Genomic DNA, 230,686 nt, shown 5'->3' with positions numbered 1-230,686 from the left:
ATATTTCCTTTAACAAGACCAAAAGAATATAGGTTTTTCACGTCATTTATTGGTTTGCCTGATCTTATCAACGGTAAAAAAATACACTATGAATTTAATGATTACTCCTTCACTCAAAGTTATTTGATGAATAATGATAAAGTAAAGGAAATACGCGATGATAGTTACATATATATTATAGGAAGTCCTCTCTCCGAAGCTGGTGTATGTAGTTATGAGAGTGAAATAAAACTAATTGATATATTGATTGATTATATCTATAAAAATTTCAAAGGAAAAAAAATAAAATATATTCCACATAGGCGAGAAAGTAAAATAAAACTAGATTATGTCACTATGAATGACATTTTAATAGATGAATTGTATTTACCCATTGAATTCAAATCATTAATATTTAAATCTGAATATATGGTGGGATTTTATTCCTCATGCTTTGAAACTATACCAATGTTCTTTGATGATGTGAATATCATATCACTTAAAATTCCAGAAAATTTCATTTGTTCTAAATGGAAAGAGTTTGTTGAAGAACAATATAAGGCTTATGATAAAAATGAAAAAATTAAGATTGTCAATGTTGTTTAAAAAAATAAAAACGATGTTTTTTACTTGGTTTGCCAGTAAGAGGGTAGGAGCAATAGGTCATAATCCTAAAATTAATGGGTACACTCGCTTCAATAATCAGTCATTTATTGGGCATGATTTTAACTCAAATGGTCTTCGAGTTTTAGGGCGCGGGAAAGTTACTATTGGTCATAAGTTTCATTGTGGTTTTGGGGGAATTATTTTAACTGAAAATCATGAATATAAAAACTCAAACACATTACCTTATGGTAGCGACTACGATGTCCGCAATGTTGATATAGGTAACAATGTTTGGTTAGGTATAAATGTTACTATTCTTCCAGGTGTATCAATTGGGGAGGGAGCGATTGTACAAGCAGGAAGTACGGTCGTTGAAGACATACCTCCTCTAGCTATTTGTGGTGGGCATCCTGCTAAAGTTTTTTCATATAGAGATCTTGAACATTACACCAAGTTAAAGGAAAGCGAGAATTTTTTATGAAAACAGTGATGCTTATAACTACTGATTTATACCAAGGTGGTGTGGCCGAGAGTACGAGAAAATTGTGTAAATACCTTAAGGAAAATGATTATAGAGTATTGCTTGTTAGTTATGATTCAACTCCAGTTAATATAAAAGTAGAGTGTGATTATTTTGTTAATCTAAACATTCCTATGGCTGCTGGATTTTCAAATAACAATATTCACAAATTATATAAAAAAATAATGCGTTGGCCAGGTTTTTTTATTGCACTTATCCGTGTTTTATATCTTAGAGTTAAGTTAAAACCTGATTGTGTCTTTTCTATGATGTATATACCAAATCTAGTCAATATTATTACTGGTAAACTTTCACAAGGGAAAATAGTGATATCGGAACGACAAGATCCCAACATGGATTTGCCACTAAATGGATTGGTGACGAAACTATTAAAATTCTTTTATCCTTATTCTGATCTTATTCATGCTAATTCAAAGGATATGATTAAAGCTATTTCTGGTTTTTATAATATAGACGAAAGAAAAATTGCGTATTTTGATAACTTTTTTTATCTTTCTGATCTTAAAGAGAGAGCTCTAATTGTTGAGAGTAAACATGACGATTATTTTCTTAATGATAGTCGTAAAGTGATTGTAACTTCAGGGCGTTTATCAAAACAAAAAGGACATTGGCACTTGATAAATGCAATGACCGAATTAAAAGATGACTATCGATTATTAATTTTAGGTGAGGGTGACTTGAAAGAAGAGCTGAATTTATTGGTCGATAGATTGAACTTACGAGACTCTGTAGAATTTTTTGGTAATGTTAGTAATCCGCATAGTATAGTAAAGCGGTCTCATGTGTTTGTTTTTCCATCTATATGGGAGTCTTTCGGGAATTCGTTGGTTGAGGCAATGTCTTTGGGAGTTCCCGTTATATCTACTGAATGTGATAGTGGTCCTGGTTATATAATAGAAAAAGGTAATAGTGGGCTCAGTTTGGGTAAGTTGGCTGCATACGAATCATCATTCCACTCTTCTGAAGAAGTTCGATGTTCAAATGAAATAGTTAAAGCAATTAGATTTCTAGAAGATAAAAATAAATATGTTTTATATTCTAAAAAAGCAACAGAGAGAGCTGTTGATTTTGATGTCAAGACCGTAGGGAAATATATAGATAAGGTGTTTTTTTAAATGCTTATTTTGTTGAGTTTGATAGTCTATAGTTTGCCATTTTGGTCATTACCATTTATTCCAGGAACGTACTCGGCAATTACTCCATATATTACTGCACTTTTAGGCGTCTTTTACTTTTTTTATTGTATAGTTATTGATGGTAGAGTCAATAAGGCTTCTATCCTTTTATCATTTTTTTTTCTAACTCTAATATTAATTTATAGTGTTTTTTCGTTAAGTTATTATGACAACGCTATTGTTAATTCTGTGTTTTATATTGTTGGTTTTTTTTCATTTTTAGGTTTTTCATTCTTGTTTCGGTTTTATACTTTTGAACAAGTTTTGAATAGATTGTATCATGTTTCGTTATTTGTTTCATTTTATGCTATCTTCGATTTATTATCGTCGAAGATAGATTCTTTGTCAGGAATAAGGAATTTATTGTCAATGTTTCTAGTTGGCACAGAATCCCCTAGATTGTTAATTACTACAAGTGAACCTTCTTGGGCTGTTCAACTATTGTTGTTTTGCTCGGTTCCATTAATTTTTAAATACCAACGTACAAAATCAAAATTGTGTTTACTGTTAGTTTTTACAAACATCTTAGCATTTCTTAGCGCATTTTCTATGACTGGTTTTATCGTACTGCTCGTGTCTATGTTATTACATCTTCTTCTTTTTTCAAAAGTTAAGATTAGCAGTGTTATGAAATCTATGGTTGTTTTCTTTTTTTTAGTTTTGGGTATATATACAACTTATAATATTTTTTCTGGTGATGGAGGTTACATTTTTTCTAGAATATCTCGCTTAATTGATATTTTAATGAATGGGTCTAGTAGTATTTATTATGCAATTATATCCATTGATAACTCCCTATTAATAAGGCTTGGTTATCCGACGGTGGCTTTTAACATGGTTCTTGATCATCCTTTGGGGTTAGGGGTCGGCGCATTTAGTAATAATTTACAATATTATACTCACCTGCTTGATGTTCCTTCATTTTCCACTTCTGAAGTGCCTAACCATCTCGCAAATAATAACGCTGATCCAAGAAATTACTTTTTAAGGATTGCTGTAGACTTTGGTGTTTTTGGGATACTATTCATGTTGTATTATGCGAAAGCTTCAATTTCTAGATTAAAAAGAAATGGAGATTTACTTACTAAAAGTTATTTCTGTATTACGTTTGCTATGATGTTACAATTTTCTACATTTTATTTTTCAATCTATATGTTTGTTTTTGCAATGATTTGGTCATCTAAATATGATTAAAAAGAAGATATTAGTAATTACTCCTCGCTTTCCTTACCCTGTAATTGGCGGTGATCGACTTCGTATATATGAGCTTTGCAAAGAATTATCTAAGCATTACAGTATTACTTTGCTTTCATTGTGTGAATCAAAAAAAGAAATGCAATATCATGTTCCTAATGATGGGGTTTTTGTTGAAGTTCGTCGACACTATCTTCCAAAGTGGCGGTCATACTTAAACTGTTTGTTAGCTTTGCCAACTAAAACCCCTTTACAAGTAGCATATTACAAATCACGAAGTTTTCATCGCCTAGTAGATTGCTTGTCGGAACATCATGATTTGATATTGCCTCATCTGATTCGTACTGCCGAATATGCTAAGGAGTTAAAACAAAAGAAAATTGTTGAAATGACTGATGCAATCTCAATGAACTATTTTCGAGTCTCACAAGTCAAGAACAGTTCTGGGTTTAAGGGAGTAATATATCGTTTGGAGCGGAATAGATTAAACCGTTACGAAAAAGAAATTACGAAGTATTTTGATTATAGTGTCTTTGTATCTAAAATTGATAAAGAATTTTTGTTTTCAGATAATGAAAGACTCTTATCGAAGGCTCTTGTTTGCTCTAACGGTGTAGATCTAACTAAGTTGCCGTACCAATTCTCACCTACTAAAAAAAAATTAGTGTTTATTGGAAATATGTATTCGGCTCAAAATTTTGATGCCGCTTATTGGTTCGCAAAAGAGGTTTTGCCAGAAGTTCGGCGCTATGGGGATTATCAATTTCACGTGATAGGCAAGATTAAACCAGATTGCCATAAAAAATTGGCAAAGATAGAGGGAGTAGTGGTTACGGGCTCGGTAAAGAACGTTGTAGATCATACTCAAGGAGCAATTGCCGGTATTTGTTCAGTTCGACTTGGAGCTGGTGTTCAAAACAAGATACTAGAATATATGGCGTTGGGTATACCTACAATTTCCTCTTCAACAGGGCTGGAAGGTCTTTTTGCTGTAAACGGTAAAGATATTCTCATCGCGGACTCTGTTGAAGATTATGTTAGATATGTTCTTAAGCTTGAAAGTGATATCGAATTTGCTGAAAATATTTCAGAATGTGCTTATGAATATGTTCAAGAACAGCATTCTTGGAGTGGAAAACTCAAACCGTTACTAAACAAAGTTCATCAATTGATTCATTAAAAAAATACTATGTCTTATATTCTTCCTGTAATTATGGCCGGTGGCTCCGGTTCTCGACTTTGGCCGATGTCCCGCACTTGCTACCCCAAACAATTTTTATCTCTCACTAGTAACTTTTCAATGTTGCAAGATACTATTATTCGTTTACAAGGAATTAATCACTCTCCTGTTTCGTTAATATGTAATGAAGAACATCGCTTTTTGGCGGCAGAGCAACTACGTTCTCGTAATATTGCGCATTCAGGGATAATTCTTGAGCCTTTTGGACGCAACACTGCGCCAGCAGTCGCTTTATCCGCTTTGCGTGCAATTGAAGAAGGCCAAGACCCTATACTTTTGGTTTTGGCTGCGGATCATCTTATCAAGCACGATGATGTATTTCGTAATACAGTTGAGGCCGCAGTATCATTGGCTGAAAGTGGTAAACTTGTTACGTTTGGTATTGTACCGACCAAACCAGAAACTGGTTATGGTTATATTCGTAGCGGTAATAAACTACCTCAACATGAAGCTTATTCGGTTGAGGCGTTTGTTGAAAAGCCTAATTCATCTGTCGCAAAACAATACTTAAAAGATGGTGGTTACTACTGGAATAGTGGGATGTTTATGTTCAAAGCTTCTCGCTATCTAGAAGAGCTTGGAAAGTTTCGTCCAGACATCTTAGATGCAGTAAAAAGCGCGTACTCCGGAGCACATAACGACTTAGATTTCATTCGCCTTGATGAAGAAGCATTTAAGAGTTGTCCCGATGAGTCCATTGATTATGCCGTTATGGAAAAAACAAACGATGCTGTAGTTTGTCCATTAGATGCAGGGTGGAGTGATGTTGGCGCTTGGTCTTCTCTATGGGAAGTTAGCGAACAAGATGAGCAACACAATGTGATTCGTGGGGACGTATTAGTTGACAACTCGCAAAGTTGTTATATCAATTCTTCCAACCGACTAGTCGCAGCAATAGGCGTTGAGGATTTAGTTATTGTTGATACCAAAGATGCCCTATTAGTCGCTCACAGAGATAGTGTTCAAGATGTAAAGAATATTGTCTCCAGCTTAAAAGAGAAAGATCGCATTGAGTTTCAACAACACCGAGAGGTTTATCGTCCTTGGGGGATGCATGATCATATTGCAGAAGGTGAGCGATATCATGTGAAAAAAGTGGTAGTTAAACCTGGTCAAAAGACGGCGATGCAGCTGCATTACCATCGTGCTGAGCATTGGGTGGTTGTTTCTGGTACTGCTTTAGTACACAGAGGTTCAGAAAAGCACATCGTTACGGAGAACGAATCCATCTATATTCCAGTCGGAACAGAGCACTGCTTCGAGAATCCCGGTAAGTTTCCTTTAGAAATTATTGAGGTTAGAACGGGCGGTTACCTTTCAGAGGACGATATTGTACGTACTTACTTGAAGAATGAAGGTTACTAAAAGGTTAATTTAAGGTTTGTTTATGTTAATAACGTCAAAGGTCATTGCAGAGTCGGGAATTCAATTTGGTACGAGTGGCGCCAGAGGTCTAGTCGAACACTTTACTCCGGAAGTTTGTGAAGCATTCTCTCATGCGTTCTTGACTACAGTAGCGAATGATTTCGACTTTACCAGAGTAGCCGTTGCCATTGATAACCGTCCTAGTAGTTATGCTATGGCTCAATCGTGTATTGAGGCTATTAAATCCAGAGGTTATGACGTTTCTTATTACGGCGTAATTCCTACTCCAGCATTAGCATTTTCTGCAATGCAGGATTCGATTCCTTGCATAATGGTTACGGGGAGCCACATTCCTTTCGACCGAAACGGTCTAAAATTCTATCGTCCTGATGGTGAAATCACAAAAGCTGATGAGCAGAGTATTCTAAGCTCAAGCCTTGAGTTTAGAACTTCTACTCAACTACTGGAACTGGTTACGGATAAAAAGGCCGAAAATCAGTATATAGAACGCTACACTCGCCTTTTTGAAGCAGATATGCTTAAAGGAAAACGAATAGGTATTTATGAGCATTCAAGTGCTGGTCGAGATATCTATCAGGGATTATTTGAGTCACTTGGTGCTGAGGTTATATCACTAGAGCGCACGGATGAATTTGTACCAATTGACACTGAAGCAGTTGCTGAATCTGATAAGGAAAAAGCACGCGTTTGGTCGAAACAATATAATTTTGATTTTATATTTTCGACTGATGGAGATGGGGATCGCCCATTAGTTGCCGATGAGAACGGCGAATGGTTGAGAGGTGATGTTTTGGGCTTACTTTGCTCAAAAGCGCTTCAAATCGAAGCATTGGCTGTACCTGTTAGTTGCAATACTATTATCGCAGATTCTCCTGAATTTAAAGTTGTCTCTAAAACTCGAATTGGTTCTCCTTATGTTATCGCTGAGTTTGCTGAACTCGCAAATTCTTATCGTCGAATTGCTGGCTTTGAAGCAAACGGTGGGTATTTACTCGGAAGTGATGTTTCGGTGAATGGGAAGTCTCTAAAAGCACTACCAACCCGAGACGCCGTTTTACCTGCACTAATGTTGCTTTCTTTAGCGAAAACATCATCAATAAAAAGTTTGGTAGCTCAATTACCGCAGCGCTTTACGCATAGTGACCGTATTCAAAACTTTCCTACGGAGAAAAGTTTAGCAATACTTGAGCATGGCAAGATGAATCCTGAAGAATTACTGCTAAAGCTTGGCTTTACGGATTTAAAAGTAGAAAGCATTAACACTACTGATGGTTTGAGATTGTCTTTGACTAATGATGTGATCATTCACCTACGACCTTCTGGTAATGCTCCAGAATTACGGTGCTATGCTGAAGCTGCGTCCTTTGATACAGCTAAAGCGCTTGTAAACTCTGTTTTGTTGCGTGTGCAGCAACTTTAATAAAAATAAAAAATATAAAGGCTTGACTTGGAATAATCTAAGTCAAGCTTTTTTCGTTTAATGGTAATGCTGATGAACTTTTTTAAACTAAATAACCCAATACAAAATTATGCATGGGGCAGTGAGACTGCTCTTCAAGAGTTGTTTGGAATTGAAAATCCAAATCAGGAACCTCAAGCAGAGATTTGGATGGGGGCACACCCTAACGGATGCTCAAAGGTTCAACTTGGAGGTGAAGAGTTTCTATTATCTGAGTTTATTGCTAAAGATAAAGCCAAAATTTTATCGACCAGTACAGAGCAAAAATTTGGAACGTTACCCTATTTGTTTAAGGTATTGTCTGCTGGGAATGCATTATCCATCCAGGTGCATCCAAATAAATTGGAAGCTGAGCTAGGGTTTGCTAAAGAGGAAGAGTTAGGTCTTGAGCTTTCTGCTCCAAATCGCAATTATAAAGATGCGAATCATAAACCAGAGTTGGTATACGCTTTGACTCCATACCAAGCTATGAATGGCTTCCGCGCATATACCGAGATTGTCTTGCTCTTCTCAAAAGTTATAGAAGAATCCAATGTACCTGTAATTCACCAGCTGTTGGAAGCCTTTAAGAAAAACTTAACAGCTACAGGTTTAGAAGCTTTCTTTATCGGGATCTTATCTTTAGAGGGGGAAGCGAAAGAAGCATCTATTCAAGGATTAATTGAGTATGCAAAAGCATATCAGAAGCCGAGTATTAAAAATGATTTAGGAACTCTAATTGTGGAGCTAAACAAATCTTACCCTGGTGATATTGGTCTTTTTGCTCCTCTTATGCTAAATGTTTTGACGCTTTCTCCTGGAGAGGCAATGTTCCTTGATGCAAGAACACCACATGCTTATCTAAAAGGTACTGGCTTAGAGATAATGGCGAATTCAGATAATGTTCTCCGGGCTGGTCTAACTCCAAAGCATATTGACGTGGTAGAGTTAGCTCGTTGTACTTTGTTTGAAGAGAAGTCATCAGACTCTCTATTGCTCAAACCAGAAGTATTTGGGAATAGGTTGAGTTATTCTGTGCCCGTTTCAGATTTTAAATTTGACTGTCTCACGGAATCGAACGATGAGAGGATAGTAATGCAAAGCGCTGAAATATTATTTGCTATCGATAGTTCGTTAACGCTATATCATGCTTCTGGTGAAACTTTAACGTTAGGTAGAGGTGAGTCGGTGTTTATTCCTGCATACGTAAAAGAGTATTCAATCAATTCAAAGGGAAGGGTCGCGAGAGCGTACAACTGATATAAGTATGGCTAAGTGACCACCAAGCAAGAGCATTTCTGGTCACTTAGCTGCATGTTTGAGGTTATAGGATTCCAGATTGCTGAACGCTAGTTGTCTTATTTAGTTTTGTCCTTAAGAAGCTAGTAATTTTCCAAATGTACGCCAAAATGATTGAGTAAATTACAAAGCACGAAATGAATAAGACGAACATCGTTACTTCTGAAATATTGGTAGCCTCACCATAAATACCGAAGCCAGCATAAAGGCTTGCAATAAAGCATATTGCAACAAGAGTCTGTTTTGGTCCAAGTCCTAGGCGTTGAAATATGTGATGAAGATGTTCACGATCAGGTTTGAATGGAGAATCGCCTCTACGAATGCGGCGGATCATTATTGCGGCCATATCCATTAAGGGCACAGCAATAAGCCAAAGAGCAGTGACTGGGCGCATTAGTGGCTCAGAATTTCCTGTTTGACTAACGCCCAGCAACAACCAGATTACAGTGAATCCGATCATCATACTACCAGCATCACCCATAAATACTTTTCGCTCTCTCCCTAGTATCCCAAGGTTCATAAAGATATAAGGAAGCATAGCTACAATGATGACCACACATAAATAAGCTAGACCATGTTGGCTATCAACTTGCAATAAAAATGCTAGTGCACCGAATGTTACAATAGAAAGACCGCCTAGCAACCCGTCGATACCATCTACCATGTTAAAGGCATTGATAGCACCAATTACTGCGATAATAGTGATTAAACTACCAGCCCAACCTAAAGACACTTCTCCAACCCCGAACATATCTCCGAGATTATTAAGCTCGAGACCAGCAACTTTCATCATTACAATCGATAAAATTGCTTGAATACCCAAGCGAACTTTAAAGCTTAGGTCGGTTTTATCATCGATTGCTCCGACCATTGTAAGTGTGCAGATGCATAACAGGTATAGCCAACTGTGCTCTATAGTATTTGGATTGAAGGTTAGATATTGAGCAAGAACTAAACAAATCGAAATGCCACCAACGAGTGGTACCGCACCATTGTGAAGCTTTCTTGCATTAGGTTTGTCAACTAATCCAATTTTCTTAGCCATCTTACGCATTAAAAAGAGGGTGGCAAAGGAAGTAAAAAAGATAAAACAGAGTTCAAGGAACATAAAAAAGCCAACGTTTATAGTATGTGTGCGTTTAATTTTAGCTCAACTTTATTGTAGGAAAAAGTTGTAATCCACAATCCTCTATTAGCAACACTAATGTGCTAGTGATGCAATCGGCTCATTTATGGCTAAATAGCGTTAATTTTGGTATCCTCTGCCAAAAATAAATGAAGGATTAATCCATGAAAATCGCAGTTGCTGGGACCGGCTATGTTGGGCTTTCTAACGCTATGCTGTTAGCTCAGAATCACGAGGTGGTCGCTTTAGATATCATTTCTGAGAAGGTTGATTTACTGAACCGACGTAAGTCGCCGATTGTTGATACTGAAATTGAACACTTTTTGGCACACAAAGAGCTAAACTTTTTGGCAACAACGGATAAGCAGAGAGCTTACCAAAACGCAGAATACGTTGTTATTGCAACTCCTACAGATTACGATCCACAAACCAATTACTTTAATACTTCTTCAGTTGAAGCTGTGATTAAAGATGTTATGTCTATCAACCCTGATGCAGTAATGGTGATTAAGTCTACTGTTCCTGTTGGCTATACTGCTCGAATTAAGGAAGAGTTGGGGTGTGAGAATGTCATTTTCTCTCCTGAGTTCTTGCGAGAGGGCAAAGCGCTTTATGATAACCTTCACCCATCACGTATCATCGTTGGTGAACGCAGTGAACGTGCCGAAGTATTTGCTAGCTTGCTGGTCGAGGGGGCTGTAAAAGACGATATTCAAGTTCTATTTACTGATTCGACAGAAGCTGAAGCAGTAAAACTATTTTCAAACACCTACCTTGCTATGCGTGTAGCATACTTTAATGAGCTAGACTCTTATGCAGAAGCTCATGGCTTGGATGCTCGTCAGATCATTGAAGGTGTTGGCTTGGATCCTCGTATCGGTAATCATTACAACAACCCATCATTTGGTTACGGTGGTTACTGCTTACCAAAAGACACTAAACAGCTTTTAGCCAATTACCAAGATGTACCAAACAACATCATTGGTGCGATTGTTGATGCTAACCGTACTCGTAAAGATTTTGTTGCTGAAGCTATTCTTAAGCGCGAACCAAAAGTTGTCGGTATTTACCGTTTAATCATGAAGGCGGGATCGGATAACTTCCGCGCTTCTTCTATTCAAGGCATTATGAAGCGTATCAAGGCGAAAGGCGTTGAGGTCGTAGTTTACGAACCCGTGCTCAAAGAAGAAGATTTCTTTAACTCTCGAGTGATTAAAAACCTGAATGAGTTCAAACAAAGTGCGGATGTGATTGTTTCTAACCGCATGGTGGAAGAGTTAGCTGACGTTGCGGATAAAGTTTACACGCGAGACTTGTTTGGTAGTGATTAAATTTTTAGTATAACGATAATATATGGCTCTCATGCATGAGGGCCTTTTTTACAGTTGGTGAATTTAAAAATGATTAAAAAGTGTCTTTTCCCTGCTGCAGGCTACGGTACTCGTTTTCTACCTGCAACAAAATCCATGCCGAAAGAAATGATGCCAGTGGTGAACAAGCCATTAATTGAATACGGTGTTGAAGAAGCCATTGAAGCGGGCATGGATGGAATGTGTATTATCACAGGTCGTGGCAAACATTCTTTGATGGACCACTTCGACAAAAACTACGAGTTGGAACATCAAATCTCAGGCACAAGTAAAGAAGCACTGTTAGATGATATCCGCTCTTTGATTGATTCAGCGAGTTACACTTACATCCGTCAACGTGAGATGAAAGGTCTTGGTCATGCTGTCTTGACCGGTCGTGAGTTGGTGGGGGATGAGCCATTTGCTGTTGTACTAGCAGACGACCTTTGTGTGAATGAAGAGCAGGGCGTATTAGCGCAAATGGTTGAGCTGTACAAGCAGTTCCGTTGCTCTATTGTGGCGGTTCAAGAAGTTCCAGAAACTGAGACCCATAAGTATGGTGTGATTGCTGGAGAGATGATCAAAGATGACATCTTCCGAATTGATAACATGGTAGAAAAGCCAGAACCAGGCACTGCACCAAGTAACTTAGCAATTATTGGTCGCTATATCTTAACGCCAGATATTTTTGATCTTATCGAAAATACGGAGCCAGGCAAAGGTGGAGAAATCCAAATTACTGACGCATTGATGCAGCAAGCTCAATCTGGTTGTGTTATTGCTTACAAATTTAAAGGTCAGCGTTTTGACTGCGGTAGTGTAGAAGGTTACATCGAGGCGACAAACTACTGCTACGAAAACCTATACAAAAAAGCGTCTAGTGCTGAGCTTGCTAAAACCCCAACCGTAAAGGTTGCTGAGCCTGCATAGTTGTTCCGTCTCGTTACTAACGTGCTTTATCACGGCTTTCTGACGTACAAAGCTTAGTTAAAGCACGTTGATATTCAAATTCTTATGCTGTTTTAACTCGTTAACAATAAGTAAGAATTAGACAGTATCGTTCTAATGTCGGCTAATATCAGTCTAATAAACTACCTCAATTCCCTCTGCTTCCAACTTTTCTCCTAACTCTTTTTTTGCTTCTTTCTCTCCATGTATCAAATGCACGGCTTTTGGTTGTGCTGGAATACCAGTAACAAACTTCAATAAATCGCTTTGGTCTGCGTGTGCAGAATATCCAGAGATGGTATGGACCAGCGCGTTGGCTTCGATTGGTTGGTTACCGATATCCACCGTGTGGCTGCCTGATTGGATTTCTCGACCTAAGGTTCCTTGCGCCTGATAACCCGCAAACAACACATCATTTCTCTCATCCGGTAAGAGTGCTTTTAAGTAATTGACGATTCTCCACCTTCGCACATACCGGATGCCGCAACGACAATCGCAGGTTCATCGGTGGAGGCTAGTCGATTTATTAATGCTTGATGTTCTCGATGGCTTTCCACAGTAATGCATTGTTCAAAGGCGAGGGGATGACGATGATTGTTGAGCTTTTGCTTTGCTTCTTTTCCCCACAGTTTTTTGAAACGGCGGTAGGTCTTCGTGACTCCTTTCGCAAGCGGTGAGTCTAGGATGATTGGCAAAGAAGACGACAAGTTGCGTTGGTGAATCAGTTGCTCAATATCGAATAACAGCTCCTGTGTACGTCCTACGCTGAAAGCTGGGATCAGAATTACACCACCGTCTCGCAGTGCGTGATCGATAATGGCGTTCAAGCGCTCAGTTCGAGTGGCTGTCTCTTCATGCTCTTTGTTGCCGTATGTGGACTCGATGAACAAATAGTCGGCACGCTTTGGCGGCATAGGATCGGGTAAGAGCGGGGTATTGGACGGACCTAGATCGCCGGAAAATACGATGATTTCATGATTGGGAAGTTTGAATTCCACGTAAGCGGAACCAAGAATGTGCCCCGCAGGCTGAAAGCGCAGGTAACATTGCTTACCAAGTTGCAGCCATTGTTGGTAGTCATGGGGTCTCAGCTGTTTTTTAATGACATTGAGGACTTGTTGACGCTGATGGAAGTTCAAACCCAGTTGCAGCTTTAATCCATCTTCTAGCATGAGCGGTACCAACTCGGCTGTTGCTTTGGTGCAGTAAATGGGGCCTTTAAATCCAGCAGCCAGTAACCAAGGTAGGCGTCCAATATGATCGATATGAGTATGAGTCAGGACTAATGCTTTGATGTGTTTAACCGGAAACTCAATATCCAATGATGCCCTGCGGTTGCCAAAATGGATGTCTTTGCCTTGGAAGAGTCCGCAATCGATCAAGATGCTACCGTGTGGCAGTTTCAATTCATGACAAGAGCCAGTGACCGTATGTTTCCCACCATGGTGAATCACATTGGCGATGTCTGATATGGGTGTTGTCATGTCGATTGCTCCTCCTTGAACAAGTATCAGTAACTATAAATCCAGTGTGCAGGGTAAGTGAATAGAGTTCGCTGGTTGGATGGAATTGAGTGGGAATAACTGGAAGTGCGATTAGGTTCTTTGTTTTGATGTAAGGTGTTTTTCGTTACTTAGCTTTGGGTTTGACACATGCGGTTAGTAGATTCCTGATGTCGCTTAGACTCCTCGGAATGACGGGATTCCTATAGGTTATGTCTGTTGTTTTGCTGGTTTGATTTGAGTGCGTGCGGAGAGTAGATTCCTGATGTCGTTGAGCTCCTTGGAGTGACAAAACTCATTAGATCGTAAGCAAACAAAAGGGATGCATGATGCATCCCTTTGTTATTTCAACTCTCAGTAAAAACGAGATTAAGCTTTTGCTTTAGCCGCTGCTTTAGCGATTGCTGCGAAGCTTTTCGCGTCTAGAGAAGCACCGCCAACTAGAGCGCCGTCGATGTCTGGTTGTGAGAAGTAAGCTTCAGCGTTTTCTGGCTTAACAGAACCGCCGTATTGGATGATTACTTGTGCTGCAACTGCTTCGTCTTTCGCTGCGATTAGTGCGCGGATAGAAGCGTGGATGCGTTGTGCATCTTCAGCTGTTGCTGCTTTACCAGTACCGATCGCCCAGATTGGTTCGTAAGCGATGATTGCGCCGTTTAGAGCTTCAACACCGTAAGTGTCGATAACTGCGTTGATTTGACGTGCGCATACTGCTTCAGTTTCGCCAGCTTCGTTTTGAGCTTCAGATTCACCGATACAGAAAACAGGCGTTAGACCGTTTTCTTTTAGGAAGTTGAATTTCTTAGCGATGAACTCGTCAGATTCGTTGTGGTATTCACGACGCTCTGAGTGACCGATGATGATGTGAGAAGCACCGAAGTCTTTCAGCATTTCTGGAGACATGTCGCCAGTGAAAGCACCGCTGTTGTTTAGGTCAGTGTTTTGTGCACCTAGGATAACTTTGTTACCGCCTTCAGCGATTACGCGCTCTGCTAGGTCGATGTAAAGTGCTGGTGGAGCGACTGCTACGTCAACACCTTCAACGCCTTCAAGTTCAGCGTTAAGACCAGTTAGCAGCTCAGTTACCATTGCTTTGCTGCCGTTTAGTTTCCAGTTACCCATCACTACAGGACGACGCATAGGAATATCTCCCTTATCTTTAATGTAAATAGTCAATTAATGTAAAAAATCTACGTAGGAATATAACAGAATAATGTGAACAGATCATGATTGGCGTCATGTCTTGTCCGGCTTTCTTTGTTGATTCGACCAAGCATCGATCCTGTTATTTTTGTCAAAAGCAACCGATTGGTGATCGCGTAGACAGAATGATAGTTCATTCCTCGGAAATTGCTGCTGAGATTGGTATTACTACGCGCTGGAATTAATTGTTGTAGAAAGGAATCAAAATGCCAAATCTCGTTTTAGAGTATTCAAACTCGGTGGAAGAACGCGTCAATGTTCAGGGGTTACTGGAGGATTTACATAAAACGGCGTTAGAAAGTGGCCTTTTTGAACTCGCGTCAGTGAAATCTAGAACGCTCCGGTGCCACAATTGGTTAATAGGAGAGGAGGGAGATAGCCTCGATTTTATCCATATCAACTTTGATTTGTTATCTGGTCGCTCCCAAGAACAAAAGCGAGAACTGTCACGAGCCTTGATGGCGACACTTCAAGAGCAAGCCAGTCACGTGCACAGTTTAACGGTCAATATCCGAGACATGGATATAGATAGCTTCCAAAAGGTAGTGAACTAGGTGGTGCTGGATTGCCCGAGAATAGCGAGGGGTTATTGTTACGAATTCTCAGCCTGGCTCTGCTTGTTATATGGGCGTTGTGGGCACCCAAGCTATCGGTGTCCTTTCCAAACTATATTGACTCGGCTAATCTATAACCTTTCTATTTTGGGGTAAAATTTGATGTCGACTAAAGAGCTACTGTTTTCTTTTCAAGGACGTATAGACCGTAAAACCTACTGGATTTGGAACGTCATTTACTATGTGTCCATTCTAGGCTTTGGTGCCGGTATCAGCCAGCTGCTTCCTACTCTCTCCTATGTGCTTCTTCCTATTTTCTTGGTGATTCTGTTGATCCCTGATTTGGCGATCACCACCAAGCGTTGGCACGACCGCAACAAATCGATCTATTGGCTAGCACTGAATATTCCGTTGATTATCGGACGAATTGCCACGCCAATGACCAGCCCTGCCGCGCAAGAGCCGTCGACCCCACAGATGTTCGTTGCTTCCATTTCTCTGATTTGTGGTTTATGGATTCTAATTGAATGTGGTCTCTTAAAGGGGACATCAGGACCAAACCAATATGGCCCTGAGCCGGAGTAATCGCTTCAAGTACCGTGCGTGCTGAAAGTAGATTCTTAGTCTCGCTAAGGCTCGCTAGAATGACGATCCTTTTTGGTTTAGAGGCTGATAAAGTCATCGTTATTCTGAGCAGAGAGGTGCGAGTGTGGTTCAGAATCTATCATCCGATTGTACGGTGGTTTAGGTGAACGGGAAAGAATAGGAGCTTGCTGATACCAGACTCTTAGTTTCGCTACAGCTCGATTGAGTGACGAGCTCCTTTGATTTAGAGTCTGTGAAAGCCATCGTCATTCTGAACAGCGAGGAACGAGGTGATTCAGAATCTATCATCCGGCTGAGCAGTGGTTAGCTGAGCGGGAAAGAATAGGAGCTTGCTGATACCAGATTCTTAGTTTCGCTAAAGCTTGATTGAGTGACGAGCTCCTTTGATTTAGAGTCTGTGAAAGCCATCGTCATTCTGAACAGCGAGGAACGAAGTGATTCAGAATCTAGGCGCAGAGTGCTCTGAGATTGAAATAAACTGCCTGAGCTTGCGAATTACAACGGAAAAGTAACAGCGAATAATGAAGGAGAATGAATCATCGATAAGACACCTTGTGTTTATATCCTAACGTCAAATAACAACGCCGTTCTCTACATAGGTGTTACCAGTCAGCTGCCCCAAAGAATATGGCAACATAAAAATGGAGTAGTGGAAGGATTTACTAAGAAATACAACGTTCATAAGCTCGTTTACTTTGAGTTATTCGACGATATGGCTAATGCTATAAACCGAGAAAAGCAGCTCAAGCAGTGGAAGCGTGAGTGGAAGTTAGCCTTGGTAAGAGAAACGAACCCTAACTTTCTCGATCTATCTACTGAGTATCAGTAAAAATCATCCCTATCTTTAAACGCATTTAAGCTAACCACATCCGCTTTTTGTGTCGGTGCCGCTTCCCCTTCTAGCGCTGCTTTGAACTTTACGACCTGTTTTTGCAACTCGTTCATCAATACCACATTGGTGTGATGAGGGTTTTTACACGTGCTGATGACTCTATCAATGTGGCTTTGTTGAGCCCACAATCTTTCTTTCATATCTTCTGATGCGCTTTCGATCATCTCTTTCGCCATCTCATGACGAAATTGCTCAAAAGCTTCTGGGTCTCGCTCTGCCATTCGAACCATTTCATCGAATGGAGGAAGCGTTTGGGACGGGATATGACGTAGATTAGACATCGATGCTCTCCAAATCCTTATGGAAATTGCCTTTAGTTACTAAAAGCCTATACCACTAGAAAGAGGAGAGAGGATGAATTCTTCAGCCGTCTCACTTATAAGAGAAGCTTTCAAGCTTGAGATTGAATAAGTGCGGCATGTCGATGTTTGGTTGTGGTGGTTACTGCAGTTGTTGGATGCGGTAAACGCAGCGTCTTTGGCCACTAATGATGTGTTCGGTACGCTCTACTTTGGTGTCACGTCCAAGTAAAGACTGAAAGACACTTAATTCTGATTGGCACAAGCTTGGGCAGCGAGTTGCGGCTTTACAAATCGGACAGTGATTTTCGATCAAGATGAATCCGTTCTCATCTTTCTCGAGCTCTGCCATATAGCCTTCTTGCTCTCTTAATGTGACGAGTGTTTCTAGTTTGCTTTGCAGAGAGTCGCATTGCTCAAGATGCTGACGATAACTTTGTAACGTGAGTTTTTCCCTTTCTGATGTGACTTTTTCCAGTCCGTCTTTGCCAAAGATATGTTCGACAGCTTCTATAAACTGAATGGTCAACTCACCGTGACGGTCAGCAAATTGCTCATGACCTTTTTGAGTGAGAGACCAATGACGAGCAGGGCGACCAACTTTTACTTTTACGTCATGGATAGAAAGAATGCCATCATCTTCTAAACTTTGCAGGTGCTGACGAGCCCCCATGGTTGTCATCCCTAGCTCAGAAGAGAGTTGTTTTGCAGTGACGGAGCCATCACGCTTAACGATTTGCAATATCCTATCTACGGTCTTCATATACCCACCATTTATACGTCAGTACATATTATGCGCGATAGGGTTAGTAAAGAAAAGTGTTGACTTAATTTGAGTGTGGATTTGTAGGGGCTATGTTCATATGAGCCAAGATATGTCGTCATTCTGAACAACGAGGAACGAAGTGATTCAGAATCCATCTTCTGGTTGAGCAATGGTTAAGGTGACCAGGAAAGAATAGGAGCTTGTTACTACTAGATTCTTAGTCTCGCTGGGGCTCGCTAGAATGACGAGTTCTTTCGATTTAGAGCTTATTAAAGTCACCGTCATTCTGAACAACGAGGAACGAGTGTGATTCAGAATCTATTGCCCGTTGTGCGGAAAGAAAGGCTCAAGCTCAGACTGAGCGAGAGCCTCGAGAAATGCTTAAAGAATAATATCGCGTACTTCTGGATCTTTACGATCTAGGTAGTGAGTCGACTTAATGCGGCGAATAGTTCGGCATCGACCGCGCACGAGCAGCGTTTCTGTGGTTGCAATATTGCCTTGACGAGAGATACCTTCCAGCAAGTCACCTTTAGTGATGCCTGTAGCTGAAAATACCACATTGTCGCTACGAGCCATGTCTTCCATTTTGAGGACAACATTCGCTTTTACGCCCATTTCATCGCAGCGTTTTAGTTCATCTGCACCGTAAATGCGGTTTTCTTCAGTATCGCCTTTTACTTCGTGACGAGGAAGCAGGCGACCGTGCATATCACCGTCTAGCGCTCGAATTACCGCTGCTGATACTACCCCTTCTGGCGCGCCACCAATACAGTACATCATGTCCACTTCACTGTCTGGCATACAAGTCAGAATAGAGGCAGCCACGTCACCATCAGGCACCGCAAAAACACGTACGCCCATTGCTTGCATTTCTGCAATAACGTCATCGTGGCGAGGTTTCGCAAGGGTAATAACGACTAGGGTATCAAGTGGCTTGTTCAGGGCTTTTGCTACGTTCTCTAGGTTTTCTTTTAACGGCTTTTCTAAGTCAATTACGCCTTTTGCACCAGGGCCAACAACCAGTTTTTCCATGTACATATCTGGCGCTTTAAGAAAGCTGCCTTTCTCACCTGCGGCAAGTACGGCTAGTGCGTTCGATTGTCCCATTGCCGTCATACGCGTCCCTTCAATCGGGTCGACAGCGATATCCACTTCATCACCACCAATACCCACTTGCTCACCAATGTACAGCATTGGCGCATCATCGATTTCACCTTCACCAATGACAATTTCACCACTGATATCTGTTTTGTTCAGTAGCGTGCGCATAACTTCAACAGCTGCGCCATCGGCTGCGTTTTTATCGCCACGGCCAAGCCATTTGTAACCAGCCAGAGCTGCACCTTCAGTCACACGGGAAAATGCCATTGCTAAATCGCGTTTCATGATGTCTCCAAGTAAGCAAGAGGGAAGAAGAATTTGCGCGGCGATTCTATCACAAGGTCGAGTGAACGTTTGCCTTTTTGCGAGGCTTTTACTTTATCTAACTTGAATTTGATCAATACTTAGGGCGATTTTCAGCGTAGCGGGACGCAAAATCCTTGCTCAAAAATGCTTCAGCGACAAGAAAAGTCAGCGTTTAGTGAGATTGCGCTGATTTTTTGACCGAATGATGCAAAATATCGAATATAGTGAGTGTTTCTCATCGCGACGCTGAGTAGAATGAACCTTATATAGGTTAGGTGTGCATCAATCTCGCACATCGTCCCAACGGAATAACATAGGTAGGCCAAGATGTCTTTTGAAGTACTAGAACAACTAGAATCTAAAATTCAAACTGCAGTTGACACAATCACTCTTCTTCAGATGGAAGTCGAAGAGCTGAAAGAAGATAAAGCTAAACTTGCGGAAGAAGCGAACGAGCTTCGCTCTCAACGTGAAGAGCTAGAGCAAAAAGCACAACAAGCACAGCAAGAGCACGCACAATGGCAAGAGCGCATTCGTGCACTACTTGGCAAAATGGACGAAGTGGAATAATTCAGCTTCTTCATTCCAAATTAAAAACACCCGCGCTAAGCGGGTGTTTGTGTTTTAGGGAAGTAGAAAATGTTAAGACAAGGCTAGGCGCTGATAGCTAAGAGAAGACCCTATAACTTAGACACCTAAGACTCGCTATGCTTCTTCATCCAACTCTAAATCAATATTCAATGGTTCAGGCGACAGGATAATTCCGGTGCTATCAGCATAAATATAATCTTCAGGTAAGAAGCTGACGCCGCCAAAGTTGACTGGTACATCCAATTCGCCAATACCCTGACTTGTCGCTCCAACAGGAATAGAAGCGAGGGCTTGAATGCCTAAGTTCATATCTTCAAGTTCATCTACTTCACGAACACAGCCGTAAACGACAATGCCTTCCCACTCGTTTTCTTCCGCAATGGTTGCGATTTCTGCATCGATAAGGGCTTTACGTAGGGAACCGCCACCGTCAATTAACAAAACGCGACCAAGTCCATCTTGCTCTAATGTCTCGCGGATCAACGAATTATCTTCAAAACACTTGATGGTGGTGATTTGCCCGGCAAATGAAGCGCGACCGCCAAAGTTACTGAACATTGGTTCAACCACATCTACCTGATCGAGGTAGATATCACAGAGTGCTGAGGTATTGTATTCCATAGCGTACCTTTCTAAACAGAAATTGGTTGTCTTTGAGTATATCTAGGCATTAAGTCAATGCAATGACAATCCTTTTTTAACTTACTAGAGTTTGAGCTACCACAATTGTTGCAAACAAAACGTTGGTGACTAGAGAGCATTTCACGATGACTGGCATCATTGGTGCTATTTGAGCAGGCTTTTGTGTATGCCAAACCGCTTTACCATGATCGGCCACGAAATAAATACTAAGTAAGAATGGCAAGCTAATCCAAACGGGTTTGTCTTGAATTAACAAGTAAGCCGCAAAGGCAAGGATAGCTCCGCCAAGTAAAATAAAGTGGTACTGTTTGGCTTTACGTTGACCTAAGCGTACCGCCACCGTGCGTTTACCACACTCTCGGTCGTTCTCTATATCACGCATATTGTTGATATTGAGGACTGCAACGGCGAGTAAACCGCAGCCTAAAGCAGGTAAGAATAGCGTGGTGTCTACGTGACCAGTATGCAAGAAGTAGGTACCGGATACGCCGAGTAGACCAAAAAACAAGAACACTGATATATCGCCAAGCCCCACGTAACCGTATGGTTTGCTACCCATGGTATAAGCAATGGCTGCGAGAATGGCCAAAATTCCCAGCCCGATAAAAGTGACAATGCTTTCCAGTGAACTTAGTGAATAGAAAACCAACACCAAGCCTGAAATGGCGGTCAGAACGATGTTAAAGATAATCGCCTGTTTCATCTGTTTGGCACTTACCGCGCCAGACTGCATCGCTCGTAATGGGCCGAGGCGTTTGTCGTTATCTGTACCTTGAACGGCATCGCCATAGTCGTTTGCCAGGTTGGACAGAATTTGCAGCAATGTCGCGGTTACGAAAGCCATGATGGCAATCGTCAGTGAGAAATGACCCGCCGAGTAGGCGAGCACGCTACCTGTTAAGATAGAGACCAATGCCAGAGGTAACGTTTTTGGACGAGCGGCTTCAAGCCAGATCTGTAGAGATTGTTTCATGGAAATTTCGTGCTAGTAACCAATGTGCCCAGTATAAGCACAAAGAGGCAGATACGCTATTGACCTAAAACAACTCAACTAGAAGTCAAAGGGTTATTCAGAATCTATCGTCCCAATAGTGCCGTGGTTAAGGTGAGTTGGAAAGAATAGGCGTCTGCTGTTAGCCGATTCTTAGTCTCGCTTGAGCTCGCTAAAATGACGAGGTCTTTTGATTTAGATGTTGTCAAAGTCACCGTCATTCTGAACAACGAGTGTGATTCAGAATCGATCATCCGATTGTGCGGTGGTGAAGGTGAGTGGGAAAGAATAGGCGTCTGCTGTTAGCCGATTCTTAGTCTCGCTTGAGCTCGCTAGAATGACGAGAGCTTTTGGTCTAGATGTTGTCTAAGTCACCGTCATTCTGAACAACGAGGAACGAGGTGATTCAGAATCTATCATCCGATTGTGCGGTGGTGAAGGCGAGTGGGGAAAGAAAGGCGTTTGCTGTTAGCAGATTCTTAGTCTCGCTTAAGCTCGCTAGAATGACCAGACCTTTTGATTTAGATGTCGTCTAAGTCACCGTCATTCTGAACAGCGAGGAACGAGTGTGATTCAGAATCTATCGTCCGATTGTGCGGTGATTAAGGTGAACGAGGAAGAGTAGGCGTCTGTTGTTACCAGATTCTTAGTCTCGCTTGAGCTCGCTAGAATGACGAGAGCTTTTGATTTAGATGTTGTCAAAGTCACCGTCATTCTGAACAACGAGCCCAGAAACAAGGTTCTGGGCTTTGGTGGGATAGATTGCGGTTAAAGAATAAAGCGGCTTAGATCTTCATCTTCAATCGTGTCGCCTAGGCGCTCTTTCACATAAGCGGAATCAATAACGAATTTAGCGCCAGATTGCTCCGCTGCGTCGTAAGAGATTTCATCCATCAAGCGTTCCATTACGGTGTGTAAGCGACGAGCACCGATGTTTTCTGTGCTTTCGTTGACCGTCCATGCCGCTTCCGCGATTTGCGTGATGCCGTCTTCTGTGAATTCGATGTCCACATCTTCCGTTTTCATCAACGCAACGTACTGCTCTGTTAGAGAGGCTTTTGGTTCTGTCAGAATGCGTTTGAAGTCGTTGCTGCTTAGTGCTTCTAGCTCAACACGAATCGGTAGACGACCTTGCAATTCTGGGATCAAGTCAGATGGTTTTGCCACTTGGAATGCACCAGATGCAACAAACAGAATGTGGTCTGTTTTTACCATGCCGTGCTTGGTTGATACCGTGCTGCCTTCAATCAATGGAAGTAGGTCGCGCTGAACACCTTCGCGTGAAACGTCTGGGCCTGAGCTCTCGCCGCGTTTACAGATCTTGTCGATCTCATCGATAAATACGATGCCGTTGTTTTCAACGTTGAAAATCGCTGCTTCTTTTAGCTCTTCTTGGTTTACCAGTTTCGCCGCTTCTTCTTCCGCTAACGCTTTCATTGCGTCTTTGATTTTCAGCTTACGTTTTTTCTTAGTGTCGCCTGCCAGGTTTTGGAACATGCCTTGCAGCTGGTTAGTCATCTCTTCCATACCAGGAGGCGCCATGATCTCTACGCCCATCTGCGGTGCGGCTACGTCGATTTCAATTTCTTTATCGTCTAGTTGGCCTTCACGCAGTTTCTTACGGAAGATCTGGCGAGTGTGAGAAGACTCTTCCGTTTGCTCTGCTTGACCCCAGCTATCACGTGCTGGTGGCAGTAGCGCATCAAGAATGCGTTCTTCCGCTTGCTCTTCTGCTCGGAATTTCACTTTCTCCATCGCTTGTTGATGCGTCATTTTCACAGCGACATCTGTTAGGTCACGGATGATGGTTTCAACTTCTTTACCAACGTAACCCACTTCGGTGAATTTTGTCGCTTCAACTTTGATGAAAGGGGCATTTGCCAGTTTTGCGAGGCGTCGTGCGATTTCAGTCTTACCAACACCAGTAGGGCCAATCATCAAGATGTTTTTTGGCGTCACTTCGGCACGCAAGCTTTCTTCAAGCTGCATGCGGCGCCAGCGGTTACGAAGTGCAATCGCAACCGAACGCTTGGCTTTTTCTTGACCGATAATGTGGCGGTTCAATTCATGAACGATTTCGCGAGGCGTCATTTCAGACATATTCTTTCCTTACTTCGTTACGATTACGCGGTTGGTTTTTCAGGCTCTACTGTTGAGTCTAGCTCTTCTACCGTGTGGTGATGGTTAGTGAAGACACAAATATCACCCGCGATATTGAGAGCTTTTTCCGCGATCTCACGAGCATCTAGATCTGTGTTTTCTAGTAGGGCGGTTGCGGCAGCTTGTGCGTAAGCACCACCAGAGCCAATCGCAATCAGGTCGTGTTCTGGCTGTACGACATCACCATTACCGGTAATGATTAACGATGCGGTTTCGTCGGCAACGGCAAGTAAGGCTTCGAGCTTGCGCAGAGCACGATCGCTACGCCAGTCTTTGGCTAGCTCAACTGCCGCTTTGGTTAGGTGACCTTGGTGCATTTGCAGTTTGCTTTCGAAGCGCTCAAAAAGGGTGAAGGCATCCGCAGTACCGCCGGCAAAGCCCGCTAGTACTTGGTTGTTGTATAGGCGGCGAACTTTGCGCGCATTACCTTTCATTACGGTATTGCCTAGAGATACTTGGCCATCACCCGCGATGACGACTTTATTATTTCGACGTACAGATACAATGGTAGTCACAGTCGACCTCTTGATTATTTCTCTTTGGATTTAATTCAGTATATGGGGGAGGAGAAATGGGGATTCAAGGGGGCAAAAAGAAAGGCCCTAGGATCTTAGCTCCTAGGGCCTGAGTTTAAAGATTTTCTTTCCAAATCGCACACGGCTCGATTTTCGCGCGTTGCAGTTTATGACGGTCACGTTCTGCATCACGTTTGAACTTATACGGACCTAGCACCACGCGATACCATGAACTGCCTTCTTTCTTACGAATCTTGCTCGACATCCCTTGGAACGCGATTGCAAGCTTACGCTCTTCGGCTTGTGCCTGGGTTTTGTACGCGCCACACTGCATGATGTAAGGAATTTTAGAAACTTCAATTTCTTTGGCCACAACTTCAACTTCACGTTTCGGTAGTGACTCAACATATTCCCATTTTTCTTCTGGTGGTGGCGGCAAGTCTTTTTTCGGCTTTGGTTTGCTTACAGTGGTTGTTGGCTGCTTCACGACTGGTTGTTTAGGTTCTGGGTCACTACTCAAAAGGTAAAGACCATAGCCAAAACCGCCCACGAGCAAGATAGCGAGCAGGCCACTGCGCCAAGGTTTTTTTCTTTTCGGCGGCTGTTTTTTTGTCGACTTTTTTGGGGCGCCTCGCCCTCGTCTTACATAATCTCTATTTGCCACGGTTATTTCTGGTCATCAAGGATTCTTGCAAATATGTTAATCCAGAACGAGTTGAGAAAACACCCTATTGATAGAATCTTGATAGCTAAAGCGCGACAACGCCCGAGTGTAGGAGTGTGTTTCCGTTCTCACTTACATTTATTCAGGGATACACAAAAAGCAGGAGGGGTAAATAAAAAAAGCGGCGCCTTAGCACCGCTTTGGGGATGAATACCTAATCTTTAGGTTAAGGGCGCTGTGGTGGCGCTGCACTTCCACGAATGACGAGATTAGTTTCAAGCAGACGTGAGCCTGAATGCACGTCGTGGCCTTTTAACATCTCGAGCATCATTAGCATCGCTTGTCGACCAATCTCATAGCGAGGTTGAGAGATGGTGGTCAACGGTGGATCGCAGTACTGAGCGAAGTTAATGTCATCAAAGCCCACAACAGAGAGATCTTGCGGTACTCGTAAGCCAAGCTTTTTCGCTTCTTGAATTGCGCCGATGGCCATTGTGTCACAGTGACAGAAAATAGCCGTTGGTGGTTCTGGCAATTCGAGCAGTTTACGAACGGCTTTTGCTCCGCCATCAAAAGAGAACTCAGTAATGACACTATATTGCGGATCTTTATTGATGCCGGCACGGCGCAGGGCTTGTTGGTAGCCTTGCTGGCGGAATTGACACAATATTGCTGTATCTGGTCCAGAGATTTGAGCAATGCGTTTATGACCTAATTGGGTCAGGTAATTCACCGCTTCAAATGCTGAGGTCAGGTTATCAATATGTACTGTCGGAAGCTCGAGTTCAGGCGCAAATTCACACGCCATTACCATCGGAGGTAAGTTCTTTTGCTCTGGCTTACTGACATCGAATGGTAGATCTGTACCAAGCAGTAGCATTCCATCTGCCTGCTTAGTAAATACGAGGTTAACGAAAGAGCTTTCGCGTTTCTTCTGTTGTCCGCTATCACCCAACAGGACTAGATAGCCATGTTCCATGGCTGCATCTTCAATACCGCGAATAATTTCAGAAAAATAAGGATCACAGATGTCGGGAACGATAGTAACAATGGTTTTTGATTCGTTTCTACGTAAGTTACGCGCTAATGAGTTTGGAGAATAACCCGCTTCAAGTACGGCATCTTCTACTCTCTTTCTTGTAGAAGAAGAGACTTTCTCTGGATTCATTAAGGCTCGAGATACCGTAGCCGTAGACACTCCCGCAAGCTGGGCAACATCCTTCATTGTCGCCATAGTTTTTAACCTCTCATTTATTTTTTGCCAAGATGACGTTATTCCGGTTTGAAATCAGAGTAATCAAACCGAGTTAGAGCTGTGTTTGCTCTTCGCTCAGTTCGTGTTAACGAGTGGGAAAATGGATTCTTCACCGCGATATCAATTTGTGGGAATAGTCATTGTTTTAATCTAAGCCTGTGCAAACAAGTCACTTTAGACTTTTCTAATTTGGATAGTCTATTCATTTCTAAAGTGAAAGTTACGGTCTGTTTAACAAAAATTGCAATCTTGGCGTGATCCTGGTCACATTAAATGGTAATTCATTACATAGTTAAACGTTTGCTAGCTGAGATCTTGTGGTTCTATGTCTAAATTCCAGCGCACTTTCTTAGCATTTGGCAACAACTCAATAGCAGGTTTGGCACTGGTTAATAACTTTTGCATCAATGAACGATGCTGAGTTTGCAGTAATAGTTGCCAACGGTATTTACCAGCCCGCTTGGCCAAAGGTGAAGGAGTTGGGCCTAACACCATGCAGGAATCATCGAACAGAGGGTGTGACTCTAACGTAAAGCGAACCTGACGCAGGAAGTCTTCAACTACCTCACTTTGGTTCGCCTCTGCTTTAAACAGAGTCAAGAAACTATAAGGCGGAAGCTGAGCCAGTTTGCGTTCTTCCAGAGCAGTCATAGCAAAGTGGCGATAGTCTTTTTGAAGTAGGGCCTGCAGCAAGCTGTGCTCAGGATGGTGGGTTTGTAGGATAACCTCGCCAGGTTTACTTGCGCGGCCGGCACGACCTGCGACTTGAATAAACAACTGCGCTAGTCGCTCGGAAGCGCGGAAGTCACTACTATAGAGAGAGCCATCAACATCCAAAAGAGCAACGAGTGTTACATTTGGAAAATGGTGCCCCTTAGCCAGCATTTGGGTGCCAATCAGAATTTGATGTTCACCTTTACGAATCGATTCAAGGGCATCTTCCAAACTACCTTTGCGACGTGTGCTGTCTCTGTCGATGCGAATGGCGTTGTATTCTGGAAATAACTGAGCCAATTGTTGTTCGAGTTGTTCCGTTCCTACGCCGACGGTAACCAGTTGAGTTGAACCACACCCCTGACATTGATGAATTACCGGTTGTTGTGAGCCGCAGTGATGGCAGCGTATTTCGTTGCTGTAATGGTGGAACGTATAGTACGCATCACAACGTTTACATTCTGCAATCCAACCGCATTCATGGCACATCAAAGCGGGCGAAAAGCCTCGGCGGTTAAGAAACAACATTACTTGATTGCCCGCTTTTAAATGCTTGCGCATCTCGGCAATCAGTTGGGCAGATAAGCCACTTTCTAAATACTGACCTTTTACATCTAACACTTTATTAGTGGTTGGCACGGCAGAGCCAGCTCGTTGGGTTAGTGTTAAATGGTGATATTTGCCTGACAAGGCATTGTGCAATGTCTCCAGTGCAGGTGTGGCTGAGCCCAGAACAATCGGAACTTGTTCTTTATGAGCGCGCATTACAGCAACATCGCGTGCATGATAACGCAAGCTATCTTGCTGTTTGTAAGAGGTGTCATGTTCCTCGTCCACAATGATAATCCCGAGATCAGCAAAAGGCGCGAGTAGGGCAGAGCGTGTGCCGATAATGATTCCGGCCGCTTTGTCGCGTGCAGAAAGCCACGCATTCAGACGCTCCGTCTCGTTTAACCCGGAGTGGATGACGTCAACTGGCACATTAAAACGGCGTTTAAAGCGGTTGATGGTTTGGGGCGTTAAGCCAATCTCTGGTACTAAAACCAAGGCTTGTTTCCCTTGCTCTAAAACTGGCTTGATAAGGTTTAAGTAAACTTCGGTTTTACCAGAGCCAGTTACTCCCTCTAATAAATAGCAAGCAAAGCCTGTTTGGCTATTTACACTTGCAATAGCCAGCGCTTGTTCGTGGTTGAGCTTTGGCTTCTCGACGTCGCATTCAACGTGCTGTCCCCACTGGGTGATTACAGGCTTCTTCTCGATACGTTCAATCCAGCCTTTCTCTTCTAAAGACTTTAGTACTGTTGAGGCTATCTCTTGGTCGACAAATTCCTGGTGAGGCAAAGCGCCGTTAACCAACATTTGCAAGACCTTCTGTTGTTTGACCGCTCGACGATCAAGCCCTTGCATCAGCTTGTCTTTACCGGATTCGGTAATTTGCCACTCTTGTAGCGTCGCAAAATCTGCAGGCTTTCCTTTACGTAGAGCTGCTGGCATCGCATTGTGTAGCGTATCTCCAAGTGGGTATTGGTAGAACTGGCTGCACCAAGTCAGCAACGAATAAAGCTTTTCAGACCATATCGGCTGAGAATCAAGAACTGCTTTGATTGGCTTGAGTTGATCTTTGGGAAAGTCCGAGTGATTAACCATTGCGGTGACGATGCCGACTAAGGTTTGGCGTCCAAAAGGCACGGAAACGCGTCCACCAATGATCGGAAACAGGTGCCCCGGAATGGCGTAATCAAATTGTTTGTCGAGCGGAACGGGTAATGCCACTCTAGCAATGGTTGGACGCATAAATTCTTAGCTATTAAAAAGAGGGAAAGGAAATGAGAGTCTATTAAAATCGGTATGGAAATTCGAGTAAAGCTATGTGATTCAGCGTGAATCGTGCCTCTATGATTAGTCTGGCTAAAAAAGTGGCGAAAAAGTTGCCAAATGTGTTGATCCGAACAATGTGATTCTTTACTATATCGCGCCTTGAGATATGGCTTCGGCAATTAGTTGATGCGGTATCCCATTTTATTATTAATTGCGTGTGGTGTGCGGCTTAGATTCGTATAGCGACACGGCCTACTATTGAGGTTATCCCATGAAAGCTGGTATCCACCCAGAATACAAAGCAGTAAAAGCGACTTGTTCTTGCGGCAACTCTTTTGAGTTCAACTCTACTCTAGGTAAAGAGTCTATCCACCTAGACGTATGTGACAAGTGTCACCCATTCTACACTGGTAAGCAACGTATCGTTGATACAGGCGGCCGTGTTGATCGCTTCAACAAGCGTTTCGGTGCACTATCAAGCGGTAAGAAATAATAGCAGCCGCTATTACGATTACAGTTTAGAAAAGGACGCTTCGGCGTCCTTTTTGTTTAATGGCTACCAAGCGAAGAGGGATGTATAGGGTTTGGAATATTCCCGATTATTTTTCACTCAGCGCTTGCAACCTAAAGTGTGATCTGTATAATGCAGCGCACTGGTTAAGCCAGTTGTGAACCAATGAGCAGTGAGGAGCGAGCAAATCTAAGGATTTGTGAGGTAATGTATACTCAGCTTATGTTCGCGGTTAATACAATTAGCTATCTTTTCTTCGGAAAAACTATCCTCAAAGGTGACTTTGGCATATAGGGATAGTTAATCGAAAATTAACTGACAATGCGTCCTAATCTTGGATGCTACGGTTTCACATAAATCAATCGGCATTCTCTCGTCTTGACGAGTTTGAGTGGCGATATTGTTTGTGTAATTTATTAAATTTGGAGCTCTGTCTCATGCAGAACCAACGTATCCGTATCCGCCTAAAAGCTTTCGATTACAAACTAATCGATGCTTCTACAGCGGAAATCGTTGAAACAGCTAAGCGCACTGGCGCACAGGTTCGTGGTCCAATCCCACTGCCAACTCGTAAAGAGCGTTTCACAGTTCTTATCTCTCCACACGTTAACAAGAAAGCACGTGACCAGTACGAAATCCGTACTCACAAGCGTCTAATCGACATCGTTGAGCCAACAGACAAGACTGTTGATGCTCTAATGCGTCTAGACCTTGCTGCGGGCGTTGACGTTCAAATTAGCCTAGGTTAAGGGAGATTAGAAGTATGATTGGTCTAATCGGTCGTAAAGTGGGCATGACCCGCGTATTTACTGAAGAAGGCGTTTCTATCCCAGTAACAGTTGTTGAGGTTGAAGCTAACCGTGTTTCTCAAGTGAAAACTCTTGAAACTGACGGCTACGCAGCAATCCAGGTTACAGCTGGTTCTAAGAAAGCTAACCGTGTAAACAAAGCTGAAGCAGGTCACTTTGCTAAAGCTGGCGTTGAAGCTGGTCGCGGTCTTTGGGAATTCCGTTTAGAAAACGGCGAAGAGTTCGAAGTTGGTTCAGAACTAACTGTTGAACTATTCAACGAAACTAAGAAAGTAGACGTTACTGGTACATCTAAGGGTAAAGGTTTCCAAGGCGCTGTTAAGCGTTGGAACTTCCGTACTCAAGATATGACTCACGGTAACTCATTGTCTCACCGTGCTCCTGGTTCTATCGGTCAATGTCAGACTCCAGGTCGCGTATTTAAAGGCAAGAAAATGGCAGGTCACATGGGTGCTGAGCGTGTAACGACTCAAAACCTAGAGATCGTACGTGTTGACGCTGAGCGCAACCTGCTTCTTATTAAAGGTGCAGTCCCAGGCGCAACTGGCGGCAACGTGATCGTTAAACCAGCTGTTAAAGCATAACGTCTCAGGAGTAAGTAATGGAACTAATGGTTAAAGGTGCCGATGCACTAACTGTTTCCGAAACTACTTTCGGACGTGAGTTTAACGAAGCTCTTGTACACCAAGTAGTTGTTGCGTACGCAGCAGGTGCTCGTCAAGGTACTCGTGCTCAAAAAACACGTTCAGAAGTTTCTGGCGGTGGCGCTAAGCCATGGCGTCAAAAAGGTACTGGCCGTGCGCGTGCTGGTACAATCCGTAGCCCAATCTGGCGTACAGGTGGTGTTACTTTTGCTGCGAAACCACAAGATCACAGCCAAAAAGTAAACAAAAAAATGTACCGTGGTGCTATGAAGAGCATTCTTTCTGAGCTTGTTCGTCAAGAGCGTCTAATCGTTGTTGATAACTTCTCAGTTGAAGCACCAAAGACTAAAGAGCTAGTTGCTAAGCTTAAAGAGCTTGAGCTAACTGACGCTCTAATCGTGACTAGCGAAGTAGATGAGAATCTATTCCTAGCTGCTCGTAACCTATACAAAGTTGACGCACGTGATGTTGCTGGTATCGATCCAGTATCTCTAATCGCGTTTGACAAAGTTGTAATGACTGCAGAAGCAGTTAAGCAAGTAGAGGAAATGCTAGCATGATCACTGAAGAGCGTATCCTAAAAGTTCTACGTGCACCGCACATCTCTGAAAAAGCAACTATGGCAGCTGAGAAAGCGAACACTATCGTTTTCAAAGTAGCTAAAGATGCGACTAAAAAAGAGATCAAAGCAGCTGTAGAAAAGCTATTTGAAGTTGAAGTTAAGTCTGTAAATACTCTTATCACTAAGGGTAAGACCAAACGTCAAGGTCTACGCCAAGGTCGCCGCAGCGACGTTAAGAAAGCGTACGTTACTTTGAAAGAAGGTCAAGATCTTGACTTCGTTGGCGGCGCGGAATAACAGGAGTAGTTAAAAATGGCTATTGTTAAATGTAAGCCGACTTCCCCTGGTCGTCGTCACGTTGTTAAAGTTGTTAACGCTGACCTACACAAGGGCAAGCCATACGCACCTCTTCTAGAGAAAAACTCTAAGAACGGTGGTCGTAACAACAAGGGTCGTATCACAGTACGTCACATCGGCGGTGGTCACAAGCACCACTACCGTGTAGTTGACTTCAAACGTACTAAAGATGGTATTCCAGCGACAGTTGAGCGTCTTGAATACGATCCAAACCGTAGCGCAAACATTGCTCTAGTTCTTTACAAAGACGGTGAGCGTCGCTACATCCTAGCACCTAAAGGTGTTGTAGCTGGTGATGTTATTCAGTCTGGTGTTGATGCACCAATCAAAGCTGGTAACACTCTACCAATGCGTAATATCCCAGTAGGTTCAACAGTACATAACGTTGAACTTAAGCCTGGTAAAGGTGGTCAGCTAGCTCGTTCGGCTGGTGCTTACGCTCAAATCGTTGCTCGCGACGGTGCGTACGTAACTATCCGTCTACGTTCTGGCGAGATGCGCAAAGTTCTTTCTGAAGGCCGTGCAACAATCGGTGAAGTTGGTAACTCTGAGCACATGCTACGTGAACTTGGTAAAGCAGGTGCATCACGTCATCGCGGTATCCGTCCAACGGTTCGTGGTGTTGTAATGAACCCGATTGACCACCCACATGGTGGTGGTGAAGGTCGTACTTCTGGTGGTCGTCACCCAGTATCTCCTTGGGGTATGCCTACTAAAGGCTTCAAGACTCGTAAGAACAAACGCACTGACAAGTACATCGTACGTCGTCGTAACAAGTAATCTATATAAAGAGGAATCGCCATGCCACGTTCTCTCAAGAAAGGTCCTTTTATTGACCTACACTTGCTGAAGAAGGTAGAGAAAGCGGTGGAAAGCGGAGACAAAAAGCCTATTAAGACTTGGTCCCGTCGTTCAATGATCATCCCTACGATGATCGGTTTGACCATCGCTGTCCATAATGGTCGTCAGCACGTACCAGTATTTGTAACTGATGAAATGATCGGTCACAAACTGGGTGAATTCGCACCAACACGTACTTACCGCGGTCACGCTGCGGATAAGAAAGCTAAGAAGCGCTAAGGAGTAGATAATGGAAGCAATTGCTAAACATAACTTTGCTCGCATTTCGCCTCAGAAAGCTCGCTTAGTTGCGGATCTAATCCGTGGTAAATCTGTTGACCAAGCTCTAGAAATCCTAACGTTCAGCAACAAAAAAGCTGCTGCACTAGTTAAGAAAGTTCTAGAGTCTGCTATCGCTAACGCGGAGCACAACGAAGGTGCAGATATTGACGATCTGAATGTCGCAAAAATCTTTGTAGATGAAGGCCCAACCATGAAGCGTATTATGCCTCGTGCTAAAGGTCGTGCGGATCGTATCTTGAAGCGTTCAAGCCACATCACTGTTGTTGTAGCAGATCGCTAGAGACTAGGAGAGTAAGCAATGGGTCAAAAAGTACATCCAAATGGTATTCGTCTAGGCATCGTTAAGCCTTGGAATGCTACATGGTTTGCTAACACCAAAGATTTCGCTGACAACCTAGACGGCGACTTCAAGGTACGTCAGTTCCTTACAAGTGAACTGAAAAAAGCGTCTCTATCACGTATCGTTATCGAGCGTCCTGCTAAGAGCATCCGTGTGACTATTCACACTGCTCGTCCAGGCGTTGTTATCGGTAAGAAAGGTGAAGACGTTGAGAAGCTACGCGCAGCTGTAGCTAAAATTGCAGGTGTACCAGCGCAAATTAACATCGCTGAAGTACGTAAGCCTGAACTAGATGCGCAACTTGTTGGTGACAGCATCGCGTCTCAGCTAGAGCGTCGTGTTATGTTCCGTCGTGCTATGAAGCGCGCAGTACAGAACGCAATGCGCCTAGGCGCTAAAGGTATCAAAGTGGAAGTAAGCGGTCGTCTAGGCGGCGCTGAAATCGCACGTTCAGAGTGGTACCGTGAAGGCCGTGTGCCTCTACACACTCTACGTGCTGACATTGATTACGCAACTTCTTCGGCTCACACTCAATACGGTGTGATCGGCATTAAAACTTGGATCTTCAAAGGTGAAATCCTAGGTGGTATGCCAGCAGCTAACGCTGTAGAGCCTAAAGGCGACAAGCCTAAGAAGCAGCGTAAAGGCCGTAAGTAAGGAGTCGACAGATGCTACAACCTAAACGTACTAAGTTCCGTAAGGTTCAGACTGGTCGTAACCGTGGTCTAGCTAAAGGTACTGATGTAAGCTTCGGCGAATTCGGTCTTAAAGCTGTTGGCCGTGGTCGTCTAACTGCTCGTCAAATCGAAGCGGCACGTCGTGCAATGACACGTCACGTTAAGCGTCAAGGTAAAATCTGGATCCGTGTGTTCCCAGACAAACCAATCACAGAAAAACCACTTGAAGTTCGTCAAGGTAAGGGTAAAGGTAACGTTGAGTACTGGGTAGCCCAAATCCAACCTGGTAAGGTTATGTACGAAATGGGTGGTGTACCTGAAGAATTGGCACGTGAAGCGTTCCGTCTTGCGGCACGTAAACTGCCTTTCAAAACTACATTTGTAACTAAGCAGGTGATGTGATGAAAGCACAAGATCTACGCGAGAAAAGCGTTGAAGAGCTTAACGCTGAGCTAATGAATTTGCTACGCGAACAGTTCAACTTGCGCATGCAAGCTGCGACTGGTCAACTACAGCAAACTCATACTCTGAAAGCTGTACGCCGTGATATCGCACGTGTGAAAACTGTTTTGACTGAGAAGGCAGGCGCATAATGAGCGAAGTAAAACGTACTCAACAAGGTCGTGTTGTTAGCGACAAGATGGACAAGTCTATCACTGTTGCTATCGAACGTTTCGTAAAACACCCAATCTACGGTAAATACGTAAAACGTACGACTAAAGTACACGCACATGACGAGAACAACGAGTGTGGCCTAGGCGACACAGTTGAAATCGCAGAGTGTCGTCCACTGTCTAAGACTAAGTCTTGGACTTTGGTAAAAGTTCTAGAAAAGGCGAAGATTTAATCTCGTTAATTCTATGAAACTAAAGCGGCTCCAAAATATTTTTGGAGCCGTTTATTTTTTGACTACCCAATCACAAAAAAGGGTGGTACAATTCGCGTCCCTTTTAAAGAGGCAGCCCGACCCGTGATGGGTCTAGTTATTAATATTTAGCGGAGCACTAACATGATCCAAATGCAAAGTATGCTGGACGCAGCTGATAACTCAGGCGCACGCAGCGTAATGTGTATTAAGGTTCTGGGTGGCTCTCACCGCCGTTATGCACATATCGGTGACGTCATCAAAGTTACTGTGAAGGAAGCAATCCCTCGCGGTAAAGTTAAAAAAGGTGATGTTCTGAAGGCGGTGGTAGTGCGCACCCGTAAAGGCGTACGTCGTCCTGACGGTTCTGTCATTCGCTTCGACCGAAATGCTTGCGTATTGCTAAACGACAATACTGAGCAACCAATCGGTACACGTATCTTTGGTCCTGTGACACGCGAACTTCGTGGCGATAAGTTCATGAAGATCGTTTCACTGGCTCCAGAAGTTCTGTAAGGAGCACGTAGAAATGGCAGCTAAAATCCGTCGTAATGACGAAGTAATCGTTCTTGCTGGTAAAGACAAAGGCAAGAAAGGTAAAGTAACTAAGGTTCTAGCAACTGGTAAAGTTATCGTTGAAGGTATCAACCTAGTTAAGAAACATCAGAAACCTGTTCCAGCTATGGGTATCCAAGGCGGTATCGTAGAGCAAGAAGCAGCTATCGACGTTTCTAACGTGGCTATCTTTAACGCAGCTACTGGTAAAGCTGACCGTATCGGTTTCCGTTTTGAAGACGGCAAAAAAGTTCGTTTCTTCAAGTCTAACGGCGAAACCGTTTCTAACTAATAGAAGTAATTTGGAGTTCTACTATGGCGAAACTGCATGATTACTACAAGTCGTCTGTAGTCGCTGAACTGACCAAACAGTTCGGTTACACAAGCGTCATGCAAGTCCCTAGAATCGAGAAAATCACCCTAAACATGGGTGTTGGTGAAGCAATCAACGATAAGAAACTGCTAGAAAATGCAGCGTCTGATATGGCAACGATCTCTGGTCAAAAGCCACTTATCACAAAAGCGCGCAAATCTGTTGCAGGTTTCAAAATCCGTGAAGGCTACCCTATCGGTTGTAAAGTAACCTTGCGTGGCGAACGTATGTGGGATTTTCTTGAGCGTTTAATTAACATCGCTCTTCCACGTGTACGTGACTTCCGTGGTGTTAGCGCTAAGTCTTTTGACGGTCGCGGTAACTACAGCATGGGCGTTCGCGAGCAAATCATCTTCCCGGAAATCGACTTTGATAAAGTTGATCGAGTACGCGGTCTAGACATCACTATTACGACGTCTGCTGGTACTGATGAGGAAGGCCGTGCTCTGCTGGCTGCCTTTAACTTCCCATTCCGTAAGTAAGGTGAAGGGTTACTGTTATGGCTAAAAATTCAATGAAAGCACGTGAAGCAAAACGTGCGAAGCTAGTAGCTAAGTTCGCTGAAAAGCGTGCAGCGCTAAAAGCTATCATCAGCGATGTAAACGCATCTGAAGAAGATCGTTGGAACGCGGTTCTTACACTGCAATCTCTTCCACGTGATTCAAGTGCATCACGTCAGCGCAACCGTTGCAACCAAACTGGTCGTCCACACGGTTACCTACGTAAGTTCGGTCTAAGCCGTATTAAGGTTCGTGAAGCTTGCATGAAAGGCGAGATTCCGGGTCTTCGTAAGGCTAGCTGGTAATTGCCACTTAATCATTTGGAGTAAATCATATGAGCATGCAAGATCCGATTTCGGATATGCTGACCCGTGTTCGTAACGGTCAGGCAGCAAACAAAGTTGCTGTAAAAATGCCTTCTTCAAAGCTTAAAGTTGCAATTGCTGCACTACTAAAAGCTGAAGGTTACATCGTTGACTTCGCTGTTGAAGGCGAAGCAAAACCTGAGCTAGAAGTTACACTTAAGTACTTCCAAGCTAAACCAGTAATCGAGCAACTTAAACGTGTTTCTCGTCCAGGTCTACGTGTTTACAAGAAGAAAGATGAACTTCCTTCTGTAATGGGTGGTCTTGGTATTGCTATCGTTTCTACTTCCAAGGGTCTTATGTCAGACCGCGCTGCACGTAAAGCAGGTCTTGGTGGTGAAATCATCGCTTACGTAGCTTAATAAGGAGTAGACTATGTCTCGTGTTGCAAAAGCACCTGTCGCTATTCCAGCTGGCGTAGAGGTGAAACTAAACGGCCAAGAAATCACTGTAAAAGGTGCGAAAGGCGAACTAACTCGCGTTCTTAACAACGCAGTTGTAATCGCTCAGGAAGAAAATAACCTGACTTTCGGTCCTAAAGAAGGTGTTGCTAACGCATGGGCTCAAGCAGGTACTGCTCGCGCTCTAGTTAACAACATGGTTGTTGGTGTTACTGAAGGCTTTACTAAGAAGCTAACTCTTAAAGGTGTAGGTTACCGTGCTGCTATCAAAGGCAACGCTGTAGGTCTAACACTAGGCTTCTCACACCCAGTTGAGCACGAGTTGCCAGCGGGTATTAAAGCTGAATGTCCAAGCCAAACTGAAATCGTGATCACTGGTGCTGACAAGCAACTAGTTGGTCAAGTTGCGGCTGACATTCGTTCTTACCGTGAGCCTGAGCCATACAAAGGCAAAGGTGTTCGTTACGCAGATGAAAATGTGCGTACTAAAGAAGCTAAGAAGAAGTAAGGTAACACTATGGATAAGAAAGCATCTCGCATCCGTCGTGCTACACGTGCACGTCGTAAGATTGCAGAACTGGGTGCGACTCGCCTAGTTGTACACCGTACTCCTCGTCACGTGTACGCACAGGTTATCGCGGCTAACGGCTCTGAGGTTATCGCAGCAGCTTCTACTGTAGAAAAAGCGATCCGTGAGCAAGTGAAATACACTGGTAACGTTGATGCAGCTAAAGCAGTGGGTAAAGCTATTGCTGAGCGCGCTCTAGAGAAGGGCGTAACTGCAGTTGCATTTGATCGTTCTGGTTTCCAATACCACGGTCGAGTAGCGGCGCTAGCAGAATCTGCTCGCGAAGCTGGTCTGAAATTCTAAGGTAGGGTTGGAAGATGGCTAAAGAACAACAAGTTCAAGCGAATGATTTGCAAGAAAAGCTAATCGCAGTTAACCGTGTTTCTAAAACGGTTAAAGGTGGTCGAATCATGAGCTTCACTGCACTAACAGTAGTTGGTGACGGTAACGGTCGTGTAGGTTTCGGTTACGGCAAAGCTCGTGAAGTACCTGCAGCGATTCAAAAAGCAATGGAAAAAGCGCGTCGTAACATGACTACGATCGCTCTAAACGAAGGCACTCTTCACCACCCAGTGAAAGGTCGCCATTCGGGCTCTAAAGTTTACATGCAGCCTGCTGCAGAAGGTACTGGTGTTATCGCAGGTGGTGCGATGCGTGCAGTACTAGAAGTTGCTGGTGTACACAACGTACTATCTAAAGCGTACGGTTCTACGAACCCTATCAACATCGTTCGTGCAACGATCGATGCACTAGGTAGCATGAAGTCACCAGAAATGGTTGCTGCTAAACGTGGTCTAACTGTTGAATCTATTTCGGAGTAAGAACACCATGGCAACTATTAAAGTAACTCAAACTAAAAGCTCAATTGGTCGTCTGCCAAAGCACAAAGCTACTTTGCGCGGTCTAGGTCTTCGTAAAATCAACCACACAGTAGAACTTGAAGATACTCCGTGTATTCGCGGTATGATCAACAAGGTTTACTACATGGTTAAAGTTGAGGAGTAATCAGAATGCGTTTGAATACTCTAGCACCGGCTGCTGGCGCGAAAACTTCTGCGAAGCGAGTAGGTCGTGGTATCGGTTCAGGCCTAGGTAAAACTGGTGGCCGTGGTCACAAAGGTCAAAAATCACGTTCTGGCGGCAGTGTTCGTCCAGGTTTCGAAGGCGGTCAGATGCCTCTGAAACAACGTCTACCAAAATTCGGTTTCACTTCTCGTAAGAGCCTAGTGTCTGCTGAAGTTCGTCTAGCTGAGCTAGCGAAAGTTTCTGGTGACGTAGTTGATCTAAACAGTCTTAAAGCTGCTAACATCATCACTAAGAACATCGAATTTGTAAAAGTTGTTCTTTCTGGTGAAATCAACAAAGCAGTGACTGTTAAAGGTCTACGTGTGACTAAAGGCGCTAAAGCTGCAATCGAAGCTGCAGGCGGTAAAATCGAGGAATAATCTCGAGGAACGAGGTACAGATGGCTAAGAAACCAGGACAAGATTTTCGTAGTGCTCAGAGCGGCTTAAGTGAACTAAAGTCGCGCTTGTTATTCGTAATTGGTGCACTTTTAGTATTCCGAGCCGGCTCTTTTGTGCCGATTCCTGGTATTGACGCTGCTGTACTTGCCGATTTGTTCGAACAGCAAAAAGGTACCATCGTTGAAATGTTTAACATGTTCTCCGGTGGTGCTCTTGAGCGTGCATCTATATTAGCATTGGGCATCATGCCGTATATTTCGGCATCTATTGTTGTCCAATTGCTAACTGTAGTTCATCCAGCGTTAGCTGAACTCAAAAAAGAGGGTGAAGCAGGCCGTCGTAAGATAAGCCAATACACACGCTACGGCACGCTTGTACTTGCAACCTTCCAAGCTATAGGTATTGCAACTGGCCTACCAAACATGGTCGACAATCTGGTTGTTATCAACCAAACCATGTTTACGCTAATTGCTACCGTAAGTTTAGTAACCGGTACCATGTTCTTGATGTGGTTAGGTGAACAAATTACAGAGCGCGGAATTGGTAACGGTATTTCGATACTGATTTTTGCAGGTATTGTTGCTGGATTGCCTTCTGCAATCGGTCAAACAATCGAGCAAGCGCGTCAAGGTGAATTGCATGTACTTCTTCTGTTGCTAATCGCGGTATTAGCTTTTGCAGTAATTTACTTCGTTGTTTTCATGGAACGTGGTCAACGCCGAATCGTCGTTAACTATGCGAAACGTCAACAAGGTCGTAAAGTATTTGCTGCGCAAAGCTCGCACTTGCCTCTTAAAATTAACATGGCAGGTGTAATTCCAGCGATTTTTGCATCAAGTATTATCTTGTTCCCAGGAACATTGGCTCAGTGGTTTGGTCAAAACGGTGAGAGCAGCGCGTTCGGTTGGTTAACTGACGTGTCTTTGGCTCTTAGCCCAGGTCAACCGTTGTATGTAATGCTTTATGCAGCAGCAATTATCTTCTTCTGTTTCTTCTACACGGCGTTGGTTTTCAACCCGCGTGAAACAGCAGATAACTTGAAGAAGTCTGGTGCATTCGTACCCGGTATCCGCCCAGGTGAGCAGACAGCGAAATACATTGATAAAGTAATGACACGTTTAACCCTTGCTGGTGCACTGTACATTACCTTTATCTGTCTGATTCCCGAGTTCATGATGGTCGCGTGGAACGTACGTTTCTACTTCGGCGGTACATCGCTACTAATCGTAGTTGTTGTAATTATGGACTTTATGGCACAGGTACAGACTCATCTGATGTCTCAACAGTATGATTCTGTGTTGAAGAAAGCGAATCTGAAAGGCTACGGCCGTTAATCCGGCGGTAGACTCAGTTTCATTTACGGAGTTTAGCAATGAAAGTTCGTGCTTCCGTTAAAAAAATCTGCCGTAACTGTAAAGTAATCAAGCGTAACGGTGTCGTTCGCGTGATTTGCAGTGAGCCAAAGCACAAACAGCGCCAAGGCTAATTAGCAGAAATTTTTACTTGAAAATGAAGGTTGGGTCGAGTATATTCCTCGGCCTACCTTTTGCGTGCAAAAGAAGTAGTATTCCGCAGCGTATCCATAACGGGCTTTGCTGCGGCTAATTCTTTTATAGAAACACTTAGGAGTGAATAATGGCCCGTATAGCAGGCATTAACATTCCTGATCAGAAACATGCAGTAATCGCTCTAACAGCGATCTACGGCATCGGTAAAACTCGCTCTCAAGCTATCCTAGCTGAAGTGGGTATTGCTGAAAATGTTAAGATCAGTGAACTAACTGAAGAGCAGATCGATCAACTGCGTGATGGTGTAGCTAAGTACACTGTAGAAGGTGATCTACGTCGTGAAGTATCTATGAACATCAAGCGTCTTATGGACCTTGGCTGTTACCGTGGTCTTCGTCATCGTCGCAGTCTACCACTACGTGGACAGCGTACTAAAACCAACGCTCGCACCCGTAAGGGTCCGCGTAAGCCGATCAAGAAATAATCGGGAAGGTAGAGTACAATGGCTAAACAACCAACTCGCGCTCGTAAGCGCGTACGCAAGCAAGTTGCAGATGGCGTTGCGCACATCCATGCTTCTTTCAATAACACAATCGTAACCATTACTGACCGTCAAGGTAACGCTCTTGCATGGGCTACTGCAGGTGGTTCTGGTTTCCGTGGTTCTCGTAAGTCTACTCCGTTCGCTGCACAGGTTGCTGCTGAGCGTTGTGCTGAAATGGCTAAAGAATACGGCCTAAAGAACTTGGAAGTTATGGTTAAGGGTCCTGGTCCAGGTCGCGAATCTACTGTTCGTGCACTAAACGCCGCTGGTTTCCGCATCACAAACATCGTTGATGCTACACCAATCCCTCATAACGGTTGTCGTCCACCTAAGAAACGTCGCGTATAACGTTTCTAGGACAATTGGAGAAGAATCATGGCAAGATATTTGGGTCCTAAGCTGAAGCTTAGCCGTCGTGAAGGCACTGACTTATTCCTTAAGTCTGGTGTTCGCGCGATCGATACCAAGTGTAAAATTGATAACGCACCAGGTGTACACGGCGCTCGTCGCGGTCGTCTATCTGAGTATGGCGTTCAGCTTCGTGAGAAGCAAAAAGTACGTCGTATGTACGGCGTTCTAGAAAAACAATTCCGTAACTACTACAAAGAAGCTGCTCGCCTAAAAGGCAACACTGGTGAAAACCTACTTCAGCTTCTTGAAGGTCGTCTTGATAACGTAGTTTACCGCATGGGCTTTGGCGCAACTCGCGCAGAAGCACGTCAGCTAGTTAGCCACAAAGCTATCCTAGTAAACGGTAAAGTTGTAAACGTTCCTTCTTTCAAAGTAGCGGCTAATGACGTTGTTTCTATTCGCGAGAAAGCTAAACAGCAAGCTCGTATCAAAGCTGCTCTAGAAGTTGCTGAACAACGTGAAAAACCAACTTGGATTGAAGTAGATGGTGGCAAGATGGAAGGTACATTCAAGCGTATGCCTGAGCGTTCTGATCTATCAGCTGACATCAACGAACAATTGATCGTCGAGCTTTACTCTAAGTAAGGTTTAAACTAAAGAGAGGACACAATGCAGGGTTCTGTAACAGAATTTCTTAAGCCACGTCTAGTTGACATCGAACAAATCAGCTCGACTCACGCAAAAGTAACTCTTGAGCCATTAGAGCGTGGCTTTGGTCATACTCTGGGTAATGCACTTCGCCGCATCCTTCTATCTTCTATGCCAGGTTGTGCTGTAACAGAAGTAGAAATTGAAGGCGTACTTCATGAGTACAGCACGAAAGAAGGCGTTCAAGAAGATATTCTTGAAATTCTTCTAAACCTTAAAGGTTTGGCTGTGCGCGTTGCCGAAGGCAAAGATGAAGTGTTCATTACTTTGAACAAATCAGGCTCGGGCCCTGTGGTTGCAGGTGACATCACCCATGATGGTGATGTAGAGATCGCTAACCCTGAACACGTAATTTGTCACCTAACGGATGACAACGCTGAGATCGCAATGCGTATCAAAGTTGAACGTGGTCGTGGTTATGTTCCAGCTTCTGCGCGTATCCATAACGAAGAAGACGAGCGTCCTATCGGTCGCCTACTAGTAGATGCTACTTACAGCCCAGTAGACAAAATTGCCTACGCTGTAGAAGCAGCTCGTGTAGAACAGCGTACTGATCTAGACAAGCTTGTTATCGATATGGAAACAAACGGTACTCTAGAACCTGAGGAAGCAATCCGTCGTGCAGCTACAATCCTAGCTGAACAATTGGATGCATTCGTAGATCTTCGTGATGTACGAGTTCCTGAGGAGAAGGAAGAGAAGCCAGAATTCGATCCGATCCTACTGCGTCCTGTAGACGATCTTGAACTAACAGTTCGCTCTGCTAACTGTCTGAAAGCAGAAGCGATTCACTACATCGGTGATCTAGTACAACGTACCGAGGTTGAGCTACTTAAAACGCCTAACCTTGGTAAAAAGTCTCTTACTGAGATTAAAGACGTACTTGCGTCACGTGGTCTGTCTCTGGGCATGCGCCTAGAAAACTGGCCACCTGCATCAATCGCTGAAGATTAATCGATACTAGTTAGAAGGATTAGGTCATGCGCCATCGTAAGAGTGGTCGTCAACTCAACCGCAACAGCTCACATCGCAAAGCGATGTTCAGCAACATGGCTAGCTCTCTAGTACGTCATGAAGTTATCAAGACTACTTTGCCAAAAGCAAAAGAGCTACGTCGCGTAGTTGAGCCTTTGATTACACTAGCTAAGACTGACAGTGTTGCTAACCGTCGTCTAGCATTTGCACGTACTCGTGACAACGAAGTAGTTGCAAAACTATTTAACGAACTAGGTCCACGTTTTGCTGCTCGTCAGGGCGGTTACACTCGTATCCTAAAAGCTGGCTTCCGTGCTGGTGATAAAGCTCCAATGGCTTACATTGAGCTTGTAGATCGCCCAGCTGCTGAAGAAGCTGCTGAGTAATCAGTTCGTAAGAACGAGAAAGCCGAGCATTAGCTCGGCTTTTTTGTATCTGTAATTCAGTAAACCTTTATATCCAGCCTGCATTTATTTCAACCCATGCAGACTGGCAATTTAAAAAGTGATTATCACTTACGCTTATTTACTAGTATTCCACAATCCGCCCAACGAACTTAGAAGCCCTTCGCTAGCGCCTTGCTTGTTCAAGTAATCCAAGATGACTGGAGCAAACTGACTGATCATAGATGGGTCTAAACCTAACGTATCGAATGCACTTTTGACTGCACTGATATTCTCAATATTTCCTAGTAAGCTTTGTGCTCCTTGCAAGTTTGAAAGTCCAGGAATCAAAGACTGTAATTCACTACTATTTTCTTGCGAAAGCTGGCTTTGAGCCAAAGCGAGTAGCGCACCACTGCCTCCGGCTGCTTGCTCAGTGGATACTGGTAATTGGCTAGTTAGCATGTCTGTTAATGGAGATGACTCGGTGTTCAAGCTGCTGCCGACCATGTCCATCAGGCCACTTTCTTTACTTTTTTGAGTGACTGAATCTAAGAATGCGTGCGCACTACCAATGTTGATTGATAGGAGTGCTAGAGTTAGGAGTGTTTTACGCATAGTACCTCCAAAGGTTGAGCGTTTTTTAAAAGTGATTTTATTTTTAAAGGCTATCAGAGTGAAAGGTTCAGAGGTGAGAAAGTCTATTCAGTTTAGACAAAAAAACGGCGCTAGTGCGCCGTTTTATTTAATCATAATTGAAAATGGTTTCAATTAGATAATATCTAATAGTTCTACTTCGAAAACTAAAGCTGCAAATGGAGGGATAGCCGCACCAGCGCCACGCTCACCGTACGCAAGATCTTGTGGTACGTATAGCTTCCACTTAGAGCCAACAGGCATTAGTTGTAGTGCCTCTACCCAACCTTTGATTACACCTGTAACAGGGAATTCAGCAGGTTGACCGCGAGATACAGAGCTATCGAATACAGTACCGTCAGTTAGCTCACCGTGGTAGTGAACGCGAACTGAGCTTTCTGCTGTAGGAACTGCACCAGTACCTTCAGAAATGATTTCGTACTGAAGACCAGAGTCTAGAACGTTAACTTCAGGTCGTAGAGCGTTGTCTTTTAGGAACGCTTCGCCTTCTGCTGCCGCAATTTTTGCTGCTTCTTGGCGAGCTGTTTCTGCACGAGTGTGAAGTTCTTGTAGTGCTTTGTTGATTTCATCAATTTCGATTGATGGCATGTCACCAGTTAGTGCTGTTGCAATACCTGCTGCGATAGCATCAACGCTAAGACCTTCAAGACCAGAGCCTGCAAGTTGCTGACCCATTTGCAGACCAATGCCGTAGCTTGCTTTTTGTTCTGCAGTTTCAAGTTTAATTTCAGACATGAATGTCGCTCTTATTAGGAGTGATAAAGGTAACAGGATATCAGTTTCGAGCTTAGGTTTAAATGATTGCGACTGAATGCTTAATTGAGGCGACCAGGTTGTGACTTATCTCTTACTCCAAGTGAAATTTCTGCTAATTTAATCCCAATTCCATTTTAGTTTGGTGAAAAACATATACTCTCCGCGTCGGTATTTTTATACTGGCCGTAGAAGTATTAAGGGACTCATTACAATGAATCGTCGCAGAAAGAAAAAGCAGCAAGTCGACTATGTCGAATTGGTTAAACAAAAATTCGCTGCTATCGACTGGAAGCAGCCGTTCAACAAAGAGCAATGGTTGGAGCGTATACAGCCTGTTAAGCAGTTTTGGTTGCGTCTGCCTAAATTTCACCAGCGTGCTTTGATGGTCTTAGTGCCATTGATTCTGGTACTCCTTGTTATTCCTTTGCCTAATAAAACAGATCAACCAGTTGAGCAGACTGAGGTCGATCATCAACGCGTAGCGATTGAGCTGAACGCGCAGAGTTTAAGCCAGCAGAGAACCTCTCAGAACTCTGGACCGAAATCTGAAGATTGGAAAGAGTACACGGTTAAAAATGGTGATACATTAGCGCAGGTTTTCAGAAGTAATCAGCTCTCTATGGCGGATCTTAGCGCTCTGGTCAAAATAGAAGGCAGTGATAAGCCGCTAAGCCAAATAAAGCAGGGACAGTTGATTCGCTTTAAGCTTAGTGACGAAGGCGAGTTAGATATGCTACAGCTGGAAAAAAGCGGGCGGTCCGTTATGTTTTTCCGTTTATCGGATGGGACCTTTGGGCGTAACAAGTAAACGCTTCAAATGAAAAGACGCGAATATCGCGTCTTTTTAGTCAGTTTTTCATAGCGATTAGTTTTCATAGTAACCAATCGAATTGAAGCTTATAGCGCTACGGCTTCTTTCCGCATATCCACATGAGGGATACCATCTTCAAGATAGCACTCTGAGATAACCTTGAATCCATGACTTGCATAAAACTGGATGAGGTGTTCTTGAGCACCTATATCGATTGTCTGTCCTGGCCATAATGTTTCGCATTGTGCCAATGCCTTGTCCAATAACTTATGACCTAAGCCACCGCCTCGCGCGGTTTGCTTTGTCACCACTCGACCAATACTCACATTGTCATACGTGGTGCCTGCGGGCAGTAATCGTGCGCAAGCAACCAGTTCATCACCGTGATAGCCTATTAGATGATAAACGCCTTCCAGTGTGTCCTTACCATCTAGCTCAGGATAAGGGCAGGTTTGTTCAACAACGAATACATCTACACGCAATTTCATCATTTCATACAGCTGTGTGGTTGTTAGCTGAGCAAAGGGCAAAGTAATCCAAGTGAGCATGTTGTTATCCGTAATGAGAATAGAGTGACTGACTTTACTTTGTTTTGAGCTCATACTCATTAACAAAGGTTAATTAGCACTGGTTTTCCCACCAAATCTGGTGATAATGTGCCCTCTTTCCATCTCACCTGAGGATATCCCCGTGAGCAAACAAACATTCGATCAAGTTGGGCTTAACCCAGCGTTACTCGCCACACTTGATTCCCTGAACTATACCCACATGACGCCAATTCAAGCTTTGAGCTTGCCTGCAATCCTAAAACATCGTGATGTCATCGGGCAGGGTAAAACGGGCTCAGGTAAAACCGCTGCATTTGGTTTAGGGGTTTTATCGAACCTCAACGTCAAACGCTTTCGTGTCCAGTCATTAGTATTGTGTCCAACGCGTGAGCTTGCAGACCAAGTAGCGAAGGAAATTCGTACTTTAGGTCGCGGCATTCATAATATTAAAGTGCTTACTCTCTGCGGTGGGATGCCTATGGGGCCACAAATTGGTTCGCTGGAGCATGGTGCGCATATCCTAGTTGGTACTCCTGGTCGTATTTTGGATCACCTTGAAAAAGGCCGAATTGATCTTAGCGAACTGAATACCTTGGTGCTAGATGAAGCTGATCGCATGTTGGACATGGGGTTCCAAGACGCATTAGATGCAATCATCGATGCAGCGCCAAAGCAGCGTCAAACTCTACTTTTCAGTGCTACTTTTCCAGAAAAAATTGAGCAAATTGCGCAGCGTATAATGCAGACACCGGAAGTGATTAAGGTGGAATCGACGCATGATACCTCAAGCATTGCGCAGTACTTCTATAAAGTTGAAGGCTCGGAAGCACGTGATGAAGCATTGGCGAATTTGCTGCTGACTCACCAACCAGAGTCCGCGGTGGTTTTTTGTAATACCAAAAAAGAAGTTCAAAGTGTCGCAGATGAGTTGCATCACAAAGGATTCAGCGTTATCGATATCCACGGGGACTTAGAGCAGCGTGAACGCGACCAAGCATTGGTGCAGTTTGCTAACAAGAGTGTGTCTATCCTTGTTGCAACAGACGTTGCGGCGCGTGGTTTGGACGTTGATAATCTTGATGCTGTCTTTAACTTTGAGCTATCGCGCGATCCTGAGGTTCATGTGCACCGTATTGGTCGTACAGGTCGTGCGGGTAGTAAAGGTTTAGCGTTTAGCTTTTTTGGTGAGAAAGACGGTTTACGTGTAGCTCGTATTGAAGAATACCTAGAGATGGACGTGGTACCAGCAACATTGCCTGCCAAATCAAATCAGCAGCCATACCAAGCGAAGATGGTGACGATTAACATTGATGGCGGTAAGAAACAGAAAGTACGACCGGGTGATATTTTAGGTTGTTTGACAGGAAAAAATGGTATTCCAGGCTCTCAAGTCGGAAAGATTCACCTGTTCCCTGTGCGCGCTTATGTTGCCGTCGAAAAATCTGTGGCTAAAAAGGCTCTACAAACCATTAGTAACGGCAAGATGAAAGGGCGCCAGTTCCGGGCGCGAATTCTTAAATAGCTCAAATAGCAGAGAAAAAGCTCTTCGTTTGAAGAGCTTTTTTCTTTTTTGAGTTTATTTGAGAGTGTGATCTTTGGTTAAGCGTGCTTTGATTCGACTCAAACTGATTGGCGTAATGCCCAGGTAGGCCGCAATTTGACTATCGGTAATACGTTGCTTTAAATCTGGGTAATGAGCGCAAAATAATTGATATCGTTCCTCTGGAGAGTAGAGCAACATAAAGCGTTCTTTATTCTCTTTATTAACCAGTTGGTTTTCGAGTAGCTTTAAGTAAATGGCGTGCTTTTCTGCTCGCCAGTGATGCAACGTTTCAATTGGCAAGCAAAATAGCTGACAAGCGCTCAGCGTTTCCAATAAGTAAGGCGAAGGTTGGTCCTTTATTATGCTCTCAAACCCGATAACCCAGTCCTTCTCCCAATAAAATTCTTTACTGAATTCTTTGCCGTGCTCCGTGAGATAGCTTGCGTGGCATAACCCCTCAATGATGAAGTAAAGGTGTGAGCTCAACTCTCCTTGGTGATTAAGAATGTGGCGTGTAGGCAGTTCGAGCAACTCACCATTTTCAATAAGTTGGTTTGCTTCTGTCTCTAAAAAGCCATGATTGACTAAGTCTGAAAAAAGATCGCTGTGCATGTGATAACTCGGAAACGGTTTTCTTTATTTTAACGGGTTTTATTGATAACAAAAAAGCGGCTCATGAGAGCCGCTTAGTGTTGCTGTCAAATCAACCTTATTTATTCAGATCGATTTGATAAATTGCGAAACCAATGTCGTCTGTTGACACGCGTTTCATTGGGTATTGTCCTTTCTCTTTGATGAACTGCGCCGCTTTATCGCTAGGGGAGGTTTCGAAACGAATATCTAGCTTGTTATCGGACTTAATCGGTGCGAAAGACCAGTTGTTGTCAGCGCTTGGTGTCACTTCTCCTTTTTCTTCACTCACGCGAGAAATATAAGTGGCGACGACAGAGCGGTTTTCATCTGGTGCGTCAAATGCAATGAAATCTGGGCCTGTACCAGGGAAAGTATTGCTATATGCACGGTAGTTATTGGTTGCGATGATGAAATCTTGCTTCGGATTGACAGGCTTACCATTGAACGTCAGATTCACAATGCGCTGAGAATCTGGATTAATCACTTTACAATCCGCATCGTACTTCGGCGGTTGGGTAACGTCGATTTGGTAGTTAACCCCATCAATAACATCGAAGTTGTACGTACGGAAATTATCCCAATCAATCAAAGATTGCGGTTTAGGATTGTTGATGTCGATGTGGTTGAATTGACCCGCACTGCACTCTAGCCATTCGCGAACTTCTTTACCTTTCACTTTCATCGCAACCAAGGTGTTTGGATATAAGTAAAGATCGGCCGCATTACGAAAGGTGAGCTGACCGGATTCTACTTCTGTAAAGTTATTCGGATCGTTCTTACGACCGCCGACTTTAAATGGTGCTGCCGCACTCAGTACTGGAATGTCAGAAAGGTCTGGGTCGCCTTGAATAAAGCGTTCTACGTAGTCTTTCTGAGCAAGGTTAACGATTTGAATGGTGGGGTCGTCCTGCACTAATGCCAAGAAGCTGTACATGACATCATTTGCTTTGCCGATTGGTTGGTTTACAAATTCACGAGTGCCTTTGTGATCTTCTTCTAACGCTTTCACAATATCTTCATCGGCTTTAGCTAATGACTTCTTATTTACTTTATCGAAGATAGGGCGTGCTTCTGCTTGGCCTTCGACGACTTGCCATCTGCCGTCTTTCTCTTTCAGCATCAAATCCATCACACCTACGTGACTTCCCCAGCGGCCCGGCATCACGGACGTTACACCATTGATGGTCCCTTTATCTATATCAACACCAGGTAGGTTTGCGAAGTCTTTCCCTGGGAAGACGGCGTGAGAGTGGCCAAAAGCAATCGCATCAATACCTTCAACTTCTGTGAGGTAGTAAACAGAGTTTTCTGCGCCTAGCTTGTATGGATCAGTAGAAATGCCCGAGTGTGGAATCGCCACAATCACGTCTGCGCCTTCTTTCTTCATTTGAGGAATCAGTTTCTCTGCTGTTTCCTTAATGTCTTTAGCAAAGACTTTGCCTTCTAAGTTCTTCTTATCCCAGACCATAATTTGTGGTGGTACAAAGCCGATGTAACCCACTTTTATTTGATGCGCTTCGCCGTTTGTGTCTTTAAAAGTGTGAGTTTTGATGAGGTAAGGTTTGAAGTAATGCTCACCGGTTTGTTTATCAAATACGTTTGCGTTGATGTAAGGGAAGTTTGCCCCCTTCAACGTCTTTTGTAGAAAATCTAAGCCATAGTTGAACTCATGATTGCCAATATTGCCCACATCGTAGTCTAGCTGGTTCATCGCTTTGTAGACTGGGTGCACGTCGCCGGGATTAATCCCCTTTGCCGCCATGTAATCGCCCATTGGGCTGCCCTGAATTAAATCACCGTTATCAACTAGTACCGTGTTTTCTGCCTCGGACTTAGCTTGTTTCACTATTGTTGCTGCGCGACTTAAACCGATTTGCTGTGATGGTTGGTCTTTGTAGTAATCGTAATCCATCACGTTGGTGTGAATGTCGGTGGTTTCGATAATACGAAGCTTGATGGTATCGGCCATTGCTGGGCCAGCAAGCGTTAGCATGCCACTTAATACTGCGAGGGAAATAGGATGAACTGCCACTTTCATTTGGTGCTCCAATTCAATGATAAGGGGAAATCGTACTGCGTAATGTATCAAACACAGGTGCAACTTGATGATAAAGATACAGAAAACTGTGAACATTAATCAGTTTACTGAACCTTATCCATATTAACCGCCGACTTTTGCACGCTTTTGAATGAGACCAAACAAAAACTTCTTAGCAGATTTTTGAATAAAAAATGAAATTTTAGAATTTCAGGTAATATAAACGCCCCGCCATAATGCTTGCATAACGATATCAATGGACGATGAGCAAGCACATGGCAACGAACGATTCAGTCACTTCTTTTCCTAAACCAAAGCCCCGGTTAGTTTCTGACAACCCAGTCGCTGGTGTTACTCGTTTTGCAAAGCAATCGCTACAGCCTGGTGAAGTCGCCTTAGTCGGTGCAGGACCAGGCGATCCTGAACTTCTGACGGTGAAAGCACTGAACTGCTTGCAGCAAGCTGACGTGGTTTTGTACGACTACTTGGTGTCTGAAGAAATCATGGCATTGATTCCAAGCGATACGATTTTGGTGTGCGTTGGGAAGCGAGCTGGGCATCACAGTGTGCCGCAGGAGAAGACGAATCAGCTTTTGGTGGATTTTGCCAAGCAGGGCTACAAAGTAGTGCGCATTAAAGGTGGGGATCCGTTTGTATTCGGTCGTGGTGGTGAAGAGTTAGAAGTGCTTGCTGATGCCGGCGTTCGTTTTCAAGTTGTCCCTGGCATTACCGCAGCAGCTGGCGCAACCGCTTATGCTGGTATTCCACTGACTCATCGTGATTATGCGCAATCGGCCATCTTTGTGACTGGCCACTTGAAAGAAGAAAGTGATGAGATGGATTGGTCCACGTTGGCGCGTGGGAATCAGACTTTAGTGATCTACATGGGGCTGATGAAATCACACTATATTCAGAATCAACTCATTAAGCATGGTCGTTCAGCGTCGACTCCGATTGCCATTATTGAGCGTGGCACGCAGATTCAACAAAAAGTATTTACGGGAGAACTCTCCCAACTCTCTGATTTATCGAAGGAAGCACAGTCGCCATCTTTGATTGTTGTCGGAGAGGTAGTGCGACTGTCTCAAAAGTTAGACTGGTTTTTGTCTAGTACTGAATTCAACAAAAGTGCTATTGCCAACTCCATATAATTTCAGACCAAAGATTAGAGACGTAATGCGCCTTCAAGCTTAAAAAGGAAATACAAAACATGGACCAACAACGTTTAACTCACCTTAAACAACTCGAAGCGGAGAGTATCCACATCATCCGTGAAGTTGCGGCTGAGTTTGATAACCCAGTCATGATGTATTCGATTGGTAAAGACTCATCAGTGATGCTGCACCTAGCGCGTAAAGCTTTTTACCCAGGTAAGATTCCATTTCCATTGCTGCATGTCGACACCGATTGGAAGTTCCGCGAGATGATTGAATTTCGTGATCGCACCGCGGCCAAATACGGTTTTGAGCTTTTGGTACATAAGAATCCAGAAGGTCTAGCCATGGGCTGTAGTCCGTTTGTTCATGGTTCTTCTAAGCACACTGACATCATGAAGACTCAAGGCTTAAAACAAGCGCTGAACAAGTACGGTTTTGATGCAGCCTTTGGTGGCGCGCGCCGCGATGAAGAGAAATCACGGGCGAAAGAGCGCGTGTATTCATTCCGCGATAAGAACCATACATGGGACCCTAAAAACCAACGTCCTGAGCTATGGAAGACGTACAACGGTCAGGTTAATAAGGGTGAGAGCATTCGTGTATTCCCACTGTCTAACTGGACTGAGCTTGATATCTGGCAATACATCTATTTAGAAAACATCGAGATCGTGCCGCTTTACCTCGCGGACAAACGCCCAGTTGTTGAACGCGATGGCATGCTGATCATGGTTGATGATGATCGTATGGAGCTTCAACCGGGTGAAGTGATTGAAGAGAAGAGTGTGCGCTTCCGTACCCTTGGTTGTTATCCATTGACTGGGGCTATCGAGTCTGAAGCAAACACTTTAACTGGCATTATCGAAGAGATGCTGGTGGCAACGTCGAGTGAGCGCCAAGGCCGAGCGATCGACCACGATCAGTCAGGATCGATGGAGCTTAAGAAACGTCAAGGTTACTTCTAAAGGATCTAAGGAAAGATAATGAACAGTGCAGTTGAAGCTCAATTAGCCGAGCTTGGTATCGAAGGCTATTTAACACAACACCAGTACAAGTCGTTACTTAGATTCTTGACTTGTGGCTCGGTGGATGACGGTAAAAGTACATTAATCGGTCGCTTACTCCATGACTCAAAACAAATTTATGAAGATCAGCTAGCGGCAGTGCATTCAGACAGCCAACGTGTGGGTACCACGGGTGAAAAGCCCGACCTTGCGTTGTTGGTCGATGGCTTACAAGCTGAGCGAGAGCAGGGGATCACGATTGATGTGGCTTACCGCTATTTCTCGACGCAGAAACGTAAATTCATCATTGCAGATACTCCTGGACACGAGCAGTACACACGTAACATGGCTACAGGCGCATCGACATGTGACTTAGCTGTGATTCTGGTTGATGCACGTAAGGGCATTCTCGATCAAACTCGTCGTCACTCTTTCATTTCCAACCTGTTGGGTTTGAAGCACTTTGTTGTGGCGATCAACAAGATGGACTTAGTGGATTACTCCCAAGAGCGCTTTGAAGAGATCCGCGATGAGTATCTGAAGTTCTCTGAGAATCTGACAGGGGATATTGATATTCAAATCATCCCGATCTCAGCGCTTGAAGGGGACAATGTGGTGGATAAAGGCCAAAACCTGACTTGGTTTAAAGGCCCATCATTGCTTGAGCTTCTTGAAACGGTCGATGTGGATCAAGAAAAAGGCGCGGGTGAATTCCGCTTCCCTGTGCAATACGTTAATCGTCCTAACCTCGATTTCCGTGGTTTTGCGGGGACCATTTCTTCTGGTTCGATCAAAGTCGGTGATGCCATTAAAGCTTTGCCATCGGGTAAAACGTCAACTGTGGCACGTATTGTGACCTTTGATGGTGATATCGAAGAAGCTCGTGCCGGATTAGCTGTCACTCTGACGCTAAGCGATGAGATCGATATTAGCCGTGGCGATTTGATTGTTCTAGATAATGCTCAAGTGGAAACCACAAACCATTTGCTTGCCGATGTGGTGTGGATGACAGAGCAACCCCTGCAACCGGGTCGTGACTATGACATCAAAATCGCAGGTAAGAAAACCGTAGGTCATGTTGAAGCGATTCGTCATCAATATGACATTAATAATCTCTCGACTCATAGCTCGGCAGAGCTGCCATTGAATGGTATTGGTTTGTGTGAATGGTCTCTTAATGAGTCAGTCGCGCTGGACAATTATCAAGACTGTGCAGATACCGGTGGCTTTATCATTATCGATCGTCTGACAAACGTGACGGTTGGTGCTGGCATGGTTAAAGAGAGCCTCGCCGTGGTTGAGCGCGATTTGACGGACATCTCTGCGTTTGAAGTTGAGCTTAATGCGCTTGTCCGTAAACACTTCCCACACTGGGAAGCAAAAGACGTCAGCCAGTTTCTGAAAAAGTAACTGGCTCACCCAAGTACGATAATTTCAGGCACTGTTTGCTGTTGTACTTGGGGTGTCGCTACCTAACTGAATTGCGAAATGTCGTTAGGTATTCTCCTAATACCAGAATGCTTCGGTGGAGCCCAAGAAACCGAGCATTCTGATGTTCTTTTCGCTTGCGCTGATTTTTGTCTGTTTGCTCGTTTGTCGGTGATTCATGGATAAATGAGTCGTTGTTGTGCCCTTTAGGGCTATTTGGTAAGGAAAGGCTATGTGGGAACAAGGGTTTGTGTTAGCGATTTTGCTTGGCATTATCACTTGCTTGCTTGTCACGAAAATTAAGCCTAGTTATGTCTTTGCGGGTGCCGCTTTTATTGCATTCATGGCTGGGATGATGGATTCAGCCACTATCGCATCCAATTTTACCAACTCTTCATTGTTAACCCTGGTTCTATTGATTCTTGCATCCTGTGCTCTAGAAAAAACACTGCTGATCAGTTGGGTGAGCCGAAGTATCTCTGAGGGCCAGTTAGGCAGCGTGATTGCTAAGCTCGGTGTATCGACCGCCTTGCTTTCTTCATTTACGAATAATACCGCTGTGGTTGTCTCATTGATTGGGGCGATTAAGCGTAATCAGCAGCATGCACCTTCGAAATTACTTATCCCATTGTCTTACGCCGCCATTTTTGGTGGCACGTTAACTTTGATTGGTACGTCGACTAACTTAATCATCAACAGCTTTGTTGAAGACGCAGGCTTACCGAGCCTGAGCTTTTTTACACCTACGATGATAGGTTTGGCTGTGCTGGTGGGAGGGATGCTGATTCTTATCCCGCTCAGCTACTTGCTACCGAATTATGATGATCAAAACCAAGAAGATTTACCTTACTTTCTTGAGTCTCGCGTTGAGCCTGGATCACCGCTAGTTGGGCGTACGATCAGCGAGAATAATTTACGTGCGCTGCGCAAACTGTTTCTTGCAGAAGTGGTGCGCGATGGTGTTACTGTTTCTTCTGTGGGACCGGATTTTGTGCTCAATGCAAAAGACCGCCTGTTATTTTGTGGCGATGTTGAGAGCGTCGCGACCCTGCAAGAAATTCCGGGCCTCAAGTTGTTTGGTCAGCAGCACTTAAATGGGCAAAACTTTATCGAAGTTGTGGTGAGCTCGTCGGCGACATTTTGCTACAAAACCCTCAAAGAGAGCCGATTCCGCGACCGATTCGATGCCGTTGTTGTGGCGATTCGCCGAGGCCACGAACGCCTAGAAGGTGGCTTGGGTAGCATTACCTTAGCGCCTGGGGACACGTTAGTTCTGGTTCCAGGCAAGCGTTTTGAGTCTGAACGCCGAGCTCATCGTAAAGAGTTTGTTTTAGTGCATGACTTGGACTCTAGCGCTCGGCTTGATACGAATAAGTCTTCTATTGTATTACTGGGCTTTGCAGCCGTAATTGGATGCGCTCTATTAGAGTTAGTACCGATTATTAAAGGTCTAGCTGCGTACCTTATCGCGCTTATTGCGTTTGGTATTGTGCAGATTTCAGAACTGCGCCGCCGTTTTCCGATCGATATCGTCGTGATTGTCGGTTCCGCTTTGTCTATTGCTCAACTGATGATCTCTTCTGGATTGTCAGAAAGAATGGGAGTGATGTTTATTGAAGCGTTTAATGGCTGGGGAGTATTTGGTGCCTTGGTGGCGACTTATATCATGACATTGGTACTCACTGAATTGGTGACAAACAATGCCGCGGCTGCGCTTTCTTTTCCTATCGGCTATAGCATGGCGGTGGGTTATGGCGTGGATCCGATGCCATTCATCATGGCGGTTTTGTTCGGCGCGAGTGCGAGCTTTATCTCTCCCTACGGTTACCAAACTAACCTGCTGGTGTACAGCGTAGGAAATTACAAATTGACCGACTACGTGAGAATTGGAGTGCCAATTTCGATTGTGTACTCTGTATTAGTACTTACTTTGATCCCGGTCTTTTTCCCGTTTTAATTCCGATATTTACAAGGATACGTTATGACTGCCGAAACGACGGTAAAAGATGAAAACATTGTTTGGCACCAGCATTCGGTTGATAAACAGTTTCGTGCTGAATTAAAGAAGCAAAAACCTGCCGTATTGTGGTTCACTGGTTTATCTGGAGCGGGTAAATCAACCGTAGCAGGGGCGTTGGAAAATCGCCTTGCAGCATTGGGTTACCACACCTATTTATTGGATGGTGACAATGTACGGCATGGTTTGTGTAGCGATTTAGGTTTTTCTGAACAGGACCGTCGCGAGAACATTCGTCGCATTGGTGAACTGGCGAAGTTGATGGCAGATGCGGGTTTAATTGTTCTGTCGGCGTTTATTTCACCGCATCGTGCAGAGCGGAAGTTAGTGCGCGATTTATTGCCAGAAGGCGAGTTTATCGAAGTGTATGTCAATGCATCTCTAGAGGTTTGCGAAGGTCGAGATCCTAAGGGTTTATACCGTAAAGCCCGTGCGGGAGAGATTCCTAATTTCACTGGTATTGATTCGGAATATCAAGCGCCAGAGAACCCTGAAATCGATTTGCCCGCGGGAGAAAAGAGTGTCGATGAGCTGGTGGATTTGTGCTTAATCGATCTTAAACAACGCGGTGTGATCCGATAAAAAAGCATTTAGATCATAGGTGACCTAAAGCTCTTTGAGCAGCTGGAGAAGTATTTGGATCATAGGTGATCAAATGCTTCTCAAGCTGGCTAGACGGTATGATGAACCGTACTTTTAGCTTCACTATGGACACTAAACCTATGATTTAACAGTGCAAGCATCTGATCGTAGTATTCGGCATGTGGTTTGTTTCCGAGTAAGGTACAGAGCTCATTACCTGTCGGTGTGAAGCGGTAATATAAAAGGCGGACACCTTTACTGTTTACGTTCAGTGACAAGTTTTTACCTTGGTAGGTGAGGACCAACGGTGTCTCGATACTAATTTCGCCAGATTCAAGTTCGGCACTGTGCAGCAGCCCTAATTCAATTAAGAGCAACAAGCTTGAATACGGCAGTTGAAAACTTCCCATATTTAGGCTGTTAGCGACGTCTCGCTTGCCGAAGCTAAATATGCCTCCTTGGGCTTTGTAACCAATCAGCAGTTTTCTGCTGTGATCCCCTCCAAAACTGCACGCTAAAGAGGCGGCTCTTTGCAGAGTTTGTGCTTCCTTTGGTGACATATCCTTGAGGGTTTTCAACGCTTTCATGGACGTTGAACCCGGATTGGTCACTTCACGCTTCATCACTTGAGCCCATAGCTTTTGCATCGCGCTGTTATGGATGTCTTGAGCCATCTCAAAAAATCGATGCAACCAATCTTGGTCTGGCTCTCCCGCTGTCTCATCTCGGCATGAACTGTGCGCTAATTTTAAAATCTGTTCTAAGTTTTTTTGTCGCTGTTCTTGGCGTCTTTGCTCTCGCAATTGGGCTCTTTCAAACGCAGATTTGGCTGGCGGTTCGGTTTGCAGTAAGGCGTCAAGACCGTGTATTTGGGCTATGGTTTTTACCTTACTAGCACTGTCTTTTATGTAGCCTTGTTTCTTTTCTTGTTGCGTATTTTTTTTTGTGTCTGACTGATGTTCGATGACAACAGGTTGCTTTGTCGGGTCTGCCATTCGTTTTCCTACCAAGAACTGCGCGGTTCGCACGTTTAAATTTACACCTTATCTGACCAAGCGACCAGACAGGAGTTCTCAGTTTTTGAACGAATAGGGCTATTCAAAATGATAATGAGTTGTTAAAATTGTTATCGTTATTTTGGAGGGGCTATGAAGTTCTCAGAAGCAGGTAAACTCAAAAAGCACCTGTCGATAGCGTTTCTTTTGGTTATTTATGTGGGCGTATTAGCGTATTTATCTCGTTATATCGTGTAGCACAAAGCTAAAAAAGGCGCCAGTGTGACGCCTTAGGTGTAGCGAGGCTTATCGACGACTTAAATTACATATCGTCGTAGGCTTCTATTTCTGATCCCTCAATAACGTAAGCCGTTTCTGCCAGTTCGTGGTTTATCGTCTCGGTTTTCAACGTTCCAACCACATATATGACATCCCACAACTCTTGAACAGGCGCGCCTTTCGGAAACTTCACGTAAATGATCTGGTTTGGAGGCGGTGGTGGCACGTGAATACAAGCTCCAAAATATGGCACCAATAAAAATTCAGTGACGGTATCGGCATCACCTTCAAGTGGGATAACAAACCCTGGAATTTTAACTTGGCTTCCGTTCAGTTCTGGTCGAACGTTACCAATCTTGGACTGCTGGGCTGCACCACCACTGTGATCAGATGCGGGCATGCCTATACTGTCGAACAATTTACGCTCTTTTTCTGGAACAAGGTCAATCCAGTCAAGCTTCAATGGTTCTTCGCTGGCCATAACAGGCGCTGTGAATGCGACGACCAGCAAGCAACTTGCGAGTATTTTTTTCCACATTTTATTAAATCCTTATTGTCATTCCGTCACTCAGTGACTGTCGGTAGGCGCGGAGTGCGGGAATGAAACCAATCACAATACCAGCGCATTGTACGAAACCTAATAGCATCCACTCATAAGTAGATAAGATGCTTAAGGTGAGATGTATTCCATAGTGCTGTTGGATGATCGGCTGCGCGATAGCAAGAATGGCATACAGCCCAGTAACGCCAGTAATAATACCAGCAGCAGTAAGCAAGCTGGCTTCACTAATTAAGAGTGAGAAAACATGACGAGGCCTTGCTCCCATGGCACGCAAAATCGCCATTTCACGGCGGCGTTCCTGTAGGCTAGTTAATAGACTGCTTAACATACCTAACAACCCTGCGATCACGACAAAACCAGATACTGCCATTAGGGCTTGCTCTGCAACCGACATCATTCCCCATAACTCATGCAACGCAACGCCGGGCATAATGGCGCTGAGCGGCTCTTTGGGGTAGGTGTTAATTTGTCTTTGCAGGGCGAAAGTTTGAATACGAGATTTCAAACCAACGAGCATAGCGGTAATTTGTTTGGGCTGAAAGTCTCTGTTTTTGAGATCTTGTGCCTTGGGTGTCGGGCCCAAACGCGCACCACTTTCCCATCCGACGTGAATGGCTTCGATGGCTTCCAATGATACATGGACAGTTTTGTCGACTGGTGTTCCTGTAGGTGCAAGGATACCGACAACTTTAAATGGCAGATTGTCATGACGGCTAAAGCCAACGTCGCTAATGCCGTGGGCAATGATGATTTCGCTACCGATATCATAACCAAGTTGTTTAGCGACATCAGAACCTAGCACGGTTTCAAATAAACCATGGAATTCTCTACCCTTGCTAAATGTTAGTGGTTGCTTACTTCCAAACTTGTAATGCTCAAAGTAACTGTGATTGGTTCCCATAACTCGGAAGCCTTTATGCGAGTCGCCAAGCGAGATTGGAGTAGCCCAATCGACTGAACGATGATTGGCAAACTCTTGGTAGCTTTTCCAATCGATGTTGTTGGTCGCATTACCAATACGAAACACAGAATAGAGCAATAGGTTCACTTGCCCAGAGCGTCCACCAATAATGAGGTCAGTGCCTGAAATTGTATTAGCGAAGCTATCCTTGGCTTGAGTTCGGATACGCTCGACGCCCAAGAGGAGTACCACTGAAATCGCAACGGTCATGATGGTTAGAATTGCCGTCGCTTTGCGGTTCATCAAGCTTTTCCAGGCGAGCTTTACAACAGCACTCATGATATGGCTCCTAGGCTAGATACTTGATTAATGTCGGGTAGATTGAGCGTGCGATCGAATAAGGGTTCGAGTGTTGGGTCGTGGCTAACGAATACCAGTGTGGCATTGGCTTGATTCGCTTGCTCCATAAGGAGCTCAATAAATGCTTTGCGATTGTCATAGTCTAAAGCTGAGGTTGGTTCGTCAGCGATCACTAACTCTGGATGTCCTATCAGAGCTCGAGCCGCAGCCACACGTTGTTGTTGACCAATACTCAATTCAGAGACAGGGCGTGTATGAAGCTCGTTTGGCAGGTGCAGTCGTTCTAGTAGGGCCTGAGCCTGTTCATTTAACGTTTGAGATGAGGCACCTAAATGGGCACGGTCACGTCGTATTTTACTGAACTGACATGGCAATAATACGTTTTCAAGTACATTAAGGTACGGCAATAAATTGAACTGTTGAAAGATGTAGCCAATATGATTGGCGCGAAAGCGGTCTCTCTGACTGGCACTTAAACTAGCAAGGTCAGTATCGAGTACAGATAGAGAGCCTGAAGTTAATGTGTTAATCCCCGTCAACAAAGCGAGCAAGGTCGATTTACCGCAGCCACTTGGACCTTTGATAAACACATGCTCGCCTTGTGTAATGTGTAATTTAGGGATGTGGATGGTTGCGTTGATTGAACCGGGCCAGAAAAATTGGGCATCCTCTAGCTCGACAACATTTGGTGTGGTTTCAGTCATATTAAATCACCAAAGCTTTGGCGTGTAAGTAGGTACTTACACGCCACTCGTGTTATTTGATTACGATTTGGGTGTTATCTTTGCTTAATTTAATTGCTGATTGCATGGTATCAGTGAATATATTGACGCTGATGGACTCTGTAGTTGGGAACTGGTTAAACCAATCGGTTTGGATTTGGCTAAGCTGATTAACTTGTTCGCAACTGAAGCGATATTGCACCGAAAATTCACCGTGACCGCCATGATCGTGCGCCTCATCATGATCGTCATGGTGGTCATGTTTATCATGATGTTCATTATGATCATGGTGTTCGTGCCCTTCATGATCGTGATGTGCATGGTCATCATGGTCGTGCTCACTATGATCATGTTCCTCATGAGTTTCGCTTAGGTTGTGGCTCACGTAAGCTTCTTCAACATTACAATCAGCTTGTGAGTTAATAGCGAACAATGCGTTGCTGTCTTCGAGTGTAGCGACGGCTTGTTTAAGCGCTTGCTCTTGTTGCGCGTTTTCTGGAGCATGTTCGAAACCCACAACATCAGCTCCAGGAGCTGTGATCTCTACTAACAGATCTTTGCCATCTTGGGCGATATTAAACTCGACGTGACCATGCACATGAGCACCATGCTGGCGGTATTCGTTTGCATTCGCTGCTGTCGATAAAGTGAGGCCAATAGCAAGGGCTAAAACGTGTTTTGATGACATTGTATTTTTCCTAATTTTACTGGCATTAACCAAAGGCGGTATTGCTCAGATTCGAGTTTCACTAAGTTATTGTTCCTGACACACTAGGTGCGGAAATGAACTCAATAATTTTGAGTGTGGAATAGTTTGGAAATTAAGCAAAATAAGGAGGGGCACGAGCAGCGCCAAGAACTTCTTCGCCGTACACGAGATGCAAAAAAACATGATGATGCTGGGCGCGCGTAAAAGTCGGTGTAGAGAGGGTAGGTTGTACCTTTGCTATACCGTGCTGAACACCAGAAAATAATTGGCAATGATGATGGGTATGATGGTCGGGCGTCAGATCGACTTGATGAAGTACAACCGCAAAGTTCCAAGCGATCAGCAACGCAACACTGAAAAATAAAGCAGTGCGATACCAATATCTTAGTGTTTTTTGCTGGTGGTGGTACATCTGAGCTCCTCTTACCGACTGTTATAATATAACACCCATAATGAATAAAAGTTCACTCTTTTGTTGGCTAGCAGAAAAATTTAACTCCACACATACGTGCCGAAAAATATTGGTAATACTCTCTGATGGAAGTGTCGCACTTATAAAGAGCAGAGTTATCACTGCCCATGCTTCTAATCAAATTCATATAGCTCCTTACAACAAGAGCAAGGAGCCATTCAATGAAGCTAGATGTTCTGTTTAATAAGCTCAATGACTTTTGTTATCTCATCTTGCTCAAGTGCGCCCTCTTTGACGAACAGAATTTTGCCCGTTTTGTCTTGAACAATAATGGCCGAACTTTCTTCTTTCAGGTCCCAAGTATTAGCAACTACGCCATTTTCATCAAGAACCATGGATGACCAAGGAAACTCTTTTTTACTGTCTTGAGCTGAAGACTTCACGAAAGAGCCTGTCCCCCAAATTGCATCATCTTGGTTGATGATAGTCGTCGTCTGGTAGCTTTCTTGTGGAAAATTTGCCGCTGTTATTGCTGACATTAAAGGGGCATTCATCTCTTTTGAACTGCTACGGCCTGCAATGGCTTGAATGACACGAACTTTGCCTTGCATATGTTGAGTTGCCCAGGGTTGGTATGCAACGCCTTCGCCTTGTAAAACAATCTCGCCGTAAGCGGCAACATTGACAGGAGGAACGCTTTTTCCCACTGACAAGTTGTGTGCAAAGGTCAAGCTTGGCGTTAAGGCCAGTAATAGAGGTAGGAGAGTCTTAGTTTTCATATTGTTATATTCCGTACGAGGTTTGGAAGCTTCCAGTATATATCCAGATCCTAGAAATTTGTAGGACCGTTGATAACATTTATTTAACGTATGGAGTGGTGTAATCTTGCGTTATATTTAGAATTTGCTAAAATGAGTTCCGTCGCAAATTGCGCATTAAGATTGCAGAGGAAAAATAAGCAATCCGTGTTTTCTCAAAGGAATTGAGGTGAGTTATGCTACGTGAGTTTGCTGTATATCGACCATTACAAGTGGCCCGTTTTGTTAAAACGTTGTTCAAAGGTCAATTTTTTATTGTTGGGGTTGGCTGTTTTCAGTTCGACAATGGCAAAGTGTTACTACCTGACGTCAACGATCATAAAAGGCTCACCATCTTTAAAGAAGTCAACCAAGTGATAGCATCATTATCGGCTTAGTTAGCTTGGTACCCACTTAGATTTAGAAAAGAGCGACCATATCGGTCGCTCTTTTTGTTGCTGGCTAGGTTTATCCTTGGAGGCTTGGTGGGAAGCAAACTCCCGTTCCTCCGATACCACAGTAACCATCAGGGTTTTTCGCCAAATATTGCTGGTGGTAGGTTTCCGCAAAGTAATACGGACCTGCTGGTTGTATTTCGGTGGTGATGTTCGCGCGTTGCTCTTCTTGCAGTGCTTGCTGATACAAGAGTTTCGATTTCTCTGCGCTCTCGAGCTGCTCCGTCGAATAAGTGTAAATTGCAGAACGATATTGAGTACCTAAGTCGTTACCTTGACGCATTCCCTGAGTTGGGTCGTGTTTTTCCCAAAAAACAGCCAGTAGCTTTTCTAATGAGATGACGCGTTCATCGAAAACGACTCGAACGACTTCTGTATGACCCGTTTTACCCGTACAGACTTCTTCATACGTGGGATTGGGTGTGTAACCCCCAGCGTAACCGACCGAAGTAGATACAACGCCGTCGAGTTGCCAAAATACGCGCTCAGCGCCCCAAAAACAGCCCATTCCGAGCAAGATCTGCTGTTGGTGTGACGTCAGAGGCGCCTTTAGGTTAGATTTATTTACAAAATGATGATCGTCAATCTGCATTGGTTGATCTCTACCTGGCAAGGCATCTTCTATACTGATCAATGTTTGTTTGTTGAGCATGGTATTTGTCCTTCAATACGTGTCTTAAATTTGCGAACTTTTTCATTTCGTCTGTATCTGATGCTGTGATGACATAGACCGCGTTAAACCTATTAATATTACAGACTTAGAATCTAATTGGCGTTATCATTATTTACGTTTACTTAACCTCATTCAGCCATAAAAGCATGATAAAAAAAGCTCTCCCCACCATTGTTGGCCTGTTTGCCTTTTCTCATGGTGCCTATGCCGATGTTTCTTTGACTTTGAAAGGCATTGATGGCGCTTTAGAAGAGAATGTCAGTGTGTATCTATCATCTATTCCAGAGAAGGATTACTCCACTTCTCTGCGTTTTCAAGCGAGATTAGATCAAAGTATCACTGAAGCGCTTAACGCGCTTGGGTATTATCATGCAAAAATTTCATACTCTATTCCTGAAGCGAATGATGAGTTAATTGTGCTCATCAAGCCGGGCTTGCCAGTGAAAGTGAAAGTCATGGATGTGGTCATCACTGGAGAGGCCAAGGACGATGAAGAATTTGCAAAACTTATTGAGCGCTCTCCGCTCAAAGTTGGCCAAGTTTTGAATCAAGGCCAATACGACAGCCTTAAGTCAGGCATTCGTAACTTGGCGCTTCAGCGTGGTTACTTCAATGGTGAGTTTACGCTAAGCCGATTAGAGGTTATCCCTGATCTGAACGAAGCTAATGTCCGTTTGCACTACAGCAGTGGAATACGTTTCAATTTTGGCGACGTTTCTTTTATTGGCAACCACATCTGGGAAGACCGTGTCGCATCACTACAACCTTTTAAAGAAGGGGACCCATACAACGTTTCGAAGCTGGGCGAGTTTAACCAGAAGCTATCAAATACGGAGTGGTTTTCCTCAGTTTTTGTTGAGCCTGAATTGGATAGGCTTGATGATGGCCGAGACTTGCCAATTAAAGTGTCTTTATCTCCTGCTTCTAAGAATCAGATCGAGACGGGTATTGGTTACTCAACGGATGTCGGCGTTCGAGGAACGTTGAAGTGGAAGAAACCTTGGGTGAGCTCCCGAGGACACAGTTTCAACACTGCTTTATCCCTATCTAAGCCAGAGCAAACCGTGACTGCTTCTTACAAAATTCCTTTAGAAGATGTCGCTAACGATTATTATCAAGTTCAATATGGGCTTAAAAATCTAGACAACCGTGACACGCAGAGTATCGAGTCTAACCTTGCAGTGGAACGTCATTGGTTAGCAGACGGTGGTTGGCATAATACCGTTTATGTTCGTCATTTGTACGAGAGCTTTACGCAAGGTTTACAAGATGATGAATTCAACTTCGTACTTCCAGGTGCGACATTTTCTCGGACTAGGGTTCGAGGGGGCAATATGCCAATGTGGGGAGACAAGCAAAGCATCACTATTGAGTATGGTGATACCGCTATGCTTTCTGAAACTAGAGTGCTCCGCTTAATTGGCTCGACTTCTTGGATTCGTGGTATTGGAGAGAATCATCGTGGTTTGTTCCGCTTAGAAGGTGGTGCGAATATTACCGATGAACTTGAAAAACTATCACCGTCGCTGCGTTTCTTCGCTGGTGGTGACAATAATATTCGTGGTTACGGCTATGAATCTATTTCACCTGTGGATGAGAGTGGTGCTTTGACGGGTGGTAAATACATTGTTAGCAGTACATTAGAATACCAATATCGTGTTTATGGAAACTGGTGGGCTGCAACGTTTTACGATATTGGTGATGCGTTTAATGAAACACCAGATTGGAAATCAGGTGCTGGTGTTGGTATCCGCTGGGCGTCTCCGGTGGGCCCTGTTAGTTTTGATTTTGCATGGGGGTTGGATGCAAAACCAGAACGAGAGTTTCGTATCCACTTTTCATTGGGGCCTGAGCTATGATCAAAATGATGTTTAAGTGGACCAAATGGCTGTCGCTCAGTTTGATTGGTCTATTGCTGTTGCTCATCATTATTGTCGCGACAGTTTTATTTACCCACCCAGGCCTCAAATTTGCCTTGTGGGGAGCTGAAAAAGCACTACCACAATTGCAGATTGAAAAAGTGCAGGGTTCATTGTTTCCTCGCTTCGAACTGCATAACGTCAGTTTTGTCGATGAGTCTTTGAATATCGACGCCAACGTCGAGCGTTTAGCATTGGCAGTGAACTTCCGCTGTTTCTTTGACCCTAAGGTCTGTGTCGATGAGTTAAGACTGCAGGGGCTTGACTTTAAGATGCCAGAGCTACCGCCAGCAAGCGAGGAGCAAGAGGAAACACCACCACTGCGTTCTATCAGTACGCCAGTGCCAATTTTTGTTAATAAAGTCAGCTTTAATGATATCAATGTCAATGTGCTGGGCAATCAAATTGATTGGCAAACATTCTCGACCGCTTTGTCGATGCAAGGCGATCGTTTGGTGATCGCACCTACCGCGTTGAAAGACATTAATGTGGCTTTAGCACCAAGTGAGGCTGAACCTGAAGCGGCTGCCGAGGAGCCGAAAGAAACTGACGTTACGCCGCAAGATATTGTGTTACCCGAAGTATGGATTCCACTGACGGTTGAAGCGCGTCGTCTTGATATTCACAATTTCAAACTGGCGGGTGAAACGCCAGTGATCGTCAATCATCTTGGTTTGGTTGCAAGAGCAGGCGGTGAACGTGTTGATGTCAAAACGTTAGAGCTCGACATGCCAGAAGTGGAAGGCAAGTTGAGCACACAAGTGACGCTTTCTTCTGATTACCCTATCAAAGCGCAATTGGACGCGTTAGTGAAGCAAGCGGATGCGAAGGGACAAAAACTGTCGCTTTCGGTCTCGGGTTCGGTTGGTGATTTGTCACTAAATGCTACGCTTTCTGAGCTTGTACAAGCGGAGATCAAAGGTGATATTCAACCGCTTAAAACGCAGTTACCGTTTGATGTCGCGATTAAAAATGTACAGGCGCAATGGCCGCTATTTGGACAAAGCGATTACCAGGTTTCTGTACCAAGCTTGGCGGCAAAAGGCTCACTTGATGGCTACGAAGTCGCATTAGAAACCAAAGCTTCGGGCAAAGATATTCCCGCCGTTGATGTCGCACTAAACGGCAAAGGTACGTTAGAGCAAATTGACCTCGAAAGCCTTGTAGTGAAAACCTTAGGGGGCGAACTCTCTGGGAAAGTCATGGCCAATTGGGCCGCGCCAATCAACTGGCAAGCTGACTTAAACCTGAAGAACATTCAACCAGGATTGCAGTGGAAAGAAGCCGAAGGGGATATCAGCGGTAATCTTTCGACTTCGGGGTCGTTAACAGAACAAGGCGGTTGGCAAGTCAGTTTGCCTAAGTTAGACATTGACGGCATTTTGCGAGGGTATCCGCTGAATGTTGAAGGGCAACTTGAAGCGTCTGATAAGAACGGCAAAGGCGAAGACATCCAACTTACCACTCAGGGTTTAGCGCTTTCTCATGGCCCGAACCAACTGAGTGCAAAGGGTAAGATCGATAAGCAAATTCTGATGGATGTTGAGGTTAACTTCCCTGATTTTGCAAAAAGTGTTCCGGACCTTGCAGGTAAAATGCAAGGTAAAGTCGCACTACGTGGTAGCTTGAAAGAACCAGACATCAATCTTGATCTCGCTTTAAATCAGATAAACTGGCAGCAACAGGCGAACGTAGAAACGATCACCTTAAAGGGTGATGTGAAGCCTCTGCCAGCACCAAAAGCGAACATAAGCCTAATTGCGAACAACATTACCTATGACGACATAAAAGTTGATAGTGCTGACCTTGAAGTCTCTGGGGATGAAAAACTGCATCAACTGACGCTCGATGTAGTGTCTGACCTGGTGTCGACCAGTTTAGAAATTGAAGGGACATTCCAGCAGAAACCAGAAATGATTTGGAATGGGGCGCTGCGCCGCTTGACGCTGAGCTCGCAACAAGGCCCGTGGGCGTTGCAAAAATCGACCGCGGTGAAGGTCAATATCGACAAACAGATCGCGAACGTTCAAGCGCATTGTTGGTTGCAAGCGGAGTCGAGCGTATGTCTAACCGAAGACATTAGTGTCGGTAAGAGTGGCCAGGCGAAGTTAGCCATCAATGATTTTGATTTTGACCAAATCAAACAATTCCTGCCGCCAGAAACCAAGCTGCAAGGCTCGGTTAATGCACAGGCTTTTGCTAAATGGGCACCAGAGAAAAAGCCTGAAGTAACCTTAAGTGTCAATATGCCAAAAGGCCAAGTTGAACAAGCGCTTGAACAGCCAATTAAAGTCGGTTGGGAAAGCTTCAACTTTAAAGCAGCATTAGCGAAAGACAAGCTTGATGCCGAGTGGCTATTTGATGTGAAAGATAACGGTGACTTGTCTGGTAAGGTTTCTTTACTGAATGTCTCGTCTGAAAAGCCCACTATTGATGGTAAGGTTTCACTCTCTACGTTCCACTTGGACTTCTTGGCACCGTTGATTGGTGAGTACAGCTTGTTTAAAGCAAACATGAATACTGACCTAGCGATATCAGGTGACGTTATGCATCCGAAGGTGAACGGTCAGTTCTTGATTGACCAAATGAAGCTACAGGGTGAAGTCACGCCGATAGATATAAACTCAGGGCAGGTCGTCATCAACTTTAAAGGTCATCAAGCGGACTTGGATGCTGGAATTTTAACCCCGGATGGTGAGTTGAACGTTACCGGTGATGCCGACTGGCAGGACTTACAGAACTGGCGCACTAAAGCGCGTGTATTTGCTAAAGAGCTCAATGTTGATTTGCCCCCAATGGTAAAAATCAAAGTTGAGCCTGACATGACAATAGATGTGACTCCTCAGCTTGCGAAAATTGAGGGTGATATTAATTTGCCATGGGGCAGAATTGTCGTCGAAGAGCTTCCACCAAGTGCGGTAGGCGTATCGAGTGATACCGTTATTCTCGATAAAAACTTGCAGCCAGTGGACGATGTGGCTGCGATGCCGTTTGATGTGGAAACGAACATCAACATTAAAATTGGTGATGACTTCCAACTTGCCGCTTTTGGTTTAAAAGGTGGGTTGAAAGGGAACCTAAACGTGACACAAAAAGACAAAGGTCCTTTCATCGTTGGTGAAGTGAATGTTGTCGACGGTTCTTATCGTTCGTTTGGTCAGGACTTATTGATTAAAGAAGGTAAGATTCTGATGAATGGTCCACCAGATCAACCTTACTTGTCTATCAAAGCGATTCGTAATCCAGACAATACCCAAGATGATGTCATTGCGGGGGTACAAGTGTCAGGCCCAGCATCTGATCCGAGTATAGAAATTTTCTCAGAGCCCGCGATGAACCAAGCCAATGCACTTTCTTATCTACTTCGTGGTCAAGATATTGATGGTGAAGCCGGTGGTAATGCAATGACGACTACCTTAATTGGTTTAAGCTTGGCGAAGAGTGGTCGTGTGGTTGGTGAAATCGGTGAAGCCTTTGGCGTACAGGATTTACAGTTGGACACTGCTGGGTCGGGCGATGATTCGCAAGTGACGGTGAGTGGTTATATTCTGCCAGGTTTGCAGGTGAAATATGGTGTCGGCATCTTTAACTCCCTAGGTGAGTTCACTGTGCGTTACCGATTGATGCAAGACTTGTATTTAGAAGCGGTATCTGGTGTAGATAGCGCCGTTGACCTACTCTATCAGTTTGAGTTCGATTAAAGTGCTTTAACCTAAGCATACACAGTCATGACTAAGGAGTGGTTATGCAGCATTTGATTTTTGTCTACGGCACGTTACGCAAGGGAGAGTACAACCATCAGTATTTGCGCTCGGCGCAGTTTCTTGGTTTACATGAAACGGATGCTCAATTTGCAATGTATGACTTAGGCCCTTATCCAGCGTTGTCTGATGGGCAACGCTCGATTCAAGGTGAAGTGTACCTGATTGACAGTGAAACCTTATCTGAGCTAGATAGGTTAGAAGATGTGCCAGTGGAATATCGCCGAGAGAGCATCGTTACGCCTTTTGGCCAAGCTTGGATCTACTTATATCAAGATACTGAGCAGCTAACCGAAGAAATCGCTTCCGGAGATTGGTGTCAAAAGGTGTGAGCTATACTGACATTATCAATAGCAACGAGCTAAACACTAAGGAGTCACGATGAAAGCATTCGTAATTGGAGTAATGGCGTTGCTTCTTGCTGCATGCGCACAAACAACACTACCGACTTCGAATAATGTGACCGATTGGCAAGTGTTTGGTAAGCAGTCAGCTTTAGATGGATTACGGGAGTTATCTGAGGAGCGAATTGCGAAGCTGGATGATGTTAACCATGCGACGCCAGAACTGATAATGGCTTATCAAGCGGGTTACCAGCAAGGCAAACAAGAGTATTGTGAGCAAAGTGCTTATATGCTCGGTGTTATCGGGCGGCCGTATTTTGGCATTTGTGATGATGTTGACCCCTTCTTTCAACATGACTACGACGCTGGACGAATGTCTTCAGCAGGCGCACCTATCTAGTTGACACAGGTAAGATGAAAGCAAAAGAGCTGCCCTAGAGCAGCTCTTTTTAATTTTGTATCAGCAGTGATGCTTATTTTTTCTGAGCTCGTTCGTAAGATTCTAGGATTTCAGCTTTGGCGGCAGCAACATCTGCCCAACCATCCACTTTCACCCATTTGCCTGCTTCAAGCTCTTTGTAACGCTCAAAGAATTGCGTGATCTGCGCTTTCAGTAGTTCTGGGATATCGTCCACATCTTGGATGTGCTCGTACTCTTTCGAGATTTTTGAGTGGGGAACCGCAAACACTTTTGCATCTTCACCCGATTCATCTGTCATCTTCAAAACGCCAACAGGACGGCAGCGAATGACTGAACCTGGCATGAGTGGGTATGGTGTTGGTACCAATACGTCGACTGGGTCGCCATCAAGAGACAGGGTATTGTTCACGTAGCCATAGTTGCATGGGTAGAACATTGGTGCAGACATGAAACGGTCGACAAATACAGCACCAGAGTCTTTATCTACTTCGTACTTGATTGGATCTGCATTTGCAGGAATTTCGATAACGACATAGATATCTTCAGGCAGCGACTTGCCTGCTGGTACATGGTTTAAGCTCATTAGAATATTCCTTTTCATTAACGATGAGTCACACAAAAGCGGCTTCATCTGATGATAAATTCGCGTTTCACTTTAGCGACAAAAACGCGACAGGTAAACACCTGCCGCGTTGGACAAAGGTCTGAAATTATTCTTCGTCGCGGTGCAGTTCAAGGAACTCTTCAACTTTGCGAACCATGTTCTTCGAACCCACAAAGAAAGGTACACGCTGGTGCAACTCAGTAGGCTTGATGTCCATAATGCGATTCACGCCGTCCGATGCAATGCCCCCAGCTTGCTCAATGAGGAATGCCATAGGGTTACATTCGTAAAGCAGGCGTAGCTTGCCTTGTGGGTGGCTTTGTGTGCTTGGGTAAAGGTAGATACCACCTTTCAGTAGGTTGCGGTGGAAATCAGCAACCAGCGAGCCAATGTAGCGAGAAGTGTATGGGCGACCGTCTTCTGGCACGTTTTCTTGGCAGTACTTGATGTACTTCTTCACCCCTTGAGGGAAACGAATGTAATTACCTTCGTTGATGGAGTAGATCTTACCATCATCAGGAATCATCATGTTTTCATGAGAAAGACAGAAGCTGCCGATAGATGGGTCGTAAGTAAAGCCGTTTACGCCGTTACCAGTTGTGTATACCAACATGGTGGAGGAGCCGTAAATCACGTAGCCCGCAGCCACTTGCTTGTGACCAGGTTGTAGGAAGTCTTCTTCAGTTGGTGGAGTACCGATTGGAGAAACACGACGGTAAATCGAGAAGATAGTACCAACAGAGACGTTCACATCGATGTTAGAAGAGCCATCAAGTGGGTCCATCAGTACTACATATTTGGCGTTTTGGTTGAGTTCTTTATTGAACGCAACTGCTTCGTCTTCTTCTTCACTGGCAACGCCACACACTTGATCACGAGCTTCGAGCGCGGCTTTGAACTTATCGTTCGCGTAAACATCGAGCTTTTGCTGATCTTCACCTTGGACATTTTCCGTACCTACAGCACCAGTGATATCACCGAGACCCGCTGCGTTGATTTCGCGGTTAACGATTTTTGCAGCTAAACGAATGGAGGCTAAAAGGGATGATAGATCACCGCTAGCGTGGGGGAAATCCGCTTGTTTTTCGACAATGAACTCGCCTAGGGTGCGCAGTCCTGACATGGTTAATCCTTACATTTTCATTTCATTGGGGGTAGTGCGCAAGTGAGCATCTCTTTATGGATGTTAAACGATTGCGCTGGATGTAAGTTTAAGTCGCAGATCTTTTTAATGGTAATGAAGTAACTGTTTGAGATCTCAATTTATTTGTAGACTTGTTTGAGGGATTCATCAGTAAGCAAGAGGTTGTACAGTCTGTGTTCAACCTTGTCATATTTGTGAAAGGGACTGCAAGAAGAAGGCTAAAGTCACTCGCTTTTCAGGCGGTAATCGCGATAATGAAAGCATTAAAAAACGCATTACAAGGTTTAGTTTATGCACATTCATATCTTGGGTATCTGTGGCACATTTATGGGCGGCGCGGCGATTCTAGCGCGCCAATTAGGACATAAAGTCACTGGTTCTGATGCCAACGTTTATCCGCCAATGAGCACACTGCTTGAGTCTCAAGGTATTGAAATTATTGAAGGCTTTGACCCGTCTCAACTCGACCCCCAACCAGATCTTGTGGTGATTGGTAACGCGATGAGCCGTGGCAACCCGTGTGTCGAGCATGTGCTCAACACTAACATGCGTTACACCTCTGGCCCGCAGTGGCTCAACGAGTTTTTGCTGCATGATCGTTGGGTATTGGCGGTATCGGGTACACATGGGAAAACGACCACGTCGAGCATGCTTGCTTGGATACTTGAAGATTGTGGTTATCAACCGGGTTTCTTAGTCGGTGGGGTACTCGGTAACTTCGGAGTGTCTGCTCGTTTGGGTGAAAGTATGTTTTTTGTCGTTGAAGCGGACGAATATGACAGTGCTTTTTTCGATAAGCGTTCTAAGTTTGTGCATTACCATCCTCGCACTTTAATCATGAACAACCTTGAGTTTGATCATGCTGATATCTTCGATGATCTAGAAGCGATCAAGCGCCAATTCCATCATTTAGTGCGAACTGTACCGGGCAATGGATTGATCTTAGCGCCGAGAAAAGATCAGGCGTTAGCGGATGTATTAGAGCGTGGCTGCTGGACTGAAAAACAGTTCTCTGGTGAGAATGGTGACTGGCAAGCGCACAAATTAGTGCTTGATGGCTCAAAATTTGACGTTGCGTTGCAAGGCGAGAAGGTTGGTACCGTCGAATGGAATTTGGTGGGTGACCACAATGTGGATAATGCGCTGATGGCAATCGCTGCTGCACGACATGTTGGAGTCACTCCGGATCTTGCTTGCCAAGCATTAGGGCGTTTCATCAATACCAAGCGCCGTTTAGAGCTGAAAGGTGAAGAACAAGGTGTGACGGTTTACGATGATTTTGCGCATCACCCAACGGCAATTGAACTTACTGTCGGTGGTTTGCGTAACAAGGTAGGTGAAAAACGCATCCTAGCTGTGTTAGAGCCGCGTTCTGCCACCATGAAGCGTGGCGTACACAAAAACACACTTGCAGAGTCACTACACAGTGCAGATGAAGTCTTCTTGTTCCAGCCAGATAATATCGAGTGGTCTGTGCAAGACATTGCCGACCAATGCACACAGCCAGCGTTTGTCGATGCGGATATAGATAACTTTGTAGCCAAGATCGTCGAACGTGCGCGACCAGGTGACCAAATTCTAGTCATGAGCAACGGTGGCTTTGGTGGTATTCACGGAAAACTTCTTGAGCAGTTAAAACAAAAAGCCTGATTGATATGCAAAACAAAACACAACCCTCTCATAAAAAAGCCATCACGTTGGCATTAACGGGTGCTTCTGGTGCTCCCTACGGCCTTCGTCTTTTAGAATGCTTGGTTGCGGCGGATTATCATGTCTACGTTCTGATTTCTTCGGCGGCTCGTGTTGTGATGGCAACCGAGCATAATCTTAAGCTACCAAGTGGCCCAGAAGCGGCGCAGCAAGCATTGGTAGAGCACCTGAACTGCAATCGAAATAACATCACCGTTTGCGGTAAAGATGACTGGTTCTCACCGGTTGCGTCTGGTTCTGCTGCACCAAAGCAAATGGTGGTTTGCCCATGTTCTGCGGGAAGCGTTGCAGCGATTGCGCATGGTATGTCAGATAACTTGATCGAGCGGGCCGCTGATGTAGTAATGAAAGAGCGCGGGCAGCTGTTGCTCGTGGTTCGCGAAACACCATTTTCAACGCTACATCTGGAGAACATGCACAAACTGTCGCAAATGGGCGTCACCATCATGCCAGCAGCTCCGGGCTTCTACCATCAGCCAAAGAGCATTGAAGACTTAGTGGATTTTATGGTGGCAAGAATTCTTGACCACTTAGGTATTGAGCAAGGTTTGGTGCCTCGTTGGGGTTATGACCAGCGCTCGTGAGCTGATTGTGTAACCACTCAAATACCTTTACAATCCATCCAACTCATCGGGGAGCAAACCCATTTAGCATTGAGTCAATCAATGCATTGGGGCGCTGAGACCTAAGTGTTTAACTAGGGACCCGTATTACCTGAACCAGATAATGCTGGCGTAGGAATTGAGTCTGGATATTGGAAATCCTTAATAGCCGCCTCAAACCCTGTGCCGCTCAACTTATTTCTCTGAAATACTCATGGAGAGCGAGCAGTGAAACCCACTCTAAATCTGATTGCCTTAGCTGCAATCACCTCTACTTCAGCGTTTGCCGCTGAAAACACATTAACCATCTATACCTACGACTCTTTTGCCGCAGATTGGGGGCCGGGTCCTAAAATCGAGCAAGCTTTTGAAGCAAAATGTGGCTGTGACGTTAACTTCGTGGCATTAGACGATGGTGTGTCGATCCTGAATCGTCTTCGTCTTGAAGGCGGTAATAGCAAAGCCGACATCGTGTTAGGTTTGGATAACAATCTGATGGCAGAAGCGAAGAAAACCGGTCTGCTTGCCGAGCACAATGTGGATACGGCTAACACAGTGTTACCAAACGGTTGGAGTGACACGACGTTTGTACCGTACGATTACGGCTACTTCGCGTTTGTGTACAACAAAGAGAAACTGGCTAATCCGCCGAAAAGCATGAAAGAGCTGGTGGAAACGCGCGACGATCTGAAAGTGATTTACCAAGATCCGCGGACTTCAACGCCGGGCCAAGGCTTAATGCTATGGATGAAATCTATTTATGGCGACGATGTGACGCAAGCGTGGCAGAAGCTAGCGAGCAAAACCGTAACGGTCACGAAAGGTTGGTCTGAGGCGTATTCTATGTTCCTCAATGGTGAGTCCGATTTAGTGCTTTCTTACACCACTTCACCTGCGTACCACTTAATTGCGGAAAACGATTCGAAGTTTGCTACGGCGAATTTTGCTGAAGGCCACTACATGCAAGTTGAAGTAGCCGCCAAAGTGAAAGGGGCAAAAAATTCAGAACTTGCTGATCAATTTATGAGTTTCATTTTAAGTGATGAGTTCCAATCGGCGATGCCAACGGGTAACTGGATGTACCCAGTCACTGACGTTGAGTTACCTAAAGGTTTTGAAACTTTGAGTGTTCCAAGCAAGTCGTTGAGCTTTAGTGCTGATGAAGTGGCAAAAATGCGTAAGTCTTGGATTCGCGAATGGCAAAGCGCATTGACGTTTTAGCTGACGTTTCTATCCTCATCTGAATGAGATAGGTTTTACCTTTGAATTCTGTTCCAAAAATAGGTTTAGGGGTCGCGATGATCATCGCGACCTTTGTTATTTCTGCCCTAGGTGCTTTGATTGTTCAAGCCCCTTCACTTGATGTGTCTGTGGTATGGGGCGACCCGTACTATCAACATGTCACCAAGTTCAGTTTCTACCAAGCGTTTCTTTCCACATTGCTCAGTGTTGGCTTTGCCATTCCAGTATCGCACGCACTTTCGCGTCGCCAATTTATTGGTAAATCATTACTGCTTAAGCTGTTTGCATCGACACTGGTTTTGCCGGTTTTGGTTGGTGTTTTTGGGCTGTTAGCGATTTATGGCAACAGTGGTTTGTTGGCGCAGTGGTTGCAAAGTTTCGACACTAAACTGCCATTCTCTATTTACGGTTTGAACGGCATTTTACTCGCCCATGTGTTCTTTAATTTACCTTACGCGGCACGATTGCTTCTGCAAGCCTTGGAGTCTATTCCTGCCGAGCAGCATAAGCTTTGCGCGCATCTTGGGATGAGCCATTGGGATAAGTTTCGTTGGGTAGAATGGCCGCGTTTAAGGCAGCAGCTTCCCCACGTTTGTGGGTTGGTGTTTATGTTGTGCTTTACCAGTTTTGCCACTGTAATGGCGTTGGGGGGCGGGCCAAAATCCACCACCATTGAATTGGCCATTTACCAAGCGATTAAGTTTGATTTTGATTTACAAGCTGGGGCGTTATTGGCGCTGTGGCAGATGCTGTTATGTGGACTGCTTGCTATTGGAGTGCAGAAGTTAACAAGGCCTGTTTCTATCAGTGCTGGAAGCACATCGGTACAGCAATATTTAACGAAGGATCATGGGTGGTCAAAAGCTTGGGATAGCTTTTGGATCATAGGTGCCTTTTTACTGGTAATACCGCCGTTATTGATGGTGTTACTGAGTGGCATCAACCAACAAGTTTGGACAGTATTAACCGATGAGCGTTTTTGGTCTGCGCTATTGAACTCCCTCAAAGTCGCCTGTGTCGCTAGCGCGCTTGCGGTCGCTGCAGGGGTGTCCATACTATTGACCAGTCGCCGTTGGCGGTTGCAGTACAAAAACACGCGAGCCGATCAGATTGAGTTAATCGGCACCGTTATTTTGGTGACTCCAGGTCTGGTGATTAGCACCGGTTTATTCTTACTACTGCGCGCATTTACCGATGTTTTTAGCTTGGCATTTTTTGTCGTGATTTTGGTGAACGGTTTGATGGCTTTGCCTTACGTGATCAAAACGCTAGCGCAGCCAATGCTGCACATTGAACAACAGTATCAGTATGTATGTGCCAGCTTAGGCATGCGTGGCTGGCAACGGTTTAAAGTGGTGGAGTGGCAGGCGCTACGCAAGCCGTTTGCACATGCGTTTGCGATCAGCTTTATGTTTGCAATAGGGGATTTAAGTGCCATAGCACTGTTTGGTGGACAAGAGTTTCGTACCTTACCTCTGTATTTGTTCCAGTTGCTTGGCAGTTATCAGATGGACGCAGCTGCGGTGGTATCGGTGACCCTATTGTTGTTGAGTGTGGGCTGTTTTGCCTTGATTGAGAAAGTATTGAAAACGAAGGAGAGAGCGTAATGTTAGTGTTGGATGATGTGCAGTACACCTACCAACGTGAACTGTTTCGTTTTGACTTAACGATTGAGCAAGGACAGATTGTGTCGCTGATGGGACCAAGTGGGGCAGGGAAGTCAACCTTGCTGGCGTTGGTGGCAGGATTCATCCATCCTGACCGTGGTGATATTTGTGTTGATGGTGAGTCCATTGTGCGTAAAGAGCCTTATCTGCGTCCGTTCTCTATGTTGTTCCAAGAGCACAATTTGTTTGCTCACTTATCGGTGCGTGACAACATCGGTTTGGGCTTACACCCAGGGCTAAAGCTTACGGTGGACCAAAATCGTCAGATTGAACAAGCCGCGCAGCAAGTTGGTGTTGCAGAGTACCTCGACCGTTTGCCAGAGCATCTTTCTGGTGGCCAGCGTCAACGTGTTGCCTTAGCGCGTTGTTTTGTTCAGCCTCATCCCATGTGGCTATTGGATGAGCCGTTCTCGGCGCTTGATCCGGTGTTGCGTGAAGAGATGCTGAGCTTGGTAAAAAAACTCGCAGCAGAGCGGGGAATAACTGTATTGATGGTCACGCACCATTTAAGCGATGCCAAAGCGATTGCCAGCCACTTTGTGTTTGTGGCAGATGGTAAAGTGGAAGCCGCGGGTGATATGTCTGCATTGAGTGAACAGCATGCTAGTGAGAAGCTTGCGGCATTTATCCGAGCAGCATGCTAGTGCCTGATAGTTGCTAGGTTATGCTTCTCCGCAACACAAACCATGCCGAGGGCCAAATTCAAATTGAGATCTTAAGCTCATGATATGGTCAATCATTGCTTGTACACGCCGTGGGCGGTTTGCTCCAGGACGATACACTAAATAAATAGGCATTGGTACCGTGTGCCATTGCGGTAACACTCTGACTAAGGTGCCACTTTCTAGCTCTTGCGTCATGTTCTGCACAGGTAAGTTCGCGATGCCTAGTCCTTTAAGTGCGCCTTTCAATATTGCTTCTACAGTTGTACTTGAGAAGTTACTGGTTATTGAAACATTGACGGTATTATCGTGTGAGATCAGCGTCCAAGGTCCTATTTCTGAAACATATTGATACCTCAAACAGTTATGTTTTGTCAGGTCTTCTGGCGTTTCAGGTACGCCGAACTCAGCTAAATACTCAGGGCTAGCAGCCAGGACTCGAGTGGTATAGCCTAATTTTTTCGCGATTAATCGATCATCAACTATCTGACCGACTCTAATTGCCATATCAAAGCCGTGTGAAAACAGATCAACAAAATCGTTCGATGCTTCTAACGCAATTTGTACTTTTGGCCATTGTTTTAAAAATGGCAAAAAGATGTGCTCCGCCATATACGCATCCAACGCTGGTGGCGCGGAAATACGCAGCCGGCCTTGGATCTGTTGTTCCATCTCCTGAACGTCATGGCCAATTGAGTGGAATTCCTCAACTAAGCTTGCAGCACGCTCTAAAACCATTTGGCCAGCTTCGGTGATCACTAACTTTCGGGTTGTGCGCTCTAGCAGTTTGGCTTCAAAGTGTTGTTCGAGTTTGGTTATGGCTTTGCTAACAGTAGATTTTGGTAGGTTTAACTCCAGTGCGCACTTGGTTAAGCTCAGTAGTCGACAGCTTGTGACAAAGATAGAAAGCGTTCTAAAGTCAATTGTTTCTAAATTGCGAACAATCACTTTCAATTATCCATATTGTTTCAATATTAATCTGATTATAGTCTGGCACCTCATCCTTAGCCATCAAGTTATTGTCATTTGAGGTAAACAACATGTCCAACTCTGTAGACTTATTTTCTCCTATCGAACTCGGTCAATTAGCATTAGATAACCGTGCCATTATGGCGCCTTTAACGCGAGCTCGTGCTGGTGCGGACCATATTCCTAATGACCTTATGGTTGAATACTACGCTCAACGTGCGAGTGCCGGACTTATCATTGCTGAATGCACCATGGTGATGGAAGGTACGTCTGCTTTCATGGCAGAGCCGGGCATTTACAGCGAAGAGCAAATCGCAGCTTGGAAAAAGGTAACGGATGCGGTTCATGAGAGAGGCGGTAAGATTGTACTGCAAATTTGGCATGCGGGACGAGCTTGTCATCCTGATCTGAATGAAGGAAAAACACCTGTAGCGGCGAGCGCATTGGCCATTCGTGATGAATTAGTCCATACCCCTTCGGGTAAGCAAGCATATACGGTACCACGAGCACTCGAAGTGGATGAGATAGCTTCCATTGTTGCGGCGTTTAAACAAGGTGCAGAAAACGCCAAGAAAGCCGGCTTTGATGGGGTCGAGATACATGGCGCCAATGGTTATCTTATTGATAACTTCCTTCGTGACGGTTCAAATTTACGTACCGATGAATACGGTGGCTCGGTTGAAAATCGTGCTCGATTTTTACTTGAGATAGTGAAAGAAGTCGTTGAAGTGTGGGGACCTGGAAGAGTCGGTCTGCGTACATCTCCGCTAAATGGATTTAATGACATGAAAGACAGTGATCCAGTTGGCTTGGTGCGTTACTTAGCAGAGCAACTTAATTCTTTCGATCTTGCTTATTGGCACGTGATGCGTGCGGATCTGAAAGGCGTACAAAAAGCAGATGTTCTCAAGCCAGCACGCGAAAACTATAAAGGTCACTTAATGGCGAACGTGGGCTACAGTGCACAAGAAGCGGCAACAGCAATTGCAGAAAACAAAGTTGATGTGGTCGCATTTGGCGTTCCCTTTATCGCAAACCCAGATTTAGTTGAGCGATTTAAGAAAAATGCACCTCTTAATGAGGCGAAACCAGAACACTTTTATTTGGGTGGAGCAGAAGGTTATACCGATTACCCAATGATGGCATAACCCTTACTTGTTTAATATAAAAAGGACGCTAATGTTAGCGTCCTTTTTCGTTTCTGTATTTACTTAGCCTTGCGGTTTTACGACCATCACATTGATTGGAGAATATTCCACAACCTTACTCGCGACAGAGCCAAGCATTACTTTATTGATTTTAGAGCGCTTGTGACTTGGCATAATGATGAGATCAGCGCCTAAACGTTCTGCATAATCAAGAATGGTCGCGTAGGCCTTGCCTTCAGCAACATGCACTTGGTAAACCACATCTTCAGCAATATGCTCATTAGCGAAAGTTTTTAGTTGCTGCTTCACGTCTTGCTTCATTTTGGCCGCAGCATCTTTCGGAAAGTATGTGGCAACCATCGACATGTGAATACCAGGTAGTACCGTCAGAAGATGGATTTGAGCATTTGCTTGCTTTGCCTGCCAAACCGCTAGTTCAACCGCTCGGTCTGAAAAGCCTTGGTCATTTAGATCAACCGGAACAAGAATTTGTTTGTACATTCAATGTCTCTCATTAAGGCCCCTTTATCCTCGGGGCCAAATCGGTTATGCGCTCAATTGTTCCTTACGAGCACGACGTTTTTGGTTCATGGCAAGCACCAGCAAAATCATTAAGCATGGTACAAACACCCACTCTTTCATCGGACGGTCTGCATCCTGGATAACCCACTTGATTTCCCAATCAAAGTCGATACCTGCGGACTCTGCTGGACTACCAAATTCAACCATATCGACAATCATTTTTTTGTCACTTTCGGTCAGCATCAGACCCATAGATGAAATACGTGCGTCTGCTGTTGTCGCACTGTCTTCGAATGGAAGACGAACCGTTTTCTCAATGTAGTCGCCCTCAAGGTTTTCACCGGCAACACGTAACTCCAATGATTCTCCTACATTTAGTGTTTCCGTGATTTGAGCTACCTCAACGCCAGGAGAAAGAACTTTCGCTGGGTACAGCATGTCCCACCAAAAACCTGGACGGAAAAACGAAAACGTCAGTACTAATAATAGGACTGTTTCCCACCACTTGTTACGCGTGAACCACCACCCTTGAGTTGCCGCAGAGAATATCAGCATTGCAATGATCGATGAGATGACCGTGAGTGCCAAATGCCACCAAGAGTCGATCCCCATTAACAATAACTGGGTATTGAACACAAACATGAACGGCAAAATAGCGGTTCGAATATCGTAAGTAAAACCTTGGATACCGGTACGAATTGGATCTGATTTCGCAATTGCGGCTGCTGCAAAAGCTGCAAGACCTACAGGTGGGGTATCGTCGGCCAAAATACCAAAGTAGAAAACGAACAAGTGCACCGCTATCAACGGAATAATCAAGCCATGCGCCGCGCCGAGCGTAACAATAACCGGCGCCATTAGCGTAGAGACCACGATGTAGTTCGCCGTTGTTGGCAGACCCATCCCCAGAACCAAGCTAATGATGGCGGTAAACAGCAGCATAAGAATGATACTGCCACCAGAGATAAACTCGACGAAGTCGGTCATCACTAGGCCGATACCCGTTAGTGTAACAACACCAACAACGGTGCCCGCTGCCGCGGTTGCAACGCCGATACCAATCATATTACGCGCACCAGAAACTAAGCTCTCGGCAAGATCGACAAAGCCATCTTTGGTTTGCTGAAGCATGTCACCTTGCTTTGACAGCAGTGCAATCAACGGACGTTGAGTAAGCAAAATGAAAATCATGAACACCGTTGCCCAGAATGCCGAAAGGCCAGGTGAGAAACGTTCGACAGTCAAACACCAAACTAATACGACGATAGGGAGTAGGTAGTGCAAGCCTGACTTAACGGTTGGGCCAGGATCAGGTACTTCTGTTAATTCTGCATCAATCTCAATTGCGCCATCTTGCACGTGATTTGCTGAGACTTTCACCAACCCAACGTACGCGATTAATAGTGCGACGGTAACAATTGGTGTCGCGGCATCACCAAAGACGTCCTTTGTCCAACCCACTCCGTAGTAAACCAATGCGCTGATCACACACAATCCTAAGATTGTGCCAGTAAAGGACAGCAGACTTTGTACTAGTGTTGGGTTGTGGCGACGAGGAAGGCCTGTCATGCCTGCTTTACACGCTTCAAGGTGAACAATGTAAATTAAAGCAATATAAGAGATTAGCGCTGGAAGTAGGGCAGCTTTAATCACCTCAACGTAGGAGATACCGACGTATTCCACCATCAAAAATGCTGCTGCACCCATGATTGGCGGTGTTAACTGACCATTGGTTGAAGCCGCTACCTCTACCGCACCCGCTTTTGTGCCGGGAAAGCCAACACGCTTCATCAGTGGAATGGTAAAGGTGCCAGTTGTTACTACGTTTGCGATTGAAGAACCAGAAACCAGACCAGATAAACCTGATGCAACAACGGCCGCTTTAGCTGGACCACCTTTCATATGGCCAAGCAACGAGAAGGCAACTTTAATGAAGTAAGCACCGGCACCAGCGCGTTCCAGCATTGCTCCAAACAATACAAACAAGAAGACAAAAGAGGTAGAAACACCTAGCGCAACCCCAAAAACGCCTTCTGTTGTTAGCCACAAGTGAGACATGGCCTTGTTCAAGCTTGCCCCTTTGTGCGCGATAACGTCAGGCATGTAAGGGCCTGCAAAGGTGTAAGTAAGGAAAACAGCAGCCACGACCATTAATGGTGGACCAAGTGCTCGGCGTGTTGCTTCTAAAAGGAGGAGCATACCGATAACAGCAACAACGATATCAACCGTTGTCGGTGCGCCTGAGCGTCCTGCTAGCTCGGTATAAAAAAGGTATATATAGGCTGCTGAAAAGCTGCCAGCCAACGCGAGTATCCAATCAACAAGAGGGATATGATCGCGAGGAGAATTCTTCATCGCTGGATAAGCAGTGAAAGCCAAAAAGATCGCGAAAGTAAGGTGGATAGATCGCGCTTCCGTGTCGTTCAGTACGCCAAAATTGAAAATAAATGGTAACGGGGATGCGTACCATAATTGAAATAGTGACCAACACAGAGGAACAAACCAAAGGATTCGTCCTTGCATTCCCGAAGGGCTACGTGCACCTGTGTCTGCCTGAGCCACCATTTCTTGCACATCTTGTGACGGAGCTTGATTCGTCGCCATGTACTTTTTCCTTATTATTGATGGTCCTGTCTGATTTTTATCGAGAACCACACTTCGCCTCTATCAGTGTAGTGAATGGAGCGAAGTTTGCTTTCGAGTATTTTGCTGCCTGAACTCAAAGTGTTGATTGTTGGATACTCTGTTAGGCGGCGTTTAAGTTTTCTTGGGTATGAGCTCGCAGTTTTCAGAAGAAAACTGGCGAATGAAGCATACAGTTAGAACGTGCTACAACCTGTATGCTCAAACAGGCAGAAAATATTCTTTCCTGCCTGTATGTAGAGTCTGAGGAAATTACTTAATTAGACCCATTTCTTTGTAGTATTTTTCTGCACCTGGGTGAAGAGGAATAGAAAGACCAGCTTTCACCATGTCTTCTTTCTTCAAGTTTGCGAATGCAGGGTGTAGACGTTTGAAGGTATCAAAGTTTTCAAACACAGCTTTTGCCACGTTGTAAGCGACATCGTCTGAAACATCAGAGGTCGTTACCATTGTTGCTGCAACACCAAAGCTGTTTACGTCTTTGTCTGTACCGCGGTACATACCAGCCGGTACTGAGCTAAAGGCGTAGTATGGGTTGTCGGCAACAATTTTATCGATTTTAGGGCCTGTTGCTGAAACTAGCTTCGCATCACATGATGTGGTTGCTTCTTTGATTGAACCGTTCGGGTGGCCGACCATGTAAATGAAGGCGTCAATTTTGTTATCACAAAGTGCCTGAGAGCGTTCAGAGCCTTTTAGCTCAGACGCCAATTTGAAGCTGTCGTTTGTCCAACCCATCGCTTCCATGACAACGCCCATCGTTGCACGGTCACCAGAGCCTGGGTTACCGATGTTTACTCGCTTACCTTTCAGGTCTTCAACGTTTTCAATACCTGAATCTGCACGCGCAATGATGTTGAAAGGTTCTGTATGAAGAGAGAACATTGCGCGTAGCTTCTTGTACGGGCCTTGTTCTTCAAACTTGCTCGTACCGTTGTAGCCGTGGTACTGCCAATCCGATTGCACGATACCAAAATCTAATTCGCCTGCACGGATAGTGTTAACGTTGTAAATTGAGCCACCAGTTGATTCTACTGAACAACGGATGTTGTGGTCTTTACGACCTTTATTTACCAACTTACAGATAGCACCACCAGTTGGGTAGTAAACACCAGTCACAGAGCCAGTACCGATGGTAATAAACTCTTGAGCGTTAACTGCGCCTGCGCCCATTACGGCTGCAGCGATAGCGCCTACTTTGAGAAGTTTGTTAAATGCCATGAATTTCCCTTCCTTATATTCATTATTTACCCGGAAATAACCATAAATCACTTCTGGAGTTTCCTATTTGGAAACGGCACCTTTTTCAATCCAATCGTTTGAAAAAGCGAGCGAATCATAACAAAAAATTGGCAGAAAATTATCCAATTGTTAAATGTTATAGTTGATAAGTCTGAATTTTGTATCAGGGGATAGGATTCAATTTGTGATTTAATTCTTTTTAAAACAATTGCTTAATTAACGTTTAGTGACTGAAATGAAAAAGATCAATTGCGTGATGTTAATCACAAAATGGATGGTTAAAGAATGAGCGGAGTAAGCAAAAAATTTACATAAATTATGGGCTACAAAATGAGACTTCTTTTATAACCCACAATGAGTTAGCTGATTGAAGATTTATAGAACTTAACCAGTATATTCGAACAGCTCGCACACTGATTTGAAGAGTTGCTCAGTCGTAATTGCCATGGTTGGCGTAATGAAAATGGTATCGTCACCTGCGACAACACCAAGAATACCTTCGGATTTACCGAGTGAATCAAGCAAGCGAGCAATCAACTGTGCTGCACCTGGGCCAGTGTGAATTACTACTAACGCTGCGTTACGATCGATGTCTAGTACTAGTTCACGCAGAGAACTGCTGACTGTTGGGACACCTAGCTCAGCAGGAAGACAGTAAACCATTTCCATTTTTGCATTGCGCGTACGGACGGCGCCAAATTTAGTCAGCATACGTGAGACTTTAGATTGGTTGATACTCTCAAACCCTTGCTGTTTGAGTGCGTCAACAATCTCGCCCTGTGAGCCAAAGCTTTCTTCTTTTAACAGGGCTTTAAAGGCGCGAACTAAGTTGTCTTGTTTTTCTGAATTGCGCATAGTCATTACAAATCTCTTATTACGGGTCAGCAATTTTGCATATTCTCGCATATATATTCAGGCGGTGCCAAAGAGTCCCAGGATTATGTTAGATGCGTCACTGTAAACTATATACCACATAGAATTCTTTAGCGCGCTGAAGTAGGGCTGTATCTGTTTTCTTGAATTCCTTGTCATTTCAACAGAATAAAAGAATAATCCAAGCCCCATTTGTAGCACGGTAACAGCGAGTTGCGCGAGGTCGCAAAGCTAGCGTTAATTGATTGTAATCAAGTTGTGATTCCGATAGCTTTATTTAAGTTGGTTACAAACTACCCTACGAATACGTTTATAAGAGAAATACTCTCAAGGAGAACTACATGAAAGTAGCCGTTATTGGTGCCGCTGGTGGCATCGGTCAAGCCCTGGCCCTTCTACTTAAGAACCGTCTTCCTGCTGGTTCTGATCTAGCCCTATATGATATTGCTCCAGTAACTCCTGGTGTGGCCGCTGATCTTAGCCACATCCCTACGCCAGTTTCTATCAAAGGTTACGCTGGTGAAGATCCTACTCCAGCACTAGAAGGCGCGGATGTTGTGCTAATTTCTGCTGGTGTTGCGCGTAAGCCAGGTATGGATCGTGCGGATCTATTTAATGTAAACGCTGGTATCGTTAAATCGCTAGCGGAGAAGATTGCGGTTGTTTGTCCGAAAGCTTGTGTTGGTATCATCACAAACCCTGTAAATACAACAGTGCCAATTGCTGCTGAAGTTCTTAAAAAAGCGGGTGTTTATGATAAGCGTCGTCTATTTGGTGTAACAACGTTGGATGTTATCCGTTCAGAAACGTTTGTTGCTGAGCTAAAAGACAAAGATCCAGGTGACGTTCGCGTGCCAGTAATTGGTGGTCACTCTGGCGTAACGATCTTACCTCTACTGTCTCAAGTAGAAGGTGTTGAGTTTACAGCTGAAGAAGTAGAAGCATTAACGAAACGTATTCAAAATGCAGGTACTGAAGTTGTAGAAGCGAAAGCGGGTGGTGGTAGTGCAACACTATCAATGGGCCAAGCTGCATGTCGCTTTGGTCTGTCTCTGGTTCGTGCTCTTCAAGGTGAAGAAGGCGTAGTTGAGTGCGCTTACGTTGAAGGCGACGGCGAACACGCGACTTACTTCGCGCAACCTGTGAAACTGGGTAAAGAAGGCGTTGAAGAAGTACTAAGCTACGGCAAACTCAGCGATTACGAAAAGTCTGCATTAGACGGTATGCTAGAAACACTAAATGGCGACATCAACATTGGTGTTGAATTCGCAAAGTAACCTAGAAAGCCTATATAAGAAGAAAGCCGATCATTTTGATCGGCTTTTTTGATCCTTGATTTCTCAACTTCGTAAAAATGGTCGAACAAAACCACGTAGTGAAGGAGAAGATGATGGAAGCGAGTCGAATCCGTAAAGGCATGGTTGTTGAGTGCCAACAAGGCGTCGGTACGATATTAGTGGTCGACCATGAAGCAGAGACGGTATTGTTGTCCAAACAAGGGACTGAACAGCAACTCGCCGTTAGCTTTGATGAAATAGAAGATGATCCACAACTGCATGGCGGTAGTGACAGATATTACTAGCGCCCCGGGCGTCGTCATTAGGTATCAAACGTAAAAAAGGAAGAGCGTGCTCTTCCTTTTCGCTATAAGCCTTGCGTTACGGGTAGCTATTGATTACTTCGTGCGTTGTACTGCGACATGAGCCAGAGTAACAAGCGCTTGTTTGTATTCAGACTCTGGCAACACTGATAGTTCTGCGATTGCTTTGTCTGCTTCTTCTAGAGCTTTTTGCGTTGTGTATTCCAGAGAGCCTGCTTCTTTCATGACCGCAAGAATTTCTTCTAAGCGCTCCATTCCATTCGCTTTCTCAATCGCTTCACGAATCATGATGGCGTTTTCTGGTGTGGTATTACGCATAGCATGGAGTAGAGGTAAAGTTGGCTTGCCTTCGGCCAAGTCATCACCCACATTTTTACCCATGTCTTCGCCATCAGAAGTGTAATCCATGACGTCATCAATGAGCTGAAACGCAGTGCCTAGATACTTACCGTAATTTTGCATTGCGATTTCAACATGCTCAGGAGCATCATTTAAGATTGCACCGATTTGAGTTGCGGATTCAAATAAGCGCGCAGTCTTAGAGTAGATGACTTGCATGTAGCTTTCTTCTGTCGTGTCAGGGTCGTTACAGTTCATCAACTGCTGTACTTCACCTTCGGCGATCACGTTTACGGCATTGCTCATTAGTTTAAGGATCTTCATGGATCCTAGTTCTGTCATCATCTGAAATGAGCGTGTATAGATAAAGTCCCCAACTAATACGCTAGCCGCATTGCCAAATGCTGCATTCGCAGTGGCTTTACCACGGCGCATGTCTGATTCATCTACCACGTCATCATGCAGCAAAGTCGCTGTATGGATGAACTCAATAAACGCAGCTGCCATTGTATGACCATTGCCTTGGTAACCAAGTGCACGGGCTGACAGTATCGCTAAAAGCGGTCTTAGACGTTTGCCTCCACCACTCACGATATAAAAACCGAGCTGGTTGATTAAAGAGACATCAGAATTAAGTTGGGCTTGAATTGTTTCATTCACTTTTGCCATGTCATCGGCAGTAAGCGCTTGGATAGTTTTAAAATCCATCGTATATCCGGCTGAAGTTAGACCCTGCAAGGCTTATTCGATTTATATAATTGTCGAATAATACACTAAAAAACGTTGATTAATACATTACTAAAGGGCATGATTGCCGCACTTTTCTTTGGCGATTAGCTTTTCGCCAATTTTTTCAAAATATGGCTTGTCATAGGAGCATCTATTCTGTAGAATCTGCGCCCTATTGATGATTAGTTTAGCGCACACCCTCAAGAAAGGCTGTGCGGAAAAAGCGGAGTAAAATATGTACGCTGTTTTCCAATCTGGTGGTAAACAACACCGTGTAAGCGAAGGTCAAACTCTTCGTTTAGAGAAATTAGACGTTGAAACTGGTGCAACTGTAGAATTTGATAAAGTTCTTCTTGTTGCTAACGGCGAAGACATCAAAGTTGGTGCTCCTCTTGTAGAGGGCGGCAAAATTGTTGCTGAAGTTGTACAACACGGTCGTGGCGATAAAGTTAAAATCGTTAAGTTCCGTCGTCGTAAGCACTCTCGTAAGCAACAGGGTCACCGTCAGTGGTTCACTGAAGTGAAGATCACTGGTATCAACGCTTAATCTATTAGGAGAGTTTAACAATGGCACACAAAAAAGCTGGTGGTTCTACTCGTAACGGCCGCGATTCAGAAAGCAAACGTCTAGGTGTTAAGCGTTTCGGTGGTGAATCTGTACTTGCAGGTAACATCATCGTTCGTCAACGTGGTACTAAGTTCCACGCTGGTAACAACGTAGGTATCGGTAAAGACCACACTCTATTCGCTCTTACTGAAGGTAAAGTGAAGTTCGAAGTGAAAGGTCCTAAGAACCGTAAGTTTGTAAGCATCGAAGCTGAGTAATTAGGTTTTTAACCAAATTACTTAATAGCTTTAAGCTGAATTCAAAAGCCCTGCCGAATCGGCGGGGTTTTTTATTTGTGGCAGTCGACATATCGAAGTTTCTCGCTAAGATCCTAAGCGATTTGAATCTGGGAGCTTAGATCTGTCATCTGCTAAAATTGTCGGATGACATAGTAAGATTTAATCCACGCACGAAGTAGTCGGAGTAAAAGATGAAGTTCGTAGATGAAGCGGTAGTAAAAGTTCAGGCTGGTGATGGCGGTAGTGGCGTTGTCAGTTTCTGGCGTGAAAAATTCATCACTAAAGGTGGCCCTGATGGCGGTGATGGCGGTGACGGTGGTGATGTTTATATCCAAGCCGATGAAAACCTAAATACCTTGATTGATTACCGTTTCCAGCGCTTCTACGAAGCTGAGCGTGGTGAAAACGGTCGCGGTGGTAACTGTACAGGTAAGCGTGGTAAAGACATCGTTCTTCGTGTACCTGTGGGTACGCGCGCTGTGGATATCCACACAAATGAAATCGTGGCGGAAGTTGCTGAACACGGTAAGAAAGTGATGATCGCAAAAGGCGGTTGGCACGGTCTAGGTAACACGCGTTTCAAATCTTCAGTAAACCGCGCGCCTCGTCAGAGAACATTGGGTACAAAAGGTGAAGTACGCGAAATTCGCCTTGAGCTATTGCTTCTTGCTGATGTGGGTATGCTTGGTCTACCTAATGCCGGTAAATCAACCTTTATCCGCGCAGTATCAGCAGCAAAACCGAAAGTCGCTGATTACCCATTCACGACTTTGATCCCAAGCTTGGGTGTCGTAAGTGTCGTACCAGAGAAAAGTTTTGTTGTTGCAGACATCCCTGGTTTGATCGAGGGTGCAGCAGATGGCGCTGGCCTTGGTATTCGATTCTTGAAGCACTTAGAGCGTTGTCGAGTGTTGCTGCACATGATCGATATTATGCCTATTGATCAGTCCGATCCGGTGCAAAATGCATTGACGATCATTGATGAACTAGAACAATACAGCGAGAAACTGGCAAGTAAGCCGCGCTGGTTAGTGTTCAACAAAGTTGATCTAATGCCTGAAGAAGAAGCGAATGAGAAGATCCAAGAAATCTTAGACGCACTAGGTTGGGAAGACGAGTACTTTAAGATCTCGGCGATCAATCGTAACGGTACTAAAGAGCTTTGTTACAAACTGGCTGACTTTATGGATAACCTACCTCGCGAAGAGGAAGAAGTGGCTGAAGAAGATAAAGTTAACTTCATGTGGGATGATTACCATAAAGATGCGATGGCGGGTAAAGACGTTATCACTGAAGATGACGACGACGATTGGGATGACTGGGACGATGAAGAAGATGACGGTCACGTTGTCTACGTTCGTGACTAATCAGAACGGTCAAACAATGCCTGTTTGCCTATAATTCATTAAGCCGCAATTATTTATTGCGGCTTTTTTTGTATCTAAATCATATTTAGGTGATGTGATTTACGGCACAATAACCGATACGTCGTGTTTTTTGAGGGTTAGTTTGGCCCTCGCGCGTATGAATGAGTAACACCCTAAAAGGAATTAGACTTATTTATGACTCTAGAAACCATACCGCCTAGAGAGTTGGCGGTATCTACTCAACGATCGATTTCTCGTCTTGTCGCCCAAGCCGGACAAATGCTACTTGCTCATGGTGCTGAAAGTACTCTTGTGAGCGATATTATGCGTCGTATTGGCCTTGCTTGTGGGGTGAATGAAGTTGCGGTAGCACTATCAGCTAATGCATTGGTTGTGACGACGGTAATGGATGGGCATTGCATCACCACCACCCGAAGCTGCGCTGATCGTGGCATCAATATGCGCGTTATTACGCAAATTCAACGAATCTGTATCATGATGGAACGTGGTTTGCTCGATGCAACCATGGCGCAGAAAAAGCTGAACGCTATCAGTCCAGAGCGTTATAACCGCTGGTTGGTGGTGTTTATGATTGGCTTGTCTTGTGCGGCATTCAGTCATCTAGCTGGTGGTGATTGGGGAGTCTTCATCATGACCTTTTTAGCTTCAGCTGGTGGCATGATCGTTCGCCAAGAAATTGGTCATCGTCATTTCAACCCTCTATTGAACTTTGCTGCGACCGCTTTTGTGACTACCTTAATTTCAGCACAGGCGGAAATTTACCAAGTCGGTAATCTACCTACCGTAGCAATGGCATCGTCAGTATTAATGCTTGTACCTGGTTTCCCACTCATTAACTCTGTCGCAGATATGTTGAAAGGCCACATTAATATGGGGATTGCTCGATTTGTGATGGCTAGTTTACTAACGTTGGCGACATGTTTGGGGATCGTTGCTGCGATGAGTGTAACTGGAATTTGGGGGTGGGCTATCTAATGAGTTTATTTGATTTGATGTTTGGCCTGTTGAATGACATGTTTTTTGCGGCGATTCCCGCCGTAGGATTTGCATTGGTTTTTAACGTGCCACAAAGAGCTTTAGTGTATTGCGCTGTTGGTGGTGCGATTGGTCATGGTAGCCGCTACTTGATGATGCAGTTTGGCATTCCTATTGAGTGGGCAACCTTTTTTGCCGCGACGTTAGTTGGGATGATTGGTGTGTACTGGTCTCACCGTTTTCTCGCGCATCCAAAAGTGTTTACTGTGGCTGCTTTGATCCCGATGGTGCCGGGTGTGTTTGCGTACAAAGCAATGATCGCTATGGTAGAAATCAATCATGTTGGCTACTCACCCGAGCTTGTCGCAACCTGTATGGAAAACTTTCTTAAGGCCATGTTTATTATTGCAGGTTTAGCAGTTGGTCTTGCGGTTCCGGGGCTGTTATTCTATCGCCGCAGACCAATTGTATAAGGACCTAACATGATCATTAGTATGATTGCCGCGATGGCCGACAATCGCATCATTGGCAAAGACAATCAAATGCCTTGGCATCTTCCCGCCGATTTCGCTTGGTTTAAGCGTTGTACCATGGGAAAACCGGTTGTGATGGGACGCAAAACCTATGAGTCTATTGGTCGCCCTTTACCTGGTCGCTTGAATATTGTTATTAGCCGTGATGAGACACTAAAGATCGAAGGTGTCACTACCGTAACATCGATTGAGCAGGCTCTGGAAGTCGCAGGTGATGTGGAAGAAGTGATGATCATTGGTGGTGGTGCGATTTACACCACTTGTCTGCCTATGGCCAATAAACTGTATGTAACACACATTGAAGCGGCCATTGATGGTGATACTCAGTTCCCAGATTGGGGAGACGAGTTTAAGGAAACTTACTCAGAAATGTATCAAGCCGATGAGAAGAACGCCTACAACATGCGCTTTACTGTGTTAGAAAAGTAATTCGAGATTAACACCGCGTAGTTAATACGGTAATGCCGTTCGTATAACAGCGAGCGGCCATCCCAACCTACCGTCATCCTGAAAAGCGACGAAAGAGCGAGATTCAGGAGCCTCTATACGAGTACTTTGTTGTCAAAGGTATTTCTATCTATTCGCAGCGCGAGGATATTAGATTTCTAGTCTCGTTAAGGCTCGTTGGAATGACCCTACAGGAGGTGTTAAGTGACAGGTATTCCTCCTACTATGGATTATCGACTGTTATTCAGTGTTTAACTTAACGCATCCTGAGTAAAAATTTTCTTATCTTCCCAACGGATCATGGTTAGGCTTCCGCCCCAAACACAGCCAGTATCTAGCCCGATGACTTCGCTGTTCATATAACCTTGCAGTGCAGCCCAGTGCCCAAAGAGCACCGCTTTGTTTAAGTGGATACGTTTAGGCACATCAAACCATGGAATAAGTTCGTTACCGGAAACTTGTTGCGGTGGCAATTTACAATCCATATCCAAACGACCATCAGGGAAACAAAAGCGCATCCGCGTAAAAGCATTGATAATATAACAGTATCGGTCCAAACCCTGTAGAGAGTCATCCCAGGAATCCGGTTGATTGCTGTACATGTTTTTTAATAGCCAAGGCAGCTCTTCACTTTGGATGATGCGCTCAACTTCACGGGCACACTTTCTCGCTGTTTTTAGACTCCACTGCGGTGATATGCCAGCGTGACACATCACGAACTCGTCATGCTCGGCCATTAGAGGTTGCTGAGCTAGCCATGTCAGTAGTTCCTCTTTGTCAGGGGCCGTGAAAATAGGTGCGGTTTTATCTTTGTCTTTGACCTTTTTTATCCCGTGAGCCACTGCGAGAAGGTGAAGGTCGTGATTACCAAGCACCACGATTGCGTTTGCGCCAAGTGACTTCACAAAGCGTAACGTTTCTAGTGATTTAGGCCCTCTGGCGACCAAATCACCAGCAAGCCAAAGTTGGTCTTTTTTCGCAGAGAAAGATATTTTTTCTAGTAGTCGCTGCAATTCATCAAAACAGCCTTGGATGTCACCAACAATATAGGTAGCCACTGAATCTCCAATTTACTAATTTAAAACATTTGGAACAGCCAAGCGAAATGGTTCGATTTCGGTGATGAACTCTTGCCCTTTCTCATCCAGCATTTTGTAGTGTCCTTGCATAACGCCGACAGGGGTTTCTAACGCGGTTCCGCTACTATACGTGTATTCATCATTGCTTGGAATAAAGGGCTGCTGGCCTACAACTCCGTCTCCTTCAACCGTCATTTGCTTGCCGTTCGAGTCTGTGATTAGCCAGCGGCGGCTCACTAACTGTACGGTTTGCTGGCTAAGGTTTTTGATGGTGATGATATAAGCGAAAACGTAGCGTTGTAGCTCTGGGTTGGACTGTTCTTCGATGTATTTGGTGTGAACTTGAATTTTGATGCAAGGTTGAATGACGTCCATGTGCACTCCTCAGAAACGTAATATCCCAATAATAATAAGCCAAACCTACAAGGGTTTGGCTCATTGTTTGAGTTCTTAGTGCTGCGGGTTATCCGCAAGCCAGTTCGCCATTGCGACGAATTGTTCTAGCGTCAGGTTCTCTGGACGCATGCTTGGATTAACACCTAGCTCTTCTAGTACTTCTGTGCTTAACAACGATTTGTAGCAGTTACGAACGGTTTTACGACGTTGGTTAAAGCCTTCACGACAAACGCGATCGAGCAAACGCAGATCTTTCGCCGGGCATGGCAGCTCTTCGTAAGGCACTAAACGAACAACGGCAGAATCCACTTTCGGTGGTGGAACGAATGCCGTTGGCGGTACTTCCAGTACCGGTACCACTTTACAGTAGTACTGAGCCATTACCGTTAAACGGCCGTAAGCTTTGCTGCCAGGGCCGGCGGCTAAGCGGTTTACCACTTCTTTTTGCAGCATAAAGTGCATGTCTTGAATGTCTTTATGGAACTCAAAAAGGTGGAACATCAATGGTGTAGAGATGTTGTATGGCAAGTTACCAAAAATGCGCAGTTTGTTGTTTGGCTTCACTAATTGAGTGAAGTCAAAACGCATAGCGTCACCCTCATGGATGGTCAACTTATCCGCCAGTTCAGGGTGAGTACGTAGGCGTTCCGCCAGATCGCGGTCTAATTCGATAACTGTGAACTTATCCACTTCACGACCTACCGGCTCAGTGATTGCACCAAGACCAGGACCGATTTCAACCAGGTTTTGACCTGGTTTTGGGTTAATCGCTGATACGATTCCATCAATAATGTATGGATCGTTCAGGAAGTTTTGACCAAAACGTTTACGCGCTTTGTGTCCTAAATGGACATCATTTCTCATTGTTTCTTCTCTACCAAATCTATCGCATGCGTGAGCGCTGTTCGGAAACTCCCTGTATCCGCTTGACCTGTCCCTGCCAGATCTAATGCAGTACCGTGGTCCACCGATGTTCTAATAAAAGGTAGACCAAGAGTAATGTTTACTGAACGACCAAAGCCTTTGTATTTTAATACTGGCAATACTTGATCATGGTACATGCCTAAAACAGCATCAGCATCATTTAAATATTTTTCATTGAAAATGGTATCAGCGGGCAGAGGGCCGATCAGGTTGATACCTTTTTCTTGTCGAATTTTTTCCAGTGTCGGAGTGATGGTCTCGATCTCTTCACGACCTAAGCAGCCATCTTCGCCAGCATGAGGGTTAAGCCCGCAAACGTAGATGTTTGGTTGTGCGATAGCAAACTTTTCTACAAGGTCTTTATGAAGAATATCGATGATTTTTTCTAATCGCTCTTCGGTGACAGCTTTGGACACATAAGCTAAAGGAATATGTGTTGTAACCAGCGCCACGCGTAGTCCTTCCGTTGCTAGCATCATTACGACTAGCGGCGTTTGTGACTTCTCGGCGAAAAATTCAGTATGACCACTGAATGCAACACCTGCGCGATTAATCACCCCCTTATGAACAGGGCCGGTGACAATAGCATCAAATTCATCATTCATACAGCCTAAAGCCGCTCTTTCTAGCGTTTTTAGTACATAGTGGCCATTCGCTTCATTGAGCTCGCCTACGACCGCAGGTTCCGATATTTGGATATGGTCAACGATAAGCGTGCCCGCTTTTTGTGCTTTAGGTGCTTCTTCTGGACTATAATCAGACAGTTGGACTTCGATGCCAAGCTGCTTGGCTCGCTCCGTCAGCATATTCTTATCGGCACAGACGACAATTTGGTGCGCCCAATCTTCTTTCGATAGGGCAAGCACTAAGTCTGGGCCGATACCCGCAGGTTCCCCTGCGGTTACGACAATTCTACGAATTGTATTAGTTGTCATTGTTGTCATCCACGATTTCAACAAACGCACTTGCGCGTAGCTCTTGCATCCATGCGCCCGCTTCTTCATTAAATTTACGGTTAAATAGAATACGGTAAGCTTTGTTCTTCATCGCTGAGTCAGTACGGTCCACTTGGCGACGATCCAACACTTCAACGATATGCCAGCCGTGAACGGTTTTGAACGGTTCGCTGATTGAGCCAACTGGCAGAGTTTCTACTTGGTGCTTGAATTCTGGCACGTAAAGATCTGGCGTTTGATAACCTAGTTCACCGTCTTGTGCTGCCGAGCCAGGATCTTGACTGTATTGTGTTGCCAATTGAGCGAACGTTGCCTCACCGGCTTTGATGCGGCGTACAAATTCATTCAGTTGCTTCTTCGCCCCTTCGTCGCTCAGAATCACGGTTGGTTTAATCAAAATATGACGCGCATTTACTTCCGTTACCGCAACCGTTTCTAGGCCTTTTACATCCTCTATTTTTAGGATGTGGAAACCAACGCCACTACGGAATGGACCAATAATGCTGCCTTTGTTTTGCATCTTGATCTGATCAGCAAAGATGGTTGGCATCTCTTCTTTACGCATCCAGCCCCAATCACCACCTTGTAAAGCTTTAGGACCTTTAGAGTAGGTGTAGGCCATCTCCGTAAAATCTGCACCTTCGTTTAGCTTTTTCGCGAGCGCTTTAGCTTCTGCTTCTACAGCAGATTTTTCTTTATCGTCAGAGAAGCGCAGTTGAATGTGTCCAATTTTGTATTGAACAGTCGCATTGGTTTCTTGTGATAGTTGTTCCGTAAGGCTATCGACCTCTGCTGGAAGGATATTAATACGGCGACGAACCAGTGCATTGCGGGCTTCTGATGCGGCGATTTCCTTACGAATTTGTTCGCGGAATTCTGGGTAACTTAAACCTTCACTTTCTACAGAAGCAGCGAGTTGTTCTACCGATTGCTCATTATTACGTGCGATCTCTGCAATCGCTTGGTTTAAACGGTTGTCGTCAATACGCACACCAATACGGTCTGCTTCTTGGCCTTGCAACGTATCAATGATAAGTTTTTCAACGACTTGTTCTTTTAACACGCTGGTAGAAGGTAAGCTCTTTCCACTTTGACGTGCGTTGGCTTGCAGCGTTTTCATCGCTGTTTCGATGTCGCTTTGTAGAACTACACCGTCGTTCACGATGACCGCAACCTTATCGATCTCTACTGGTGCTGCAACCGCTCCGCAAGAGAGTAGGGTCGTGAATAAGATTGATTTCCAAATTTTCATTTAAAATTCCGTCAGTATTTTTGAATAGGCGTCTTATTCATTTAAGACGCCTATTTTGATTAATTGTTCAGATAGAATGGGCGGCCGTACTTAATCGCGTTGTCAGAACCATCCAGTTCTTTGACTGCAGTGTCTTCACGCTGATTGGTCGCAAAGCCTTGAATACCGAAGTTAACGCTAAAGTTATTTTCGTATTCAGGTGATGCCCCAGTGCTGCCGATAGTTTGGTTTTTCCAACCAAGCAATTGGTTGGCGTAAGTCACACCAATGTACCAACAGTCAGACTGGTAACGCAGGCTCGCTAGCCATTCTAGGTCCGCATTTTCATTGAGGTCGTAGTAGTATTGACCACTTGCAGACCAGTTCGGGTTGAACTCGTAGGCCGCTACAATACCTGCTTGTGAAATGCCTTTACGAGTAATTGTGTCTAGGTTTTCGAGAATGATCGTATCTTCGATGTATTCACGCGTGACGTAACGATAGTTACCCTGAATAAAGCCACCGTTAAATTGGTACTCTAAGGTACTGTTCGCCAACTGCATGGAGCTCAAATCGATATCGTATTGAATTCCACCGTGATAGAACAAGTAATCGTTGTAGTTGAAATCGGCTTCAATCGCCCATGATGAATAGTTGGTGGTCTCATCCGGAAGATTTGGGCTGTTGCTCAGTTTGGTCTTTTTATCGAAGTAGTAAATCTGACCAAATGAAACGTTAAGACGCTCTTTATAGTCATCATCAAAGAAGCGAGTACTCGCACCGTAGCTTAACTGGTTCGCAGAGGCGATTTTATCAATGCCACTGTACTTACGACTGCGGAATAGCCCGTAGTAGTCGGTTTGTAGCAAGGTGGTATCGTAATTGTAGATGTTGGTTTGATCTTCTTCAGGTACGTACAAGTACTGCAGCTGAGGCTCCAGTGTTTGGGTGTAGCCCTTGATCCAGCTTGTATCTCGTTCTAAGTAAAGTTGCGCATGCGTACGGAACTCAGGAATAACACGAGAAACTTCATCATCCAACTGGTTTTGCAAGTTTACATCTGTCAAACCCGTTAAGTCTTGAGAGTAATACGTAGAGAGCACGCGCGCTTCTGTTGTCCACGTTGCCCATGAGTTTGAGAGCGGTAATGTAAGCCCTGGTTCAATGTGAACACGGGTCGCATTTGGTCGCGCAGCATCGCTCGTATCGAAGCGGCTGACTTGGCTCTTCACGTCAAAGTTAAGGTAATCTCCCCACAACGGCGTGTAGTAGTTCAAGTCTAACTGAGGAAGCAGGCGATAAGGGCGGTTCTCTTCTTTCAATAAGATTTGGAAGTCACGAACGGTTAACGAGGCATCCCAGAAGTCAGAACGATATTGTACTTGTCCTTCTTGAACCAGTTGACCATCTTCACGGTTACCAATGTTGGAGTCGAGATCGAGGAAGTAATCAATATCACTCACTTTTGAGTAATCGACTTTGACTATCCACTGTTTATTGATGATACCGTCGTGTTTAACTTGGTAGCCCCAACGAGACTCGTCCTGATATTTGCGATCACTATTGAGGTATTCGCCTTTGATTTCCCCATTTCCCCAACCATCTGTTAGGTAGCGGAAATCAGTATCGAGTTTTGTACCACGTTGCTGCATATAGAGCGTGGTGAGTGTCATGTCATATTGAGGCGCGATGTTCCAATAGAATGGCACCTCGACTTCCATACCATCACTAGAACCATACGATAAAGAAGGGAAGAGGAAACCCGTTTTACGCGTATCTCCAATTGGCATGGTTAGATACGGCACATAGAAAACAGGCACATCTAACACTTCAAATCGAGGGTGGTGCAGCGTCGCTGTCTCTTCATCTTGGTCAACATCGATGCCTGACGCAACCAATCGCCATGAATTATCGCCTTGAGGGCACGATGTGATAGAGCCGTCTTCGAGTTCATAAACCGACTGACCTGTGCGAGCGATATAGGCTGCAGTGCCTCGGCCTTGTTGGCAAAGGAACTGATAATCGGTGTTCTCAAGCGAAAACGTATCTTGATTAATGTCGTTAGTAACACGATCAGATCGAGCTTTGACTTGGCCGTCATTGAAAGTCACGTTGCCTTCGGCAACCACGACGTTGTCTTGTTGGTGCAGCGTTACGCTATCTGCGGTAATTTTCTTCTGGCCTTGGGTGACTTGTACATTACCTGAGTACTGAGCTTTGTCACCATTGATGGCTTGCAGGGTGTCAGCTTCTACCACTACTGGGGTATTAAGAGCGTCCTCCTCGCCACTTGTATCGACCAAACATTGATCTGTGGCGGGCATTTCCTGCACACTATCATGGATATTCGCTTCAGCTTGAGTGGTGGGTACAAACAAGGCGGTGCTGATAGAGGCCGCTAAAAATGTGCGGGAGAAATGTTGCATTGAATTGAACTTTCCTGTGTCACTACTACTCGATGGCTATAGGGCTTGTTGTACCCTAGCGTAATAGCCAAATGAATCAACTATAGTCGCATTTATCCCAGCGTATTGATTCACTGTGGCATAATGACGACAAAATAGCTGCAAAGATAAGCAGGCGAAATGGCCTAGCCGAAATAAAACTAATTCCATTATCATAAAGGAAATCGTTGCATCCGGCACTATAAGACCGCCGTCGTCGATAAAAATTCATTGATAGAGAACACATAATGCATATTTTTGGCAAAATTCTGGGTGCCTTTTTTGGCTTGTTACTTGGCGGGCCGCTAGGTTTACTCTTTGGCTTATTTATTGGCCATCAATTCGATAAAGCACGTCGCTTGAGTCAAGCCGGGTTCTCTACTGGCGGCTTTGGAAAAGGGCCAAGTCAAGCTCAGCGCCAAGAAGAGTTTTTTAAAGCGGCGTTTGCGGTAATGGGACATGTGGCAAAAGCGAAAGGCCAAGTCACCAAAGAGGAAATCCAACTGGCTTCAGCCATGATGGACCGCATGAATTTGCATGGCGAACAGCGTCGCGCAGCGCAAGACGCGTTTCGTGAAGGTAAAGACAGCGACTTTCCGTTAGAAGATGTTCTTGTTCGTGTGAAAATTTCGACAGCTGGTCGCTTTGACTTGTTGCAATTTTTCTTAGAGCTGCAAATCTCGGCGGCCTTTGCAGATGGCTCGATCCACCCGAGTGAACGAAATGTACTACACAAGATTGCACGTGGTTTGGGTTTCTCTTCTGAGCAATTAGAGCGTCGTTTGCAAATGCAAGAAGCCGCATTTCGTTTCCAAAGCCAGGGCGGTTTTCATGGTCAGCATCAAGGCCAATCTTCAGGTGGTAGCTGGCAACAAGCTTCACAAGCGGATCAGTTGGCCGACGCGTACAAAATTCTGGATGTGTCTTCAGATGCAGACAGTAAAACCGTTAAGCGTGCTTATCGTAAACTGATGAACGAGCATCACCCGGACAAATTGATGGCTAAAGGCTTACCACCAGAGATGATGAACGTCGCGAAAGAGAAATCTCAAGAGATTCAAAACGCTTACGATCTTATTAAGAAGGTTAAAGGCTTTAAGTAGTCGGACGTTTTCTATCAAACATTTGGATGTAAAAAAGGGCACTCAGTGCCCTTTTTTTTCATGTCTTAGTCTTTGAGTTGCCGGTGTCTTTAGCTTTTGGCCTATTATGTCCCTAATGCTAATTGACCTCACATCCCCCAGTTTAGTTGGCTTGATTCAAGTCCCAATCGTATTCGTATTTCACTTTGCCAGAGAAGTTTTTGTATTGCGGTGCGTACTTTGCGATGTGTTTGAAGATTTGTTTTTCTCCACCAAAGTCCGTTGCAAACCAATCATAAATAGAAGACAGCTGTGCCGTGTTACCTTGGATAGATACGCCTTTGCTGCTGTTGATAAATGTTTTGGCGGCACTATCCAGTAGAGCTTGCGTGTTGTCAGCAGTGAATGCTTGAGATTGCAGATTAGGGCATCCTAGGCTGGCACAGTTAACCGCGTAATGCGTTCTTGGGTCATTCCAAATTGGACGCAAAATTCGATGTTCAATATCGTTTAAAGTTAGATCCTTCCCATTGACCACGACCACATCGTCTCCCCAAGGACCAAAGCTAAATAAACCACCTAGCTTGGTGATTGATTCGACTGGATAGTTATCCAAAATAAGATCTACCGTGATGGCGTTGTAAAGGTTTACCCAATAGGCATATTGCTCTGCTTGGTTGTATTGTAGAGGGTCTAGTTTTGCCAAACGCTGGATGTATTGTTTCAGCTTAGTTTTATCGACAGAGGAGACTTGGCTATAACGAAACAAGGTATTCTCGCCTTGTTCAACTAAATAAGTATCGAGCAGTTGTTGCCATTCTTGATGAGAAATTTGGGTTTGGTTGGCTTGATTCGATTGTTTCCAATATGGCCATAAGTCGGATTTAGGCGCGGACAATGTCGAGAAAGAAACCAGAGCACACAACAGCAATAACAGACGCTTCATAGAGATACCTTTGAATGAGATATTGTTGATAGTGTAGACCAGTTTAGTGCTTGTTTTCTTTCAGTAATCAGTGGCCTTTATTCGCTGTCATTCCGAGGAGCATAAGCGATATCAGGAATCTAATACCCACAAACTCTTGAGTAAAGACAGTATGAATCTGTACAGTGCGCTCTGGTAGTCGATCCTGAATCACGCTCCTTCGTCGCTGTTCAGGATGACGAATTTCAACAGAGGCGTTCGGTATTCTGTAAGCAAAGCGATATGAGATCAGTCACCCAAAACAAATCAAGGGCCGACAATTGCCAGCCCTTGATTTGTGTATTTACTAACGCGTCTTAACGCAAGAAGCTTGGAATATTCGCTTCGTACTCAGCAATCTTATCTTCGTGTTGAAGGGTTAGGCCAATGTTGTCCAAACCGTTTAGCAAGCAATGACGACGGAACGAATCGATTTCAAAACCATATTCTTTGCCGTTGGCACGAACGACATTCGCTTCTAGGTCGACCTCGACTTCTGCACCTTCATTTGCCTCAACAAACTGGAAGATTTCATCCACTTCTTGTTCAGTCAAACGAACTGGCACCATTTGGTTGTTGATCGAGTTGCCGTAAAAAATATCGGCAAAGCTTGGTGCGATCATCGCTTTGATGCCGTAATCCGCTAGTGCCCACGGTGCGTGCTCACGAGATGAGCCACAGCCGAAGTTTTCACGAGCCAGCAAGATAGACGCGCCTTGGTAGCGAGGTGCGTTCATCACGAACTCTGGATTTGGCTGTTCGCCAGCATCGTCTAGGAAGCGCCAGTCATGGAATAGGTGCTTACCAAACCCTAGGCGGGAGACCTTTTGTAGGAACTGCTTTGGAATGATGGCATCAGTATCAACGTTCGCTGCATCTAGAGGAACAACTAAGCCTGTGTGTTGTTTAAAGCCTGACATTGGTTTGCTCCTTAGTCTAGTTCACGAATATCTACAAAGTGACCAGCAATTGCTGCTGCCGCTGCCATCGCAGGGCTCACTAGGTGGGTACGGCCATCACGACCTTGGCGGCCTTCAAAGTTACGGTTTGAAGTAGACGCACAACGTTCATGTGGGCCCAAACGGTCATTGTTCATTGCTAGACACATCGAGCAACCTGGTAGGCGCCACTCAAAGCCCGCTTCTTTAAAGATAACGTCCAAGCCTTCCGCTTCTGCTTGCGCTTTTACTTGCTCAGAGCCAGGAACGATCAGCGCTTGAACGTGAGGCGCGACTTTGCGACCTTTCGCTACTTCAGCGGCTGCGCGCATGTCTTCGATACGTGAGTTAGTACAAGAACCAACGAAGACTTTATCGACGTTGTAATCAGACAATGACTTGCCTGCCTCTAGGCCCATGTAAGCCAATGCTTTTTCTGCCGATGCCTTTTCTACTGGGTCGGCAAAGCTTTCTGGTGCTGGGATAGGTTGATCTACCGCGATCACTTGGCCAGGGTTAGTACCCCAAGTGACTTGTGGTTTAATGTCTGCTGCGTTTAGCGTCACGACTGCATCAAACTGAGCATCATCGTCAGTTTTTAATGTCTTCCAGTATTCTACTGCTGCATCAAAGTCGGCACCTTGAGGTGAGAATTTACGGCCTTTGATGTATTCGAACGTGGTTTCATCTGGCGCAATCAAACCGGCTTTCGCACCTAGCTCAATCGCCATGTTACATACGGTCATGCGGCCTTCCATTGAAAGGTCTGTGATCGCTTCACCGCAGAATTCAACTACGTAACCTGTACCGCCAGCAGCTGTGGTTTCACCGATGATGGCTAGCACGATATCTTTAGCCGTGATACCCGGAGCCACTTTGCCTTTTACTTCGATCTTCATCGTTTTAGCGCGCGCTTGTTTTAGCGTTTGAGTTGCTAATACGTGCTCAACTTCAGATGTACCAATACCAAAAGCGAGAGAACCGAACGCACCGTGTGTAGCCGTGTGCGAGTCACCACAAACAATGGTCATTCCCGGTAGGGTAATACCAAGCTCTGGGCCCATAACGTGCACAATACCTTGGTATTTGTGGTTAATGTCGTAAAGCGTAACACCAAACTCTTCACAGTTTTTCGATAGCGTTTCCATCTGGATACGAGCCATCTCACCGGATGCGTTGATGTCTTTGGTGGTTGTTGAAACGTTGTGGTCCATGGTGGCAAAAGTTTTGCTGACCTGACGCACTTTACGACCTTTTTCACGCAAGCCGTCAAATGCTTGCGGAGACGTCACTTCGTGTACCAAGTGACGGTCGATGTACAAGATTGGGTTTTCCCCTTCTGCTGCGACGGCAACGTGTGCGTCGTAGACTTTTTCGTATAGTGTTTTGCCCATTGTTTGCTATCTCGTGTATAGCTCCCGACAACGGCTCATCAGGAGCAAATAATTATTATCAAATCGTGCAGTATTAAGAGTTTAAGATGTACTCAGCGATCTTATCGCCCATCTCAGATGTCGAAAGTGCTGGGTTGTCACCAGCAAGGTCACCCGTTAGCTCACCCGCTGATAGTGCTTTTGAAACGGCTGTTTCGATGTCTTGTGCCGCCGTTTCTTCACCTAGGCTGTAACGCAACATCAGTGCAGCAGATAAGATTTGTGCCACTGGGTTAGCGATGTTTTTACCTGCGATATCTGGTGCACTGCCGCCTGCTGGCTCGTACAGACCGAATTTGCTTTCGTTTAGGCTTGCTGATGGCAACATGCCCATAGAGCCTGTGATCATCGCGCACTCATCAGAAATGATGTCGCCGAAGATGTTTGAACACAGCATCACGTCGAACTGTGCTGGGTCTTTGATAAGCTGCATGGTTGCGTTATCAATGTACATGTGTGATAGCTCGACATCTGGGTAGTCTTTTGCGATTTCTTCGACCACTTCACGCCATAAGATAGAACTTTGTAGAACGTTCGCTTTGTCGATAGAGCACACTTTCTTGCGACGTAGACGAGCAGACTCAAAAGCGATTTTTGCAATACGTTCGATTTCGTAACGGTGGTACACCTCAGTGTCGAACGCTTTCTCTGTTGGACCTTCACCTTCACGACCTTTTGGTTGGCCGAAGTAGATGCCGCCCGTCAGTTCACGGACAACAACGATATCAAAACCGCGACCTGAGATGTCTGCACGTAGCGGTGAGAAAGCTTCAAGACCTGAGTGAATTTGCGCTGGACGTAAGTTACAGAACAGTTGGAAGTGTTTACGTAGCGGCAGTAGGGCACCGCGTTCAGGTTGGTCGTTTGGTGGTAAGTGCTCCCACTTAGGGCCGCCAACCGAGCCGAATAGGACTGCATCAGACTCTTCACATGCTTTTATTGTGCTCTCTGGAAGTGGGCAACCGTGATTGTCGATCGCGATACCACCGACATCATGCTCGTCACGCTCAAACGCAATACCATGTTTCTTTTCGATTGCATCCAATACTTTATGTGCCTGCGCCATTACTTCCGGGCCAATGCCGTCACCGGGTAGGACGGCAATTTTGTACGATTTGTCTGTCATGTTAATCCTTTAAGTTTTCTAATTTTGAGCTTAATTATTTCAACGAGCGTGTTCTTTCCTGAGCCGTGTAGCCCGGTTGTTATTACACAGTCGCAATCTTTTTCTGCTTCATTTCTTCGATTTTATCTGCACGATGAATGCTGTTAATAACGTGCAATAATGCTTGGCCGGAAGCCTCAACGATGTCGGTGGAAACACCCGTACCGTGGTATTTGCGACCTTTGTAGTTGGCAATGATGTCTGCTTGACCCAAACCATCTTCACCTTCACCTTTCGCGGTTAGGTCGAATTTATCCAGAACGATGTCGTAGCCTGTCACGCGGTAGATACATTGGTATAGCGCATCAACTGGGCCATTACCGACCGCTGCTTCACACATTTCTTCATCACCGCATTGCATTTTGATGCTGGTGGTAGCCATTACGCTGCCAGACTGCACGCTTAGGTAGCTCAATTTGTAGAAGTCATCTTCTTCACGCAAGTTCGAGAAGTGCATTAGGGCTTCTAGGTCGTAATCGAACACTTGGCCTTTGCGATCAGCAAGTTTCAAGAAATCCGCATACAGCGCGTCTAGGTTGTACTCGTCTTCGTTGTAACCCATGGTATCCATATGGCTCTTCACGGCAGCGCGACCGCTGCGGCTGGTTAGGTTCAGAGCTTGGTTTTTTAGGCCAATAGACTCAGGGGTCATGATTTCGTAGGTATTCTTATTCTTCAACATGCCATCTTGGTGGATGCCTGAAGAGTGGCTAAACGCATTTGCACCCACAATTGCTTTGTTGCTTTGAATAGGCATATTGCATAGCTGGCTAACCAACTTACTGGTGCGGTGAATTTCATCATGCTTAATGCCAGTGTGAACGCCCAAAAACTCTTGACGAGTCTTGATGATCATTGCGATCTCTTCAAGTGAACAGTTACCCGCTCGCTCTCCAATGCCATTGATCGTGCCTTCTATCTGACGTGCGCCAGCTTGAACGGCGGCAATAGAGTTGGCAACTGACATCCCCAAATCGTCGTGACAGTGAACGGAGATGATCGCTTTATCAATGTTCGGAACGCGGTTAAATAGGGTTTCAATAATCCCACCAAACTCACTTGGTACGGTGTAGCCAACGGTATCTGGAATGTTGATTGTACTCGCACCTGCATTGATGGCGGCTTCTACCATGCGACATAGGTTGTCGATTGGAGTACGACCAGCATCTTCACAAGAAAACTCGACATCATCAGTGTAGTTACGTGCATGTTTAACGGCGTTGACTGCCATTTCTAGTACATCGTCGTAGCTGCGGCGTAGTTTGTCTTCTACGTGAATGGTGGAAGTGGCTAAAAACGTGTGAATACGGAATTGGTCAGCCACTTTTAATGCTTCAGCGGCAGCATCAATGTCTTTCGCAACGGCACGCGAAAGGGCACAAACTCGACTGTTTTTTATGTTTTTTGCGATGGTTTGTACAGACTCGAAATCACCTGGTGAAGAGATTGGGAAGCCAGCTTCGATAACATCAACGCCGAGTCTTTCCAGCGCATAGGCAATCTGCAGTTTTTCTTTAACCGTCAAGCTTGCTGACAACGCTTGCTCGCCATCACGCAATGTGGTGTCGAATATAATGACCTGATCGTTCATGTTTGCTTCCTTCCTGATTTCTGCACTTTTGCGCAAGTGAATCGTTTACTTCCAGTATTTAGATATAAAAAAACCCGCATTCTCATGCGGGTTCTTAGAAATTGGTGTGGTTATTTTTCTTCCACAGCCTACCCGCGCGAACTGGTCACGATCAGGAGGAGGCTAAGCAGGATAGAAAAATGAGCTGACATAGTTGTTAAGCTTTCCACATAATTAAGTTAACAAATTAGTACCGCACTCCATGAAGCGCGTCAACCCTAAAGTCGATTTTTTATTCATATCGGATGAGTCTTTTCGTTTGCTTGAAAAAAATGATGCACTAAGTGAAACGACATGATGCGATAGAAACGTGCTAGAAGAAGTAAGTTCTCATCAAGTTTGCGACGTTTCATTACCAAAACAAGCATCGGGATTGCGACTTGTCACACAAAGGTTCGAATTGTTTGGCAAAAGTTTTGAATGACCATTTATAGTAGTGCAGTTGCACTAGGTAAAAGAAATATAAGGGTTAGGGAAAGAATGAGGTTAACAAAACAATTTGGACGTTCAGCCATAGTATTTACTCTGGTCAGCTTGTCGGGTTGTCAGCTGTTTCAATCGCAGACCTATGTGGAAGTGGCTTCCCCCGTTGTTATGAATGATCACTCACAGAGCGTCATGGTCATCAATGATCAAATGGATCGATTTTTGAGTAATGAAGGACGCGAATCGTTCTTGAATCAGATGCTTGTTGCCCTTGAGTCTGACAGCCGAAATAAGTTTAAAGGTAAAGATCCGGAAACGTATTCTTGGTGGAAGATCCGTGTCCAGCCTAGTGAGAAACAGCAAGCGGAAGTTTTCCGACCAACCACTGAAGGTGTCGATACCTCAAACCCAGTAGAGTTTATGGATGTCTCTTACCGCTCTAAGACCACATTAAACCTACGCTCCAAACCGAGTCTTGAAGGGGCAAAGCTTGGCGTATTATCGAAAGGGGAAGTCTTTAATGTGCTAGCAAAAGTGGTTGATCAACCTTGGTTTCTCGTTGAACAGAAAGGAGTGATAAAAGGTTATGTCCATAAGGATTATGCGCGCAGCAATGTGATAAATCGTGACATTTTATCTACTCAGCCTAACCCTCTACTAGAGCCTAACTCGAGTAAAACGGAGAAAACGAGTATAGAGCATGAACTGTCGGGAAACTATACTTGCCGCTCACTGAGCTATGAGCTAACAAAAGATGGTGACATGACGACAGGCTCTTTGCGCGCCTGCCGCAAGAAGAGAAAAGTCTGGTATATAGACACCCCTCAACCGCAACCATCAAACCCTTCTTAATGTTCTATTTTTATGGTTATGCCCAATAGATAAATCGTTGGGCACACCTTAATTTGGCCTTTGTCATTAATTGTCCAAACTCCCGTCATGCTGTTGTCACCTAAACCTCCTACTTTTCACAAAAAGGCGTTGTCAAAGTAAGGAAAGGTCACATGAGAACCATAGAGACAATTACACAGCCAATTGCAACCATTGCTAAGTTTGATTTAGCGCTCTCTAGTGTTTGTCTTAAGCACCGTTTTAATCAACAAGTCGCCAATATCAGTAAAGGAGTTTCCCACAGTGGTGACGGGCATCTTTACTTGGTGTTGGGGTTATTAGCTTGGTATTTAGATAAGGAGCAAGGAGTCTGGTTTTTACTGGCGGGTTTACTTGCTTTTGCTATCGAGCTACCAATTTATTGGACGCTGAAAAATAGTTTTAAGCGTCGTCGCCCTGAAGAGCTTAGTGCACTCCTTCCTGCTTTTATTACCCCCTCTGATCGCTATAGTCTTCCTTCAGGACACACTGCCGCTGCGTTTGTCATGGCGACGCTGATTGATCATTTCTATCCGAGCCTAGGCGTTGCTGCATTCTTTTGGGCAAGTTTAATCGGAACCGCGCGAATCTTATTGGGTGTGCACTTTTTTACCGATGTCATCATTGGTGCACTGCTTGGCAGTCTTTGTGGTGGATTAGCGATTGCGATGTTAGGAGGCTAATTGATGAAAATCTTGTACGGTGTTCAAGGGACAGGAAACGGACATATTGCACGCGCAAGGGCGATGAGTCATGCGTTTAAAGAGCACGATGTTGAGGTCGACTTTTTGTTTTCTGGGCGAGCGCCGGAAAAATACTTTTCAATGGAAGCATTTGGCGATTACCAGACTCGCCGAGGCTTCACCTTTATTACCGAAAAAGGCTCTGTAAACTACGCGAAAACAGCATTGAATAACAATTTGGTGCAGTTTTTCAAAGAAGTTAAGCAACTCGATCTATCGTCCTACGATCTTATCATTAATGATTTCGAACCTGTGACTGCGTGGGCAGCGAGACAACAAAATAAGCCTTCTATTGGTATCAGCCACCAAAATGCTTTCCGTTATCCGGTGCCACTAAAGGGAGCAAGTTGGTTAGATAAATCCGTCATTGAATACTTTGCGCCTTCTCAACATCACCTTGGTTTGCATTGGCATCATTTTGATCAACCTTTGTTACCACCGATAGTGCATACCGTCGATAGCCAAGCAGAAAACGACGACTTCGTGTTGGTGTATCTACCGTTCGAATCGATTGAAGATATCTCGGACTTATTGTTCCACTTTAATCAACAAGCGTTTATCTGTTATCACCCGGATGTGATCGAATGTGAGCAGGTAGAAAACATAGAACTGCGCCCTTTATGCCACAGCAACTTCCAGCATCATTTGCATCGCTGTAGTGGTGTCATTGCTAATGGTGGGTTTGAGCTTCCTTCAGAAGCCTTGTCTTTGGGGAAAAAATTGTTACTAAAGCCACTCGCGGGTCAATTCGAGCAGCAGAGCAATGTTGCGACCTTAGAAGATTTAGGGCTTGCGATGTCGATGGAGAGCTTAGACATTTCCGCAGTACGCCAGTGGCTAAAGGAGCAACAAGCCGAAAGTGTGAAATACCCAGATGTTGCTCAGGCTATTGTTCATTGGGTACTGCAAGGTGCATGGGATTCAAAAGCAGAGTTATCCAGACAGCTGTGGGAGCAGGTTGATTTTCCAAGTTACGTGTCGAACATTTAAGTACGTTGTTCTAAGTACATTGTTCCTTCCATTTTTGACACGATTTTGTTGCAGCCTTTCTGTTTGGAAGGCTGCATTTTTATTCTTCCTCTCTCATTTCTATTCAGTGTGTATTTGCTGATAATTTGACTGATAAGTGCAAAATTCAATCAGAGATATAGCTGTCATCTGTTGTTCTTATTCCAACTAATAACTGAGCTAAATGCATGCTTGTGTTGACCGCCTGTCCTATCAATTTGCTAAATACGTCCTCAAAGAATGCATTTTTACGTGTTTTATAGTTTTTTATGTTTTTATCAAGTATTTGTTATTTAAAAAATAAATACCTAATTGGCTAAAATTTACTGATTAAATATCAATCTAGTTGCGAAACCGCAATCGATTAGTTGATAGTACAGTTCGAGCCGGAAGTATCCGGACGATAAATATAATAAAAAGTTAGGTTATCTATTCGTAAAATGATTCGAATCCAGCCGCCGTCTTTTGTGCGAGATGGGATTCTATTCGTTATGAATTTAATGAACAAAGTTGACGATTACAAAAGAGGCGCACTCAATGTTAGAGAAGAAAGACGCGATGAGCGCAATTGCTAGCTACCGTATGGAAAGCACTTTGCGTGGTGTAGATTTAAACCTACTGACTGTATTTGATGCTGTAATGCAAGAGCAAAATATTACTCGTGCAGCACATAACCTAGGCATGTCTCAACCGGCGGTAAGTAACGCCGTGGCACGCTTAAAAGTGATGTTTAACGACGAGCTATTCATGCGCCAAGGCCGTGGTATTCAGCCTACGCAACGAGCTCGTCAACTGTTTGGCCCTATTCGCCAAGCACTACAGCTGATTCGCAATGAACTTCCTAGCTCTGTATTCCAACCAGAATCTTCGACTCGCTTATTCAAGCTTGCGATTTGCAGCCCTTGTGACATGCGTTTTGCTCCGAAGATCATGGCAAAAGTGAATCAACAAGCACCAAACGTTCAGCTTCATCTAGATGCAGAATTTGACCGTTTGTTGTCTGAGCGTATGCGCTACCAAGAAATTGATTTCGTGATCGACTACGCTCGTTTTGATGAGCAAGGTTTCTCAAGTACTGAAATCTTCAAAGATGAATTAGTGGTTATCGCATCAAAAACCCACCCACGCATTCAAGGTGGTGTGACGGCTGAGCAACTGCTTAACGAAAAGCATGCGAAGTTATCGAAAGTGCATGGCCAACGTAGTTTCTCAGAGCAAGCGTACCGTGAACTGGATTGCCAAGCGGCGTATGAAGGTTCTAGTTTAAGCAACCTACTATACGTGGTGGGTCAATCTGAGCTTGTGACTATTGCACCACGTTGGATGGCGGAAAATGCGGTAAACAGCGATCAACTGCAAATTCTTGATTTCCCATTTGCGAACAAAGAAATCAGCGGATTCTTAAGCTGGCATGAATCAAGTGAAAAAGATAAAGGCCACATTTGGCTACGCGATCAACTGATGATCACTTGTGGTGAAGTCGTTGCCGCAAAATAAGATGACGTTTGGTCTTCTCGATTAGACCATATTGGTAATCATCAATTTTTACAATTCATTGGTCCCCGAGCGATTTTTGTCTCTCGGGGCTTTTTGTTTTCGTAATAAACAATCTAAACAGTAAGTTAAATAGAGTAATCATTCAGCAATTTTAGGTACGTTCGCGACGTATAAGTGATAGTTGTCTCTTATTAGTGATAAGTTTGATACTGGTCAGTTGCGTTTTAGCAAGCCGTGAGTACACTTGTTCGCTCAATTAGCTTACGCCTGTAAGCCAAAAGGTAAGTAAAAGAATGGCCAAGTTAGATTTTCATATCGTTAAACGTATTCGTGAACAAATTGCGAACGGTGGTACACGCGTTGCACTCAAGCATAAAGTGGGTGAGGAGTGGCAAGGTATTACGTGGACGCAATTTGGTCAGCAAGTTGATGCTTTATCACTTGCACTTTTGGCTCAGGGATTAGGAGTCCAAGATAAGATCGGCATTTTCTCGAACAACATGCCGCAATGGACGATCGCTGATATTGCAGCACTGCAATTACGCAGCGTGACAGTACCTATTTACCCAACCAATACTGCCGCCCAGTCGGCGTACATCATTAACAATGCAGACGTCAAAGTTCTGTTTGTTGGTGAACAGCCTCAATTTGATGCAGCAGTGAGCATTTTCGACCAGTGCGAACAGTTAGAGCTCATTGTTGCGATGTCTGATGATATAGAACTTGGCGATCATGATTTCGTTATCTCTTGGCAAGCATTTGTTGCCAAAGGCGACGCTACATATCAAGTTGAATTGGACGCGCGTTTAGATCAGGCAAAAGAAGATGATCTACTCACGCTGATCTACACCTCGGGTACAACAGGCCAGCCAAAAGGCGTTATGTTGGACTACGCAAACATTGCGGCGCAATTGGAAGGGCACGATCAGCGCTTGAGCCTTTCTCAAAGTGACGTGTCATTATGTTTCCTTCCGTTGTCACACGTATTTGAGCGCGCTTGGACCTTTTATGTATTGTACAAAGGGGCGACCAACTGCTATTTGCAAGACACCATGCAAGTACGTGATGCACTGAGCCAGGTGCGACCTACCGTGATGTGTGCCGTACCGCGTTTCTATGAGAAGATCTTCTCTGCGATTCACGAGAAAGTGTCTCGCGCGCCGATTCACCGTAAGATCATGTTTACTTGGGCAGTCAACATGGGCGCAAAAATGGCCGCTTGTCATCAAGAAAAACGTCAGCCATCGCTCTTGCTGCGTAAGTCATACGCTTTGGCGGATAAGTTGGTTCTGAGCAAACTGCGTGCGCTACTTGGCGGGCAAATCAACTTTATGCCTTGTGGTGGTGCAAAGCTGGATGAAACCATCGGTCGATTCTTCCATGCGATTGGTATCAACGTTAAGTTGGGCTATGGCATGACTGAAACCACGGCGACAGTATCGTGTTGGGATGATAAATGTTTTAACCCCGACTCTATTGGTATGTCGATGCCTGGCGCACAGGTTAAGATCGGCGAAAACAACGAGATTCTGGTTCGTGGTCCAATGGTGATGCGTGGCTATTACAAAATGCCAGAAGAGACGGAAAAGACCTTTGATGAGCACGGTTTCCTAAAAACGGGCGACGCTGGTTACATTGATGAAAATGGCAACTTGTTCATCACCGATCGTATCAAAGAGTTGATGAAAACTTCAGGTGGTAAATACATCGCTCCACAAATGATTGAAGGTGCGATTGGTAAAGACCACTTCATCGAGCAAATCGCAGTCATTGCGGATACTCGTAAGTTTGTTTCTGCGCTTATCGTGCCTTGTTATGACTCGCTAGAAGAGTACGCGAAAGAGCTGAATATCAAATATCACGATCGCGTTGAGTTGATTAAGCACCACCAGGTGGTCGAAATGCTTGAGAAGCGTGTGAACGATCTTCAAAAAGAGTTGGCAAAGTTTGAACAAGTGAAGAAGTTTAAATTGTTACCAAGAGCTTTCTCTATGGATGATGGTGAGTTAACGCCAACTCAAAAACTTCGTCGTAAAGTCATCAATGACAAATACCAAGATGAAATTGAAGAAATGTATAAGGAAAAGTCGGATAAAAAGTAACTTAAGCTGACTTAGATTTTATATTGATGAAAAAATCCCCAGTGATGTGATCGCGCATTGCTGGGGATTTTTGTTTGTATTGATTTTTTCTGTTCTGCTCGTCAAATAACGCTATTTCGCACCCTGTAGCTAAAAGCTTATGAAATAATGTTCTTTTTTTAAGCGTTAATTTTTTAGGTTGTACTGTGAAATAGGAGATGTGTGGCTGCTATTCCTACTAACATTCTAATTACTAGTATCTTGTTTAAAAAGTAGACCAATCTCTCATTAGACCCTTTGATAATAAAACGTTACATTTGTTGGGTAACCTTGCGGGATGTTATGACGAACGCAAGACATAGCCGAAAACGTGGAAGTATTTCGATTAGGCTACGAATAAGACCTAGACTATGTAAAACCAGACCAATCCGTTGACCTTACGGTGAGGAAACTGGCTAAGGAGAGCAATTATGACAGCAATGTTGTCAGGCGCAGAGATGGTGGTTCAATCTCTGATAGAAGAGCACGTAGAGCAGATCTTTGGCTACCCAGGTGGCTCTGTTTTGGATATCTACGATGCACTGCATGCCAAAACCGATCAAATCAAACACGTACTTGTAAGGCATGAGCAAGCCGCCACTCATATGGCAGATGGTTACGCTCGAGCTACCGGTAAACCGGGTGTCGTACTTGTGTGCTCGGGGCCGGGCGCGACCAATACCATTACGGGTATTGCAACAGCGTATATGGACTCTATCCCAATGATCGTTATCTCGGGTAACGTACCGAATAGCCTAATTGGTAATGATGCTTTCCAAGAGTGTGACATCGTCGGTGTCTCCCGCCCAGTGGTCAAACACAGCTTTTTAGTAAAAAAAGCGGAAGATATTCCTGAAACAATCAAAAAAGCGTTTTATATCGCGACTACAGGTCGACCTGGTCCAGTTGTGATTGATTTGCCAAAAGATGTAATGAACCCGCAAATCAAACTGCCTTATCAATATCCAGAAACGCTTTCAATGCGCTCTTACAAGCCGACAACTTCGGGCCATAAAGGCCAGATTAAAAAAGCGCTTAAATCGCTATTAGAAGCGAAAAAACCAGTGCTTTATATCGGTGGTGGTGCGGTGATTTCTGGCGCCCATGAACATATTTTAGAGCTTTCCGACAAACTGAACCTACCCGTTGTGAGTACTTTGATGGGCTTGGGGGCATTCCCGGGTACACATAAAAACTCACTGGGCATGTTGGGTATGCACGGCACTTACGAAGCTAATATGGCAATGCATGAAGCCGATCTTATTTTTGGTATCGGTGTGCGTTTTGATGACCGTACAACCAACAACCTTGAAAAGTACTGCCCAAACGCAAAAGTGATGCATATTGATATCGACCCGTCATCGATCTCGAAAAACGTGAAAGTGGATTTGCCGATCGTAGGTTCTGCGGAAAAAGTGCTGACAACCATGCTCGGGCTGCTTGCAGAGCAAGGTAGTGGAAATGATCAAGATGCTATCACTGCATGGTGGGATGACATTCAAGTATGGCGTGACCGCAACTGCTTGTCTTATGAAACGTCTCCAGAACGAATCAAGCCACAGCAAGTAATTGAAACGCTGCACAAGCTAACTAATGGCGACGCATATGTGGCGTCTGATGTGGGCCAGCATCAGATGTTTGCGGCGCTGTACTACCCATTCAATAAGCCGCGCCGTTGGATAAACTCTGGTGGTCTTGGCACCATGGGATTTGGTCTTCCGGCTGGTATGGGCGTGAAGTTTGCCATGCCACAAGAAGAGGTCGTGGTTGTGACTGGTGACGGCAGTATTCAGATGAACATTCAAGAATTGTCTACAGCCATGCAATACGACATTCCAGTGAAGATCATCAACCTGAACAACCGATTCTTAGGCATGGTAAAACAGTGGCAAGACATTATTTATCAAGGTCGTCACTCTAATTCTTACATGAGTTCTGTTCCTGACTTTGCAGCGATTGCAGAAGCTTATGGTCACGTCGGTATTCGTATCGAAACGCCTGATCAGCTCGAAGAAGGGCTACAAAAAGCGTTGGATATGAAAGATCGTCTGGTGTTTGTGGACATCAACGTAGACGAAACCGAACACGTATACCCGATGCAAATCAAAGGTGAGGGTATGGATAAAATGTGGCTAAGCAAAACGGAGAGAACTTAATATGAGACACATTATTTCATTGCTATTGGAAAACCAACCAGGTGCGTTGTCTCGTGTTGTTGGTTTGTTCTCTCAACGTGGTTACAACATTGAATCTTTGACGGTGTCACCGACTGATGATGAAACCCTGTCGCGAATGAACATTACCACGACATCTGATGAGATGCAGTTGGAACAAATTCAGAAGCAGTTACACAAATTGATCGATGTGCTGAAAGTGCAAGAAGTCACCGAGTATGAGCACATTGAGCGTGAACTGATGATGGTGAAAGTGAAAGCCAGTGGTTTTGCGCGAGCAGAAGTGAAGCGTACGGCAGACATCTTTCGTGGCCAGATCGTGGATGTCACGGCTTCCCAATACACCGTACAACTTGCGGGTACGAGTGAAAAGCTAGATGCCTTCATTCAAGCGATATCCGAAGTGACCGAAGTTGTCGAAGTTGCTCGTAGTGGTGTCGTTGGCATTGCGCGAGGAGAGCGAGCCCTCAAACCTTAACTCTATGATTGCATATAGAAAAGCCACTTAATCTAAGTGGCTTTTTTGTTTAGAAAATAACAATTAATGATATAATTGTCGTTTTAGTAAGCATGATAGGCATTAGACGTGTGAAAGTACCTAAGCGAGTCGGCACCTTATTGGCGACAGCACTATTTTTTAGTGCACTCACTGCCGCTTACTACTATCAGAAATATCTGACATTGTTAGAAAACAATGTTGAGAACACCGCTCAAGAAGCGTTACATCAATTGGCCTATACTGGCCGTGAATACAGCAATATTCAGGATCAAATCGAAACGATCAGTGACCTACTTGGTCACAGCCAAAGTCTGTATGAATATCTGCGCCAACCTAACCGGGTGAACCGTTCCATCTTAGAAGACATGTGGATCTCGGTCGCAATCAATCAAAAGTTGTATAAGCAAATTCGCTTTCTTGATGTTTCTGGTCGAGAAAAAGTGAGGATTAATTATGATATTGAAACAGGCGCTGCGTTGCCCGCGATCAAATTGCAAAATAAGTCAGAGCGAGATTACTTTCAATTCGCTAAGAACTTAGACGATGGCGAAATCGCTTCGTGGGGGATAGGTTTAGAACGAGAGTATGGCGAGTTAGTCTATCCCTATAGTCCGTCACTGCGTATTTTGATGCCTATTTCGCTTAACGGAAAGCGCGAAGGGTATCTTGTGCTTAATGTTGATATTGACTATTTATCCTCTCGACTCAACTATTCGTCAGTGCTTGATTTCCATATTGAGCTGATTAAGAGTGACGGATTTTACATTGATAGCCCTAAATCAGCTCGTTTGTATGGCCATATAATTCCCGCTCGCTCTCAATTTAATTTTGGCCGGATGTACCCAAACATTTGGCGTAGTTTAAATTCAAAAGATTCGGGCTATGCTTACAATGGTTCGAATTTGGTCGCGTATCGCACCATCCAGTTTGTTTCTAGCGAACCTCTTCATCTGGTTATTGATCTTACCAATGAGCAGTTATTATCCCGAGCTCAGAGGGACATTGATGACTTAATCCAAGAAGCGTTTTTTGTTCTAAGTTTGGTGCTCGGCTTCACTTTGCCGACGGCAGCCCTTGCTCTGCATTATCGGCGTCATAGTATGGAATCGAAGTTGGCTCGAGCTGCTCTTGATGGTATGACTGCGGTGATGATCTCGGATGCTTCACATAGAATCATCATGGTTAATCAAGAGTTTGAAAACATGATGGGTTACTCAACCAAGCATGCCCAAGGTTGGAGTGCACATCATTTAATTCTCTTACCTGAAGATCTCGAAGCAAACCTGAGTATCTGGAAAATACTGAAGAGTGAACACGTATGGGAAGGGGAGATTCGTTGTCGAACTAAGTTTAATCAAGTCTTTACCGCAATAATGCGTATTCAGGCGAATTTAACCAAATCAGGTAAAGTGAGTTATTACATTACGTCGCTGGTGGATATCTCTGGGCAAAAAGAGTTAGAAGAAAAATTACGAAACCTAAGCGAAAAAGATGGCTTGACGGGGTTGTGGAACCGCCGAAAATTTGAAGAGCAATTGGCGCAATATGCGGGGATTATTGAACGCTATCCTGATAGCCCTCCTGCTTGTTTGGCGTTGTTTGATATTGACCACTTTAAACGTATTAATGACGAGCTTGGCCACGACGAAGGAGACAAGGTGATTTGTAGTGTCGCAGAAACCCTCCTAGAAGAAGTCCGCAGCACAGACTTTGTATCTCGTGTCGGTGGTGAGGAATTTGCAGTGATTATGCCGCATACAACACTAGAAGAGGCTGAAATTGTATTGAACAGGCTACGTGTCGCGGTTCAAATGCGTAGTGATAGAGGCATTACTGTCAGTGCTGGGTATAGTGATTTAACCTCTGATCGTACAAGAACGTATAAATGTGCTGATATTGCTTTGTATGAGTCAAAAAGTGCAGGGCGTAACTGCGTATCGCTATGTCATAGTTATGATGATATTGCTTAGTGCTTTTACAAAAACGAAAAAACGGGGATAGACCCCCGCTTTTTAGTCTCAGCGTTATTCGCTAGCCAGTATGCGACATTGGTTGTCGATGGCGGCTTCGATACACTGTATTGACTGTCTCAAATAACGCTCTAGATAACCTAAAGCATCCTGACTCTTTTTGTCTAGCGATGCCTTCATCAGTATTTCTTGCTCATCGAGATTACAGTGCCCAGGGTTCCCTGTGCCTAAAATCTGCATCGCGAAGTATTGGTAGCGTTTAATTTGCGTGAGTAGATCGTGGAAAAAACCAAACATATTGACAGAGCCAGCACCTTCAAACAGCGCAGTAAGAAACTGATTTTGGCGCTCTTCCCATTCCCTCCAACAAAAGCTTTCGCCAGGTTTTACTCGGGATAACTTGTGATAAGCAGTTAGTACATCCAGTTCCCATTTTTCATCGCCAATCATAATTGCCTTACTGAGTAAGCATGCGGAGACCATTTGCAGGCTTTCGTACAAGTCATGTAACTCATCTTTACATACAGGTGCAACCCAGCAGCCTTTTTGCGGCTCGAGTTTGACGTACTTGCTCCAAGATAATTGCACCAATGCTTCTCGAATGGGTGACGCTCCTACGTTGTACTTCTCTTTGAGTTCGGCAACCACGAGTTTTTGACCTGGTTTAAGCTCGCCATCGAGAATATCCTGACGGATCATTCTTAATACTTTGTCGGTAAGAGTGGGACTAGACACATACACCTCATAGAAACTTTAATCGTGACGATAAAATTAAACAGTACGAAATTCTGATAGAGGTAAATAATACAATTAGCCTATTATGAGAGCAAGAAAGCCATATAAAAAAGGAGGGCATAAGCCCTCCTTCTCAAGAAACTGAAGTGTTAAAAGTTCAGTCTTATAGCACGTGTACAGAAGCTGTGTTCGTAGTACCTGAAGCAACTAGAGCGCCAGAAACCATAACAACGATATCGCCTTTGTTACCTAGACCTGATTCTAGAGCAAGTTCTTTACCCGCTACGTAGAATGCGTCAGTGCTTTCGATTGAATCAACAACTACAGGAGTAACACCTTTAGTTAGAACTAGCTGTGCAGCAGTTTTCTTGTTAGTTGTTAGCGCTAGAATGTTTGCAGTTGGGAAGTACTTACGTACTGAACGTGCAGACTTACCGCCTTCAGTTGCAACAACGATAAGTGGAGCAGCTAGTTTCTCAGCTGTGTCTACTGCACCTTTACATACTGCTTCAGTGATGCGTAGGCGTGGGCTGTCTAGACGAGAACCTAGTTCAGCTTTTAGCGCTGAGTCAGTACGGTTCGCGATTTGAGCCATGATAGTTACCGCTTCAACAGGGTATTTACCTTTCGCCGTTTCACCAGAAAGCATTACTGCGTCAGTACCGTCCATTACCGCGTTAGCAACGTCGCCTGCTTCCGCACGAGTAGGACGTGGGTTGTTGATCATAGAATCAAGCATTTGAGTTGCTGTGATAACCATCTTACGTGCACGGTTACACTTCTCGATCATCATTTTCTGAGCGAAGATTACTTCTTCAGCTGGGATTTCAACACCTAGGTCGCCACGAGCAACCATGATGCCGTCAGAAAGTTCTAGGATCTCATCGAAGTTATCAACACCTTCTTGGTTTTCGATCTTAGAGATGATGTGGATGTTCTCGCCGCCGTTTGCAGCAAGTACTTCACGGATTTCTTGAACGTCAGACGCTTTACGGATGAAAGAAGCTGCTACGAAGTCAACGCCTTGCTCACAACCAAATTTAAGGTCGTTCTTATCTTTTTCAGATAGTGCAGGTAGGTTTACAGAAACGCCAGGAAGGTTAACACCTTTGTTTTCGCCTAGTGCACCGTTGTTAAGAACTTTACATTTAACTTCAGTTTCAGTCTTAGAGATAACTTCCATCTCGATTAGACCGTCGTCTACTAGGATAGTGTTACCTACGTTTAGGTCTGCTGCGAAACCAGCGTAAGTTACTGCAACTTTATCTTTGTTACCTACAACTGAAGTGTCAGTTGTGAAAGTGAATTCTTGACCTGCTACTAGATCAACATCGTTACCGCCTTCTAGCTTGATAGTGCGGATTTCTGGACCTTTAGTATCTAGAAGAATTGCTAGTGGTTTGCCAGTAGCTTCCATTACTTTACGGAAGTTCGCGATACGAGTGCCGTGTTCTTCGTAGTCACCGTGAGAGAAGTTAAGGCGCATTACGTTCATGCCTGCGTTAACTAGTTCAGTTAGCTTCTCTACAGATTCTGTTTTAGGGCCAATCGTACATACGATTTTGGTCTTTTTCATGGAAGATACTCTCCGGTAAGTATAGTTACAATTTGAAAGTCGGTTATTTACTCTGAAGTCAGGACGTTTTTGATGACATTTAGTACCTGTCACCCACCGATTTTTCGTCTCATTATTAGAACTTCAGATTCTGAAAGTCTTTCACCAAGTTTAGTCATTTTATGACTAAAAGATCGGCGATTTTGGTTACCTTTTTGTGACTAATCCCACTTTATATGCAGAAAGTTGCAAAAAAATAGCCTTCAATTCTGTAATTTTTTTTCTTTTCGGTGGCGAATTCTACCACTGAATGAATCCAATATCACTGTTTAAGAATTGTCTTAGGACAAGGTTTTATCGAGAAATATTAATTTTTTGGATCGAAATAAATGGACTTGAAAGTTTCGGTTTGACTATAATAAGTTTCACATCGAAACTTAAAGTCAAAACTTAAATGTCGAAACGAAATACTCAATTAAGAAGACACGCCATTTCTAACTTGGTTTCTGAACTAGGAGAAGTCAGCGTTGATGAACTTGCTCAGAAATTCGAAACCTCAGAGGTCACGATTAGAAAGGATTTAGCTTCTTTAGAGAAAAACGGCCAACTTCTACGCCGCTATGGCGGTGCGATTGCTATCCCAAAGGAAGTCATTCACGAAGAATTGGGCGCTAATGTTTCGACTCGAAAGTTAAGCTTAGCAAAAGCAGCAGCATCATTGATTCGCGATCATAATCGCATCGTGATCGACAGTGGCAGCACGACTGCCGCGCTGATTCAACAGTTGAATGACAAACGTGGCTTAGTGGTCATGACCAACTCGTTGCATGTTGCTAACGCCCTAAATGAATTAGAGAGCGAACCGACACTGCTGATGACTGGCGGTACTTGGGATACGCACTCAGAGTCCTTTCAAGGCAAAGTGGCCGAATCTGTATTACGAGCTTACGACTTTGACCAACTATTCATCGGTGCGGATGGCATCGATCTCGAGCGTGGAACCACGACATTTAATGAGTTGGTTGGCTTAAGTAAGGTAATGGCAGAAGCGTCACGTGAAGTGATCGTAATGATCGAGTCCGAAAAAATCGGCCGTAAGATCCCAAACTTAGAGCTCGCTTGGCATCAAGTTGATGTGTTGGTGACCGATGCAGATATCCAAGCAGAGCATAAAGTACAGATTGAACAACATGGCGTGAAAGTCATTTGCGCCTAATAATGTAATCAGTTTCATATTTTACTTCCCTCTGGATAAAGGCCTTTGCTTGCTGCCTCTATTTGAAATCATGGCTAGGGAAGAACAAAACTACAAACGGAGATAAACACATGTGTGGAATCGTAGGTGCAGTAGCACAACGAGATGTTGCAGAAATTTTGGTTGAAGGTCTACGCCGCTTAGAGTACCGCGGTTACGACTCTGCTGGCGTTGCGGTTGTTGATGGCGAATCAAACCTAACGCGCGTTCGTCGCTTGGGTAAAGTACAAGAATTGGCTGATGCAGTAGAAGAAGCAAAAGTGATCGGCGGAACTGGTATTGCGCACACTCGTTGGGCGACGCACGGTGAACCTTCTGAAATCAATGCTCACCCACACATGTCTGGTGATATCGCAGTGGTCCATAACGGCATCATCGAAAACCATGAAGAGCTGCGTGAGCTGCTTCAATCTCGTGGCTACGTGTTTGAATCGCAAACGGATACAGAAGTTATCGCACACATGGTTGAGTGGGAACTTCGTACTTCAGAAACGCTATTAGAAGCGGTACAAAAAACAGCAAAACAACTTGAAGGCGCATACGGCACGGTAGCGTTGGATCGCAAAGACCCATCTCGCATCGTAGTAGCACGTTCAGGCAGCCCGATCGTGATCGGTTTTGGTGTAGGTGAAAACTTCCTAGCGTCTGACCAACTTGCATTACTTAACGTTACGCGCCGTTTCATGTACCTAGAAGAAGGGGACGTAGCAGAAATTACTCGCCGTGAAGTCACTGTGTTTGATGCAACGGGTGAGCCAGTTGAGCGTGAAATTGTTGAATCTAATGCAGAGCATGATGCAGGTGATAAAGGCCAATACCGTCACTTCATGCAAAAAGAAATCTATGAGCAACCTAAAGCGTTGATCAACACAATGGAAGGTCGTATCACGTCAGATTCTGTTGTGACAGACGCGATCGGTGTGCACGCGGCAGACATTCTAAGCAAAGTAGAACACGTACAAATCGTGGCGTGTGGTACGTCTTACAACGCAGGTATGACGGCACGTTACTGGTTTGAAGACATTGCAGGCGTTAGCTGTGATGTAGAAATTGCGTCTGAATTCCGTTACCGCAAGTTTGTGACTCGTCCAAACAGCCTTCTTATTACGTTGTCTCAGTCTGGTGAAACTGCAGATACGTTAGCAGCACTTCGCCTAGCAAAAGAGAAAGGTTACATGGCGGCGATGACCATTTGTAACGTAGCAGGCTCTTCTCTGGTTCGTGAATCAGATTTTGCGTTCATGACTCGCGCTGGTGTTGAAATCGGTGTGGCTTCAACCAAAGCGTTCACGACTCAGCTTTCTGCACTACTTATGCTGGTAACAGCACTGGGTAAAGAACAAGGTCGCATCAGCAAAGAGAAAGAAAAAGAGATTGTTGAAGCACTACACGCACTTCCTAAGCAAATCAACGCGGCACTTTCTTTCGAGAAAGAAATTGAAGCACTAGCAACGGATTTTGCAGACAAGCACCACACATTGTTCCTAGGCCGTGGCGAGTTCTACCCAATCGCGATGGAAGCGTCTCTAAAACTGAAAGAGATCTCGTACATCCACGCAGAAGCGTACGCGGCGGGTGAACTGAAACACGGTCCTCTGGCTCTAATTGATGCTGACATGCCAGTTGTTGTGGTTGCACCAAGCAACGACCTACTTGAAAAGCTAAAATCAAACGTTGAAGAAGTGCGTGCGCGTGGCGGTCTTCTGTATGTATTCGCAGATGCAGACGCAGGCTTCGAAGGCGATGAAACAATGAAGATCATCACGATGCCTCACGTTAGTGAAATCACGGCGGCGATCTACTACACCATCCCTATGCAGTTGCTGTCTTACTACGTAGCACTGATCAAAGGTACGGACGTAGACCAACCACGTAACCTGGCGAAAGCGGTAACGGTTGAGTAATTACGCTTAACAGCAAAAATCCAAGCGGCACATGCGAGAGTATGTGCCGCTTTTTTATTTAAGCCCACTTTAAGGGGGTGAGTTATTGACCCAACTGGTGAGCGGTTAGAATTGCAGAGTAGACATTTTCTGCCGTCACTGGGAATGGCATATTGTGGATGGTTTCTCCCTCGGCCGTTGAGGCTTCGGCGACCTCGCGCAACTTAGCGTGGTTAAGCTCTTTAACGCCCATATCAAATAAGTTGGTTGGTAGACCTACAGAGCGGCAGAATGCAAGAACCGTATTAATCTCTTCCATCGCTGCGTTTTCTAGTACCAGCTGAACTAGTGTGCCGAACGCGACTTTCTCACCATGATAGAGATGATGACACTCTTCAAGCTTAGTTAGGCCGTTATGAATAGCGTGAGCACCCGCTAGACCACTGCTTTCAAAACCGATACCGCTTAGGTATGTATTGGCTTCAATAATGTTTTCTACCGCTTTGGTGCTCACACCATTTTCTACCGCAGCTTTTGCTTTTACACCATCTTCAAGCAAGGTTTCATAGCAAAGTTTCGCAAGCGCTTGTGCTGAACGCGTCGCTAACCCACCAGCCATTGTTGCCTTACCAGAAGTCATGTTGGCACGAGCTTCAAAGTAGGTGGAAAGCGCGTCGCCCATCCCCGATACAAGTAAGCGAACAGGGGCTTTGGCGATGACTGACGTATCCATGATGACCATGTCTGGGTTTTTAGGGATCATCAAATATTCTGCAAATTCACCTTCAGGTGTGTATATCACCGCAAGCGCTGAGGTTGGTGCATCTGTCGAGGCAATGGTAGGAACCACCACGACAGGAATTTTGGTGTAAAACGCAACAGCCTTTGCTGTATCTAACGTTTTACCACCACCAATACCGACAATGACATCGTGTTTCTGAGTGGCACAAATGTCCGTGATGCGTTCAATCTCAACGCGCGAACATTCGCCACCAAAAATGTTCATAGTGAGTGGAAGCTTTTCGTCAGCAAAACTTTGCTTGACGTCATCACCAACCAGGTTAGTCACGAACTCATCGGCAATTACTAACGGACGTTCACCCAATGTTTTTACATAGTGAGCGATAGATGTAAGTACTTGTTCACCTTGGACGTATTTGCTTGGGCTGATAATAATTTTGTCCATAATTCAAACCTTTAACCTTTTTTATGTGTGTTTTGGACTGCAATGAATATCCATTGTAGGGATAAGGTTTATATTAGGTTTGGTGTGGTAAGTGGTGAAGGATATCTCTGGTTTTGTTCCATGCTTTTATGACCTCTGTGTCAAACCGACTGTCAGAAGTAATAAGCATCAGCATGCTTTATGGCGACGATCACTATTCAGGACAATTTGTCGTTTTACGTTTCATATTGAAACAAAAATGCCGAAGTTTTTGTTTCAATATGAAACAGATTGATTTTTGTTGAGCACGCTTTTTCTCTGTTTAAGATGAATTCATACCCTACATAAAAATATAAATGGAATGAGATAGAACGATGAAAAAGTTAATTAACCAAGTCGATGATGTTGTATTGCAGCAAATGGAAGGCCTGGCATTGTCCCGCCCTGAGCTAAAAGCCAACTACGAGCCTCGTTACATGTGGCACGAGGAAACGCCGGGGCAAGTGGCACTGGTTTCTGGTGGTGGCTGTGGTCATGAACCTTTGCACGCTGGTTTTATTGGTAAAGGCATGCTGACAGGCGCCTGCCCAGGAGAGGTATTTACTTCACCTACGCCTGATCAAATGTACGAATGTGGTAACCAAGTGAATACCGGTGAGGGGGTGCTGTTTATCATTAAAAACTACACCGGAGACGTGTTGAACTTTGAAACGGCTGTGGAGCTGCTTCATACCGATGGTATCAAAGTTGGGTCGGTGTTGGTGGATGACGATGTTGCAGTCAAAGACAGCCTATACACCGCTGGTCGCCGTGGCGTTGCTGGAACGGTATTGGTTGAAAAGTTAGTTGGGGCTGCCGCGAACAAAGGTTATTCGTTGGAGCAATGTGAAGCGCTGGCTCGTCGCGTGAATAATCACTGTCGTTCATTTGGCGTGGCGCTTAATGCTTGTGTTGTACCAGCGGCGGGTAAACCATCTTTTGTTCTGGAAGATGATGAAGTTGAGTTTGGTGTTGGTATCCATGGTGAACCAGGTATCAAGCGAGTTAAATACACCGACGTCGATACGTTAGTGGATGAAATGTTTGCTGAAGTTGCTGAAAACACGCCTTATCAGCGCACATTGCGTATTTGGAATCGTGACGAAGGTGAATGGGATGAAGTGGAATCCAGCATTGAGCCTTTCGCCGCTGAACACGACTACATTGTGATGGTGAATGGTATGGGTGGTACGCCAACTTCAGAGCTTTACGGAGTGTACCGCCGTCTGGCTCATAACTGCCAGCAAGCAGGGTTCCGTATCGTACGTAATATGGTTGGCAACTTCTGTACGTCACTCGATATGGAAGGCGTTTCGATTACGTTGCTGAAGGCAGACAAAGAGATGTTGGAGCTGTTTGATGCTCCTGTCGATACGGCCGCGATCAAGTGGTAACAGGGGGAGCAAACATGCAAATTGAAAAACAACATATCGTTCACTGGCTAGAGTTATGTGCAAAAACGTATCAAGAGAATCAAGATTTTCTGACCGACCTTGATCGTGATATTGGTGACGCCGACCACGGTCTCAATATGAACCGTGGCTTTAAAAAAGTTGCTGAAAAACTGCCGCAATTTGCGGACCAAAATATCGGCAGCATTCTCAAGAATACGGGCATGACCTTGCTTTCTAGTGTCGGTGGGGCAAGTGGCCCGCTGTATGGCACGCTGTTTATTCGCACGGCTGCCGCTGTCGGAACTCGAGAGCAATTAACGTTTGAAGAGTTAGTGGATGCACTAAAAAGCGGTGTGGATGGCGTGGTGTCTCGTGGTAAAGCAGAGCTGGGTGATAAAACCATGTGTGATGTTTGGTTACCCGTCTTAGTTAGCGTGAAGGCGTCGTTAGAAAATGGCATGAGCGCCGATCACTTACTGAATGAAATGGTTGAGCTAGCAGAAACGAACGCGGTTGCCACGATTGAAATGTTGGCGAAAAAAGGGCGAGCAAGCTATCTGGGGGAACGTAGTATTGGTCACCAAGATCCCGGTGCAACCTCTTCTTTGTTAATGATTAAAGGACTCCAGCAGGCAATAGCAGGTAATTAAGATGGTGGGAATTGTAGTTGTATCTCATAGTCGTCGACTTGCAGAAGGGGTGGCAGAACTTGCCACCCAAATGACGCAAGGCAAAGCCAAGCTTGCGATTGCTGCTGGGATTGATGATCCAGAGAACCCGATCGGAACCGATGCCATTGCCGTGATGGAAGCGATTGAGCAGGTACAAGATCAACAAGGGGTTGTTGTGTTGATGGATCTTGGCAGCGCGTTGCTTAGCACGGAAATGGCTCTGGACCTGATTGATGATCATGTGAGGGAAAATGTCACCCTTATCTCGGCACCTATTGTTGAAGGAACCATGGCGGCGTCGGTGGCTGCTGCTGCCGGACTACCTTTATCGACGGTAGTCGAAGAGGCACAGAATGCGTTAAGCGTAAAACAAGAGCATCTTGGTGATCAGCCACTAACATCCGCTGAGATAGCGCCAGTATCAGAAAACTTTGAGCAAGAACGGACATTTGATTGGGTAGTGCAAAATCCGCATGGATTACATGCTCGTCCCGCTGCGGCCATTGTTGGTGCACTCGCGCCTTTCGACTGCCAATTATGGTTGAAAAAAGGCGAGCGCCGTGTGAACGCGAAAAGCTTGAACAGCATTGCGAAACTTGGCGTTCGTAGTCAAGAGACGATCACCTTATGCGCACTTGGACCTCAATCCAGTGAAGCAATCAAGGCATTTGAAGCCTTAGCTAGTGAGCACTTCGGAGAAAAAGAGGCGGTTGAGCAAGGCATTATCGAACCTGAAGAAAGCTCGGATACTCTGCTCGATGGCATGGCCTCAAATCAGATTGAAGGTGCTGTTGTTGGTATTAGAGTCAATGACGGTATCGCTACTGCTCCTGCTGTCCTTTTTACTCATGAAATGCCAGCAGTGCCTGAACGTAATTTCCAAAGTGAACAAGATGAAATTGAACGGGTTAAGCGTGCGATAGGCGTGGTTGTTCAACATTTGCAGGAGCAAGCGAAGCAGCCGAAAGGGGAAATATTTTCTGCTCATAGCATGATGCTCAGTGACCCAGAATTATGGGCATCGGTCGAGTCGCGAATTCAAACGGGCATGATAGCCGAGCAAGCTTGGGTAGAATCACTGCAAACGTTGGCCGAAGAGTTTCGCCAGGCAGAAAGTCAGTACATGCGGGAACGCGAAGCAGATGTACATGATATCGCACGCCAAGTTATGGTCGAAATGACAGGCGTAACGCCTAATGCCATCGACATTCAGGAACCGAGTATTTTGTTGGCCCGCGACCTGATGCCTTCTGATGTGGCCGGGCTTGATAAATCGAAAGTGCTTGGTATCTGTTTGAGTGAGGGAGGGAAAACCTCTCACAGTGCGATTCTTGCTCGTGCGATGGGGATTCCTGCCATCGTTAAAGCTCAGGGCTGCCTTGATACTGTGCGTGCTGGTCAAGTGGTGACTATTGATGGCCTCCGAGGGCATTTATGGTTCTCTCCTTCAGATGCCGTACAGCAGGAATTAGAAGCTCAGCAAATTGAGTGGCAAAGCATCCGACAACGTGCATTAGCGAGTGCTCAGCAAGCCGCAGTCACCTGTGATGGTGTCCATATTCAAGTATTCGCCAATATTGGTGGACCGAAAGATATTGATGATGCACTAACATCGGGGGCTGAGGGCGTTGGTCTATTTCGGACTGAGTTTCTATTTCAAAACAGTGATGAGTTGCCGACTGAGGAAGCGCAATATCAAGTGTATCGTGATATTGCTGCCGCACTTGGTGATAAGCCACTTACGATTCGTAGTCTAGATGTTGGCGGTGACAAGCCTTTAGCCGCTTATCCTATGCCAGCAGAAGATAATCCATTTTTAGGTTTGAGAGGGGTGCGGTTGTGTCTTCAACATGAGTCATTGTTTACCGCTCAACTTCGAGCCATTCTGAGAGCCTTTCACGAGCAACCGAATATTCAATTGATGATACCGATGGTGGCTCAGGTTGAAGAAGTGAGAAAAGTAAAAGCGCTGTTGGCGCATCAAGCAAACCAACTCGGCTTGGATGCGACTCATTTGCCCGTTGGTATTATGATTGAGGTGCCAGCCGCGGTATTAAATGCTGATGCGTTAGCCCAAGAAGTCGACTTTTTCTCTATCGGCACCAATGATTTGACTCAATATGTTATGGCCGCCGATCGAGGTAACGCCGCTGTTGCTGAATTGGTGAACTACTTTGAACCATCGGTACTAAAAGCCATTGAGCTCACGTGTGCAGCAGGCGATCGCGCGGGTATACCGGTTAGTATGTGTGGTGAGATGGCTGGCGATCCAAATGCCACAGAAACATTGCTTCGCGTGGGGTTGCGAAAATTCAGCGCCAGTGCGAGTCTGCTACCGGGACTAAAAGCGCAGATTCGTCAGTTGTCTGTCGATGTTTAGTCGATATCTTATCGTTAGTACATCTGTACCGGCGTGCTTACGCCGGTTTTACTTTTTGTAGGAACGCCACTTCTTGGCTTAATACAGCTTCATTTGCTCCTGCAGCCCAAACTTATTAATTTTTCTCCATAAGGTAGTGCGGCCAATTTGCAATGCTTTCGCCATATCATGCATTTTGCCATCACACTGATTCCAAGCCTGAACGATAGCTCTTCTCTCGGCTTCTTCTAACGTGATTACTGGCGTATTTTCTGCGGTATGGCAAGAATTCAGTTTAATGTCTTCAGGAATATCGTTCAGCTTGATTAAGTTGGAACTGCGGTTAAGCAAAATTCGCTCAATTCGATTTCTTAATTCAGAGTTGTTGCCTGACCAACGAAAATTCATCAACGCTTCCAGTGCGACTGGCTCTATCGAGATCGTCACATTGTGGCGGCGTTCATAATGGCTGATAAGCTGCTGGACGAGAAATTCAATGTCTTCTTTACGCTTTCGTAGTGGCGGAATATGCAGCTCGTTCGAGGAGATTTCATAATAAAGTTGCCGACCAAATGAGCGTTGAGTGACATACTCGCTGATCTCTGAAGCGGTGCTCGTGATAAGTTGAAAGTCTACGGGGATCAATCGCAAACTGTCGCTGCGGCTGACGAGCCCAGTTTTTAACAACTTAAGTAGCACTGCTTGTAAATCGGGCGACAGATATTCCACCTTTTCTAAAAAGAGCGTACCGCCATGGGCGAGCTCAAACTTTGAAGGCATGCCTTGCCCCTCGTCGTATCCCAGGGTTTCTTTGACCAGTTGCTCTGTATTGATGGAGCGACAGTTGAGCGTAATGAATGGCCCTTCTTTGTAGGTGCTTTCGTTATGAATCGCCATGGCGAGAGTGGCTTTTCCTACGCCTTCTTCACCTGTAATTAGAATTGGTGATTTGGACTTTATGGCCCGTTTTGCCACGGTAATGACATGCTTCATTTTTCGTGAAATGACAGGCAAAGTGCTGAACGTATAGCGCGCACTGCCACCTATTTGTTGTTGAGCAAGTTCGCGAATTTTATCGATAGGGTGCAAGAACAATAAGTGTGTGCCGTCGTTGAGTGGACGCAAGGTGATGATCGCTTCAACAAACTCGCCACGAACCTCTACCGTTGTGAGTTTACGGTTTATGCTCGCACCTGACTCAATACTAGTAAGGACATTCGGTGGGAAGCGCAAAACAGAAAAGACTTCTTTATCCAAGACCTGACTGGCTTCAATGTTTAACAAACGCTCGGACTGGTGATTTACCATGGTTATACGGCTTTCTTCATCCCAGGCCAGAAGGCCGTCATCCATGCACTCTAACGTTGCGTTATGCGCACAAGTGAGGCGGTTCATGTTTTCTTGTTCCGACTGAATGTGGATTTGCAAGCTGACTTCTTTCGCGCTCGACGCGATGATGACTAAGTCTTCTTTCTTATAGCTTTCCGCTTTTCTGAAAAGGCATGTTGTACCGCGTAATTTGCCAAATTGGTCGAAAACAGGCGCCGCTACAGAGGCATAAGAGTGCAAGTGGCGATTGAAATGTTCGGCAGCAAAAACTTCACACGGGATATGAGTGTTGATACAGAGATTGACTGCATTTGTGCCTATCTTTCCTTCGGAGAGAAAACAGCCTTGTTTTATGCCGAGCGTTTGCATCTCTTGTCGCAAAGAGTCGTGCCCGACGGTGGAGAGAATACAGCCGTTGCCATCGGTTACCATCAACACCAGGTCTTCGTCACCAAGCATATCGTACGTATCTTCAAGTACGGTCGTGGCGCATTCGATGAGATGCTCGTTGCGCTTCATTAGAGATGAGAAGGTAAATCCAGAAGCAATATGTGGTTTTGACCAGGTGTAAGGGCTGCATTGCTTTATGCAACGCTCCCACGACTCGAGGACGGGAGTGCGGGAAAATTCTGGAGATACCCAGTGGTGTTTCTGGAAAAACTCCCACTTAGTTTTAGTGTCTTCGATTGAAAGCATGCGATACCGTTTCAATACTAGCGATAGATTGGTCTGATGTTACAGAGACATCGGAATATGGACTGTGATGGCTTTCACGCACGTTGTATAGAAGAATGTGCAAAAAGGGGGGCGAGTTGAGGAGGCTTCCGTGCCAGTTTTTCGATTAAAAAGGGCTGTCTTTGCCGAGCTCATTGCAAATCTCGACAATGGCAAGTGAGAGCCCTGACTTAATGATTTGTTGTTGACGTTGCAGTTGTAGCTGATAAAACTCAAGGTCGATGTCGTCATCTGGTTCGCTGACTTCCAGTTGTACCATGCCCATTTTCTTCACCAAGTGCAGTTTCTTAATTGGTTCTAGAATATTCGGGTCAGTGAATTCGTAATCTGAAGCGTCACTATTGAGTTGGTTTTTGAGTTTGATGATGTCTTCGATGTCGTGGTAAATGTCATCGGGGAGCACTCCCAAGCCAAACAATAACTTCAAACGAACAGACAGATCGCCCAGCGGTCCAGAGTCTTGTAACAGCGGACCGACAACCGATTGAACAGCGAAGTTATCTTTACGAAAGATTCTTTGCACCAACCCGTCGATCGAATCGTTAAAAACGTCGACTGCTGCAATGAAAAAGCCTCGTACCGATGGGGCGCTGTTTAATCGCTCAATGATCTCGGTTTCGTTGATGTTATCTGCCATATACTGAATACATTTCTAATTATTAGCTATCCCAACTCTTCAAGCAGAGAAGGACATAGAAGGGGAGCCGAGCTCCCCTAGGTAAATCAAAGTTGGTTGTAAAGTGTCTCGATTTGAGCCACTTCAGCACTGTCTTCTGCAAGACCTGTGTATGTCGCTAGCGTCTTCTTCACACCCACTTCTTTTAATGAGTTTTGTAGCTCTACGGCTTGTGGGTCAGTGTCGTTAGTGTACTTCAACGCAGCGGCAATGCCTTTCAAAAGTGTTTGATTTTCAGTGCCATACTCAATTGTACCGAGTAAAGGCTTCACTAATCTATCGTTTGCACCCAATTTTCGAATTGGTTGACGACCTACGCGATCCACCTCATCCACTAAGTATGGGTTGGCAAAGCGTCCTAAAATCTTCTCGATGTAGGCGTTGTGCATGTCACGGTCGAAGCCGTAACGTTTGATCAGCACTTCACCACTCTCTTGCATCGCCTGTTTTACTTCAGCGTGAATGCTTGGGTCTTCAATTGCTTCACGAATGGTACGATGGCCTTTCAAGCAACCTAGGTAAGCGGTAATGCAATGGCCTGTATTGAGAGTGAATAGCTTGCGTTCTACGAATGCCATTAGGTTGTTGGTTCTTTCCATGCCAGCTATGTCAGGGATTTCGCCCTTGAATTGCTGCTCATCCACAATCCATTCGCTAAAACTCTCTACAGTGACTTCTAGTGGGTCATCGTTCGCCGCTTCTGCTGGTGGTACGATACGGTCTACCGCTGAATCGACAAAGCCAACCAACTCGTCTGCTTTCGCGTGCAATGATTCATCCAAGTGTTTGTACACTTCACCTTTTAGGTGTGTGGTGCCACGAACCATGTTTTCACACGCTATGATGTTCAATGGTTTATCGTTACCTGCTGCAAAGCGTTTAGCAATGCCGGTAGCGATGGTTTTTGCAATGATGTCCAGTACGTTAGGGCCAACCGCTGTTGTTACCAAGTCGGTTTTTACAATGCGGTCGATGACATCTTCACTGGCTGAGTTAACCGCGGTGACGTGAGTTACTGTGTCGATTTGGCACTCAGTACCGACCACTTTTACTTTGTATTCTTGCTTGTGACTCAGTTGGTCGACGAGTGGAGCGTCAACGTCTGCGAATGTCACCTCGACTTCTGCGTCTGCTAATAGTTTACCGATGAAGCCACGACCAATGTTACCTGCGCCAAAATGAACTGCGTTTTTCATAATTCTTACCTACCAATGTCTAAAATGTTGACTTACGAAACTAGGGGGAGGCCAACCGCATAGGGGGTGACAGCTGACCTCATTTGCCTCAGGAGCAAATTAAAGGGGTAATTAAGCCGCTTGTTGACCGCCAAGGATGTTTAGAATCTCTTCCACATCGTTGGTGCTGGTTAGCTTCTCAATTGCCTCCGGCTCATCGAGCGCGTTCGTAATGGTGGTAATCACCTGGATGTGCTCATCGTTCTTAGCGGCAATGCCGATAACCAGTTTCGCAACATCGTCGTCGTCTTCAGTAAATTGGATACCCGATGGGTATTGGCAGATTACAATGCCGGTTTTCTTCACGCGGTCTTTCGCTTCCACCGTACCGTGAGGCACTGCGATAGATTCGCCTAGGTAAGTTGGAACCAATGCTTCACGCTCAAACATCGCGTCTACGTATTCTGGTTCTGCGTAGCCAAGTTCGACCAACTTGTTGCCCGCGAAGCGAATCGCTTCTTCTTTGTTGGCAGCTTTCAAACCTAGGTGAATGTTTTCACGCTGGATTTGGAACACCGACGTTTGCTGTGGCTCGAAGTTGTCGTCGTTTGCTGCCACGAGCGAAACTTTTACCATTTGGTCGTCATTGGCTGCGGATTGGTTTTGCGCTGCTAGTAGTTTGGTGACTAGCTGGTTGTACATCTCGCTGTCTAGGAAGTTAGTCAATGAAATGTGGTGTGCGTTTGGAGCATGCTTACGTGCACGATCCGTTAAGTCTTTATGAGTAATCACGATATCTGCACTCTCTGGTAAGCTGTTAATGGCAAGGTTGGTTACGTGGATGTTCAGACCTGCGTCTTGAACCTTTTTGCGTAGCATGCTCGCGCCCATTGCACTCGAGCCCATGCCCGCATCACAAGCGACAATGATGCTTTGTACTGTCGCTAGGTCTACGTCACCTTTGCTTTGGCTGTTTACCACCGCATCGTTTTTAGATGCAGATTTCATGTCTTTCATTTGTGATGTTGCTTTCTCTAGTGCTGCTTCATCACCGTCTTCTTCTGTTGACGTTTGCGTCTTCATTAGCAGTGCTGCTACCGCGAATGACACACCTGTTGCTGCTGCGATAGACGCTAGAACACCAACGATTGAGCCTTTCTGAGTCATCAACAAGATTGCAAAAATTGAACCTGGTGATGCTGGAGAAACAATACCTGCGTTAAAGATAGTTAGAACGAATACGCCAGTCATACCACCTGCGATAGCCGCAAGGATTAGGCGAGGGTTCATTAGAATGTATGGGAAGTAAATCTCGTGGATACCGCCGAAGAAGTGGATGATTGATGCACCACCTGCCGTTTGACGAGCCGTACCTTTACCAAACACCATGTAAGCTAGCAGGATACCTAGACCAGGACCTGGGTTTGCTTCGATTAGGAAGAAGATCGACTGACCTGTTTCAGACGCTTGTTGGATACCCAGTGGAGAGAAAATACCGTGGTTGATCGCATTGTTTAGGAACAGGATCTTCGCAGGTTCAACGAAGATTGAAGTCAGTGGTAGTAGGTGAGCAGAAACTAGGAAGTTAACGCCAGCCGCCAAGCCACCAGAAAGAATTTTTACGAATGGACCGATAAAGATGAAAGCAAGGATCGCACATAGCATGCCGATGATGCCCGCAGAGAAGTTGTTAACCAACATCTCGAAGCCACTTTTTACTTTACCATCGATGTAGTTATCGAATTTCTTGATAGCCCAGCCGCCCATTGGGCCGACCATCATTGCACCCATAAACATTGGGATGTCTGTGCCGACAATCACACCCATTGTTGTGATTGCACCGACTACCGCACCACGATCGCCACCAACTAATTTACCACCGGTGTAACCGATAAGTAGTGGCAGCAAGTAGGTAATCATTGGGCCAACCATAGAGGCTAACGTTTCGTTTGGTAGCCATCCAGTTGGGATAAATAGAGCAGTGATAAAGCCCCACGCGATAAACGCGCCGATGTTTGGCATTACCATGTTTGACAGAAAACGACCAAAATTTTGTATCTTGATCTTGGCATCTGGTGATATCATAACAATTCCCCGTTCGATGTTCTGATGAATCTTGTTGTAGTAAACGGTTCGCCAAAACCGTTTGTTTGATTGCTTAGTACCCAATCAATTTACCACACATTTTCCAATTGGAACTGACAACGGGTTTTTCGTGATCTACGCCCGCATTTCTTAGGCTGAGAAACGGTTTTTAAGTGACCAAGTTCAACTTATTAACTTGTAACTTAATAACAAAAAGCCACTTTCAAATCTGTCAATAAAAATCTTAGTGATCAATCCGATCTTCTGACAAATTTAAAATCAAAATATTTTGTGACTTTGATCACTTTTGATTTTTTTTGAAATTCGAATTAAATGCTTGTGATGATTAATGTCACGTTTTGTGTTGAGTTGTGGTGGATTTAAAGTGTGACTTGGGTCTGCTTTTGTTTTTTGTGAAAGTTTGTGACGGAATTGGTGAGATAAATGCTACCTAGATTTTTCGATAGATTGTATCTATAAGATTCTTTTCGGCGCACTTCACGGAGCACGCCTAATTAGTTGATGAAAGGGTAAATAAAGAGAGTCGCCACACGGTTCTTCTTGTGATTCCCAACTCTCTAATTAATCACTGTTCTTAATCATCGTTGCTATTAGTATGATAGGCGAGGTAGTCATGAGCTTGCTCGCGTCCCATATACCTTGCCAACGTCTTTTCTTGAACATCGCGCAAATCCACCATAATCAATCCATCTAGAGCGTTATTGAATGTAGGGTCGACGTTGAAGCATACCAACTTGCCATTGAGGCTTAAGTACTGACGCAGCAAAACGGGCACTCCTTTCCCTTCATCGATTCTGGCAATGACACGTGACAATAGCTGTAAATCACCCAGAGCGGTGAGCATGCTAGTATTCCAGTCACGGTGGTGCTCAGGAAGTGGATTAGAAGGTGTGACGTATTCTGCGCAGTTGTTGTCGTAGTGGTGGAGTGTCATTGATTGAGCCAGTAATTGACGTGCAGTATCGCTATAGTCGTTGCTAATACTGACTGGGCCAAATAAGTGCGTGTAATCAGGATTTTGATGAACGAAGGTTGCGATGCCTTTCCACAGCAACAGTAGCGCGCTCATGCTCTTTTGATATTGCTGTGCAATCACAGAGCGCCCCATCTCAATGGATTTACCCATTTGGTCGATAAAGCGTTGGTCATAGTTAAACAACGTTCGTGAATACAGACCTGCTACGCCGCGCTTTTCAATCAGTTGATCAACCAGACCTAAACGATACGCGCCCACCAAGCATTGGTTCTCTCTGTCCCACACAAACAGATGCAGGTAATCATGATCGAAATGGTCAATGTCTATTGCTAGTCCAGTCCCTTCGCCAACTTGTCGGAAATTGAGCTCACGTAGGCGACCAATTTCATGCAGTAGGGAAGGGATACTCTGCGACTCCGTGCAGTAAACATCGAACTCACCACTTGTTAGCAGCTTGGACTCTTTTGGTAAGTTGTTCAGCTCTTCAAGCAATTCGCCTACGGGTAACCCTGCCGCTATTGGAGAGAGCATTTCTGATGAAGAAGAAGGCTTCACTGAATGGGTTTCACGATTGAGCAAATAAGTGTTGAGCCGCAAATAGTTCACCACTTGATCATCGTTAAGCGTGTTGATCTCTTTGAATTTGATTGATTGGCCAAAAGATAAATCAATGGTTTGCGCCTGTTTGTTCAGCAGTTCTCGCCCAAGCAGTAGGGTGCGCAAAAGTGGATGGATTTTCCCTGCCATATAGAAGCGTTTCGAGTTCTGACCACTGATGAATACTGGAACTGTCGTTGCTTTGTTTTTGCGGATTAGGCTACTTACGCTTCGACTCCACGCTTTATCTTCCAAGCGTTGCTGTTTGGCATCGACTAACTGGGAAACCTCACCGGCAGGAAAGACAAGCAATAAGCCGCCACTTGCTAGGTGTTTATTAGCCGCTCTGAGGGCCTTCATATTCGATTTGACGGCGTCTTTGCCTTCAAACACATCGACACCAATGAAGAGCTGATCTAACTCCGGCACGGTTTTCAGGTATTGATTGGCTAGAATTTGGATATCGTCTCGTACCATCAACAAGAGTTCGGCCAAGATGACGCCTTCCACACAACCAAGCGGATGGTTCGCCACAATGACGGTAGCACCTTGTTTAGGTACTGAGTCGAGTGAACCATGAGCAATGCGATAATCGATACCTAAGATATCCAGCGTGAAGCGGAGAAAAGTTTTGGTATCGGCATTAACGGGGCGTTGGGCGTAGAACTTATCAAGTTGGTTTAAACCGGTTGCCCATTCAGCAACGTTTTCACCAATGCCAAACGGCGTTTTACGAGGGAGACGAAAAGGGGTTGAACTATCCATATTTACCTCAGCGTACAAGTTGCTGATTGGATAGTAGAAATTACAGATGACAGTTAAGAGGCAAAAGCATGAGCCTTTGGTGACAAACCAATGAAGCTTTATTGACTAAAGAAAACGGTATATCACTGTGCTATGAATCAAAACTCGCGTTATGTCTCCCTCTTAAAACAATAGATAGGCTATCTTATCTAGAACAAAGATTAAGCTAAGTTGATATTTATCAGGGGGAAATAATGGAACGAGTTTCCAATAAAGCAGCACTTTGGATTGGGCTAAGTTTGATACTTGGTCTTGGCATCCTTGGCTATTTTATGCAGCAGACGGCGGTGAAATACCGAGCCTATGAAAGAGTCGTTACAGTAAAAGGTTTGTCGGAGCGTGAGTATCCTGCTGATACGGTGATTTGGCCGATTCAATTTACTCTAGCGAGTAATGATATGGGGGCCATGTTTGATGAAATTGACCAGCAAACCCGTTTGATTTTGGACTTTCTAAGTGCCAAAGGGCTTCCTGAAACCAGCGTTTCCCTCTCTTCCCCAGCGGTCATTGACAGAAAAGCACAGCAATATGGGAGCGAGCAAGACATTGAGTATCGTTATTTGGCCTCGCGAACCGTTACGGTTTACAGCCAGAGTGTTGATGTTGTTCGAGCGGCAATCAATGAAATAGGTGAGCTAGGAAAACAAGGCGTTTTGCTTAACCAAGATCCTTATGCAAATCGTGTTGAGTACAGCTTTACTAAGCTGAATGATGTGAAGCCAGACATGATCGAAGAAGCGACTAAGAATGCGCGTGAAGTGGCTGAGAAATTTGCGAAAGACTCACAGAGTTCACTGGGTAAGATCAAACGTGCAACTCAAGGGCAGTTCTCGATTTATGACCGAGACAGCAACACGCCTTACATTAAGAAAGTACGAGTGGTATCGACGGTGCAATATTACTTATCTGATTAAAGTTGCGCTCATATAGCCAATAGTTGGTCGTTCCATCACCCTCTGTTTGTAGAGGTATCTATGCTCTGTGATAGGGAAATCAGTCTTCGCTGACGCTATATACAAGTACTTTTTTATAAAACTAAGTTCTTAACAGTGATGAGGGGAGTTTGATAATAATCAAGCTCACTTGTTTCTTATGAGCGTAAGTTAGTATGACTTATTGCTAGAAGGAATTAGTATCATGGCATACAAGCACTTTATTAGAGAACTACTGGGTTTAGCGATTGTTGTCTCTGTCGTCTTTGGCGTATTAGGCGTGATGTTAGAGCTCTTCGCACTGACGGCACTTTGGGAGCATCAGCAAACGATAGCCGATGTTTTCTTCCATGAATCTCTCTACTTCATCGTATTTTTAATCCCACCATACTTCCTCTGGAAGTTGATTAACCGTCCTGAATTGGTTTCTGCTGACCAAGCTTATTTGGCAATGAAGTTAGAGGCTGAAAGTCGACAATGAGTCGATTTAGTGAGTAATGACCCGTCCTGATATGGGTTGACACTTTTTAACTAAAACGCTCGATGTACTTCATCGGGCGTTTTGTATTTTAAAGCCGTATGAGGCCTCATTTGATTATAGATATCTACGGACTCTGCTACCATCGTCCTTGCTTCTTTCAGATCTTTCGGTTTCTTCAGCAAGAGCTCCATTTTGAGTATCCCATTTACACGCTCAGCTAAAGCATTCTGATAACAGTCATACCCGTCAGTCATTGAGCAAGTCACTCTATGTTTCTTATGGATATCTTGATATTCCTTCGAACAGTATTGTGAACCTCTATCTGAGTGGTGTATTAGCTTTTCTTCACTCTGCCGTTGCCTGAGAGCTGAGATAAATGCCCGCTTAACTGATTGAGTTTTCATGTTGTCATCCAAATAAAAACCAACAATCTTCCTTGAATAAGCGTCTGTCACCAAGCTGAGATAACTCTCTCCATTTTGAGTTGGCAAGTAAGTAATATCAGCAACCCACAGTTGTTCTGGCTTCGTTGGTGTCAGCCCATCTTTCACTTTGTTTGGGTGACAGAAAAATCGATGACGGCTGTCAGTCGTTCGGTGATAGGCTCGTCTTGCTCTCACTAACAGCCGATGCTTTCTGAGAAGTTCAAAGAGCTTATCGCGACCTATTTGAATGCCCTTTGTTGCTGCTAAGAACTTCAGTTTACGCGTGCCAATGCGTGGCTGCTTCAGCCTGACTTCACGGACAAAGCCAATGACAGTATGCTCATGATGTTCACAACGAGATTGAGTTTGGCATTGCTTATAATAAGCTTGGCGAGAGATTTGTACTAACTGACAAAACTTCGTAACGCTCAAACCTACTATGGTTTTCTCTTGGACAACGCTTCTTTGTGCTTTTTTGTCACTCTAACACCATAGTCACGTTCCATAACGTTCACGACAGCTTCAAAGAAGTCGGCTTTGAGTTGAGCATCTTCGAGCTGCTTTTCAAGCTCTTTAATACGTTGCTCTGGTGTAGGAGGTGAATTGAACTCGGTCATAGAGTCTCCTTTGGACATAAAGTTAGGTGTCCCTTTAGACCAATCTAGTCGACCATGCTTACGAAGCCAAACCAAAACCGTAGAGCAACCTTGGATGCCATACTTCTCTTGGGCTTGTTTGTAAGTGAGGCTTCCTTTTTCAACCTCATCAACTACAGTGAGTTTAAAAGCGAGGGAGTAATCGCGCTGAGTTCTTTTAGTTGTTGATTTCATAACACTCTCCAATTTTTTTGGGGGAAAGTGTCAACCTTATTTAGGACGGCACATAATGAAAAGAAGAGGCTATGAGAAAACATTAGCCTCTTTTCTATCTGATTCGTGGGGCAAAGTATTCGCTGCTTTATTGGTTAAAAAGCTGCTTCGATTGTGCCTTTGAAAGTGCGATCGAGATAATCACGAATCGCTTGAGATTGATAAATAGAAACGAACTTTTTATACGCTTCATTATTTTTGTCTGCGTCACGAGTGGCGATGACCATGACTGCTAATGGGGCGTCTTTTGCTTCAAGATAGATACTTTGTTTCTTCGGATCTAAACCAGAAGACATTACGTAGTTCATTGTAATCGCAGCCGCGTCCACATCATCTAATGTTCTTGGTAGCTGAGCGGCATCTACCTCGACAAATTCAAATGATTTTGCGTTTTTTGTGATATCAGTTAGGGCGGCTTTATGGCCAACACCCTGTTTCAGCTCAATTAAACCTGCATCGGCGAGTAGCAACAGACCACGACCACCGTTGGTAGGGTCATTTGGAAGCGCTATACGTGCATTGTTTGGAAGCTCTTGCAGTGAGCGATACTTATTGGAATAAAGCCCCATACGCATAAGAATGGACTGACCAATTGATACTAATTGGGCGTTATGGCTACTGTTGAAGTTGTCTAAAAATGGCTGGTGCTGATAGCTATTAATATCGATGCTACCATCGCTAAGAGCGGCATTAGGTGTCACGTAGTCAGAAAACTCAATGACTTCGACATTCAAACCTTGCTTCGCTGCCTCCTTCGCTACCGCCTCGACTACTTGTGCATGTGGTCCAACTGTCGCGCCCACTTTAATGACAGAGTCATCTTTTTCTCCACAAGCGCTTAAGCCGACTACTGCCGTGAGAATCAAAGCTAGTTTCTTTAAGTGACCAATACTTTTCATTGTAGCTCCATTTTTTATTTTAGACGTCCATACGTTTATATGTCCATCCTATCAGAAGTTGTCTGAGGGTCAATGGTTTAAATCACGAGCGGACATTTTGTTTCATTGCTACAAAAATTTGTATGATGTTTTGGGTCTTAATTTTTGATCAAGCTGAGTGGAAGGTCAAAAAGTGTTACTGACGGGAAGTGTAGAGCCTCGAGAAGCTGCATTAGGCGTAGATATCATTACTCATTAGATAGTTGCTGCAGAGCTGAGCTTTTCGAATGTCATATCACCAACGCAGAAGTTCTCCTTAACTTGCTTAAGTAACCCAACAAGTGAAATTACACCGCCTCATCAATGAAATCTAAACCTGTTAGATCTTCTGAGAAACCGATACCTGTCAACTTATGTTCGGTCACTAATTCTCGAAGTATATCTGTACAGAATAGGTTTACGGGGCCTTCCTCTACTGACTTGAAGATATATTTATCTTGAGTATCTTCTTCGTCGAAGACTAGTGTCTCCAATCCTATCAATTCACCGTATTCAACTTTGGGAATCGTTAACTGTTTGTTCTCTCTTGCGAATGTCAGTGCTGTATAGAAATACCAAGTTTCACTACCTACATTGATCGGCAAAAACTCTCCACATGTCGACAACTTTTTATGTAAGTAATTGAATGCTTTGGGTGAAAATATGAGGAATGTGTTACACCAAATACTTATATCTGGAGTTTCCGAATCTTTCTTGAGAACATCTGCAAACTCCGAATTAACCTTACCCCATATCGGTTGGAGTGATGAATTGTGCGAAGGTTGATGCAGTATGTCTCTTACAAGCTCAAAGTCACCTAATTGTTCAGCTAGGTCACTAGGCAATAATGAAAGAGTTTTAAACTTAGCAGGATCTTCTGTGATTCTATAAACAGTCATGAGCCATTCCAACTTACATCTTTTTTCTGAGTAATCTTTGAAGGGTATTCTCCATCCTTCAAGCTCATTTTAATCCTATTTAATCGAGCTATTACCATCTGTTTTGTCATACCACCAGTCACAAATATTCTTGCGATCCAGTTCTCATAGTTAAATCGATGTATTGAACGGTGTGCCGGTGATTTTGGGTCAACCCAATTCAAGTCGTTGTTCTTTTTGAAGTTAATCATCCAGACCCCATTTCTTGGATCATTTATACCTATTTGGTGCATGTGCAGCTCAAGTCGAGCTGCCTGAATTGCTGTTTGTTTGAACCGACCTTTTCCTGGAATAATGTGGTGGGCTTACGAATATTCTGGACCGGGTTAATTGCCAGGCCGATCCCCCACTCTTTAATCGCAATGTTGTACAGGTGACTGAGCAGGGCCAGGTCAATGCGTACGGTGTTAGGTGAGCGTGGCTTAGGGGCCGGGTTACCTCTGGCGTCGCAACGATCCAGGCCAGCTCACCGGTCGTCTCGATACTTGGCAATGATTTCGGGCGTCAGGCGGCCAGGGAGTATTTTCCCAGGGCTTTGATGAGCGGTTTGGAATGTCTCGCGTCACAGGCAGCGGTCGCCGGTCGTTTGGTAGGTGAGATTTCTGCCAGGTAGCGTTTTAATGCTTCTTCAATGGTGAGGCGTTCAGACGAGGAACGTTTGATGTAGACGCCACGTACAATTTCATCTTCGGTACGTCTTGCCCAATCCTCTGCATCGCGTTTGAGACGAAAAGTTTTAGACGTCGTCGGCCAGCCAGTTTTTCGAATAACGGCTTTCCAGGTACCAGAAGAGGTTTTAACTAAAGTTGCCATGTGAGTACTCCCGAATGCGTACTGTACTGATTTTGTACCTCGGGACGGAATAAAAGGCAACATTCAAAGAAGGGTAAGCGAAGTGCTTGATTTGAATGGTGGCCCCTCGCAGACTTGAACTGCGGACCAATCGATTATGAGTCGACTGCTCTAACCACTGAGCTAAGGGGCCCTAATAGGACAACGATTATAGGGGAAGCGTTGCAAGGTGTCTAGATACCAACTAGGGCAATTGCGCTTAGTTTTTATCCACTTAGAACAGTAGATAATAAAAAAGGTGACCTAAAGTCACCTTTTTTGATTTCTAAAAGTGTGCCGTCCTAAATAAGGTTGACACTTTCCCCCAAAAAAATTGGAGAGTGTTATGAAATCAACAACTAAAAGAACTCAGCGCGATTACTCCCTCGCTTTTAAACTCACTGTAGTTGATGAGGTTGAAAAAGGAAGCCTCACTTACAAACAAGCCCAAGAGAAGTATGGCATCCAAGGTTGCTCTACGGTTTTGGTTTGGCTTCGTAAGCATGGTCGACTAGATTGGTCTAAAGGGACACCTAACTTTATGTCCAAAGGAGACTCTATGGCCGAGTTCAATTTACCTCCTACACCAGAGCAACGTATTAAAGAGCTTGAGAAGCAGCTCGAAGATGCTCAACTCAAAGCCGACTTCTTTGAAGCTGTCGTGAACGTTATGGAACGTGACTATGGTGTTAGAGTGACAAAAAAGCACAAAGAAGCGTTGTCCAAAAGAAAACCATAGTAGGTTTGAGCGTTACGAAGTTTTGTCAGTTAGTACAAATCTCTCGCCAAGCTTATTATAAGCAATGCCAAACTCAATCTCGTTGTGAACATCATGAGCATGCTGTCATTGGCTTTGTCCGTGAAGTCAGGCTGAAGCAGCCACGCATTGGCACGCGTAAACTGAAGTTCTTAGCAGCAACAAAGGGCATTCAAATAGGTCGCGATAAGCTCTTTGAACTTCTCAGAAAGCATCGGCTGTTAGTGAGAGCAAGACGAGCCTATCACCGAACGACTGACAGCCGTCATCGATTTTTCTGTCACCCAAACAAAGTGAAAGATGGGCTGACACCAACGAAGCCAGAACAACTGTGGGTTGCTGATATTACTTACTTGCCAACTCAAAATGGAGAGAGTTATCTCAGCTTGGTTACAGACGCTTATTCAAGGAAGATTGTTGGTTTTTATGTGGATGACAACATGAAAACTCAATCAGTTAAGCGGGCATTTATCTCAGCTCTCAGGCAACGGCAGAGTGAAGAAAAGCTAATACACCACTCAGATAGAGGCTCACAATACTGTTCGAAGGAATATCAAGATATCCATAAGAAACATAGAGTGACTTGCTCAATGACTGACGGGTATGACTGTTATCAGAATGCTTTAGCTGAGCGTGTAAATGGGATACTCAAAATGGAGCTCTTGCTGAAGAAACCGAAAGATCTGAAAGAAGCAAGGACGATGGTAGCAGAGTCCGTAGATATCTATAATCAAATGAGGCCTCATACGGCTTTAAAATACAAAACGCCCGATGAAGTACATCGAGCGTTTTAGTTAAAAAGTGTCAACCCATATCAGGACGGGTCAAAGCTTGTATGCGCTGCGATTATTCGTCTAGGAAGCTGCGCAGAGTCTCTGAGCGGCTTGGGTGACGAAGTTTACGTAGTGCTTTTGCTTCTATCTGACGGATACGCTCACGAGTAACGTCGAACTGTTTACCAACTTCTTCTAGAGTATGGTCAGTGTTCATGTCGATACCAAAGCGCATACGAAGTACTTTCGCTTCACGTGGCGTTAGACCTGCAAGCACGTCTTTTGTTGCCACCTTAAGGCTAGTTGCAGTTGCAGAATCTAGCGGAAGTTCTAGCGTTGTATCTTCGATAAAATCACCTAGATGCGAATCTTCGTCGTCACCGATTGGTGTCTCCATTGAGATAGGCTCTTTAGCGATTTTTAGAACTTTACGAATCTTGTCTTCTGGCATTTGCATGCGCTCTGCCAGTTCTTCCGGTAGTGGCTCGCGACCCATTTCTTGCAACATTTGACGAGAAATACGGTTTAGCTTGTTGATCGTTTCGATCATGTGTACCGGGATACGAATCGTACGTGCTTGGTCCGCGATTGAACGAGTGATTGCCTGACGGATCCACCACGTTGCGTAAGTCGAGAACTTGTAACCACGACGATATTCGAACTTATCTACCGCTTTCATCAGACCGATGTTACCTTCCTGGATCAGATCCAAGAACTGTAGGCCACGGTTGGTGTATTTCTTCGCGATGGAAATTACAAGACGCAAGTTCGCTTCAACCATCTCTTTCTTCGCACGGCGAGCTTTTGCTTCACCGATAGACATACGACGGCTGATGTCTTTAATGTTCTGTACGTTTAGAGAAGTCTCTTCTTCAATCATTTTTAGCTTAGCGATTGAACGACGGATTTCTTCTTCGTTACGTTTGATCTTTTCAGCGTATGGCTTGTCTGAAGCAAGAACTTCATCCAACCAAGCTTCACTTGATTCATTACCAGTGAACAGCGCGATGAATGATTTCTTCGGCATTTTGCCGTATTCAACCACAGACTTCATGATTAGACGCTCTTGAGTACGAACGCGATCCATAGCAGTACGCAGTTCATTCACTAGGTGATCAAACTGTTTAGGCGTTAGACGAAACTCGCGGAATACGTCTAGCATCATTTCATTAGCAACGGTTGCTTTCGGGCTGTTATAGCCGTACTCGTTGATTGCTAATTGAAGATTTTGATAGGTGCTGCGTAGTTGGTTGAATTTCTCTAGCGCTAATTCTGGATCGATACCTACATCTTCTTCAGAATCATCTGAATCGTCATCGCTATCTTCGTCGTCATCAACGTCTTCATCGTCTTCTTCTTCTAACTGAGATTCAGTCAGTTCAGAACCGATGTGTGTTGCCGTTGGTGCAGCGGTGTCGTCAGCATCTGGATCTACAAAACCTGAAATTAGGTCTGTAAGACGTAGTTCTTCAGCTTGAACTTTGTCAAATTGCTCAAGAATGTACGGAATTGTGCCTGGGTATTCAGCAACAGACGATTGAACTTGGTTAATACCTTCTTCAATACGTTTTGCGATGTCGATTTCGCCTTCGCGAGTTAGAAGTTCGACAGTACCCATCTCACGCATGTACATACGTACTGGGTCTGTTGTACGACCAATCTCACTCTCTACGCTAGAAAGTGCAGCGGCTGCAGCTTCGGCTGCATCTTCATCGGTAATATTTGTGTCATCGTTCAGTGCTAAATCATCAGCATCAGGAGCAGTTTCTACTACCTTAATGCCCATGTCGTTGATCATCTGAATGATGTCTTCTACCTGTTCTGAATCTACGATTTCAGCAGGTAGGTGGTCATTTACTTCGGCGTAGGTCAGATAGCCTTGTTCCTTGCCTTTAATAACAAGTGACTTTAGCTGTGACTGCGGATTGTGATCCATAGACGGTATCCAACTTCGTAATCTGGTGAAGGAATCAGTATGCGAAATGCAAACCACTTACTATAACAAATTAAATCGTTGCTGACTAATTAAACAGGGTTACGCTTTTAAATCTAGCATAAGTGCTAGCAGCTCCCTTTTCTCTTCGGCTGATAAACCGACACTTCTTGCTTTGGCCTGCAGGTTTTCAATTTGTTTTTCTACGCACTGGGCAATAATTTTATCCAGTGAGTCTAAAAAGATTTCTTCTTGGTTGTCCTCATCGAGTGGAATGTCCCAACTCGCGAGACGAGACAGAAGGGTCTCATTTTGGCTGTTTCGCCAATGCTCTAATAATTGGCCTGTGTTGATATGGGGATGCGCTTGGCATTTATCAAGTACATCAACAAATAAACTTAGACCAGGAATGGGCAAATCTCTAACGCTAGTTAGATCTGGCACCATACTTACGTATTGTGGGTTTTGAATCAGTAACGCGATCACTTCTCGCATCGGCGTTCGCTTGATTTCTTTATGAGGTTGAGGCCTTTTATCCTCTTTACCTTGTTTTGAAATTAGCTGCTGTAGTTGGCGCTCATCAACCAAACCCAAACGGCGGCCAAGCAATTCTCTCAAGTATAGTCTTAAAGTGCCGCCAGGGACTTTATCAATGAGAGGAACCGCAAGAGTACTCAGTTTTGCCATGCCTTCTTTCGTGCTCATATCGACCTGCTGAGTCAATGAGCTGAACATGAATTCAGACAAGGGCATCGCATTAGACACTTGCTGCTCAAATGCTTGTTTTCCGTTTTGTCGGATATAAGAATCGGGATCTTCTCCATCCGGCAAAAACATGAATTTTAACTGGCGACCATCCGTTAGGTAAGGCAATGCATTTTCCATGGCACGCCACGCGGCTTCACGGCCTGCGCGGTCACCGTCATAACAACACACGACGGTGCTTGTTTGCCTGAATAACACTTGCAAGTGATCGCCCGTTGTCGAGGTTCCCAATGAGGCAACGGAATAATCTACGCCATATTGAGCAAGCGCGACAACATCCATATAGCCTTCAACCACTAAAATTTGTGGTGGCTCACGGTACGCTTGTAGTACTTCATAAAGGCCATACAACTCTTTACCTTTATGAAATATCGGGGTTTCGGGTGAGTTGAGATACTTTGGTGTCCCATCACCTAATACTCGACCACCAAAGCCTATTACTCGGCCGCGTCTGTCTCGAATAGGAAACATCACTCGACCACGGAATCGGTCGTAGCGGTTGCCTTTATCGTTTTCAATCAACATGCCGCCTGTGACGAGCATGTCTTGGTTTTCTTTATTCTGGCCAAAGTTCTTACGAACTAAATCCCATTCATCAGCCACATAGCCGATGCCAAACTTCTGGACGATTTCACCAGACAGGCCGCGATCTTTTAGATACTCAATCGCCACCTTACTTGCTGGCTGTTTGAGTTGGTTACGATAAAATTGAGCAATGCTGCCCATTAAGTCGTATAGGTTACGTTTTTCACTGCTGCTTGCTTGTGGGCCTGATTGAAACGAACCATTACCGCCGCTACGTTGTTCGCGAGGAACATCTAAACCCAAGTATGAAGCGAGTTCTTCAATGGCTTCGACGAATTCTAGTCGGTCGAATTCCATCAAAAAATCGATGGCATTTCCATGCGCGCCACAACCAAAACAATGGTAGAACTGCTTTTCTTGACTGACACTGAATGAGGGTGTCTTTTCGTTGTGGAACGGGCAGCATGCGCCGTAGTTTTTGCCTTTTTTCTTAAGTTTCACACGTGCGTCGATGATATCGACAATATCAAGTCGAGCTAGAAGGTCATCGATAAAACTGCGAGGGATGTGTCCAGCCATAAAACCTAACAAAAAAAGAAGATGATGAGTGGAGTGAATGCCTTAAAAGAATGAGCGTATTGCCCATTGATTTCATTCCATCCATCCAGATACAAACAAGCCGTGCGCTCCAAAGGATAGCACGGCTTGCTGCAATTGGGTGGGGTACCTTAAGCCAATTTAGCGCGAACTAAACCGCTTACTTTACCCATATCTGCACGCCCTTGAATTTGCGGTTTCAGAACGCCCATTACTTTGCCCATGTCTTGCATGCCAGCTGCGCCAGATTCAGCAATCGCGTTCTCGATGAGAGCCGCTACTTCTTCGTCTGTCAGTGGTTGAGGCATAAAGTCCTCAAGAACAGTAATTTCTGCTTGTTCCGCATCAGCAAGATCTTGACGACCCGCTGCTTCAAACTGCGCTACAGAGTCGCGACGTTGTTTAACCATCTTGGTCAATACTGCAAGAATGTCGTCATCGTTCAGAGTAATCTGTTCGTCAACTTCACGTTGCTTGATTGCTGATAGGGCTAAACGAATAGTACCAAGGCGCAATTTGTCCTTGGCTTTCATCGCTAATTTTTGCTCTTCTTTGAGTTGATCAATCAGAGCCATAACTAAATTCCTTTTGGAGCTCAGTTATTAGTACAGGCGAACGCGACGAGCGTTTTCGCGAGCTAGCTTCTTAGCGTGACGCTTTTGAGCTGCTGCTTTAGCGCGTTTGCGAACTGTAGTTGGTTTTTCGTAGTGCTCACGACGACGCACTTCAGAAAGGATACCTGCTTTTTCGCAAGAGCGCTTAAAACGACGTAGAGCAACGTCGAACGGTTCGTTTTCACGTACTTTAACTACTGGCATATGCCTTTCACCTCAGGGGTTATTCGTTAACGCTGGTATTCAACAGACCAAATCACAATTGTTAGGTCTCTTACCAGCTTGATCAAAAATGGTGCGGAATTTTAATCCGATCACAACTACTTTGTAAAGCCTTTTGTCGATTATTGTCTGTACAAAATTTGTTTGCAGCACCAAGGCGAGGTAATATGACGCCCAAATTTCCTCTATACAGAAAGCATACTGAGAAAACCATGCGCATTATTGGTATTGAAACCTCTTGTGACGAGACTGGCATCGCAATTTATGACGATGAAAACGGTCTCTTGTCACACAAGCTATACAGCCAAGTAAAACTGCACGCAGATTACGGCGGTGTGGTGCCTGAGTTGGCTTCACGTGACCACGTAAAGAAAACCATTCCTCTTATTAAAGAGGCACTAAAAGAAGCGAACTTAACTTCAAAAGACATCGATGGTGTCGCGTATACCGCGGGGCCTGGTCTTGTTGGGGCGCTATTAGTGGGTGCGACTATCGGTCGCAGTATTGCTTATGCTTGGGGAGTGCCAGCGGTACCTGTTCATCATATGGAAGGTCACCTATTGGCCCCAATGTTGGAAGATAACCCTCCACCGTTCCCGTTTGTGGCGGTATTAGTATCGGGCGGCCACTCTATGATGGTGGAAGTGAGAGGCATCGGTGAGTACAAAATTCTAGGTGAGTCGATTGATGATGCGGCGGGCGAAGCGTTTGATAAAACAGCGAAGCTAATGGGTTTGGATTACCCAGGAGGTCCACTATTATCTAAACTGGCGGAAAAAGGTACACCGGGCCGCTTTAAGTTCCCACGCCCAATGACGAATGTGCCAGGTTTGGACATGAGTTTCTCTGGTCTAAAAACCTTTACGGCTAACACGATTGCTGCAAACGGTGATGACGAGCAAACCCGCGCGGACATCGCATTGGCATTTGAAGAGGCTGTGTGTGCTACGTTGGCTATTAAATGTAAGCGCGCGCTTGAGCAAACAGGCATGAAACGCATTGTTATTGCTGGTGGTGTGAGTGCTAACCGTCGTTTGCGAGCTGAGTTAGAGAAGTTAGCGAAGAAAGTTGGCGGCGAAGTTTACTACCCACGTACTGAGTTCTGTACAGATAACGGTGCGATGATCGCTTACGCAGGCATGCAGCGCTTGAAGAATGGCGAAGTGGCTGACATGTCAGTAGAGGCTCGTCCACGCTGGCCAATTGATCAACTAACACCTGTCGCTTAGTCAAATTTATGCGGTAGGTTTGAAACCGGTTCTGTGTAATAAAGGTCTCTGCTCCTCAGAGGCCTTTATTTTTAATTATTCAATGAACCGCCTCGTTTTACATTCTGACTGATGCGAGCAGTTCGCTATTGTTTCAGTGCTAGGATGACGTGGAAGAATAAGAAATGGATATAACAATGAATAAGTTTGAAATTGAAGGTCAGCAACTTGCTTATCTAGATAAAGGTGAGGGCCCTGTGCTTCTATTTGGTCATAGTTACCTTTGGGATAGCCAAATGTGGGCGCCGCAAGTTGAGGTTTTAAGCCAGTCATTCCGTTGTATTGTGCCAGATCTTTGGGCACATGGTGAATCGGACGCTGCACCTGCATCGACACAGTCATTGGCCGACTATGCACAACATATGTTGGCATTGATGGATCATTTAGATATCGAAGAGTTCTCGATAGTGGGCTTATCTGTTGGCGGCATGTGGGGAGCAGAGCTAACGGCTCAAGCGCCGCAACGTGTTAAGTCACTGGTATTGATGGATACCTTCATTGGCTGGGAGCCAGAAGTTACGTATAAGAAGTATTTTGCAATGCTTGATACCATCAGCCAAGTCCAAGCAGTGCCTGCGCCAATTATTGAAGCCGTTGTGCCGCTGTTCTTTGCCAACAACGTCAATCAGGATAATCCTAAACTTGTCGCTTCATTCAAACGCAGTTTAGAAGACCTGAATGGTGAGCGTGCGGTGGAAGTCGCTCGCATAGGGCGCATGGTGTTTGGTCGCCGTGATGTGATTGAGGATTCGGAAAAATTTGCTCTGCCGACGTTAATTGCAGTGGGCTGTGAAGATAAACCACGTCCAGTTTTTGAATCTTATTTAATGAAAGACTGTATCACAGGCAGTGAGTTGGTGGAGATTCCCCAAGCTGGACACATCAGTTGTTTAGAGCAACCTGAGTTCGTCAACCAGATGTTGTTGAACTTCCTGAATCGAGTTCATGCATAACCAATACATCCTTCTTTAAACGAAAAACTCGGCATTAAGCCGAGTTTTTTTGTGTCAGTTTTTTCTCGCCGATTTTTGGCTCGTCGCCAGACAAAAGCCGACGAATATTTTGATGATGCTTAAATACGATTAAGCAGCACAGCATAGCAACAGGTAACGTGTATTGCGGTTTAAACATCCAAGTATAAAACGGAGTGACCAAAACCGTGACGAGAGCCGCTAAGGATGAATAGCGGAATAGCGCGGCTACTGACAGCCAAGTTAACATTACCAATCCTGTTAAGTCCAAACCAATCGGAGCGATAGCGCCAAGCGCGGTTGCGACACCTTTTCCGCCTTTAAAGTGGAAAAAGATGGGGTACATGTGGCCAAGACAGGCAGCAATGGCGATGACGCCAAGAATGATAGGGTCGATACCAAGAAAGTATCCGCCCCACACGGGGATAGTGCCTTTGAGCATATCGCACAACAAGACTGAAACAGCGGCTCCTCGTCCGCCAATACGCAATACGTTCGTTGCTCCAGGATTGTTAGATCCCACACTGCGTGGGTCTGGCAGTTTTAAGAGTCGACAGATCAAAACCGCACTGGAAACCGAACCTAATAAATAGGCGGCCATTGTCATTATCAGTGCCAGTGCGTCCATAGAAGTCCTTGATGGATTGGAATTTAATGCTCGGTTCCCGCGTAGTTGCTATCATACCCCGAATTTACATAATGCAGAAATCCTCACTGTGATAGAGCTTGCATTATGTGATTTCTTGTATATAAAGATGCTTTCGCAGTTTATACCTAAGTAACATTGTGATGACCAAAGTAAATGTTACTTAGGTATAGAATACTACGATCAAATTACCCCTCACGGGTATCCGACCTCTGTAATAGAAGGACATAAGATGGCTCTGGATAAAGTTTTTATTGAACAGTTAGAAGTTATCACCACCATTGGCGTGTACGACTGGGAACAACAAATCAAACAAAAGTTGGTTCTAGATATTGAAATGGCGCACGATAATAAGCCTGCGGGCAAAAGTGATGATGTGCAAGATGCACTGGATTATTCGCAGGTGAGTGAGGCGGTACTTAACCACATTGAAAATGGTCGTTTCTTATTGGTCGAGCGCGTGGCTGAAGAAGTAGCAGAGCTTATCATGCAGCGTTTCTCTGTGCCTTGGGTGAAAATCCGCCTAGCGAAGCCTGGCGCCGTGCCGCAAGCACGTGCTGTTGGTGTGGTGATTGAGCGAGGCCGAGCATGATCACCACTTATATCGGTGTTGGGACGAACGTAGAAAGAGAGCAACATGTGCTTGCTGCGTATCAGGAGCTGCAACGGCTTGGAGAAAATCTCCTCGTATCACCGATATATGAATGCGAACCTATTGGTTTTAGCAGCAAGAATTTCTACAACTTTGTCGTTGCAATGCGTACCGAGTTGTCATTAGAAGAGTTGAGCCATCAACTACGCGAGATTGAATTTAAGTGGGGACGCGAAGAAAACGCGCAAAAGTATCAGGATCGAACACTGGATCTCGATATAGTGTTGTTCGGTGAGCGCGTCTCCAAGAAAAAACCTGAGCTACCTCGCAGTGATATCTACAAATATCCTTTTGTCACAAAGCCGCTGTATGATCTCGAACCGCAATTAGTGATCCCAGGCGATGGACGCACAGTCGCAGACATTTGGCATGCTATGCAGCCAGTCGATTCGCTCAAACCCGTTTCCTTTCATTTTTAATTTGAGTTGTTTACATGAGTTATTTTGAAGCCTTTATTTTGGCTCTGATTCAGGGGCTGACAGAGTTTTTGCCTATCTCAAGCTCTGCCCATTTGATCCTGCCTTCCGCTATTTTAGGATGGGAAGATCAAGGTCTGGCCTTTGATGTTGCTGTTCACGTCGGTACATTAATGGCTGTCGTGATCTATTTTCGTCATGAAGTAATCACTTTGTTTCAAGCGTTATTTGCTTCGATCTTTAAAGGAGATCGCAGTAAAGAAGCTAAATTGGCTTGGATGATCGTGATTGCGACGATTCCAGCTTGTGTGTTCGGCTTATTGATGAAAGACATCATTGAAGTGTATCTACGTAGCGCTTACGTTATCGCGACTACTACGATCGTATTTGGCCTGTTGCTATGGTGGGTAGACAAAAACGCTAAACTCGTTGCCGATGAATACCAAACGGGTTGGAAGAAAGCTGTATTTATCGGTATTGCTCAAGCCTTAGCGATGATTCCTGGAACTTCACGTTCAGGGGCGACCATCACAGCAGCGCTTTACCTTGGCTTTACTCGAGAAGCGGCTGCGCGCTTTTCATTTTTAATGTCGATCCCAATCATTACATTAGCTGGTAGCTACTTAGTCATGAAGTTAGTGACCAGTGGTGAACCTGTCCATGTTGGTTTCTTAATGACTGGCATTATCACATCGTTTATCAGTGCGTACATCTGTATCCACTTCTTCTTGAAGATGATTTCACGCATGGGCATGACACCGTTTGTGATTTACCGTCTGATTTTGGGCATCGGTTTGTTCGCTTTTCTATTAAGTTCATAATTGATGTTAACGAAAAACGCCCGTGAAATCCGCGGGCGTTTTTGTTTGTTCGTTACTTCTTAAGTGCTGCTTTCACTGCTTCAATACGTCGTTTTTCTTGCTCGTCACGAATCGCAGGGCCTTTAAAGCCCTCTTTGATTATGATTTGAACGTCAACTGCCGCTGCTGCTTGGTAGGCTTGCCTAAAAATATCCGCCTGTGGATATGGTTGCGTTTCCAGTCCTTTACGACCAGCGTGATCCGCTTGGCAGCAAAGCAAGATATCTTGCAGACGTTCGGACTTACGCCACACATCGAGCTTATTGAGTATTTTAATTATGGTTTGTGGTTTAAGTTCAGCCGCGCGATGAATATTGGAGTGCTGTTCGCACACCATCAAGGCTAAATCACGAAACTCATTTGGTACCCGGACACGTTCGCACAGCTTTTTGATCAGTTTTAATCCTGTATGGCAATGCATTTTGTGGCTTGGCCATTCGCTCTCTGGCGTCACGCCCTTACCCAAGTCATGCACTTGGGCGGCAAACCTGACGGGGAGTGAGTTACTCAATTTTGCGGCTTGCTCTGCCACCATCAAAGTATGGATGCCAGTATCGATTTCTGGATGCCACTTCTCAGGTTGAGGTACGCCAAATAGTGCATCAATTTCAGGTAACACCACGGTTAATGCACCACAGTCTCGTAGAACCGATAAGAAAATATCAGGGCGAGGAGTAGAGAGAGATTTATGCCATTCTTGCCAAACACGCTCGGGAGTCAGTGTGCTCAGCTCTCCGGACTCTGCCATGTGACGCATTAACCGCATGGTTTCGTCGGCAACCGTAAAGTTTAGATCAGCAAGCTTCGCTGCGAAGCGAGCGACACGTAAAACGCGTAGAGGGTCTTCAATAAAGGCGTCTGATACATGGCGTAGCAGTTTATCGTTGAGATCTTGCTGGCCACCATATGGGTCATGGATCGTGCCATCACTCTCCATTGCCATCGCGTTAATGGTTAAATCACGACGTATCAAATCTTCTTCTAAGGTGACGTTTTGATCGAAGAAACATTCAAAACCAGTGTAACCAGAACCTGACTTTCTCTCTGTTCGTGCAAGGGCATATTCTTCTTTACTTTTGGGATGCAGAAATACAGGAAAGTCTTTACCAACGGCGGTGTATCCTTGGGACAGCATCATCTCGGGCGTCGAGCCTACGACCACCCAGTCGTTGTCATAACTATCAATTCCGAGCAATTTATCTCGAACTGCGCCACCTACTAAATAAACTTGCACGAATTACCTCTTAATTTATGGATATGCCGTTGGACATTGTAGCAAGCAATGGTACTTTTCTTTACTCCTAAGAATAGAAGAAGAGCGTTTATACCATGTCTGACTATTCCCAGGTGGTTTTTTAGCTGGAGAGCCTAATGTATAAGGACTTTTTTGGGTTTGTCGAACAACCATTTTCGATTGTTCCAAACTCACGTTATTTGTATTTAAGCCAACGTCACAAAGAGGCAATCACACATCTCCAAGCTGGGCTAGGCGATGGCGGTGGCTTTGCTATGCTTACTGGCGAAGTAGGTACAGGCAAAACGACCGTCGCAAAAGCGATGCTGGCGAATTTGGGTGATAACACCAAAGCGGGTCTTATTCTCAATCCCACGTTTTCGAGTAGAGACTTGCTCGAAGCCATTTGCGATGAGTTCAAAATCACCTATCCGCCAGATGCAAACCTCAAACAGCTAAACCAGGTTATCCATCAATATTTGCTGCGTAATTATCGTTCAGGCTGGCAGACATTGCTGGTCATTGATGAGGCTCAACACCTTGCTGCCGACGTTCTAGAGCAGTTGCGCTTGTTGACCAACTTGGAAACCGATACCAGAAAATTGCTCAAAGTGTTGTTGGTCGGGCAGCCTGAATTGCAGCGGTTATTACAAACAACACAACTACGCCAACTTGCCCAGCGTATTACCGGGCGTTATCACCTGTTGCCGTTGGATGAAAAAGAGACAGAAGATTACATCGCATTTCGACTACATACAGCAGGTGGCGACCAGCAACTGTTTAATCGTGCTTCTTGTAAACTTATAGCCAAATACAGTCACGGTATACCGCGGCTCATCAACCTTATCTGTGACAAATCCCTCAACATTAGTTATCACCAGGGTAATGTGGTGGTGGATAAGCAAACCGTTCAGCAGGCCTGTGAAGAGGTGATGCAGTTTCAGGCAGATATTTATCAGCAAGATAAAAAAGAGCGCCGGACTTTCCGTTGGCCTGCTTGGGGCTCTGTCACGGTAGGCCTTATTGCTGCATTAAGTACGGGGTGGGCGGTCGTGAATTATATGCCAGCTCAAGCGACGTCAGTGTTGACACAAGTGACGGAGCCAAGAGTAGAGCCAACACCAACCGTCGTCAGCCAACAGTTAACTGATGAGCAGCGTGATTTATTGTTAACACAAAAACAGTCGAACCTCGCTGTAAATGATTTGTATCGTTTGTGGGGATATCAAGCATCGGTTCGCGATAATCTTTGTTTGTCAGAACCGCAGTCGACTATGCGTTGTGAGCGTAAAATGGCGACTTGGCCGCTGTTGATGCAACAAAATCGCCCTGTGATCTTGGAGTTGAATTATCAAGGTGATGTTGGGTATGTCATTCTATATGCCGTCGGTAATGATCAAGCTGAAGTGCTCAATGGTAAGCAGCGTCTCCGTCTGCCAGTTTCGTGGCTAAAGCCGTTGTGGCAGGGCAATATTATCGAACTGTGGCATGCTCCGCTGAATGAAACATTACGTTTAGACATGGAAGGCCCTGCGATTGAAGTATTAGACCGATTATTAGCAGAAGCGGTGAGTGAGCCACTGCTTGAAACGTCTATTTTTGATGGTGCGATGAAAGAGCGAGTCGAATTATTTCAACGTTGGCAAGGAATTGGTGTCGATGGTATTGCAGGTAAGCGAACGCTAGACCGACTTCAGCAAAATGTTCAGCCAGATGCGCCTCAACTGGCGAGAATAGAAAAGGAGGACGCATAATGTCAGCTGTGAAACATATAGGTCTGTTCTTGCTGCCAATCACTGCTTCTGCTATTGGAGTCGCTTGGTACTTAGATCTCTTTGCACCGAGTGTTGAAGTAGATACAACGTCCCCGATAGAAAAGGTCGAAGTGGTATCACCTTTCAAAGTATTAGACTATCCAGAGAACACCCAGTTGGCCCAATTGCCAAGAGAGTGGCCAAGTGCAGAGCTATCGCGTGATTTTGGTACATTTACCACCCCCGATGAATACACGAGCCATACACCAAGCAGAGATGAAACACGCGACTCAGCATCAACCCAAACGACTTCTGCTGCTGAAGAGGACCTCGGGTTGTCTTTGGATGATCTGGATTTATCCTCATTATCTCCTGATTTAGCTAGGAAGGTCGAAAATGCCTTATCCCGAGATGATGACAATTCGTCATCACAAACGGCACGCGTGAACGATTTAGAGCGCAACGCTCACCAGTGGCAAGGGCGTCTACCTGCGCTTAATTTGCAAACCCATATGTACGCTAGTGATGAAAATCGCCGTTGGGTGAAAATTAACAATGTTGAGTATCATCAGGGGGATGTCGTTGATGATCAGGTCACTCTAAGAGAAATACAACCGCAAGCTGTGATTGTTGAGTTCCAAGGGGAGCAAATTCGTATACCAGCGTTGTATGAGTGGAAAGGGTAACTCTTGTAGAAACACATCAAGCCAGCGAAATCACATCACTGGCTTTTTATTTTTCAGAGCATCTTTTGCATCTATTCTGGTGATGATTTTTAGATACCCAAACAAGCAAAATATAGCTTTTCTCAGTCGTTTAAATAGCACCAATATCATTCATCTATTGATAGCGCGATTCCAGTCAGCGTTGTGTAAAAAGACACCATCTTCACGAACTTCGGAGTAATGACTTGGTCCACGTTAGACCCCATCACATAATAGGAGTCTAAACAGAGACACATGCGTATTCTGATTTTTTCTTTAAGCATTGTTGCATCGACAAGCTATGCAGCAAAGCCAGACCCATTCCCAGTTACACCAGATAGTCGCGGGCAAGATTTCATGGTCAGTGCGACGAATCCTTACGTGAGCAGTACCGGTTACTCAATATTGAAAGAAGGCGGTAACGCTGTTGATGCTATGGTTGCGATGCAGATGGTGATGTCTGTCGTTGAGCCAGATATGACCGGAATTGGCGGCGGGACTTTCGCGCTGTTTTATCAACATGACGAGAAAAAATTTCTGGCCCTTGATGGTCGAGATGAAGCACCCTCTAGCGCGAACCCTGAAATGTTTGTTGAGAATGGGGAAGTACTCAGTCGCAACGAAATATTAGGCCCTCGTTCTGTTGCGGTTCCGGGCACGTTGCGGTTGCTTTACACCACTCATGAACAATACGGCAAGTTGCCATGGGCAGAGCTGATTAAGCCGGCGATTACATTGGCGAGCAATGGGTACGCGATGAACAGCTACACCTACGACATCGTAGTAAGAGAGCAAAGCCGACTTGAGCAAGATCCGGAAGTGAAAGCCTTGTATTGGCAAGGGGACGATATTAAGCCGACGGGAACCTTGATGAAGAACCCTAAGATGGCTGAGACGCTGAGGAAGATCGCGCAACAAGGCGATCGTTACCTTTATGGTGGTGAGCTTGGTCAGCACATCGTAGAGACGGTTAATAGTCGTATTGATGACCAACACGAGAAGTTGTCTTTAGAAGATTTTAAACATTACCAAGTGAAGCAGCGTGACATCATTGAGAGCGACTACCGTGGGAATAAAATCGTCTCTTTTGGTTACCCAGCTTCGGGCGGTGTGATGGTCGCTCAGAGTCTTGAACTGCTCGCACCCTATGACATTGCCCATATGGCGAAAACGGATGTGGAACCTTGGCGTCTCATGACTGAAGCGATGCGAATTGCAAAAGCCGATCGTATTGCGTATGCCGGAGATCCGGATTATGTGGAAACGCCAGTTGAACAGTTGTTGTCTAAAGCCTATCTAGATCAGAGACGTGATTTAATCCCTGATAATGGCACTTTAAAAGAGGATCCAAAAGCAGGACAGATAACGCAAACTCAGTATGCGCAATATCAAGGCTTCGAGAGCAAAGATACAGGGCATATTTCTATCGTCGATAGAGATGGAAATGCAATTGCGATGACCAGCACGGTAGGAACGGGTATGGGCTCGGGTGTGATGGTCGATGGCGTTATCTTGAATGCGCAGATGGCTAACTTCTCACCTCAGCCAACGGTTAACGGCAAGCCTACGCAAAACTCAATTGAAGCGGGCAAGCGTCCACGTTCGGCTATTACGCCATTAATGGTGATGGACAGTGATGATAACTTGCGTTTGGTGGTTGGGTCACCAGGTAGTTCACAAATCCCGGGGTATGTACTCAAAACCGTGGTTGGGGTGCTGGATTGGAATTTATCAGCGCAAGAGGCTATTGACTTACCAAACATCCAGTATGGCACTAAGATAGACCGCACCAAGTCTTATGACCCGACTGGTTTGCTGGTGGAAAAGAAAACGTTCGCAGAAATGTTGGTGCCTGAGTTTATGGAGCTTGGCTACCCAGTGCACGTTATTCCAGTGGTAAGCGGTTTGAATGCAATTGAGCTAAAAGATGGCAAGCTTTATGGCGCAACGGATCGTCGTCGAGCCTCTAGTTCAATGGGGGAGTAATACTCACTTCTGTCAAACGAAGCAAACTAAAAAGCCAGTCGATATCGACTGGCTTTTGCGTTCTTTTTAAAGATAAAAGCGTGAGGTTTATGCCCAACCCGCAGGAGAGCGCTTTCTACGAGGCATGACATGCGGAAGAATCAAACCAAATAGTAAACCTAAACCTGCGACACCGCCGCCATAAGTGAAGTACTTAAGCAGCATGTCATCTTTTTGTGTATCCAGTTTTGCGCGTAGCTCGCGGTTTTCTGTTTCAACAGAAGTAAGCTGATCGCTGATCTCAGAGTATTTATTTTCTAGATCTGAAATTTGTTGGTTACGTGTTTCGAGAGAGGTAACAAGACCGGCTTTCTCTGCATCAGAAGTTTGACGAGCATTAGCAAGCTGCTCTTTTACTTCGGCTAGCTCTTTCTCAATGCGAGGAAGGCGAATTGCCATGCTCTCTTGGTTTGTCACAAACTTGCTTTGTACCCAACCAGTGCGACCACGGTCATCACGAACTTGCGTATAGCCAGTATCTCGGTTGGTTTTAATCAGTTGTACTTTAGAACCGGCGTTAACACTACCAATAATACGGTAGGTGTTATTTGGACCTGAGTGCATAAAAGTGAAGAGGTCATCAGAAATATAACGGTCTGCTGCTAGGGCCGCTGGCGCTGCTAGCAAAGTAAACAAAACCGTGATGATTAGTTTTTTCACAGTAAATCCCTTAACGATTTTTCTTGGAGACAGCGTTGGCACCGAATGATTGGAGCCGGAAATAGACGAATAGTATGCAGTTTCAAACCTCGGTGCAACAAAGAAGGGAGGCAAAGCCTCCCTTTCTGTGCGTTTGAGTCAATAATGACAAAGCGCTTACATTCTATTGACGAGTGTCTTAAGCGAACATCGCTTGAAGTCCGTAGAAGAATACTACGGCCAATAACGCACCCGCTGGTAGTGTAACGATCCATGATGCCACGATGTTACGAACTACGCCTAGGTTCAGTGCTGCGATACCACGAGCAAAGCCAACACCGAGAACCGCACCAACCAATGTTTGAGTGGTTGAAATTGGCAGGCCTGTACCAGACGCTAGAACTACCGTACATGCTGTTGCTAGCTGTGCTGCAAAACCGCGGCTAGGCGTTAGCTCAGTGATGCCTGTACCAACGGTTGCCATTACTTTGTGACCCAGTGTTGCAAGACCGACCACGATACCAATACCACCAAGAGGTAGAATCCACCAAGCGATGGTGCTTTTCGTGCTGATTTCGCCCATGTGTTCAACAGTCGATACGACAGCAGACAGTGGACCAATGGCGTTTGCAACGTCGTTTGAACCGTGTGCAAATGCCATCGCACAAGCGGTGATAACCATCAGAACGCTGAAGATACCTTCCACGCCAGAAAAGCTGCGGTCTTCTTCGCGATTAGCGAATTTTTTCTGGATGTATACGTAGCCGCCAATCATCACAAGTGCTGAAACTGCTGCTGCCCACATCCAGGCTTCACCATTGGTCAGGTGAAGACCAACGTGTTTTAGACCTTTTTTGATGGTTACAAGTGCAATCACCATTGTTGTGATGAACATGTAAACAGGTACAAAACGTTTTGCGTTAAACAGAGGGTTCTCAGTATCAAAAATCAGGCGCTGTGCGCTGACAAAGATAACGTAAGCAAAGAAACCTGAAATCACTGGCGTAATAATCCAGCTACCAACAATGCCTTGAACGCTGCCCCAGTCAACCGCTTCAGTACCTACTGATACGCATGCAAAACCAATGATTGCACCGATGATTGAGTGAGTCGTTGATACTGGCCAGCCCATGTAAGAAGCAAGAAGCAGCCATGTACCTGCTGCTAAAAGCGCAGACATCATGCCGTAGACAAGAACATCTGGTTGACTAGCAAATAAAGAAGTTTCGATTACACCTTTACGGATAGTGTCGGTTACTTCACCGCCTGCAAGGTAAGCACCTGCAAATTCGAAGATCATCGCAATGATGATAGCTTGTTTTACAGTTAGCGCTTTTGAACCTACAGATGTACCCATCGCATTAGCAACGTCGTTCGCGCCAATACCAATCGCCATCATGAAACCAAAAATCGCTGCAACAATAATCAGGACAGTGCCGTAGTTCGCAAGGATATCCATCGTAATACCTAGTTGTTTTATAACAAGCGGAACAAAATTTTACGCGCGCCAAACCATAAGACGATGAAAATAGTCATCGTCCCTATGACACGTGTTAATTATGCTCTTCGTTATGTCGTTAACTTTATGTTTTAAGATCGAGATAGCATGACTTCCAAACGAGCACCTACGCGCTGCGCTTGGTCGGCAATACCACCTACCCATTCAAGAATCTTGTATAGGAACATGACATCGATAGGGTTCATGTCAGCTTCAATCACCATCAACTGTTGGCGAAGTTCAATCTGCATGGCATCGGTATCATCTTCGATAACGTCTAATTGATGAATCATTTCAGCGACGAGCGTCACTTCACGGCCTTTGAAGCCGGTTTCTAGCAATTCATCAAGTTCATTGATTACCTTTTGCGCCTGATCGGCAGCATCAAGACAACGTTGAACGTAAGCGAGGAAGTTTGGTTGGAGAGCCTCAGGGATGACAAGTTGACGACCATATACACGGCCAGCAATGTCTTTTGCCAGGTTTGCAAGTTTGTCCTGTTGAGTCAAAAGCTCAAGCATGTCAGTACGGTCGACTGGCATGAACAAACCGCGAGGCAGTTTTAGACGGATTTCACGTTTCAGCACATCCGCTTCTTTCTCTAGGTGAGAAATTTGTGCACGGATTTCTGCTGCTTTTTCCCAATCACCCTTTGAAGATACTTCAAAGAATTTCACCAAGTGTGAACAACATTCGTTGACACACACAACGTGGCGTTGCAAAGGCTTAATTGGGGACTTTGCAAATAACCCCATAATTGTATTTACTGGCATGGTCATTCAACCTAATAACTATAACCTTAAAAAAACATACACCATTTCTGAGTGCTTGGCGAAATGTTGAACGATGGCTATAAAGGCGCGCATGGTAACGCATTAAATCGCTCATTAAAACTGTTTTAGATCATCATTCCGGCGATATTTCTCTCTTGCCGTGTGAGAAATTACGCAATATCCTGTTTCTATCTGCTTTGAAAGGTATAGCTATGGAAACCGAAATAGAACTGAAGTTTTTTGTTTCTCCTGAATTTTCAGAAACTTTAAAAGAAAAAATTTCTGAGACAAAAGTACTTCAGCATAGTTGTCGTGACTTGGGTAACACCTATTTTGATACTGCCGATAAATGGCTTCGAAAGCACGACATTGGTTTAAGAATTCGCCGTTTTGATGATGTATTCGTCCAAACCGTAAAGACAGCAGGACGCGTCGTCGCAGGCTTACATCAAAGACCAGAATACAATGCTGAGCACACTAGCGACGAGCCTAATCTGTCGCTTCATCCTCTAGATATTTGGCCTCCAGGTAAAGATGCAGAAACGCTGCAATCCGAGCTTATGCCATTATTCTCGACCAACTTCACACGTGAACAATGGCTGATTGGCATGCCCGATGGCAGTCAGATTGAAGTTGCTTTTGACCAAGGCTTAGTTGTAGCCAAAGGTGAAGACGAAGAAGAGAAGCAAGAGCCAATTTGCGAAGTTGAACTGGAACTTAAGTCTGGCCAAACCGAAGCTTTATTCACACTGGCACGCAGCTTTTGCGAGCAAGGTGGTATGCGCTTGGGTAACTTGAGCAAAGCGGCGAAAGGTTATCGACTTGCAAGCGGTTATGCGGGTGATGAAGTAAAATCATTGGCACTTGTGGACAGTAGTCCGACGGATACCGTTGAATTTTGCTTGATCAACTCTTTAGAGCACGCTTTGTCTCATTGGCATTATCACGAGCAAATTTATGCTGAGCGTGACAGCGTGGAAGCACTGCGTGAAATCAGTAATGCCATTCGTTTCATTCGTCAAACATTGACCATTTTTGGCGGGATTGTCCCTCGTCGCGCGAGCGCGATTCTGCGCCAAGAGCTTAAATGGTTGGAAGAAGAACTGAGTTGGTTGGATGAGCATGCACACCTTGAAGAGCTTTTAGATGACAAAGGCAATGTGCTGCGCAAGTTGGATGCACGTAAGTTCTTAGTATCTGAGTTGACTCAGCAGTTACAAGAGTTGCCAAGCCGTGAAGAAGTGCTAGGGTTGCTCAATTCCGCGCGTTACACAGGGTTACTGCTGGATCTAAGCCGCTGGATCTTAGCGCGCGGTTGGCAGCCATTTCTTGATGAAAAAGCACGTGAAAAAATGGCAAGTAATATCATGCCGTTTTCAGTTACTCAGCTCGATCGCACTTGGGCTGAGCTAATGGAAGCTTTCCCAGCAGAGCGCGATCTGACGGCGCAAGAGTACGTTGATCAGCGTTATCGCTTATTGCGTAACCTCTATACTGGTATTGGTTTCGCGAGTTTGTATAACTCGGATGAGCGTAACAGCTTCCGTTTACCATGGGCGGATCTAGTGCATGGTATCGATGATCTGCTAATGCTGAACCACTTGCTCCCGTTGGTTGATATGCTGGAAGACGCAGAAAAAGAGCAGTTAGAACGCTGGTTACACCGTCAAGAGCGCTCAATTTTGCATGCAATGGATCAAACCCGAGCGATCAGTGTGGAAGTTCAGCCTTATTGGCGTGAATGATCGTTCTGGTGATAAGAACAAAAAAATAGGACCGCATGGTCCTATTTTTTTGTCTCTGTTTTACGTTGTTGTAGCTCTTTTTCCATGAAATCGAGTCGTTCTAGTATTTGCGCTTGTTGGCTTAGGAGCTGCTCGAGCATACGTTCTTTATTGATTGAACTGTGCGTCTGTTGTTTCGTTGGGGCAGTAAGGATAGAGGTGATAAGACCCGAGATCATACCAAAGATACCCACCCCGCAAACAATGATGATGACAGCCAAAAACTTTCCTATGGAGGTCACTGGATAATGATCGCCGTAACCAACCGTTGAGATTGTTACAAATACCCACCACAAAGCATCGGCGCCAGTACGAATATTCGCTTCTGGGTTTTTCGCTTCGATAAACAGCATTGCACTAGAACCGAGTGTTATGAGGATAACCATCAATAGCAGTATAGAGGCGACCGTGGTTTCGCGGCGGTTTTCTTTGAGCTGATGCAAAATGAACTTTGACGAACGCAGTACTAATACCACTCGCATAATATGAAAAATACGAGCAAAGCGCAGGGGCTCTATCAATGGGATGCTCGCCACGAAATCTATCCAATGACGTTTAAGGAATAACCAGCGATCTGTGGACCGGATCAAATCAATGGTGAGCTGTAGTAGAAAAATACTACAGATTATGAAATCCAGACCGATAAGAACTTGACGGGTTTCGTGATCGATCGGGAAAAACAACAAGCCAGAGATCACAAATAGTGCCATAAAAGACAATATTAGTGACAACAGGCCCATCGGTCGTGTGCTGTCTTTGATATCATTGTTTTTCATACGAAGCTCAAAATAAATCGCGTAACCACGCAAAGCGCGAACATAACTATAAGTAATATAAAGACTATATAAGACTCGGTGGAGAACTGACAATGGAAAAGCTGGCATTTAAGCCATGGGAAAGGGTCATATCCGACATTCGACTGGTGCCTAAAATGGTCATGTTGATGGTCTTCAGTACTGTCCTGATCGTGGCAAAACAACTGTGGGACGCAAACACTTTTTACGACTCACTTTTAGCGGCGACACAAAACGCGCAAGTTGCCCAACAGCATTATGAAGCATACTTAACGCAAGTTGCTTGGCAAACCGCCTTATTGATAGTGGTTTTTGTCGTGCTCTTATTAGCGGCGGCTAGAGTGATGTTGCGTCAAACACAGTATCTGAGCGACGCGATCAAACTGATGGCGAGCAAGAATCTCTCTGTTCCATTTGGTATGGATTGTAAAGATGAATACGGAGACGTGGCACGTGAATTAGAAAAGACACGTCGACAATTGCACGATGTGATTCAAATGCAAATTAATGCGTCTGATGAATTATCAACGCTCACCGAAGTCATGACGCTGAGCATGTCGGAAACGAAGGAATCGGCGCAAGAAGAGTTTAACGAAATTGATCAACTTGCTACGGCGATGAGTGAAATGTCGTCGACGGTCCAAACGGTTGCGGAACATGCCCAGACGGCATCTTCTCTGACAGAGCAAGCTTCCGCACAAGCAATTTCTGGTCAGCAGTTCTTGCAAAGTACAATGGCGAAAATGAGTGAACTTTCGTCGGATATCGCTTCATCGGCACAAGCGGTTAACCAAGTTGAAGAACGTGTTGAAGCCATTGGTAGCGTTGTAGGGACGATTCAAGGCATTTCTGAGCAAACCAACCTGCTTGCACTGAATGCGGCGATTGAAGCGGCGCGAGCTGGCGAGGCTGGGCGGGGTTTTGCTGTGGTTGCAGATGAAGTTCGTAACCTTGCCCAACGTACACAACAAGCGACGGTAGAAATTCAAGAGATGATCGCACAGCTGCAAACCAGTGCTGAATCTGCGGTAGAACTCATGGAAAAAAGCGTTGTGGAAGCGGCAGATGGAAACGAGCTGGTTTCTAATGCTGGATCTGAGCTTGATGGTATTGTTGGGCAAGTGACGCAAATCAATGACATGAACTTCCAGATCGCGACGGCGTCTGGTCAGCAAAGCAGTGTTGCAGAAGAGATGAGCCAAAACCTCACCAATGTACGTGAGTTGGTGGAAGCCTCAGTTGTTGTCGTTACCGAGCTGCTAGAAACCTCTGAAATGATGCAAAATAATGCAGGTGAGCTAGACAAGAAGATCAAATCTTTCCAAGTTTAATATTCGATCCCGAACTTTTGATAAAACGCCCACAAACCTTTTGTGGGCGTTTTTATTTGCTTTCAGTCTGGTATAAAGAATGAGTTACCGTGCTTTTCAAACAAGGAAGAAAAATGCAGCTGCCTTCGCCACTGATTTCTATCGCTGAATCTGCCGTACAGAACGCCCAAGACGCAGGTTATTTTCCCCTTTGGCCCGATGAGGTTGCGCAGCAATTTCGTTATGTGGCGGGCTTAAGCCAATTTATAACCGAAGCCATTCATCGCGATGAAGTCCTAGCCCGTGAGTTGCCAAGTATGTTAGCGCAGCCAAGTCGTCAGGAGTCTTACCGCTCACGCCTTGCTGAACTGTTGGAACAATGTCCTGATGAGATGTCTGGTCATCGCGTGTTGCGTCAGTTTCGCAACCGAGAAATGGTGTACATTGCGTGGAAGGATTTCACGCATGCATGGTCTCTAGAGACGTCTTTAAGCCACTTATCTGAGTTGGCAGAAGCGATGATTTTTGAAACCTATCAATGGCAATATCAAGTGTGTTGTCAGGAGTGGGGCACGCCAACAAGTGAGGACGGTGAAGTGCAGCCGATGTTAGTTATCGGCATGGGGAAACTAGGTGGTGGCGAGTTAAACTTTTCTTCCGATATTGATCTAATTTTCACGTATCCAGAGAATGGCGAAACCCAAGGCGCACGCCGCAGCATTGCCAATGCCCAGTTCTTTACTCGTCTTGGTCAACGCATCATCAAAGCGCTCGACCAACAAACCTTCGATGGTTTTTGCTACCGCGTCGACATGCGACTTCGCCCATTTGGAGAAAGTGGCCCCTTGGTAATGAGCTATGCCGCACTTGAAGATTATTACCAAGAACAGGGGCGAGATTGGGAACGTTACGCGATGATCAAAGCTCGGGTGATGGGATGTGAGATGTACCCGCAGTATCAAGAGCTACGCCAAATGCTGCGCCCTTTTGTTTTTCGTCGTTATATTGATTTCAGTGCGATTCAATCTTTGCGACGAATGAAGTCGATGATCAGTAGCGAGGTTCGCCGCCGAGGTTTGAATAACAACATTAAGCTAGGTGCGGGTGGCATCCGAGAAATTGAATTTATCGCTCAAGTTTTTCAATTGATTCGAGGTGGTCGAGAGCCTTCTTTGCGTAATCGAGGGCTGTTGGAAACGCTGCAAGGCATTGAAGAGCTGGCATTGCTTACTCCACAAGAAGTCAGCGATCTAGAAGCCGCATACAAGTACTTGCGTCAATTAGAAAACTTGTTGCAAGCAATGGCGGATAAGCAAACCCAGACGCTGCCTGATTGCGAAACCGAACGCTTAAAGCTCGCCACTGCGATGAAAATGAGCTGTTGGGAGCAATTAATTGAGCAAACCCAGCAGCATATGGCAAATGTTCACCAAGTTTTTGAATCACTAATTGGTGATGATGAAGAAGACGAGGGGACTACTGTTGCTCGTCATTTTCATGAGCTATGGGATATGGCCGACAAACAAGACGTTCTTGAGCATATCTTGCAGCAGGATATTCAGATTGAAGACTTTGCTTCATGCGCGAAAACCATCATCAACTTTAAAACCGATCTGGCCAAAAAAACGTTAGGCCCACGTGGACGCGAAGTGCTCAATCGTTTGATGCCGAAAGTGTTTGATGCGGTCTTTGCCCATCCTGATGCACAGTTTGGTTTATCTCGTGTACTTCACTTGCTACACAACATCTGCACTCGCACAACTTACTTGGAATTATTGGATGAGCATCCAGCGGCTCTGGTGCAGCTCGTACGTTTGTGTACCGCAAGTCCAATGATTTCAGAGCAGCTGTCTCGTTATCCTATCTTGCTTGATGAGTTAATCGACCCTGCGCAGCTGTACAATCCCATTCCATTAGACAGTTACCGTACAGAGTTACGTGATTATTTGGCGCGTATTCCTGAAGATGATATGGAACAGCAAATGGAAGCGTTGCGTCAGTTTAAGCAAATTTGTATTTTGCGTATTGCAGCGGCAGATATTGCTGGCGCATTGCCAGTGATGAAAGTGAGTGACCATTTAACTTATTTAGCGGAAGCTATCGTGGATGCGGTGATCAGTCAGGCTTGGTTGCAAGTGTCTGAAAAGTACGGCGAGCCAACGCATGTGAAAGATCGTGAAGGCAAAGGCTTTGCTGTAATTGGTTATGGTAAAGTCGGAGGGTGGGAGCTCGGCTATAACTCCGATTTGGATATTGTCTTCATGCATGACTGCCCCGTCAATGTCTACACTGACGGCAAAAAAGAGATTGATGGTCGTCAGTTCTACCTTCGTTTAGCACAGCGTATCATTCATATTTTCTCCACTCGCACCGCTTCCGGTATTTTATACGAGGTCGATACCCGATTGCGTCCGTCCGGTGCATCGGGTTTGTTGGTTAGCCCAACAGACGCGTTCGACGACTACCAACATCAAGACGCGTGGACATGGGAACATCAAGCACTTGTCCGCGCGCGCATGATTTATGGTGATGAACTACTGGCAATTGCATTTCACAATACGCGGCATGATGTGTTGTGCAAAGCTCGCGATCAAGCTGAACTGAAAAAAGACGTTGTCGAAATGAGAGAAAAAATGCGCGGTCATCTTGGGGGGAAAAAGCCAGGCCGCTTTATGCTCAAGCAAGATGTGGGTGGGATTACCGATATCGAATTTCTCGCTCAGTACCTAGTGCTCAACTATAGTCACGATAAGCCGAAATTGACGCGTTGGTGTGATAATGTGCGCATCTTTGAAACGCTCATTGCGCAAGATGTTATGGACGAAGACCAAGCAATGCAGTTAATACGTGCTTACACGGCAATGCGCAACGAAATACACCGCCGAAATCTACTCAATTTAGACGCTGATGTGGTGGAAGATAAGTTTGTTGCCGAAAGGGAGTGGGTAAAACAGGCTTGGAATCAGTGGTTCAGTTAAGACCATATATTTAGCCTCGATAAGGGCTGTGATAAACTCACTTCGATTTAATTTTTGGAGACCAACAATGAAACCAATTCTACCTGATTACAACAGCGCTGGTGTGCTCATCATCGGTGATGTCATGCTAGATCGTTACTGGTATGGCCCAACCGGACGCATTTCTCCTGAAGCGCCGGTTCCTGTTGTAAAAGTAGAAAACAATGAAGAGCGTCCTGGTGGTGCTGCGAACGTTGCGATGAACATCGCATCACTAGGTGGCCATGCTCACATTGTTGGTCTAACTGGGGAAGATGAGCCTGCAAAAGTGCTGACGGAGACGCTGAGCTCACTCAATGTGAAGTGCGATTTCGTTGCACTGCCTGATTACCCAACGATTACGAAGCTTCGCGTAATGAGCCGTGGACAACAGCTTATTCGTCTCGACTTCGAAGACAAGTTTGAAAACACAGATTCTGCGCCAGTGTTATCTCGAATGGATGCCGCACTGCCAAACGTTAAAGCCGTGATTATGTCTGACTATGCAAAAGGCTCGTTAGAGCATGTTCAGGCATACATTCAAAAAGCGCGCGCAGCAAATATTCCGGTTTTCATTGACCCGAAAGGTGCGGATTTTGAACGCTACCGTGGCGCAACACTTCTTACGCCAAACATGAAAGAGTTCGAAGACGTTGTAGGTAAAGTGAAATCTGACCAAGAGCTAGTAGAGAAAGCACTGGCTTTGGTTGAAGAGTTTGAATTTGAAGCGCTTTTAGTGACACGCAGCGAAAATGGAATGACCTTGATTCGTCGTGGCCAGGAACCCTTCCACCTTCCAACTCAAGCGAAAGAAGTGTACGACGTGACAGGTGCGGGCGACACGGTTATCTCTGTATTGGCAGCGTCTGTTGCCGCAGGCAAATCATTTGAAGAAGCGTGTGCACTAGCAAACGCAGCGGCAGGTGTTGTGGTTGGTAAACTAGGTACGTCAACGCTTTCTGAGATTGAATTAGCAGAAGCGGTACATGGCAGCCAAGACACGGATTACGGTGTGATTTCAGAAAAAGCACTGATCGAAGCGGTGAAAAAAGCACGTGCTCGTGGCGAGAAAGTCGTTATGACAAATGGCTGCTTTGATATTCTACACGCTGGCCATGTGTCTTACTTAAACCATGCTGCTGAACTGGGCGATCGCCTAATCGTTGCGGTAAATACCGATGAGTCAGTAAAACGCCTTAAAGGCCCTGGTCGTCCGGTAAACCCAACCGATCGCCGCATGGCGGTGTTGGCAGGTTTGGGCGCTGTGGATTGGGTTGTACCATTTAGTGAAGATACGCCGCAGCGTTTGATCTCAGAAGTTCTACCAAGCTTGCTAGTAAAAGGCGGTGACTACAAACCAGAAGAGATTGCTGGTGGTAAAGAAGTCATTGCGGCGGGTGGTGAAGTTCGTGTATTGAACTTTGAAGATGGCTGCTCGACCAGTGAAATCATTAATGCAATCAAAGGCGGTAAGGGCTAAGCCTGCTGTTTGTTAGCATTGAAATGCTATTTGCTCATAAAGGTCGCTAAGTGCGGCCTTTTTGATACTTGTAGTTCAGAGGCACTTTTAAGCTCTGAACTACAAGTAATAAAAAACGCCAGCTGATAACTCAACTGGCGTTTTTATTTATTAAGACCTGAAGTATTCAATTCGCGGTTATTTTGCCGCTTTCAAACCTGCATCAACGTCTAAGATGTCTTGTTCGCTTAGCGTACCAACTGCTTGGCGTAGCTGAAGAACACTTAAAATGTAGTCGTAACGAGCGTTCGATAGGTTTTTGTTCGCATCGTATAGACGACGAGTCGCGTCCAGTACATCAACGATAGTACGAGTACCTACATCAAAGCCAGCTTCTGTTGCTTCTAGTGCAGAGCGTGCAGAAATAACCGCTTGCTCATACGCACGTAATGCGCCGATAGAGGCGTTAATGTTGTTGTTTTGTGCGCGAACATCTTTGACTACGCTACGGTACTGTGCTTCAAGATCTTCGCTTGCTGCCACGTACGCGTATTCAGCTTGTTTGGTTTGAGAGGTTACGTTACCACCTGTGTATAGCGGTACTGCAAGGTTTACACCAATATTGAAGTTGTCTGTCGTGTTATCACGAGAGCTATGAGAAGTATCACCGTAGTTGTAACCACCGTCTAGAGAGAGCGTTGGTAGGTGGCCAGAGCTTGCTAGTGAAATATTGTCACGCGCAATGTCTTGAAGAATACGTGAAGATAGCAAGGTCAGGTTTTTGGTTTTTGCTTCATCAATGAGCGATTCAGCAGGTACGGTCGATGGGCTAGCAGTGAAGCGGCCAGTGTCCAAAATGTTGAGATCTTTGTGCTCTTGGCCTGTAATTTCACGCAGTGACTCGTAGCTATTAGTTAGCGCGTTTTCTGCCAACACTTCGTCCGCTAGCACTTGGTCGTACTGAGCTTGTGCGTCATGCACGTCAGTGATTGCAGACAAACCTACTTCAAAACGCTGTTTAGTTTGCTCAAGTTGACGGCCAACCGCGGCTTTTTCTGCACGTACGAAAACAAGATTATCTTGTGCGCGTAGAACTTCAAAATACGCTTGTGACACGCGAAGAATCAGTGCCTGTTGCGTCGCTGCGTAAGTTGCGTCTGCTTGGCGAGCACTTTTCTCAGCAGTATCTAGAGAGATCCAAGATGCGCGGTTGTAAAGTGCTTGTGAAAAGCTAACGCCAGCGGTTAGCGCGTTGCCATCGTTTGATACGTCACTAATTAGATTTGAATCGTATTCAGTATCACCACGAGTTAAATTGTAACCCGCAGTAAGGTTGATCTGTGGTAATAGAGCACTACGGCTTGAGGTGATTGCTTCGAAAGCTTGGTCACGTTGTGCTGCTACACTGAGCAATTGTGGATCATTTTGTTTTGCCAAGTCGTAGATTTCAGCCAAAGAGTCTGCGAACGCAGACGTACTCATGCTACCTAGCGCTGCACTGATAAATAGTGGAAGCAATTTTTTCATTTTCTATTCCCGCGGTCCATAGATTGGTTAATTCTCAGTAGTTTAACTCAATTTGCACGATATTTACTCTAAAGTTTGCACTTTTTTACACGTAATTATCCACTTGTGCAATAAATTTTTAGCAAAGACTTAAATTAATTTGTAACTATTATACAAAAAGTTGAGCCAAGTCCTTTGAGCAAGCGAATAACAATGAGTAAACTACAGGATTCACTCAGAGAGGTGTTGAATGCAACAGCGTGACAAACAACAACAAGATTTTACTTCGCGAGATGTAAAAGTCATCTCGAAAGAAACCTTATTTGAAGGTTTTTTCAAAATGGTGAAATACCGCTTTCAGCATAGGCTATTTGCTGGTGGTTGGAGTGGAGTTGTCGAACGAGAAATGTTCGAGCGTGGTCACGCAGCAGCGATGCTTCCTTATGATCCAAAGACGGACCAGGTCGTAATCATTGAACAGATTCGTATTGGCGCGTTGGAACATGAACACCCTTGGCAGCTAGAAATTGTCGCCGGTATGATTGACCGCGATGAATCTGCTGAAGCCGTAATTCGTCGAGAGGCTGTCGAAGAAGCGGGGATTCAGGTGGGGCGCGTTGTACCTGTTACTTCCTATTATCCTTCGGCTGGTGGTTGCTCGGAAAAGCTAGACGTCTTTGTTGGTGAAGTGGATGCGTCTAAAGCGCACGGCATTCATGGTTTAGACTATGAGAATGAAGATATCCGCGTTCATGTCATGAGTCGTGAAACGGCGTATCAATGGGTGAAGGACGGAAAATTTGAAAATGGTGCGTCGATTATTGCGTTGCAATGGCTGCAATTACACCATCAAGAGTTAAAGTCAGAATGGGGACTATCCCAAACGGTGGAGAGTGAGTAATGGCACAATTGGCTGAAAAACAACAATATCATGTTGATTTAGCTGGTCTTATGAGAACGTATGAGACCAACTACGCTAAGTTGAACGCCTTATTGCCTGCTTCTGCCGAAGTTGGGGATGTACGTTGCTACCAAGCGGCGAACATGGTTTACCAATTGACCGTGAATGAAATCACAAAATACACCACAGTTGTTGAGATATGTCAGAGTGATGAAACGCCAGTGTTTCCTTTACCGACGATGTCTGTCAGGCTTTATCATGATGCGAGAGTAGCCGAAGTATGCTCAAGCGGAGAGTTCTCTCGCATAAAAGCTAAGTATGATTATCCCAATGACCAACTGATGCAGAAAGATGAAAAGCATCAATTAAACACATTCCTCGGTGAATGGCTGACGTTTTGTTTACGAAGTGGTATCAGTAGAACACCACTTGCCTTCAATTGATCGTCACGTCACTAAAGGAAAATAACAAATAACGATATAGTGGACGAATCAGGTTTTCATTTTGCAATCATCTAGTGACAGCATCAAACTTTTACAAATTACGGATACTCATCTGTTTGCTGCCGATGAGGGAAGTTTGCTAAGCGTAAAAACAGTCGATAGCTTCAATGCTGTTGTTGCTGATGTTTTACGCCGCAACGTGGCGTTTGATTACATCTTGGCGACGGGGGATATTTCCCAAGACCATAGTGCAGAATCTTATCAGCGCTTTGCCAACGGCATTGAACCGCTAGAGAAAGACTGTTTTTGGCTACCTGGTAATCATGATTACAAGCCTAATATGGGCAGTGTTTTGCCTTCGCCACAAATCAAAGCCGCAGAGCATGTATTGCTTGGCGAGCATTGGCAGTTAATTCTTTTAGACTCGCAAGTGGTTGGCGTTCCTCATGGGCGCTTGAGTGATCAGCAATTAACGCTACTCGAAGAAAAGCTAGCCGAACACCCAGAAAGACACACACTTGTTTTGTTGCATCATCACCCGTTACTGGTGGGAAGCGCGTGGCTTGATCAACATACTTTAAAAGATGCCGAAGCGTTTTGGCAGGTTGTCGAGCGTTTTGATAACGTGAAAGGCATTCTCTGTGGCCATGTTCATCAAGATATGAATGTGCTTCACAAGGGTATTCGAGTGATGGCAACACCCTCAACTTGTGTTCAGTTTAAGCCTAACTCGGATGATTTTGCCCTTGATACCACTTCGCCTGGTTGGCGGGAGCTGCAACTACACGCTTGTGGCGATATTACGACCCAAGTAGGTCGGCTTCCTGATGGCCAGTTCCAACCAGACTTCTCTTCTAACGGCTACTAACGCGCCCGAGCTCTCTGTTTGGGCTCGCTTTTTTGTGCGAGATATCTATGAGTAAACCTTCACTTCTTCTCTATATCCATGGCTTTAATAGCTCTCCACTCTCCATGAAAGCGAATGTGATGCGAGCCTACTGCGAGCAACATAGGCCTGATATTAAGGTGATTGTTCCCCAGTTACCTTGTTATCCTCAGCAAGCGGCGAAAATGTTGTTGGATATTATCGAGCAATATAAAGACGACTATAAAATTGGTCTAGTGGGCAGCTCATTAGGCGGTTTTATGTCAACGTGGCTAAATGACAAGTTTGGGTTTAAAGCGGTAGTGGTCAACCCCGCAGTCAAGCCTTATGAGTTGCTAGTAGATTATTTGGGTAAGCAAATTAACCCATATACGCATGAAACCTATACACTTGAAGCTTGTCATATTGACGAGTTAAAAGCTCTTGATGTACAAAGCATCGCGTCGCCACATTCTTTTTGGTTATTGCAACAAACAGAAGATGAGGTTTTAGACTATCGACAAGCGGTAGATAAGTTTGCAGACGCTAAGCAAACAGTAGAACAAGGCGGTGATCACAGTTTTGTAGGCTTTGAGCGTTATCCTGCACAGATTATCGAATTTCTAGAACTGTAATTCGAAAGCGATTGGAAAAGGCTCATAGTTTTTATTGATATATCCAACCGTTTCTTGACATGGGCGGTATGCTTTCCGACTATGTTTTGCCAAAAGATCTTAAGGGTCGAGGACCCTGGCTACTTTGTTATGCATCATGTTTACAAACTCTTAGTGATGTGAACAGGGTGGCTTTTTCGTTTCCTGAGTATGGGTACGCCCATTGGTGATACTCAGGCAACAAGTAAACTTTGAGAATAATTCCGTATTATGACTGAACAATATAATGCTGGTGCCATTGAAGTACTGAATGGCTTAGAGCCAGTACGTCGCCGACCAGGGATGTATACGGATACAGCGCGCCCAAACCATTTGGGCCAAGAAGTTATCGACAACAGTGTCGATGAAGCGCTAGCCGGACATGCCTCAAAAGTACAAGTCATCCTACATGCTGACCAATCACTCGAAGTGATCGATGATGGTCGAGGCATGCCTGTTGATATCCACCCAGAAGAGAAAGTATCAGGCGTAGAGCTAATTCTATGTAAGCTACATGCGGGTGGTAAGTTCTCTAACAAAAACTACCAATTCTCTGGTGGTTTGCACGGGGTAGGTATATCTGTAGTAAACGCGTTGTCAAAACGCGTTGAAGTAACAGTTCGTCGTGATGGTCAAGTGTATGAAATTGCATTTGAACACGGCGAGAAAGTGTCTGATCTGACCGTAACTGGCACATGTGGTCGTCGCAATCGCGGTACCAGCGTACATTTCTGGCCTGATGCGAAGTACTTCGATTCGGCTAACTTCTCTGTGACGCGCTTAGTCAACAACCTGCGCGCAAAAGCGGTTTTGTGTCCGGGCTTAGAAATCACATTAACCGACAAAGTTAATGACAAAGACTATAAGTGGTACTACGAAGATGGTTTGAAAGACTATCTTGCGGAAGGTGTAAAAGGCTACCCAGTTATTCCTGAAGAACCATTTACTGGTGAGTTCTTGGCGGATACCGAAGCGGCAAACTGGGCGGTAATTTGGCAGCCAGAAGGCGGTGAGATGATCACCGAAAGCTACGTTAACCTGATCCCAACCGCTCAAGGTGGTACGCACGTTAATGGTTTACGCCAAGGCTTGTTGGAAGCGATGCGCGAATTCTGTGAGTTCCGTAATCTATTACCTCGTGGTGTGAAGCTAACGGGTGATGATGTTTTCGACCGCTGTTCTTACGTGCTGTCGGTTAAGATTCAAGACCCGCAATTTGCAGGCCAGACCAAGGAACGTCTCTCTTCTCGTCAAACCGCGGCATTTGTCTCTGGCGTAGTCAAAGATGCGTTCAGTCTTTGGTTGAACGAAAAGCCTCAGCTCGCAGAGCAATTGGCAGAAGTCTGTATCGCTAACGCGCACCGTCGTATGCGAGCGGCGAAAAAAGTCGTACGTAAGAAAGTGGCGTCCGGCCCGGCACTGCCAGGCAAGTTGACCGACTGTTCAGCACAGGACTTAAGTCGCACTGAAATCTTCTTTGTGGAGGGTGACTCTGCGGGTGGCTCGGCAAAACAGGCACGTGACCGTGAATTCCAAGCTGTGATGCCACTGCGTGGTAAGATCTTGAACACGTGGGAAGTCTCTGCCGATCAAGTTCTTGCGTCTCAAGAAGTACACGATATCTCTGTTGCTTTGGGTATTGACCCAGATAGCGACAACCTCGAGAGTCTTCGTTACGGTAAGATCTGTATCCTTGCCGATGCGGACTCGGATGGTCTTCACATCGCAACGCTGCTTTGTGCTCTATTTACTCGTCACTTCCGCGCACTAGTGGAAGCGGGTCATATCTATGTGGCGATGCCGCCTCTGTATCGAATCGACTGCGGGAAAGAAGTGTTCTACGCCCTCGATGATGATGAAAAAGATGGCATTTTAGAGCGCTTGTCGAAGAAGAAAGCCAAAATCAACGTGCAACGATTCAAAGGTCTGGGTGAGATGAACCCACTTCAGTTGCGTGAAACCACCATGGATCCGAACACGCGTCGCTTAGTGCAGTTAACCATTGACGACTCTACGGCGACCATGGAAATGATGGACATGCTGCTAGGTAAAAAGCGTGCAGATGACCGTCGTTCTTGGCTACAAAACAACGGCGACTTGGCAGAGGTGTAACGGATGTCTACAGAAATTACCTACGATGGCGTCGAACAATTGCCAATGCGCAAGTTCACTGAAGACGCTTATCTGAACTACTCGATGTACGTAATCATGGACCGCGCCTTGCCATACATTGGTGATGGCTTAAAGCCGGTTCAACGACGCATCATTTATGCGATGTCAGAGCTTGGTCTCTCTGCATCAGCAAAATACAAAAAATCTGCACGTACCGTTGGTGACGTGCTAGGTAAATACCATCCGCACGGTGATTCAGCGTGTTACGAAGCGATGGTATTGATGGCTCAGCCATTCTCTTACCGCTATCCATTAGTGGATGGTCAAGGTAACTGGGGTGCGCCAGATGATCCGAAATCATTTGCGGCAATGCGTTATACCGAAGCAAAACTGTCTAAGTTTGCTGAAGTATTGCTTGGCGAACTTGGCCAGGGCACGGTTGAATGGCAACCTAACTTTGATGGCACAATGAAAGAGCCACAAATGTTGCCAGCACGTCTGCCTCACATCCTGCTTAACGGTGTAACCGGCATTGCCGTTGGTATGGCAACAGACATCCCACCGCACAACGTTCGTGAAATCGCAGATGCGACTATTCATTTGATCGACAACCCGAAAGCAGAACTGCCGGACGTGATGCAGTATGTCAAAGGTCCGGATTACCCAACAGAAGCAGAAATTATCTCGCCGCAAGCGGATATCGAGAAGATTTACCGCAACGGTCGTGGCAGCATCAAAATGCGCGCGGTTTGGCATAAAGAAGGTTCTGATATTGTTATCACTTCTTTGCCTCACCAAGTATCGGGTGCCAAACTGCTTGAGCAAATCGCTAACCAGATGCGTGCGAAGAAGCTGCCAATGGTTGACGATCTTCGTGACGAATCGGATCACGAGAACCCAACGCGTATCGTTGTGGTGCCTAAGTCAAACCGCGTCGATTGTGACTTGTTGATGAACCACTTGTTCGCATCAACGGATCTTGAGCGCAGTTACCGCGTTAACTTGAACATGATTGGTTTGGATAACCGTCCTCAAGTTAAAGGTCTGGTGCAAATTCTGTCTGAGTGGATCGAGTTCCGTCGTACGACTGTGCGTCGTCGTCTACAACATCGCCTAGACAAAGTAATGGCTCGTCTACACATCTTGGAAGGTTTGTTGGTTGCTTACCTCAACCTAGATGAAGTGATTGAGATCATCCGTACTGAAGACGATCCAAAAGCGGTGCTGATGGAACGCTTTGGTATTACCGATATCCAAGCGGATGCAATTTTAGATACCAAACTTCGTCATCTAGCAAAACTAGAAGAGATGAAGATCCGTGGTGAGCAAGACGAGCTAGAGAAAGAGCGTGAGAAGCTAGAACAGCTACTCGGTTCTGAGCGTCGTCTGAACACACTACTGAAAAAAGAAATCAAAGCAGACGCAGAGAAATACGGTGATGACCGTCGCTCTCCAATGGTTGAGCGTGCAGAAGCAAAAGCGCTGACTGAACGTGACCTCGTACCAAGTGAGCCAATCACGGTTGTGCTTTCTGAGAAAGGTTGGATTCGTCACGCGAAAGGCCATGACGTGGATGCCGAAGGCTTAAACTATAAGTCGGGTGATAAGTATTTAGCGCATGCTCGAGGTAAGAGTAATCAGCCTGCGGTATTCCTAGGTAGTGACGGTCGAAGTTACTCTCTGGAATCGCACTCACTGCCTTCTGCTCGTAGTCAAGGTGAGCCGATTACTGGTCGCTTGAATATTACGGCTGGTAGCAGTATTCGCCAAGTCATCATGAGTGAAGAAGATCAGCTGTGGCTGGTGGGTTCAGATGCAGGTTACGGCTTTGTATGTAAAGGCGCGGACTTGCTGTCTAAAAACCGCAGTGGTAAAGCGCTCGTCACTTTACCTGCCAACTCTGAGATCATGACGCCAAAAGAGATTGAAGATTTAGACTCTGATGAAATCTTAGCAATCACTAACCAAGGTCGCATGCTGCTGTTCCCAATCAAAGACTTGCCACAACTGGCGAAAGGTAAAGGGAATAAGATCATCAACATTCCTGCTGCTAAAGCAAAAGAGCGAGAAGAAGTACTATCTCACTTAATGTCTTTACCAAAAGGTGCATCGTTAACGCTGTACGCGGGTAAGCGAAAGTTGGGTCTTAAACCGTCTGACCTTGATAACTTCCGTGGCGAACGTGGTCGCCGAGGCGGGCTACTACCGAGAGGTTTGCAGCGAGTCACTCGCATTGAAGTTGAGCTAGATGATTCCGATACGACGGAAACACCGAGCGATAGCGAGTAACGCACAAATAAAAATCCCAGCCAATGGCTGGGATTTTTTATGCTTCTTGCTTGTCTTCGGCAATGGTGACTTTCAAGGTCATCTCTTTTCCTTTGCGAATGATACCGACGTCCACGGTGGTGCCAGGACGTAAATCGGTGACGATATCCATAACGCTCTGACGCCCCTGAACCTTATTGCCATCAATACTGATAATGATATCTTGTTTTTGAAAGCCAGCCGCATTGGCTGGGCCATTTGGATCAATACCAAGTACGACAATACCACCTATGTGTTCATTTCCAAGTAGGCGAGCAGTGACCGCATTAATGTCTTGGCCGTCGATTCCAATATAACCACGAATCACGCGGCCATCAGCGATGATTTTCTGCATGATCTTACTCGCTAGCGGCGCAGGGATCGCAAAAGAAATACCGTAAGTTTCTAAGTCTGTCGCTTGCTGAAAAGAGGCGGTATTAATGCCGACGAGCTCGCCTTGTGTGTTCACTAGGGCTCCACCAGAGTTACCTTCATTGATGGCGGCATCGGTTTGAATGAATGCTTGACGACCGTCGCTAATAGATGAACGACCTGTGGCTGAAATAATGCCGAACGTTGTGGTTTGTCCAAGGTTGTATGGGTTACCGATGGCTAGTACTACGTCGCCCACTTGTGGTTTGTAATTAGAGTTCAGAGGGATTACGGGTAAATTCGAACCTTCGACACGCAGCACGGCTATATCAGTACGTTTATCTGTCCCTACGAGCTGAGCCGCTGCGGCTCTGCCGTCTTGTAATGCCACAACAATTTGATCAGCTTGAGCAACCACATGATAGTTAGTAATGATGTAGCCTTTCTCACTAACAATGACACCTGACCCCAGACCTTGAGTCGAGAGTTTACTGCGATCATTCTCAACATACTTACGGCTGTAGATGTTTACCACGGCAGGCGCTGCTCTTCGGACCGCTTGATTAAACGTCAACTCGACTGATGCGATATTAACAGGTTGAGGATCAAGCGCGGCAGGAATTACGTTGTTGCGCAAAGATGGAACCGCCAGTAATACCACTGCGGCAGTAGCCAAGCCTAAAAAGACAGAACGTAATAAAAAGCTGAGCATATCCTCTCCATGCGTGAGCGCCAAAATGGCATCGAAGATGAAGAATAGCATTACATTGAAAAATAACAAAAGGGCAGTACGTCATCGCGCTGCCCTTTTCATTAGTTATTGAGCGATAAGGAAAAGTGATCGAGCCTTATCACTCAGCAATATGCATCGAAAACCTTATTTTCTATCACTTTGAAAGTGGTTAACGAATGACAAGATAAATAGTACGTTCACCACGTTGAATATTAAGAGCCAGTACACCTTTGTGTTTCTCTACGATTGTACGAAGCTCGGCAAGGTTTTTCACTCGTTGACGGTTCACACCGATAATAATGTCACCTTGTTGTAATTGATATTGAGCAGCCGGAGAGTTATCTGCAACGCTCGATACTTTAACACCTTGGATTACATCACTTGGTGTTGTATTGCTTAACTCCGCACCTTTGAGTCCCTCATGTAATGTCTCCGCTTTAGCTTTCATATTCGTAGATTCGCCAAGCGTTACATCAAAGGTTTTATTCTTACCATCTCGAACCACACCTAATGTGATTTCTTTACCTGCGCCCAGTGTTGCCACTTTTGCGCGGAGCTCTGAGAAAGTATTAATCGCTTTGCCGTTCACCGATACAATTACGTCACCGGCTTTTAACCCTGCTTTATCGGCTGCGCTGTCCGGTACGACTTGACCAATAAAGGCCCCTTTACTCGACTCGTAACCCAATGCATCAGCTAGCTCAGAGGTTACTTCGCCACCTTGCACACCCAACATGCCGCGTTTGACTTCACCAAACTCTAGAATTTGATCAGTGAGGTTTTTCATCATGTTTGATGGAATCGCAAAGCCAATACCCACATTACCGCCGTTAGGGCCTAAAATCGCAGTATTAATACCGATCAGCTCACCATTAAGGTTGACCAATGCACCACCAGAGTTACCGCTGTTAATTGCGGCATCGGTTTGGATGAAGTTTTCGAAGTTTTCAACGTTTAAGCCACTACGGCCAAGGGCTGAAACAATACCCGAAGTCACAGTTTGACCGAGTCCAAATGGGTTACCAATCGCAACCGTAAAGTCACCGACACGCAGTTTGTCGGAATCCGCGACTTTAATCTGCGTTAAGTTTTTCGCTTTCTCTAATTTAAGTAACGCAACATCGGCCATTTCATCACCGCCAACGAGCGTAGCGTCATACTCGCGCCCGTCAAAGAGGCGAACTCGAATCTCATCTGCCCCCTTGATCACGTGGTAGTTAGTGACAATATGGCCTTTCTTCGCATCAATAATGACACCAGACCCTAAACCTCTGAACGGGCGCTCTCGCCTTTGTTCCATAGGAAAGTCTGGGCCAAAGAAAAATTGAAATTGCTCGGGAATGCGGCTGGTTTGTACTTGTTTACCTTCTACAGCAATACTCACAACAGCTGGGGTCACCTTCTCAAGCATTGGTGCCAAGCTAGGTAACTGTTGGCCATCCACATTCAAAGGTAATGCGGCAGTGGCTTGAACTGGGGCAATAATCGACCCCAAACTCAGAGATAGAACGGTGAGCGCAAGCAGTGGTTTTTTCATCCAATAACTCCTCTTGAAACATGTCTGCCAAAAAGAAATATCCGAACGGTTAGTTCACTTTGTTAATAACTAATATAGGGTCTAGTTCGGACAATCAAAAGGGGAGGCAGTGCACTTCCAAGTTAGAGCGAAGGTGAGGTGAAAAAGTTCAAAAAAGGGCCGATACAAATGTATCGGCCCTAGATAGAAGTAAGAGAGGATTATGATGCTTTTGCGGTTACCGCTTCGGGAGCATTAATGATTTCTTTCTCTTGATCCTTCAAAAGACCGGTGGCGCCATTAGCGTAGTCTTTTGGTTGTTCGTTAAACTCTGGTTGATCTTCTGCAATGGTTTCAGACGACATTGCCGTTTTCTTATCAAACGGGTTGTCTTGTTCTGGTAAGTTTGGCAAAAGCTCAGAAGAGGTCTTGGCCATATGTTGGTATAGCTTGGTGTAATCTTTACCTAGGGTGTCCAACATTTCTGCGGTTTGTGCAAAGTGATCGACGAGCTCTTGACGTTGTTGCTCTAATTCAAACTTGGCCGCTTCAAGTTCTTTCTGCACAGACTTTTGTTTCTTGTATTCAGGGGTGGTTAGTCTACTAATGACTACGCCTACGATTGTACCGACCAGCAAACCCACAATGGCATAAATCCAAGGCATAACTGCTCCTTATAGTTGTTTTAACAAGTCTTTTACTACTTAGTTACACGCGGTGCTCGTCCATGTTACTATGGCTTGAACAGCCGATAAAGAAAAATAGCAGTATGTCTTCGGGGACTGATAACTACTTCTCTCTATTCTCAAAGTTGACCCCGAGGTAACCCTTTTCTCTATACCTCTATACGACTTAATACGATGACACCACTACAACAATATCAAAAAGACATAGCAGAACACGGGTTTCAGCGTGATGAAGCTCAGTATCAAGCGGTCGTTGCATTAGACAAGCTTTACCATGCTATCGTTGAATTTCAGTCAGCGCCTGTTCCTCAGCTTTCCAAATGGCAAAAGCTAATGGGGAAAAAAATCGACAAGCCTGAACCACCAAAAGGTCTTTACTTTTGGGGTGGGGTAGGTCGCGGTAAAACCTACCTTATGGATGCATTTTTTGATGCTTTACCGACCCAAAGAAAAATGCGCGTCCACTTCCATCGATTTATGTATCGAGTACATGATGAGTTGAAGCTGTTAGGTGATGTCGAAAATCCGCTATCAAAAGTGGCGGATAAATTTAAAGAAGAAGCCGATGTGGTTTGCTTTGATGAATTTTTTGTTTCCGACATTACTGATGCGATGATCCTTGCAACGCTACTTCAAGAAATGTTCACGCGGCAGATGATCCTAGTCGCGACTTCAAACATTGAGCCGCAGAACTTATATCGTAACGGTTTGCAAAGAGCGCGCTTTTTGCCCGCGATCGATATGATTTTGGCACGTTGTGAAGTGTTGAATGTCGATAGTGGCGTTGATTATCGCTTAAGAACGTTAGAACAGGCTGAAATATACCATTACCCGCTTGATGATCAGGCTAGCATAAACCTTAACAAATATTATCAGCAGCTGACTGGAGAGCGTCAGTTTGTTGCTCATCAAATCGAAGTTAACCACCGTCAACTAGCGGTGATTGAAGCAAGCGACGGGGTGCTGCATGCGTCGTTTGCTCAGTTGTGTCAAACTGCTCGCAGTCAAAATGACTACATTGAATTGTCTCGTATTTACCACACTGTATTACTGGCAGATGTTCAACAAATGAACCGAAAAATAGATGATGCGGCGAGACGCTTTATCGCGCTAGTCGATGAGTTTTACGAGCGCAATGTTAAGTTGATTATTTCTGCTGAAGTGCCAATGGCCGACTTATATACTGACGGGCAGTTAGAGTTCGAATTTAAGCGCTGTTTGTCTCGGCTTACTGAGATGCAAAGTCATGAGTATCTCGCGCGTGAACATTTGGCCTAGATCCAATGGATTCTTAAAAAAGTGAAGAAAAAATTAGTGATTTGGCGCAAAAAAAGGTGATTTTTTCTTCGCTCTTCTCTATAATCCTGCGACCCACCGTTACTGCAGACCTGATTATCGAAGTTATTTCGAAATTGAAGGTCGAGAGTACCAACGACTCGAAGGGGTGATGACTGGGCTCTTAGACAGTGTGGGAGCACTATTGGGTGTTCCTTTAAAGTTTAAAATTTAATTAACGGGTTATTGTTAGCATGAAAACTTTCGTTGCTAAACCAGAAACTGTAAAACGCGACTGGTACGTTGTAGACGCTGAAGGTAAAACTCTTGGCCGTCTAGCAAGTGAAATTGCATCTCGCCTACGTGGCAAACATAAAGCTGAATACACTCCTCACGTTGACACTGGTGATTACATCATCGTTATCAACGCTGAGAAAGTTGCTGTAACTGGTAACAAAGCTAAGAACAAAGTGTACTACCGTCACTCTGAATTCCCAGGTGGTCTAAAATCTATCACTTTTGAAAAGTTGATCGATCGTAAACCTGAGATGGCTCTTGAGCTTGCAGTTAAAGGCATGCTTCCACGTGGTCCTCTAGGCCGTGCTATGTACCGTAAGCTAAAAGTTTACGCGGGCGCTGAGCACAACCATGTTGCTCAACAACCACAAGTACTAGACATCTAATTGGGGATTTCGAAAATGGCAGAGAATCAATACTACGGCACTGGCCGTCGCAAAAGCTCAGCTGCACGTGTTTTCATTAAACCAGGCAGCGGTAACATTGTAGTAAACAAGCGTAACCTTGACGAATACTTCGGTCGTCCAACAGCACGTATGGTTGTACAACAACCTCTAGAGCTAGTTGAACTAACTGAAAAGCTAGACCTTTACGTAACAGTTAAAGGCGGCGGTATTTCTGGTCAAGCTGGTGCTATCCGTCACGGTATCACTCGCGCGCTTATGGAATACGATGAGTCTCTACGTCCTGCTCTACGCGCAGCTGGCTACGTTACTCGTGACGCTCGTTGCGTTGAACGTAAGAAAGTTGGTCTACGTAAAGCACGTCGTCGTCCACAGTTCTCTAAGCGTTAATTTCCTCTTATCGGGAATTATGCTTTTCAGAGTTACTCTGGAAACTGTGTACCAAAAGCTCGGCTCTATGCCGGGCTTTTTTGTATTTAAAGACATCATACTTGTCTTCAAGCAACGAACAGCCTTCACTTATCATCACACTCCGAGCAAGCCTTCTTATTAGTCCTTCGTCGAAAGGTTGCCAGTGCCGTTTTATATGTGCCTTATTTAATTGCGACTCACCACGCTTTCTCTTGCGATGCAGCATAGATGTATTCATCAGCAAGAATGTCTTTGTATCTTATTCTTCCTGTAACATGTTTTAAAATGACTTACGCTCCTTTTTGAGCATTCTGCGTGCTACAAAATTGAAAATATAAACACAGCAAGCTGAACGCGTAATACGAAATATTTCTCTGTGTAATTAACTGAAAACTACCAAGATAAAAGGTTTTATCCGCTTTCAGCGGGGCTTCTATGTGGTGCTTTCTTGTTACAAATCACATCAATTTTTTATAATTCTGCCGCTTTTGTGACGACGCGAGCGATTTGCCTCACAAATGTTACAAAAAGGTAGCTTTATCTTGTCAAAAAGTAGGGTTTTCTTTATCATTTCCCTCCAATAAATAGAACTAAATTCATTATTTGTTAGCCATGCTCTTATAAGCGGAATAATAACGATCCAAAGGGAGCAAATGGGAGAATGTTTGGATGAGCAACGCGCCTTTAAATAACGGTCGCAGGCGTTTTCTAACCGCTACAACGGCAGTTGTTGGTGGGTTAGGGGCAGTCGCCGTCGCCGTGCCTTTTATCAAATCATGGAATCCGAGTGCTAAAGCCAAAGCGGCGGGCGCACCGGTGGAAGTGGATATAAGTAAAATTGAACCAGGTCAGCTGGTTCGTGTTGAGTGGCAGGGAAAACCTGTATGGATTGTTCGCCGCACTCAAAGCGTTCTGGATAACTTAAAATCGATCGGTGATAAGCTTCGCGATCCACAATCTGAAATGGAGCAGCAGCCTGAGTACGCTCAGAATGAGTTTCGTTCGATTAAGGAAGAGTTTTTCGTCGCAGTTGGTTTCTGTACCCACTTAGGTTGTTCACCAACCTATCTACCTGACTCTTTCTCAGAGCAGGTGCAGGGCGTAAGATCTGGCTTCTTCTGTCCTTGTCATGGTTCTAAGTTCGACATGGCTGGTCGAGTGTTCCAAGGAGTACCTGCTCCGTTGAACCTTGTCGTTCCTAAGCACATGTATTTGAGCGATACCAAGCTCATTGTGGGTGTTGATGAGGGAGATGCATAATGCAAGCAATGTTAGATTGGGTTGAAAAGCGTATTCCTGCAATGAATGCTTATAAAAAGCATTTGTCTGAATACCCAATGCCTAAGAACTTCAACTTTTGGTACCTTTTCGGTTCTCTGGCGATGCTGGTTCTTGTTAACCAAATCCTAACGGGTATTTGGCTAACGATGAACTATGTTCCTTCAGGTGACGGTGCATTTGCGTCTATCGAATACATTATGCGTGATGTAGAGTACGGTTGGCTTCTGCGTTACATGCATTCCACTGGCGCGTCAGCGTTTTTCGTTGTTGTGTATCTTCACATGTTCCGTGGTTTGATCTACGGTTCATACCAAAAACCTCGTGAACTGTTGTGGATCTTCGGTATGTTGATCTTCCTAGTTCTCATGGCTGAAGCGTTCATGGGTTACCTACTTCCATGGGGTCAGATGTCATACTGGGGTGCGCAGGTAATCATTTCCCTGTTTGGTGCTATTCCTGTTATCGGTGATGACCTAACACTTTGGATTCGTGGTGACTACATCATCTCTGGTGCAACGCTAAACCGTTTCTTCGCACTACACGTTATTGCACTGCCTATCGTTTTGCTTCTTCTTGTTGTTCTGCACGTATTGGCGCTGCACGAAGTAGGCTCAAACAACCCGGATGGTATCGAAACTAAGCTGCCAAAAGGCTCAATGGGCGACGATTACAAAACGCAATTCAAGTTCCACGATTACTATACGAAGAAATATGACATCATTGATTCGATTCCTTTCCATCCGTACGGCACGGTTAAGGACTTGGTCGGTGTCGCTGGTTTCTTGTTCTTCTTCTGTTACGTGCTGTTCTTTAACCCAGAAATGGGTGGGTACTTCCTTGAGCCGCCTAACTTTGAAGCTGCAAACCCACTGAAGACACCAGAGCATATTGCTCCGGTATGGTACTTCACGCCGTTCTACGCAATCTTACGTGCGGTTCCAGACAAACTATTAGGTGTTATCCTAATGGGCGCGTCAATTGCAGTGCTGTTTGTTCTACCTTGGTTGGATCGTTGTAAAGTTCGTTCATACCGTTACCGTAGCAAACTTCATCTATTGAATATTGTACAGTTCACTATCGCCTTTATCGCTCTGGGTATTTTAGGTGCGTTACCTGCGACACCAACGTACACACTACTATCTCAGATCTTTAGCTTGTGTTACTTCATGTTCTTTGTGTTGCTGTTCTTCTACAGCAAAAATGAAGCAACCAAACCATTACCAGAGAGGGTGACATTCAAATGAAGAAGTGGATTGTAATTCTATTTGCTATGTTGCCATCACTAGCGATGGCAGCTGGGGCCAATGTTCCGCTGGATAAAGCGAATGTTGACCTTACGGATAAAGCTTCGCTACAAAACGGCGCGAAGTTGTTCATGAACTACTGTTTTGCTTGTCACTCTACGCAATACCAGCGTTACGAGCGTGTAGCAACAGACTTGGAAATTCCAACAGACTTAATGAAAGAAAACCTGATTTTCAATCCTGAAGCGAAAATCGGTGATCTAATGGTCAATGCTATGCCACCGAAGCAAGCGGCAAACTGGTTTGGTGCTCCACCACCAGATCTTACGTTGGTTGCACGAGTTCGTGGTGCTGATTGGTTATACACTTACTTACGCTCTTTCTATGTTGATCCATCTCGTCCATTCGGCGTGAACAACATCGTCTTCCCGAGTGTTGGTATGCCGCATGTACTTGAAGAGCTACAGGGCATCCCGACGCCGATTTACGATACGAAAATCGTAGATGGCGAAGAAGTACAAGTTGTTGTTGGTACTGAAACCGATGGCACGGGTGAGCTGAGTGAAGGCGAATATGACAAAGCGGTTGGCGATCTCGTTAACTTCTTAGTTTATTCAGGTGACCCAGTGCAGCTTGAGCGTCATGCTTTAGGCTGGTGGGTAATGGGCTTCTTAGTGCTTCTAACCATCGTTGTTGTGATGCTCAAGAAAGAGTATTGGCGCGATGTGCATTAATTGTGCTAAAATACCGTGCTAATTCCCAATTTTAATTGATGTACAATGGAGGCTTAGCCTCCATTGTTTTTATTTGTAAGTGTACTGGAGGGCTCCATGGCTGTAGCTGCCAATAAACGTTCTGTGATGACTCTTTTCTCAAGTGCATCAGATTTGTATAGCCATCAGGTTCGCATTGTACTAGCTGAAAAAGGCGTAAGTGTTGAAGTTGAGCTTGTTGACGAAGCAAACCTTCCTGCTGAGCTTGTTGAGCTAAACCCATATAAATCAGTGCCAACTCTTGTTGACCGTGAGCTAGCTCTTTACGATTCAAAAATCATCATGGAGTACTTGGACGAGCGTTTCCCTCATCCACCTCTAATGCCGGTTTACCCTGTTGCTCGTGGCAACAGCCGCTTGATGATGTACCGTATCGAACGCAACTGGTATTCACTCGCTGAAAAAGTGATGAAAGGTAATGCGGAAGAATCAGAAAAAGCACGCACAAAGCTGCGTAATGATCTTCTGACGTTAGCGCCAATTTTTGCTGAATATGAGTACTTCATGAGCGAAGAATTCAGCTTGATCGATTGTTACCTAGCTCCACTATTGTGGCGTTTGCCTCAACTTGGTATCGATCTTGTTGGCCCTGGTTCAAAAGAAATCAAGGTATACATGAACCGCGTATTTGAACGTGATTCGTTCCTTGCTTCTTTGACTGAAGCTGAACGTGAAATGCGCCTAGTTCGCTAAGCGATTTAAAACACGTTATGGATATTGCAAAAATGACTGCTCGCCGCCCGTATATGCTTCGCGCATTTTACGACTGGTTAGTAGACAATGACTTGACTCCTCACTTGGTTGTGGATGCAACAATGCCAGGGGTGCGTGTCCCGGTTGAATTTATTCAAGATGGTCAAATTATTTTGAATATTGCGCCACGTGCAGTGGGTAATCTTGAGTTAGGTAATGATGCGATTACCTTCCATGCTCGCTTTAGCGGTCGTCCGCACTCAGTGATCGTGCCTGTGTATGCTGTTCAAGCTATTTATGCACGTGAGAATGGTGCTGGTACTATGTTTGAACCAGAAGAAGCGTACACTCACATCGAAGAAGAAGCGATGACCGAGGAAGAATCATCCCCATCGTTCACAACGGTTAGCGATGAGCCTTCTGAGTTAGTTTCTGATTCAGATGCCGAAGAGGACGATGCTCCTCGACCAAAAGGCAAACCAAGCTTAAGAGTGATTAAATAATAAAAAAGCAGCGTTACGCTGCTTTTTTCTTTTTAACTTGTTGAAGATGATTTCAAGCCAGACTTTGGAAATTACTCACTAATCGTAAAGACCTCGACGTTCTTTTCACTTTCTGTACTTGCCTCACTTTCTATTGTTTGTACACCGTCACTCGGTAAGTCCACTTCAACAGGCTCCATTTCGCCGTATTGGAACCCTTTAATGACTTGTTTTACGCCTGAGATGTTACGTGCGATTTCTGTCGCTCGATCGCCTTGCTCTGGTGTGACATAACCAAACAGAAAAACATCGCCATCTTCGGTGATCACTTTAACCTTAACACCATTAAGCTCAGAATCAGTAAGCAAAGCTGACTTTACTTTGGTTGTGATCCAGCTGTCATTGCTAATCTGGGTAACAGTGAGTGGCTCTTTTTGTTTGATTTGATTGTGTATGACTTTTACACCACTAACTTCTCTAGCTCTTCGCTCTAAAGCAAGGATAAGGTCTTGTGTCGGAGCTTGTCCCATAAGGACTACAGTCCCATTATATGAACTGGCAACGACACGTACTTCACCTTTAAACGGTACTTTATTGCCGATCGCCGCAACTTCGAATTCAATGTTATTGTCCTGCCAGATTTGTTTTGTCGTGCGTGTGTCCGTGACAATATTCGCTGTGGTTGCTGCACCTGCGATAAACAAACCTGCGCAACCACTTAAACTCAATGCTGTTAATAAGATAACGAGGCTACGTATCATAATTCTGACTCTCAGTCTTGGTTACTCTTCGTGAGCAGGGAAAAGCACCTGGTCAATAAGATCACAAAGACAATGGAGTGTTACCATATGTACTTCGTGAATACGTGCAGTGCGGTGTGATGGAATACGAATTTCGACGTCTTTCTCACCGAGCAGTCCTGCCATCTCTCCGCCATCTTTTCCTGTTAGCGCGATAATCGTCATGTCTCGAGTTACGGCTGCTTCCATCGCTTTGATAATATTTTTACTGTTACCACTAGTCGACATGGCAAGCAAAATGTCGCCTGGTTGACCAAACGCTCGTACCTGTTTTGAGAAGATTTCCTGGTAGTGGTAATCGTTGGCCACTGCGGTTAGGGTAGTATTATCGGCGGTTAAGGCCATTGCTGGTAGGCTAGGGCGCTCAGTTTCAAAACGGTTTAAAAGACAAGAAACAAATTGTTGAGCGTTTGAAGCACTGCCGCCATTACCACAACATAAAATTTTATTGCCATTAAGCAGGCTCGACACCATCGCTTGAGCTGCATGAGTAATGGCATCAGGCAGCGCCTCTGCTGCTGCGATTTGAATTTGAATACTTTCTGTAAAGCTGTCTTTAATGCTGTCTAGCATCGCTTATCCTTCAGAGATTGCGTTTTCTATCCAGTTGATATCTCGCCCATTATCATGAATGGCGATGACATCAAATCGATAATCGATATTGTGTTTTAAGCGCTTTTGTTGGCTAAGCCAAACTTGTGCGGTTTTGACTAGCTTGCGCATTTTAGCGTGCGTCACCATTTCTGCTGCCGAGCCAAAGTGATTGTTCTTACGGTATTTGACTTCAACAAACACAATAGTTTCACCTTGTTGGAAGATTAAATCAATCTCACCGACCTTAGTCAGAAAATTTTGTTCAATAAAGTTTAAGCCCTGGCGTTGTAAATACTGCTTCGCCAGAGCTTCATATTGATTTCCGATTTGGCGCTTGCTAAAGAGCCCCACGCTCAGCCCAGCTTAGCTCACGCTGTACAACACAATTATTGTCGATACTTAAAATACCGGTTTGGCCGCCAACTGAGTAGCCCGGAACGACCTTCATTTGTGGCAGCTCCCCAATCAATTTATACGCATCCATACCCAGTGCTTTCAAACGTTTTTCCATGTTAGATTGCTCTGACCACAACTCGTTCATTTCAGCGGTCACGCTAGGGTCTGGGTCAATCAGTAATGGGATATCGCTGTAGATGATGCCTGTTAGATCTTCGTAAGTCGCGCCGCCACTGTTGCTACGCGAGCTAGAGAAAATTTGAGGAGCTTTGGCGTCTGGGTTAATCGCTACCTCAATAAATGGCTTGATCAAAGTCAGTTCCGTGCTTCTAGCAACAATATAAACCGCATCGACATCACGACGGCTACGTGGCTGTGTTTCAAGCTTGATACGCATTAGTGATTGCATCTGAGCAATACGTTGTTTGCTTTCTTGCAGACCAAATACTTCATTGATGTCTTTTTGAAGTTGGCGCTTGTCGCCAAAATAACTTGCTGCGACTTTATTAGAGCTGTACTTGCGCCATTCTTTGTTGAATGCTTCAGTTACGCGCTCACCAAAGATGCCCTTTGGTGCCAGGATCAGAGGGAAGTTATAGCCTTCGCTGAACAAGTGTTTCGCTGCTTGTGCGGCTTCTTGTTCTGGTGATAATGCCAAGTAGCAAATATTGCTATCTGGTTGCACATCTTCGGGAATATTTAGCGCAAGGGCTGGAATCGTAGGACCATTTTCTGAGCCATCCATGGTTGTGTGCAATAGCTCAACGTTTTCTTTTTCTAGGGGACCAACAACAAAATCGATGTTTTCATTGATCAAACGTTGTTTAATTTGGTCGGCGTTATACGCATTAGTGTCTATTACCGTGAGGGTAGCGCTTGGATCACGGTTACGATCATTCATCATCGCAAACACAAAACCATCACGAATTAATTGCGCTTGTGGCGAGAATTTACCAGTAAGCGGCAGTAACAAAGCGGTGTTGTTTGGTTTAACGATGTCTAGAGAGAGAATGTTTTGAATCTCTTCTGGTGTGTAGATAGCGGCTGGATGCGATGGGTTCTCGTTTAACCAGCGTTCGAGGGTATTTTTTAGTTGGGATAAGTTGCCCGACAGCGTTTTCGCATAAATAGCGAGTTGTAGCCAACCATCCAAAACATCTTCATTTGGCTCTGTTTCTAATGAGGTCAGTTCGTACTCGGAGTAGCTGCCAAAGTTCATCCAAATACGGCTAGAAATCTCTCTCTGCTCCGCGGACGATGCATATTGGCCAAATGCAACCAGTTGGCGGTTTGCCTCAAACGCTTGATTAAGACCTTGATAAGCGTCGGCACGCATCAAGTAATAGTCTTTCCATTGCTCATTTGGCAACTTCCACCAAGGTTTAAAATTCAACAATTGCAGCAACTGAGAGTAATTACCCTGTTTTTGCTGTATGGTCGCACGCGCTAGTTGCCACTCTGCTTGCTGAACTTCGGTTAACTGTTGACGAGCCAGGCGCTTGATCAACATTTCTGCTTGATCAAACTGGTTTGCTTGAATCGCGGCTTTGGTTGCCATGATCAACCAGTCATTTTGTAAACTGCCTTCCGTGCTATCAGCTTGGATCATATAGTTCTGAACAGACTGAGTAGGCTCAAGTGTTACATCAACGCCATCAGGCTGTCTTGGACCTGAAGAACAGGCGGCGAGCGTAATTGCTAGTGCAACAGGAGTAAGTATGCGTGGTACACTGAGTCTCTTATGGTTAATCATTGCCGTGAGTTCTCTATAATTTTGTACAAAATTGTCTCTATATTAATCGTTGAAGTGATGGTAAACAAATGACAGATAAAAATAAGTTGCCGAATGAGGGGCCAACTCTCTATATCGTACCGACTCCAATCGGAAATTTAGCGGATATCACCCAACGTGCTATCGAAATTCTGTCGACTGTGGACATCATTGCCGCTGAGGATACTCGACATACGGGCAAATTACTGTCTCACTTCAATATTCAAACCAAAACTTTTGCTCTACATGACCACAATGAGCAGCAAAAAGCACAAGTTTTGGTAGAAAAGCTGCTTTCCGGTCAGTCTATCGCATTAGTTTCTGACGCTGGTACGCCACTTATCAGCGACCCAGGATACCATTTGGTGACAAAATGTCGTCAAGCGGGCGTTAGAGTTGTGCCTCTTCCAGGTGCTTGTGCGGTCATTACGGCGTTAAGTGCCTCTGGCTTGCCATCGGATCGCTTTAGCTTCGAAGGTTTTTTACCACCGAAAAGCAAAGGTCGTAAGGATAAATTCCTAGAGATTGCTTCGGTAGAGCGTACGTGTATTTTTTACGAGTCACCGCACCGTATTTTAGACTCTCTACAAGACATGTTAGACGTTCTTGGCCCAGATAGAGAAGTTGTGTTGGCAAGAGAGCTAACAAAAACCTTTGAAACCATTCAAGGCATGCCGTTAGGTGAGCTGATTGAATGGGTGAAAAGTGACGATAACCAACAGCGTGGTGAAATGGTATTGTTGGTACATGGCCATCGTGAAACAACAGACGACTCACTACCTGAAGATGCTTTACGCACGTTAGGCATTTTGACCAAAGAGCTGCCTTTGAAAAAAGCAGCTGCTTTGGTGGCAGAAATACATAACTTGAAGAAGAATGCGTTATATAAATGGGGCTTAGAAAACTTAGACTAAGTGCCACTAGCGAGATAAATGGTCAATGAGGGCTGATGTTTAGGCATCGGCCTTTTTATTATCTATTTTTGGCACGTTGACTAAAAAGTCATCACTTAGTGCATTCATTTCATCATATCTGTGATCTAACTAGACTCTGAAGTGAGAACTCTATACAATCCGCCCTCGGAGCTGACTGGGTAGTCGCTGCTTTGTTGATGTCCTTCGGGAGACTGACGTCGAAGTCCCTTTGGGAGACTGACGTTGACGTCCTTCGGGAGACTGACAAAGGGGAGGAAAGTCCGGGCTTCATAGAGCAAGGTGCCAGGTAACGCCTGGGGGGCGCAAGCCTACGACAAGTGCAGCAGAGAGAAGACCGCCGATGGCCCGTAAGGGTACAGGTAAGGGTGAAAGGGTGCGGTAAGAGCGCACCGGACGACTAGCAATAGTTCGTAGCAGGGTAAACTCCACCTGAAGCAAGACCAAATAGGCCTCCACATTGCGTTGCTCGCGTAAGGAGGCGGGTAGGTTGCTCGAGCCAGTGAGTGATTGCTGGCCTAGACGAATGGCTACCGCCGCGCAAGCGGAACAGAACCCGGCTTATGTGTCGGCTCCACCTATTCGAGACCCATCTCTACTTCGGTAGTGATGGGTTTTTTGCATTTAATTGACGCAAACTATGTCATTACCAATAAACTTGGCGTAAATCACGTCTAACTTTAGACTTGTGGTGGCGATGATGTAGGAAATCAGTACACTAAAGAATCGCTTCAAGATCATTCAACGAGAAAGCTATGACCGAAACCTTCCAACATATTTCCGTGTTATTAAATGAATCCATTGATGGCTTAGCTATCAAACCAGACGGCGTCTATATTGATGGAACATTTGGCCGTGGCGGTCACAGCCGGACAATTCTATCTAAACTCGGTGAAAATGGCCGACTGTACAGTATCGACCGTGACCCTCAAGCGATCGCTGAGGCAGGCAAAATCAATGACCCTCGCTTCACCATTATTCATGGTCCATTTTCTGGTATTGCTGAGTATGCTGAAGAGTATGGGCTAGTTGGAAAAGTGGATGGTGTTCTGCTGGATTTAGGCGTTTCTTCTCCTCAGTTAGACGACGCAGAGCGTGGCTTTAGCTTTATGAAAGACGGTCCGCTAGATATGCGTATGGACCCGACATCAGGTGTTCCAGTATCTCAATGGTTGATGGAAGCAGACCTCGATGATATCACTTGGGTCATTCGCGAGTTTGGGGAAGATAAACATGCGCGCCGTATTGCAAAAGCGATTGTTGCCTACCGTGAAGATGAAGAAAATGAGCCAATGGTTCGCACTGGTCAGCTGGCAAAATTGATTTCAGATGCCGCACCGAAAAGTTTTAAAGAGAAAAAACACCCTGCGACTCGTGCTTTCCAGGCTTTTCGTATTTACATCAACAGTGAGTTAGAAGAAATTGATACGGCACTTAAAGGCGCGGCGAGCATTCTGGCTCCTGAAGGCCGTTTATCTGTGATTAGCTTTCACTCTCTGGAAGACCGTATGGTCAAACGTTTTATCCGTAAAGAGAGCAAAGGGCCTGAAGTGCCACATGGTATTCCAATGACGGAAGAGCAAATTCGTGCTCTTGGTAGTGCGAATATGAAAGCGGTGAGCAAAGCGATTAAGCCAAGCAAACAAGAAATTGAAATGAACCCTCGCTCGCGCAGCTCTGTGTTAAGAATTGCGGAAAAGCTTTAATTATTATGACGAAATCCACTCCTAATCTTGCTAAGTTGATTGCAACAGATCTCCTCACTGTTGGTCGCTGGCCATTACTGTTGTTGCTATTGATCGTGGCATCGGCAATGGGAGTGGTATTTGCTACCCACCATGCGCGTCAAGCGATCACCGAGAAAGACCATACGTTGGTTGAACGAGAACGATTAGATAGCGAATGGCGCAACTTAATGTTGGAAGAAACTGCCCTCGCGGAACACAGTCGTGTTCAAGACCTTGCCAAAAAAGAACTTGAAATGAAACGACCTGATGGCGATAAAGAAGTGGTTGTCACGCTCAAATGATTAGAAAAAAATCCAACACGAAACAAGCCAATAAGCGTAAACCTGTAGCAAAAGAGAAAGCGGCTACGGGGGATAAGAAAAACGATAATAAAGCAGTGAAAGTGGCGGTCGAAGAATCTTTCTTGATTCGTTGGCGCTTCCATCTATTACTGTTTTTTGTTTTTTGTGCATTTGCCCTTTTGGTGGCACGCGTAGCCTACATCCAAATCATTGAGCCAGATAACCTGATTAAACAAGGTGACCTACGTTCGGTTCGTGTTAAATCCATTCCTTCTGCTCGCGGTATTATTTCGGATCGAAATGGTGAGCCGCTTGCTGTCAGTGTACCGGTTGAGGCGGTTTGGGCAGATCCTGCCACTATATTTAAAGAAAACGCGTTAAGCCAGACCAAAAGTTGGCATGCATTAGCGGATGTTCTTGGTATTGACCGACAAGGGTTAATAGACAAAATTAAGCGCAATGAAAAACGTCGCTTTATCTACTTGCAGCGCCAGGTCAGTCCGGCCATGGCGAACTATATTCGTGAGCTAAAGCTGCCAGGTGTTGGCCTTAAGTCGGAATCTCGTCGTTATTATCCTGCAGGTGAGGTTAGTGCTCACTTAGTCGGTGTAACAGGCATTGACGGGCATGGCCTAGAAGGTGTGGAGCGTAGCTACGATGAGTGGCTCACTGGCGCGGCGGGTAAGAAAACTATTCGTAAAGACCGTTATGGTCGTGTTGTGGAAAACATTGCTTGGCAAGACAAGCAAGAAGGTAAATCACTTCAGTTAACCATCGATCAGCGCCTACAGGCGATTGCGTATCGTGCGATTAAGCAAGCCGTTGCGGACCACCGCGCCACTTCAGGTTCCGTTGTCATGTTGGATGTAAAAACGGGCGCCGTATTGGCCATGGTTAATGCTCCTTCTTACAACCCTAATAATCGTAGCGATTGGCAAAGCTATCAAATGCGTAACCGAGTGATCACGGACTCAATGGAGCCCGGTTCGACCATTAAGCCTTTCGTTATTTTAGCCGCCTTAGAAAATGGGATAGCCGATAAAGATACCATCGTAGATACCGGTAATGGTGTCCTACGTTTAGGTGGTAGTCGAGTCAGAGATGTCTCTCGCGTAGGCAAAGCGAGCTTGACCACGATCCTTAAAAAGTCGAGTAATATCGGTGTGACGAAGCTAGCAATGCAAATGCCGGTAGAGGCGCTTCTTGGGCTGTACAGTTCAGTGGGTTTTGGTGAGCTTTCTGGCCTAAACCTAGTTGGGGAAGTGACGGGTATTTTTCCTACACGAACTCGTTGGTCGCCAATTGAGCGCGCCACGATTGCGTTTGGTTATGGTCTATCAATTACACCAATCCAGCTAGCCCATGCTTATGCGACGCTTGGAAACCTTGGCAAATACGAGCCTATTCATATTATCGAAAGCAATGATCATGACATGTCACGTCAAGTGGTGAGTGCGAAGTATGCGCGTCAAGTATTAGACATGTTGGAAACCGTAACTCAAAAAGGGGGCTCGGCTCGCAGAGCGGCAGTTCCTGGTTATCGAGTGGGAGCGAAAACGGGTACATCACGTAAAGCTTCTGCCGGTGGGTACAGCGACGAGTACATCACCTACACGGCTGGGCTTGCTCCGGTTAGCGATCCGCGAATTGCTTTAGTAGTGATCGTAAACGAGCCTCAAGGTGATGACTACTATGGTGGTTCGGTAGCGTCTCCTGTTTTCTCTGAAATCATGAAAGGCGCGCTACAAATACTCAATGTTGCACCTGACGAAAACAAATTCCAACAGTAAGCCCTGTGGTTTACTGAGCAAACAAAATTAAGAAAACCTGAGCCAAAGCTCGGAGAACAAATATGACTAAAGCCATCAGTATGGACGTGCTGCTTTCCCCTTGGGTGGATTGCCCTAGCTTATCGTCCGTTCTTGTTTCTGAATTGGAGCTCGACAGCCGAAGAGTTCAACCTGGAACCACGTTTGTAGCAGTGATTGGCCATGTTGTGGATGGGCGTAAATTCATTGCCTCTGCAATTGAGCAAGGTGCAAATGCAGCCCTGGCGCAAGCCTGCGATGTCAAAACACATGGTACGGTGGAAATCATTGATGATGTTCCCGTCATTTACATCGATAGGTTGGACCAACGTTTATCCGCAATTGCTGGAAAGCTCTATGCTTACCCTAATATGGATTTGATTGGTGTCACCGGCACCAACGGCAAAACCACCATTACCCAGTTAATAGCGCAATGGCTAGAACTGCTTGACCATAAAGCGGCGGTAATGGGAACAACAGGAAATGGCTTCCTCAATAACTTGCAACAAGCTGCGAATACAACGGGGAATGCCGTTGAAATTCAGAAAACGCTCTCCTCTCTCGCAAATCAACAAGCCACATACACCGCGCTAGAAGTATCTTCCCATGGCCTGACGCAAGGTCGTGTCAAAGCACTATCATTTGCGGCGGGCGTGTTTACTAACTTAAGTCGTGACCACTTAGATTATCATGGCACGATGGAAGAGTATGCCAATGCAAAGCTTGGGTTGTTCACGCAACACCAATGTGAACGTGCCATTATCAATGCTGATGATGAAGTAGGTCATCAATGGGCGTCGCAGTTAAGTAATGCGGTCGCTGTTTCGCTCAAGCCGAACACTGAATTTGAAAGCGCAATTTGGGCGACGGAAGTCAGTTACGCGGAGTCAGGGATTACTATTAAGTTCGATGGTAAATTTGGCTCAGGTGAATTGCACGCGCCATTGATTGGTGAGTTTAATGCAACCAACTTAATGCTCGCTTTTGCGACCTTATTAAGCTTAGGTAAAGAGAAACAAGCGTTACTCGAAACTGCAGGTCAACTGCAACCCGTACTCGGCCGAATGGAGTTATTCCAAACTGAGGATCGTGCCAAAGTCGTGGTCGATTATGCTCATACTCCTGATGCTTTAGAAAAAGCGCTGCAAGCTTTACGAGTTCATTGTGAAGGCCAGCTGTGGGCTATTTTTGGCTGCGGTGGCGATCGCGATGCAGGTAAGCGTCCAATGATGGCGGAAATTGCAGAGCGTCTGGGCGACAGAGTGGTGTTGACTGACGATAACCCACGCAGCGAAGATCCGGTTCAGATTGTGAAAGATATGTTAGCTGGGCTGTCAAAACCTGCTGAAGCGATTGTTCAGCATGACCGCTTCAAAGCGCTGTCTTATGCCATTGAAAATGCTTCGCCAAACGACATTATCTTGTTAGCTGGAAAGGGCCATGAAGATTATCAGATTCGTAATGGCGAAACGATTCATTACTCCGACCGCGAGTCCGCAATGCAACTTTTAGGATTGACCTCATGATCAAAGTAACGTTATCTCAAATTGCAGACATCACTCGTGGTGAGCGATTCGGCGACGAGCTACTTATCGACGCGGTTTCTACTGATACACGAACGATTGAGCGTGGGGCTTTATTCGTCGCGTTAGTTGGGGAGCGCTTTGATGCGCACAACTTTTGCCAACAAGCGGTAGATGCAGGTGCCGGTGCTTTACTCGTAGAAAAACGCTTAGATGTGAATGTGCCGCAAATTGTGGTGTCGGATACCAAACTTGCATTGGGTGAGTTTGCTTCTTGGGTGCATCAAGCATGCAAAACACCTACCGTTGCCATCACCGGAAGTTGCGGTAAAACGACCGTAAAAGAAATGGTTGCGAGTATCCTGCAATTGAAAGGCAAAGTGTTATTCACGGCGGGTAACTTCAATAATGATATTGGTGTTCCGTTGACATTATTGCGCTCACAGCAGGATGATGATTATGCCGTGATTGAGCTTGGTGCTAATCATATAGGTGAAATTGCTTACACGACTCAGTTAGTAAAACCAGATATCGCGTTAGTGAACAATGTAGCCGCCGCTCACCTTGAAGGCTTTGGTTCTATCGATGGCGTGAAACAAGCCAAAGGTGAAATCTACCAAGGCCTTTCAGCTGGTGGTATTGCGATTGTTAACCTAGACAGCAATGGTGAAGCCAAGTGGGATGAAGTGTTAGCAGATAAGAAAGTCATTACTTTTTCACAAAGTAATACTGATGCAGACTTCTTCGCTTCTAACATCGTATTGAACGCCGCAGGTGAAGCAAGCTTTGACTTACATATCGCAGCAAGCTCACAAGAAATTGAACTGTCTCTGGGTATTATAGGTCAACACAACGTTGCGAATGCGATCGCTGCTTCTATTATTGCGTTACAAATGGGCGCCACATTAGAAGAGGTTCGCGCTGGCCTTAAACATTTGAACAAAGTGAAAGGTCGCGTCGAGGTTGAAGCGCTGAGCGAAAAGATAAAATTGATTGACGACAGCTACAACGCGAGCGTGCCAGCCATGAAAGCGGCAGTTGATTTATTGGCCGCTTTCCCAGGTCAACGCTGGCTGATTTTAGGTAATATGGCGGAATTGGGCGAGGAAAGTCTTGCACTTCATCGTCAAGTCGGGGAACATGCTGCCCCACAAAAATTTGAACATGTTCTCACATATGGTGCAGACGCCAAGGTGATCAGTGATCTTTGCCAAGGCATTCATTTTGAGACGCACCAAGAGATGATTGAATACATCAAGCAGCATCTAGACCAAGCCGTTCCTGAAAACCATACGATATTGGTGAAAGGAGCGAATGGTGCACGTATGTTTGAAGTCGCTGCTGCTTTGAAGGAGTATTATTAATGATTATTTGGCTTGCCGAGCTGCTACAGCCATACCTGTCTTTTTTCCGATTGTTTGAATACTTGTCTTTTCGAGCAATCCTAAGCGTATTAACCGCTCTAGGTCTGTCATTATGGATGGGACCAATCATGATCAAGCGTTTGCAAATGCTGCAAATTGGTCAGGTAGTGCGTAACGAAGGTCCTGAATCTCACTTTAGTAAGCGTGGTACCCCAACAATGGGCGGTATCATGATCTTAGCGGCCATCTCAATCACGATTTTGCTATGGACAGACTTATCCAACCCTTACGTATGGGCGGTACTGACAGTCTTACTTGGCTACGGTGCGGTCGGATTTGTTGATGATTATCGTAAAGTGGTACGCAAAAATACCGATGGCTTGATCGCGCGTTGGAAGTACTTCTGGCAGTCGTTGATCGCGTTTGTCGTCGCTTTCGCATTGTATGCTTACGGTAAAGACACAGCAGCAACTCAGCTAGTGGTGCCATTCTTTAAAGACATCATGCCGCAGCTTGGTTTGATGTATATCATTCTGACTTACTTTGTCATTGTAGGTACAAGTAACGCGGTTAACCTGACTGATGGTCTAGACGGTTTGGCAATCATGCCAACGGTTCTTGTTGCAGCAGGCTTCGCGGTTATTGCATGGGCGACCGGTAACGTTAACTTCTCTGAATACCTTCATATTCCATACTTACCACATGCTTCTGAGTTGGTTGTCGTATGTACAGCAATCGTCGGTGCAGGCCTTGGTTTCTTGTGGTTTAACACGTATCCAGCACAAGTGTTCATGGGTGATGTCGGCTCACTAGCGCTTGGCGGCGCGTTAGGCACTATTGCTGTTCTCGTTCGTCAAGAGTTGGTGTTGGTGATCATGGGCGGTGTGTTTGTGATGGAAACGCTGTCGGTAATTCTACAGGTGGGTTCATACAAACTGCGTGGTCAGCGCATTTTTCGTATGGCACCGATTCACCACCACTACGAATTGAAAGGTTGGCCAGAACCTCGCGTAATCGTGCGTTTCTGGATTATTTCTATGGTTCTTGTTCTGATTGGTCTTGCGACATTGAAAGTGCGTTAATCGCACTTTCCAAGAACAAGATTTACAGTGTGATCAAATATGGAACGTTGGCAAAACATACATAGTGTTGTCGTCGTAGGGCTCGGTATTACCGGGCTCTCTGTCGTTAAACACCTAAGAAAAAATCAGCCACAGCTTGTGGTCAAAGTCATTGATACTCGCGTAAACCCTCCGGGTGCAGAGCGCTTGCCGGAAGATGTTCAACTGCATAGTGGTGGTTGGAATACAGACTGGCTTTCTGACGCGGATCTTATCGTGACCAACCCTGGTATTGCGCTAGCGACACCAGAGATCCAAGCCGTGTTAGCAAAAGGTACGGCAGTAGTAGGTGATATCGAGTTATTCGCTTGGGCGGTGCAGAAACCGGTGATTGCGATTACGGGCTCAAACGGTAAGAGCACAGTAACCGACCTCACAGGTGTGATGGCTAACGCTGCAGGTTTGGATGTTGGCGTTGGTGGTAACATCGGTGTGCCTGCTCTGGATTTGTTAGAACAAGACGCAGACCTATATGTACTCGAACTCTCGAGCTTCCAGTTAGAAACGACGTCAAGCTTAAAGCTCAAAGCCGCTGCGTTTCTGAATCTTTCTGAAGATCATATGGATCGTTATCAAGGCATGTCTGACTATCGACAAGCTAAGTTGCGTATTTTTAACCATGCTGCTCTTGCAGTCGTGAACCGTGATGATCAAGAAACCTTCCCAGACGCAGAGATGCCATTGGTGACATTTGGCAGCGACAATCAGGACTTTGGTCTCGAGGTGGATGGCAACCGTACTTGGCTGCTCGATCACGGTCAACGAGTTGTCGCAAGTGATGAGCTTAAGTTGGTTGGTAAGCACAACTTATCTAACGCTCTGGTTGCTTTAGCGCTATTAAAAGCTGCGGACGTAAACTATCACAAAGCATTGAATGCACTTAAAAATTACACGGGACTGACACACCGATGCCAGGTGGTTGCGGATAATCAAGGCGTCAAATGGGTGAATGACTCTAAAGCAACTAATATTGCCAGCACTATGGCTGCGCTATCTGGTTTGGAATCGACAGGCAAGCTCTACTTACTCGTTGGTGGTGTTGGCAAAGGTGCTGACTTCTCGCCATTAAAACCGATCTTCGCGACGCTTAACTTGCAACTGTGTTGCTTTGGCGCTGATGGCGATGAATTTATGCCACTGCATGAATCTGCAATACGTTTCGACACTATGGAAGATGTGATTCAACAAGTATCTTCGCAGTTAAAACCAGGTGATATGGTGATGCTGTCTCCTGCATGTGCTAGCTTTGATCAATTCGACAACTTTATGGCAAGAGGTGATGCTTTCGCTGCTCTTGCTCAGAAATATGCATAATTAAAGGTTACACACTTCGTGGGTTTAGGTAACGTTAAACGCAGTATTGGCAATTGGCTCAAGCATCCAGCCCCAGAGGCGATGTTTGATCGTCAGTTAGTGTGGATTGCACTGGGTTTGATGTTGACTGGTTTGGTCATGGTAACCTCTGCATCATTTCCAATCAGCTCTCGATTAACGGAACAGCCGTTCCACTTTATGTTTCGTCATGCGACGTTTCTCGTGCTGGCGTTAGGGACCTCCGCTGTTATTTTGCAAGTGCCTTTGCAAGAGTGGTTTAAGAAGAGCCATTACTTACTTTGGGCTTCTTTCGCACTGTTGATCATCGTGCTCTTGGCGGGTAAGTCGGTTAATGGTGCGTCTCGTTGGATTCCCCTTGGGCTGTTTAACCTGCAGCCAGCGGAAGTCGCGAAGCTATCGCTGTTTATCTTCATGTCTGGTTACTTAGTTCGAAAGCAAGACGAAGTACGACAAACGTTCTTTGGTGGCTTTATGAAGCCAATCATGGTGTTTGCCTTCTTCGCAGTATTACTACTTGGTCAGCCAGACTTGGGGACGGTCGTCGTGATGCTGGTCACGCTGTTTGGCATGCTTTTTATCGCAGGTGCAAAACTAACCCAGTTTCTCGCCTTGATGGTGGCAGGTATCGGCGCTGTAGTAGGTTTGATTCTCGTCGAGCCATACCGTATGCGACGAGTAACCTCCTTCCTTGACCCGTGGGAAGATCCATTTGGCAGTGGCTATCAGTTGACTCAGTCTTTGATGGCGTTTGGTCGTGGTGAATGGTTCGGACAAGGTCTCGGTAATTCAATTCAAAAACTGGAATATCTACCGGAAGCGCATACCGACTTTGTGTTTGCCGTACTTGCTGAAGAGCTTGGTTTCGTAGGCGTAGTGCTGGTCTTAATGCTGATTTTTAGCTTGGTGCTAAAAGCGGTTTACATCGGCAAGCGTGCATTTGAAGAAGGCGAAATGTTCGGAGGTTATCTGGCTTTCGGAATTGGTATTTGGTTTGCGTTTCAAACCTTGGTTAATGTTGGAGCTGCCGCCGGTATTGTTCCAACTAAAGGTTTAACACTTCCACTCATCAGTTATGGTGGTTCTAGTCTAATAATTATGTCCGTCGCAGTGTCCATACTACTGCGTATCGATTACGAATGCCGCTTGAAACGCGAGCAACAACAATCAGAACAACAAGCTAATGAAACAAAATAAACGTTTGATGGTGATGGCTGGTGGTACTGGCGGTCACGTATTCCCAGGTTTGGCGGTAGCAAAACAGCTTCAAGAGCAAGGTTGGGAGATCCGTTGGTTAGGTACGGCGGATCGAATGGAAGCGGATTTGGTGCCAAAACATGGCATTGAAATCGACTTTATCAAAGTGAAAGGGTTACGAGGTCAAGGCGTTAAACGTCTTCTTGCAGCACCATTTCAAATTATCAATGCCATTATGCAGGCTCGTGCTCACATGAAACGCTGGCAGCCAGACGCAGTGCTTGGTATGGGCGGTTATGTTAGCGGCCCGGGCGGTATTGCCGCTTGGATGAGTGGCATTCCTGTTGTTCTGCATGAACAAAATGCAGTAGCAGGTTTAACGAACCAATGGTTATCGAAAATCGCTAAGAAGGTTTTTCAGGCTTTCCCAGGCGCTTTTCCAAATGCCGAAGTGGTTGGGAACCCAGTTCGTGAAGACGTGACTCAATTAGCAGCGCCAACTGAGCGCATGCAAGAGCGCCAAGGTCCAATTCGCATTTTGGTGATGGGTGGCAGCCAAGGCGCACGTATTCTTAACCAAACTCTGCCAGAAGTGATGTCGAAATTGGGCGAAGATTACTGTATTCGTCATCAAGCGGGCAAAGGTGCCGCCGAAGAAGTGAATGCAGCATACCAAGCTAATGGTGTGGTAAATACAGAAGTAATGGAATTCATTGATGACGTTGCAGAAGCTTACGCATGGGCTGACCTTTTAGTTTGTCGCTCTGGAGCGTTAACCGTTTCTGAAGTCTCGGCGGCAGGTGTAGGCGCTATTTTTGTTCCATTCATGCACAAAGACCGCCAGCAAGCACTTAATGCAGACCACTTGGTGGATTGCGGCGCGGCGAAAATGATTGAACAACCAGATTTAACCGTTGAGTCTCTGACTCAGCAGATCCAACAATTGGATCGCCAAGCTTTACTTACAATGGCTGAGCAAGCGCGTGGCGCTGCAAAATTGAATGCTGACCGAGTTGTCGCACAAGCCATTGTCGCTTTGACCGAAAAGCGTTAACCGAATTATTGAGAATAGAATTGATGACAATCCAACATACACAAGACTTAGCTCAGATTCGCGCAATGGTGCCAGAGATGCGCCGCGTGAAATCCATCCACTTCATCGGTATTGGTGGTGCGGGCATGAGCGGCATTGCAGAAGTGCTGTTGAACGAAGGCTACCAAATCACAGGTTCTGATCTATCAGAGAACGCTGTGACAGAGCGTTTGGTATCAAAAGGTGCGACGGTATTTATTGGTCATCAAGCCAGTAATGTAGAAAAAGCAAGTGTGGTTGTTGTGTCAACGGCGATCAACGAAGAAAACCCAGAAGTGATGGCGGCACGTGAATTACGCATCCCTATTGTACGCCGCGCAGAGATGTTGGCTGAATTGATGCGATTCCGTCACGGTATTGCCGTTGCGGGTACACACGGTAAAACCACGACGACCGCTCTTGTCACTCAAATCTATTCTGAAGCCGGTCTTGATCCAACGTTTGTGAATGGCGGTTTGGTGAAAAGCGCAGGTACAAATGCGCGTCTAGGCTCGAGTCGTATTCTAATTGCAGAGGCAGATGAAAGTGACGCGTCATTCCTGCACTTGCAACCAATGGTGAGCATTGTTACCAATATCGAAGCCGATCATATGGATACCTATGGTGGTGACTTTGAAACCTTAAAGCAAACCTTCATCGATTTCCTTCATAATCTACCGTTTTACGGCCAAGCAATTGTTTGCATTGATGATCCTGTGGTTCGAGAGTTAATCCCACGTATTAGTCGTCAAGTGATAACTTACGGTTTTTCTGAAGATGCCGACGTACGTATTGAAGATTATCGTCAAGAGGGGCAGCAAGGCAAATTTACGGTAGTACGTAAAGGGCGAGCTAACTTAGATATCACGCTGAATATTCCAGGTCGTCACAATGCATTGAATGCGTCTGCTGCGATTGCGGTTGCTACTGAAGATGACATTGAAGACGATGCGATCCTAAAGGCAATGGCTGGTACGCAAGGTACGGGAAGACGTTTTGATCACCTTGGCGAGTTTGATACTGGCAACGGCCATGCAATGCTTGTTGATGATTACGGCCATCATCCAACAGAAGTGGATGTAACCATTAATGCAGCACGCAGTGGTTGGCAAGACAAGCGTTTGGTGATGATTTTCCAACCGCACCGTTATAGCCGTACTCGTGATTTATACGATGATTTCGCGAATGTGCTTGAACAGGTGGATGTATTGATCATGCTGGATGTTTACGCAGCGGGTGAAAAGCAGATTGCAGGTGCTGATGGGCGCGCTTTATGTCGCACAATTCGCAGCCGAGGCAAGGTAGATCCGATTTTTGTTCCAGAAATCGAGCAATTACCTTCAGTTTTAGCTAACGTTATACAAGACGGCGACCTAATCTTAACGCAAGGTGCGGGTGATATTGGTAAAGTGGCGAAACAGCTGGCAGGTCTTAAATTGAATATAAACAAGATGCTTGGCTGACACATATTGTTGATGCGAAGGACAGATAAAGACTCAGATCTCGATTTTGCGTCAATATCATTGTGATTTATTGCTATCAGTGTTTGATAGTTTACAAGAGCTCAGTATAATCCCAAGGTTAAAGTCAAGACTTTTACCTCTGCGTAATTATATGGGTAAAAAGTACACGACAAAAGTCAGGAAACGAAGACGTTGTTGAATATTGCACTGAATGACGAGCGACCAAACACGGGTAACAACCGTGGTCGCCAAGAAAAAATCTTGGGTGCGTTATTTTTCGTTGTGGTTGTGACTTTAATTAGTTCTGTTTTGTACGCGGCGATCAGTTGGATGTGGGATGACCAAAGGTTACCTCTCTCCAAAATAGTACTTCAGGGGAAACTGGAGTATGTCCAAGCTGACGATGTGCAGGCTGCATTTAGTCGAATTGATCACATCGGTACATTTATGTCTCAGGATATTGATGTATTACAGCAAAGTGTCGAAGCTCTGCCATGGGTAGCGCATGCCGCAATCCGAAAGCAGTGGCCGGATACAGTAAAAGTTTTTTTGACGGAGCATCAACCAGAAGCCATTTGGAATGGCAACGAACTGTTAGATAAAAACGGGTTCGTTTTTGATGGAGATGTTGCTCTGTTGCAAGAAGAAAAAGTGAAGCTGTACGGACCCAAAGATAGCGGACCGGAAGTCTTACAGACTTACCGTGATTTGAGTCCTAAGTTTCAGCAATTGGGTTTAGCGATATCGTCTCTGGTATTAAACGAGCGACGAGCTTGGCAAATCATCCTTGATAACGGTATTCGATTAGAGCTCGGAAAAGAGTCTCTTCTTGAGCGTATAGAGCGCTTTTTTAAGCTCTATAACAAGCTTGGCAGTGACACGCAAAGAATCAGTTATATCGATCTTAGGTACGATACAGGAGCCGCAGTTGGTTGGTTTCCTGAACAAGAGTTAGAAGAGAGTACAGATGACTAAGGCCGCTGATGACAACATTATTGTTGGTCTTGATATAGGCACTGCAACCGTATCGGCTCTAGTGGGTGAGGTTTTACCAGACGGTCAAATTAATATTATTGGCGCAGGTAGTAGCCCCTCACGCGGCATGGATAAAGGTGGCGTGAATGATTTGGAGTCGGTTGTAAAATCAGTACAACGTGCAATTGATCAAGCTGAATTAATGGCAGAGTGCCAGATCAGTCGAGTCTTCATTTCGTTGTCTGGTAAGCATATCGCAAGCCGAATTGAAAAAGGTATGGGCACGATTTCTGATGAAGAGGTGTCTCAAGAAGACATGGATCGCGCTATCCATACCGCAAAATCGATTAAAATCGGTGATGAACAGCGAATTCTTCATGTGATCCCGCAAGAGTTCACCATTGATTACCAAGAAGGAATCAAAAATCCGCTTGGTTTATCTGGGGTAAGAATGGAAGTGAGTGTCCACCTTATCTCATGCCATAATGACATGGCACGCAATATTATTAAGGCGGTAGAACGCTGCGGCCTTAAAGTAGAACAACTCGTATTTTCTGGGCTTGCTGCTAGTAATGCAGTAATCACCGAGGATGAAAGAGAGCTTGGAGTTTGTGTGGTTGATATTGGCGCCGGCACGATGGATGTGGCCATCTGGACTGGCGGTGCGTTACGTCACACAGAAGTATTTTCGTACGCAGGAAATGCTGTAACCAGTGATATTGCTTTTGCTTTTGGTACGCCAGTGAGCGATGCTGAAGAAATAAAAGTCAAATATGGCTGTGCTTTGAGTGAACTGGTCAGTAAGGATGACACGGTTAATGTACCAAGCGTAGGTGGACGACCATCACGTAGCCTGCAACGTCAAACGTTGTCAGAAGTGATTGAGCCACGCTACTCTGAGCTTATGGGACTGGTTAACCAAACTATCGACTCTGTACAAGCAAAATTGCGCGAAGAGGGTATCAAGCACCATCTGGCTGCGGGAGTTGTACTCACCGGCGGTGCTGCGCAAATGGACGGAGTGGTAGAATGTGCGGAACGCGTATTCCGCAATCAAGTAAGGGTCGGCAAACCGCTCGAAGTCAGCGGATTAACTGACTATGTAAAAGAGCCGTACCATTCTACGGCAGTTGGATTACTTCATTACGCAAGAGACATGCAGTCTAGCGACGATAGCGATTATAATGAACCTAAACGCTCATCTGTAACTGGCTTTTTCGATAAATTGCGTAACTGGATACAAAAAGAGTTTTAACCTGAGTTGCAGGATAAACGGAGACAACACATGTTTGAACCGATGATGGAAATGTCTGACGATGCAGTAATCAAGGTCGTTGGGGTTGGTGGCGGCGGTGGTAACGCCGTTGAACACATGGTGCGTGAATCCATCGAAGGTGTGGAATTCATCAGCGTCAACACTGATGCGCAAGCACTTCGTAAGACAAGCGTTGGCAATGTTATTCAGATCGGTGGTGATATCACTAAAGGTCTGGGTGCAGGTGCTAATCCACAGGTTGGCCGTGACGCAGCTCTCGAAGACAGAGATCGAATTAAAGATTCCCTGACTGGCGCCGATATGGTGTTTATCGCAGCTGGTATGGGTGGCGGTACCGGTACTGGTGCAGCGCCTGTTATTGCTGAAGTGGCTAAAGAGCTTGGCATTCTAACAGTAGCGGTAGTAACTAAACCGTTTAGTTTTGAAGGTAAAAAGCGTTTGGCATTTGCTGAGCAAGGTATCGATGAGCTCTCTAAGCATGTTGACTCTTTGATCACGATTCCAAACGAAAAGCTACTTAAAGTACTTGGTCGTGGTGTAACACTACTAGAAGCTTTTGCAAGCGCTAACGATGTTCTTAAGAATGCCGTTCAAGGTATTGCTGAGCTAATTACTCGCCCTGGCATGATCAACGTCGACTTTGCGGACGTAAGAACTGTAATGTCTGAAATGGGTCACGCAATGATGGGTAGCGGCATCGCCAAAGGTGAAGACCGTGCTGAAGAAGCGGCTGAAATGGCAATTTCTAGCCCACTTCTGGAAGACATCGATCTAGCGGGCGCTCGTGGTGTTCTTGTCAATATTACTGCTGGTCTGGATATGCGTCTTGACGAGTTTGAGACGGTTGGTAATACAGTGAAGGCATTCGCTTCTGACAATGCGACTGTTGTTATCGGTACTTCTCTAGACCCTGATATGACTGACGAAATCCGCGTAACAGTTGTAGCGACAGGTATTGGTAATGAGAAAAAGCCAGATATCACGCTAGTTGCGGGTGGTAAAGCGAAAGTGGCACCGACGCCGCAAGCTCAACCACAGCAACAAGCAGCGGCAACGCAAGCTGAAGAAAAACCGGCACAGACCTTGCAAAATAATCAAGTGCAAGAGAAGCCACAGGTAACTCCTCAGCCGACAAACACTGCTCCTTCTTCTCCAGCTTCGTCGAGCCAAAGTTCTGCGGCTCCAAAGCAAGAAAAGGAAAGTGGTTATTTAGATATACCGGCATTTTTGCGTCGTCAGGCTGATTAATCTTTAACCCATAAATTTGACATGGCTCAAAATTATGGTAGCATTCACGGTCGACGTTACAGACGGCCGTGTTTTGTAGCAAATTTTTGAGAGGCAAGCAGATGATCAGACAACGTACTCTGAAAGAAATAGTGAAAACAACTGGTGTGGGTCTCCACTCTGGTCGTAAAGTCACACTTACTCTGCGCCCGGCTGCTGCAAATACAGGTATCATTTACCGTCGTACAGATGTAAATCCACCTGTAGATTTTCCAGCTGATCCAGCTTCAGTTCGTGACACCATGCTTTGTACTGCATTGGTAAACGATGAAGGTGTGCGTATTTCAACTGTTGAGCACTTGAATGCGGCACTTGCTGGTATGGGCATCGATAACATTGTTGTCGAAGTAGACGCACCTGAAATTCCGATCATGGATGGTAGTGCAAGCCCATTTGTATACTTGCTACAACAAGCAGGTATCGAAACGCAAAATGCGCCAAAACGCTTCATCCGTATCAAAAAGCCAGTTCGTTTTGAAGATGGTGATAAATGGGCAGAATTTGTACCATTTAACGGCTTCCGTATGGACTTCGAAATTGAGTTTAATCACCCAGCGATTGAATCAGACGAGCAACGTTTGCTGTTTGATTTCTCGTCAAAAGGCTTTGTTCGTGAGATTTCTCGAGCACGTACGTTTGGCTTTATGCGTGATATCGAATATCTACAATCTCAAAACCTAGTTTTGGGTGGTAGTTTTGACAATGCTATCGTTTTGGATGATTACCGTATTCTTAATGAAGAAGGTCTACGCTTTGAAAATGAGTTTGTGACTCACAAAGTGTTGGATGCGATTGGTGACCTTTACATGTGTGGCCACCCAATCATTGGTGAATTCCGTGCCTTTAAATCTGGCCACGGTTTAAATAACCAACTGTTACGTGCTGTTCTTGCAGATCAGGAAGCGTGGGAGTGGACTACATTCGAAGAAGAAGTCGGCTCACCAGTAGCATTCGCAGAACCAAATATGGTGCTTGCGTAAATACTTGGCATTAGAATTAATAAAAAACCAGGCTTATGCCTGGTTTTTTGCTATTTGGCTTTAATCTTCTACTTATCAATAACATTCAAGCTTTCAGCATATTGAAATAACGTTCACTTACGATCTTCCTTTTCTGCCATATCGGCTAATCGTTTTAAACGCTCTTGAATTTTAGGTGGCGCCATGTCGGCAATCGTCATTAATGACTTTGCTGCAGATTCTGTTAGTGGTGGACGCTTAGGTCTGTCGTCTTGTTGAAAGCGGTTTCTATATAGTGAAGGATTGATCCTCACTTCAACGCTCATCAGCTTGGCAAAGCCTTGAGTACGAAGTTTATTTAGGATCATGAGGCGATCGTAATCGATCTTCATTTTGATTGCGGCACTAGAGACATCGATCAATAGATGGCCGTTACGAACATTCGCTACTCGGCAATGATCGGCCGTCCCCATGGGTAAGATCTCTTGCAAAGCTTGGTTAAGCTGTAAGATTTCTCCAGCATGTTCTTGAATCTGCTTGAACTGTGACTCAGCAATAACATCTTCAGTCGAGGTTGGACGGTGATCACGCATAGGTAAAATCTAATTTTGTTGAGATATAGCTATTCTAGAGCAGCTTTCTATCAAGGTATAGTTTACATTAACGTCTTTAGCTTCAGTTTTACAATGTAGCAAGGTAAAAAGCAAAGTTTGCTCTGGATGGATTACACATATTGCGGTATGCAATATCGGCTAATCAGTCACCACTTTAAGTAAAAACTTCAGAGTGCTTCAAACAAATACGTCTATTTATGGTTGTATCGATTAAAAATCCTTACACTAAGCCACATTGTTTCAAAACTTAGCCTTGAAATATGGATGTTTGAACTCAATATCTTTGATAAATGATTTATCTCAGTATTCTTAGTTCCAAACTGGCAGAGACTGAAGGCATTATGAGTAGATCGGGAACGGTCTGAATAAAGAGAGATTCACGAAAAATGATAACTAAGCTACTGACAAAAGTGATTGGCAGTCGCAACGACCGAACACTGCGCCGCCTTAGAAAAATTGTAAAAGAAATTAATAACTTTGAGCCAACATTCGAAGCTCTAAGTGACGAAGAGTTAAAAGCAAAGACGGTTGAATTCCGTGAGCGCCTAGAGAAGGGTGAAACTCTTGATAAACTACTTCCAGAAGCTTTTGCTACGGTTCGTGAAGCATCTAAGCGTGTCTACGGTATGCGCCACTTCGACGTCCAGCTTATCGGTGGTATGGTTCTAAATGCGGGTCAAATCGCTGAAATGCGTACGGGTGAAGGTAAAACGCTGACGGCAACGCTTCCTGCTTACCTAAATGCCCTGGCTGGTAAAGGCGTTCACATTGTAACAGTGAACGATTATCTAGCTAAACGTGATGCAGAGACAAACCGCCCTCTATTTGAATTTTTAGGTATGACTGTTGGCGTAAACGTGCCAAACATGCCTCCTCAAGAGAAAAAAGAAGCGTACCAAGCTGACATCTTGTACGGAACGAACAATGAATTTGGTTTTGACTACCTTCGTGACAATATGGCTTTCCGTAGCGAAGATCGCGTACAACGTGAACGCTTCTTTGCAGTTGTCGATGAGGTGGACTCAATCCTAATTGATGAAGCTCGTACCCCTTTAATCATTTCTGGTCCTGCTGAAGATAGCTCTGAGCTATACACCCGAATCAACCTTTTGATCCCGCATCTTAAAAAGCAAGACAAAGAAGACTCTGAAGAATATCGTGGTGATGGTCACTACACTGTTGATGAGAAATCAAAGCAAGTATACCTCACAGAAACGGGCCAAGAGTACGTTGAAGAACTGTTGGTGAAAAATGGTCTTATGGAAGAGGGTGACACACTTTACTCTCCGACTAACATCAGCATGTTACATCACGTGAATGCCGCTTTGCGTGCTCATGTGTTGTTTGAGCGCAACGTTGATTACATCGTTACTGACGAAGGTGAAGTAGTAATTGTTGATGAACATACTGGTCGTACAATGCCAGGTCGTCGTTGGTCTGAAGGTCTTCACCAAGCAGTAGAAGCGAAAGAAGGCGTTAAGATTCAAAACGAAAACCAAACTTTGGCTTCGATTACCTTCCAGAACTACTTCCGCTTATACGAAAAACTGTCTGGTATGACAGGTACTGCGGATACTGAAGCGTTTGAGTTCCAATCTATTTATGGCTTGGAAACGGTGGTTATCCCAACCAACAAACCAATGATTCGTAACGATATGCCGGATGTGGTGTACCGTACCGAAGCTGAGAAGTTTGCTGCAATCATTGAAGATATCAAAGAGCGCGTTGCGAAAGGTCAGCCAACATTGGTTGGTACCGTATCGATTGAAAAATCAGAACTACTCTCCAACGCCTTGAAGAAAGCGAAGATCAAACACAACGTATTGAATGCGAAATTCCATGAGAAGGAAGCGGAAATTGTTGCTGAAGCGGGTATGCCGGGTGCGGTAACTATCGCGACCAACATGGCCGGTCGTGGTACGGATATTGTGCTTGGCGGTAGTTGGCAATCAAAAGTGGAAGCTTTGGAGAACCCAACTCAAGAACAAATCGATGCGATTAAAGCAGAGTGGAAAGTGGTACATGATCAAGTACTAGATGCTGGTGGTCTACACATCATTGGTACTGAGCGCCACGAATCTCGCCGTATTGATAACCAGCTACGTGGTCGTTCTGGTCGTCAAGGTGATGCGGGTTCATCGCGCTTCTACCTATCTATGGAAGACTCTTTGTTACGTATTTTCACTTCTGATCGTATGGCGAGCCTTATTCAAAGTGGTATGGAAGAAGGTGAAGCTATTGAATCGAAAATGCTTTCTCGCTCAATTGAAAAAGCACAGCGCAAAGTGGAAGGCCGTAACTTTGATATCCGTAAGCAGCTACTAGAATACGATGATGTGGCGAACGATCAGCGTAAGGTTGTCTACGAGCTGCGCGACGAATTGATGAACGTTGAAGACATCAGCGGTATGATCGAGCAAAACCGTGAAGATGTGCTAACCGCGGTTATTGATGAGTACATCCCGCCACAATCACTAGAAGATATGTGGGACGTTGAAGGTCTACAAGAGCGCTTGAAAGCAGACTTCGATCTTGATGCGCCAGTGAAGCAATGGCTTGAAGAAGACGATAAGCTTTACGAAGAGGCGCTACGCGAGAAGATCATCAATCTAGCCGTTGAAGTGTACAAAGAGAAAGAGGAAGTGGTGGGTGCCCAAGTGCTTCGTAACTTCGAGAAATCGGTTATGCTTCAAACTCTGGATACGCTTTGGAAAGAGCACTTGGCAGCAATGGATCACTTGCGTCAGGGTATTCACTTACGCGGCTATGCGCAGAAGAACCCGAAACAGGAATACAAGCGTGAATCGTTTGAACTGTTTGAAGGTCTACTAGAAGCGCTGAAAACTGATGTGATTACTGTTCTATCTCGCGTTCGAGTTCAGCAACAAGAAGAAGTTGAACGTATGGAAGAGCAACGTCGTGCGCAAGCTGAAGAGGCCGCTCGTCGTGCTCAAGCGCAACACGCAGCAGCACAAAACCCTCTTTCTGAAGGTGAAGAATCTGAAGAAGGTTCAAGTCAGCCAATGGTACGTGATGAACGTAAAGTAGGTCGCAATGAGCCTTGCCCTTGTGGTAGTGGTAAGAAGTATAAACAGTGCCACGGCAAAATCGACTAACGTATTAGTCAGATAATTTTTTAAAGAGTCGCCTAGGCGGCTCTTTTTTTAAGCAAATTCTGTGGCTGTCGAATTTCATAAGTTTTGATAGCATCGGATAGTTTTAGAGATGCAAAGACCGTTGAAGCGTAACGGCTTGAGAGTTAGGAACCCCTATGAAAAGAATTCACATAGTCGCGGCTATTATTTTTAACCAAGACAAATCAAAAATTTTTATTACAAAGCGTCCAGACGACAAGCATAAAGGCGGGTTTTGGGAGTTTCCCGGCGGGAAAGTCGAGTCAGGAGAAAGTATTGAACATGCTCTAGCAAGAGAACTTGGAGAAGAAGTAGGAATTGAAGTTACTGAGCAAGCCCTTTTCGAGCATTTGGAATATGACTATCCAGACAAATCACTTAAGTTTGATTTTATTACGGTATCTAAGTTCAGTAATGAGCCTTACGGCCGAGAAGGTCAAGAAGGTCGCTGGGTTGAGATAAGAGAATTGGGTAACTATGCCTTTCCTGAAGCGAACGTGCCTATCTTGGAGCGTGTCGTAAAAGAGTTCGCTTAAGCCTGATGAACTTGCTTGTGGTAACCACGGTATGTTGTTAGTTTAAACAGATTAAGCGAAACGAGAGAACGAGAGCAAACCTCGTTATCCAGAGAAGGAGAGAAAGCGCAATGGTTCGTATTGCAATCGCAGGAGCAGCAGGCCGAATGGGCCGTAATTTGGTTAAAGCTTCACACCTTAATCCAGAGGCGACAGTGAGCGCGGGATCAGAACGACCTGAGTCCTCACTTGTCGGTGTCGATATCGGTGAACTTTGTGGTGAAGGTAAATTCGATGTGTTCTTAACGGATGATCTTGCTAAAGACGTCGATAATTTTGATGTAATCATCGATTTTACTGCTCCAGTAAGTACGTTGGCGAATCTTGAACTGTGTAAGAAGCATGGAAAGAGTATTGTGATTGGGACGACTGGTTTCAGTGATGCAGAGCGTGAACTGATTGACGAAGCCGCTAAGCAAGTGCCTGTTGTCATGGCTCCTAACTACTCTGTTGGTGTGAACCTAGTATTTAAGCTTCTTGAGAAAGCAGCCAAAGTGATGGGCGACTACTGTGATGTTGAGATTGTCGAAGCACATCATCGTCATAAAGTTGATGCTCCTTCTGGTACCGCTATCGGGATGGGCGAAGCCATTGCTGGTGCGATGGGCAACAAGCTGAATGATGTAGCTGTCTATGCGCGAGAAGGTATCACTGGTGAACGTACTAAAGATGAGATCGGCTTTGCTACAATTCGCGCTGGCGATATTGTCGGTGAGCACACAGCCATGTTTGCTGATATCGGGGAACGAGTGGAGATAACGCACAAAGCGACCGATCGTATGACGTTTGCTAATGGCGCCGTCAAGGCCGCTGTTTGGTTGAGTGCCAAACCAGCGGGCTTTTATACCATGACAGATGTTTTGGGATTGAATGAACTCTAAATACATAATTATTCGCCGGCGGTAGCCGGCTTTTTTATATCTATAGAATTATTTGTAAATGAAATGATTCTAACAGAAAGTATTTTGGTGCTTACTTTTGTTGTTGTTTTGGTTGTTTTGTGGGTGTTTTTGGTTTTGATGTCTAAAAACTAATGTCTTTTTTGCCGGGTGAACGTTTGCGTGAAAAACTCATACTTTTTTGTGATCTCTAAAAAGTTCAAATTTGTAAAATTCATTAAACCTCTATGCCTCTCTATGTAATAGCATGTAAAAGTTATCTTTTTGGGCCTTACTGATTCAAAATGACCTTACTCGCTAGAAATTAATCATTTATTTTTGATTGTAGGTTGACAGGTTTCGAGTCCAACTTTAGAATACCGCCAATTTGTCTGAAATACCTATTTATGTAGATTTTATAGGTAAAGGAAGGCATGTTTGCAGTTTGATTTATTTTTTTTGCATTTTTATTCTGGAGGTTGTCTTGGGTAAATTAGCACTGTTGGTCCTAGAAGATGGGACAGTGTTCCGCGGAGTGTCCATAGGGGCAGATGGTCTTTCCGTTGGTGAAGTCGTTTTTAATACCTCGATGACGGGGTATCAAGAAATCCTCACTGATCCTTCCTATTCTCAGCAAATCGTCACTCTCACTTATCCTCACATTGGCAATACCGGAACCACTTCCGAAGATGAAGAATCCTCTTCCATTCATGCACAAGGCCTTGTGATTCGCGATCTTCCTCTAATCGCTTCTAACTTCCGTAACGAACAATCCCTCTCTGATTATCTTAAGTCTCAAAATATCGTTGGCATCGCTGATATCGATACTCGTAAGCTCACTCGTATCCTGCGTGAAAAAGGTGCTCAAAACGGCTGTATTGTTGCGGGCAACAACCTAGACGAAGCTTTGGCACTAGCGAAAGCAAAAGAATTCCCAGGCTTAAAAGGAATGGACCTTGCGAAAGAAGTTACAACAAAAGAAGCGTATCAATGGAAGCAAGGTTCGTGGACGCTTGAAGGTGGACTTCCAGAGGCGAAAGATGACAGCGAGCTGCCATACCACGTTGTCGCTTACGACTTCGGCGCAAAACGCAACATCTTACGAATGTTGGTTGACCGTGGCTGCCGCTTAACGGTTGTACCTGCAGAAACGTCAGCGGAAGAAGTTCTGGCACTAAATCCAGATGGCGTATTCTTATCAAACGGCCCTGGTGACCCAGAACCATGTACTTACGCGATTGAAGCAACCAAAGTGTTCCTAGAAAAAGGCCTGCCAATTTTTGGTATTTGTCTAGGTCACCAAATTCTGGCGCTAGCATCAGGTGCGCAAACGGTGAAAATGAAGTTTGGTCACCACGGTGCAAACCACCCAGTAAAAGATTTAGAGCGTAACGTTGTGATGATCACTTCGCAAAACCACGGCTTTGCGGCAGATGAAGCAACATTACCGGAAAACTTACGTGCTACTCACGTATCGCTATTTGATGGCTCTTTGCAAGGTATCCACCGCACAGACAAGCCAGCATTTAGCTTCCAAGGTCACCCAGAAGCGAGCCCTGGTCCACATGACGCGGCACCGCTATTTGACCACTTTATCGAACTAATCAAAAAACACAGCGCTTAATTCGGAGTAGTAGATAATGCCAAAACGTACTGACATTCAAAGTATTCTAATTCTTGGTGCTGGTCCGATTGTTATCGGTCAGGCATGTGAGTTTGACTACTCTGGCGCACAAGCGTGTAAAGCTCTTCGTGAAGAAGGCTACCGAGTTATCCTGGTTAACTCTAACCCAGCAACGATTATGACTGACCCAGAGATGGCAGATGCGACTTACATCGAGCCGATTCAGTGGGAAGTTGTACGCAAGATCATCGAGAAAGAACGTCCTGATGCAGTTCTGCCAACTATGGGTGGTCAGACAGCACTTAACTGTGCGTTAGATTTAGAGAAGCACGGCGTTCTCGCAGAGTTCGGCGTAGAGATGATTGGTGCAACGGCTGATGCAATCGACAAAGCGGAAGACCGTTCTCGTTTTGATAAAGCGATGAAGTCTATCGGCCTTGAGTGTCCTCGCGCAGATACAGCGAAGAGCATGGAAGAAGCTTACAAAGTTTTAGATATGGTTGGCTTCCCTTGTATCATTCGTCCATCGTTCACCATGGGTGGCACTGGTGGTGGTATCGCGTACAACAAAGAAGAGTTCGAAGAAATCTGTCGTCGCGGTCTGGACTTATCTCCGACCAACGAACTTCTTATCGATGAGTCACTAATCGGTTGGAAAGAGTACGAAATGGAAGTCGTTCGTGACAAAGCGGACAACTGTATCATCGTATGTTCAATCGAGAACTTTGACCCAATGGGCATCCATACGGGCGACTCAATCACGGTTGCTCCAGCACAAACACTGACTGACAAAGAATACCAGCTTATGCGTAATGCATCGCTAGCTGTTCTGCGTGAAATCGGTGTTGAAACAGGTGGTTCAAACGTACAGTTTGGTATCAACCCGAAAGATGGTCGTATGGTCATCATCGAGATGAACCCGCGTGTATCTCGCTCTTCTGCGCTAGCATCAAAAGCAACAGGCTTCCCAATTGCGAAAATTGCCGCGAAACTGGCTGTTGGCTTTACGCTAGACGAACTACAAAACGACATCACAGGTGGTGCAACACCCGCGTCATTTGAACCAACTATCGACTACGTCGTAACTAAGATCCCTCGCTTTAACTTCGAGAAATTTGCTGGTGCAAACGATCGTCTGACAACTCAGATGAAATCGGTTGGTGAGGTAATGGCGATTGGTCGTAACCAACAAGAATCTCTTCATAAAGCACTGCGTGGCCTAGAAGTTGGCGCAACTGGTTTCGATGAGATGGTCGATCTGGAAGCGCCAGATGCACTGACTAAGATTCGTCACGAACTTAAAGAAGCAGGTGCAGAGCGTATCTGGTACATCGCCGATGCATTCCGAGCGGGTATGTCAGTCGACGGTGTGTTCAACTTGACTCAAATCGACCGCTGGTTCCTGGTTCAAATCGAAGAAATTGTAAAACTCGAAGAACAAGTCAAGGCGGGCGGCTACGCAGGTTTGACCAAAGAAGTGCTTCGTCAGATGAAACGCAAAGGCTTCTCTGATGCTCGCTTGTCTAAATTGCTTGGTGTCGCTGAAAGTGAAATTCGCCGTGCTCGTGAGCAGTTTGATATTCATCCGGTTTACAAACGTGTGGATACATGTGCAGCAGAGTTTTCTTCTGACACGGCTTACATGTACTCATCTTACGATGAAGAATGTGAAGCAAACCCAACAGACAAAGATAAGATCATGGTTCTTGGTGGCGGTCCAAACCGTATCGGCCAAGGTATCGAATTCGATTACTGTTGTGTCCATGCATCACTTGCGCTGCGTGAAGACGGTTACGAAACCATTATGGTTAACTGTAACCCAGAAACGGTATCTACTGACTACGATACGTCTGATCGTCTGTACTTCGAGCCAGTAACTCTGGAAGATGTACTGTCTATCGCTCGCGTTGAAAAACCAAAAGGTGTGATTGTTCAGTACGGTGGTCAAACGCCACTTAAACTGGCTCGTGCTCTAGAAGCGGCTGGTGTGCCAATCATTGGTACTAGCCCAGATGCTATCGACCGTGCGGAAGACCGTGAACGCTTCCAAGCCGCTGTTGACCGTTTAGGTCTACTTCAGCCAGAAAACGCGACAGTAACAACGATGGAGCAAGCGGTTGAGAAATCGAAAGAAATTGGCTTCCCATTAGTTGTTCGTCCATCTTATGTACTCGGTGGTCGTGCGATGGAAATCGTGTACGACGAGCAAGACCTGCGTCGCTACTTCAACGAAGCAGTAAGCGTATCGAACGAGTCTCCAGTTCTGCTAGACCGTTTCTTGGATGATGCAACCGAAGTTGATATTGATGCTATCTGTGACGGTGAACGCGTCGTTATCGGCGGTATCATGGAGCACATCGAACAAGCGGGTGTTCACTCTGGTGACTCTGCATGTTCACTGCCTGCATACACGCTAAGTCAGGAAATTCAAGACAAGATGCGTGAGCAAGTTGAGAAGTTAGCATTCGAACTCGGTGTGCGCGGTTTGATGAACACGCAGTTTGCTGTGAAAGATAACGACGTTTATCTAATTGAAGTGAACCCTCGTGCTGCTCGTACGGTACCATTCGTATCGAAAGCGACAGGCGCTCCTCTAGCGAAAATCGCTGCACGTGTAATGGCGGGTCAATCTCTAGAGTCACAAGGCTTTACTAAAGAGATTATCCCTCCTTACTACTCAGTGAAAGAAGTGGTTCTGCCGTTCAACAAATTCCCTGGTGTTGACCCTCTATTGGGCCCTGAAATGCGCTCAACAGGTGAAGTAATGGGTGTGGGTGCAACGTTCGCAGAAGCTTACGCGAAAGCAGAGCTAGGTTGTGGTGCGGTTTATCCTGAAGGTGGTCGTGCGCTACTGTCTGTACGTGAAGGTGATAAAGAGCGTGTTGTTGACCTAGCTTCTAAGTTAGTGAAACTGGGTTACCAGTTGGATGCGACACACGGTACTGCTGTAATTCTGGGCGAAGCGGGTATTAACCCACGTTTGGTAAACAAAGTACACGAAGGTCGTCCACACATTCTTGACCGCATCAAGAACAACGAATACACCTACATCGTAAACACGGCTGCTGGTCGTCAAGCGATTGAAGATTCGAAAGTTCTACGCCGTGGTGCACTGGCAGAAAAAGTGAACTACACAACGACACTGAATGCAGCGTTCGCTACATGTATGTCTCATACTGCAGACGCAAAAGCGTCAGTAACTTCGGTTCAAGAGTTACACGCTAAAGTGAAAGCGAGTCTAGACGCGTAACAGATAAAAATCAGTAAGCTCATTAATCAGGGCTTACATGACAACCTCATTGCCCGCTCATTTGAGCGGGCTTTTTTATATCGAGGTTTTTCTAAAATGAAGAGCATTAAAGTGTGCTAGGAACGATTGGTATGCTTCGCTTTTGAAGATCATTAAGCTAATGATGGCAAGCAATGTACCCAAAGATGAAGAAATAGTACTACCATTTGCTACAACAAAATTAATGCTGCAAGTGAGAATGATAAAAGAGATAGTAAGTAAGTTTATTTTTGCAGCAACACTTAATCCTTTGCTTATTGTCAGAATGTTTGGAATGCATACAACAACAACCGTAATAGCTCCCAATGTAAGGAGGTAAGTATCTAGAGCAATGTGTTGAGTGAAAGAAAACCAGTCATTCCAAATGCTTAAGCTAATAGCCAGACCAATAGTCAATGCCAAGTATAAACATATACTTAGTGAGATGTTTGCTATGCTAATTGATTTAGTATTCAACTTTCAATTCCTCATAGATTCCAATAGCAAGATTTCTTAACTCTCCCGAATAACCGCTTCCTACTATGCTAATTGAGCCTCCAATTGCATCTAGAAGCTGATGAGAAATGGATGCGGATATTGTTGCTTGTGAATACCTCTTAGGAATTTCTCCTGACAACATTAGCTGTTTACGAGCTTTATTCGAAATGCTCGGAAGGTTTTTACGGATGATTTCTTTAGTTAATCTTGTTCTTTCTTGTCTGTTTAAGCCTTTTAGAATCTCGGGAACGCCTTTCTTAGTGGTTTGCTTAAGAGATTGAACCATTTTTATCGTTTGATATCCACTAGCGCCCGCTCCAGCTAAGGAGATGTAATCTAAAGCTTTAGTTGTATTTTGATACCACTCATTACTGTCTATATCCGATAATTTGTCTGGTGATTTAGATACCATACGGGTTCTTGCTACTCCAATAGCACATTGAGCTGTGGCAGCAACAGTAGCGGCGTGTGAGATATAGGACATAGTTACGCCCACAGGACCACTTACTGGTATTGTTAGCCCCGAACCAACTACCCCAATCCAGCCAATCGCTGCACCAATACAGCTAATGCTCGCTGATAGAAGCTCTTGATTGAATCTTGATTTTGACTCTTCCTGTTTTATTTTTTTTGCAAATTCTTGAGATGATTGTAATTTTATCGGTTCTCGTAGAATGATAAAGGTAGGATTGATATGGCATGTGGATTTAAAGTCTCTTAAGCGTACAACGGTGAATTTGTTATCAATATAAATTACACCCGCACCGCTAGTCTCTGGTTTAGCGTCAATAACGCTGAATAGCTGATTAACATTCACTATCTGTTCGATTTTTAAGCGCAATTGCTGCTCTTTTATTGATGGTCGAGTTAGTAAGGCTTCCATTATTTTCGTTTTTTATCAGATTAAATATTTCCTATTAAGACAGCATTTTCTTTTTCTATCAAAATATTAAGAGGCTCTTGAGGTGAGGCTCTATATTTGGATGTAATTGATATTTTTAATGTATCATTCTCTAGATTTATTGACTGATGAAAATTAGGAATAGATTGGTGTCTTGACTTTCCATTGGTAGTTTTGTGAATAAGTGCTACCGTTTCTTCCTCTTTGATACCTCTTCAAAAAGGAAGTGTAGTGGAAATCACGGTTGAGATTTTGTTGGCCTTATTTTTGGTTGCGACTGCCGCAGGCTTTATTGATGCGATGGCTGGTGGGGGAGGGCTCATTACACTCCCTGCGCTTTTGGCTGCGGGGTTAAGTCCGACTCAAGCTCTAGCAACCAATAAGTTACAAAGTTCGTTTGGCAGTTTCTCTGCTAGCTGGTATTTCGTGCGTAACGGTATTGTCAGCCTAAAGGAAATGCGTTTCGCGATACTCTGTACTTTTATTGGTGCAGCGATCGGTGCCGAGGCTGTTCAGTTTATTGATGCTAGCGTACTCACCAGTTTGATCCCTGTTCTTTTGATAGCCATTTCCCTCTATTTTTTACTCGCGCCAAGTACGCGAAAAATCGATGGAGAACCAAAGTTATCTGAAGCGATGTTTGCGCTATGCATTGGTGGCGGGATCGGTTTCTATGATGGCTTTTTTGGCCCTGGGACTGGATCTATTTTTACTGTTTGTTTTGTTGCACTAGGTCACTTTTCTTTGGTCGAAGCCACTGCTAGAACCAAAATTCTCAATTTCACGTCAAACATTGCGGCACTACTCTTTTTTATCTTCGCTGGGTTGCCCGTGTGGAAGCTTGGCTTAACCATGGCTGTTGGCGGTTTTCTTGGTGCTCAGTTAGGAGCGAAGGTCGTGGTAAGTAAAGGACAAAAATGGATTCGTCCTCTAGTTATAGTGATGTCGATGCTTATGGCAACGAAACTTCTTTGGCAACAACATCAGCAATGGATTCTGTCAGTGCTTTAACTCGTTCGCTACGATATGTGCTGTGACGTAAGCAGATATGTATTGGTCGAACTAACTGATCTAGCTCTTCAAAGTCATAGCAGAACTTAGATGTGATATTAAGTGTCGTTAGGATAGATTTAGGGATTAAAGCGGGAGCCATACCTCCCAAAGCCAGTTGTGCTGCCGCAGTATACGAATCCATTTCCATCAAAGGTTCGATTCCGTGTTTGGATAAAATAGCTTGTTGATATGTGTTGGCAGGGTTAGTTAGGTCATTGGTCAAAATAGCTTTAGGTAGTTGTGAAAGTGAATGTCGACTGACAATTGAGAAAGGTTCATCGGCGAGGTGAAGGCTCATTAATCCATGATGAGGTGGTAGATAGCCAGCGCAAAATCCCAATGTTGCTTTGCCTGATTTCACATTCTCAATAATGCGTGGCGTATGATTGGTCGATATTCGTATGTACTGATCATGGGCAAAGTGTTCTGCCATGATCATGCTGAGGTATCCAGCGACTAAGGTTTCAGAGCAGTCTATCTTGATCAAAGAAGTATCTTCTATTTGTTGTTGATCATAGATCTGACCTCTTAACTCATTGAACGTTGGCTCGATCGTGTTGATGAGCGCAAGGCCATCGGAGGTCAGCTTTATGTGCCGACCATTTGGCTCTATTAATTTTTTTCCTAACTTCTTCTCTAGATTTGAAATACGTTTACTCACGGCAGATTGACTAATATAGAGTTGACTGCCCGTGCGGCTCATGGTTTTTTCTTTACTGAGGACAAGTAACGTTTCAATACCTTCAAGCAACATAATGATTAATGAAAGTTAGGAATGGTTGAGATAATTTAGCGAATTGCCCAAGAATTGGCGAATCAAATGAGCATAAATGAGAGGAGCCGACACTTGGTCGACTCCATGGTGAGTGATGTTGTTGGTGTTTAACGGTTAATGGCGAAAGTTGGCAGGGATAGATGCCAACGAATCGCACCGAGACGTATAATGAGCGTTGAGATTACACCAGCGAGCAAAGCCGTTGAGTGGTCATATCCCATGTTTACCGCCATCGTATGGAAGATGCCGCCAATAATACATGCCGTAGCATAGACTTCACTTCTTAATACCATAGGAACTTCGCGAGCCAGCACGTCTCGTATAATGCCACCGCCACAGCCAGTAATAACCCCCATTATCACCGCGACCATCCCGGATGCATTGTAGGCGAGTGCCTTTTCTACTCCTATTCCCACAAACACAGCGAGACCGATGGCATCACAAACGGGTAATACCCACCATGAGAGTCGCTTGGGTCTTCGAATAACAAGCATGGTTAGTAGACACGTAACAAATATCACCCATAAGTAAGTCGTATCTGTTATCCAAAATACGGGAGTGGCACCAAGCGCCATGTCTCGGATTGTTCCGCCACCTATAGCAGTCACACTGCCGAGCACGATAACGCCGAATGGATCCATTTTTAAACGGCCCGCCAGTAATACGCCAGAGATGGCGAAAACAGCGGTACCGAACAAATCGATCATATAAAGCAGCATGGAGTCCATGTTACTTAGTACCTTTAAATAGTGTGAGAAAAAATGGGCGGAAATTGTACGGTATTTGCCACGAAATCGTTAGCGTTTTTGACGAACGCTTTTAAAGTGCTCACACACTTCTTTGATCGCGTTCAATGTGCGTGGTGTGGGACGGTTAATCCAATCAGAGTTTAGGGACCAGATGTGTTTGTTTTTAAGAGCAAGAAGCTCATTACTCCACTCAGTCCACATACCATCGTTACTCATTGCGTGACGAGAAGTAAAAATAACCTCTGGCTGGCGAGTAATGACTTGCTCGATGCTAACTTGAGGATAAGGCGCGCTAGATGCGGCGAAAATGTTCTCACCACCGCAAAAAGTAAAGACTTCACTTGGCCAGTTCTTTCCGGCGACAGTGATGATAGGCTTTTCACTCAACTGATAAAAGTAACTAACTTTCTCGTTCGTGTTGTACTGTTCTTTTAGTGTACTCAGCTGCGTTCTAAAATCTTCAGCGGCCTTTTTTCCTACTTGTGGAGTTTCGCTGTATTGGCTGAGTTGCTCAATATTATTGGCGATATCTTCTAATGAACCTGTAGTGGAGTAATAGATAGGAATACCGAACTGTTTAATTTTCTCCAACTCTTTAGCGGGGTTTCCGGCTGGCCAAGCAATCACTAAGTCCGGCTGAAGAGCAATAATGCGCTCTAATTTAATTCCTTGATAATTTGAGACTCTTTCTAGCTGCTTTGCCTGTTCTGGATAATCGCTCATTTCGCTGACAGCAACAAGCTGGTCTCCTAGCCCTGCTGCAAAGGCAATTTCGGTGGCATGTGGAGCTAAACTTATAATGCGTTGAGCGGGTTGAGCGAAGGTCGCTGTCGAAACAAACAGCGTTAATGCGAAGCATAATTTATTCATCATAATCCTTGATAAATTATTCCTAAAAGCAAACTTTGGATTGCGATCCAAGCCAGGACGCGCCAAACGAGCAGCGTATGTATTTGTGAAAGGTGAATAGCCGATGGCGCAATGCGCCCACCGATTTTTGCGCGCTCTGCACGCACACCTTGATAGATAGCAGGGCCGCATAAAGACAGTTGTAGTTTGTGTCCGATAGTACATAACACCCAGCTAGGTCCTGGTAAGGGCCAAGACTTCGCTTGCTGTTGTATTCCAGAGAGCACATTACTTGTATTCTTTCCGGCAGCTAAAAGTATGGCAAAGAGACGAAGTGGAATAATATCCAGAGTAGCAACCAGTTGAATCACAGGTTTACCAAAGGGCAAATATTGGCGTCGGCTAGGGGACCACACTCGCGCTAATTCTGTTGTGAGTCGATACATTAGCGCACCAATACCACCTGTTAGTGCGTACCAAAATAGTACGCCGATCACGTTGCGGCTGTATCCCATAATCAGGGTTTCTGAGCCAGCTTTACCTATGCCAACGATCGAGAGGCTACCAGTATCGCGATTAAGATATGGTCTCAGTAATGCTCGACACTGAGCTTTGTCTTCCGAAGACATACTAGTTACGAGCTGTTTCGTTAACGTTTCGCTGTTGCGCCAGTCTAGCGCAATGATCAATAGAACCAGTTCATATAAAGGGATTTGCCAAACAAACGGCTTTACTGCAATCAGTAATATCAAGCAAGGAAACAGCATCAAGCCTAGTGCAAGACTGCCTGAGATTACACTCTGTGAGTAATTGTGATTATTGTTCACTTTGTTAGCTAGCTGTTCTGCTAGCTTTCGCCATAAAGTGATGGGGTGCGCTGAATTGGGGATTGGCACTAGAAGGTGCAAGATCAGTGCGCCCCACATTATAAGGAGCGCACCGTTGGCATAAAATGACTGAAAAACTTCTTCCATGAATGAGTCGTTTATTTAATGAGTTCCAGCATTTTGAATACCATTTCGGAAGAGCTTTTTGCTGCTAGAGGTAGGAACTCATCAAAGCTCATTGGTGATTCTTTATCAGCGACATCAGAGATTGCACGCACAACAACAAACGGCGTGTTGAATTGGTGACAAGTTTGAGCGATAGCAGATGCTTCCATTTCTACAGCGATAACTGACGGGAAGTGTTTACGAATAAACTCTTGACGCTCAGCAGTACAAACAAACGCATCGCCAGTACAAATTAGGCCGCGAACCGCATGAGTGTTTTCCATTTGTGCTAGGGCTTTTTCGGCTAAGTCCATTAGCTTGTCATCCGCTTTGAATGCAGCTGGTTGACCGGCCATTTGGCCAATTTCATAACCAAAAGCGGTTACGTCTGCATCGTGATGACGAACTTCTGTAGAGATAACTACATCGCCAAGGTTTAAGCTTGAATCGAAACCGCCAGCAGAGCCTGTGTTAATCACAACGTCTGGTTGGTATTCATCAAGAAGGATTGTCGTGCCCACTGCCGCTGCAACTTTACCGATGCCCGATTGTAGTACGACGACTTCGACATCGTTAATTTGACCAGAGAAAAACGTACAACCCGCTTTATTTACAGTTTTGCAGTTTGTAATTGCTTGCTTCAGGATGGTCACTTCTTGTTCCATCGCACCGATGATACCAACTTTCATAACACTCTCTTTAAGTAAATATTTTAGTTGGCCGAGAGTATAGCACTCCCCGTTGGCAGTTTTCTATTTGATGAGCTTAGCTTGAGTGAGCTTTTCTCGTAATTGATCGGCGCGCTTTCTGTTTACGCCAAAGTCAGAGTAGCCCACACGAGATTCCGAGCGCACAATCAGTTGGTCTCCTGCTATTTTTAGTTCGAGGTCATCCACGAAGCGCATGATTTTAGATGTGCACTCGATACGAAGGTAGTTGCTTTCTTTCACCGCGGTTTTCGCGCCTGGCAGTTCAAGCGCAACTTGCTCAATAGCGTCGATGTTCGCTGAATCAACTAAGATAAATGGCGTTAGGTTGTATTTTTCTCGCGTGTCTTGGGTGGAGACGCAGTTTGGTTTGTCACCACAAGGTGATTGAGAACGATCCGTCATGGTTGTGACTCCTTGGCTACAAGCGGTTAAGCCGAGCAAAGTAATGGAAAGGAGAGCGGCTTTTTTCATTATATTTACTCTTATAATTTTGTTTCTAATTATATGGATACAAAAGAAAAAGGATCCAATAACAGGACCCTTTTTGTGAGGTTAGCTGAGATTAAACTTCGAGGTAATCGAGAATGCCTTCTGCCGCTTTTCGTCCTTCATCAATTGCGGTTACGACAAGATCAGAACCTCGTACCGCATCGCCACCCGCGAAGATCTTTTCATTGCTGGTCTGGAACTGGAACTCTTGCTTCGCTGGGGCTTTGATACGACCCCATTGATCCAAATCGACATCAAACGGTGCTAACCAGTCCATTTTGTGCGGCTGGAAACCAAACGCCATGATAACAACGTCTGCTGGTAGAACGTGCTCGCTGCCTTCAACGGGCTCTGGGCGTCGGCGACCCGCTTCATCAGGTTCACCAAGTGCGGTTTTCACCACTTTGACCCCCGAGACTTTGCCTGACGCATCCACTTCAACTCCCAAAGGCTGAAGGTTGAACATGAACTTCACGCCTTCTTCCTTTGCGTTTTTTACCTCGCGACGAGAGCCTGGCATGTTGGCCTCATCACGACGATAAGCACAAACTACGTTGGAGGCACCTTGGCGAATTGAGGTACGAACGCAGTCCATTGCGGTATCACCACCACCCAGTACGACGACTTTCTTTCCTGCCATATCGATAAAGGGTTGGTTACTCTCAAGACCCATGACTTTGTAGGTGTTCGAAACTAAAAATGGCAGCGCGTCATACACACCCGGCGCATCTTCATTATCTAGACCAGCACGCATGTATTTATAGGTGCCAACGCCCAAGAAAACAGCATCGTATTCATCAAGTAGCTCTTGCATTTGGACATCTTTGCCTACTTCCATGTTCATGCGGAACTCGACGCCCATTTCAGTGAACACACGGCGGCGGTTTTCCATCACGCCTTTTTCAAGCTTGAAGGAAGGAATACCGAAGGTCAGAAGGCCTCCAATTTCAGGGTAGCGGTCAAACACGACTGGCTTAACGCCATTGCGCACTAGGATATCCGCGGCAGCCAAGCCAGCTGGGCCTGCTCCAATGATTGCGACCTTTTTATCGGTCCACTCCACCTTGGACATATCTGGCTTCCAGCCCATTTCAAACGCTTTGTCGGTAATGTACTTTTCTATGTTACCGATGGTGACGGCACCAAAGTCATCATTAAGCGTGCATGAACCTTCACATAGGCGGTCTTGAGGACAAACGCGCCCACATACTTCCGGTAGGCTGTTGGTTTGATGCGATAGTTCAACCGCTTCAAGAATACGACCTTCATTGGCAAGTTTTAACCATTGAGGGATGTAGTTGTGGACTGGGCATTTCCATTCACAATATGGGTTGCCACAATCTAAGCAGCGATCCGCTTGTGCAGTCGCCTGTTGTTTAGTGAACGGTTCATAGATTTCAACGAACTCGATCTTACGAACTTTGATAGGCTTTTTCGCAGGATCTACACGCTGCACATCGATAAATTGATAAACGTTCTGGCTCATGATTCAAACATCCTCCATGATTACTGTGCTTGAACACGCAGCTCTGCGGCACTGCGGCTCTGGTGACCAAGTAGCGTGCGAAGATCTGCCGCTTGTGGTTTCACCAAATAGAACTTTGGAATCCATTCATCAAAGTTCGCCAAAATATTTTCAGCATGACTCGACCCTGTTTCTTCAAGGTGTTCCGCAATTAGGCCACGCAAATGTTCTTGGTGGATGTAAAGATCGGACAATGAGATGGCTTCGACAGACTCAGTATTAACTCGACCTTCAAAGCTTTGGTTCTCATCCAGAACATAGGCAAAGCCTCCAGTCATACCCGCGCCAAAGTTCACACCTGTCGCACCAAGAATGGCAACAATACCGCCAGTCATGTACTCACAAGCGTTATCGCCAGCACCTTCAATGACGGCTATCGTACCTGAGTTTCGTACGCCGAAACGCTCACCGGCTTTACCGGCTGCAAATAGTTTACCGCCGGTCGCGCCGTACAGACAGGTGTTACCAATGATGGTTGCTTCATTACACTTAAATGCAGTGCCAAGGTGAGGTTTGATAACCACTTTACCACCCGCCATACCTTTGCCCACGTAGTCGTTCGCATCGCCCGTGAGGTAAAGCTCTACACCACCTGCGTTCCAAACACCAAAGGACTGGCCTGCGGTGCCGTCAAGATAGATTTTGATAGGGGAAGCCGCCAACCCTTGGTTGCCATAGCGTTTTGCTATTTCGCCAGATAAGCGTGCACCAACAGAACGATCAGTGTTGATGACATTGTAGAAGAAACTTGCCGATTGACTGTTTTCGACCGCATGCATGGCATCATCAACGATCTTTTGGTTGAGCTCAGCTTTATCAAACGGTTTGTTTGGCTCTGTCCAAAATAGCGGATGGCCCTCAGGTGATACTGGAGCTTCTAGAATATTGGATAGATCCAGCTTGGTCTGTTTCGCTGTAAATCCCTCTACTGCCTCAAGTAAATCGGTACGACCAATCAAGTCCGTCAGCTTTTCAACGCCAAGTTCGGCGAGTAATCCGC

The 230,686-nt window shown here is 45.0% G+C and carries 219 protein-coding genes, 1 tRNA gene, 1 other RNA gene, 1 pseudogene and 1 riboswitch (2 of these 223 running past the window's edge); of the genes and pseudogenes, 134 read left to right on the top strand and 88 right to left on the bottom strand.

The genetic code is table 11. The features are described from left to right. From J4N40_RS15280 to manA, 8 genes are all read left to right on the top strand, one after another. A protein-coding gene (locus J4N40_RS15280) for a hypothetical protein (protein WP_064377252.1) crosses the window boundary here: on the top strand, positions 1 to 585 show its 3' portion. The gene continues 417 nt to the left of window position 1, outside the view; the window shows 585 of its 1,002 coding nt (coding positions 418–1,002); its start codon lies beyond the left edge, outside the window; its stop codon occupies positions 583 to 585. Continuing rightward, positions 554 to 1,066: an acyltransferase gene (locus J4N40_RS15275; RefSeq protein ID WP_213869494.1), complete on the top strand. Its 513-nt coding sequence runs from the start codon at positions 554 to 556 to the stop codon at positions 1,064 to 1,066. The genes J4N40_RS15280 and J4N40_RS15275 overlap by 32 nt, the downstream gene beginning before the upstream one ends. Further along, positions 1,063 to 2,241 carry a glycosyltransferase gene (locus J4N40_RS15270; RefSeq protein ID WP_064377256.1) on the top strand — a complete coding sequence of 393 codons (1,179 nt, stop codon included), beginning with the start codon at positions 1,063 to 1,065 and terminating at the stop codon, positions 2,239 to 2,241. Before J4N40_RS15275 ends, J4N40_RS15270 begins: the two co-directional genes overlap by 4 nt. Before the next feature lie 429 nt (positions 2,242 to 2,670). Next, positions 2,671 to 3,495 (top strand): O-antigen ligase family protein, encoded by an 825-nt coding sequence (locus J4N40_RS15265; RefSeq protein WP_064377259.1) that lies wholly within the window; start codon positions 2,671 to 2,673, stop codon positions 3,493 to 3,495. Further along, the gene (locus J4N40_RS15260; RefSeq protein WP_213869495.1) at positions 3,488 to 4,675 is read left to right on the top strand and encodes a glycosyltransferase family 4 protein; all 1,188 of its coding nucleotides are present in this window, start codon (positions 3,488 to 3,490) and stop codon (positions 4,673 to 4,675) included. Before J4N40_RS15265 ends, J4N40_RS15260 begins: the two co-directional genes overlap by 8 nt. 9 nt (positions 4,676 to 4,684) lie before the next feature. Then, on the top strand, positions 4,685 to 6,100 hold the full coding sequence (locus J4N40_RS15255) for a mannose-1-phosphate guanylyltransferase/mannose-6-phosphate isomerase (protein WP_064377261.1): 1,416 nt from the start codon (positions 4,685 to 4,687) through the stop codon (positions 6,098 to 6,100). A gap of 22 nt (positions 6,101 to 6,122) precedes the next feature. After that, entirely contained in the window at positions 6,123 to 7,541 is a 1,419-nt protein-coding gene (locus J4N40_RS15250) for a phosphomannomutase (protein ID WP_031841658.1), read from the top strand. A gap of 72 nt (positions 7,542 to 7,613) precedes the next feature. Then, positions 7,614 to 8,819 (top strand): mannose-6-phosphate isomerase, class I, encoded by a 1,206-nt coding sequence (manA, locus tag J4N40_RS15245; RefSeq protein WP_250654301.1) that lies wholly within the window; start codon positions 7,614 to 7,616, stop codon positions 8,817 to 8,819. Between the two features lie 64 nt (positions 8,820 to 8,883). On the opposite strand, the gene wecA is transcribed toward manA, so the two are convergent. Further along, the gene (gene wecA, locus J4N40_RS15240) at positions 8,884 to 9,966 is read right to left on the bottom strand and encodes a UDP-N-acetylglucosamine--undecaprenyl-phosphate N-acetylglucosaminephosphotransferase (protein ID WP_171345986.1); all 1,083 of its coding nucleotides are present in this window, start codon (positions 9,964 to 9,966) and stop codon (positions 8,884 to 8,886) included. Between the two features lie 182 nt (positions 9,967 to 10,148). On the opposite strand from wecA, the gene J4N40_RS15235 reads away from it, so the two are divergent. Together J4N40_RS15235 and galU are read left to right on the top strand one after the other, a co-directional pair. Next, entirely contained in the window at positions 10,149 to 11,315 is a 1,167-nt protein-coding gene (locus J4N40_RS15235; protein ID WP_171345987.1) for a nucleotide sugar dehydrogenase, read from the top strand. Positions 11,316 to 11,384: 69 nt separating this feature from the next. After that, the gene (galU, locus tag J4N40_RS15230; RefSeq protein WP_171345988.1) at positions 11,385 to 12,263 is read left to right on the top strand and encodes a UTP--glucose-1-phosphate uridylyltransferase GalU; all 879 of its coding nucleotides are present in this window, start codon (positions 11,385 to 11,387) and stop codon (positions 12,261 to 12,263) included. A 153-nt stretch (positions 12,264 to 12,416) separates the two neighbouring features. Here the strand turns inward: galU and J4N40_RS15225 are convergent. Next, positions 12,417 to 13,765: pseudogene (locus J4N40_RS15225) on the bottom strand (MBL fold metallo-hydrolase RNA specificity domain-containing protein). Between the two features lie 387 nt (positions 13,766 to 14,152). Beyond that, positions 14,153 to 14,923, bottom strand: a complete 771-nt coding sequence (gene tpiA, locus J4N40_RS15220; RefSeq protein ID WP_171345990.1) for a triose-phosphate isomerase — start codon at positions 14,921 to 14,923, stop codon at positions 14,153 to 14,155. A gap of 269 nt (positions 14,924 to 15,192) precedes the next feature. Between tpiA and J4N40_RS15215 the strand changes: the two genes are divergently transcribed. From J4N40_RS15215 to J4N40_RS15205, 3 genes are all read left to right on the top strand, one after another. Further along, positions 15,193 to 15,540, top strand: a complete 348-nt coding sequence (locus tag J4N40_RS15215) for a 5-carboxymethyl-2-hydroxymuconate Delta-isomerase (protein ID WP_017820736.1) — start codon at positions 15,193 to 15,195, stop codon at positions 15,538 to 15,540. 162 nt (positions 15,541 to 15,702) lie between these two features. Continuing rightward, positions 15,703 to 16,125: a DUF805 domain-containing protein gene (locus J4N40_RS15210; protein ID WP_171345991.1), complete on the top strand. Its 423-nt coding sequence runs from the start codon at positions 15,703 to 15,705 to the stop codon at positions 16,123 to 16,125. A gap of 556 nt (positions 16,126 to 16,681) precedes the next feature. Next, entirely contained in the window at positions 16,682 to 16,975 is a 294-nt protein-coding gene (locus J4N40_RS15205) for a GIY-YIG nuclease family protein (protein WP_025768346.1), read from the top strand. Here J4N40_RS15205 and J4N40_RS15200 read toward each other — a convergent pair. The 3 genes from J4N40_RS15200 to glpX form a co-directional block, all read right to left on the bottom strand. Beyond that, positions 16,969 to 17,319, bottom strand: a complete 351-nt coding sequence (locus J4N40_RS15200; RefSeq protein ID WP_053303351.1) for a DUF3135 domain-containing protein — start codon at positions 17,317 to 17,319, stop codon at positions 16,969 to 16,971. The genes J4N40_RS15205 and J4N40_RS15200 overlap by 7 nt on opposite strands. 160 nt (positions 17,320 to 17,479) lie before the next feature. After that, complete coding sequence (locus tag J4N40_RS15195; protein ID WP_005379532.1) at positions 17,480 to 18,100, bottom strand: helix-turn-helix transcriptional regulator; 621 nt, start codon at positions 18,098 to 18,100, stop codon at positions 17,480 to 17,482. A gap of 384 nt (positions 18,101 to 18,484) precedes the next feature. After that, positions 18,485 to 19,492: a class II fructose-bisphosphatase gene (gene glpX, locus J4N40_RS15190; RefSeq protein ID WP_005383180.1), complete on the bottom strand. Its 1,008-nt coding sequence runs from the start codon at positions 19,490 to 19,492 to the stop codon at positions 18,485 to 18,487. A gap of 348 nt (positions 19,493 to 19,840) precedes the next feature. Between glpX and zapB the strand changes: the two genes are divergently transcribed. Then, positions 19,841 to 20,083, top strand: coding sequence for a cell division protein ZapB (gene zapB / locus J4N40_RS15185; protein WP_005379536.1), 243 nt, complete (start codon positions 19,841 to 19,843; stop codon positions 20,081 to 20,083). Between the two features lie 135 nt (positions 20,084 to 20,218). Here the strand turns inward: zapB and rraA are convergent, their stop codons facing one another. The 7 genes from rraA to priA form a co-directional block, all read right to left on the bottom strand. Then, on the bottom strand, positions 20,219 to 20,725 hold the full coding sequence (gene rraA / locus J4N40_RS15180; protein WP_005379537.1) for a ribonuclease E activity regulator RraA: 507 nt from the start codon (positions 20,723 to 20,725) through the stop codon (positions 20,219 to 20,221). A gap of 76 nt (positions 20,726 to 20,801) precedes the next feature. Beyond that, entirely contained in the window at positions 20,802 to 21,719 is a 918-nt protein-coding gene (locus tag J4N40_RS15175) for a 1,4-dihydroxy-2-naphthoate polyprenyltransferase (protein WP_005383178.1), read from the bottom strand. A gap of 786 nt (positions 21,720 to 22,505) precedes the next feature. Next, a complete protein-coding gene (gene hslU, locus J4N40_RS15170; protein WP_005397950.1) occupies positions 22,506 to 23,837 on the bottom strand; it encodes an ATP-dependent protease ATPase subunit HslU in 1,332 nt (443 codons plus the stop codon). Positions 23,838 to 23,860: 23 nt separating this feature from the next. Beyond that, positions 23,861 to 24,412 (bottom strand): ATP-dependent protease subunit HslV, encoded by a 552-nt coding sequence (hslV, locus tag J4N40_RS15165; protein WP_005383176.1) that lies wholly within the window; start codon positions 24,410 to 24,412, stop codon positions 23,861 to 23,863. A gap of 115 nt (positions 24,413 to 24,527) precedes the next feature. Beyond that, on the bottom strand, positions 24,528 to 25,076 hold the full coding sequence (gene ftsN, locus J4N40_RS15160; RefSeq protein ID WP_047101882.1) for a cell division protein FtsN: 549 nt from the start codon (positions 25,074 to 25,076) through the stop codon (positions 24,528 to 24,530). A gap of 226 nt (positions 25,077 to 25,302) precedes the next feature. Continuing rightward, complete coding sequence (gene cytR, locus J4N40_RS15155; protein WP_005379543.1) at positions 25,303 to 26,310, bottom strand: DNA-binding transcriptional regulator CytR; 1,008 nt, start codon at positions 26,308 to 26,310, stop codon at positions 25,303 to 25,305. Between the two features lie 324 nt (positions 26,311 to 26,634). After that, positions 26,635 to 28,839 (bottom strand): primosomal protein N', encoded by a 2,205-nt coding sequence (priA, locus tag J4N40_RS15150; protein ID WP_132936724.1) that lies wholly within the window; start codon positions 28,837 to 28,839, stop codon positions 26,635 to 26,637. A 295-nt stretch (positions 28,840 to 29,134) separates the two neighbouring features. Here priA and rpmE point away from each other — a divergent pair, with 295 nt between their 5' ends. The 29 genes from rpmE to rplQ all read left to right on the top strand — a co-directional run bounded on the left by rpmE (position 29,135) and on the right by rplQ (position 43,471). After that, positions 29,135 to 29,356 (top strand): 50S ribosomal protein L31, encoded by a 222-nt coding sequence (gene rpmE / locus J4N40_RS15145; protein ID WP_005379546.1) that lies wholly within the window; start codon positions 29,135 to 29,137, stop codon positions 29,354 to 29,356. Positions 29,357 to 29,811: 455 nt separating this feature from the next. Next, the gene (gene rpsJ / locus J4N40_RS15140) at positions 29,812 to 30,123 is read left to right on the top strand and encodes a 30S ribosomal protein S10 (protein WP_004410492.1); all 312 of its coding nucleotides are present in this window, start codon (positions 29,812 to 29,814) and stop codon (positions 30,121 to 30,123) included. A gap of 14 nt (positions 30,124 to 30,137) precedes the next feature. Beyond that, the gene (rplC, locus tag J4N40_RS15135; protein WP_005379555.1) at positions 30,138 to 30,767 is read left to right on the top strand and encodes a 50S ribosomal protein L3; all 630 of its coding nucleotides are present in this window, start codon (positions 30,138 to 30,140) and stop codon (positions 30,765 to 30,767) included. Between the two features lie 17 nt (positions 30,768 to 30,784). Then, complete coding sequence (gene rplD, locus J4N40_RS15130) at positions 30,785 to 31,387, top strand: 50S ribosomal protein L4 (protein WP_005379556.1); 603 nt, start codon at positions 30,785 to 30,787, stop codon at positions 31,385 to 31,387. Beyond that, positions 31,384 to 31,686 (top strand): 50S ribosomal protein L23, encoded by a 303-nt coding sequence (gene rplW / locus J4N40_RS15125; protein WP_004398471.1) that lies wholly within the window; start codon positions 31,384 to 31,386, stop codon positions 31,684 to 31,686. Before rplD ends, rplW begins: the two co-directional genes overlap by 4 nt. 15 nt (positions 31,687 to 31,701) lie before the next feature. Next, complete coding sequence (gene rplB, locus J4N40_RS15120; RefSeq protein ID WP_005383168.1) at positions 31,702 to 32,526, top strand: 50S ribosomal protein L2; 825 nt, start codon at positions 31,702 to 31,704, stop codon at positions 32,524 to 32,526. 21 nt (positions 32,527 to 32,547) lie between these two features. Further along, on the top strand, positions 32,548 to 32,826 hold the full coding sequence (gene rpsS / locus J4N40_RS15115; RefSeq protein ID WP_004394525.1) for a 30S ribosomal protein S19: 279 nt from the start codon (positions 32,548 to 32,550) through the stop codon (positions 32,824 to 32,826). Positions 32,827 to 32,836: 10 nt separating this feature from the next. Then, a complete protein-coding gene (gene rplV / locus J4N40_RS15110) occupies positions 32,837 to 33,169 on the top strand; it encodes a 50S ribosomal protein L22 (RefSeq protein WP_005383164.1) in 333 nt (110 codons plus the stop codon). An 18-nt stretch (positions 33,170 to 33,187) separates the two neighbouring features. Further along, positions 33,188 to 33,886: a 30S ribosomal protein S3 gene (gene rpsC / locus J4N40_RS15105; RefSeq protein WP_005383161.1), complete on the top strand. Its 699-nt coding sequence runs from the start codon at positions 33,188 to 33,190 to the stop codon at positions 33,884 to 33,886. A gap of 11 nt (positions 33,887 to 33,897) precedes the next feature. Then, a complete protein-coding gene (gene rplP, locus J4N40_RS15100; RefSeq protein ID WP_005379577.1) occupies positions 33,898 to 34,308 on the top strand; it encodes a 50S ribosomal protein L16 in 411 nt (136 codons plus the stop codon). Further along, positions 34,308 to 34,499: a 50S ribosomal protein L29 gene (gene rpmC / locus J4N40_RS15095; RefSeq protein ID WP_005379576.1), complete on the top strand. Its 192-nt coding sequence runs from the start codon at positions 34,308 to 34,310 to the stop codon at positions 34,497 to 34,499. Before rplP ends, rpmC begins: the two co-directional genes overlap by 1 nt. After that, entirely contained in the window at positions 34,499 to 34,753 is a 255-nt protein-coding gene (gene rpsQ, locus J4N40_RS15090) for a 30S ribosomal protein S17 (protein ID WP_005379575.1), read from the top strand. The genes rpmC and rpsQ overlap by 1 nt, the downstream gene beginning before the upstream one ends. 162 nt (positions 34,754 to 34,915) lie before the next feature. Beyond that, complete coding sequence (rplN, locus tag J4N40_RS15085) at positions 34,916 to 35,287, top strand: 50S ribosomal protein L14 (protein WP_004410450.1); 372 nt, start codon at positions 34,916 to 34,918, stop codon at positions 35,285 to 35,287. Positions 35,288 to 35,300: 13 nt separating this feature from the next. After that, positions 35,301 to 35,618, top strand: coding sequence for a 50S ribosomal protein L24 (gene rplX / locus J4N40_RS15080; RefSeq protein ID WP_005379574.1), 318 nt, complete (start codon positions 35,301 to 35,303; stop codon positions 35,616 to 35,618). Positions 35,619 to 35,641: 23 nt separating this feature from the next. Continuing rightward, complete coding sequence (gene rplE, locus J4N40_RS15075; RefSeq protein ID WP_005379573.1) at positions 35,642 to 36,181, top strand: 50S ribosomal protein L5; 540 nt, start codon at positions 35,642 to 35,644, stop codon at positions 36,179 to 36,181. 17 nt (positions 36,182 to 36,198) lie between these two features. Continuing rightward, positions 36,199 to 36,504 carry a 30S ribosomal protein S14 gene (gene rpsN / locus J4N40_RS15070; protein WP_004410442.1) on the top strand — a complete coding sequence of 102 codons (306 nt, stop codon included), beginning with the start codon at positions 36,199 to 36,201 and terminating at the stop codon, positions 36,502 to 36,504. Positions 36,505 to 36,533: 29 nt separating this feature from the next. Next, positions 36,534 to 36,926, top strand: coding sequence for a 30S ribosomal protein S8 (rpsH, locus tag J4N40_RS15065; RefSeq protein WP_005379572.1), 393 nt, complete (start codon positions 36,534 to 36,536; stop codon positions 36,924 to 36,926). Between the two features lie 13 nt (positions 36,927 to 36,939). Next, positions 36,940 to 37,473, top strand: coding sequence for a 50S ribosomal protein L6 (gene rplF / locus J4N40_RS15060; protein ID WP_005379570.1), 534 nt, complete (start codon positions 36,940 to 36,942; stop codon positions 37,471 to 37,473). 9 nt (positions 37,474 to 37,482) lie between these two features. Beyond that, positions 37,483 to 37,836 carry a 50S ribosomal protein L18 gene (rplR, locus tag J4N40_RS15055; protein ID WP_005379568.1) on the top strand — a complete coding sequence of 118 codons (354 nt, stop codon included), beginning with the start codon at positions 37,483 to 37,485 and terminating at the stop codon, positions 37,834 to 37,836. A 14-nt stretch (positions 37,837 to 37,850) separates the two neighbouring features. Beyond that, the gene (gene rpsE / locus J4N40_RS15050; protein WP_004745894.1) at positions 37,851 to 38,354 is read left to right on the top strand and encodes a 30S ribosomal protein S5; all 504 of its coding nucleotides are present in this window, start codon (positions 37,851 to 37,853) and stop codon (positions 38,352 to 38,354) included. A 7-nt stretch (positions 38,355 to 38,361) separates the two neighbouring features. Next, on the top strand, positions 38,362 to 38,538 hold the full coding sequence (gene rpmD / locus J4N40_RS15045) for a 50S ribosomal protein L30 (RefSeq protein WP_005379565.1): 177 nt from the start codon (positions 38,362 to 38,364) through the stop codon (positions 38,536 to 38,538). A 5-nt stretch (positions 38,539 to 38,543) separates the two neighbouring features. After that, the gene (rplO, locus tag J4N40_RS15040; RefSeq protein ID WP_005383155.1) at positions 38,544 to 38,978 is read left to right on the top strand and encodes a 50S ribosomal protein L15; all 435 of its coding nucleotides are present in this window, start codon (positions 38,544 to 38,546) and stop codon (positions 38,976 to 38,978) included. Positions 38,979 to 38,998: 20 nt separating this feature from the next. Continuing rightward, entirely contained in the window at positions 38,999 to 40,333 is a 1,335-nt protein-coding gene (secY, locus tag J4N40_RS15035; protein WP_005379562.1) for a preprotein translocase subunit SecY, read from the top strand. Positions 40,334 to 40,371: 38 nt separating this feature from the next. Then, positions 40,372 to 40,485: a 50S ribosomal protein L36 gene (gene rpmJ / locus J4N40_RS15030; protein WP_000868186.1), complete on the top strand. Its 114-nt coding sequence runs from the start codon at positions 40,372 to 40,374 to the stop codon at positions 40,483 to 40,485. 149 nt (positions 40,486 to 40,634) lie between these two features. Further along, positions 40,635 to 40,991 (top strand): 30S ribosomal protein S13, encoded by a 357-nt coding sequence (gene rpsM / locus J4N40_RS15025; protein WP_005383154.1) that lies wholly within the window; start codon positions 40,635 to 40,637, stop codon positions 40,989 to 40,991. 18 nt (positions 40,992 to 41,009) lie between these two features. After that, positions 41,010 to 41,399 (top strand): 30S ribosomal protein S11, encoded by a 390-nt coding sequence (gene rpsK, locus J4N40_RS15020; RefSeq protein WP_001118870.1) that lies wholly within the window; start codon positions 41,010 to 41,012, stop codon positions 41,397 to 41,399. A gap of 27 nt (positions 41,400 to 41,426) precedes the next feature. Continuing rightward, positions 41,427 to 42,047 carry a 30S ribosomal protein S4 gene (gene rpsD, locus J4N40_RS15015; RefSeq protein WP_005383146.1) on the top strand — a complete coding sequence of 207 codons (621 nt, stop codon included), beginning with the start codon at positions 41,427 to 41,429 and terminating at the stop codon, positions 42,045 to 42,047. Positions 42,048 to 42,071: 24 nt separating this feature from the next. After that, positions 42,072 to 43,064: a DNA-directed RNA polymerase subunit alpha gene (locus J4N40_RS15010; protein WP_005383143.1), complete on the top strand. Its 993-nt coding sequence runs from the start codon at positions 42,072 to 42,074 to the stop codon at positions 43,062 to 43,064. A gap of 26 nt (positions 43,065 to 43,090) precedes the next feature. Next, complete coding sequence (rplQ, locus tag J4N40_RS15005; RefSeq protein ID WP_005383141.1) at positions 43,091 to 43,471, top strand: 50S ribosomal protein L17; 381 nt, start codon at positions 43,091 to 43,093, stop codon at positions 43,469 to 43,471. A 135-nt stretch (positions 43,472 to 43,606) separates the two neighbouring features. On the opposite strand, the gene J4N40_RS15000 is transcribed toward rplQ, so the two are convergent. After that, positions 43,607 to 44,086, bottom strand: a complete 480-nt coding sequence (locus tag J4N40_RS15000; RefSeq protein WP_017820297.1) for a DUF2780 domain-containing protein — start codon at positions 44,084 to 44,086, stop codon at positions 43,607 to 43,609. A 153-nt stretch (positions 44,087 to 44,239) separates the two neighbouring features. Continuing rightward, a complete protein-coding gene (gene bamJ / locus J4N40_RS14995) occupies positions 44,240 to 44,860 on the bottom strand; it encodes a BamJ family beta-barrel-assembly machinery protein (RefSeq protein ID WP_250654300.1) in 621 nt (206 codons plus the stop codon). A gap of 232 nt (positions 44,861 to 45,092) precedes the next feature. On the opposite strand from bamJ, the gene J4N40_RS14990 reads away from it, so the two are divergent. Continuing rightward, entirely contained in the window at positions 45,093 to 45,689 is a 597-nt protein-coding gene (locus tag J4N40_RS14990) for a LysM-like peptidoglycan-binding domain-containing protein (protein WP_017820296.1), read from the top strand. Positions 45,690 to 45,778: 89 nt separating this feature from the next. Here the strand turns inward: J4N40_RS14990 and J4N40_RS14985 are convergent, their stop codons facing one another. Continuing rightward, a complete protein-coding gene (locus J4N40_RS14985) occupies positions 45,779 to 46,240 on the bottom strand; it encodes a GNAT family N-acetyltransferase (protein ID WP_085569734.1) in 462 nt (153 codons plus the stop codon). Positions 46,241 to 46,382: 142 nt separating this feature from the next. On the opposite strand from J4N40_RS14985, the gene dbpA reads away from it, so the two are divergent. Beyond that, positions 46,383 to 47,762 carry an ATP-dependent RNA helicase DbpA gene (gene dbpA, locus J4N40_RS14980; protein ID WP_005379583.1) on the top strand — a complete coding sequence of 460 codons (1,380 nt, stop codon included), beginning with the start codon at positions 46,383 to 46,385 and terminating at the stop codon, positions 47,760 to 47,762. A gap of 54 nt (positions 47,763 to 47,816) precedes the next feature. Here the strand turns inward: dbpA and J4N40_RS14975 are convergent, their stop codons facing one another. Further along, positions 47,817 to 48,395, bottom strand: coding sequence for a Crp/Fnr family transcriptional regulator (locus J4N40_RS14975; RefSeq protein WP_033906009.1), 579 nt, complete (start codon positions 48,393 to 48,395; stop codon positions 47,817 to 47,819). A 97-nt stretch (positions 48,396 to 48,492) separates the two neighbouring features. Beyond that, positions 48,493 to 50,454 (bottom strand): 2',3'-cyclic-nucleotide 2'-phosphodiesterase, encoded by a 1,962-nt coding sequence (gene cpdB / locus J4N40_RS14970; protein WP_085569689.1) that lies wholly within the window; start codon positions 50,452 to 50,454, stop codon positions 48,493 to 48,495. A gap of 275 nt (positions 50,455 to 50,729) precedes the next feature. On the opposite strand from cpdB, the gene cobA reads away from it, so the two are divergent. The 5 genes from cobA (at position 50,730) to cysC (ending at position 56,639) form a co-directional block, all read left to right on the top strand. Further along, positions 50,730 to 51,605, top strand: coding sequence for a uroporphyrinogen-III C-methyltransferase (gene cobA, locus J4N40_RS14965; RefSeq protein ID WP_031780800.1), 876 nt, complete (start codon positions 50,730 to 50,732; stop codon positions 51,603 to 51,605). Positions 51,606 to 51,664: 59 nt separating this feature from the next. Continuing rightward, positions 51,665 to 52,573, top strand: a complete 909-nt coding sequence (cysD, locus tag J4N40_RS14960; protein WP_005379592.1) for a sulfate adenylyltransferase subunit CysD — start codon at positions 51,665 to 51,667, stop codon at positions 52,571 to 52,573. An 18-nt stretch (positions 52,574 to 52,591) separates the two neighbouring features. Beyond that, complete coding sequence (gene cysN, locus J4N40_RS14955) at positions 52,592 to 54,022, top strand: sulfate adenylyltransferase subunit CysN (RefSeq protein WP_017633444.1); 1,431 nt, start codon at positions 52,592 to 52,594, stop codon at positions 54,020 to 54,022. Positions 54,023 to 54,272: 250 nt separating this feature from the next. Further along, complete coding sequence (locus J4N40_RS14950; protein WP_005379596.1) at positions 54,273 to 55,997, top strand: SLC13 family permease; 1,725 nt, start codon at positions 54,273 to 54,275, stop codon at positions 55,995 to 55,997. A gap of 24 nt (positions 55,998 to 56,021) precedes the next feature. Next, positions 56,022 to 56,639: an adenylyl-sulfate kinase gene (cysC, locus tag J4N40_RS14945; RefSeq protein WP_005379598.1), complete on the top strand. Its 618-nt coding sequence runs from the start codon at positions 56,022 to 56,024 to the stop codon at positions 56,637 to 56,639. A gap of 89 nt (positions 56,640 to 56,728) precedes the next feature. Here the strand turns inward: cysC and J4N40_RS14940 are convergent, their stop codons facing one another. From J4N40_RS14940 to J4N40_RS14910, 7 genes are all read right to left on the bottom strand, one after another. Then, a complete protein-coding gene (locus tag J4N40_RS14940; RefSeq protein WP_005379599.1) occupies positions 56,729 to 57,634 on the bottom strand; it encodes a TIGR03899 family protein in 906 nt (301 codons plus the stop codon). A 322-nt stretch (positions 57,635 to 57,956) separates the two neighbouring features. Continuing rightward, entirely contained in the window at positions 57,957 to 58,451 is a 495-nt protein-coding gene (locus tag J4N40_RS14935) for a DUF3299 domain-containing protein (protein ID WP_005379600.1), read from the bottom strand. Positions 58,452 to 58,455: 4 nt separating this feature from the next. After that, a complete protein-coding gene (locus tag J4N40_RS14930; protein ID WP_250654299.1) occupies positions 58,456 to 59,715 on the bottom strand; it encodes an ABC transporter permease in 1,260 nt (419 codons plus the stop codon). Further along, a complete protein-coding gene (locus J4N40_RS14925; RefSeq protein ID WP_017820286.1) occupies positions 59,712 to 60,440 on the bottom strand; it encodes an ABC transporter ATP-binding protein in 729 nt (242 codons plus the stop codon). Before J4N40_RS14925 ends, J4N40_RS14930 begins: the two co-directional genes overlap by 4 nt. Positions 60,441 to 60,492: 52 nt before the next feature. Continuing rightward, entirely contained in the window at positions 60,493 to 61,146 is a 654-nt protein-coding gene (gene zrgA, locus J4N40_RS14920; RefSeq protein ID WP_017820285.1) for a zinc uptake protein ZrgA, read from the bottom strand. 133 nt (positions 61,147 to 61,279) lie between these two features. Continuing rightward, positions 61,280 to 61,579: a DUF2607 family protein gene (locus tag J4N40_RS14915; protein ID WP_005379608.1), complete on the bottom strand. Its 300-nt coding sequence runs from the start codon at positions 61,577 to 61,579 to the stop codon at positions 61,280 to 61,282. A 227-nt stretch (positions 61,580 to 61,806) separates the two neighbouring features. After that, on the bottom strand, positions 61,807 to 62,358 hold the full coding sequence (locus tag J4N40_RS14910; RefSeq protein ID WP_005379610.1) for a YtfJ family protein: 552 nt from the start codon (positions 62,356 to 62,358) through the stop codon (positions 61,807 to 61,809). A 215-nt stretch (positions 62,359 to 62,573) separates the two neighbouring features. Between J4N40_RS14910 and J4N40_RS14905 the strand changes: the two genes are divergently transcribed. Continuing rightward, positions 62,574 to 62,774 (top strand): DUF1107 domain-containing protein, encoded by a 201-nt coding sequence (locus J4N40_RS14905; RefSeq protein ID WP_005379612.1) that lies wholly within the window; start codon positions 62,574 to 62,576, stop codon positions 62,772 to 62,774. Between the two features lie 70 nt (positions 62,775 to 62,844). Here J4N40_RS14905 and msrA read toward each other — a convergent pair whose 3' ends face one another. Further along, positions 62,845 to 63,483, bottom strand: coding sequence for a peptide-methionine (S)-S-oxide reductase MsrA (msrA, locus tag J4N40_RS14900; RefSeq protein ID WP_017633451.1), 639 nt, complete (start codon positions 63,481 to 63,483; stop codon positions 62,845 to 62,847). 167 nt (positions 63,484 to 63,650) lie between these two features. Between msrA and tamA the strand changes: the two genes are divergently transcribed. From tamA to J4N40_RS14880, 4 genes are read left to right on the top strand one after another with little or no spacing between them, the layout of a single operon-like run. Then, positions 63,651 to 65,363: an autotransporter assembly complex protein TamA gene (tamA, locus tag J4N40_RS14895; protein WP_149191998.1), complete on the top strand. Its 1,713-nt coding sequence runs from the start codon at positions 63,651 to 63,653 to the stop codon at positions 65,361 to 65,363. After that, positions 65,360 to 69,124 (top strand): autotransporter assembly complex protein TamB, encoded by a 3,765-nt coding sequence (tamB, locus tag J4N40_RS14890; protein ID WP_250654298.1) that lies wholly within the window; start codon positions 65,360 to 65,362, stop codon positions 69,122 to 69,124. Before tamA ends, tamB begins: the two co-directional genes overlap by 4 nt. Before the next feature lie 44 nt (positions 69,125 to 69,168). Then, positions 69,169 to 69,516 (top strand): gamma-glutamylcyclotransferase family protein, encoded by a 348-nt coding sequence (locus J4N40_RS14885; RefSeq protein ID WP_005379626.1) that lies wholly within the window; start codon positions 69,169 to 69,171, stop codon positions 69,514 to 69,516. Positions 69,517 to 69,565: 49 nt separating this feature from the next. Next, positions 69,566 to 69,928: a DUF2799 domain-containing protein gene (locus J4N40_RS14880; protein WP_017633454.1), complete on the top strand. Its 363-nt coding sequence runs from the start codon at positions 69,566 to 69,568 to the stop codon at positions 69,926 to 69,928. A 73-nt stretch (positions 69,929 to 70,001) separates the two neighbouring features. Here the strand turns inward: J4N40_RS14880 and ppa are convergent, their stop codons facing one another. After that, the gene (ppa, locus tag J4N40_RS14875) at positions 70,002 to 70,532 is read right to left on the bottom strand and encodes an inorganic diphosphatase (RefSeq protein ID WP_005379635.1); all 531 of its coding nucleotides are present in this window, start codon (positions 70,530 to 70,532) and stop codon (positions 70,002 to 70,004) included. A gap of 127 nt (positions 70,533 to 70,659) precedes the next feature. Next, positions 70,660 to 71,676: a class 1 fructose-bisphosphatase gene (gene fbp, locus J4N40_RS14870; protein ID WP_005383114.1), complete on the bottom strand. Its 1,017-nt coding sequence runs from the start codon at positions 71,674 to 71,676 to the stop codon at positions 70,660 to 70,662. Between the two features lie 312 nt (positions 71,677 to 71,988). Here fbp and mpl point away from each other — a divergent pair, with 312 nt between their 5' ends. The 5 genes from mpl to thiQ all read left to right on the top strand — a co-directional run bounded on the left by mpl (position 71,989) and on the right by thiQ (position 77,562). Next, entirely contained in the window at positions 71,989 to 73,347 is a 1,359-nt protein-coding gene (gene mpl / locus J4N40_RS14865) for a UDP-N-acetylmuramate:L-alanyl-gamma-D-glutamyl-meso-diaminopimelate ligase (RefSeq protein ID WP_033906021.1), read from the top strand. 5 nt (positions 73,348 to 73,352) lie between these two features. Further along, on the top strand, positions 73,353 to 73,991 hold the full coding sequence (locus tag J4N40_RS14860; protein WP_005379640.1) for a flavin prenyltransferase UbiX: 639 nt from the start codon (positions 73,353 to 73,355) through the stop codon (positions 73,989 to 73,991). A 37-nt stretch (positions 73,992 to 74,028) separates the two neighbouring features. After that, a riboswitch (TPP riboswitch) is annotated at positions 74,029 to 74,165 on the top strand. A gap of 72 nt (positions 74,166 to 74,237) precedes the next feature. Continuing rightward, the gene (gene thiB / locus J4N40_RS14855; RefSeq protein WP_130544794.1) at positions 74,238 to 75,230 is read left to right on the top strand and encodes a thiamine ABC transporter substrate binding subunit; all 993 of its coding nucleotides are present in this window, start codon (positions 74,238 to 74,240) and stop codon (positions 75,228 to 75,230) included. Positions 75,231 to 75,271: 41 nt separating this feature from the next. Beyond that, a complete protein-coding gene (gene thiP / locus J4N40_RS14850; RefSeq protein WP_250654297.1) occupies positions 75,272 to 76,858 on the top strand; it encodes a thiamine/thiamine pyrophosphate ABC transporter permease ThiP in 1,587 nt (528 codons plus the stop codon). After that, positions 76,858 to 77,562: a thiamine ABC transporter ATP-binding protein gene (gene thiQ, locus J4N40_RS14845; protein ID WP_005379648.1), complete on the top strand. Its 705-nt coding sequence runs from the start codon at positions 76,858 to 76,860 to the stop codon at positions 77,560 to 77,562. Before thiP ends, thiQ begins: the two co-directional genes overlap by 1 nt. Before the next feature lie 18 nt (positions 77,563 to 77,580). Here thiQ and J4N40_RS14840 read toward each other — a convergent pair whose 3' ends face one another. Beyond that, on the bottom strand, positions 77,581 to 78,528 hold the full coding sequence (locus J4N40_RS14840) for a LysR family transcriptional regulator (RefSeq protein WP_005379650.1): 948 nt from the start codon (positions 78,526 to 78,528) through the stop codon (positions 77,581 to 77,583). A gap of 92 nt (positions 78,529 to 78,620) precedes the next feature. Here J4N40_RS14840 and J4N40_RS14835 point away from each other — a divergent pair, with 92 nt between their 5' ends. After that, entirely contained in the window at positions 78,621 to 79,697 is a 1,077-nt protein-coding gene (locus J4N40_RS14835; RefSeq protein WP_005379652.1) for an alkene reductase, read from the top strand. A gap of 63 nt (positions 79,698 to 79,760) precedes the next feature. On the opposite strand, the gene J4N40_RS14830 is transcribed toward J4N40_RS14835, so the two are convergent. The 4 genes from J4N40_RS14830 to argR form a co-directional block, all read right to left on the bottom strand. Further along, the gene (locus J4N40_RS14830) at positions 79,761 to 80,198 is read right to left on the bottom strand and encodes a universal stress protein (RefSeq protein ID WP_005379654.1); all 438 of its coding nucleotides are present in this window, start codon (positions 80,196 to 80,198) and stop codon (positions 79,761 to 79,763) included. Positions 80,199 to 80,243: 45 nt separating this feature from the next. Continuing rightward, positions 80,244 to 82,823 (bottom strand): TRAP transporter permease, encoded by a 2,580-nt coding sequence (locus J4N40_RS14825; RefSeq protein ID WP_171345715.1) that lies wholly within the window; start codon positions 82,821 to 82,823, stop codon positions 80,244 to 80,246. Positions 82,824 to 83,114: 291 nt separating this feature from the next. Beyond that, positions 83,115 to 84,083 carry a TAXI family TRAP transporter solute-binding subunit gene (locus J4N40_RS14820; protein WP_005379657.1) on the bottom strand — a complete coding sequence of 323 codons (969 nt, stop codon included), beginning with the start codon at positions 84,081 to 84,083 and terminating at the stop codon, positions 83,115 to 83,117. 405 nt (positions 84,084 to 84,488) lie between these two features. Continuing rightward, entirely contained in the window at positions 84,489 to 84,959 is a 471-nt protein-coding gene (gene argR / locus J4N40_RS14815; RefSeq protein ID WP_005379659.1) for a transcriptional regulator ArgR, read from the bottom strand. Between the two features lie 359 nt (positions 84,960 to 85,318). On the opposite strand from argR, the gene mdh reads away from it, so the two are divergent. Both mdh and J4N40_RS14805 read left to right on the top strand, forming a co-directional pair. Further along, the gene (mdh, locus tag J4N40_RS14810) at positions 85,319 to 86,254 is read left to right on the top strand and encodes a malate dehydrogenase (protein WP_005379660.1); all 936 of its coding nucleotides are present in this window, start codon (positions 85,319 to 85,321) and stop codon (positions 86,252 to 86,254) included. Positions 86,255 to 86,367: 113 nt separating this feature from the next. Beyond that, positions 86,368 to 86,559, top strand: a complete 192-nt coding sequence (locus J4N40_RS14805; protein WP_005379661.1) for a hypothetical protein — start codon at positions 86,368 to 86,370, stop codon at positions 86,557 to 86,559. Positions 86,560 to 86,652: 93 nt separating this feature from the next. On the opposite strand, the gene ispB is transcribed toward J4N40_RS14805, so the two are convergent. Continuing rightward, positions 86,653 to 87,624 carry an octaprenyl diphosphate synthase gene (ispB, locus tag J4N40_RS14800; protein WP_064353590.1) on the bottom strand — a complete coding sequence of 324 codons (972 nt, stop codon included), beginning with the start codon at positions 87,622 to 87,624 and terminating at the stop codon, positions 86,653 to 86,655. A 256-nt stretch (positions 87,625 to 87,880) separates the two neighbouring features. On the opposite strand from ispB, the gene rplU reads away from it, so the two are divergent. The 6 genes from rplU to folA all read left to right on the top strand — a co-directional run bounded on the left by rplU (position 87,881) and on the right by folA (position 91,816). Beyond that, complete coding sequence (rplU, locus tag J4N40_RS14795; RefSeq protein WP_005383096.1) at positions 87,881 to 88,192, top strand: 50S ribosomal protein L21; 312 nt, start codon at positions 87,881 to 87,883, stop codon at positions 88,190 to 88,192. A gap of 20 nt (positions 88,193 to 88,212) precedes the next feature. Next, positions 88,213 to 88,470: a 50S ribosomal protein L27 gene (rpmA, locus tag J4N40_RS14790; protein WP_005383095.1), complete on the top strand. Its 258-nt coding sequence runs from the start codon at positions 88,213 to 88,215 to the stop codon at positions 88,468 to 88,470. A gap of 212 nt (positions 88,471 to 88,682) precedes the next feature. Then, positions 88,683 to 89,858, top strand: coding sequence for an Obg family GTPase CgtA (cgtA, locus tag J4N40_RS14785; RefSeq protein ID WP_005383091.1), 1,176 nt, complete (start codon positions 88,683 to 88,685; stop codon positions 89,856 to 89,858). Between the two features lie 195 nt (positions 89,859 to 90,053). Further along, positions 90,054 to 90,854, top strand: a complete 801-nt coding sequence (locus J4N40_RS14780; protein WP_132936735.1) for a threonine/serine exporter family protein — start codon at positions 90,054 to 90,056, stop codon at positions 90,852 to 90,854. Then, positions 90,854 to 91,327, top strand: a complete 474-nt coding sequence (locus J4N40_RS14775) for a threonine/serine exporter family protein (RefSeq protein ID WP_005379665.1) — start codon at positions 90,854 to 90,856, stop codon at positions 91,325 to 91,327. The genes J4N40_RS14780 and J4N40_RS14775 overlap by 1 nt, the downstream gene beginning before the upstream one ends. A 9-nt stretch (positions 91,328 to 91,336) precedes the next feature. Then, on the top strand, positions 91,337 to 91,816 hold the full coding sequence (gene folA, locus J4N40_RS14770; protein WP_005379666.1) for a type 3 dihydrofolate reductase: 480 nt from the start codon (positions 91,337 to 91,339) through the stop codon (positions 91,814 to 91,816). A 269-nt stretch (positions 91,817 to 92,085) separates the two neighbouring features. Here the strand turns inward: folA and J4N40_RS14765 are convergent, their stop codons facing one another. The 6 genes from J4N40_RS14765 to lptD all read right to left on the bottom strand — a co-directional run bounded on the left by J4N40_RS14765 (position 92,086) and on the right by lptD (position 98,846). After that, entirely contained in the window at positions 92,086 to 92,892 is an 807-nt protein-coding gene (locus J4N40_RS14765) for a symmetrical bis(5'-nucleosyl)-tetraphosphatase (RefSeq protein ID WP_171345717.1), read from the bottom strand. Positions 92,893 to 92,907: 15 nt separating this feature from the next. Then, entirely contained in the window at positions 92,908 to 93,288 is a 381-nt protein-coding gene (apaG, locus tag J4N40_RS14760; RefSeq protein ID WP_005379668.1) for a Co2+/Mg2+ efflux facilitator ApaG/CorD, read from the bottom strand. 75 nt (positions 93,289 to 93,363) lie between these two features. Further along, positions 93,364 to 94,173, bottom strand: a complete 810-nt coding sequence (gene rsmA / locus J4N40_RS14755; RefSeq protein WP_005379669.1) for a 16S rRNA (adenine(1518)-N(6)/adenine(1519)-N(6))-dimethyltransferase RsmA — start codon at positions 94,171 to 94,173, stop codon at positions 93,364 to 93,366. Continuing rightward, positions 94,170 to 95,168 carry a 4-hydroxythreonine-4-phosphate dehydrogenase PdxA gene (gene pdxA, locus J4N40_RS14750; RefSeq protein ID WP_171345718.1) on the bottom strand — a complete coding sequence of 333 codons (999 nt, stop codon included), beginning with the start codon at positions 95,166 to 95,168 and terminating at the stop codon, positions 94,170 to 94,172. The genes rsmA and pdxA overlap by 4 nt, the downstream gene beginning before the upstream one ends. Continuing rightward, the gene (surA, locus tag J4N40_RS14745; protein ID WP_171345719.1) at positions 95,158 to 96,441 is read right to left on the bottom strand and encodes a peptidylprolyl isomerase SurA; all 1,284 of its coding nucleotides are present in this window, start codon (positions 96,439 to 96,441) and stop codon (positions 95,158 to 95,160) included. The genes pdxA and surA overlap by 11 nt, the downstream gene beginning before the upstream one ends. Positions 96,442 to 96,500: 59 nt before the next feature. Further along, positions 96,501 to 98,846: an LPS assembly protein LptD gene (lptD, locus tag J4N40_RS14740; protein ID WP_033906028.1), complete on the bottom strand. Its 2,346-nt coding sequence runs from the start codon at positions 98,844 to 98,846 to the stop codon at positions 96,501 to 96,503. Between the two features lie 266 nt (positions 98,847 to 99,112). Here lptD and djlA point away from each other — a divergent pair, with 266 nt between their 5' ends. Further along, on the top strand, positions 99,113 to 99,967 hold the full coding sequence (gene djlA / locus J4N40_RS14735; RefSeq protein ID WP_005383076.1) for a co-chaperone DjlA: 855 nt from the start codon (positions 99,113 to 99,115) through the stop codon (positions 99,965 to 99,967). A 142-nt stretch (positions 99,968 to 100,109) separates the two neighbouring features. On the opposite strand, the gene J4N40_RS14730 is transcribed toward djlA, so the two are convergent. The 5 genes from J4N40_RS14730 to leuA all read right to left on the bottom strand — a co-directional run bounded on the left by J4N40_RS14730 (position 100,110) and on the right by leuA (position 106,037). Next, positions 100,110 to 100,892, bottom strand: a complete 783-nt coding sequence (locus J4N40_RS14730; RefSeq protein ID WP_005383074.1) for a DUF547 domain-containing protein — start codon at positions 100,890 to 100,892, stop codon at positions 100,110 to 100,112. Between the two features lie 335 nt (positions 100,893 to 101,227). Next, on the bottom strand, positions 101,228 to 101,830 hold the full coding sequence (leuD, locus tag J4N40_RS14725; RefSeq protein ID WP_005383071.1) for a 3-isopropylmalate dehydratase small subunit: 603 nt from the start codon (positions 101,828 to 101,830) through the stop codon (positions 101,228 to 101,230). Positions 101,831 to 101,841: 11 nt separating this feature from the next. Next, positions 101,842 to 103,242 carry a 3-isopropylmalate dehydratase large subunit gene (gene leuC, locus J4N40_RS14720; protein ID WP_005379681.1) on the bottom strand — a complete coding sequence of 467 codons (1,401 nt, stop codon included), beginning with the start codon at positions 103,240 to 103,242 and terminating at the stop codon, positions 101,842 to 101,844. A gap of 73 nt (positions 103,243 to 103,315) precedes the next feature. Then, entirely contained in the window at positions 103,316 to 104,407 is a 1,092-nt protein-coding gene (gene leuB / locus J4N40_RS14715) for a 3-isopropylmalate dehydrogenase (protein ID WP_115385710.1), read from the bottom strand. 82 nt (positions 104,408 to 104,489) lie between these two features. Continuing rightward, on the bottom strand, positions 104,490 to 106,037 hold the full coding sequence (leuA, locus tag J4N40_RS14710) for a 2-isopropylmalate synthase (protein WP_005379685.1): 1,548 nt from the start codon (positions 106,035 to 106,037) through the stop codon (positions 104,490 to 104,492). Between the two features lie 519 nt (positions 106,038 to 106,556). On the opposite strand from leuA, the gene J4N40_RS14705 reads away from it, so the two are divergent. From J4N40_RS14705 to J4N40_RS14670, 8 genes are all read left to right on the top strand, one after another. Continuing rightward, positions 106,557 to 107,354: an SH3 domain-containing protein gene (locus tag J4N40_RS14705; protein ID WP_115385711.1), complete on the top strand. Its 798-nt coding sequence runs from the start codon at positions 106,557 to 106,559 to the stop codon at positions 107,352 to 107,354. Positions 107,355 to 107,506: 152 nt separating this feature from the next. Beyond that, complete coding sequence (locus J4N40_RS14700) at positions 107,507 to 108,055, top strand: phosphatase PAP2 family protein (protein WP_005379690.1); 549 nt, start codon at positions 107,507 to 107,509, stop codon at positions 108,053 to 108,055. 3 nt (positions 108,056 to 108,058) lie between these two features. Further along, the gene (locus J4N40_RS14695) at positions 108,059 to 109,105 is read left to right on the top strand and encodes an MJ1255/VC2487 family glycosyltransferase (protein WP_005379691.1); all 1,047 of its coding nucleotides are present in this window, start codon (positions 108,059 to 108,061) and stop codon (positions 109,103 to 109,105) included. Between the two features lie 555 nt (positions 109,106 to 109,660). Continuing rightward, positions 109,661 to 110,620, top strand: a complete 960-nt coding sequence (gene calR / locus J4N40_RS14690; RefSeq protein ID WP_005379693.1) for a LysR family transcriptional regulator CalR — start codon at positions 109,661 to 109,663, stop codon at positions 110,618 to 110,620. A gap of 293 nt (positions 110,621 to 110,913) precedes the next feature. Continuing rightward, positions 110,914 to 112,722, top strand: a complete 1,809-nt coding sequence (locus J4N40_RS14685) for an AMP-dependent synthetase/ligase (RefSeq protein ID WP_005379694.1) — start codon at positions 110,914 to 110,916, stop codon at positions 112,720 to 112,722. 449 nt (positions 112,723 to 113,171) lie between these two features. Beyond that, positions 113,172 to 114,896, top strand: a complete 1,725-nt coding sequence (locus J4N40_RS14680; RefSeq protein ID WP_005379695.1) for an acetolactate synthase 3 large subunit — start codon at positions 113,172 to 113,174, stop codon at positions 114,894 to 114,896. A gap of 1 nt (position 114,897) precedes the next feature. Continuing rightward, positions 114,898 to 115,392, top strand: coding sequence for an acetolactate synthase small subunit (gene ilvN / locus J4N40_RS14675; protein WP_005379697.1), 495 nt, complete (start codon positions 114,898 to 114,900; stop codon positions 115,390 to 115,392). Positions 115,393 to 115,502: 110 nt separating this feature from the next. Beyond that, positions 115,503 to 117,383, top strand: coding sequence for a sensor domain-containing diguanylate cyclase (locus J4N40_RS14670; protein WP_053349687.1), 1,881 nt, complete (start codon positions 115,503 to 115,505; stop codon positions 117,381 to 117,383). 54 nt (positions 117,384 to 117,437) lie between these two features. On the opposite strand, the gene J4N40_RS14665 is transcribed toward J4N40_RS14670, so the two are convergent. Further along, a complete protein-coding gene (locus tag J4N40_RS14665; protein ID WP_064353598.1) occupies positions 117,438 to 118,082 on the bottom strand; it encodes a GntR family transcriptional regulator in 645 nt (214 codons plus the stop codon). A 199-nt stretch (positions 118,083 to 118,281) separates the two neighbouring features. Continuing rightward, on the bottom strand, positions 118,282 to 119,694 hold the full coding sequence (gene pykF / locus J4N40_RS14660; protein WP_005392243.1) for a pyruvate kinase PykF: 1,413 nt from the start codon (positions 119,692 to 119,694) through the stop codon (positions 118,282 to 118,284). A gap of 433 nt (positions 119,695 to 120,127) precedes the next feature. Between pykF and J4N40_RS14655 the strand changes: the two genes are divergently transcribed. Both J4N40_RS14655 and glmS read left to right on the top strand, forming a co-directional pair. Then, positions 120,128 to 120,889, top strand: a complete 762-nt coding sequence (locus tag J4N40_RS14655; protein WP_005379701.1) for a DeoR/GlpR family DNA-binding transcription regulator — start codon at positions 120,128 to 120,130, stop codon at positions 120,887 to 120,889. 110 nt (positions 120,890 to 120,999) lie between these two features. Then, positions 121,000 to 122,832, top strand: coding sequence for a glutamine--fructose-6-phosphate transaminase (isomerizing) (gene glmS / locus J4N40_RS14650; RefSeq protein WP_005379702.1), 1,833 nt, complete (start codon positions 121,000 to 121,002; stop codon positions 122,830 to 122,832). An 82-nt stretch (positions 122,833 to 122,914) separates the two neighbouring features. Here glmS and J4N40_RS14645 read toward each other — a convergent pair whose 3' ends face one another. Beyond that, positions 122,915 to 123,997: a glycerol dehydrogenase gene (locus J4N40_RS14645; protein ID WP_005379703.1), complete on the bottom strand. Its 1,083-nt coding sequence runs from the start codon at positions 123,995 to 123,997 to the stop codon at positions 122,915 to 122,917. 353 nt (positions 123,998 to 124,350) lie between these two features. Between J4N40_RS14645 and dhaK the strand changes: the two genes are divergently transcribed. Genes dhaK through ptsP form a run of 3 tightly spaced genes read left to right on the top strand, consistent with a single transcriptional unit; the run spans position 124,351 to position 128,460 of the window. Then, on the top strand, positions 124,351 to 125,409 hold the full coding sequence (dhaK, locus tag J4N40_RS14640) for a dihydroxyacetone kinase subunit DhaK (protein ID WP_250654296.1): 1,059 nt from the start codon (positions 124,351 to 124,353) through the stop codon (positions 125,407 to 125,409). Between the two features lie 14 nt (positions 125,410 to 125,423). After that, positions 125,424 to 126,059, top strand: a complete 636-nt coding sequence (gene dhaL / locus J4N40_RS14635; protein ID WP_213912270.1) for a dihydroxyacetone kinase subunit DhaL — start codon at positions 125,424 to 125,426, stop codon at positions 126,057 to 126,059. 1 nt (position 126,060) lies between these two features. Then, on the top strand, positions 126,061 to 128,460 hold the full coding sequence (ptsP, locus tag J4N40_RS14630; RefSeq protein WP_250654295.1) for a phosphoenolpyruvate--protein phosphotransferase: 2,400 nt from the start codon (positions 126,061 to 126,063) through the stop codon (positions 128,458 to 128,460). Positions 128,461 to 128,538: 78 nt separating this feature from the next. Here the strand turns inward: ptsP and dhaR are convergent, their stop codons facing one another. The 5 genes from dhaR to J4N40_RS14605 all read right to left on the bottom strand — a co-directional run bounded on the left by dhaR (position 128,539) and on the right by J4N40_RS14605 (position 136,798). Beyond that, positions 128,539 to 130,464, bottom strand: a complete 1,926-nt coding sequence (gene dhaR, locus J4N40_RS14625; protein ID WP_250654294.1) for a dihydroxyacetone kinase operon transcriptional regulator DhaR — start codon at positions 130,462 to 130,464, stop codon at positions 128,539 to 128,541. Positions 130,465 to 130,609: 145 nt separating this feature from the next. Beyond that, positions 130,610 to 131,140, bottom strand: a complete 531-nt coding sequence (locus J4N40_RS14620) for an MltR family transcriptional regulator (RefSeq protein ID WP_005379708.1) — start codon at positions 131,138 to 131,140, stop codon at positions 130,610 to 130,612. Between the two features lie 86 nt (positions 131,141 to 131,226). Continuing rightward, a complete protein-coding gene (locus tag J4N40_RS14615; RefSeq protein WP_062730758.1) occupies positions 131,227 to 132,375 on the bottom strand; it encodes a mannitol-1-phosphate 5-dehydrogenase in 1,149 nt (382 codons plus the stop codon). A 111-nt stretch (positions 132,376 to 132,486) separates the two neighbouring features. Further along, the gene (locus J4N40_RS14610) at positions 132,487 to 134,439 is read right to left on the bottom strand and encodes a PTS mannitol transporter subunit IICBA (protein WP_005379710.1); all 1,953 of its coding nucleotides are present in this window, start codon (positions 134,437 to 134,439) and stop codon (positions 132,487 to 132,489) included. A gap of 595 nt (positions 134,440 to 135,034) precedes the next feature. Continuing rightward, positions 135,035 to 136,798: a bifunctional lysophospholipid acyltransferase family protein/GNAT family N-acetyltransferase gene (locus J4N40_RS14605; RefSeq protein ID WP_213872552.1), complete on the bottom strand. Its 1,764-nt coding sequence runs from the start codon at positions 136,796 to 136,798 to the stop codon at positions 135,035 to 135,037. Positions 136,799 to 137,031: 233 nt separating this feature from the next. Here J4N40_RS14605 and J4N40_RS14600 point away from each other — a divergent pair, with 233 nt between their 5' ends. Continuing rightward, entirely contained in the window at positions 137,032 to 137,751 is a 720-nt protein-coding gene (locus tag J4N40_RS14600; protein ID WP_005379714.1) for an SIMPL domain-containing protein, read from the top strand. Between the two features lie 223 nt (positions 137,752 to 137,974). After that, positions 137,975 to 138,250, top strand: coding sequence for a hypothetical protein (locus J4N40_RS14595; protein WP_005383040.1), 276 nt, complete (start codon positions 137,975 to 137,977; stop codon positions 138,248 to 138,250). Between the two features lie 50 nt (positions 138,251 to 138,300). On the opposite strand, the gene J4N40_RS14590 is transcribed toward J4N40_RS14595, so the two are convergent. The 6 genes from J4N40_RS14590 to J4N40_RS14570 all read right to left on the bottom strand — a co-directional run bounded on the left by J4N40_RS14590 (position 138,301) and on the right by J4N40_RS14570 (position 142,384). Further along, positions 138,301 to 139,505 (bottom strand): IS3 family transposase gene (locus J4N40_RS14590; protein ID WP_250654293.1). Its coding sequence is split into 2 segments (ribosomal slippage): positions 138,301 to 139,154 and positions 139,154 to 139,505, totalling 1,206 coding nucleotides; the frame shifts between segments, so codons are not numbered across the junction. A 134-nt stretch (positions 139,506 to 139,639) separates the two neighbouring features. Beyond that, on the bottom strand, positions 139,640 to 140,443 hold the full coding sequence (locus tag J4N40_RS14585; RefSeq protein WP_017633488.1) for a MetQ/NlpA family ABC transporter substrate-binding protein: 804 nt from the start codon (positions 140,441 to 140,443) through the stop codon (positions 139,640 to 139,642). Positions 140,444 to 140,769: 326 nt separating this feature from the next. After that, complete coding sequence (locus J4N40_RS14580) at positions 140,770 to 141,066, bottom strand: imm11 family protein (protein ID WP_151514445.1); 297 nt, start codon at positions 141,064 to 141,066, stop codon at positions 140,770 to 140,772. A gap of 290 nt (positions 141,067 to 141,356) precedes the next feature. After that, a complete protein-coding gene (locus tag J4N40_RS24615) occupies positions 141,357 to 141,659 on the bottom strand; it encodes an AHH domain-containing protein (protein ID WP_350338174.1) in 303 nt (100 codons plus the stop codon). Positions 141,660 to 141,903: 244 nt separating this feature from the next. Beyond that, a complete protein-coding gene (locus J4N40_RS14575; RefSeq protein WP_236716964.1) occupies positions 141,904 to 142,212 on the bottom strand; it encodes a hypothetical protein in 309 nt (102 codons plus the stop codon). A gap of 96 nt (positions 142,213 to 142,308) precedes the next feature. Next, positions 142,309 to 142,384 (bottom strand) — tRNA-Ile (locus J4N40_RS14570). Between the two features lie 192 nt (positions 142,385 to 142,576). Here J4N40_RS14570 and J4N40_RS14565 point away from each other — a divergent pair. Then, positions 142,577 to 143,781 (top strand): IS3 family transposase gene (locus J4N40_RS14565; RefSeq protein WP_250654292.1). Its coding sequence is split into 2 segments (ribosomal slippage): positions 142,577 to 142,928 and positions 142,928 to 143,781, totalling 1,206 coding nucleotides; the frame shifts between segments, so codons are not numbered across the junction. Between the two features lie 52 nt (positions 143,782 to 143,833). Here the strand turns inward: J4N40_RS14565 and rpoD are convergent. The 4 genes from rpoD to rpsU form a co-directional block, all read right to left on the bottom strand. Continuing rightward, entirely contained in the window at positions 143,834 to 145,696 is a 1,863-nt protein-coding gene (gene rpoD, locus J4N40_RS14560) for an RNA polymerase sigma factor RpoD (RefSeq protein WP_005395986.1), read from the bottom strand. Between the two features lie 99 nt (positions 145,697 to 145,795). After that, a complete protein-coding gene (gene dnaG / locus J4N40_RS14555; protein WP_005379719.1) occupies positions 145,796 to 147,562 on the bottom strand; it encodes a DNA primase in 1,767 nt (588 codons plus the stop codon). 149 nt (positions 147,563 to 147,711) lie between these two features. After that, positions 147,712 to 148,155 carry a GatB/YqeY domain-containing protein gene (locus J4N40_RS14550; protein ID WP_005379720.1) on the bottom strand — a complete coding sequence of 148 codons (444 nt, stop codon included), beginning with the start codon at positions 148,153 to 148,155 and terminating at the stop codon, positions 147,712 to 147,714. Positions 148,156 to 148,182: 27 nt separating this feature from the next. Then, the gene (gene rpsU / locus J4N40_RS14545) at positions 148,183 to 148,398 is read right to left on the bottom strand and encodes a 30S ribosomal protein S21 (protein ID WP_001145625.1); all 216 of its coding nucleotides are present in this window, start codon (positions 148,396 to 148,398) and stop codon (positions 148,183 to 148,185) included. Between the two features lie 230 nt (positions 148,399 to 148,628). Here rpsU and tsaD point away from each other — a divergent pair, with 230 nt between their 5' ends. Both tsaD and J4N40_RS14535 read left to right on the top strand, forming a co-directional pair. Then, positions 148,629 to 149,645, top strand: a complete 1,017-nt coding sequence (tsaD, locus tag J4N40_RS14540; RefSeq protein WP_005379854.1) for a tRNA (adenosine(37)-N6)-threonylcarbamoyltransferase complex transferase subunit TsaD — start codon at positions 148,629 to 148,631, stop codon at positions 149,643 to 149,645. A 176-nt stretch (positions 149,646 to 149,821) separates the two neighbouring features. Further along, entirely contained in the window at positions 149,822 to 150,637 is an 816-nt protein-coding gene (locus tag J4N40_RS14535) for an alpha/beta fold hydrolase (protein ID WP_065274166.1), read from the top strand. 34 nt (positions 150,638 to 150,671) lie between these two features. Here J4N40_RS14535 and plsY read toward each other — a convergent pair whose 3' ends face one another. Further along, positions 150,672 to 151,283, bottom strand: a complete 612-nt coding sequence (gene plsY / locus J4N40_RS14530; protein WP_005379857.1) for a glycerol-3-phosphate 1-O-acyltransferase PlsY — start codon at positions 151,281 to 151,283, stop codon at positions 150,672 to 150,674. Between the two features lie 250 nt (positions 151,284 to 151,533). Here plsY and folB point away from each other — a divergent pair, with 250 nt between their 5' ends. From folB to J4N40_RS14515, 3 genes are read left to right on the top strand one after another with little or no spacing between them, the layout of a single operon-like run. After that, on the top strand, positions 151,534 to 151,893 hold the full coding sequence (gene folB / locus J4N40_RS14525; RefSeq protein WP_005387458.1) for a bifunctional dihydroneopterin aldolase/7,8-dihydroneopterin epimerase: 360 nt from the start codon (positions 151,534 to 151,536) through the stop codon (positions 151,891 to 151,893). Then, the gene (folK, locus tag J4N40_RS14520; RefSeq protein ID WP_005387457.1) at positions 151,890 to 152,372 is read left to right on the top strand and encodes a 2-amino-4-hydroxy-6-hydroxymethyldihydropteridine diphosphokinase; all 483 of its coding nucleotides are present in this window, start codon (positions 151,890 to 151,892) and stop codon (positions 152,370 to 152,372) included. Before folB ends, folK begins: the two co-directional genes overlap by 4 nt. Positions 152,373 to 152,386: 14 nt before the next feature. Then, positions 152,387 to 153,190 carry an undecaprenyl-diphosphate phosphatase gene (locus J4N40_RS14515; RefSeq protein ID WP_205461421.1) on the top strand — a complete coding sequence of 268 codons (804 nt, stop codon included), beginning with the start codon at positions 152,387 to 152,389 and terminating at the stop codon, positions 153,188 to 153,190. A 52-nt stretch (positions 153,191 to 153,242) separates the two neighbouring features. On the opposite strand, the gene J4N40_RS14510 is transcribed toward J4N40_RS14515, so the two are convergent. After that, positions 153,243 to 154,463 (bottom strand): multifunctional CCA addition/repair protein, encoded by a 1,221-nt coding sequence (locus tag J4N40_RS14510; RefSeq protein ID WP_033906081.1) that lies wholly within the window; start codon positions 154,461 to 154,463, stop codon positions 153,243 to 153,245. 137 nt (positions 154,464 to 154,600) lie between these two features. Here J4N40_RS14510 and J4N40_RS14505 point away from each other — a divergent pair, with 137 nt between their 5' ends. The 3 genes from J4N40_RS14505 to ggt all read left to right on the top strand — a co-directional run bounded on the left by J4N40_RS14505 (position 154,601) and on the right by ggt (position 158,907). Then, on the top strand, positions 154,601 to 156,217 hold the full coding sequence (locus J4N40_RS14505; RefSeq protein WP_033906082.1) for an ExeA family protein: 1,617 nt from the start codon (positions 154,601 to 154,603) through the stop codon (positions 156,215 to 156,217). Then, a complete protein-coding gene (locus tag J4N40_RS14500; RefSeq protein WP_005379904.1) occupies positions 156,217 to 156,903 on the top strand; it encodes a general secretion pathway protein GspB in 687 nt (228 codons plus the stop codon). Before J4N40_RS14505 ends, J4N40_RS14500 begins: the two co-directional genes overlap by 1 nt. Before the next feature lie 273 nt (positions 156,904 to 157,176). Continuing rightward, complete coding sequence (gene ggt, locus J4N40_RS14495; protein ID WP_025768393.1) at positions 157,177 to 158,907, top strand: gamma-glutamyltransferase; 1,731 nt, start codon at positions 157,177 to 157,179, stop codon at positions 158,905 to 158,907. Positions 158,908 to 158,994: 87 nt separating this feature from the next. On the opposite strand, the gene J4N40_RS14490 is transcribed toward ggt, so the two are convergent. The 3 genes from J4N40_RS14490 to J4N40_RS14480 form a co-directional block, all read right to left on the bottom strand. Continuing rightward, a complete protein-coding gene (locus J4N40_RS14490) occupies positions 158,995 to 159,606 on the bottom strand; it encodes a TIGR04211 family SH3 domain-containing protein (protein WP_005379900.1) in 612 nt (203 codons plus the stop codon). Positions 159,607 to 159,784: 178 nt separating this feature from the next. Further along, complete coding sequence (locus J4N40_RS14485; protein WP_005379898.1) at positions 159,785 to 161,044, bottom strand: inorganic phosphate transporter; 1,260 nt, start codon at positions 161,042 to 161,044, stop codon at positions 159,785 to 159,787. A gap of 131 nt (positions 161,045 to 161,175) precedes the next feature. Further along, positions 161,176 to 161,856, bottom strand: coding sequence for a TIGR00153 family protein (locus tag J4N40_RS14480; protein ID WP_005379896.1), 681 nt, complete (start codon positions 161,854 to 161,856; stop codon positions 161,176 to 161,178). 212 nt (positions 161,857 to 162,068) lie between these two features. Between J4N40_RS14480 and J4N40_RS14475 the strand changes: the two genes are divergently transcribed. Further along, on the top strand, positions 162,069 to 163,601 hold the full coding sequence (locus J4N40_RS14475; protein ID WP_005379894.1) for a CYTH and CHAD domain-containing protein: 1,533 nt from the start codon (positions 162,069 to 162,071) through the stop codon (positions 163,599 to 163,601). 41 nt (positions 163,602 to 163,642) lie between these two features. On the opposite strand, the gene J4N40_RS14470 is transcribed toward J4N40_RS14475, so the two are convergent. Further along, complete coding sequence (locus tag J4N40_RS14470; RefSeq protein ID WP_005387432.1) at positions 163,643 to 164,416, bottom strand: potassium channel family protein; 774 nt, start codon at positions 164,414 to 164,416, stop codon at positions 163,643 to 163,645. A 92-nt stretch (positions 164,417 to 164,508) separates the two neighbouring features. Here J4N40_RS14470 and J4N40_RS14465 point away from each other — a divergent pair, with 92 nt between their 5' ends. From J4N40_RS14465 to hldE, 3 genes are all read left to right on the top strand, one after another. Then, positions 164,509 to 165,765 (top strand): methyl-accepting chemotaxis protein, encoded by a 1,257-nt coding sequence (locus tag J4N40_RS14465; RefSeq protein WP_005379890.1) that lies wholly within the window; start codon positions 164,509 to 164,511, stop codon positions 165,763 to 165,765. A gap of 113 nt (positions 165,766 to 165,878) precedes the next feature. Further along, positions 165,879 to 168,722 (top strand): bifunctional [glutamate--ammonia ligase]-adenylyl-L-tyrosine phosphorylase/[glutamate--ammonia-ligase] adenylyltransferase, encoded by a 2,844-nt coding sequence (glnE, locus tag J4N40_RS14460; protein ID WP_250654291.1) that lies wholly within the window; start codon positions 165,879 to 165,881, stop codon positions 168,720 to 168,722. A gap of 67 nt (positions 168,723 to 168,789) precedes the next feature. Beyond that, the gene (gene hldE, locus J4N40_RS14455; protein ID WP_017633601.1) at positions 168,790 to 170,220 is read left to right on the top strand and encodes a bifunctional D-glycero-beta-D-manno-heptose-7-phosphate kinase/D-glycero-beta-D-manno-heptose 1-phosphate adenylyltransferase HldE; all 1,431 of its coding nucleotides are present in this window, start codon (positions 168,790 to 168,792) and stop codon (positions 170,218 to 170,220) included. 177 nt (positions 170,221 to 170,397) lie between these two features. On the opposite strand, the gene tolC is transcribed toward hldE, so the two are convergent. Further along, complete coding sequence (gene tolC, locus J4N40_RS14450; protein WP_005379884.1) at positions 170,398 to 171,726, bottom strand: outer membrane channel protein TolC; 1,329 nt, start codon at positions 171,724 to 171,726, stop codon at positions 170,398 to 170,400. 229 nt (positions 171,727 to 171,955) lie between these two features. Here tolC and nudF point away from each other — a divergent pair, with 229 nt between their 5' ends. From nudF to parC, 6 genes are all read left to right on the top strand, one after another. Next, a complete protein-coding gene (gene nudF / locus J4N40_RS14445; protein WP_017633602.1) occupies positions 171,956 to 172,606 on the top strand; it encodes an ADP-ribose diphosphatase in 651 nt (216 codons plus the stop codon). Continuing rightward, a complete protein-coding gene (locus tag J4N40_RS14440) occupies positions 172,606 to 173,049 on the top strand; it encodes a DUF1249 family protein (protein ID WP_017633603.1) in 444 nt (147 codons plus the stop codon). The genes nudF and J4N40_RS14440 overlap by 1 nt, the downstream gene beginning before the upstream one ends. A gap of 61 nt (positions 173,050 to 173,110) precedes the next feature. Then, on the top strand, positions 173,111 to 173,917 hold the full coding sequence (gene cpdA / locus J4N40_RS14435; RefSeq protein ID WP_005387419.1) for a 3',5'-cyclic-AMP phosphodiesterase: 807 nt from the start codon (positions 173,111 to 173,113) through the stop codon (positions 173,915 to 173,917). A 47-nt stretch (positions 173,918 to 173,964) separates the two neighbouring features. After that, entirely contained in the window at positions 173,965 to 174,549 is a 585-nt protein-coding gene (yqiA, locus tag J4N40_RS14430; RefSeq protein ID WP_250654290.1) for an esterase YqiA, read from the top strand. Between the two features lie 249 nt (positions 174,550 to 174,798). Then, positions 174,799 to 176,679 carry a DNA topoisomerase IV subunit B gene (gene parE / locus J4N40_RS14425; protein ID WP_005379872.1) on the top strand — a complete coding sequence of 627 codons (1,881 nt, stop codon included), beginning with the start codon at positions 174,799 to 174,801 and terminating at the stop codon, positions 176,677 to 176,679. Positions 176,680 to 176,682: 3 nt separating this feature from the next. Then, on the top strand, positions 176,683 to 178,968 hold the full coding sequence (gene parC / locus J4N40_RS14420) for a DNA topoisomerase IV subunit A (protein ID WP_017633605.1): 2,286 nt from the start codon (positions 176,683 to 176,685) through the stop codon (positions 178,966 to 178,968). Between the two features lie 37 nt (positions 178,969 to 179,005). Here the strand turns inward: parC and degS are convergent, their stop codons facing one another. From degS to zapG, 3 genes are all read right to left on the bottom strand, one after another. Next, positions 179,006 to 180,070, bottom strand: a complete 1,065-nt coding sequence (gene degS / locus J4N40_RS14415) for an outer membrane-stress sensor serine endopeptidase DegS (RefSeq protein ID WP_017633606.1) — start codon at positions 180,068 to 180,070, stop codon at positions 179,006 to 179,008. Positions 180,071 to 180,260: 190 nt separating this feature from the next. Continuing rightward, a complete protein-coding gene (locus J4N40_RS14410; protein ID WP_025768400.1) occupies positions 180,261 to 181,628 on the bottom strand; it encodes a Do family serine endopeptidase in 1,368 nt (455 codons plus the stop codon). Positions 181,629 to 181,828: 200 nt separating this feature from the next. Next, positions 181,829 to 182,272 (bottom strand): Z-ring associated protein ZapG, encoded by a 444-nt coding sequence (gene zapG / locus J4N40_RS14405; RefSeq protein ID WP_005379861.1) that lies wholly within the window; start codon positions 182,270 to 182,272, stop codon positions 181,829 to 181,831. 195 nt (positions 182,273 to 182,467) lie between these two features. On the opposite strand from zapG, the gene zapE reads away from it, so the two are divergent. From zapE to sspB, 8 genes are all read left to right on the top strand, one after another. Then, the gene (gene zapE, locus J4N40_RS14400; RefSeq protein WP_250654289.1) at positions 182,468 to 183,571 is read left to right on the top strand and encodes a cell division protein ZapE; all 1,104 of its coding nucleotides are present in this window, start codon (positions 182,468 to 182,470) and stop codon (positions 183,569 to 183,571) included. A 251-nt stretch (positions 183,572 to 183,822) separates the two neighbouring features. After that, positions 183,823 to 184,251 (top strand): 50S ribosomal protein L13, encoded by a 429-nt coding sequence (rplM, locus tag J4N40_RS14395; RefSeq protein WP_005372872.1) that lies wholly within the window; start codon positions 183,823 to 183,825, stop codon positions 184,249 to 184,251. Positions 184,252 to 184,266: 15 nt separating this feature from the next. Further along, positions 184,267 to 184,659, top strand: a complete 393-nt coding sequence (rpsI, locus tag J4N40_RS14390; RefSeq protein ID WP_005372876.1) for a 30S ribosomal protein S9 — start codon at positions 184,267 to 184,269, stop codon at positions 184,657 to 184,659. Between the two features lie 690 nt (positions 184,660 to 185,349). Continuing rightward, complete coding sequence (petA, locus tag J4N40_RS14385) at positions 185,350 to 185,940, top strand: ubiquinol-cytochrome c reductase iron-sulfur subunit (protein WP_005372877.1); 591 nt, start codon at positions 185,350 to 185,352, stop codon at positions 185,938 to 185,940. Continuing rightward, positions 185,940 to 187,205, top strand: a complete 1,266-nt coding sequence (locus tag J4N40_RS14380) for a cytochrome b (RefSeq protein ID WP_005372880.1) — start codon at positions 185,940 to 185,942, stop codon at positions 187,203 to 187,205. The genes petA and J4N40_RS14380 overlap by 1 nt, the downstream gene beginning before the upstream one ends. Then, entirely contained in the window at positions 187,202 to 187,939 is a 738-nt protein-coding gene (locus tag J4N40_RS14375; RefSeq protein ID WP_005372881.1) for a cytochrome c1, read from the top strand. The genes J4N40_RS14380 and J4N40_RS14375 overlap by 4 nt, the downstream gene beginning before the upstream one ends. A gap of 96 nt (positions 187,940 to 188,035) precedes the next feature. Then, positions 188,036 to 188,671 (top strand): stringent starvation protein SspA, encoded by a 636-nt coding sequence (gene sspA / locus J4N40_RS14370; RefSeq protein ID WP_005372897.1) that lies wholly within the window; start codon positions 188,036 to 188,038, stop codon positions 188,669 to 188,671. 17 nt (positions 188,672 to 188,688) lie between these two features. After that, positions 188,689 to 189,174 (top strand): ClpXP protease specificity-enhancing factor, encoded by a 486-nt coding sequence (gene sspB / locus J4N40_RS14365; protein WP_005387408.1) that lies wholly within the window; start codon positions 188,689 to 188,691, stop codon positions 189,172 to 189,174. Positions 189,175 to 189,245: 71 nt separating this feature from the next. Here the strand turns inward: sspB and J4N40_RS14360 are convergent, their stop codons facing one another. Genes J4N40_RS14360 through J4N40_RS14345 form a run of 4 tightly spaced genes read right to left on the bottom strand, consistent with a single transcriptional unit; the run spans position 189,246 to position 192,696 of the window. Continuing rightward, positions 189,246 to 189,914, bottom strand: a complete 669-nt coding sequence (locus J4N40_RS14360; protein ID WP_104978786.1) for a BON domain-containing protein — start codon at positions 189,912 to 189,914, stop codon at positions 189,246 to 189,248. 21 nt (positions 189,915 to 189,935) lie between these two features. After that, positions 189,936 to 190,526 (bottom strand): phosphoheptose isomerase, encoded by a 591-nt coding sequence (locus tag J4N40_RS14355; RefSeq protein WP_115385723.1) that lies wholly within the window; start codon positions 190,524 to 190,526, stop codon positions 189,936 to 189,938. Positions 190,527 to 190,529: 3 nt separating this feature from the next. Beyond that, positions 190,530 to 190,898, bottom strand: coding sequence for a YraN family protein (locus J4N40_RS14350; protein WP_005372903.1), 369 nt, complete (start codon positions 190,896 to 190,898; stop codon positions 190,530 to 190,532). After that, positions 190,885 to 192,696, bottom strand: a complete 1,812-nt coding sequence (locus J4N40_RS14345) for a penicillin-binding protein activator (protein WP_104978788.1) — start codon at positions 192,694 to 192,696, stop codon at positions 190,885 to 190,887. The genes J4N40_RS14350 and J4N40_RS14345 overlap by 14 nt, the downstream gene beginning before the upstream one ends. A gap of 68 nt (positions 192,697 to 192,764) precedes the next feature. On the opposite strand from J4N40_RS14345, the gene rsmI reads away from it, so the two are divergent. From rsmI to lpxC, 16 genes are all read left to right on the top strand, one after another. Continuing rightward, on the top strand, positions 192,765 to 193,628 hold the full coding sequence (gene rsmI / locus J4N40_RS14340; RefSeq protein ID WP_005372907.1) for a 16S rRNA (cytidine(1402)-2'-O)-methyltransferase: 864 nt from the start codon (positions 192,765 to 192,767) through the stop codon (positions 193,626 to 193,628). A 167-nt stretch (positions 193,629 to 193,795) separates the two neighbouring features. Beyond that, an RNA gene (gene rnpB, locus J4N40_RS14335) (RNase P RNA component class A) lies at positions 193,796 to 194,226 on the top strand. Between the two features lie 175 nt (positions 194,227 to 194,401). Beyond that, a complete protein-coding gene (gene rsmH / locus J4N40_RS14330; protein WP_005372918.1) occupies positions 194,402 to 195,352 on the top strand; it encodes a 16S rRNA (cytosine(1402)-N(4))-methyltransferase RsmH in 951 nt (316 codons plus the stop codon). Positions 195,353 to 195,357: 5 nt separating this feature from the next. Then, positions 195,358 to 195,675 (top strand): cell division protein FtsL, encoded by a 318-nt coding sequence (ftsL, locus tag J4N40_RS14325; RefSeq protein WP_005372920.1) that lies wholly within the window; start codon positions 195,358 to 195,360, stop codon positions 195,673 to 195,675. Next, on the top strand, positions 195,672 to 197,465 hold the full coding sequence (locus tag J4N40_RS14320) for a penicillin-binding transpeptidase domain-containing protein (protein ID WP_005372922.1): 1,794 nt from the start codon (positions 195,672 to 195,674) through the stop codon (positions 197,463 to 197,465). Before ftsL ends, J4N40_RS14320 begins: the two co-directional genes overlap by 4 nt. A gap of 62 nt (positions 197,466 to 197,527) precedes the next feature. Next, on the top strand, positions 197,528 to 199,009 hold the full coding sequence (gene murE, locus J4N40_RS14315; RefSeq protein ID WP_033906090.1) for a UDP-N-acetylmuramoyl-L-alanyl-D-glutamate--2,6-diaminopimelate ligase: 1,482 nt from the start codon (positions 197,528 to 197,530) through the stop codon (positions 199,007 to 199,009). After that, positions 199,006 to 200,370 (top strand): UDP-N-acetylmuramoyl-tripeptide--D-alanyl-D-alanine ligase, encoded by a 1,365-nt coding sequence (locus tag J4N40_RS14310; RefSeq protein ID WP_005372928.1) that lies wholly within the window; start codon positions 199,006 to 199,008, stop codon positions 200,368 to 200,370. The genes murE and J4N40_RS14310 overlap by 4 nt, the downstream gene beginning before the upstream one ends. Next, positions 200,370 to 201,452, top strand: coding sequence for a phospho-N-acetylmuramoyl-pentapeptide-transferase (gene mraY / locus J4N40_RS14305; protein WP_005372931.1), 1,083 nt, complete (start codon positions 200,370 to 200,372; stop codon positions 201,450 to 201,452). Before J4N40_RS14310 ends, mraY begins: the two co-directional genes overlap by 1 nt. Positions 201,453 to 201,491: 39 nt before the next feature. Further along, entirely contained in the window at positions 201,492 to 202,805 is a 1,314-nt protein-coding gene (murD, locus tag J4N40_RS14300; RefSeq protein ID WP_033906092.1) for a UDP-N-acetylmuramoyl-L-alanine--D-glutamate ligase, read from the top strand. A gap of 18 nt (positions 202,806 to 202,823) precedes the next feature. After that, on the top strand, positions 202,824 to 204,020 hold the full coding sequence (gene ftsW / locus J4N40_RS14295; protein WP_005372933.1) for a cell division protein FtsW: 1,197 nt from the start codon (positions 202,824 to 202,826) through the stop codon (positions 204,018 to 204,020). Beyond that, entirely contained in the window at positions 204,007 to 205,074 is a 1,068-nt protein-coding gene (murG, locus tag J4N40_RS14290) for an undecaprenyldiphospho-muramoylpentapeptide beta-N-acetylglucosaminyltransferase (RefSeq protein WP_054728485.1), read from the top strand. Before ftsW ends, murG begins: the two co-directional genes overlap by 14 nt. Positions 205,075 to 205,097: 23 nt before the next feature. After that, the gene (gene murC, locus J4N40_RS14285) at positions 205,098 to 206,555 is read left to right on the top strand and encodes a UDP-N-acetylmuramate--L-alanine ligase (protein WP_064353623.1); all 1,458 of its coding nucleotides are present in this window, start codon (positions 205,098 to 205,100) and stop codon (positions 206,553 to 206,555) included. Positions 206,556 to 206,747: 192 nt separating this feature from the next. Further along, positions 206,748 to 207,530: a cell division protein FtsQ/DivIB gene (locus J4N40_RS14280; RefSeq protein WP_005387393.1), complete on the top strand. Its 783-nt coding sequence runs from the start codon at positions 206,748 to 206,750 to the stop codon at positions 207,528 to 207,530. After that, on the top strand, positions 207,523 to 208,785 hold the full coding sequence (ftsA, locus tag J4N40_RS14275; protein ID WP_005372946.1) for a cell division protein FtsA: 1,263 nt from the start codon (positions 207,523 to 207,525) through the stop codon (positions 208,783 to 208,785). The genes J4N40_RS14280 and ftsA overlap by 8 nt, the downstream gene beginning before the upstream one ends. 30 nt (positions 208,786 to 208,815) lie before the next feature. Further along, positions 208,816 to 210,054 (top strand): cell division protein FtsZ, encoded by a 1,239-nt coding sequence (gene ftsZ / locus J4N40_RS14270; RefSeq protein WP_017633617.1) that lies wholly within the window; start codon positions 208,816 to 208,818, stop codon positions 210,052 to 210,054. Positions 210,055 to 210,155: 101 nt separating this feature from the next. Further along, the gene (lpxC, locus tag J4N40_RS14265) at positions 210,156 to 211,073 is read left to right on the top strand and encodes a UDP-3-O-acyl-N-acetylglucosamine deacetylase (protein ID WP_005381871.1); all 918 of its coding nucleotides are present in this window, start codon (positions 210,156 to 210,158) and stop codon (positions 211,071 to 211,073) included. A gap of 113 nt (positions 211,074 to 211,186) precedes the next feature. Here lpxC and J4N40_RS14260 read toward each other — a convergent pair whose 3' ends face one another. Then, positions 211,187 to 211,645: a DUF721 domain-containing protein gene (locus J4N40_RS14260; protein WP_054578503.1), complete on the bottom strand. Its 459-nt coding sequence runs from the start codon at positions 211,643 to 211,645 to the stop codon at positions 211,187 to 211,189. Between the two features lie 407 nt (positions 211,646 to 212,052). On the opposite strand from J4N40_RS14260, the gene secA reads away from it, so the two are divergent. The 5 genes from secA to carB all read left to right on the top strand — a co-directional run bounded on the left by secA (position 212,053) and on the right by carB (position 221,127). Beyond that, complete coding sequence (secA, locus tag J4N40_RS14255) at positions 212,053 to 214,782, top strand: preprotein translocase subunit SecA (RefSeq protein WP_005381868.1); 2,730 nt, start codon at positions 212,053 to 212,055, stop codon at positions 214,780 to 214,782. Positions 214,783 to 214,937: 155 nt separating this feature from the next. Next, positions 214,938 to 215,336, top strand: a complete 399-nt coding sequence (gene mutT, locus J4N40_RS14250; RefSeq protein ID WP_250654288.1) for an 8-oxo-dGTP diphosphatase MutT — start codon at positions 214,938 to 214,940, stop codon at positions 215,334 to 215,336. 110 nt (positions 215,337 to 215,446) lie between these two features. After that, on the top strand, positions 215,447 to 216,256 hold the full coding sequence (gene dapB, locus J4N40_RS14245) for a 4-hydroxy-tetrahydrodipicolinate reductase (RefSeq protein ID WP_005381860.1): 810 nt from the start codon (positions 215,447 to 215,449) through the stop codon (positions 216,254 to 216,256). A gap of 481 nt (positions 216,257 to 216,737) precedes the next feature. Then, positions 216,738 to 217,877, top strand: a complete 1,140-nt coding sequence (gene carA, locus J4N40_RS14240) for a glutamine-hydrolyzing carbamoyl-phosphate synthase small subunit (RefSeq protein WP_017821483.1) — start codon at positions 216,738 to 216,740, stop codon at positions 217,875 to 217,877. Positions 217,878 to 217,893: 16 nt separating this feature from the next. Beyond that, on the top strand, positions 217,894 to 221,127 hold the full coding sequence (gene carB / locus J4N40_RS14235; RefSeq protein WP_005381854.1) for a carbamoyl-phosphate synthase large subunit: 3,234 nt from the start codon (positions 217,894 to 217,896) through the stop codon (positions 221,125 to 221,127). A 75-nt stretch (positions 221,128 to 221,202) separates the two neighbouring features. Here the strand turns inward: carB and J4N40_RS14230 are convergent, their stop codons facing one another. Together J4N40_RS14230 and ssp4 are read right to left on the bottom strand one after the other, a co-directional pair. Continuing rightward, positions 221,203 to 221,622, bottom strand: a complete 420-nt coding sequence (locus J4N40_RS14230; protein WP_155396149.1) for a hypothetical protein — start codon at positions 221,620 to 221,622, stop codon at positions 221,203 to 221,205. After that, entirely contained in the window at positions 221,612 to 222,526 is a 915-nt protein-coding gene (gene ssp4, locus J4N40_RS14225; RefSeq protein WP_017821481.1) for an Ssp4 family T6SS effector, read from the bottom strand. Before ssp4 ends, J4N40_RS14230 begins: the two co-directional genes overlap by 11 nt. Before the next feature lie 249 nt (positions 222,527 to 222,775). Between ssp4 and J4N40_RS14220 the strand changes: the two genes are divergently transcribed. Then, positions 222,776 to 223,555 (top strand): TSUP family transporter, encoded by a 780-nt coding sequence (locus J4N40_RS14220; RefSeq protein ID WP_005381847.1) that lies wholly within the window; start codon positions 222,776 to 222,778, stop codon positions 223,553 to 223,555. On the opposite strand, the gene J4N40_RS14215 is transcribed toward J4N40_RS14220, so the two are convergent. The 8 genes from J4N40_RS14215 to gltB all read right to left on the bottom strand — a co-directional run. Next, positions 223,497 to 224,351 (bottom strand): LysR family transcriptional regulator, encoded by an 855-nt coding sequence (locus J4N40_RS14215; protein WP_017821479.1) that lies wholly within the window; start codon positions 224,349 to 224,351, stop codon positions 223,497 to 223,499. The genes J4N40_RS14220 and J4N40_RS14215 overlap by 59 nt on opposite strands. A gap of 128 nt (positions 224,352 to 224,479) precedes the next feature. Continuing rightward, a complete protein-coding gene (locus J4N40_RS14210) occupies positions 224,480 to 225,100 on the bottom strand; it encodes a TRIC cation channel family protein (protein ID WP_005387377.1) in 621 nt (206 codons plus the stop codon). Positions 225,101 to 225,169: 69 nt separating this feature from the next. Continuing rightward, a complete protein-coding gene (gene btuF, locus J4N40_RS14205) occupies positions 225,170 to 225,991 on the bottom strand; it encodes a vitamin B12 ABC transporter substrate-binding protein BtuF (protein ID WP_237306520.1) in 822 nt (273 codons plus the stop codon). After that, positions 225,991 to 226,944, bottom strand: coding sequence for a cobalamin biosynthesis family protein (locus J4N40_RS14200; protein ID WP_250654287.1), 954 nt, complete (start codon positions 226,942 to 226,944; stop codon positions 225,991 to 225,993). The genes btuF and J4N40_RS14200 overlap by 1 nt, the downstream gene beginning before the upstream one ends. Before the next feature lie 11 nt (positions 226,945 to 226,955). Next, positions 226,956 to 227,651, bottom strand: a complete 696-nt coding sequence (mtnN, locus tag J4N40_RS14195; protein WP_005381837.1) for a 5'-methylthioadenosine/S-adenosylhomocysteine nucleosidase — start codon at positions 227,649 to 227,651, stop codon at positions 226,956 to 226,958. A gap of 63 nt (positions 227,652 to 227,714) precedes the next feature. After that, entirely contained in the window at positions 227,715 to 228,143 is a 429-nt protein-coding gene (locus J4N40_RS14190; RefSeq protein ID WP_025768418.1) for a DUF1499 domain-containing protein, read from the bottom strand. 91 nt (positions 228,144 to 228,234) lie between these two features. Further along, positions 228,235 to 229,647, bottom strand: a complete 1,413-nt coding sequence (locus J4N40_RS14185; protein WP_053304346.1) for a glutamate synthase small subunit GltD family protein — start codon at positions 229,645 to 229,647, stop codon at positions 228,235 to 228,237. Positions 229,648 to 229,667: 20 nt separating this feature from the next. Next, positions 229,668 to 230,686 carry the end of a glutamate synthase large subunit gene (gene gltB, locus J4N40_RS14180; protein ID WP_033906097.1) on the bottom strand. Its footprint extends 3,445 nt past the window's final position, so only the last 1,019 of its 4,464 coding nucleotides appear in the window; its start codon lies beyond the right edge, outside the window; its stop codon occupies positions 229,668 to 229,670.

Origin of the sequence: Vibrio sp. SCSIO 43097 (genome assembly GCF_023650755.1) — a bacterium.
In the GTDB taxonomy this organism is placed as follows: Bacteria; Pseudomonadota; Gammaproteobacteria; order Enterobacterales; family Vibrionaceae; genus Vibrio; species Vibrio alginolyticus.
Note: the sequence above shows the minus strand (reverse complement) of the source record. Positions and strands in the feature narration are given on the sequence as shown.

Coding starts and splice junctions, on each gene's coding strand:
- J4N40_RS14470 (WP_005387432.1), bottom strand. CDS start 164,416: ATGAAAAACAATGATATCAAAGACAGCACACGACCGATGGGCCTGTTG.
- J4N40_RS14260 (WP_054578503.1), bottom strand. CDS start 211,645: ATGCGTGATCACCGTCCAACCTCGACTGAAGATGTTATTGCTGAGTCA.
- rplM (WP_005372872.1), top strand. CDS start 183,823: ATGAAAACTTTCGTTGCTAAACCAGAAACTGTAAAACGCGACTGGTAC.
- J4N40_RS14990 (WP_017820296.1), top strand. CDS start 45,093: ATGAATCGTCGCAGAAAGAAAAAGCAGCAAGTCGACTATGTCGAATTG.
- cytR (WP_005379543.1), bottom strand. CDS start 26,310: ATGGCGACAATGAAGGATGTTGCCCAGCTTGCGGGAGTGTCTACGGCT.
- J4N40_RS14805 (WP_005379661.1), top strand. CDS start 86,368: ATGGAAGCGAGTCGAATCCGTAAAGGCATGGTTGTTGAGTGCCAACAA.
- cysC (WP_005379598.1), top strand. CDS start 56,022: ATGACTGCCGAAACGACGGTAAAAGATGAAAACATTGTTTGGCACCAG.
- wecA (WP_171345986.1), bottom strand. CDS start 9,966: ATGTTCCTTGAACTCTGTTTTATCTTTTTTACTTCCTTTGCCACCCTC.
- cobA (WP_031780800.1), top strand. CDS start 50,730: ATGGCAACGAACGATTCAGTCACTTCTTTTCCTAAACCAAAGCCCCGG.
- J4N40_RS14830 (WP_005379654.1), bottom strand. CDS start 80,198: ATGTACAAACAAATTCTTGTTCCGGTTGATCTAAATGACCAAGGCTTT.
- J4N40_RS14480 (WP_005379896.1), bottom strand. CDS start 161,856: ATGCCAGTAAATACAATTATGGGGTTATTTGCAAAGTCCCCAATTAAG.
- rpsQ (WP_005379575.1), top strand. CDS start 34,499: ATGAGCGAAGTAAAACGTACTCAACAAGGTCGTGTTGTTAGCGACAAG.
- plsY (WP_005379857.1), bottom strand. CDS start 151,283: ATGGACGCACTGGCACTGATAATGACAATGGCCGCCTATTTATTAGGT.
- J4N40_RS14925 (WP_017820286.1), bottom strand. CDS start 60,440: ATGACTGAAACCACACCAAATGTTGTCGAGCTAGAGGATGCCCAATTT.
- surA (WP_171345719.1), bottom strand. CDS start 96,441: ATGAAAATTTGGAAATCAATCTTATTCACGACCCTACTCTCTTGCGGA.
- J4N40_RS14375 (WP_005372881.1), top strand. CDS start 187,202: ATGAAGAAGTGGATTGTAATTCTATTTGCTATGTTGCCATCACTAGCG.
- J4N40_RS14610 (WP_005379710.1), bottom strand. CDS start 134,439: ATGATATCACCAGATGCCAAGATCAAGATACAAAATTTTGGTCGTTTT.
- J4N40_RS14915 (WP_005379608.1), bottom strand. CDS start 61,579: ATGTACCACCACCAGCAAAAAACACTAAGATATTGGTATCGCACTGCT.
- tolC (WP_005379884.1), bottom strand. CDS start 171,726: ATGAAAAAATTGCTTCCACTATTTATCAGTGCAGCGCTAGGTAGCATG.
- J4N40_RS14665 (WP_064353598.1), bottom strand. CDS start 118,082: ATGATCCGTCAGGATATTCTCGATGGCGAGCTTAAACCAGGTCAAAAA.
- J4N40_RS14620 (WP_005379708.1), bottom strand. CDS start 131,140: ATGGCAGATAACATCAACGAAACCGAGATCATTGAGCGATTAAACAGC.
- J4N40_RS14780 (WP_132936735.1), top strand. CDS start 90,054: ATGACTCTAGAAACCATACCGCCTAGAGAGTTGGCGGTATCTACTCAA.
- J4N40_RS14950 (WP_005379596.1), top strand. CDS start 54,273: ATGTGGGAACAAGGGTTTGTGTTAGCGATTTTGCTTGGCATTATCACT.
- ftsA (WP_005372946.1), top strand. CDS start 207,523: ATGACTAAGGCCGCTGATGACAACATTATTGTTGGTCTTGATATAGGC.
- apaG (WP_005379668.1), bottom strand. CDS start 93,288: ATGGACGTCATTCAACCTTGCATCAAAATTCAAGTTCACACCAAATAC.
- J4N40_RS14505 (WP_033906082.1), top strand. CDS start 154,601: ATGTATAAGGACTTTTTTGGGTTTGTCGAACAACCATTTTCGATTGTT.
- glmS (WP_005379702.1), top strand. CDS start 121,000: ATGTGTGGAATCGTAGGTGCAGTAGCACAACGAGATGTTGCAGAAATT.
- tpiA (WP_171345990.1), bottom strand. CDS start 14,923: ATGCGTCGTCCTGTAGTGATGGGTAACTGGAAACTAAACGGCAGCAAA.
- thiQ (WP_005379648.1), top strand. CDS start 76,858: ATGTTAGTGTTGGATGATGTGCAGTACACCTACCAACGTGAACTGTTT.
- J4N40_RS14825 (WP_171345715.1), bottom strand. CDS start 82,823: ATGGCGACGAATCAAGCTCCGTCACAAGATGTGCAAGAAATGGTGGCT.
- J4N40_RS14910 (WP_005379610.1), bottom strand. CDS start 62,358: ATGAAAACTAAGACTCTCCTACCTCTATTACTGGCCTTAACGCCAAGC.
- rpsI (WP_005372876.1), top strand. CDS start 184,267: ATGGCAGAGAATCAATACTACGGCACTGGCCGTCGCAAAAGCTCAGCT.
- parE (WP_005379872.1), top strand. CDS start 174,799: ATGACTGAACAATATAATGCTGGTGCCATTGAAGTACTGAATGGCTTA.
- J4N40_RS14615 (WP_062730758.1), bottom strand. CDS start 132,375: ATGAAAAACGCAGTTCATTTTGGCGCAGGTAACATTGGTCGTGGCTTC.
- rpmD (WP_005379565.1), top strand. CDS start 38,362: ATGGCAACTATTAAAGTAACTCAAACTAAAAGCTCAATTGGTCGTCTG.
- J4N40_RS14600 (WP_005379714.1), top strand. CDS start 137,032: ATGGAACGAGTTTCCAATAAAGCAGCACTTTGGATTGGGCTAAGTTTG.
- rplO (WP_005383155.1), top strand. CDS start 38,544: ATGCGTTTGAATACTCTAGCACCGGCTGCTGGCGCGAAAACTTCTGCG.
- zapE (WP_250654289.1), top strand. CDS start 182,468: ATGACACCACTACAACAATATCAAAAAGACATAGCAGAACACGGGTTT.
- priA (WP_132936724.1), bottom strand. CDS start 28,839: ATGCGTCCAACCATTGCTAGAGTGGCATTACCCGTTCCGCTCGACAAA.
- bamJ (WP_250654300.1), bottom strand. CDS start 44,860: ATGTCTGAAATTAAACTTGAAACTGCAGAACAAAAAGCAAGCTACGGC.
- J4N40_RS15215 (WP_017820736.1), top strand. CDS start 15,193: ATGCCAAATCTCGTTTTAGAGTATTCAAACTCGGTGGAAGAACGCGTC.
- rpsN (WP_004410442.1), top strand. CDS start 36,199: ATGGCTAAAAATTCAATGAAAGCACGTGAAGCAAAACGTGCGAAGCTA.
- tamB (WP_250654298.1), top strand. CDS start 65,360: ATGATCAAAATGATGTTTAAGTGGACCAAATGGCTGTCGCTCAGTTTG.
- secY (WP_005379562.1), top strand. CDS start 38,999: ATGGCTAAGAAACCAGGACAAGATTTTCGTAGTGCTCAGAGCGGCTTA.
- cpdB (WP_085569689.1), bottom strand. CDS start 50,454: ATGAAAGTGGCAGTTCATCCTATTTCCCTCGCAGTATTAAGTGGCATG.
- msrA (WP_017633451.1), bottom strand. CDS start 63,483: ATGCTCAACAAACAAACATTGATCAGTATAGAAGATGCCTTGCCAGGT.
- sspA (WP_005372897.1), top strand. CDS start 188,036: ATGGCTGTAGCTGCCAATAAACGTTCTGTGATGACTCTTTTCTCAAGT.
- zrgA (WP_017820285.1), bottom strand. CDS start 61,146: ATGTCATCAAAACACGTTTTAGCCCTTGCTATTGGCCTCACTTTATCG.
- J4N40_RS14535 (WP_065274166.1), top strand. CDS start 149,822: ATGAATAAGTTTGAAATTGAAGGTCAGCAACTTGCTTATCTAGATAAA.
- J4N40_RS14885 (WP_005379626.1), top strand. CDS start 69,169: ATGCAGCATTTGATTTTTGTCTACGGCACGTTACGCAAGGGAGAGTAC.
- mtnN (WP_005381837.1), bottom strand. CDS start 227,651: ATGAAAGTTGGTATCATCGGTGCGATGGAACAAGAAGTGACCATCCTG.
- J4N40_RS14210 (WP_005387377.1), bottom strand. CDS start 225,100: ATGGACTCCATGCTGCTTTATATGATCGATTTGTTCGGTACCGCTGTT.
- manA (WP_250654301.1), top strand. CDS start 7,614: ATGAACTTTTTTAAACTAAATAACCCAATACAAAATTATGCATGGGGC.
- J4N40_RS14465 (WP_005379890.1), top strand. CDS start 164,509: ATGGAAAAGCTGGCATTTAAGCCATGGGAAAGGGTCATATCCGACATT.
- rplF (WP_005379570.1), top strand. CDS start 36,940: ATGTCTCGTGTTGCAAAAGCACCTGTCGCTATTCCAGCTGGCGTAGAG.
- rpsJ (WP_004410492.1), top strand. CDS start 29,812: ATGCAGAACCAACGTATCCGTATCCGCCTAAAAGCTTTCGATTACAAA.
- glpX (WP_005383180.1), bottom strand. CDS start 19,492: ATGAAACGCGATTTAGCAATGGCATTTTCCCGTGTGACTGAAGGTGCA.
- rsmI (WP_005372907.1), top strand. CDS start 192,765: ATGACAGATAAAAATAAGTTGCCGAATGAGGGGCCAACTCTCTATATC.
- J4N40_RS15210 (WP_171345991.1), top strand. CDS start 15,703: ATGTCGACTAAAGAGCTACTGTTTTCTTTTCAAGGACGTATAGACCGT.
- rplU (WP_005383096.1), top strand. CDS start 87,881: ATGTACGCTGTTTTCCAATCTGGTGGTAAACAACACCGTGTAAGCGAA.
- J4N40_RS14200 (WP_250654287.1), bottom strand. CDS start 226,944: ATGGAAGAAGTTTTTCAGTCATTTTATGCCAACGGTGCGCTCCTTATA.
- sspB (WP_005387408.1), top strand. CDS start 188,689: ATGGATATTGCAAAAATGACTGCTCGCCGCCCGTATATGCTTCGCGCA.
- rpmA (WP_005383095.1), top strand. CDS start 88,213: ATGGCACACAAAAAAGCTGGTGGTTCTACTCGTAACGGCCGCGATTCA.
- dhaL (WP_213912270.1), top strand. CDS start 125,424: ATGCAAATTGAAAAACAACATATCGTTCACTGGCTAGAGTTATGTGCA.
- J4N40_RS14985 (WP_085569734.1), bottom strand. CDS start 46,240: ATGCTCACTTGGATTACTTTGCCCTTTGCTCAGCTAACAACCACACAG.
- leuD (WP_005383071.1), bottom strand. CDS start 101,830: ATGTCAGGCTTTAAACAACACACAGGCTTAGTTGTTCCTCTAGATGCA.
- J4N40_RS14775 (WP_005379665.1), top strand. CDS start 90,854: ATGAGTTTATTTGATTTGATGTTTGGCCTGTTGAATGACATGTTTTTT.
- J4N40_RS15265 (WP_064377259.1), top strand. CDS start 2,671: ATGTTTCTAGTTGGCACAGAATCCCCTAGATTGTTAATTACTACAAGT.
- pykF (WP_005392243.1), bottom strand. CDS start 119,694: ATGAAAAAGACCAAAATCGTATGTACGATTGGCCCTAAAACAGAATCT.
- hslU (WP_005397950.1), bottom strand. CDS start 23,837: ATGTCTGAAATGACGCCTCGCGAAATCGTTCATGAATTGAACCGCCAC.
- btuF (WP_237306520.1), bottom strand. CDS start 225,991: ATGAATAAATTATGCTTCGCATTAACGCTGTTTGTTTCGACAGCGACC.
- folA (WP_005379666.1), top strand. CDS start 91,337: ATGATCATTAGTATGATTGCCGCGATGGCCGACAATCGCATCATTGGC.
- murE (WP_033906090.1), top strand. CDS start 197,528: ATGACTAAAGCCATCAGTATGGACGTGCTGCTTTCCCCTTGGGTGGAT.
- cysD (WP_005379592.1), top strand. CDS start 51,665: ATGGACCAACAACGTTTAACTCACCTTAAACAACTCGAAGCGGAGAGT.
- folB (WP_005387458.1), top strand. CDS start 151,534: ATGGCTCTGGATAAAGTTTTTATTGAACAGTTAGAAGTTATCACCACC.
- hldE (WP_017633601.1), top strand. CDS start 168,790: ATGAAACCAATTCTACCTGATTACAACAGCGCTGGTGTGCTCATCATC.
- rpsE (WP_004745894.1), top strand. CDS start 37,851: ATGGCTAAAGAACAACAAGTTCAAGCGAATGATTTGCAAGAAAAGCTA.
- leuC (WP_005379681.1), bottom strand. CDS start 103,242: ATGGGCAAAACACTATACGAAAAAGTCTACGACGCACACGTTGCCGTC.
- rpsS (WP_004394525.1), top strand. CDS start 32,548: ATGCCACGTTCTCTCAAGAAAGGTCCTTTTATTGACCTACACTTGCTG.
- rplN (WP_004410450.1), top strand. CDS start 34,916: ATGATCCAAATGCAAAGTATGCTGGACGCAGCTGATAACTCAGGCGCA.
- J4N40_RS14515 (WP_205461421.1), top strand. CDS start 152,387: ATGAGTTATTTTGAAGCCTTTATTTTGGCTCTGATTCAGGGGCTGACA.
- galU (WP_171345988.1), top strand. CDS start 11,385: ATGATTAAAAAGTGTCTTTTCCCTGCTGCAGGCTACGGTACTCGTTTT.
- rpmE (WP_005379546.1), top strand. CDS start 29,135: ATGAAAGCTGGTATCCACCCAGAATACAAAGCAGTAAAAGCGACTTGT.
- leuA (WP_005379685.1), bottom strand. CDS start 106,037: ATGAACGATCAGGTCATTATATTCGACACCACATTGCGTGATGGCGAG.
- mpl (WP_033906021.1), top strand. CDS start 71,989: ATGCACATTCATATCTTGGGTATCTGTGGCACATTTATGGGCGGCGCG.
- ptsP (WP_250654295.1), top strand. CDS start 126,061: ATGGTGGGAATTGTAGTTGTATCTCATAGTCGTCGACTTGCAGAAGGG.
- rplQ (WP_005383141.1), top strand. CDS start 43,091: ATGCGCCATCGTAAGAGTGGTCGTCAACTCAACCGCAACAGCTCACAT.
- J4N40_RS15260 (WP_213869495.1), top strand. CDS start 3,488: ATGATTAAAAAGAAGATATTAGTAATTACTCCTCGCTTTCCTTACCCT.
- dapB (WP_005381860.1), top strand. CDS start 215,447: ATGGTTCGTATTGCAATCGCAGGAGCAGCAGGCCGAATGGGCCGTAAT.
- murD (WP_033906092.1), top strand. CDS start 201,492: ATGGAACGTTGGCAAAACATACATAGTGTTGTCGTCGTAGGGCTCGGT.
- J4N40_RS15235 (WP_171345987.1), top strand. CDS start 10,149: ATGAAAATCGCAGTTGCTGGGACCGGCTATGTTGGGCTTTCTAACGCT.
- J4N40_RS14705 (WP_115385711.1), top strand. CDS start 106,557: ATGAGGTTAACAAAACAATTTGGACGTTCAGCCATAGTATTTACTCTG.
- pdxA (WP_171345718.1), bottom strand. CDS start 95,168: ATGACAACTAATACAATTCGTAGAATTGTCGTAACCGCAGGGGAACCT.
- cgtA (WP_005383091.1), top strand. CDS start 88,683: ATGAAGTTCGTAGATGAAGCGGTAGTAAAAGTTCAGGCTGGTGATGGC.
- J4N40_RS15175 (WP_005383178.1), bottom strand. CDS start 21,719: ATGAAACAATCTCTACAGATCTGGCTTGAAGCCGCTCGTCCAAAAACG.
- rplC (WP_005379555.1), top strand. CDS start 30,138: ATGATTGGTCTAATCGGTCGTAAAGTGGGCATGACCCGCGTATTTACT.
- petA (WP_005372877.1), top strand. CDS start 185,350: ATGAGCAACGCGCCTTTAAATAACGGTCGCAGGCGTTTTCTAACCGCT.
- nudF (WP_017633602.1), top strand. CDS start 171,956: ATGCAACAGCGTGACAAACAACAACAAGATTTTACTTCGCGAGATGTA.
- J4N40_RS14440 (WP_017633603.1), top strand. CDS start 172,606: ATGGCACAATTGGCTGAAAAACAACAATATCATGTTGATTTAGCTGGT.
- murC (WP_064353623.1), top strand. CDS start 205,098: ATGACAATCCAACATACACAAGACTTAGCTCAGATTCGCGCAATGGTG.
- lpxC (WP_005381871.1), top strand. CDS start 210,156: ATGATCAGACAACGTACTCTGAAAGAAATAGTGAAAACAACTGGTGTG.
- J4N40_RS14585 (WP_017633488.1), bottom strand. CDS start 140,443: ATGAAAAGTATTGGTCACTTAAAGAAACTAGCTTTGATTCTCACGGCA.
- dhaR (WP_250654294.1), bottom strand. CDS start 130,464: ATGCTTTCAATCGAAGACACTAAAACTAAGTGGGAGTTTTTCCAGAAA.
- J4N40_RS14645 (WP_005379703.1), bottom strand. CDS start 123,997: ATGGACAAAATTATTATCAGCCCAAGCAAATACGTCCAAGGTGAACAA.
- J4N40_RS14860 (WP_005379640.1), top strand. CDS start 73,353: ATGCAAAACAAAACACAACCCTCTCATAAAAAAGCCATCACGTTGGCA.
- rpmC (WP_005379576.1), top strand. CDS start 34,308: ATGAAAGCACAAGATCTACGCGAGAAAAGCGTTGAAGAGCTTAACGCT.
- ilvN (WP_005379697.1), top strand. CDS start 114,898: ATGAGACACATTATTTCATTGCTATTGGAAAACCAACCAGGTGCGTTG.
- rplW (WP_004398471.1), top strand. CDS start 31,384: ATGATCACTGAAGAGCGTATCCTAAAAGTTCTACGTGCACCGCACATC.
- fbp (WP_005383114.1), bottom strand. CDS start 71,676: ATGTCAGGACTGCGCACCCTAGGCGAGTTCATTGTCGAAAAACAAGCG.
- J4N40_RS14355 (WP_115385723.1), bottom strand. CDS start 190,526: ATGCTAGACAGCATTAAAGACAGCTTTACAGAAAGTATTCAAATTCAA.
- murG (WP_054728485.1), top strand. CDS start 204,007: ATGAAACAAAATAAACGTTTGATGGTGATGGCTGGTGGTACTGGCGGT.
- J4N40_RS14935 (WP_005379600.1), bottom strand. CDS start 58,451: ATGTGGAAAAAAATACTCGCAAGTTGCTTGCTGGTCGTCGCATTCACA.
- J4N40_RS14700 (WP_005379690.1), top strand. CDS start 107,507: ATGAGAACCATAGAGACAATTACACAGCCAATTGCAACCATTGCTAAG.
- folK (WP_005387457.1), top strand. CDS start 151,890: ATGATCACCACTTATATCGGTGTTGGGACGAACGTAGAAAGAGAGCAA.
- leuB (WP_115385710.1), bottom strand. CDS start 104,407: ATGACAGACAAATCGTACAAAATTGCCGTCCTACCCGGTGACGGCATT.
- rraA (WP_005379537.1), bottom strand. CDS start 20,725: ATGGAATACAATACCTCAGCACTCTGTGATATCTACCTCGATCAGGTA.
- J4N40_RS14680 (WP_005379695.1), top strand. CDS start 113,172: ATGACAGCAATGTTGTCAGGCGCAGAGATGGTGGTTCAATCTCTGATA.
- yqiA (WP_250654290.1), top strand. CDS start 173,965: ATGAGTAAACCTTCACTTCTTCTCTATATCCATGGCTTTAATAGCTCT.
- rpsU (WP_001145625.1), bottom strand. CDS start 148,398: ATGCCAGTAGTTAAAGTACGTGAAAACGAACCGTTCGACGTTGCTCTA.
- rplR (WP_005379568.1), top strand. CDS start 37,483: ATGGATAAGAAAGCATCTCGCATCCGTCGTGCTACACGTGCACGTCGT.
- J4N40_RS14575 (WP_236716964.1), bottom strand. CDS start 142,212: ATGGCAACTTTAGTTAAAACCTCTTCTGGTACCTGGAAAGCCGTTATT.
- rplX (WP_005379574.1), top strand. CDS start 35,301: ATGGCAGCTAAAATCCGTCGTAATGACGAAGTAATCGTTCTTGCTGGT.
- J4N40_RS14820 (WP_005379657.1), bottom strand. CDS start 84,083: ATGGCATTTAACAAACTTCTCAAAGTAGGCGCTATCGCTGCAGCCGTA.
- rplE (WP_005379573.1), top strand. CDS start 35,642: ATGGCGAAACTGCATGATTACTACAAGTCGTCTGTAGTCGCTGAACTG.
- zapG (WP_005379861.1), bottom strand. CDS start 182,272: ATGCCTTGGATTTATGCCATTGTGGGTTTGCTGGTCGGTACAATCGTA.
- rpoD (WP_005395986.1), bottom strand. CDS start 145,696: ATGGATCACAATCCGCAGTCACAGCTAAAGTCACTTGTTATTAAAGGC.
- ssp4 (WP_017821481.1), bottom strand. CDS start 222,526: ATGGAAGCCTTACTAACTCGACCATCAATAAAAGAGCAGCAATTGCGC.
- ftsL (WP_005372920.1), top strand. CDS start 195,358: ATGACGAAATCCACTCCTAATCTTGCTAAGTTGATTGCAACAGATCTC.
- J4N40_RS14655 (WP_005379701.1), top strand. CDS start 120,128: ATGTCGAAACGAAATACTCAATTAAGAAGACACGCCATTTCTAACTTG.
- J4N40_RS14930 (WP_250654299.1), bottom strand. CDS start 59,715: ATGAGTGCTGTTGTAAAGCTCGCCTGGAAAAGCTTGATGAACCGCAAA.
- secA (WP_005381868.1), top strand. CDS start 212,053: ATGATAACTAAGCTACTGACAAAAGTGATTGGCAGTCGCAACGACCGA.
- J4N40_RS14905 (WP_005379612.1), top strand. CDS start 62,574: ATGCTACGTGAGTTTGCTGTATATCGACCATTACAAGTGGCCCGTTTT.
- J4N40_RS14975 (WP_033906009.1), bottom strand. CDS start 48,395: ATGCACAGCGATCTTTTTTCAGACTTAGTCAATCATGGCTTTTTAGAG.
- J4N40_RS15250 (WP_031841658.1), top strand. CDS start 6,123: ATGTTAATAACGTCAAAGGTCATTGCAGAGTCGGGAATTCAATTTGGT.
- ftsZ (WP_017633617.1), top strand. CDS start 208,816: ATGTTTGAACCGATGATGGAAATGTCTGACGATGCAGTAATCAAGGTC.
- J4N40_RS14380 (WP_005372880.1), top strand. CDS start 185,940: ATGCAAGCAATGTTAGATTGGGTTGAAAAGCGTATTCCTGCAATGAAT.
- J4N40_RS14190 (WP_025768418.1), bottom strand. CDS start 228,143: ATGAAAAAAGCCGCTCTCCTTTCCATTACTTTGCTCGGCTTAACCGCT.
- rsmH (WP_005372918.1), top strand. CDS start 194,402: ATGACCGAAACCTTCCAACATATTTCCGTGTTATTAAATGAATCCATT.
- degS (WP_017633606.1), bottom strand. CDS start 180,070: ATGCTCAGCTTTTTATTACGTTCTGTCTTTTTAGGCTTGGCTACTGCC.
- J4N40_RS14695 (WP_005379691.1), top strand. CDS start 108,059: ATGAAAATCTTGTACGGTGTTCAAGGGACAGGAAACGGACATATTGCA.
- dhaK (WP_250654296.1), top strand. CDS start 124,351: ATGAAAAAGTTAATTAACCAAGTCGATGATGTTGTATTGCAGCAAATG.
- zapB (WP_005379536.1), top strand. CDS start 19,841: ATGTCTTTTGAAGTACTAGAACAACTAGAATCTAAAATTCAAACTGCA.
- rplB (WP_005383168.1), top strand. CDS start 31,702: ATGGCTATTGTTAAATGTAAGCCGACTTCCCCTGGTCGTCGTCACGTT.
- rplD (WP_005379556.1), top strand. CDS start 30,785: ATGGAACTAATGGTTAAAGGTGCCGATGCACTAACTGTTTCCGAAACT.
- J4N40_RS15195 (WP_005379532.1), bottom strand. CDS start 18,100: ATGAAGACCGTAGATAGGATATTGCAAATCGTTAAGCGTGATGGCTCC.
- rpsM (WP_005383154.1), top strand. CDS start 40,635: ATGGCCCGTATAGCAGGCATTAACATTCCTGATCAGAAACATGCAGTA.
- rpmJ (WP_000868186.1), top strand. CDS start 40,372: ATGAAAGTTCGTGCTTCCGTTAAAAAAATCTGCCGTAACTGTAAAGTA.
- tamA (WP_149191998.1), top strand. CDS start 63,651: ATGATAAAAAAAGCTCTCCCCACCATTGTTGGCCTGTTTGCCTTTTCT.
- J4N40_RS14345 (WP_104978788.1), bottom strand. CDS start 192,696: ATGATTAACCATAAGAGACTCAGTGTACCACGCATACTTACTCCTGTT.
- J4N40_RS14835 (WP_005379652.1), top strand. CDS start 78,621: ATGTCCAACTCTGTAGACTTATTTTCTCCTATCGAACTCGGTCAATTA.
- dnaG (WP_005379719.1), bottom strand. CDS start 147,562: ATGGCTGGACACATCCCTCGCAGTTTTATCGATGACCTTCTAGCTCGA.
- glnE (WP_250654291.1), top strand. CDS start 165,879: ATGCAGCTGCCTTCGCCACTGATTTCTATCGCTGAATCTGCCGTACAG.
- J4N40_RS14880 (WP_017633454.1), top strand. CDS start 69,566: ATGAAAGCATTCGTAATTGGAGTAATGGCGTTGCTTCTTGCTGCATGC.
- carB (WP_005381854.1), top strand. CDS start 217,894: ATGCCAAAACGTACTGACATTCAAAGTATTCTAATTCTTGGTGCTGGT.
- J4N40_RS15200 (WP_053303351.1), bottom strand. CDS start 17,319: ATGTCTAATCTACGTCATATCCCGTCCCAAACGCTTCCTCCATTCGAT.
- J4N40_RS14550 (WP_005379720.1), bottom strand. CDS start 148,155: ATGGCTCTGATTGATCAACTCAAAGAAGAGCAAAAATTAGCGATGAAA.
- J4N40_RS15000 (WP_017820297.1), bottom strand. CDS start 44,086: ATGCGTAAAACACTCCTAACTCTAGCACTCCTATCAATCAACATTGGT.
- J4N40_RS14475 (WP_005379894.1), top strand. CDS start 162,069: ATGGAAACCGAAATAGAACTGAAGTTTTTTGTTTCTCCTGAATTTTCA.
- mutT (WP_250654288.1), top strand. CDS start 214,938: ATGAAAAGAATTCACATAGTCGCGGCTATTATTTTTAACCAAGACAAA.
- J4N40_RS14940 (WP_005379599.1), bottom strand. CDS start 57,634: ATGGCAGACCCGACAAAGCAACCTGTTGTCATCGAACATCAGTCAGAC.
- J4N40_RS14485 (WP_005379898.1), bottom strand. CDS start 161,044: ATGGATATCCTTGCGAACTACGGCACTGTCCTGATTATTGTTGCAGCG.
- mraY (WP_005372931.1), top strand. CDS start 200,370: ATGATTATTTGGCTTGCCGAGCTGCTACAGCCATACCTGTCTTTTTTC.
- J4N40_RS14215 (WP_017821479.1), bottom strand. CDS start 224,351: ATGTTGCTTGAAGGTATTGAAACGTTACTTGTCCTCAGTAAAGAAAAA.
- rpsH (WP_005379572.1), top strand. CDS start 36,534: ATGAGCATGCAAGATCCGATTTCGGATATGCTGACCCGTGTTCGTAAC.
- J4N40_RS15255 (WP_064377261.1), top strand. CDS start 4,685: ATGTCTTATATTCTTCCTGTAATTATGGCCGGTGGCTCCGGTTCTCGA.
- tsaD (WP_005379854.1), top strand. CDS start 148,629: ATGCGCATTATTGGTATTGAAACCTCTTGTGACGAGACTGGCATCGCA.
- parC (WP_017633605.1), top strand. CDS start 176,683: ATGTCTACAGAAATTACCTACGATGGCGTCGAACAATTGCCAATGCGC.
- J4N40_RS14595 (WP_005383040.1), top strand. CDS start 137,975: ATGGCATACAAGCACTTTATTAGAGAACTACTGGGTTTAGCGATTGTT.
- lptD (WP_033906028.1), bottom strand. CDS start 98,846: ATGCAACATTTCTCCCGCACATTTTTAGCGGCCTCTATCAGCACCGCC.
- J4N40_RS15275 (WP_213869494.1), top strand. CDS start 554: ATGAAAAAATTAAGATTGTCAATGTTGTTTAAAAAAATAAAAACGATG.
- rsmA (WP_005379669.1), bottom strand. CDS start 94,173: ATGAGAAATGATGTCCATTTAGGACACAAAGCGCGTAAACGTTTTGGT.
- J4N40_RS15270 (WP_064377256.1), top strand. CDS start 1,063: ATGAAAACAGTGATGCTTATAACTACTGATTTATACCAAGGTGGTGTG.
- J4N40_RS14320 (WP_005372922.1), top strand. CDS start 195,672: ATGATTAGAAAAAAATCCAACACGAAACAAGCCAATAAGCGTAAACCT.
- J4N40_RS14500 (WP_005379904.1), top strand. CDS start 156,217: ATGTCAGCTGTGAAACATATAGGTCTGTTCTTGCTGCCAATCACTGCT.
- J4N40_RS14185 (WP_053304346.1), bottom strand. CDS start 229,647: ATGAGCCAGAACGTTTATCAATTTATCGATGTGCAGCGTGTAGATCCT.
- argR (WP_005379659.1), bottom strand. CDS start 84,959: ATGCGCAATTCAGAAAAACAAGACAACTTAGTTCGCGCCTTTAAAGCC.
- calR (WP_005379693.1), top strand. CDS start 109,661: ATGTTAGAGAAGAAAGACGCGATGAGCGCAATTGCTAGCTACCGTATG.
- cysN (WP_017633444.1), top strand. CDS start 52,592: ATGAACAGTGCAGTTGAAGCTCAATTAGCCGAGCTTGGTATCGAAGGC.
- J4N40_RS14730 (WP_005383074.1), bottom strand. CDS start 100,892: ATGAAGCGTCTGTTATTGCTGTTGTGTGCTCTGGTTTCTTTCTCGACA.
- rpsD (WP_005383146.1), top strand. CDS start 41,427: ATGGCAAGATATTTGGGTCCTAAGCTGAAGCTTAGCCGTCGTGAAGGC.
- rpsC (WP_005383161.1), top strand. CDS start 33,188: ATGGGTCAAAAAGTACATCCAAATGGTATTCGTCTAGGCATCGTTAAG.
- djlA (WP_005383076.1), top strand. CDS start 99,113: ATGCATATTTTTGGCAAAATTCTGGGTGCCTTTTTTGGCTTGTTACTT.
- J4N40_RS14685 (WP_005379694.1), top strand. CDS start 110,914: ATGGCCAAGTTAGATTTTCATATCGTTAAACGTATTCGTGAACAAATT.
- ggt (WP_025768393.1), top strand. CDS start 157,177: ATGCGTATTCTGATTTTTTCTTTAAGCATTGTTGCATCGACAAGCTAT.
- J4N40_RS14360 (WP_104978786.1), bottom strand. CDS start 189,914: ATGATACGTAGCCTCGTTATCTTATTAACAGCATTGAGTTTAAGTGGT.
- J4N40_RS15010 (WP_005383143.1), top strand. CDS start 42,072: ATGCAGGGTTCTGTAACAGAATTTCTTAAGCCACGTCTAGTTGACATC.
- ispB (WP_064353590.1), bottom strand. CDS start 87,624: ATGGATTTTAAAACTATCCAAGCGCTTACTGCCGATGACATGGCAAAA.
- ppa (WP_005379635.1), bottom strand. CDS start 70,532: ATGAGCTTAAACCATGTACCAGCAGGCAAGTCGCTGCCTGAAGATATC.
- J4N40_RS14410 (WP_025768400.1), bottom strand. CDS start 181,628: ATGAAAAAACCACTGCTTGCGCTCACCGTTCTATCTCTGAGTTTGGGG.
- mdh (WP_005379660.1), top strand. CDS start 85,319: ATGAAAGTAGCCGTTATTGGTGCCGCTGGTGGCATCGGTCAAGCCCTG.
- rplP (WP_005379577.1), top strand. CDS start 33,898: ATGCTACAACCTAAACGTACTAAGTTCCGTAAGGTTCAGACTGGTCGT.
- rplV (WP_005383164.1), top strand. CDS start 32,837: ATGGAAGCAATTGCTAAACATAACTTTGCTCGCATTTCGCCTCAGAAA.
- J4N40_RS14310 (WP_005372928.1), top strand. CDS start 199,006: ATGATCAAAGTAACGTTATCTCAAATTGCAGACATCACTCGTGGTGAG.
- rpsK (WP_001118870.1), top strand. CDS start 41,010: ATGGCTAAACAACCAACTCGCGCTCGTAAGCGCGTACGCAAGCAAGTT.
- J4N40_RS14605 (WP_213872552.1), bottom strand. CDS start 136,798: ATGGATAGTTCAACCCCTTTTCGTCTCCCTCGTAAAACGCCGTTTGGC.